Origin of the sequence: Pseudoalteromonas rhizosphaerae, assembly GCF_028885455.1 — a bacterium.
Classification (GTDB): Bacteria; Pseudomonadota; Gammaproteobacteria; order Enterobacterales; family Alteromonadaceae; genus Pseudoalteromonas; species Pseudoalteromonas rhizosphaerae.
Genome location: NZ_CP118496.1, coordinates 5,007,672 through 5,238,357, shown reverse-complemented (window position 1 = coordinate 5,238,357; position 230,686 = coordinate 5,007,672). Strand labels below are relative to the sequence as shown.

Below are 230,686 nucleotides of genomic sequence, written 5' to 3'. Positions count from 1 at the left end.
GCTGACAATCGATGTATGTGTAAGTTAGGTAAAGTCTTTTATCTGAACTATAATGTAGAGCGCTTTATTCTAATAAATATTTAAATTGCAAAATATATGCATTTAAACGTTTTTGTTAAGTAATGATTAACTAAAGATACGGTACTCTGTAATCAAACTTATTGAGCTAGGGTTTCTTAGCTACAATTTTAATTGTGAAAATGGGAAGGAAACAATGAAATTAAAATCACTTACTATTGCTTTAGCACTAGCTGCAACTAGCGCTTCAAGCTTCGCGGCTGAAAAAGAAGGTTTCTTTATCGGTGCTTTTGGCGATTATTACGATGCTTCATGGGAAAATATCCGTGGTAGCGCAGGTACTAACGTTGATGATTCAACTGGTTGGGGGGCGGAAATTGGTTATCGTTTTAACGATTACTGGAGCGCGCGTTTAGAATACGCTGATATGGATTTTGATATTTCAAATGCAAATCCAGCTATGACCGCAACAAGCATGGACGGCGATCGTTTAGGTATTGATGGTCTTTATCACATCAACGGCGGCCCTTTCTATGGTATTTTCGGTCTTAAACAAATCGATATTACAGAAAACCTAACTTTTGCTAATGTGGGTGCTGGTTACCAACATTATTTCACTGATAATTTCGCATTTAATGCTGAAACATCTATTTACCAAGGCCTTGACCGTGGTTACACAGATGTAGGTGCTAAACTTGGCCTTAGCTATTTATTTGGTAAGCAAAGTTCAGCAGCTGAGCCAGTTAAAGCTGCTCCAGCTCCAGCTACAGTAGTACCTGTAGCGGTTGCTCCTGTTGATAGCGATGGTGATAACATCCCTGATGCAGATGACCAATGTGCAAACACACCAATGACAGATGCTGTTGATGGAACAGGTTGTACTCTATATGAAGACCGTGAAGTAACTAAGAGCTTGTTAGTAACATTCCCTAACAATGCGTCGGTTGTTGCTGGCAAATATGACAGCGGTATTGAAAAAGTTGCAGGCTTCTTAAAAGAGCACACAGATACAACAGTATTACTTGAAGGTCATTCTTCTGCTGTTGGTAAAGCAGATTACAACAAGTGGTTATCTAAAAAGCGTGCTGATGCAGTTGCTGCTAAGCTAATTGCTGATGGCATTGCTGCAGATCGTATTACTACTGTTGGTCTAGGCGAAGAGCGTCTTAAAAATACAGACAACACACCTGCTGCACACGCGGAAAACCGTCGTGTAGAAGCACACATTAAGTCAATTGAACGCGTGAAAGTTGAGCGTTAATAGCATTTGATTTATTAAAAACCCAGCAATATGCTGGGTTTTTTTATGCCTAATAAAATAGTAATGATTCGCAGTTAATTAACATTCATGTGAATGGTGTTTTCCTTTTTGACTATTCATAGTATTTATAGTGAGTATAAAATTTTGCTTGATTGCATGGACTTTCATCTATATTTAAAAGCTTTATAATTAATCGTCAGAATACTATAAGTATTGAGTAATTTTTCGCGAGAACGCGTATTACTGAATACTTTCACGTCACCAAGAGGGCAATATTGTGCTAGAAGATTATCGTAAACACGTAGAAGAACGTGCCGCGTTAGGTATCGTACCAGCGCCATTGGATGCTCAGCAAACGGCTGATCTTATCGAGCTAGTTAAAACACCACCTGCAGGTGAAGAAGAGTTTATTTTAGACTTATTAGTAAATCGCGTGCCGCCAGGTGTGGATGACGCAGCTTACATCAAAGCTGGTTTTTTAGCCGCAGTTGCTAAAGGTGAGGCAACTTCACCACTAATTTCAAAAGAAAAAGCAGCTGAACTATTAGGCACAATGCTTGGCGGTTACAACATCGCCCCCATGATTGAGCTACTTGACGAAGAAGCGCTTGCGCCAATCGTTGTTAAAGGTCTTGCAAATACGTTATTAATGTTTGATGCATTTTATGACGTTGAAGAAAAAGCAAAAGCGGGTAATGAATACGCTAAGCAAATTATTGAATCTTGGGCTGCTGCAGAATGGTTTACCAATAAACCTGCGGTTGCTGAAAAAATCTCAGTTACGGTATTCAAAGTAACTGGCGAAACAAATACTGATGATTTATCACCAGCGCCAGACGCATGGTCACGTCCTGATATTCCATTGCATGCTTTAGCAATGCTAAAAATTGAACGTGACGGTATTACACCTGATAAAGCTGGTGAGGTTGGCCCAATTACACAACTTGAAGAATTAAAAACGAAAGGCTTACCACTTGCCTACGTAGGTGATGTTGTTGGTACTGGCTCTTCTCGTAAGTCAGCAACTAACTCTGTACTTTGGTTTATGGGCGATGATATCCCGTTTGTACCAAACAAGCGTGTTGGCGGTGTATGTTTAGGTAATAAAATTGCGCCAATCTTCTTCAACACAATGGAAGATTCAGGCGCATTACCAATCGAATTAAATGTTGATGAACTTAACATGGGTGAGCAAATCGATATCTTCCCTTACGAAGGTGTTGTTAAGCGTCACGGTACTGATGAAATTATTTCTACTTTTGAACTTAAATCTGAGGTAATTTTAGATGAAGTTCGTGCTGGTGGTCGTATCCCACTAATCATTGGTCGTGGTTTAACTGACAAAGCGCGTACATCTCTTGGCTTGGGTGCAACTGATGTATTTAAAGTACCAACAGCAACAGAAGTTTCTGATAAAGGCTTCACACTAGCGCAAAAAATGGTTGGTAAAGCATGTAACGTTGCAGGTATTCGCCCAGGTCAATACTGTGAGCCTAAAATGACTACTGTTGGTTCGCAAGATACAACCGGTCCTATGACGCGTGATGAACTTAAAGATTTAGCGTGTTTAGGTTTCTCTGCAGATTTAACAATGCAGTCTTTCTGTCATACATCAGCTTACCCTAAACCTATTGATGTAAATACTCACCATACGCTTCCTGATTTCATCATGAACCGTGGCGGTGTTTCACTTCGCCCAGGTGACGGTATTATCCACTCATGGTTAAACCGTATGTTATTACCAGATACCGTCGGTACTGGTGGTGATTCACATACACGTTTCCCATTAGGCATTTCATTCCCAGCGGGGTCGGGTGCAGTAGCATTCGCAGCAGCAACTGGTGTAATGCCACTTGATATGCCTGAATCAATTTTAGTCCGTTTTAAAGGCGAAATGCAGCCTGGTATCACATTACGTGACCTAGTACATGCAATCCCTTACTACGGTATTAAGCAAGGCTTATTAACCGTTGAGAAAAAAGGAAAAATTAACGAATTCTCTGGTCGTGTACTAGAAATTGAAGGCGTTGAGCACCTAACTGTTGAGCAAGCATTTGAATTATCTGATGCATCTGCAGAGCGTTCGGCGGCAGGTTGTACTGTTAAGTTATCTAAAGAATCTATTTCTGAATACCTAGAATCAAACATTGTTATGCTGAAGTGGATGATCTCTGAAGGTTACGGTGATGTACGTACGATTGAACGTCGTGTTACAGCAATGCAAGAGTGGTTAGCTAACCCAGAACTTATGGAAGCTGATAAAGACGCTGAGTACGCTCATATAGTTGATATCGATTTAGCCGAAATTAAAGAGCCAGTTCTTTGTGCACCAAATGATCCAGATGATGCGCGTCTCCTTTCTGATGTTGCAGGCGAGAAAATTGATGAAGTATTCATCGGCTCTTGTATGACTAACATTGGTCACTTCCGTGCTGCTGGTAAGTTGCTTGATGGCTTTAAAGGTCAATTACCGACTCAGCTTTGGGTTGCTCCACCAACTAAGATGGATAAAGACCAACTTACAGAAGAAGGTTATTACGGTATTTTTGGTCGTGTTGGCGCACGTATCGAAACTCCAGGTTGTTCACTATGTATGGGTAACCAAGCACGTGTTGCAGATCAAGCAACAGTTGTGTCTACCTCTACACGTAACTTCCCGAACCGTTTAGGTAATGGTGCAAACGTATTTTTAGCTTCATCTGAACTTGCTGCAATCGCTGCAATTTTAGGTAGATTACCAACATCTGCTGAGTATCAAGAATATGCTGCGAAGATCAATGCAACAGCATCAGATACATACCGTTACTTGAACTTCCATCGCATGCCTGCTTACACTAAAAAAGCAGACAACGTGATTATTCAACAAGCTGTTTAATTTTAACTCGTTTGTATATGACAGCCTGCTTAGCAGGCTTTTTTATTAGGGATGCTGAAATATTATTCGTATTTAGTTGAGCATTAAGAATGTGGCGCTACAACCTACCTTACCAGCCTGCGACTAAGTTGAACTTGTAGTTGAAGATTGAAAAATAAATATGAGGTTAGTTGGACTCTTTAAGTGTTTTTGTTATTGATGTTTATAAATAGAAATTCCATTGGTCATTTTGTTGTTAGATTAAAATTTCATTATGATGATATTTTAGATCTTAAAATTCTACTTTAACCTTACTTTAATCAAGTAAAGACGCAAAAAATCCCCTCTATTTGCATTAAAATCCCTTCATTATTTATGAGTTAATCCTCTTATTTTTAGGCGAGATTTTTATGACAGCATTAAACAACCAGAACCTATTACAACTTCGCTTTGTAAACCAAGCTCATATTGAGGCTGTTAAGCCATCGTTTGCTAATCTTCCGGCTAACCCGTATGCCGACGGTGCGTTTCGTAAACGCCGCTATTCAGTAATTAAAGTGCAAAATGATGAACTTGTTTTACAAGCCACAAAAGCATTTGTACAAGATGATTCAATCAATACTTTCCAAGGTAATGTTGAGCGCACTTACGAAAATTTAGAGCCGAGTTTATTGGCAAGCGAAGGGATGAAAAGTATCGTCAATGAGTTTCGTGCCATTACCGGTATTAGCGAAGAGCGTGATATTGAAATTCATCAATTTCGTATGCTTGCTATTGAAAGTGATACGCCGCCTGCGCCAGAAGGTATTCATCAAGATGGCTTTGATCACGTTTGTATTTGTGGTGTATCTCACGAAAACTTAGAAGGTGGTGAGTTGTTGGTGTATGAAAATAAGCAAGCTGAGCCTTGTTTTAAAATGGAAATTAAAGACGGTATGTTTGCATTAATTAATGACCGTGAAGTTTGGCATAACGCAACACCGATGAATAAAATTGATGACACAAAAGCGGGTTATCTTGACTGCTTCGTACTGACAGCTTAAGGAATAGCAATGAACTTAACACAATTACGCCGCCAATTTCCGGCCCTAATGCAGCAAGTAGCTGGTAAGTCACCAATATTTTTAGATGGCCCGGGTGGCTCACAAGTACCACAGCCTGTTTTGAGTGCAATGTCGGCTTATTTAGGTTATTACAACTCGAATTTAGGCGGTGCATTTTTTTCGAGTGAAAAAACCGTTGAGTTAATGGCTGATGCGCGCCAAGCGGCTGCTGATTTACTTAATTCCCCATCGCGCGATCAAATTGTATTCGGTGCGAATATGACTAGCCTTACTTTTAGCTTTAGCCGTGCGATTTCTCGTGATTGGCAAGCGGGTGATGAGATTATCGTGACCAATGCAGATCACTTCTCAAATGTATCTTCTTGGCAGCAGGCTGCAGAAGATAAAGGCGCAAAGGTTAATACTGTATTGATTAACGAAGCTGATTGCAGCTTAGATTTAGCGCATTTTACAAGCTTACTGAGTACTAAAACCAAATTAGTAGCCGTTACTTATGCATCAAACACTACCGGCTCTATAAACGACATTAAACGTATTGTTGAAATGGCTCATAGCGTAGGTGCTTTGGTGTATGTGGATGCTGTGCATTATGCGCCACATGAGCTGATTGATGTTCAAGCACTTGATTGTGATTTTTTGGCCTGCTCTGCGTATAAGTTTTTCGGCCCACATTTAGGTATGGTGTACGCTAAGCGTGAGCACCTTGAAGAGTTTAGACCATACAAAGTCGAGCCTGCCAAAGATGTTATTCCTGGGCGCTGGGAAACCGGCACGCAAAGCTTTGAAGCACTCGCAGGTTTAATTGCTGCTGTTGACTACATTGCAGATATTAGTGAGCTTGATGGTAGCTATTCACGCCGCGATAAATTAGCTTCTGCTTTTGCAAAAACTAAACAGCATGAAATGGCGTTAAGTGAGTACTTCCTTACTCGACTAGTTAACTATCCTAAGATCAAACTATTTGGTATTGATGATTTAGATCGTTTAGCTGAACGTACCCCAACTTTTGCTTTAACCTTTGCAGGGCTTGAGCCACGTCAGGTGTCTGAGTTTTTAGGTAAGCAACATGTATGTGTGTGGGATGGTAACTTCTACGCTCAGGGCTTATGCAAGCAATTGGGTGTATTGGATACTGGCGGCGTTGTACGCATTGGTTGCATGCACTACAACACCATCGAAGAGCTAGATAAGTTATTTGATTTGTTTGATCAATTACTTTAGAGCTATAAGGCATAAGCTGTAAGTTTTAAGCGACCAGAGCGCTTGGTAAGCCTTGACATAAAATCTGAATTGAGTAGATTTTTGGCTTACCGCTTACCGCTTACCGCTTACCGCTTACCGCTTACCGCTTACCGCTTACCGCTTACCGCTTACCGCTTACCGCTTACCGCTTACCGCTTACCGCTTAGGCCTGTGGCTGCCCGTATATTTGCTCTGCGCGGTTAAATAGCACCCACGACGTTAAAATATATTTATCATTCGATACTGGCTTATTACCGCGATGAGTATGAGTAAAGTAGCCTGGGGCAATCACCATAGTGCCTTTTTTCGGAGCTATCTTACGATTTTGATAATAAAACTCGGTTTCACCGCCTTCTTCAACATCGTTTAAATAAAACATAAATAACAATACTCGATGCAGTGCTTCGTTATGGTGTAACTGTGGGTACACTTCACTATGCCAATACGGGTAGCCGCCTTTGTTAACTTCGTATTTTTGCGCTTGGATATTACCGAGTCGAAAAATTTGCTGTACCAATAAAGGTAATTGCGGTTTACCTACCTCGTCAAAATTAGCTTGCGTTAAATCAACAGGTTGTCCTGTTTGGGGGTGGTACACTTTTAAACCAAACGCCCCAATCATTATAAAAATATGTTCTTCAATGTAGTTAAAAACATATTGTGCAGTAGTTTGTTGAATATGTTTTAATTGCTCAGCGTATTCAGGATGATTGTTTAAGTGTAAGTCGTGGCTATCTTTTTTATTAAGATCTATGCCGCCTGATGTCATCCCTTGTTTTATATGCGGGCTTTGCGAAAAGGTGGTGATAAAGTTATCGCAAAAGTCATTACTGAGCGCGTTGTCATACACGCGGATAAAGTCCGTCATGAGTTACCTGTTTAATTATTATTGGATTATTATGTTTACTGAAAAAGTGATGCCGCGCTTTAGCGAAACGGATGCACTCGGACACATCAACAATACCGTACTCCCTGTTTGGTTTGAAGCCGCACGTGCACCTATTTTTAAATTTTTTACCCCCGATTTAAATCCTCACGATTGGAAGCTTATTATTGCTAAAATTGAGGTGTCGTTTGTAGGTGAGTTGTTTTACTCGCATGAAGTAAGTATTAAAACATCGGTAGAGCATATTGGCAGCAGCTCATTTGTGCTTCGCCAAGAGGCATGGCAGCAAGATAAATGCTGCGCAATCGGTAAAACAGTGCTGGTACGTTACGATTTTGCCGCTAAAGCTAAGCAAGCTTTATCTCGTGTTGAAAAAGCAGCCTTAAATGAGCATTTTATTGCAGCTTCTTAATGTGTAGTTAGTAATTTAAGGTGCGCAAGTAGTTATCTAAAGCGGTGACTTGCGCTTTCCTAAAGCGTAGCCCGAGCTTTGTTCTGCGCCACAATATGTCATCGCTGGTTTTTGCCCACTCTTTGTTAATTAGGTAATCGACTTCTTGAGCGTATAGACCATGGCCAAAATGACAACCTAAGTCAGCCAATGCACTGCAATTACCTAGCAGTGCATTAGTTAGCGTGCCATAGGAGCGTACCAGCCGATTTAATAATAACTCAGGCAACCAATTATATTTTACTTGTAGTTGCGTTATTAACGTCGCTTTTTCACTAAAATCTCCGCCTGGTAACGGCGCGCTTTTTGTCCACGCTTCAGTCATATGAGGATAAAATAGCGCGAGTTTGTCCACAGCATTTTCTGCCAGTTTTCGATAAGTAGTTATTTTTCCGCCAAACACACTTAACAAAGCAGCCTGATTATCATCATTATTTAATATCAGCTTATAATCGCGGGTTACAGCTTGAGCATCTGCTGAGTGGTCATCGAGTAATGGCCGTACGCCACTGAATGTATGTACTATATCAGTCGCTTCAATCGGAGTTTTAAAGTAATGATTAGTAATATTGATTAAGTAACTAATTTCTTGTTTGCTAATTTTTACATCTTTAATATTGCCGGTATATTCTTCATCAGTAGTGCCAATGAGAGAATAGTCATCTTCAAAGGGAATGACAAAAACAATACGTTGATCTTCATTTTGGAGAATATAGGCACATGGCTCGTCATGAATACGTGGCACCACGATATGGCTGCCTTTGACTAAGCGAATATGCTGTGGTGATGGCTGAATAAATACATTATCAAACAATGAAGCAACCCAAGGGCCTGCGGCATTAACAATGCATTTGGCTTTGATTTGTAGTTGCTGCTGGGTCGTTTGTTGCGCTAGAGTTACATCCCAATGTTCAATATTGCGCTGTGCCTTTATACAACGAGTACGTGTTGCTATGGTTGCTCCGTGTTGTTCGGCGGCAAGGGCGTTTAAGATCACTAAACGCGCGTCATCTACCCAGCCATCAGCATATTCAAACCCTTGTGTAATTGATGCATTCAGCACACTGTCTTTTGTGAAAATAATCGACTTGGAAGCGGGTAGCGTGTCTCGTTTTCCTAGATGGTCGTAAATAAATAATCCTAGGCGGATCATCCATGGCGGCCGCAAATGTGACTGATGAGGAAGCCTAAACGAGAGCGGCCAAATAATATGCGGTGCTTTTTTTAATAACACTTCACGCTCTAGCAATGCTTCTTTTACTAACCTAAATTGATAGTGCTCTAAATAGCGCAGCCCGCCATGAATAAGCTTACTGCTGTTTGATGAGGTGGCTGAGGCTAAATCGTCTTGCTCACACAATAATACTTTCAAGCCTCTACCACTTGCATCTGCTGCAATACCAGCACCATTAATGCCACCGCCAATGACAAGTAAATCATATTCGTTATCGAGTAACTGCACGGGTGAACCTTAAAGTTAGTTGTTAATGCCAGATTATATTAACGCGATTAGCCGTCATTCTGCGGATTATTAGCAAGCGTCACTTGCGCAATACAATGTAGCCATTTTGCATATAAATCGTTACGCTCAAAGCTACTCATAGTTGGCTCAAAGCGGCGGTCACATCGCCACATAGTTGCTAGTTGCGCTGTTGATTCATAAACACCACTTTGCAGGCCTGCTAAATAGGCGACGCCAAGCGAGGTGGTTTCGGTTAAGGTGGGGCGCTCAACACTCGCACCTAAAATATTAGCTAAAAACTCCATAGCCCAATTATTATTAGCCATACCGCCGTCAACGCGCAAGATGTTGGGGCGCAAGCCATCCCCTTCCATCGCTTTTTGTAAATCTTTAGTTTGATAACCCACTGATTGCAAAGCTGCAGCGACAATCGTACTAATACCTGAATCTCGAGTAAGCCCTAAAATAGCACCTCGGGCATTGGCATCCCAATAGGGAGCGCCTAAACCTGTAAAAGAGGGCACTAAAAATACCCCATGATCTAAGGGAACACCTTTGACGAGGGCTTCACTTTCTCCCGCGCTTTCTAATAATTTCAAGCCCTCTACAATCCACTGCATGGTGGCACCTGCCATAAAAATACTGCCTTCAATGGCATACGTAGGTTTGCCGTTAAGTCTATATGCGATGGTGGTTAATAAGCGATTGTTTGACTTTAGTGCTTTATCGCCGGTGTTAAGCATTAAAAAACAGCCTGTTCCGTAGGTGCTTTTTGCCATACCTTCTTCAAAACAAGCTTGGCCAATTAAAGCGGCTTGCTGATCACCCGCTATGCCGTTAATTGGAATTTCACCACCAAATAACTCGCTGCTAGTAACACCAAAGTCAGCCGCTGAGTCCATTACTTCAGGTAGCATCGAGGCTGGAATATCAAATAAGGCGAGTAAGTCTTCATCCCAGCATTGCTGGTGAATGTTAAACAGTAATGTGCGAGAGGCATTGGTTGCATCGGTTTTGTGTACTTTACCATCGGTTAATTGCCATAGTAAGTAGGTGTCTACCGTACCAAACGCCAGCTCACCTGCTTGTGCTTGCTCTTTAGCGCCAGTGACGTTATCTAAGATCCAACGAATTTTGGTGGCAGAAAAGTACGGATCGAGTAATAAGCCGGTTTTATCATTGACGATTTTACTGTGCCCAGCATCGCGCAAACTATCACAGTACTGGCTAGTGCGTCGGTCTTGCCACACAATCGCGTTGTAAATAGGTTGCCCGGTTTTTTTACTCCACACTAAGGTGGTTTCTCGTTGATTAGCAATGCCTATGGCAATAATGTCGGCAGCCGTTACCCGTTGCTGCGCCAATACGTTTTTAACGCTCGCGAATACGGTTTGCCAAATATCTACAGGATCGTGTTCAACCCAACCATTTTGCACAAAGTGCTGCGGGAAGGTTTGTTGGGCTGTGCCAAAAACCTCGGCATCTTTGGTGTATAAGATGGCGCGAGAGCTCGTCGTTCCTTGGTCAATCGAGAGTATGTATTTGCACATAAAATATAATGTTATTTAACTTAGATAAAGATAGCTTGTCTCTAAGCTAAACGAATAGCAATGCTTTTGCACCATAATGGATGTAATTTTAGGCAAATAGGATGAGTGAAAGGGAGTTAAGGCTCAGTGCTGGCGCTTAGTTTTAAATAAGCGCCAGATATATATAATATAATTATTAGTTGGCAGCATCAGCTAATTGCTGATGGAGCCAATCTTTTAATGCCATTCTATCGTGTTTTAATTGATGCATTGCTTCATCATCAATAGGGGCATCTTGTAACTCCAGGACACGGATTTCTTTATCAATTGCATTGTATTGCTTTGCCCTTGCCGCGAACTCTTCATTATCAGTGTTGAGCTTAGTGATAGTGCTTTGGTATTCAGGGAAATCTTTAGTTAATGAATGATCTTCGCCTAACATAGGTCGCTCCTTATTAAAGCGTGTTACATATTAATCTCGATAGATAAACACGCATGGGTTTTAGTCAAATTAAATGCTCTGAGGCGTTTTGCCAATACAATAGAGCTTGGGCTGATTTAAAATAAATCAACATCAAGCTCAGTATTATCGTTATTAAAGTAATTTCCCTTTGCCTGAATACAAAACACTGACACTCGTGCGGGCTTAAGTTAGAATATGAACGCAGGCAGTTGCCTGCAAACAATTTCTATTTTGAGTGCTTTATTACATGCTTTTAATGATCGATAACTACGACTCGTTTACCTACAATTTGGTACAGTATTTTCATCGTTTAGATCAAGAGGTGCTAGTAAAGCGCAATGATGAGATCTCGGTTAGTCAAATTGCCCAGTTAAACCCTAAGCATATCGTGATATCTCCCGGCCCATGTTCACCAAATGAAGCGGGTATATCTTTGGAGCTTGTTGAGCAATTAAAAGGTCAATTTCCAATTTTAGGTATTTGTTTAGGTCATCAAACAATAGCACAAGCACTAGGTGCGAACATTGTTAGGGCAAAGCAAGTGATGCATGGTAAAACCTCGCCAATTTATCATGCTAATCAAGGTGTATTTGCCGGCTTACAAAATCCATTAACAGTTTGCCGTTATCATTCGTTGGTTGTTGAACAAGATAGCATTCCTGATGAGTTGCAGATCACCGCTTGGACCGAAACTGAAAGTGGCCAGTTAGATGAAATAATGGGCTTAGTTCATAATAGCTTAGCGTTAGAGGGGGTACAATTTCACCCAGAGGCAATTTTAACGCAGCGAGGACTTGAATTACTTGCTAACTTTTTAACTCGGTTCTAGGCTTATGCTAACAAACGTAGTAGCTTCCCTTAATTTATTTATAAAAGATAACTATTAATGACAGATGAAATACGCCAACAAAGGACAGCTAAGGCATTAGAGCAACGAGCCCATGATTTGTTGCTTGGACATAGCTTTGCGCAACGTCAAATTGGCTATATTCATACTCTAGATATAAATTATGGTGAGGCGATGAAGCAGCGCACCTTACTTGAGGTTGAAGTTGCTGCGCAAAAAATACGTAAACTCTCCAGTACTTCGCATCATAAGTACCGCGCTCAAGCCAGCCAGCAGTTACATCAAGTTATTGATACCGCCATGAACAAGCAGTTAGCCGATATTGATACGGTACTACATGAAACCATTGGTATTGAAGATAATGTCCCCGCGATTTTAGACATACTTGCGGTAAAATCAGCATCGGTAGGGCGCCTTGAGCCATTAGTTAAAGATTTAACTTGGTTAGGACGTGAGTTAGTTGCTTTTGTGAATTTGCCTTATTATCGCGCGCAGCGCAATAAACATACTTCGGTAAAAGTTGATAATCCCTCTTTAGCTCTGCGTTATATTGGTTTAGACAACTTACAGTTTGTAGTGCCTACCTTTGCGGTACGTCATTGGATGCCACACAGCACCGAACCATTTCCATTATTAAAGCGTCGCCTACGCGATAACTCAATGGCTTGCGCGATTGCGGCGCAAGAGTTGGCTAAGCTCAATGGTATTAATGAAGTACATGCATTTACTTTGGGTATGTTACTCGATGTTGGCAAGATAGCTTTGATTCGACTCTATTTACGTACATTCGAACGAGTGTGGCAGCGCAAAGTAACCCTTGCCCGAGAAGACCAACATAAAGATCTTCACACCGCATTGTTAGAGTTAAAACCTGATCCGTTATTTTTAAGTACTTTACTTAATCAGCATGCGCTAAAAGTCACGGCGACGGTGATTGATAAAATGGCGTTTCGGTATTTACCTTTTAATGCTGTGTTATCGCAGTTGATTAATGGTGTGTCCAAAGGGGATTCACTATTGCCATTAGCGATGTTAATGCAAAAGGCATGTTGTTATAGTCAATGTGTTACTTTGAGCGAACATCAGCTGGTGGAAAGTGATGAAAAATCACTCTGGTTTGATTACGTTGGGTTATCAAAACAGGAACTAGAACAGCTTGAAAAAACCAATTTGCAGCACTTTCATATTAAAATTGACTAGTTTCATAAATTTTTTGTTAATTTTTTTACGACTATTCATTCATCATTAATATCTACTCTTACCCATATTTTATCTTGCAAAGCTCTGCCTGGTGGGTGGTGGGGCAGCGATGTAGAATAAACAACCCCATAATTCGTTATTCAGATAGTTATTCACTATCTCTGAAATTATATCTCAAAGCCTTTAATAACAAGGGCTACATGAAAGTTTTATAAGAGACAATAACGAAAAACTCTGAAATAATGATTATCTGAAAATTGAACTAGAGAGTATTTTTGGCGATGTGAGCTATGCTGATTTACGCCAAAGGAGATGGTACAACAGTCTATCATCAAGCCTATTTTTTAAACTTTCTGTAGGATCACAATTAAGAGGATATAAAATGACAGTCAATCGCGAATTATTTGATCAAGTAATGGTTCCTAACTACGCACCTTCAAGCGTTATTCCTGTTCGTGGCGAAGGCTCACGTGTATGGGATCAGCAAGGTCGTGAATATATCGATTTTGCCGGTGGTATCGCTGTTAACTGTCTAGGTCATTGTCATCCAGCATTGGTTAAAGCATTAAAAGAGCAAGGCGAAAAAATCTGGCACCTATCAAATGTAATGACTAATGAGCCAGCACTTCGTTTAGCTAAAAAATTGGTAGATGCTACATTTGCTGAAAAAGTATATTTCGCCAACTCAGGCGCAGAAGCAAATGAAGGCGCACTAAAATTAGCGCGTCGTGTTGCGCTTGAAAATTTTGGTGAGCAAAAATCGCAAATCATCGCTTTCAATAAAGGTTTCCATGGCCGTACATTCTTTACTGTAACCGTGGGCGGTCAAGCTGCTTACTCTGATGGTTTTGGTCCTAAGCCGGGAGATATCGTACATTGTGACTATAACGATTTAGCCGCATTTGAAGCACTAATCTCTGATAACACATGTGCGGTAATGATGGAGCCATTACAAGGTGAAGGCGGCATTATCTCTGCTACTGACGAGTTTGCTCAAGGTGTACGCCAGTTATGTACTAAACATAACGCATTACTTATTTTTGATGAAGTACAAACTGGTGTCGGTCGTACTGGCGATCTTTACGCATACCAAGGGTTAAATGTAGTACCTGATATTTTAACTACTGCAAAAGCACTTGGCGGCGGTTTTCCAATTGGTGCAATGATCACCACGACAGAGATTGCTAAGCACCTTAAAGTCGGTACTCATGGTTCTACTTATGGCGGCAATCCGTTGGCATGTGCTGTTGGTGAAGCAGCCTTTGATACTGTGAATACACCAGAAGTATTAGCTGGCGTAAAAGCAAAGTCAGCATTGTTTAATGAATTACTAACTGCAATTAACGATAAGTACAACGTTTTCTCGGAAATTCGTGGTCAAGGTTTATTAATTGGTGCTGTGGTTAATGAGCAGTTTAAAGGTCGTGCTAAAGAGTTTTTAGTAGCAGGAACCGCTGAGGGTGTGATGTCGTTAGTAGCGGGTGCCGATGTGGTGCGTTTTACTCCATCTTTAGTGATCCCTGAAGCGGATATCCGTGAAGGGATGGCACGCTTTGAAAAAGCCGTAGCCAACGTTGTGAACGGTTAATCAACACCTCTAATCATAATAAGGGCAAGTAGCAAGCTTGCCCTAATATTCTTAATTTACCGTTATTTATAAGGGAGCAAGCGGACTCATGATGATCCTTCGCCCAATCCAGCAATGTGATTACCCAGCTTTATTGAAAATTGCCCACGAATCAGGACATGGTTTTACCTCTTTACCTAATAACGAAGAGTTATTACAAAAGAAGATAGCTCATTCAATAAGCTCATTCGCAAAAAGTGCATCTCATCCGGGTGATGAAGGTTACTTGTTTGTTCTTGAAGATAGCGAAACAGGTGAAGTAGTCGGTACCTCAGCAATTGAAGCTGCGGTTGGTTTAGATGATGCGTTTTATCACTATCATTTAAGTAAAGCTATTCATTCATCTCGTACATTGAATGTTTATAAAGCGGTTGATATTTTAACCTTGTGTAATGATTACACTGGAGCAACTGAGCTTTGTACGCTGTTTTTAAAAGATGGTTACCGTAAAAATAATAACGGTAAGCTGCTTTCAAAAGCACGTTTTATGTTTATCAAGCAGCACCAAGAACGTTTTGCTGAAACCGTAATTGCAGAAATGCGCGGTGTTTCTAACGAACACGGCAGTAGTCCATTTTGGCAATGGTTAGAAGAACACTTTTTCTCGATGGATTTTCCAACAGCTGATTACTTAACCGGTATTGGCCAAAAAGTGTTTATTGCTGAACTAATGCCAAAGTACCCAATTTACGTCAACTTATTAAGTAAAGAGGCGCAAGCCGTGATCGGCAAGGTGCACAATAATACGCGCCCTGCGATTGAACTACTGAAAAAAGAAGGCTTCACCTTTAATGGCTACGTTGACATTTTTGATGCTGGCCCAACGGTAGAAGCAAAAGTAGATAATATTGCAACTATTCGTAATGCCAAAAACTTTACCGTAAAAATCGGTGAAAACAGCGGCGAGACGGCTATCATGCTAGCGAATGACAAACTCAATGATTTTAGAGCAACCGTTGCACAACTAAACCTTGATGAAACAAGCTCTGAGTTGACTTTGCCACAGGCAATGGCCGATGCACTGCACTTACAAGCTGGCGATATAGTTACCGCAACACGTATATAATTTAGGAGAAAGTACATGACTCATCCTGCACAATTTATTAATGGTCAATGGTCGCAAGGCCTAGGCGATGCATTTAATTCAGTAAACCCAGCCAATAACGAAATTATTTGGCAAGCAAACTCAGCCACCAGTGAGCAAGTAGACACCGCTGTTAACTCTGCGCGTGCAGCATTTTATAGCTGGGCTGATAAATCATTTGCAGAACGTTTAGCGATTGTAAAAACTTTTGCCGAAACCCTAAAAGAGCACAGCGAAGAGCTTGCTGTTGTAATAGCCCAAGAAACGGGTAAGCCGTTATGGGAAACTCGCACTGAAGCGGGTGCTATGGTCGGTAAAATAGCTATCTCTGAAAAAGCATTTTTAGAGCGCACTGGCGACGTAGAAAACCCAATGCCGCAAGGTCGTGCAATGATCCGCCATAAACCACATGGTGTAGTGGCGGTATTTGGCCCTTATAACTTCCCTGGTCATTTACCTAATGGCCATATTGTGCCTGCACTTTTGGCGGGCAATACCGTGGTGTTTAAACCATCGGAGCTAACTCCAGCTGTTGCTGAGCTAACGCTTAAGTTATGGGAAAAAGCAGGTTTACCAGCAGGGGTTATTAACCTAGTACAAGGCGAAGTAGCCACAGGTAAGGCTCTTGCTGCTCACAAAGGTATTGATGGCTTATTCTTTACCGGTTCATCACGCACAGGCCATATTCTGCATGAGCAGTTTGCCGGTCAACCAGGTAAAATCTTAGCATTAGAAATGGGTGGTAACAATCCACTGATTATTACTGATGTTGCTGATACTAAAGCCGTTATTCACGATATTATTCAATCAGCATTTATCTCAAGTGGCCAACGATGTACCTGTGCACGCAAGCTGTTTTTACCAGCAGGTGAGCAAGGCGATGCAATTTTAGCCGGTTTAATTACCGCGACTAAAGCCATCAAAGTGGGCAACTACGATGATGTAGAGCAACCGTTTATGGGCTCGATGATCTCATCAGCTGCGGCTTCTGGTATGGTAAAAGCACAGCAACAACTCGTTGAGCTTGGTGCTGAAGTATTGGTTGAGCTTAAGCATACTGAAAATACAGGTTTTGTAACGCCTGGTATTATTGAGTGCACAGATGTTGCTAACTTCCCAGATGAAGAGCACTTTGGTCCACTATTAAAAGTATTCCGCTTTACAGATTTTGATAGTGCGATTGATAAAGCCAACGATACCAGCTTTGGTTTGTCTGCGGGTTTACTCAGTGATAATACGGCAGATTACGACCATTTTTTACGTCGTATCCGTGCTGGTATTGTTAACTGGAACCGCCCAATCACCGGCGCCTCAAGTGCAGCTCCTTTTGGTGGTATTGGTGCGTCAGGTAATCATCGTGCAAGTGCTTACTATGCAGCTGATTATTGCGCATACCCAGTTGCCTCTGTTGAACTTGAAAAAGTAGCAATGCCAGCAACATTAAGCCCAGGCTTAAAAATCGATTAATCGATTTTGGTCAAATAGTAATAAATAACTAAAAAAGCAGCCAAGGCTGCTTTTTTTGTATTGGTTAATGCTCAAAGGTAGCAATTAAAAGCGCTTTCTGCTTAAATCAATACAGTCGTTTTAATTAGGTGTGGATAATTATGGTTTTAGATAGGCAAGGATATGATGACCTCATCATGTATCTTACTCAAAATTTAGCATTATTTGAGAAGTCCGGCGAAATAAAACCAGGCGCTCCTACTATTATGGAGCTAATAGAAGATGATATTGCTGAAAATGTTATGTTGTTATGCCAGCAACACACAGAGCTTTCTACTGAACAACGTAGTCAAATCGTGCGTGAAGTAGATGGCATTGTATACGACTTACAAGAAGTCCTCAGCAGCGTCACCAGTAATCAAGTGACAATAGAGCAACATGCATTTATCGATGAATTTGCCGCATTGGTAAAAAACCTCTTTGATAGCGCAGTTGTCGAAAGTGCCTGATCATTCCAATTATCGTTTTTAATTTGCAACTGCGTGTGACTTCCTTACAATCAAGGAAATAACTTCTTTGAGAGTAATAAAATGCAAGCGAATGTGAAATGGGTTGAAGGCGATACTTTTTTAGGGCGTTCTAATTCTGGTCACAATGTTGTGTTTGATGCTGGTAGCGATAGCGCCGCACCAAGCCCAATGGAAATGGTATTAATGTCAGTTGGCTGCTGTTCATCGGTTGATGTAGTCAGTATTCTAAAAAAAGCTAAACAACAGTTTTCAGATGTGCAAGTGCAATTGAGTGCTGAACGCGCAGAGTCCGCTCCGCGAGTATTCACTAAGATTAACTTACACTTTGTTGTGACTGGCGACAACGTTTCAGAAAAGCACCTTGCGCGTGCCGTTCAACTATCTGCAGAGAAGTATTGTTCAGTAGCATTAATGCTTGATAAAACAGTAGAAATTACCCACACACACGAAGTTATACAAGAACAGGGAAAATAACGCTTTTTCCTGAGGTGAAATTCGTATAAAATCCGCGAACTTTTCATTCTGCTCTGGCAGATTTCACTTGTTTATAGGTTGGTTTATCATGAACAAACCCTTCGATAAAATTAAACTTCATGGCTTTAATAACTTAACCAAAAGTTTAAGCTTTAGTATTTACGATATTTGCTATGCAAAGACTGAGCAACAACGTAAAGAATATATTGAATATATCGACGAACAGTACAGTGCTGATCGACTAACCGATATTTTAGGTGAAGTAGTAGACATTATCGGTGCGAATATTTTAAATGTTTCGCGTCAAGATTACGACCCTCAAGGTGCTAGTGTAACAATTCTGATCTCAGAAGAGCCAATTGAGCAGCAGCAAACTTATGAAGTTGATGAAGCACCAGGACCATTACCTGAAACAGTTGTTGCTCATTTAGATAAAAGCCACATCTGCGTTCATACCTATCCTGAAGCTCACCCTGATGATGGTATTTGTACTTTCCGTGCCGATATCGAAGTATCAACCTGTGGCATTATTTCGCCATTAAAAGCGTTAAACTTCCTAATTCATAGCTTAGAGTCAGATGTTGTAACAATTGACTACCGAGTGCGTGGTTTTACCCGTGACGTAGATGGTGTTAAGCACTATATCGATCACGCGATCAACTCAATTCAAAACTACATGACCGAAGATACCAAAGAAGCGTACCAAATGATGGACGTGAATGTGTATCAAGAAAACTTGTTCCACACTAAGATGATGCTAAAAGAAACAGACCTAAATACTTATTTATTTGGTGTTACTACGAGTGATTTATCTGAAGACGAAGAAGAAGCAATTCGTTCTAAATTAACACGTGAAATGCAAGAAATCTTTTACGGCCGTAACCTGCCGGAAGCAGAATAAACTCACTTAATTAGTAAGTTTTAAAAAACGGCGCGCAATGTAAATTGCGCGCCGTTTTTTATTAAAGTTGCTAAATGCAGCAACAAAAGCAAACGAAAAGACCATCCTTCCTAAGTATACCTCCTAAATTAGCCTGAAAATGTTGGTGACGACATTCCTTGACGCTAGCAGCTGTGGCTAATAGTCTAAGTAAACAGCCCGTCTTCTATTATGGATCAATATGCAGAATCAAGGCCTAGCACAGCAACTATTTTTGGCAAAGCAGGTGAGGGAGCACGAAGCAAAAGCAGCGACCTTGGCAGGCGTTAGCATGTTCACTTTGATGGAGCGCGCAGGGCATGTGGTATTCTCGCAGTGTATCGAGCATTTTCCGAATGCTCTGCGCTACTTTATTCTGGTCGGTTATGGTAATAATGCGGGCGATGGCTATATTGTGGCAAGCCTTGCCAAGCAAGCCGGTAAGGAAGTCATTGTACTTGCAGCCGATACCAGTAGATATCTCACCGGGGATGCGCTTACAGCTCAGCAACGTTGGCAAGCATTGGGGGGCGAAGTTGAAAGTTACACGCAAGGTCGGCTCAATAATGCCGATATTATTATTGATGGTTTGTTAGGTACCGGAATTAATAGTCAAGTTCGTCGGCCATTTTTAACGATGATTGAAGATGCCAACGCGCAACCTAGCGCAATAGTGGCAATTGATTTACCTTCAGGCATAGACGCCGATACCGGGCAGCCACTTGGCATCGCTATCCAGGCTACTATTACCGTTACTTTTGTGGGGATTAAACAGGGCTTAGTAACCGGCGCTGGGCGAAGTGCTGCAGGAAAACTCGTTTTTAATGATCTAGGAATTGCAGAACCATTTGCCAAGTTAGTGGATGCTAGCGCAACACTTATCAATATTGCTAGTTTTAAGCCACTTGCTGCACGAAGTCGCAATAGCCATAAAGGGAACCACGGCAAGTTGTTATGCGTCGGTGGGAATCAAGGTACTAGCGGGGCCATTCGTTTATCAAGTGAAGCAGCGCTTCGTACAGGCGCTGCAATGGTGCGTGTTTATACTCATCAAAGCAGTGTACAAGTCGTTAGTAGTGGTCGCCCTGAATTAATGGTCAGTTGCGACAGTTTATCCGCAGCCCTTGAATGGGCAAATTGTGTCATTATTGGCCCAGGTCTTGGTCAGGATAGTTGGGCGCAAACGACATTTGAGCAGGTTATACAATATTGCTTAGCAAATAATTTACCATTAGTTATTGATGCTGATGGCTTAAATTTGTTGGCTAAGCATGCTTTAGAGTATCGCCTTAAAAATTGCATAATAACCCCGCATGCTGGTGAAGCCTCACGGCTAATGAAAGTTTCAATTGCTGAGATTGAAGCAAATCGCTTTCAATCTGCTACGGATTTAGCTAAACGTTATACCAGTACCAGTGTGCTGAAAGGCGCGGGTAGCCTGATCGCCAACGGGCAGCAAACTTGGTTGTGCGAAAATGGTAATCCAGCGCTTGCCGTTGGTGGCAGTGGTGATGTGCTTACCGGCATCATAGGTGCGTTACTTGCTCAAGGTTTCGCTGTTGATCAAGCCGCATGTTACGGTGTGACATTGCACGCTAAAGCAGCCGATATTTTGGCAGAACGCGAAGGGGAGCGCGGTATGTTGCCAAGTGATTTATTTGCGATTGTCAGGCAGCTCATTAATGGTAAATAGCGGTTAAATATACTTTTTGGTCACTATTTTTAGGAACTCGTTTTGCTAAATACAGCACAGTCCCTATACTCTAATTTGCGCGGCTATTATTTACTACTGAGGTAAAAAGAAGATGTTGATACAAAAAAAAATGTACCTAGGGAGTTTTCTGCTGCTGTTGTTTGCTTTAATTATTCTGTCAGGAATAATGCAGCTAGTTGTTACGCCAATCATTAAAAATGACGCTATATCCAGCGCAAAATTACAAGCAAAGGTGATCGGCGAATCGTTAGCAAAAGATTTAGCTAAAAGTGCCACCTTAACGCAAAGCTTAGCCGTGGTAGCCGAGACTTTGCCATTGCAGCAGGCGGCCTTTATTGAAAATATTGCTCCTTTGATTGCAAGTGGCAAAGGTATTGCGGGTGGTGGTATTTGGCCTGAGCCGAATAAAATGCTGCCTTCAGCAGCAAAGGCATCTCTTTTCTGGGCGAAAACAGGTAATGGCCAATATAAACTTTTAGATGATTATAACCAGCCCGACAGCAGCGCGTATCAACAAGAAACCTGGTATAAAAATGCCATTAACGCTAATCGGGGTGAGTGCGTTTGGTCCGAAGCTTATGTAGACACGGTATCGAATGTACCGATGGTTACCTGTTCCGTGAAAATAATCCGTGATAACCAATTTTGGGGGGTTGCCACCTTAGACGTTGAACTGGCATCTATCGAAAGCTCATTGATCGCAGAGAACAATGCTACGGGCACCTATAACTTTATTTTAGATAGTGCCGAGCAATTAGTATCGATTCCATCGATACGCAATACTAACTTAGCAATGATGAGCCTTACTCAGGTTGCCAGTAAAGACAGTAGCTTAAAGCCGTTGGTCAGCGCCTTGCAAAACAGCAATACAACTGTTGCTGAATTTGCCAGTGGTGTGGTTAATAATGACGAATCTATTTTAGTAACTTACTCATTGGCAGAGCAAAATTGGCGCTCAGGGGTTATTATTCCTGCCGCAATTGCCAAGAAAACCGTTAACACCCTCACTTATTATTTATACAGTTCATTTATCGCCCTTATTCTCGCTTTTGTATCAGTATTACTGGTTTTTGGTAATCGACTGGTGCAGCAAATTAACACCACCACAGAGCAAGTTAGAATGTTGGTGCAAGGTCGCACGAATTCAAAACTGGCCGTGCGTGGAAGTGATGAAATGAGCCACTTATGCGAAGCGATTAATGATTATGGCGATCATCTGATGAAGATTTTAGAACAGATCCAAGCAGAAGCCGCTGCGGTTAAAAACAACGCTGAAGCGATGGATAACTTAAGTAATAACAGCCAAATTCGTACGCAAGAGTTAATGGAAGAAAACAACATGTTGGCTGAGGCAATTCATGAAATGTCGATAGCAGCCTCATCAGCCTCACAAGATGTTTTGAGCGTTGCAGATATTACTACGCAATCCGCTGATTTAGTGAATTCTGGTTTTGATGTTATTGAGAAGAATGCCGAATCAATCCAGTTATTATTTGATAAATTAACGGAATCATCAGATGCCATTTCACGGATTGCACAAGACTCAAAACAAGTGGGCTCGGTGCTTGATGTGATCATGAATATTTCAGAACAAACTAATCTACTTGCGCTTAATGCCGCCATTGAAGCTGCTCGAGCAGGTGAATCAGGGCGTGGTTTCGCGGTAGTGGCTGATGAAGTTAGAACTTTGGCACATCGTACTCAGCAATCGGCTGGCGAGATTGAAACCATGATCAGCCAATTGCAAGAAGCCGCTAGTCGAGGGGTTAACGTTATTGGAGAATGCCGTGAATACTCTGAAGTAGTGAACGAGCGCTCAGCAACAACACGTGCACAGTATGAAAGTATTGTTACCGCGTTTAATGATATTAAAGAGCGTTCATCAAGCATTGCCGTAGCGACTGAAGAGCAATCACAGGTAACCGAAAATGTGAAAAACTTGGCAGAGCGAATTCGTGAGATCTCTGTGCAAAATGCCAGTGATGCTGAAGAATTTCGTAGCGTCAGCAAAGATTCAAATAGCCAAGCACAGCGTTTATATCAAATTAGTCAGCAATAATGTGATTCATTGATAGTGTTTTTCAAGCATCGTGAGCTGAGAATGTCAGCGCGATGCTTCACCTTCGTCCTCTTCTGGTGGATCGCCGGAGTCTTCTTTGCGTTTACGCTGCTCTTGTTTGGCTTTTTGTACATTCTCAAATTGCGGGGGTGGAATAGGGAATAACGAAATAAGCGGAAAGAACGACAAAAATAAAAAAGCCCCTCGTGACATGGTTTTACCCCACACAACTATTTTTACCATTGACCACAATATCACCAGTAACAATAACGTCACTACACCAAGGTGAACTAATAATGTTTCAATGCTAACTTTGTTTAATAAATCCATTTGTTTTTAATATGGTTACTAATAGTTAGTTAATGAGGGTTAATTGAACAATATCAAGTCAACCAGAGGTTCCATATAAAGCGCCAGTAGGTTGTGATTTATCGCGATTAGTGACCTCTCACAGACTGCTTTTAATTTAATTGTAGTAAGTCCCATTTATTACCATACAAATCTTCAAATACCACAACGGTGCCGTATTCTTCTACGCGGGGCTGTTCATTAAAGTTAACGCCATTTTTTTGCATTAATTCATAATCTCGCCAAAAGTCATTGGTATGTAAAAATAAAAACACTCGGCCCCCAGTTTGGTTGCCCACAGCCTCTAACTGCTGTTGAGTACTTGCTTGTGCGAGTAATAAATTAGTGCCATTAGAGTTAGGTGGTGATACTAATACCCAGCGTTTGCCATTACCCTGATCAGTATCTTCGATTAAATCAAACCCCAGTTTTTGAGTGTAAAATGCAATCGCATCATCATAATTCCCTACAACTAATGCCATGCTACCTATATGCTGTTTTATGTTTGTCATTGTCCTACCTTGAAATAATGCAGTGCTTAAAGATGCTTTTTAGCATATAAGAAAATATAACCCGAGGACAAAAGGCTGGTACGTTAAGTGCGGTGCTAGATTTATCAGTAGGTCTGACTTCAGTCAGAAAGCTTTTCCCGATAAATCTGGACTTACGTGTGGCTGGCGCTAGGTTTTAAACTTATTATCTTTAAAAACAAAACCCAGCTTTCACTGGGTTTTTAATAACACTAAATATTATCGATGTAACTCACCGGCTCGTTCTGGCTGATAAGTGATTGCTTTTATTTTTACTTTTATGAGACCGCCACTTGGTTTTGGCCATTCAATTTCATCACCTTGCGATAGACCAAGTAAGGCGCTACCAACAGGGGCTAAAATTGATATTTTATCAGCACTTGCATCAGCATTTTTTGGATACACTAAGGTCTTAGTGAATTCTTCTTGGGTCGATTCAACGATAAAGTTTACCGTTGAGTTCATAGTAACCACTGTCGAAGGCACATCTTTTGGCTCAACGATTGTTGCGCGGCCAAGTTCAGCTTCAAGTTCTTTTTCGCCAGCAAAGCTTCCTGCTGGTAATGATTCCATTAAATCATACAATCTATCAGCATCGAGTGACGAGATGATCAGTTCAGGCTTTTTATTCATCTTAATATCCTTAATTATGGCTTATAAATAAAATTAACTCTGAGTATGGTTTTGGCATACAGTTAAAAAGCACTGCAATACGCTGGAGTCATTTTATTTGCTACTTTATCGTTGCTCTTAAAGCTAAAAACCCAGCCGAAGCTGGGTTTTTATTTTAGCTAGATGGTTAGGAGATGAATGTCGGGTAGCAGCAGTACATTACTGTACTGCCGCCCCCTAAGAACCGTACGTGCGAGTTTCCCCGCATACGGCTCAAGCCCTTATAAGTCAGTACCTAAGTACAGACCAGCGACTTTGAACTAAAGGTTTCGCTCTGAGCAGAGTTCGCATTTATCATTTCCAGAATGTTCATGGTAAACGCTTTCTAAAGCTTCCTTTAACTCCTTAAACAAGCTAAAGCTAGATTTAAGGCGACTATTATTTTCAAAGCCGTCTTGGATCTTTTCGATTACAGATTCAAGGTCAGTGGCGCGAGGATCATAATATTCACCATGATATTCACACGACTCCAACAACTCTTCATCAATAGCCACTTGTAATGCTAAAGCTTCTTTCCCTTCTTCACCTTCCATGTATCTCTTTATTATACTCATCTATATCTCCTATTTGATGGTAAATTAGACTATATGTCAGTACTTTTGTTATGGCAATTGATTATATGCAATTGCCTATGACAATTAGGGTGCAACAACACTAAATTGCTCATTTCATCAGTTCCGCCTTTTACCCTTTCCACGATATGATGAATATTCCATCCCGTTTCTTTGGTAATTTTATGACGGCAAATTACACAGCATTGCTGCTGTCTGAGCCAAAGCGATAAGACTTTACGTTTGCCTTGCATTGATTCACGCCAAGCTCGCTCTAAGCGCTGCTCGAAATATTCCTCAAATGCTAAGTCAAACGGGTTAGCTTCCGCTTTTAATTTAGTATGTCGCTTTATTACTGTGTCATTGGTGTATATCAATTTATAGTTGAAGCCATCAATTGATATTCCAGAAAATGTCCAGTTACGTTTTCTTACTGATTTAAAGTACTTAGACTTAATCCAGCGCTTTCGTCTGTTAGCATGGCGTCTTCGACACCATTGCCACAACATTTTCCAAACCCGATAATCCACATAATTAAAGGTTTCTTTAGCAACTACATGCCTGTGATAATTTGCCCACCCCCGTAAAACAGGATTAAGTAAAGATATCAACGTGCTGGCAGTTACTGTTTTATTACCCGTCACTATGCTTTTTACTTTCTGTAGTAGATTACGCAAGTTCTTTCGGCTTGGCTTAATTAAAAGCTTACCTTCATATTTACGTAAATTCTGCCCTAAAAAGTCGAACCCTTCATCAATATGGGTAATCACCGTTTTTTCAGGTGATAGCGTTAACCCTCGTTCAGCCATAAAGGCTTCTACTAAGGGTTTAACTTCATTTTCAAGTAACTCTTTCGAGATACCTGTAATGATAAAGTCGTCCGCATACCGCACATAGTTAACTTTAGTCTTGTAGCTAGCTTTAGTGTTTTTCTTCCCAAAATGGGAGTGAAGCACCGCTTCTAAACCATCAAGTGCCAAATTAGCTAATACAGGAGAAATAATTCCCCCTTGCGGTGTCCCAGCATCTGTTGGATTCAATTTACCGGATTCCATATACCCAGCTTTAAGCCATTTTTTGAGTACTTGTTTATCCAATGGTACATTGGCAAGTAACCAATCATGACTAATGTTATCGAAACACCCTTTAATATCTCCCTCTAGTACCCAATGTGCAGAGTTCTTGCGACTGAGATTAACAAAGCATTGTTCAATCGCATCTGCCGTTGAGCGCATAGGGCGAAAGCCGTAACTATTTCTATCTGCGATCGTTTCCGATACAGGTTCTAAAGCTAAAAGGTATAACGCCTGCATTGCTCTATCAACCATAGTCGGTATTCCCAGCGGTCGGCGTTTGCCATTTGCTTTGGGAATATAAACTCGCCTTAACGGTTTGGGCTTATAGCCTTTACGCGTTAATCGAAACAGCGCTTGCCATTTACTTTCAGGTGTATTCCATAACTCCCCATCGACACCAGCAGTCCGTTTGCCTCGATTTTCAGTTACCCGTTTAACTGCCAAGGTTTTGGCTGCAAACGAGCGCACCAACATGCGTTGTAAAATTTTAACTTTACGCCACTGTTGTTGCTTCGTCGCCTTCGCGATCCGTACTTGTAGCCCTCTCACCTTACGCTCGTTATTATACCAATTAATGGTATGCCAACTATGTGCTTGGTGGGAGAACGCAGGTACATGGAACATACATTCCGCACTCATCTTGCTTTTCTCCTTAACCGCAAAACGAAGAAAAGCGTGCCCCATGCGGGGTAGCTAATCCCCGCATGGGTTTATTTGTTGGATGGCTTTACATGCCTTCACACGATTAAAGACCAGCCTGAATTTTGCACCCTTTCGGGTTAGGGCAAAGTTTGAACCCCTATCCGAACCATTACAGTTCAGCATTCGCTTGGTCAGACATCCTTTACCCACTTACCCAACAGCACCTCTTACGAGTCGCCTGCCTGATAACTACTAGTAGCTAATAGGCGGATAATTGGGCTTACCGAGTTCCATTGTAGTTACACGAGTAACTTAGGTTCTGTCTATCTACCGGTAGTCGAATGACGACGTAATCCCAGATGTAAAAGGATTAACCGACTACGTACCTTTTGGTTAGAGCGCATCAACAATATTTCGCTCTTTGCGGGTGACGGTATTTAACAACAGTTCACTTATGTTAACCATATTACTCAGCCTAGCCCCCAGCCAGCTTATTGTTAGCTAACCATGCTCGTCCTCACGGACTAAAACACTGTTAACACAGGGGTACATTGTAAGGAAGCTTCGCACCATGCCGTTACCAGCATCGCACTATCCCTAGGCTACTATTAGTCGTATAACAGGTCTCACTGACCTAATACCAAGGTATTTGGTTGAGACAATAACTACAACAGCTTACGCCCGTAGGTCGTAGACTCCGTAGGTCTTGGACAAGTTTGAATAGTTAAAGGCAAAAGCCTATATTTATTCAGAAGAAGTGATATTACACATAATATTGGAGCACCCATTATTTAGATGCGTCTACGCGATGAACAACGTTCTCACTACGGAGGGGTTAGCATCCGTTTCCTCAATGTTTAATATACTTTTTGTGGCGCGATGACAAAATGCCTCGCTCTTTTCCAATTGTTTTAACAATTGCAACGACATACCAACTCAAAAGAGTGATATTCCGGCAATTAGCTAAAACCCCCAATTGCCGGAGTCGATTACTGATTTTGCAGGTGGTGGAAGTGAGTACCGAAGTACTCACTGACAAATAGTCCTGCTAGGCTAGCGACCTACGCGACTCTCGTCGCACTACATCATGCCGCCCATACCACCCATGCCGCCCATGCCTCCCATGTCAGCGCCGCCAGCTTCATCCTTTGGGATTTCAGCTACCATTGCTTCAGTGGTGATCATAAGGCCAGCAATCGAGCCTGCAAATTGTAGTGCAGAGCGCGTTACTTTTGTTGGATCTAGGATACCCATTTCAATCATGTCGTTGTATTCGCCAGTTGCTGCGTTGTAACCGAAGTTACCCGTGCCGCCTTTAACTGCGTTAATAACAACAGACGCTTCGTCACCTGCGTTGGTAACGATTTGACGAAGTGGTGCTTCCATAGCACGTAGTGCTACTTTGATACCGTGGCTTTGATCTTCGTTGTCACCAACTAAATCAACAAGTTTGCTTGCTGCACGTACTAGTGCAACACCACCACCAGGCACTACGCCTTCTTCAACCGCAGCGCGAGTTGCATGAAGTGCATCTTCAACGCGGTCTTTTTTCTCTTTCATTTCTATTTCAGTAGCAGCACCTACTTTGATTACCGCAACACCGCCGGCAAGTTTAGCCATGCGCTCTTGTAGTTTCTCTTTATCGTAGTCTGATGTTGCTTCTTCGATTTGTGCTTTGATTTGCGCAACGCGACCGTTGATGCCAGCTTCTTCGCCTGCACCATCGATGATAGTTGTATCATCTTTAGTGATAACTACGCGCTTTGCAGTACCTAAATCTTCAACTGTCGCTTTTTCAAGTTCAAGGCCGATTTCTTCAGAGATAACCGTACCGCCAGTTAATACTGCGATATCTTGTAGCATTGCTTTACGACGGTCGCCAAAACCAGGTGCTTTAACTGCTGATACTTTAACGATACCGCGCATGTTGTTAACAACTAGAGTAGCTAGTGCTTCGCCTTCAAGGTCTTCAGCAATGATAAGTAATGGTTTGCTTGCTTTAGCAACGGCTTCTAATGTAGGTAGCAACTCACGAATATTAGAGATTTTTTTATCTACAAGTAGAATAAATGGGTTATCTAATTCAACAGCGCCTTTTTCTGCGTTGTTGATGAAATACGGAGATAAGTAACCACGGTCAAACTGCATGCCTTCAACAACATCTAGTTCGTTTTCAAGTGATTGACCTTCTTCAACAGTGATTACACCTGAATTACGGCCTACTTTTTCCATTGCTTCTGCAATGATGTCGCCAATTTCTTTATCAGAGTTAGCTGAAATAGTACCCACTTGAGCGATTGCTTTTGCATCTGCACATGGTACTGAAAGTTCTTTTAGCTCAGCAACAGCTGCGATGATTGCTTTATCAATACCGCGCTTAAGGTCCATTGGGTTCATGCCCGCAGCAACCGCTTTTAAGCCTTCGTTTACAATTGACTGTGCTAATACTGTTGCAGTAGTTGTACCGTCACCGGCTGCATCGTTTGCTTTAGATGCAACTTCTTTAACCATTTGTGCGCCCATATTTTCAAACTTGTCTTCAAGTTCGATTTCTTTTGCCACTGATACACCATCTTTAGTGATCACTGGAGAGCCAAATGATTTGTCTAGGATTACGTTACGGCCTTTAGGACCTAAAGTTACACGAACTGCGTTTGCTAAGATGTTTACGCCAGCTAGCATTTTAGCGCGTGCGTCACCTGCAAAAAGTACTTCTTTTGCTGCCATGATTAATTTCCTTTGAATTCTGAATGTTTGTTAAACGAAAAGTAGCTTTAGCCTACAATGCCTAAAATATTGTCTTCACGCATGATCAGGTACTCTTGACCTTCGATCTTTTCAGCTTTTTCAACATATGAGCCGAATAACACAGTGTCACCGACTTTAACTTCTAATGCTCTCACATCACCGTTATCTAGAGTACGGCCATTACCCACTGCAACAACTTTACCGCGGGTTGATTTCTCAGCCGCAGAACCAGTTAATACAATACCGCCAGCAGATTTGGTTTCTTCTTCTAGGCGCTCAACGATCACGCGATCATGTAAAGGACGAATGTTCATTTTATTTAGTTCTCCTAACAGTTTCTGAACAGGACAGAAAAAAGCTTTATATGTACCAGTTTGCATTAAACCCTGTGGTTCAAGGCAATTGATTTAGTTGTACTCAGTAATGGGGGTATTGCTTCAAAACCCAAGTGATAAAAATTAAAATTTTTAATCTTTTCTCTCGTACTCACCATCAATAGTGGTCGGCTCGCTCATTTTGCGAGGTTCTGGCTCTGAATGGGTGTGCTGATTAAATGCTGTTGGACCTTGTTGCATGCCTGCACTCATACGCACCGTTGCTTGACTAGCAAGGCCTGCAGCTAGTTTATTGCGAATGGCCGGGGTCAATAATAAAAAACCGAATACGTCGGTCATAATGCCTGGAGTTAGCAATAATATGCCAGCAATAATCACACATAAACCGGTAAATAATTCTTTGGCTGGCATTTGCCCTTGCGCCATTTGTGTTTGCACATTTTGCAGTGCGCCCATACCTTGTGTTCTAACTAATTTTGCGCCGAATATTGCGGTTACAATAACCAGTGCAATAGTGGCGAATCCACCAATTACATCAGCTACTTGAATTAACAACGCAATTTCAATAATTGGCACGAGAATAAATAATAAAAACAAAAATCTAAACATAAGGCTCTCTAAATAGTGATCACTCAGTTGAGTTGATGAAATATAAATATGGGTTATCAGGTCTTTTTTCAAGGCTAGTGGTAAAGCAGTGTTGGCTAAATAGCCTGAACTCTGATTAAGCGATTTATTATCCGCAGTTTAGGTTAACTACACTTTGCCTTAGCTATCAGCTACTATGGCATTGGGCAGAGCAATCAATCAAAGGTTCAATATGACGACTCATTTTCGACTTATTTTTACCACTTGCGCAGATGTAAGTGAGGCACGCTCCATAGCTGAGCAATTAGTTAAGCTTAAATTAGCTGCGTGTGTGAACATTCTTCCAAATGTGGAATCTGTTTATATGTGGCAAGGAGAGGTTGCTTATGCAACCGAGTGTAAATTATTAATTAAAACAAAGTCAGAAAAAATGAATGAATTGATTCAAACTATCAAGCAATTACATAGTTATGAAATTCCTGAAATACAGGTTATTGATGTGGCCACTGGCAATTTAGCCTATTTTAATTGGATGGATGAGGTACTTAATTAATGCGTTGTTTTCTTTTATTGCTTTGTGCGCTGTCGTTAATGCCAGCACAGGCTGCAACTAATAATTTATTAAGTGATTTGCTGCAGCCCGCAGAGCAAACATTTTTACCTGTTGATCAGGCATTTTCATTTGATTTTGATCAGCAGGGCAGCACACTTTTTATTGGTTGGGATATTGCGCCGGGATATTACCTATATAAAAAGAAGCTAGAAATCATTGGTAAAGGTGCTGATATTGAAGTGCCCGATCTTGGTAAAGGCGTGATCATTGAAGATGAGTTTTTTGGCAAAACAGCAGTGTTTTTTGATTCACTGAGTGTGATCAGCAAGCTAAGTAATATAGCTGAAGATGGCGTAATTAAAGTACGTTATCAAGGCTGTGCTGAAGCAGGGCTATGTTACCCGCCAGAGATCATCACCATTCCATTGAGTATGATTGCCGGTGAAACCCCTGCAACTGATAATGCAACAGCAGGCAATGCATTAGCTGCGCTTAGCGCTGAATCAGCGGCTGCTACAGAAGATGTTGTAACGCAAGAAGATGACTTAGAAAAAGAATTAAACTTTACTGAAAAACTGGCCTCGCAAGGTTTGTTAGCGAACTTAGCGATTTTCTTTTTGGTCGGTATTGGCTTGGCATTTACGCCATGTGTATTTCCGATGTTTCCTATTTTGTCGAGCCTAATTGCAGGACAAAAAAATCTTTCCACTAAAAAAGCTTTTGCGCTTTCTTTTGTTTATGTGCAGGGTATGGCCGTTACGTATGCGGCGCTGGGCCTTGTGGTTGCATCACTTGGTGGTCAAGTGCAAGGTTATTTGCAGCACCCATATGTATTGATTAGTTTCAGTTTATTATTCGTTTTACTCGCTATGTCGATGTTTGGTTGGTACGAAATAAAGCTCCCTAGCGGCATGATGAATAAGCTCACACAAGTAAGTAATAATCAAAAAGGCGGCAACTACATTGGCGTGTTTTTAATGGGGGTTTTATCGGGCTTAATTGCGTCACCTTGTACCACTGCACCGTTATCAGCTGCACTATTGTTTGTTGCGCAAAGCGGCGATTATTTAGTTGGCGGCTTAACTTTGTATGTGCTGAGTTTAGGGATGGGTATTCCGCTGCTGTTATTAGGCACCTCCGGCGGTAAATTATTGCCAAAAGCAGGCGGCTGGATGGAACAAGTTAAAACCCTGTTTGGTTTTATCATGCTGGTAGTGCCATTGATCTTGCTTGAACGTATTGTCGATGCAGACATCATATTACTTATGGCGGGCTTATTAGCATTAGCAACGGCCTTGTATTTACATCATTGGCAGAGCGCTCAAACACAAGGTAAGTTAAAAACTGCATTGTGGTTTGTTGCAACGTTATTAGTTGTTAGCGGTGTGAGCTTAACTAAAAACTATATATGGCCCACAGCGCAAGTTGTTAGTGCCGCAAATGGCGAGCAACAAGAGCGCGGCTTTAAATTAGTTGCTGATTTAGCTGAGCTCAAACAAGCAATAAATGATGCAAACAGTGGTGGTCGTTTAGTGATGGTCGATTTATATGCAGATTGGTGTGTTGCGTGTAAAGAGTTCGAGAAATACACTTTTCCTGACGCTAAAGTACAAGGTGAGTTTGCAAACTTTGAGTTGTTAAAAATTGATTTGACCGAAAGTGATGATAAAACAATTGCTGTAATGGAAGAGTTTTCGGTATTTGGTTTACCCAGTATTTTGTTTTTTGATACACAAGGTGAAGAGCTTGCAGCACAGCGTGTGACGGGCTTTTTAAATGCCAAGGACTTTGCTGAGCATTTAGCTAAAGTGAGAAATAGCGCTAAATAAACGTTTTTCGCACCGCTATTTTAAACGCCACTTTATATGAGTGGCGTTTTTGTTTTTGTGGTGGCTACTAGTGATTAGACCAGTATTTTGCTGCTATTTACATCGAACTGGCTATAATAGGTGGTTAACGTGAGAAATACTTGCTATTTTAGTTTTTCCCCTCTACATTTTGCGGGAATTTCTAATCAAAATGGCTTAACTCATTATTTATAGGATTATCGCGTATTATGGCTGCAAAATTTAAACTTTTAGTTATAAATGGCCCTAACTTAAACATGCTGGGTAAGCGTGAACCAGAAAAATACGGTTTACAAACACTGAGTGAGATTATGAGCGAACTAACTGAGTTTGCGCATGGTCTAGATGTTGAGCTAACGCATTTTCAAAGTAATAGTGAGCAAGCTTTAATTGAGCACATACATAGTGCATGGCAGGTCATTGATTACATTATTATCAACCCAGCGGCATTTACGCATACAAGCGTGGCTTTACGTGATGCGTTACTGGCTGTTGATATCCCGTTTTTTGAAGTGCACTTAACTAATGTGCACACGCGGGAAGCGTTTCGTCATCATTCATATTTTTCTGATGTGGCGCAGGGCGTGATATGTGGATTAGGCGCAATGGGTTATCGCGCAGCACTTGAAGCTGCGGTCAATCGGTTGCAAAACTCGAATTAATTTTAAACTAACAAACTAACAGGCGGGTCGTTCATGGATATTCGCAAGATCAAAAAACTAATTGAACTAGTAGAAGAATCAGGTATTGCTGAATTAGAAATCACCGAAGGTGAAGAATCAGTACGTATCAATCGTAATAATATGAGTGCAGGTCCTGCTTACGCTCCGCATTATGCACCACAGTACGCACCAGCACCGGCTCCAGCCCCTGCAGCTGCACCTGTTGCAAGCGCAGAAGCGGCAGCACCTGCCGGTCCTACTGGCCATCAAGTATTATCGCCAATGGTTGGTTCTTTCTATACAGCAGCTTCTCCTGAAGCGCCTTCATATGTAGAAGTGGGTTCACAAGTTAAAGTAGGTGATACGCTTTGTATCATCGAAGCGATGAAAATGATGAACCAAATTGAGTCAGATAAAGCGGGCACCGTGAAAGCGATTTTAGTTGAAAATGGCGAGCCAGTAGAATTTGATCAACCTTTATTCATCATTGAATAATAGCGCAACCTAAAAGGCCAACTCTAATGTTAGATAAAGTAGTCATTGCAAACCGAGGTGAAATTGCACTTCGTATATTGCGCGCCTGCAAAGAGCTTGGGATCAAAACGGTTGCTGTGCATTCAACGGCGGATCGCGATCTTAAGCATGTATTGCTTGCAGATGAAACAATATGTATTGGTAGACCTTCTGCCACTGAAAGTTACTTAGACATTCCGCGCATTATTGCGGCAGCTGAAGTAACCGATGCAGTTGCTATCCACCCGGGTTATGGTTTCCTTGCAGAAAACGCTGATTTTGCTGATCAAGTTGAACAAAGTGGTTTTGTGTTTATTGGTCCGCGCGGCGACACGATTCGTCTAATGGGCGATAAAGTATCTGCAATCGAAGCAATGCGTAAAGCTGGCGTACCATGTGTACCAGGTTCAGATGGTCCGGTATCGGATGATAAAGACCGCAACATGCAAATCGCTAAACGTATCGGTTACCCAGTGATCATCAAAGCCGCTGGTGGCGGTGGTGGTCGTGGTATGCGGGTTGTTCGCAGTGAAGCTGAGTTAATTGACTCAATCGCTTTAACGCAACAAGAAGCAAAACAGTTCTTTGGTAATAGCATGGTTTACATGGAAAAATTCCTTGAAAACCCACGTCATATCGAAGTTCAAGTATTGGCTGACGGGCAAGGTAATGCTGTTCACTTAGGTGAACGTGATTGTTCTATGCAACGTCGTCATCAAAAAGTAGTCGAAGAAGCGCCAGCACCAGGTATTACTGCTGAAGTGCGTAAGTTTATCGGTGAGCGTTGTACGCGTGCATGTATCGAAATCGGTTATCGTGGTGCGGGTACATTTGAGTTCTTATACGAAAATGGTGAGTTCTATTTCATTGAAATGAACACTCGTATTCAGGTTGAGCATCCAGTGACAGAAATGGTTACCGGTGTTGATTTGATCAAAGAGCAGTTAAAAATTGCAGCGGGCCAACCACTATCATTCACGCAAGACGATGTCGTTATTCGTGGTCATGCAATTGAGTGTCGTATTAATGCTGAAGATCCTGAAACGTTTATCCCGTCACCGGGTAAAATTACGCGTTTCCACCCAGCAGGTGGTTTAGGTATTCGTTGGGACAGCCATATTTATGCTGACTACACAGTGCCACCACACTATGATTCAATGATCGGTAAATTAATTACTTACGGTGAAAACCGTAATGTAGCAATTGCCCGTGCACGTAACGCATTGAATGAGCTTGTGATTGACGGTATTAAAACTAATACGTCATTACATAAGCGCATCTTAGCGGATGAAAACTTCCAAAATGGTGGTACTAATATCCACTATCTTGAGAAAAAATTAGGTCTATAGTCCTAATTACAAAAAAAACCGGCAACTTTGCCGGTTTTTTTGTGTCTATAAGTGTCGATTCTCGCCTTAGCAAAATAATCTGGTATGATTAACAAGTTATCGTTTTTAATACTATCCATGAGGTTAGAATGACGCACTGTGTTGGTTTTCAACTCGCTGATGAAGCTGCAACGGTTAAAATGGGCAATCAACTTGCTATGCTAATGGAGCAAGGTGCAGTTATTTACTTACACGGTGATTTGGGAGCAGGTAAAACCACTTTAACACGTGGTGTGATCCAAGGCTTTGGTCATCAAGGTAAAGTTAAGAGTCCAACTTATACGCTGGTGGAGCCTTATGAGTTGGCAACGGCCAATGTTTATCATTTTGATTTATATCGTTTAGGCGACCCAGAAGAATTAGAATACATGGGTATTCGAGATTATTTTTCGCCAACAGCTATTTGTGTGGTGGAATGGCCTGAAAAAGGCGGCGAGTTTATCCCAACACCAGACTTAGATATTACTTTACGTTATGTCGGCGATGCACGAGCAATTGAGATCCAAAGCATTAGCCCGCGTGGTCATAGTATCGTGGATAAACTCAAAAACCATAGTGAATAACAACAAATAACAAGGGTGTGAAGATACCGATGAGTCGAGTTGTCATAAAGTGGATGGGTGCTTTTTTGCTGTTAGCAATCAGTGCTAATCTCTATGCACAAAATACTATCAATAGTGTACGGGTGTGGCCATCGCCAGATAGTACGCGGGTAGTATTCGACTTAACGGATAAGCCCGACTTCAGTTATTTTATGCTAAAAAATCCACTGCGCTTAGTGGTCGATTTAGAAAATACAGATAAAATAAAAGACCTACCAACTATTCCCAGTAAGCATCAAATCGTCAGTAAACTACGTTACTCGAAAGCGAAAAGCAGCCAGGGGGTACGATTTGTTTTTGAGCTTACAGGGGCCGTTAAACCGGTGATTTTTGCACTGGCGCCAACGGGACCTTATAAAAATCGTTTAGTGGTCGACTTATATGACAAAAATCAAGCAGAGCCAGTAGCTGCAACGAGTAATACTGCGGTTAAAAAGCGTGAGCTTAATCAACAACGCGATATTATTATTGCTATTGATGCAGGCCATGGCGGCGAAGACCCTGGGTCAATTGGCCCCTCTGGTACTTATGAAAAAGATATCACACTACAAATCGCCAAACGCTTAGAGCGGATGATTGATGGCGAGCGCGGGATGATTTCGCGAATGGTGCGAAGTGGAGATTACTTTGTCAAACTTAATACCCGCACTAGCCGTGCAAGGCAGAAAAAGGCTGACTTTTTAGTTTCAATTCATGCGGATGCATTTACTAGCCCGCAACCAAATGGCGCCTCTGTTTGGGTGTTATCACTTCGTCGTGCTAATTCAGAAATTGGTAAATGGATAGAAGATAAAGAAAAACATTCAGAGCTACTCGGTGGTGCTGCTGGAGTGATTAAAGACACGGCCAGTGAAAAGTACTTGGCGCAGGCGCTGTTGGATATGTCGATGGATCATTCGATGAAAACCGGTTTCAGCGTTGCTGAAGGCATGGTTCATGAGCTTAAAAAGGTCGCTAAGTTACATAAAAAAGAGCCGCAAGCGGCAAGCCTAGCGGTATTAAAGTCACCAGATATTCCATCTATTTTGGTCGAAACTGGGTTTATTTCAAACCCGCGAGAAGAAAAACTATTAAAAAGTGCTAATCACCAAGAGCGCTTAGCGAAAGCAATATTTACTTCTATCAAAAGTTATTATCTGAAAAATCCTCCGGATGATTCGCTGTTTGCGTCGTTAAAATCGCAATATCCCACTAAACATAAAGTTCGCCCTGGTGAGTCGTTAAGTTTGTTAGCTAGTCGCTATGGGGTATCAGTAGGTAAGCTTAAACAAGTCAATCAATTAAAATCTAATACCTTGTTTATTGGTCAAGAGTTAGACATTCCGCAAAGTTAAAATCGTTAGGATCAGTATGAGCATTGAAATATTACCCGCGCGATTAGCTAACCAAATTGCTGCGGGAGAAGTGGTTGAGAGACCCGCATCTGTGGTCAAAGAACTCGTTGAAAATAGCCTAGATGCAGGCGCAACACGTATTCAAATTGATATTGAGCGCGGCGGTCATAAGCTTATTCGCATTAGAGATAACGGCTCAGGCATTGATAAAGACGAGCTCACGTTGGCGCTTTCTCGTCATGCTACTAGTAAATTAAAGTCCCTTGATGATTTAGAAAATATTTGTTCTTTGGGCTTTCGCGGCGAAGCATTGGCGTCTATTAGTTCGGTATCGCGTTTGACGCTTAGCTCAAAAACCAAACAGCAAGAGGCGGCTTGGCAAGCATTTGCGCAGGGGCGAGATATGGCGGTGCAGATTAAACCTACTGCTCACCCTGACGGCACCACCATTGAAGTTAAAGACTTATTTTTTAATACGCCCGCTAGACGTAAATTTTTACGCACCGAAAAAACCGAGTTTACTCACATCGATGAGTTAATAAAGCGTATTGCCCTGAGCCGTTTTGATGTGTCAATTACCCTCACCCATAACGATAAAGTTGTGCGTCAATATCGTGCTAAAACCGACCCTGCACAGGCTATTGCTCGGGTCGCTCAGGTTGCAGGTAAAGCCTTTGCTGAGCAGGGGTTATATATTGAGTCAGGCGATACAGGCTTGCAGCTACATGGTTGGGTGCTACCGGTTGGATCGAGTAATACTACGCAATATACCTATGTAAATAATCGTATGATGCGCGATAAGCTTATTTCTCATGCCATTCGCCAAGCGTTCGAAGAAGTCGCAGGCCAAGAAGAGCTACCGGGCTTTGTTATTTATATCGACATTGATCCGCGTCAAGTGGATGTAAACGTGCATCCTGCGAAACACGAAGTGCGTTTTCATCAAGGTCGCTTAGTGCATGACTTTATTTTGCAGGCAATTAAACAAGTCGTGGTGCCGCTTCAAGATGATTTTGCTGGTGTTACTCAGCATGTTGATTCGCAACACAGCGATGCTAAAGCAGCGCATACAGTAACACCCGCTCACTCCAGCAATACAGCAGGCAGTTTGTTTGATTATCCTAAGTCGCACTTACAACCAGCGGAGCAAGCTCGCTACGGTGCTAATCCAGCACCTAGTGGTGGTGGATATGCAGGTTCAAGCGAGCGAAGCAAGCAAGCGAGCCGGACAAATCATCAAGATGTGAGTGCGTTTTATCAAGGGGTCAATGAGCAACACGCCAGCCATTTTGATCAACCTATTGGCGTTACTCAAGAAGTAGCACCATTGTTACAGACGCAAAGTGCGCAGCCGTTGCTGGTACAAAGTGATGGCGGTTGTGTATTTAGCCTGCAACAGCAATTATATTGCTCACACTTTAAATATTTATTAGTCAATGATTGGCTTGAGCTTATTGCTGAGCAAGGCAGCTTAGAAGGAAAAGCCTTACTATTGCCTGTGCGAGTTAATATCAGTAAAGAAGACAGCCAAAGCTTAACACAGCAACAATCATGGTTTACCTTGCTGGGCTTTGAGTTATTGATTGAAAAGCAATTTGTGATGGTTAAAAAGTTGCCACAGAGTTTGTATCTGCTTGATGTGAGCCAAGCCGTAGATGCGCTATTAAAAGCCACTCAGGCTGAGCTTAATAGTGTGGAGCAATGGCTAAACTGGCAGCTTAGCCAAGTGCCCGAACGCTTTTTTGCCAGCCAAGCGTTTGCCTTGGCGGTTACGCGAATGCAAAATAATCCGCAAACAATCCAGCGTTTATCTGCAAAAGCAGTTAAAATAGATTTAAGTTATTTTTTAGCACAGTTAGATTAAGGTTATCGAGTTGAGTAATTTACCGGTCATTTTTTTAATGGGCCCAACCGCTGCAGGCAAAACTGCATTAGCAATCGCCTTATGCCAACATTTAAAAACTGAAATAATCAGCGTCGATTCAGCCTTAGTGTATAAAGATATGAACATAGGTACGGCAAAACCTGATCAACATGAGTTAGCGCTTGCGCCACATCATTTAATTGATCTAATCGACCCTAGTGAAAGTTACTCAGTAGCTGATTTTCGTCGTGATGCAATTGAAAAGATTGACCAATTTCACCAACAAGGTAAAGTGCCTGTATTAGTTGGTGGTACAATGATGTACTTTAAAGCATTAATTGATGGATTATCGCCATTACCTGAAGCATGCCCAGTGGTACGAGCAGAGCTTGAGCAACAAGCTAAGCAACATGGCTGGCCGGCACTTTATAAAGAGCTTGAGATAATTGATCCGCAAGCGGCACAAAAAATGAGCGAGAATGACTCGCAACGCATTAACCGCGCCCTTGAAGTTTACCGATTAACGGGTAAAACAATGACTGAATTACAAAAAAGTAAGCAGCCGAGTTTACCGTATACTTTTCATCAATTTGCTATTGCGCCTGATGATCGCGCCGATTTACACCAGCGAATTGAACAAAGGTTTAAAATAATGCTTGAGCAGGGGTTTGAAAATGAAGTTTCATCCCTATATCAACGTAAGGATTTACACCCTAACTTACCTTCCATTCGTTGCGTGGGTTATAGACAAATGTGGGATTACATTGCTGGCGAGATTGATTACGATGAAATGGTCTTTCGCGGTATTGCAGCAACACGACAGCTTGCTAAGCGTCAATTGACGTGGTTAAGAGGTTGGCCCGATGTAACGTGGTTAACAACGGGTGATGAAGAAAACTTGCAACGTGTTGTAAGTTCGCTAAGCTAGTAGTAGTTGAAATTTTTTAGCTTTGTTAAATGAGTTCAGCCACTTAATTATAATAACACCTAGAACGAAGGAAAATAACATGGCAAAAGGCCAATCGTTACAAGACCCATTTTTGAATGCGCTACGTCGTGAGCGTATTCCAGTATCAATCTTTTTGGTTAATGGCATCAAACTACAAGGTAAGATCCAGTCATTTGATCAATTTGTTATTTTACTAGAAAACACCGTGAATCAAATGGTGTATAAACATGCGATTTCTACCGTAGTTCCTGCTCGTGCTGTTAACTTCCAAGGTATTCAAGGAAGCGAAGACGGTGAAGAGCCTGAAGCTGGAAATTTTTAAATTAGGAGCATAATGTTTGTTTGACCGTTATGAAGCCGGCGAACAGGCAGTCTTAGTTCATATCGACTTTCCAAAAGAAGGGGATCGTGAAGATCTTCATGAATTGGAAATGTTGGTATCTTCTGCTGGTGTTAGCAGTTTGGCGGTTGTGCAAGGCAGCCGTCAAGCACCACATCCGAAACTATTCGTCGGTACCGGAAAGGCTGAAGAAATCGCTGAGATTGTCAAAATCCACAACGCAGATGTCGTCATTTTTAATCATCAACTCAGACCGTCACAGGAACGCAATTTAGAACGCGTTTGCCAATGTCGTGTGCTTGATAGAACGACGCTTATTCTTGATATTTTTGCGCAACGTGCACGTACCCATGAAGGTAAGTTGCAGGTTGAGCTAGCACAATTGCGTCATATGTCGACGCGTTTGATCCGAGGCTGGACGCATCTTGAACGCCAAAAAGGCGGGATCGGTTTGCGCGGGCCTGGTGAAACTCAGCTAGAAACAGATCGACGTTTATTGCGAGTTCGTATTCAAAGTATTCGCGCGCGTTTAGAGAAAGTGGCAGTGCAGCGTGAGCAAGGTAGACGTGCTCGTAACCGCAATGAAATTCCTACGGTGTCGTTGGTAGGGTATACCAATGCGGGTAAGTCGACGCTATTTAATCGCATTACTAACTCTAATGTGTATGCTGCTGATCAACTGTTCGCGACGCTTGATCCAACTTTACGCAAACTAGAAATAGAAGATGTTGGTTCGATAATTTTAGCCGATACCGTTGGCTTTATTCGTCATTTACCCCATGACTTAGTTGCCGCATTTAAAGCGACGCTAACCGAAACTCGTGAAGCTGATTTACAACTTCATGTGGTCGATGTTGCGGATCATCGTCGTAAAGAGAATATTGAACAGGTACAATCGGTTCTTAAAGAAATAGAAGCTGATGAAGTGCCGCAATTGTTGGTTTACAACAAAATTGATGCGCTTGAAGATATTGAACCACGTATTGACCGTGACGATGAAGGCATGCCTATTAGAGTATGGTTGTCGGCACACAGTGGCGCAGGGTGTGAACTATTGTCTGAAGCTATCAGCGAGCTGTTAGCAAAGAAAATGTTTGTTCATACGCTTAAATTAGCTCCGCAATATGGTCGTTTACGTGCTGCGTTGTTCAATTTAAATGCCGTGCATCAAGAAGACTTTGATGAACAGGGTCATTGGTTACTTGCTACTCGACTGCCTATGGTAGAATGGAATCGTTTAAGAAAAGAGTTTGGTCCTGAAATCGACGCTTTTATTTCGTAATTCGAAAAAACTACTGCACAATGTCATTTTTAGTATGAGAACTGCGGTATTTTTGTTAGATTTAACGTAATTACCTAAATTATTTAGATAACAATGGAGTATAGCTATGGCCTGGAATGAACCGGGTAATAATGGCAATGACAAAGATCCGTGGAACAAAAAAGGCGGACGTGATCAAGGCCCACCTGACTTAGACGAGGTGTTTCGTAAATTCAGCAGCAAGTTTGGTGGCTTATTTGGCGGTAATAAATCCGGCAATGGCGGCGGCGGACTTGGTGGAGCTGGTCTTTCATTTGTATTGATCATTGCTGCAATTGTATGGGCATTGAGCGGTATTTATACCGTGAAAGAAGCAGAGCGCGGCATCGTTTTACATTTTGGTCAATTTGACCGCATTGCAGATCCAGGTCTGCGTTGGAAAATGACGTTTATTGAAACGGTAATTCCGGTAGATATTGAAGCCGTTCGCTCATTATCGACGTCTGGTTTTATGCTCACTGAAGATGAAAACGTGGTAAGCGTTGAGTTTCAGGTGCAATACCGTGTAATTGACCCTTTCCTATACAAATTTAGTGTAACTAATGCTGATTCTAGCTTAGAAGAAGCGCTAGAGAGTGCACTGCGTTATGTTGTTGGTCATTCAAAAATGGACCAAGTATTAACAAATGGCCGTGAGGTTGTGCGTCAAAATACCTGGGATGAACTGAATAAAATCATCGAACCGTATAACTTAGGCTTGATCGTAACTGACGTTAACTTTAAAGACTCACGCCCACCGGCTGAAGTTAAAGACGCGTTTGATGATGCCATTGCCGCACAAGAAGATGAACAACGTTTTATTCGTGAAGCTGAAGCATACGCGCGTGAAATTGAGCCACGTGCTCGTGGTCAAGTTACCCGTATGACGCAAGAAGCTGAAGGTTACGGCGAGCGCATTATTTTAGAAGCACAAGGTGAAGTCGCGCGTTTTGAAAAGCTATTACCTGAATATCAGGCTGCTAAGCGTGTAACCCGTGAGCGTTTATATATTGATGCCATGGAAGAAGTGCTAGGTAACAGTTCAAAAGTGTTAGTTGATGTTAAGGGCGGCAATAATATGATGTATTTACCGCTTGATAAAATCATGGATAAGCAAGGGAACGCAACCCGTGTTGCATTACCTAGCTCAAGTGATATTAACGACTTACGCAATAAAGTTAATACATCGCGCAATAGCACTGTGAACTCAAGTTCAGACCGCTTTGGTGCTGATCGCTTTAACGACGGGAGATAAGCGCAATGAAAAACTTTAGTTTAGTTATATTACTAGCGGCCGTTGTGTTGTCTTTTTCGTCAGTGTTCGTAGTACCTGAAGGGCAAAAAGCAATTGTTATGCTATTCAGCAAAGTGCAAAAAGACAGTGATGATAAAGCAATTGTTTATGGTCCTGGCTTACAATTCAAAGTACCTTTCTTTAGTCAAGTACGTCGTATTGATGCGCGTATTCAGACATTAGATGGTGCACCGGATCGTTTTGTTACTAGTGAGAAAAAAGACTTAATAGTTGATTCGTTTGTAAAATGGCGTGTTAGTGATTTTAGTGCTTTTTACTTACGTGCCCGTGGTGATAAGCAATACGCTGAAGCACTACTTAAGCAAAAAGTAAATAATGGTCTACGTACTAACTTTGGTTCACGTACTATCCGTGAGATTGTTTCCGGTGAACGTAGCGAGTTAATGGAAGAAGCATTAGTTCAAGCTTCTGAAAGTGCTCAAGAGCTAGGTATTGAAGTACTTGATGTACGTGTTAAGCAAATCAATTTACCGTCAGAAGTGAGTAATTCGATTTACCAACGTATGCGTGCAGAGCGTACTGCTGTTGCTAAAGAGCATCGCTCTGAAGGTCAAGAAAAAGCCGAAACGATTCGTGCTGACATTGACCGTCGTGTCACAGTAATGCTGGCTGATGCTGAGCGTAATGCCCGTACCGTTCGCGGTGAAGGTGATGCAAAAGCTGCGGCTATTTATGCCAATGCGTACAATAAAGATGCTGAATTCTTTGGTTTTGTACGTTCATTAGAGGCCTATAAAAAGACCTTTAAAGATAAGCAAGACGTAATGGTATTATCACCAGACAGTGACTTCTTTAGATATATGAAAGGTGCTGCAGCGCAGTAATCTTTTTCTAAATCTAGCACAAATCCAAACCCTGTGTATGCAGGGTTTTTCTTTTAGTAAGATGAATTTTTATGAGTAACTTAATGTTATTCAACCAGTTAATTTTTATTGCAAAGGTCGTTGTACGACTGCGCAGAAAAAATAACCTAAACGGGGGTGATCTTTCCCCTCATTATCTGGTAAAATCTCGTCCTAATTTTTTCTAAGTGAATTTACAATGGGTAAAAACGTTGTTGTATTAGGCACCCAATGGGGTGACGAAGGTAAGGGTAAGGTAGTTGACCTCCTTACAGACAAAGCATCTTTAGTAGTTCGTTACCAAGGTGGCCATAACGCTGGTCATACACTGGTAATCGAAGGTGAAAAGACAGTTTTACACCTTATTCCATCGGGTGTATTACGTGACAATGTTAAGTGTGTGATTGGTAATGGTGTTGTTGTTTCACCAGAAGCGCTAATGAAAGAGATTGGCATGCTTGAAGAACGTGGCGTACCAGTACGTGAACGTTTATTGATCAGTGAAGCATGTCCGCTTATTTTGCCTTTCCACATCGCATTAGATGTAGCTCGTGAAAAAGCACGTGGTAATAAAGCGATTGGTACAACAGGTCGCGGCATAGGTCCTGCTTATGAAGATAAAGTAGCCCGTCGTGGTTTGCGTATCGGTGACTTATTCAACCCTGAATTATTCGCTGCGAAGCTTAAAGAAGTATTGGAATACCATAACTTCACTTTAGTAAATTATTACAAAGTAGATGCGGTAGATTTCCAACAGACGTTTGATGATGCAATGGCTGTTGCAGATATCCTTAAAGCAATGGTTGTTGACGTAACTGAGTTACTTGATCAAACGCGTCTAGCGGGCGACAACATCTTGTTTGAAGGCGCGCAAGGTACATTACTTGATATCGATCACGGTACTTACCCATATGTAACGTCTTCAAATACCACTGCCGGTGGCGTTGCTACAGGTGCTGGTTTTGGTCCGTTAAATCTTGATTATGTACTAGGTATTATCAAAGCTTACACCACGCGTGTTGGTTCTGGTCCTTTTCCTACCGAGCTTTACGACGGTTTAGAAAAACAAGACCCAGTTGGTAAGCACTTAGGTACCGTAGGTCATGAGTTTGGTGCAACGACTGGTCGCTTACGTCGTACTGGTTGGTTAGATGCTGTGGCTATGCGCCGTGCAGTACAAATTAACTCTATCTCAGGTTTTTGTTTAACTAAACTAGACGTGTTAGATGGTCTAGAAACACTAAAAATCTGTACTGGTTATCAGTTAGAAGATGGCACTATCACTAATGTGACGCCACTTGCTGCTGAAGGTTATGATAAAGTAACGCCAGTTTATGAAGAGATGCCTGGTTGGACTGAAAATACAGTGGGTGCTACTACTGTTGAGCAGCTACCAAAAGCGGCACTTGATTACATCAAACGCATTGAAGAAATCACCGGTGTACCTGTTGATATTATTTCTACAGGTCCTGACCGTGTAGAAACTATGGTATTACGCAGTCCGTTTGCATAATTACTAATGGTACTAAAAAAGCTGCCTTGTGCAGCTTTTTTTGTGTCTGGGGATAGTGTTTATAATAAATAAGCTATTTATAAATTTCATTATGGAACGATCTTTGTATAAACTTTAGCAAGATGGTTTTTAATTTAAAGTGACCTAAATGCGTTTGTTAACTTGTTTATCATTAGTGCCGTTATCGTTTTTACTGGCAAGCCACGCCAAGTCTGAAGAGACCATAGCTGCCGTGCCACTATATACAGAAACTGAGCTGCTCGCTTTGATCAATAGTAATACACACCTTGCACGAGTAAAAGCAGATGACTGTCAGTTAGTACAAGATATCGAAGCACGAGCCAATAAAATGGCACTGCCTTCTTATCAATTTTTATATGGCGATATGCTGGCGTATGCGGTGTGTGTTGATCGTAATGTAGAGCTTGGTGTGTATTATATGCGTCAAGCAGCGCAGCAAGGCTTAGCGGCGGCATTAGAGCAACTCGGGCGATACTATGACACGGGTCGATTGGTGCAAAAGGATAAAGCGCTTGCTGTGACTTACCTACGTGAAGCTTCATCACAAGGTAATTTAAAAGCACAATTGCGGTTAGTTAATTTATTTAATCAAGGCTATGGCAGTCCACGTGATTACGAAGACGCATATCGTTGGTTATTTCATAGTATGGTTGCAGATAAAGCAACCCATAAAAAGATTGAACGCTCGCTAGCCCAATTGGCGCAAAAAATGCCCGATAGTGTTGTCGCGCGAGCACGCTTGCCATTGTAGGTTTGAGTAGATTAGTTAGCGAGTTAGAAAACTAGCAAGTTGAAAGTAAAAGGGCTAGGTGTGATACCTAGCCCTTTTCGTTTTACTCTTTTATTTCTTTCGGTTCTTTGTTTTTGCCATTATTAGGATCTTTCAATACCGACATTTTTGGTGGCAGCATCGCGACGACACGTTCACCTTCTTGCGGCGGTTTTTCCATATTAATAGTAAACGGACGCAGTTTGATAGGGCTATCATCATCACTGTCTTTGTCACCATTGAGGATGAATAACGGAATTGCATCGCTGTTCATCTCTTGGTATTTGCCCCAGTTAAACTCTTCAGAAATTCGCGTTACACTGACCTTACCGCCTTTGGCAATTAAGCTACTTAAACGTGCATAAGAGCCGCTGTCACCAAACAAAATTTGCCGAGATAGAAACGTCGCGCTGTCTTTGTTTGCTTTGGCGTGAGAGGTAGAAGAACGCAATGAAAAGACGTTCTTTTCATTCAATAAATGTGAAAAATACTGCACGCCTAGCGCGTTATGATGGCGGTTTGGCGAAAGCGCCATTACGCTGCGTAGAGTTGTCAGGGGTAAGTAACGTTCAGCATGTTCTGATTGCGGGTTACCATAATAACAAGGCAGCCCATCCATACGTGCCATGCGGCAGTTTTCCCAAGCTGGATCTGATAAGTGTACTTGAATATTTTGCTCTTTTAGCCCACAAGCAATGGCACGAGCGACATGGTTTGCACCAATGATCAAAATAGTATTAGGTGAAGGCTGACGAACACCTAATAGCTTCGCAATCGGAATCGCAGTTAAGCTTTGCAGAACTACTGTGATAATAATAACGGTAAAAATCAGTGGCACCATTTTCTCGGCGTCAGCAACACCAGCTTCCATCATACTAATAGCAAAAACAGAGCCTACCGCTGCTGCGACAATACCGCGCGGAGCAATCCACGCGAGTACTAAGCGAGATTTAATTGGTAGCTCAGTGCCGAAAGTGGAGATCGCAATACACAATGGGCGAGCGATAAATAATACGATAGCCAAAAAGATAAACACATCGGCATCAAGCATCATTAAATCAGCTAATTCTAAACGCGCAGCAAGCAAAATGAATAAGGTTGAAATTAAGATCATAGACAGATCTTCTTTAAACTCTAAAACAGAATCAATTTCTAAATCGTCTTGGTTCGCTAACCAAATACCAAATACAGTAACCGCTAATAGACCTGACTCATGGCTCAAATGATTTGAGACTGTAAAGCTAATAAGTACCAGAGCTAAGATGCCGAATTTATGTAATTCAAATGGTAGCCATTCGCGGCGGATCAGTAACGTTGTAAGCCAACCTGCGACCACGCCAATAGATAAACCGACTCCTAAGGTTTTAAACAAGGCGATTACGGTATGGATAAACACTTCACCTTGACCAACTAGCATTACCGCTTCAAATACTAAAACCGCAAATAAAGCACCAATTGGGTCAATAACAATGCCCTCCCAGCGTAGTATGCGATCAATGTCTTGGGTTGGCCGCATTGAGTTTAATAGCGGTGCAATAACTGTTGGGCCAGTAACAACCAATACCGCACCGAGCACCGCTGCTACACGCCAGTTGAGTTCTAAAATCCAATAGGCACTGAGACTTATCACTATACAAGTCGTAATCATGCCAATAGAGCACAAGTTACGGACTACCTTGCCAATACCTTTGAGTTCTCGAAAGTGTAGAGTTAAAGAACCTTCAAATAAGATCACCGCAACACTGAGCGAGACCACAGGGAAGAGTAAATCACCAAGCAGTGCATCTGGATCAAGTAAACCCGTAGCAGGGCCAAGTAACAGGCCGGTAAGTAACAAAAATAAAATAGCTGGGACACGAAAACCCCATGCTATCCATTGGGCGAGAACCGAACATAGAGCGATCCCTGCGATATAAATAGCTGACATAGATGAAGTATTCCTTATTTATTACAACAGTTAGGAGTAAACCTTTCGATACTTATAATACAGGGGTATACACGTGTATGTTAATTTTTCCTAATAGAATTTTAGCTGTTTACGAACTTATTTGTAGAAGAAATGATAATTTATTGGTTTTGAAATATTTGAAACAAATTAAACTCTGTTTAACTAACTGAATCTTATAGACTTTAAAATTTATTAGCTGCAATAGTAAGCCGAGTGAATAAAATATAGTCTTGATCTTTAGGCTAAAAGTAGCGTAATATAGTTAGTGTTCAAACAATTAGTCATCTAATTAGTTACTTGTTAGGTCTAAGCGAATACATATAGTTATTTTTAAGTTGCTTTAAATTACAACAACTTAGATTGAGGTCACTATATTTATATGCTTAAAAATCAATTTGTTAATTGTTTTGAATGCAGTTTGTACAATTTTACTCATTTTTAGTAATTAGTTAATTTGAACATAAATTACATTTTATTGTGATTCATATTGTTTGAGTTGAACTGTTACTTACTCAATATTTGACACCCATCGTGGTGAGCAAATCTCGGTCCTTGAGTCATCACCCTATCTGTTGGTGTACCAGACTTTAGAGGCTCTATGTATGTTGTTAATAAAAAAGCTTCACACAGCTTTTTACAGCGATGCATAAACAACACTTTTTATTTACTTTATAACTGTTCAGTCTTAATGATTGAGCCAAAGTTATGCTATATCTAACGCACTTTGTTAATTAACTAAGTGAGCGTTTCCGGCTGAGTATTAAAAAGTGATGGCTAAAGAAAGTGAGCAAAAGCAAGTGCAAATTGTTAACTCGTAACCTAGGTAAACACTAGGTGGTTGTTTTCAGATTTATCCAAACTAGGGTAAGTCACAGTTAAAATGGAAAGTTGAACATTTATGCAAAAGTTAAATTGGCGACGTATCGTATTAAAAGTAGGTAGCGCATTGATTGCACCTGATCAAGATGGTTGTCGCTCACGCTATTTATTAACCATCGCTCAGTTTATTGTTCGTTGTCGTAGTCAAGGAATTGAAGTTATTTTAGTTTCGTCAGGCTCAGTTGCCGCTGGCGCGCATTTATTTCCGAAGACACAAGAGCGCACTGTGGCAATGAAAAAAGCCATGGCAGCAGCAGGGCAAACCGAAATGATGGCTATGTGGGACCGCTTTTTTGATTTCCCATCGGCGCAGATTTTATTAACTCATGGTGACTTACGTGACCGTGAGCGTTATGAGAGTATTAGAGAAACTGTTTTCACTTTGTTGGATCATGGTGTGCTGCCAATCATGAATGAAAATGATACGGTGACAACTGATGATTTAAAAGTCGGTGATAATGATAACTTATCGGCAATGGTCGCTGCGGCAGCAGATGCTGATGCATTGATGATTTTTTCAGATGTGGATGGGCTTTATGATAAAAACCCTAATCTGCACGACGATGCAATATTACTGCCTGAAATTAAATCAATTGATGAATCAATCTATGCTATGGCAGGATCTGCTACCAGTGCGGTTGGTACAGGTGGTATGAAAACTAAAATTGAAGCAGCTGAAAAAGCGACTTCACATGGTATTACTACTTATATAATTAATGGTTTTAAAGAGCAGACATTTACAAAACTGCTGGAAGGTGAGAACCCTGGTACTATTTTCTTACCGTACGAAAAACCGATGCAAGAAGCTGTTCACTGGATGACTCATACTGCAAGTGAGCAAGGTGAAGTCGTTGTCGCAGGTTCATACGATGAATCTTTAGAAGGTGAAACTGGCTGTATCCGTGGCGATGAAATTGTCGCAGTGCATGGTGAGTTTGCAATTGGCGATACCATTTTGGTACGTAGCAGCGACGGCACTCGATTAGCCAAAGCAACTGCAAATTACAGTAGTTGTTTATTGAATTTTATAGCTGATAACGAACAAAGCGAATTTAGCGACAAGATGCAAGATTCGATTGGTCCCGTTATTTCAGAGAAAGATATCGCATTATTGGAGAAGTCATGAGTTTAATTACAGATATTTCACGTCAGGCAGCAAAAGCGGCACATCAGTTAGCCTTACTCGATACCGAGACTAAAAATCAGGTGCTACTGGATATGGCTGCAGCATTACGCCAACAAAAAGCATTTATTATTAAAGAGAACGAAAGTGATTTAGCCGCAGCCCGCGATAACAATCTAGCAGCCGCTATGATTGACCGTTTAACGCTTAATGACGAACGTATTGAAGCGATGGCTGAAGGCATTGAAGTGATTGTAAGCCTTGATGATCCGGTGGGTCAATTACGCGATATTACTGAACGTCCTAACGGGATTAAAATTCGTAAAATGCGCGTACCACTTGGTGTGGTATGTATGATTTATGAAGCGCGTCCAAATGTAACCGCTGATGCTGGAGCGTTATGCTTCAAATCAGGTAATGGGGTTATTTTACGTGGTGGTAAAGAGGCGCTTAAAAGCTCGCAAGCAATTGCTAGTGTTATGCATCAAGTATTAGAGCAGCATAATTTACCGGCAGCGTTAATCTCCGTTATTCCAGATCCAGACCGCGGATTATTAATGGAATTGATGCAGCAACGTGACAGCATTGACTTAATTATTCCACGCGGCGGCGAAGGGCTAATTAACTTTGTAACAGATAACAGTACAATTCCTGTGATCCAGCATTTTAAAGGTGTGTGTCATTTATACGTAGATAAAGACGCTGACTTAGAAGTGGCGATTAACTTGCTACTGAACGGTAAAACTCAGCGTACTGGCGTATGTAATGCATTAGAAGGACTTGTCGTTCATCAGGATGTTGCAGATGAGTTTTTAAATTTATGTGCTGTTGTATTACGCCAAGAAGGTGTAAAAATAAATGCAGATAGCCAAGCCGCACAATATTTTGATGATGCAACAGTGCTTGCGCCAGAGGAATTTGGCGAAGAATATTTAGATTTAGAAATCGCGATTCGTGTAGTACCAGATTTGGCTGGTGCAATTGAGCATATTGCGCAATTTGGTTCACACCATACGGAAGTTATTTGCACTAAAAACCAAGCCGCGGCTGAATTGTTCCAGCGCAGTGTTGATGCCTCAGTAGTGATGGTTAATACCTCATCACGCTTCTCTGATGGCTCACAGTTAGGTTTAGGTGCAGAGATTGGTATCGCAACGTCAAAACTACACGCTTACGGCCCAATGGGCTTAGAATCATTAACGACGGAGAAATACCTCGTCAATGGTGTAGGTCAAATTCGCGAATAATTGGTAGTCGAATAACCAAATTAAAATGCCGAGTTTATGCTCGGCATTTTTGATCGTAAATACCATGCAGCGCACAACTGATAGCTAAAAAATAACTAACATAAAATAAACAGCTTTTTGATTAAAATGAGAAAGATTTAAAAATTGAATTTGGCATGAGAGCCATAGTGATAAAAATTGAAGAGTAGGAAAGTGGTGGAGCTAAGCAGGATCGAACTGCTGACCTCCTGCGTGCAAGGCAGGCGCTCTCCCAGCTGAGCTATAGCCCCACATTCCTAAAGTTACGAATTTCGTAACCTACTTGAGGTTCCGTTTCAAGCGGGACGAACTTTAATGAGATTTCTAAATTTGGTCAAGTATTATTTATATATTTTTTGAATTTTTACGCAAACAATGAATTTTTGGTAGACTAACGGTCACTGGATAACAGGAATGATACTAATAATGAAAAAATACGCGTTGATGTTACTCGTTTTACTCTGTGGTTGTGCTAGCCAAAGTGATGAGCCGCCTTTTGAAATTAATAATAAACAGTTACACACTAAATTAGATGAGCAAGGTAATAAGATTTTTGCTTATGTGGTATCGGTTAAAGCCAATAGTCGCGCAAATTTAAACTTAGATCGACCACTGACACGCCAGCAATTTAAAAACTTTGCAGAGCAAGAATATTTTGAAGAATCAAATAGCTTAAAATTAGAATTAGAAGATCAAGCCGTGCACTTATTAAAACAAGAGTTGCATGACAAAAAGTATTGTCGCAACGATAAATATGAGATAAATGAAGTATTGTGGCGAGATTTAAGTGTACGCTTGATGGGGCGTTGTTTATAAATGTTAGCGGATAAAAGTAAATTAGCGGCGCTGTTAGCGCATTTAAATATCAATTATGACGTTATCGAACACCCTGCATTACATAGTAGTCTTGCTGCAGATGAATTAATGGTGGAACGGCCCGGAACGCGATTAAAAAACTTATTTTTGCGTGATAACGAAGGTAAAAAGCATTTTTTGGTGATCACCGCACATGACAAGCAGTTAGACTTAAAATCACTGGCTAAATATCAAGGCTTGTCACGCTTAGGGTTTGCCTCCGATGAGCGCTTAGCACGCTTTTTAAAAGTCGCACCTGGATGTGTATCTATGCTTGCTCTGATGAATGATAAGCAAAATGATGTCACTTTATGGCTTGACCAAGACATATGGTTTGGTGATCTATTTCATTGTCATCCATTTGAGAACACCCAAACATGGTTATTAAAAAAAGCCGATTTAGACGCTTTTTTTGCCACCACAGGGCATCAGCCTAAAGTGGTTTTTTTACCCGCTAGATAAGCCGAACTTACTAAAATTAATCCGCATATACAGACTAATAATAACGAGGCCATAAATGCGATATGGCCAAGTTGTTGATATACCAAGCCTGGTACAAAAGAGCCTAAAGCCCCGCCACTATAATAAAACGACACATAAGCACCATTAGTGACACTCGGTGGTGCACTGCTTATTTTATTAACCAGCGGCGCTGCGGTTGAATGAATAATAAACATCGCGCCGCAAAAACCAGTGAATGCCAGTAAAAAAATCACTAATTGTGAGCTCATCAAAAATACTAGTGTAGTGCTGTAAAAAGCAAATATAGCAGACAATAAATGCCACGGTGAAATACTCTTTTTTAATAACCAAGGAGTCGCAATAGAGGCGAGGGCGCCAATCAAGTAACCGCTATAAACTAAGCCAATATCACGGGTATTAGTAATTAAAAAAGTGTCTTGTAAAATGAACGGTAAATAATTTAATAACGCAGCAAAGCAAAAAAACATACAAAACACCGCACCATATAATTTTAATACCGCAGCATTCGCGAGCTGTTTTAAATAATTTAATGGGGAAAGAGTGCTGTTAACAATGGCTGTTTGATTACGTGGAATACTCAGTGCAAAGCTAATTAAACCTGCGGCAATAACAAAATAGAAGCTTTGCCAAGTCCATAAATCAGCAAAAATAGCCGCTAACACTCGGCCAAAGTAACCCCCAGCAATTGTACTGCCAATATAGAAGGTCATATTCTTTTGCAAACTATCAGCTTGATAAGTGCTGCCTATGTAAGTGGTCATTGCGGTGAGTGCGGCAGGCAAGGTTAAACCTTGTAAAAATCGTAGTAACAGTAATAACTCAAAACTGGGGGCATAGGCAAAAGCAACACAGGTAACAGCTAGTACTAGCATCGCGTAGCGAAGAATTGTTAAAGGGTTACGTTTAGCTAGTAATAAGCCGTATACCAAAGGAGCAATCGCCAAAGGGAGCATAGTTGCCGTCATCAAGCTACCTGCGGTTGCAGGACTAACTGAAAATTGCTCTGCAAATAAGCTTAATAATGGCTGCGGTGCATAGAGCACGAAAAAGATAAACAGCGAGCAAACTAATAAATGACCGAAACGCATTTTATTGGCCCTACTACAAAAACCACAGCTTAACCTGATTGATATTAAATTCAACCTCAACGCGTTCTTTAAGTGGTTACTTTTATTCTAGAAATAAGTATTTATTGCGCTAAATCAGGTTTTCAATCACAACACTTTGCTAGATTAATGGCCACAGCACTATGATTTGTTTTAATTGGTGATTAAAATAAAGCTAATATCAGTTTTTAATGGAACAAAGCTATGGGTTCATTACAAGACCAATTGCTACAAGCAGGATTAACCACATCACATAAAGCTAAAGTTGCTAAAAGTGAAAAGCGTAAGCAACAAAAAAAGCCAAAAAAAGGGGCAACTAGTAACCCTAGTGATCTGCAAAAGCATATTCAGCAAACAAAGTTAGAACAGCAGAAAAAAGCAGAAGAATTAAATCAAGCTCGCCAAGGTGAGTTAAAGCAACGTGAGCAAGTTGCCCGCGTAAAGCAGATATTAGAACATCATAATCAAGATTCGATTCGTGGTGAGCGGACTTTCAATTTTACTTACGAAAATAAAGTCAAAGAGCTCGACGTAAATGAACAAACGCAAAAAGCCTTGTCAGGTGGCCGACTGGCAATTTGTGTATTGGAAGGGCAGTTTTTTGTACTTGAAGATGAGCCAGCCCGTAAAGTGGCAGAAGTTGATGAAAAGTACATCGTGTTTCATGTAGAGCCTGAAGACAAAGGCAAAGATGCTGATGACCCATACGCTGATTTTGAAGTACCAGATGATTTAGTATGGTAGCCTAAGAGATGACTTGAGCAGCGTGTTTGGTGATCTTCTTGGTGTATAAATTACGTACATATGTGATGTACAAAGATCCGTTATTATGGTCTACAATTAAGCTAATAATTTTTATAAACCGTCAAAAAGAAGAGAAAATACAATGAACAAGATAACAAAATTACTCTTAGGTGCAAGCCTCTCTATGGTTGCTAGTATGTCATTTAACAGCATGGCTGCCGATGGTGCTGCGCTTTATACAGCAAAAATGTGCCAAACATGTCATGGCCCTGAAGGTAAGGCACCGATCATGGCAATGTATCCTAAACTAAATGGTCAGAATAAAGAGTATTTAGTAGCGCAAATGAAAGACATTAAATCAGGTGCGCGTAACAATGGCATGACTGCAGCGATGAAAGCGATGGTTGCGACTGTTACTGAAGAAGAAATGGTCGCTATTGCCGATTACTTAGCAAACGTAAAATAATTTTTGCTGAGTGTGAGTTATCACTGGGCTCACCGAAAACAGCCACACCAATTTGGTGTGGCTGTTTTGTTTTAAATATTGATCATCCACGCACACTACTTTAGACTTCTATCCATCTATTTCGTGTTTTGTTTTTAACGCGTTTAAATAAGGCCCCATAATGTTTGAATTACCACAACTTGATTTAAAAAATAAAGTCTCTGCACAAGAATGGCAGTTACGAGTTGATCTTGCCGCCTGTTATCGGTTGGTTGAGCATTTTCGTTGGGGTGATTTGATTTACACACATTTATCGGCGCGTTTGCCGGGGACTGACCATTATTTAGTGAATGCGTTTGGCCTCACATTTGATGAAGTAACAGCTTCTAACCTAGTCAAAGTGGACTTGGCCGGAAATATTTTAGATGACACGCCATTTGCAATCAACCCTGCTGGTTTTACGATTCACAGCGCGATTCACGAAGTGCGTGATGACGCTCATTGTGTTATTCACTTACATACTAAAGAAACGATTGCCGTTGCCACGCAGCAAAATGGTCTGCTGCCACTTAGTCAATATTCAATGTTTTCACTGCCGTCATTGTCTTATCACGGCTATGAAGGCTTAGCAGTTAATAGCGATGAGAAAAAACGTTTACAAGATGATCTCGCTAATACTAATCATATGTTGTTAGTAAACCATGGTGGTTTAACTGTGGGGCCAACGGTGGGTGATGCATTTATGCGTTTTTATGACTTACAGCGTGCTTGTGAAATACAGCTGGCTTTACAAGCCAGTGGCCAAGCTGTTACACCAGTACCTCAAGCCATAATCGATAATATTTATAATCAAGCGAATGTAGTGCACAGCGGTAGTACCGGTGGGCAATTAGCTTGGCCTGCGATGTTACGTAAGGCCCATCGTCTTGATCCTAGTTTTGCAAAATAACCTAAGCCTTGGTTAATAAGGAATTGTCATGAAAGTTAATCGCGTTGAAGTTTTTGATATCCACTGTCCAGACAGACCTGCTTGGACTCCTGTATTTGTCCGTATTCATACTGACGAAGGTATTAGCGGGGTTGGCGAAGCTGGCCTTGCTTATGATTTAGGACACAGTGCTGCCGCTGCTATGATCAAAGAAATGGCTGATGCTTTCTTAATTGGTCATGATCCATTTCAAACCGAAAAGTTATGGTCGCGTATGCTGCGTGAAAGCTTTTGGGGTTTAGGTGGGGGCCCAGTAGTCTATGCCGCAATGAGCGCGATAGACACTGCTTTATGGGACATTAAGGGTAAAGCACTAGGTTTGCCTGTGTATCAGTTGCTAGGCGGTAAAGTTAACGACAAGCTGCGTACTTATGCTTCGCAATTACAGTTTGATTGGGATACTGAGTTTAAAGCTCTGGTACATCCACAAGAATACGCAGAAGCGGCGTTAAAAGCAGTGGCTGAAGGCTACGATGCCGTTAAAGTTGATCCGATCCAATATGATAAAGACGGCAATACCTATTACGACCGCACTAACATTATTTCACGTGCTGAAATGAAGCTATATCGCGCCCGTATGCAGGCAATTCGTGAAGCTGTTGGTGATGAAGTCGATATCATTTTTGAATGCCACAGTTTACCGGGTGTTACCTCTGCTATTCAAATCGGTGAAATCGCTAAAGAATTTGACTGTATGTTTTATGAAGAACCAGTTAACTACTTAAATCATTCGTTACATGCCAAAGTGGCAGATAAAGTATCAGTGCCAATTGCCGGTGGCGAGCGTTTATATAATCGTTGGGGTGTGCGCCCTTACTTAGAAGATCAAAGTATTAATGTATTACAGCCAGATATCGGTTTATGTGGTGGTTTTACTGAAACTAAAAAAGTGTGTGATTACGCTGATATTTTTGATGTGCGTATTCAGGCTCACGTCTGTGGCGGCCCCGTTGCAACCGCAGCATCATTACATTTAGAAACGGCTATTCCAAATTTCTTAATTCATGAGCATCACACTTATGCAATTAAAAAGTGGAACCGTGAGTTATGCTTGCAAGATCCACAGCCTAAAAATGGTTTCTTTGAAGTGTCTGAAGAGCCGGGTATTGGTATTGAACTTAACGACGAAATAGTGATGCGCTCTCAGCGTGTTGAGATCAAATAAAATCATAGGCTACGAGCTATGAATAGCGAGCTAATTCCTGCTCGCTATTCATTAAGTTTATCTACTTTGACCTTTGCAAATTTAAAACTATTTCTTACTAATTCAAAGCGTTAAAATTTTCCTAGCACCTAGCACCTAGCACCTAGCACCTAGCACCTAGCACCTAGCACCTAGCACCTAGATATCATTCACCTTACATTGTACATCCGGTAGCGGCTCGGTGGCTTTGCTATCGAGATGACGTACAAAGCATAGGTTGTTTTTTATCAGTAATTCAAAACGGTCTGGCATGTTTAGCTGTTTACCCATAATAGGGTTGCCAAGTTCGTCGGTTTTAGTGACGTTATCAACGACCATCAAGCTGCGCTTCATAAACACATCATTAGCTACTGCAATCTTCTCTGAGCGCATTAGGCGAGCAATTCCTTGAGCAATCAGTTCACCTTGTGGCTCTATTAGTAATGCATGCTGTAATTTTGGTGTTGGTTTTTCATTTTGTACAGAGCAGCCGCAGATCAAGAGCGCGGCTAGTATTGATGATGAACATTCTTTTAGCATAACAATTCTGCCTTGAGTTTAATGCTAACGCTTAATGCGAAGGCAGTATTTTATTTTGCTCAGCAAGTGATCCAGCCCGTGTATCTAATACTGCTGGGGTGTCATCAAAGCGTGCAGGTGCAAAACCTTGCTTACTGGCTATTGAACTGGCTGCTGGACAACTACCATTATCACGATAACCCAGCGCTGCTTTAAGTATAGCTTCTTCAGGGTCGCCTAGCTGATGGCTAAAGTCATCAGCAACGGCGCAACCGGCTATGCGTACTGGTAGGCGGGCATTATCAGTGGTATTTTGCGGCGCAAAACCATCTGAATATTCACCAAAACCTTTATTGTTCTCGCCAGTAAATTGAATGCTAAAGTAAGTCGTATCGCAGTTATCGATGGGATAAAAACCGTATGGTTTACCGCAGGTACCAGAGCCAATTTGAATTACCTCAATATCTGCACCGCGTAAGCCATTTATTATCGCTTCGCTGGCAGAGCAAGTGCTGGCGGTAGTTAACAAGTACACGCGTTCTAAATTTAAGGTTGGTAATGGCGTGCCAACAACTAGAGCAGGATTATCAGCAAAACCAACAAACTCATTGGTAAACATGACGGGTTTTAAGCGTTGTCCTGTTACTGGATTAAATGTTGGGTGTTGATCGTTAAAAATGGTTTTTTCGAAAATTTTACCGTTGGTGTTCGCGGGGCCTGCGATCATATAAGCAACTTGACTAGCCATTTGTAAAAAACCACCGCCATTGTAACGAATATCAATAATTAGGTCAGTGACATTACTTGCTTTGAGGTTATTAAAGGCATCATAAAGCGGTTTTTCAGCAATTGCATTGTGGCTATTAAATTGAAAGTAACCAACAGTGCCATCAGCTAAGGTCTTCACGTTTGTGACTGGCCTAGAAGTAATCGTTTGCGAGTTTAAAATAACTTCGCGGGTTTCATCGGTATTTATATCTTTGAATACAAAGCTGGTGCTTTTACCAACTTTAGTTGGATATAAACCTGCGTTGAGGGTATCTACTTCAGCTTGCGTATTGGCATTGATAAAATCAACACCATCGATTTCTAAAATTTCAAAGCCGCGGGCAAGATTTTGCGCACTTGCAGGTGAGTTGGGCTCTGTATAGCTGATCACACCTTGACGTGGTGCTGTAGGGCTTATTAATTTAACCTTAAAACCGTAACCAAAAGTCACTCCTGATTGGCTTTGGGCTTCCCATTGTGCGGTTGGTAGGCTAGAGTGAAAGTTATCTTTGTTTGCGCCTGACTCGGTAATTTTCTCGGTTTTTAGCAATTTAAAATATTCACTTACAGCAGGGGTCAGCGCTGGATCACGATCGATAATTTCGTCATACCAAAGGTAGGTTTCATTGCTCCATGAGCGCAGCCAGTGCTTTTCGTTTAATGCTTGGCATTGTTGATAAAAATTACTTGAGGGTTGAAATACACCTTGTGTCCAATTGATTCTGTTACCAGTGTCGCCATCACCATTGCTGTTATTGTTGTTGTCGGTCATTGTACTACCGCCACCACAGCCAGAAAGAAGCGCTAGAAAAGAAACATTGAAAAGCCCAATAGTGAGCTTTTGAATAGAGGAAACAGCCATAGTGATGATCTATTTTTTATACAATATAAACTCAATATAGCGGTTTTTAATTAAACTTGGTAGCAGTGCTGCGCATTTTTGTAGCTAAGTTGTTGCCATACACTATGAGTATTACACAGCTCAAAATGGTTTGACCAACGCTGTTGATAACTCGCGTTGATTTGACACACAGGGAAATTACTAGCAAACATAACGCGGTGCTGACCAAAGTGTTGCAGGATAAAGTTAAAACACTGCTGTTGCTGAGTTTGCAGCTGCGCGGTGAGTAGCTCAAAGCCTGAAAATTTAATCCAGCAGTTAGGTAGTTGCGCTAATTGGCTGATCCCCTGCTGCCAAATTGACAGATTATTGGGTAAACCCGCATGGTTTATTATTAATTGTAAATGCGGAAGTTGTTGGCAGTAGTTGATTAGCTGCTGGGTAATCGTAAGCTTTTCAACTTCAAATTGAGCTTCAAATATCAGCTGCTTACTGGCTAATAGCGCTAAGTTATCATGGCATGTAGCATGGCTTAAGCGCATGGCATCAGCGCCTTCGGTGATATCTCTAATGCCCACTAAGCTTGGGTGTGATAAAGCGGTAATTGCATTATTAAAATCGTCGGGATGACTATTAATATTGGCAAAGCTGATAGCTTTATAATTGTGGCCACTTAAGTGCTCAGCTAGCCAGTGCAGTTCATTGATGGGGTGCTGGTTATCAAAGCCTGCTTCAATGTGTACTAGGCCAGCAATTTCAAACTGACTTATATGCTGTAATTGATTAACACTTATGGGCGCTTTAATCGTATCTAAATTTGGCCAAGGCACAGGATTGTTACCTTGTAGCCAATCATATTGCCCTTGGACTAAATTAAAAAAGTGTACGTGAGGGTCAATAATGCGTTCACTCATTGCGCGGTGTAACCACCATCAATGGTTTGCAAGCTGCCGGTAATAAAGCTGGCATCATCACTGGCTAAAAACGTAACTAATGCTGCGACTTCATCAGCTTGGCCTAATCGTCCGAGTGGCTGTAATGCGCCTTCTTCGGCAACTATAGTGGCTTTATCGGCGCCACTACGAGCACAATATGCGTCGATAGCATTATGAAAAAGCGGTGTTTCTATGGTGCCTGGGCACACTGCATTGGTGCGAATATTAAACTTGGCATAATCCAATGCGGTGGTTTTTGCCATTGAGGCTAACGCATGTTTGGTCAGGTTATACGCAAACGAGTTGTTTTTAGCTATGATGGCTTGATCTGAGGCAATTAAAATAATCACCCCATTTTGTTGCGCTTTCATGCTTGGTAACACGCTTTGAATTGCCGCGTAGGCACCTTTTACATTAAGTGCAAACAAGCTATCGAAGGTTGCTTCGTCAGTGTCTTCAATTGTCGCGCTTAGATGACGGCCGGCATTCGATACCAACACATCTATACATTTGCCATTACTGGCAATCTTTGCAATAACCGTTTTTACTGCGCTAACATCACTCACATCGCAGTGGTGCCAAGTGCCTAAATCTGCAGGTTCTAGATCAAGGTTATGTACTTGGTAACCATTATTTAGAAAACGCTTAACAACAGCAAGACCTATACCTTTACTGCCGCCTGTAACGATAGCAACCTTTGACATGGAATTTCCTTAGTGGTTGTGACCACAACCGCCTTCGCTATGGACATGGCCGTGTGATACTTCTTCGCTGGTTGCTTCACGTACGCTAAGTACTTGTACATCAAACGTTAGAGTTTTGCCTGCAAATGGGTGGTTTAAATCACAATCAGCATTGAAACGACCTACTTTCACGATCGTTACTTGATGACGGCCTTGATTAGAGCTAACCATTGCTGTCATACCTGGCTTCCATACTTTAGTGTCACCTTGAAGGTGTTTAAGAGGAATGCGTTGAATAAGATCATCAACACGTTCACCGTAAGATTCACTCGGTGTAAGTGTCACGCTGAAGCTATCGCCAGCAGCCTTGCCTTCAAGAGCTGTTTCAAGACCCGGAAGCATACCTTCCAAACCATGAATATAGGTTAGCGGCTCACTGCCAGTACTTGTTTCTAGTTGCTCGCCCGCTTCACTTAATGTGTAGTGAAATTCAACTGCCGAGTTTTTGCTAATTTGCATGCCGATCTCTTTAATTTAACTGTAATGAAAAGCTAATTTTACGCTAAATAAGCTGGATTATAAACTACTGGTTCGGTTAGTGTGGTTGCTTTAAGGTTCTTGCAAGCTCTGAAAGTAAACCTTCGTCATGCAATTGTGACACGGCCTTTGTTGCTTGCGGCAAATGTAGCACCAGCTGCGTGCCAGGCGTTAAAATACTCGAGGCACTAAGTTTATTCCACCGGGCTAAATCACTATGCGGCACATCATAAAGTTGGCTGATTCCCCAGATAGTATCACCAGGCTTTACCTGGTATTGGATTGCGATAGTGGGGATCGCTATTTCAGTTTGTTCAAGGTAAGGACTGATTTTATAATTGATAGTTAACGAGTCTGGCATGGTGCGAGGTTGGCCAACCATCAGTGCTTCACCAATACCAATTAAATTAGAGGTTTTGTTATTCATCGCTTTTAGTTTGTTAACTGATAATCCAAAACGACGAGCAATCGAGTACAAAGTATCATTTTTTTTCACTGTATATTCGCCAGTGAAATTATTTTTAAAGAACTGGCTGCTTAATAAGCTTTGCTGTTGCAGTGGTAGCAATAAAGTATGAGGACCATTAGGTGAGCTTTGGTTTTTTAAATAGCCAGGGTTGAGTTTGTGTAGTTGGCTGCGACCAATACCAGATAAATTGGCAATCACCGAAAAATCAAATTGCTGACCAACGTTAAGCTCAGTTGTAAGGGCTTTGTTGGCAAGTTTAGGGCGGTATAATCCGCGCTGAGGGTTTTGTATTAAGTAGCTTAATGCCATTAGCTTTGGCACGTATTCAGAGGTTTCTTTGGGTAATTTCAACGACCAGTAATCAGTGCTTTTGCCGCGCTTTTTATTTTCTGCGATGGCGCGCTTTACACGTCCTTCGCCACTATTATAAGCCGCTAATGCATGTAGCCAGTCGCCATCAAAGCGCTTATGTAAATACTCTAAATAGGCCAAAGCGGCATCTGTTGAAGCGAGAACATCTTTGCGGCCGTCATACCATTGATCTGATTTTATACCGAAGTGATGAGCCGTCGCACCGACTAATTGCCATACCCCAACTGCTTGTTCTGATGAGCTAATAGTCGGGCGGAAGTCACTTTCTACAAAAGGCAATAAAGCTAATTCCATGGGTAACTTACGTTGCTCTATTTTACTAACAATATGATAAAGATAAGGCGCAGCCCGGGCACTGACAATCTGTAAGTATTTTGGTTGCTTGGTATACCAGATAATCCGTTTATTTAGTGCTTTGTTTAGGTAAATTTGAATGGTTAAGTTGTCGGCTATATGTCGCCATAAATCTTTATTGCGAGTGTGCGCTTGAGGTGATGTAGCGGCTTGTTGCGCTGGAGCTGTTAATGTTATTTTTTGTTTTTTATGCTTGGTATCTGTGGGCTGTGCTGAGCTATTTGATGACGGTTTAACGTGATTAAAAATAACCGGAGCTTGCACAGTATCACTTGGCGCTGAATGTGGCTCAGTTGTTTGGCAACCGGATAGTAAAATTAAAGTCACAAACAGGGCTAAGAGGTAACTGCGCATAAACATCACTAAATTAATATCCTTTTAAAAGTCTAGCACATCCACGTGCGAGCGCTATTTTGACTGTTTAACTCGTTTAAGTCCAGCCTCTAGAAACAACGGGTAAGCTTTTCGTGCTATCTCATCAACTTGGTAGTCTTTCGCAAACTGCTGATTAAAGCTTTGCTGTAATTGCACTAAATCTTGCTCTGGATAGTTTGTTACATGCTGTTGTATCGCGTGCAAAAAGTTTAATGGTTGCTGTAAATCGTCTCGTTTTAGTACGCTTCCGTGGCCAGGAAGGATTATCTTGATGCGCTGATCTGAGTGAAGTTGCGTGAGTATTTGCAACCAGTTATTAAAATTACCATGGCCGGGATAAGGTAGCCAATCAACCACATCAGCACCGACTAAAATGCGATGATTTTCGGCGCTGAGAGTTAAATCACCATTAGTATGGGCTTGGTGTGCGTTAATCGTGACTGGGTAGTTGCCAAGTTCAATGGTTAAGCTATCAACAACGTAAGTTTGTGGTGGTTGTAGCTGATATTGGCGCCATCGTAATAATCGCTGCTTAGCTAAGTTGAGTTTGTTTTGCCAGTGCTGTTGTTGCGCTTCGGGCTGCTGGGCTAAACGCTGTAAACTCAATTCGATACTTTTTTCATAACTATCAAGTTTATTAGTATAAGTTTGTTGGAGTTGACTAAATTCAGTAGCAAGCTGTTGATGGACAATTAATTGAGCATCGGGGAAATGATGCTGCAAAATAGCCATGCCCAGTAAATGGTCGTCGTGGAAGTGACTAGCAACTAAGTAACACAAAGGGGTTTTTAAGGTGCTTTTTAGTTGCTTAACGGTTGCTTCAACAGCGGCAAAGTCGCCACTGGCATCAAACATTAGCGCGCATTTATCACCTTCAATGAGTACTTGGTTTGAGTCATAAAAGCGTAGGGCTCGTTGCTGCTCTAAAAATTGTACGTTAGGGGAGATTGTTTGCCACTGTGTTGCTGCAACAGCAGAGCGGGGTGCAACAAGACTAAAGCTTAGCAATAAAAGTGCAGTTAACTGAGTGGGGATATAAAAAGGGTGAGTCATAACCGTATTGCCAAAATAGAGAAAATAAAATAGGCAAGTTAGCTGATTTTGTTTTTAATTGATACTGGAATCCACGAGATAATAAAAAAAGCGCGAGTGCGCTTTTTTTATTCGGCTGACGATTGCCCTAAGTAAGCACTGAGCTTATCGATGAGTTGATCCTGCTGCTGTTGGGTAACGCTTTGCTGTGTTTTTGCTTCGAGTAACTCATGGCTAATATTCAAGGCTGCCATTAATAAGGCTTTTTGATCATTGCGCACTGTTGAGCGCTGCTTCATTTGATCAACCAAATCATTTAAGTATTTGGCTGATGCAATGAGTGCATCCTCTTGCCCAGCTGGGCAAGCAAATTGCTGCTCTTTACCAAGCAACTCAACTGTGACTCGCTGGTTTTGCAGCTCAGACATTAGTTAGCCTGTTGGGCGCTTTGTAGCTTCTCAAGTAAACCCGTTAAAGTTGTGCTGGTGTCTTTTTGTTTTTCTTCACTTTCAAGTACTTCAAGTTGAAGAATTTCATTTTCATCGATTAGCTTACTATTTTTATCTTTAAGCTCGCTAACCTGAGTTTGTAGCTGTGAATTTTGGCTAATTAATTGGTCGATCAATTGTTCTAGTTGAGAAAGGGTATCGTTATTCATAAAGGCGCTCATAAAACTGTGATTATTGTCATGCAAATGTAAAGCAAAGTTGCTTTATATGCCAGCATTTACGTGTGTTTTGGCTGATTTTTATTTAATGTTAATAAGCTGTTCAGGCTAGCGACTAATTTGTTCATAAGTGGTTCACTTAATGGCCAGCAATTTATGACCCTTGGCGTTTTATGTTGTAGAATATAACTAACTTCAATGAGTTTATTTAAGCGAAATTATATTATGCTCAGTTACAGACACTCATTTCATGCTGGAAACCCAGCCGATGTCGTTAAACATTTGGTATTAGCTCAGGTATTAAGTTACCAGACGCTCAAAGATAAGCCATTGGACTATATCGATACTCACTCAGGAGCTGGCTTTTTTGAATTAGCCAGTGCTGATGCACAAAAAACGCAAGAATACCTAAATGGCATTGCTAAGCTTTATCAACATCGCAGTGAGCATCAGGAACTAAATGATTATATTGATTTAATTAAATCATTTAATGACACAGAACAATTAGCTTTTTATCCGGGCTCGCCGAAAATTGCTGAGCATTTCTTGCGTCGCCAAGACAAAGGTTGGTTTTTTGAGCTACATCCGCGAGATTTGGCATTACTACAAGAAAACATGAGCGGTAAGCGCTCAATTCGTGTCCGCGGCGAGGATGGCTTTACGGGTCTAGTGGGGTTATTACCCCCCGCTTCGCGCAGAGCATGTGTACTCATTGATCCACCTTATGAAATTAAAGACGATTACGACACTGTGGTAAAAACATTAACGAAGGCTTATCAACGCTTTGCTACTGGCACTTACATGATTTGGTATCCGGTGGTCGACAGAGAAAGAATTGAGCGTATGGAAGAGGGATTGATTGCTTCAGGTATGCGTAATATTCAGTTATTTGAATTAGCGACTGAAGCTGATACCGACGTGCATGGCATGACTGCATCGGGGATGATAGTGATTAATCCACCGTGGAAGTTAAAACAAACTATGGATAAGGTATTACCTGAACTAGTTAACTTATTAAGCGATTCATCAGGCTTTTATCGCAGCGAGCAATTAGTTGCCGAATAAACATTGAAACGCCCAGTTCACTGGGCGTTTAATTACAGAGAGTGATTAGAGTTAATTAAAATACACGGCTTTAAAGGTTGCCAGTACTTTACCTTGCTTATCTTTTAAGGTGAGTGATTCACCATTAATATTCCACGTCGCAGTATTTTCTAGTACGCCAGACATTGCAGTTTCTTGTTCCATACCTTGAAAGCACATTTTTCTAGTACTAGCTTGCGGGCTGAATGTCAGTGCTTGTTGATCTACTTGATAACTACCAGCAAAATTATTGCAGCCTAAAAAGCCATGGCTTTTGTTATCTTTACTAAATTGAATAAAGGGTTCTTTTGTTTCAACAGTGACTTGCACGCCATTTATAGTAACAGCTTTAAAATACGTATTTACTAAATCGACATTAGGCTTTTGCGGCGCAACTTTAGACACGACTACTTCATAAGGTGCTTGTTGTGATTGCTCAAATGGATTGTTATGTGTAGTACTAACGTATAATAACTGATCTTGATTAGTGATACGTGCAATTACGCTATAGCGATGACGTTGATCCATTTTGCTCGCGTCGTAGCTAAGCTCTAACGTATAAGGTGGTGCGCCATTGATATCAATAGTTTGTTGACTAATTATTTCTGCTTCAGTATCCATCTTTGACACATCAGCTAAAGTCACTGTGAGTTGTGATCCAGGACCTAACATGCTGCGATCAAGGTAGCTAACTTGAGTTGTTAAAGTGGCCATGGCTGCATCTTCAGTGGTTTGTTTAGTTTGTGGATCAGGTAGGCTCTTGCACCCGTTAAGTACCATTGCACTGCTGGCCAATAAACTAATGCTGGCAATCGATTTTAAAACTGAATAAGGTTTGTTCGATAGCATGGTTTATTCCTTGAAATAAATGAATCGGTTGATTTTTAATCTATGGGTAGTTTACAGCGCGATTACTTAATCATAGCTTAATTATATTTAGGAACAAAAAAAGGCGCATAAATGCACCTTTTTGTAGGCAGAGAGATATTTACTTCTTCACAAACTTGGTCAAAATAACAATGCGCTGACCGTCAACACGTCCTTCAATATGTTCAGGGTTGCTGGTTAAGCCGATATTACGCACAGCAGTACCACGTTTAGCCGTTAAGCTACTGCCCTTAACATCTAAATCTTTAATAAGAGTGACTGTATCGCCGGCTTGCAGTACCACGCCGTTGCTATCAACATGTTTAATATCATCATTTTCAGCAAGTACTTTTTTAGCCCATGCTAACGTATCTTCTTCAAGATAGATCATGTCTAGTGCATCTTGTGCCCAGCCATTATCAGCAGCTAAACGGGTTAGCATACGGTACGCCACCACTTGTACCGCAGGTGTTTGGCTCCACATGCTATCGTTTAAACAATGCCAATGAGTAGGGGTAATATCAGTGGTGCCTTCAACTTGGTCTTTACACGTCTGGCAGGTATAAATACATTTATCTGAATGAGCTTCAGTGACAGGTGGCACTTCGTATACAGAAAGGTTTTCAGTTGCAGTACATAACTCACATTGGTTATTACTGCGTTCAACTAAGGCTTGTTCAATGCTCATATCAAGGCTCTTTTGGGGGTTAACAGAAAAGTAAGCCCTTATTATACTCAATCATCAGTCAAATTAGAACTTATCCATTATTTTAGTGTGGGTATAGTGAAAACTTTGACTTTACAGATGGTTTGCAGACATTCAATAAAAGGAGCATTATTACTTACAAGTTTAGGCAAGGCGCAAAAACCTTACTATACTGAGTACATAAAATAACAACAATTTAGCTGGCAAGAGTCACTATAGTTATTAGCAGGAAATAATATGCTTAATACGCAGATAACCGCCGAGGTGCCAAAACTTGTTACACAATACATTGCCAGGCAGCCTATTTTTGATGCTGAAACAGGCATTTATGCATACGAATTACTGTATCGAGATTCGATAAATAACGCATTCCCTATTGGCACAACAGATGGTCAGGCTACTGGGCGGCTGTTTTTTAACGCTTTAATGCTTATTGGTATAAATAAACTTACTGCGAACCAACGCGCTTTTATAAACCTATCTTCAGATGCCCTGTTAGATGATTTCCCTAAATTATTGCAACCAGATAGCGCAGTAATAGAAATCGTTGAACGAGCCGACAACATTGATAAAGTGACCAGTCGAGTTACGGCTCTAAAAAAAGATGGCTATACTTTTGCTCTCGATGATTATGATGGAGATGAAAAATGGGAGCCATTATTACATTTAGTTGATTATATAAAGCTTGAAGTTGAAGAGCCCATCATTAAAACCAATATGCTGTTAAAAAAGCTTAAACGCCGTTTTCCTGATGTAAAAATCATAGTTGAACGAATTGAAACGCACGAACAATTTATGTTGCTAAAAAGTGCCGGCTGCGATTACTTTCAAGGCTTCTTTTTCGCGCGTCCAGAAATGCTCAGCTACCATAATGTTGAGCCATCTAAATTTGCTGTTTTTGATTTGCTGCGCTGTACGTCGCGCCCAGATCTCGATTTTGATGAAGTCCACCAGCGGGTAGCTAAAGACGTCGGTTTAACTGCTCGTATTCTTAAATTAGTGAATGCACGCTCTGGTAACCAAAATTTAGTGATCACCTCTATTTCACAAGCGGTTATTTATTTAGGTGAAGATGCAATTCGTCAATTTGTAAGAGTGTTGGCCCTTAGTGAACTAGGGGTTGATAAACCTAGTGAACTAACTAAGTTGGGGTTAACTCGTGCGCATTTCATGCAGTTAATGCTAGAGCCTGGCGGTAAGGAAATGTCTCAGCGTGGTTACTTAGTTGGCTTGATGTCAGTGCTCGATGCTATTTTAAATATGGAACTGGATGTTATCGCAAAAGAGTTTTGTTTAGGCGATGATTTATCGAGTGCACTGCTTAACTTTAACGGTATGTTAGGTGCTACTTTGCAGTTAGCTCGCGCGGTAGAGGAAGATAATTGGCCATTAGCAGTTAAATTGTTAGAAACCATTCGGCCAGCTTCTCCCATCGATGTCATTTATAATGCCATGCTCGTAGCACGGCAATACGGCGATGAGGTTTTAGCCTCAATTATTGAAGATACTTAATACCTTGAGTATGATGCGCCATTATCAATATACTTTAAAAGACGACTATGCGTTTATTACTGCCGATCACGACTATTTTAATTGCTCTGGCGTTGTTATTACCTGGCGTTACTCAGCCTGTGCTAACCCTTGAGGGGAAAATTGATAAATCAAAGCTCGCCAAAACAGGCATTGCTATGATTGCTGATGAAGGTGACCGTCATACCCGCAATATGTTAATGATGGCGTCGAGCATGTTGGGCCTTGATAAACTCGAAGGTGAAATTAGTGCTTATAAAAAAACACGGAGCATTTGGGGCACGGTTAACGAACTTGCAAATAATAAAAATTACCTAGTCGCAGCATTGGTAGCATTGTTTTCAATTGTGGTGCCAGCTTTAAAACTGTTGATGCAATTAGTTTATTGTTTAATACCGATGAACAAATTAAAGCATATACTCGGTCAAGTTATACAAGGCTTGAGTAAATGGAGCATGGTAGATGTTTTTGTCATTGCTTTGATTGTGGCTTACCTTGCTGGTAACGCCGATGGCCAGATGGGGGAATTGATCAACATGCATGCCGAATTTGGTACAGGTTTTTGGTACTTTACCGGTTATTGCTTATTTGCCATCGCCGCCAGCAGCTTAATTAAAGTTACGCCAAAAAATAGTTAAACGTTTGTGTTAACTAAATAGTTATCATAAACTTCGCTAGAACCTAGAACCTAGAACCTAGAACCTAGAACCTAGAACCTAATTTATAAAAGGCACTTTTTTGCAACGCATTTATATTAGTTTATTCACAGTCGTTTTATTGCTCACTTTAGTGGGTCAAGCGGTTGCGTCTGTAACTATGAGTTGTGATATGCCACACATGAGTCAACCGCAAGCAACTATGGCTGATAGTAGTGATATGCATCACGACATGTCTGCGGGTATGATGAACATGGATTGTTGTGACGATGACGCAACCGCTAATCAAGAGTGTGGTTGTCCAATGAGCGCCTGCAGTACTCACTCAATGTTAAACATGAGTGTGTTAGTTACCGTTATACTGACGACGTCTGAAAAAGTACAACTTTATATCCCGCAAAATCAACATCGTATAGCCAGTTCACTGTATCGCCCTCCTATGCCTGCTTAATTGCAGGATAGGTGCGTCTAAAATTTACCTAAATCACCTTTTCTGCCCCTAAATTTAGTTGTCTTTTAATTTTAGTGGAGTAAGTGATGAATCACTTCGCAGTATTTAAAGTCAGTTTTTTAGCGCTTATGCTAACAACTGCAATTCCAGCACACAGTAATGAATTAAGCCTTGATGAAGCGCTCAGCTATGCACTTGATAATGAGCCATGGCTAACCGCCAGCAAATATCAACAAGCTGCTATACAAGCACAAAGTTTAGCGGCAGGCACACTGCCGGATCCAGTATTAACGGTGGGCTTAATGAATTTACCCACCGACGGTTTTGCTTTTGACCAAGAAGGCATGACCCAATTAAAAGTTGGCGTGAGCCAAATGTTTAGCCGTGGCGATAGCTTAGCGCTTAAGCAGCATGCGTTAGCGCAGTCAGCGCAGCAATATCCTTGGCTACGAGCCGACAGACTCGCTCAAGTAAAAACCATTGTTATTGAATCTTGGCTCAATGCGTATCGTGCCCAGCAAAGTATTGCGTTAATTGAGCAAGATAAAGCATTGTTCTCGCAACTTATTGATATTACTGAATCGAGTTATGCCAGCTCAGTAGGTAACACCCGCCAACAAGATATTATTCGAGCGCAGCTAGAGTTAACCCGCCTTGAAGATAAATTAGTGATGTTAGAGCAGCAGTTCGAAAGCGCGAAAAAGCGTTTATCGCAATGGTTACCAATCAACATGTTAACTCAGCCTGTCAGCGCAAAACGTCATGATATAGCGCCTTTAGTTGATTTTGCGCAGCTTGAATTTGCACAGTTGATGCCATTATTAATGGCGCATCCAGCGATTATCGCGCTTGATAAAACAGTAGCGGCTAAACAAACAGAAGTTGAGGTGGCAAAACAAGGCTATAAACCGCAGTTTGGGGTAAATATGGGCTATGGTTATCGCGATGATACGCCAATGGGGGATTCCCGAGCGGATCTGTTTTCAGTTGGTGTGAGTGTTGATTTACCACTATTTACTGATAACCGCCAAGACCAACAAGTTAATGCGGCGATAGCTATGGCTGAGGCGGTGAAAACTCAAAAACTAATTGCATTACAAAAGCTACAAGGGATGTATTTTAAAGAGTTTAGTCAGTTGCCCCAATTAGCAAAGCGTGATGCACTTTATCAAACTAAATTATTGCCACAAATGGCAGAGCAAGCACAAGCTACATTAAATGCTTATACCCGTGATGATGGTGACTTTTCAGAAGTAATGCGCGCCCGTATCAGCGAACTGAATGCCAAAATTGATGCGTTAAACATAGAGATTGATCAACAAATTATTATTGCTCGCCTGAATTATTACGCTAGTAGCAAAGATGCTGCTGTGATGGTTGAGCAATTAGCAGGAGAGCACCGTGAACACTAATTTAAAATTGCTTATCGCAGTACTTATAGGTGCAGGAATATCTGCTAGTGGCTTGTATTTTTTCGGTAGTAGTACAGAGCCTGAGGTGATCAGCGCACAGAAAAAACCATTATATTGGGTTGCGCCTATGGATAGTAATTATCGCCGTGATGCACCAGGGCTTTCACCAATGGGGATGGACTTAGTACCTGTGTATAGTGAAGGAGCTGACAACAATCAAGATGGTCCCGGTGCAGTGACAATTTCCCCTGCTGTTGTTAATAATTTAGGGGTTAGAACGGCTAAAGTACAGCTCAAGGCACTGCAAAGTGAAGTAAAAACGGTGGGCTACGTACAATACAATCAAGATCAGTTAGTGCATATTCACCCGCGTGTAGAAGGCTGGATAGAAACGCTGTACGTTAAAGCCGCTGGCGATCAGGTAAAACAAGGGGAACCGCTGTATACCTTATACTCTCCGCAACTGGTAAATGCTCAAGAAGAATTTGTACTGGCTGTTGATCGTAATAACACCGTGCTTATTCGTGCAGCCAAAGCGCGCTTAAAAGCATTGAATGTGTCGGATGGTTTTGTCGAGCGCCTACAAGTTAATAAAAAGGTGATGCAAAATATTACCTTCTATGCTCGCCAAAGTGGTGTGGTTGATGAGCTTAATGTGCGCGAAGGTTTTTATGTCAAGCCTGGCACCTCAATGATGAGTATTGCTCAACTTGATGAAGTTTGGGTCGAAGCCGAAGTATTCGAGCGGCAAGCGCAGCTTATTGAAGTCGGTTTACCAGTTACCATGACTCTAGATTATATTGCCGGACAAAGCTGGCGCGGTAAGGTCGATTATATTTACCCAACATTGGATGCCAAAAACCGTACTTTGCGGGTGCGTTTACGCTTTAATAATCAAGATCACCAACTAAAACCGAATATGTTTGCGCAAGTAAGCATCCATGCTAAAGCTGCTGAGCAACAACTTATAGTACCTAAAGAAGCGGTGATCCGCACCGGTTCCCAAGACCGTGTTGTTATCGCTTTAGGCGAAGGACGCTTTAAATCGGTGGCAGTCGAACTGGGCCGCAGTGATAGCCATAACGCCGTTATTTTAGCGGGCGTTAAAGCCGATGATGAAGTGGTGACGTCAGCGCAATTCTTGTTAGATTCAGAATCTAGCAAAAGCTCTGATTTTAAGCGCATGCAAACACCAGAAGCTACCACTAGCTTGTGGGGCAAAGGAGTCGTTAATAGTGTAATGGCAGGTCGCCGTATGGTGAATATCAGCCATGACCCTATTGAAGAGCTCGATTGGCCTAGTATGAAAATGGACTTTACGGTTGCCGATAGCGTTGATTTTCAAGCGCTGCAAGCTGGGCAAACACTGCATTTTGAGTTGACTAAAAAAGCCGATAGCAGTTATATGATTAGCGGCATTCATATTATGGATTCCACCCATATGATGAGCGAAGCACAAAATATGGCGACCGTAACTGGTACTATTAACAGCATTGATAAAGCCCAGCGCACTGCCAATATTAGCCGTGGTGCAATTGAGAAATGGCACCGAGATCCGGCCACTATGGACTTTATGTTTGCTGAACATATTGATTTAAGTAGCCTTGAGCCGAAGCAACAGCTGACATTTACTTTTAGTGTGCAAGATGGTGAGTTCGTGATCCAGCGTATCGATACTGAATCAAGCATGCGAACAAGTGACAATAGCGCCATGTCATCGCATGACGGACATTAGGAGGCTTTATGATAGCAGCAGTTATTCGTTGGTCCGTTACCAATCGCTTTTTTGTATTATTGCTAACAGCAATACTCATTGGCAGTGGTTTATTTGCGGTAAAAAATACCCCAGTTGATGCCTTACCTGATTTATCCGATGTGCAGGTGATTGTAAAAACCTCATACCCAGGGCAAGCGCCACAGGTGGTGCAAGATCAGGTTACTTTCCCACTTACCACCGCGATGCTCTCAGTACCCGGGGCGCAAACAGTACGTGGTTTTTCATTTTTTGGTGATTCCTACGTATATGTCATCTTTGATGAAAACACCGATCTTTACTGGGCTAGAAGTCGAGTGCAAGAGTATTTAAGTCAAGTAGCAAGCCGCTTGCCCGACAGCGCAACCGCAGAGCTGGGCCCAGATGCCACCGGTGTAGGTTGGATTTATTTATACGCGCTGGTGGATAAAACCAATCAGCACGACATTAGCCAGTTACGCAGCTTGCAAGATTGGTTTTTAAAGTTTGAATTGCAAACCGTACCAGGGGTGTCAGAAGTGGCCTCAGTGGGCGGTATGGTGAAGCAATATCAAGTCAATGTAGAGCCAGATAAACTGCGTGCTTATGGTATACCACTGAGTTTAATTCAAACCGCAATTAAGCAAGGTAACCAAGAAATGGGCGCTTCGGTGGTGGAAATGGCCGAAGCCGAATACATGGTAACCAGCTCCGGTTATATAAAAAGCGTCGCTGATTTAGAGGCAATTCCACTTGGGGTGAATGCCAACGGCACACCGCTGCAATTACGCGATGTAGCCGATATTCGCCTTGGGCCACAAATGCGCCGTGGCATTGCTGAGCTAAACGGCGAGGGCGAAGTAGCTGGTGGCGTAGTGGTGATGCGCTATGGCGAAAACGCACAAAAAACCATAGAGCTGGTGAAAGCAAAACTTGAATCACTCAGCAAAGGCTTACCCGATGGGGTAGAAATTGTGCCTGTGTATGACCGCTCTAATCTGATCAAAAATGCAGTGGATAACCTCACCAGCAAACTATTTGAAGAGCTAGTGGTAGTGGCGCTTATATGTATCGTATTTTTGTTCCATGTACGCTCGTCCTTGGTGGCAATTATCACTTTACCGCTGGGAATATTAACGGCATTTATCATCATGTATTGGCAAGGCATAAACGCCAATATAATGTCGCTCGGTGGTATTGCTATCGCCATTGGCGCGATGACCGACGGCGCGATTGTAATGATCGAAAACATGCATAAACACATGGAAAAAACGCCACTAACCGATGAAAACCGCTGGCAAGTTGTCACCGATGCTGCCAGTGAAGTCGGTCCAGCGCTGTTTTTTAGCTTAATGATCATTACCGTGAGCTTTATGCCAGTGTTTATTTTAGAAGCCCAAGAAGGCCGGATGTTTGCTCCGTTAGCGTACACTAAAACCTATGCCATGGCCGCATCTGCAGGATTAGCTATCACTTTAGTACCGGTATTAATGGGTTACTTTATACGCGGCAAAGTTATTTCAGAGCACAACAACCCAGTAAACCGCTTGCTAGTGAATGCTTACAAGCCGCTGCTGAACACGGTTTTGCGGTTCCCTAAAATGACTTTAGTACTGGCTGTGGTGGTCGCTGTTATTGGCTTTTATCCGGTCAATAAAATTGGCAGTGAGTTTATTCCGCCGCTGGATGAAGGCGATTTAATGTATATGCCGACGACTTATCCTGGTTTATCGATTGGGAAAGCGCGCGAGATTTTACAACAAACCGATAAGCTCATCGCCACAGTGCCAGAGGTGTTAACCGTGTTTGGTAAAGTCGGCCGGGCAGAAACAGCAACCGATCCTGCGCCACTGACCATGATTGAAACCTTTATTCAGCTCAAGCCAAAAGATCAGTGGCGCGAAGGCATGACCTTAGACAAGTTGAAAAAAGAACTCGACGGCTTAGTGAAGTTTCCAGGCCTGACTAATGCATGGGTGATGCCGATCAAAACTCGTATTGATATGCTGGCAACTGGGATTAAAACCCCTGTGGGCATTAAAGTTGCGGGACCAAATTTGAGCGAGATTCAAAAAATTGGTCAGCAGATTGAAGTGTTACTTAAAGATGTACCCGGCACGGCTTCCGTTTACTCTGAGCGAGTAGCAGGTGGGCGTTATATCAAGGTCGATATCAACCGTGAAAAAGCCGCCCGTTACAGCTTAAATATTGCCGATGTGCAGCAAGTGGTTGCCACCGCAATTGGCGGCATGAATGTAACCGAAACGGTCGAAGGGCAAGAGCGTTACCCGGTAAACTTACGTTATCCGCAAGACTACCGGGATTCGCCCGAAGAACTGATGCTATTGCCAATAGTCACCCCTGCAGGGCAACGCATTGCTCTTGCCGATGTGGCTGACGTATTTATTGAAGATGGTCCGCCGGGCATAAAAAGCGAAAATGCCCGCTTAAACGGCTGGAGCTTTATTGATATTGATGGCATTGATATTGGTAGTTATGTCGACAATGCGCGCAAAGTGCTTGACGAAAAGCTAGTGCTACCAGCAGGTTATTCAATAACCTGGGCAGGGCAATATGAATACATGGAACGTGCGAAAGAAAAGCTCGCCTATGTATTACCACTGACCTTAGCGATTATAATTGTGTTGTTGTACCTCAACTTTAGAAGCTTTGTAGAAGTGGCAATTATAATAGCAACCTTACCGCTGGCGATGATCGGAGGCATCTGGTTAATGTACTTAGAGGGCTTTAACTTCTCAGTCGCCGTGGGGGTGGGCTTTATTGCCCTTGCTGGGGTCGCGGTGGAAATTGGCGTGATTATGCTGGTGTACTTAAATCAAGCCTACCAAAAAAAGTGTGCTCAAGCCAAGCTAGCAGGTACAACGCTTAGTTTTGCGGAGCTTAAACAAGCCATAGTCGAAGGCGCAGGCCTGCGAGTACGCCCAGTGATGATGACAGTCGCCACTATTATAATCGGTTTGCTCCCCGTACTTTACGGCACCGGCACCGGCAGTGAAGTAATGAGCCGCATCGCCGCGCCGATGGTCGGCGGTATGTTCAGCGCGATTGTATTAACATTGTTGGTACTGCCAGCCGTATATTTGTTATGGCGAAAGCGGGGCCTAAATTCGTAAGTTGAATTAAAAATACAGAGTCCATCAAACTTTGTTTGACCATAGTCGCAGAATCTCGTAAAACAGGTACTGCGACTACCTCACAATTTTTGTAGGTCAATAGAGTCATTAAGGAGTACACAGGTAAATGAGTTTATATTTAAATATCAACTTTTTGCCCCATAGCTTTCCCAAAGCGTTAGCGCTTTGGGAGTTGGCTGATTTTAGCAACGGCTTAATTCAGCATGAGCAGTTAACTAAGTTAGTTAATATTAACAAAGGCACAACCATAAAAGTTGAAAACTTTATTAAGAGCAAAGCAAAAGATATAAAAAAATCTGATATTTTTTCAATTACACATCCTGAGCCAGATATAAATATACAAGCAACGCATTATATCAATTTTGGACACCTTTCAGATTGGCACATAGATCAATTAATCATAACGGGGTTTGATAATTTAATTCAAGCTCGAGACATTTGGTGGGAGCCATTGTTAAATCATCCTAATTTTTTAATGGCGCGTTTGATGGACCAAGATTATGACGCGAAACAAAATGATGATTCAGTATGGGGTTATGAGTTAAGCGGTTGGCCTCATGAGCATTTACCTAAAATAAGCAATGGGCTGCCACCGCCATTAGATGAAACAATTATTGATACCCGAGTAAACCCAGGTCATTGGCGATTTAAACACGGTTATATAGAAGGGGTAGCCGCGCAAATGTGGCTAGGGGATGCATTTTTTAAAGCGGTTAATCTTGAAAAGTCTGTTTTAAACGGTGTGCCTTGGTTAGAAGTGAACGAATTAGCTAATGGCGTAGTGCATTTAAAGGCGAATGACACAGAGTTCAACAACGATCAAGGTGAACAACGAGAGCTGCAAATTAAGTTACGTAAACTATTATTTAGTCACTCAACCTATACAGATGACGCTGATTTTACATTGCTGCAAGAGTTTAACCCTTTGGATCAATAACGTAGCAATTTAAACGTGTTATTGCGGGAGCTACGAGGTTAATTAAGGACGACTGTAGAGTGAATAAGAATTTAGAAAAGTTTTTACGAAAACGTAATCAGGCAATTAATAATCCAAGAAAATATAAAGATATTTATTTGAATAATATTGAAGAATTATATTTTTTTATTCAATATGGGCATACTCAACGCGGTACTTTAAAAAATGAAATATTACCAATCTCTGATTGGGAGATGTTAGATTCAGAATTGTCAATTCCGTGTAATTATTACGAAATGGATGCGCAAGCTAGTTTTGTAGAGAAGCGTAAGTTAGATTTTGATAAATTAGCGTTTTTTTACAGTATGGCTATTATGGAAACATAATAACGTATTCTCGGAAAAAACGTTTTTTACTTCGTTTTTCTCGCGAGCCTGTCGGTTTAGTTTCGCCTACTAGCGTATTCCACCTCAGCGTCGCTGTAATATTATATAACAATGATTATGCCAGCCACTTTTATAAGCTTTTTCAAGCTGGTTACATGAAGCATTGGGTTAATAGATCGAAAAGTCATATTGGTGATTTTATTATCTTGTTGTTTGATAGGGTCAAGGGGAGCAATACGTTAAAACCGATCGTAGATGACTTTGCTTACCAAGCTATTTTAGAGAACTGGGATAGTACTGACTTAACAAAAATCACCACTTATCTTAATCAGTTATGTGACGATCAAGTCGCTCAGGTAGCATCACCACCGAGTAAGATGTTTTTTGAGTTTGACAATATGAATTGGCAATTTACACCTTATGCTGCACTTATGCTGTTAACGCTAAGAGCACAACATGGCCTTGATAATCCTGATTTTGAGCACCCTGGTTTTGGCAATGTTACTGCTTTACTATTAACGGCGCCTGTAGCGCCTCAAAAAGATGACGTGCTTGAACAGCTAGTTGCCAAGTTGCATGAGCAAGGCTTTGATGAAAAAGCATTGTTAGTCTAGTTGTGGATTTCAACTTGCGATATAAAAGAGCCGAAGGATATTGTTTAATCACGAAAGTCGATTTGTATTTTTATGCATGGTATGGAGTATTTATGAAGGCTTATATTATCGTAGGTTTTGTTGTTTTATCTTCTTTATTTTTTTTATGATTTTACAATTTATTTAATCACTGTTTCGAACCGTTTGATTATGAATTTAAAGGTGAACAGCTTGCTACTTTCGAGCTAAGAAATTCTTACCTCTATCAATTTGCAAAGGATTATAAGTTGTCATTTATTTTAGTTCTGCTTGGTGATGAGGAGGTAAGTGGCAAACTCTCATTTACTGGGCGCCTTCTCCATTTGGAAAATAGCTTCATTCGTAAGTTATTTTCAGGTCATGATGGTGAATTCTACTTTTTTGTTGATTTTAATGGTAGCAAAGGCTTGATTGATCGTAAGAGCGCTAATGATATAGGTATTGTTTTTGTGAATGGGTTAAAATGAAAAGTGCGAATTTATCCAAAATAAAAATATAGCCTAAACGCCCCTAAAGCATTAGCTTTTAGCCTGTCCTAGAGTTTCACCCTATAAAAATTACCCTATGACTTGTAACTTATACGAGTTTGGGTGATTTACTTTCAATATCTCTCTGTTTTAATTTAACTTTTTATTGGCACGTTTTACGCAGGAGTATGGTTACTAGGGTTAATTAAGGAACGCACATGCAAGTTAAAACAATACAAGAAGTGTACGACTGGACTGTACTATTTCATACCCAAATGGCGGCAAATTTTTTTAGTCTCAGAGACGATTTAGCAGAGCATAACCAAATGCTGGCAGACTATTTTGTTAAGTACGAAAAAAAGTTGGCTGAGGATTTAGTTGGTTTTAAAGCCATCACGGAGATCAATACCTTAGATACTTATTGTTACGAGTACTTTGCTGAAAACTCTGAACTGATTAATTTTACAGATTTAAACCGTGATACGCGTGTTGATGAGCAAGCCATGCAAGGTTATATATCAGATCAGCATCAAAAGGTGATCAATCTTTATCAATACTTACTTAGTCGTGCAGAAACGCCAACAGGTAAAGAGAAACTATCTCAATTGCTGGAGCTTGAACATCAAGGATTAAAGCAAATGATGCAAAGTGCTAATCGTCATATGGATATGTAATAGAAGATCTAATTTGGATAGCGCATGCTATCCAAATTCAGCCATGTCTGTAAATCACACAAAGTCGATTAAAAAGCCTACTTTCTTCAAATATTTTTGCTCTTGTTGTAAATCAGCATGAAGCAAGGTTTGTTCATTGAGCCAATCAGCTGGGAACTGCAATAGCATACTATTGCCTTTTACTGACACTGCTAACTCTTGATGTTGATCGTTAAGGCGTTTTTGATTTAATAATATAGCTAGTCTGAGTAATACAATTAATTGTAATATTTGAAAGTGCGGCACCGAGAGTAAAGTTGGAAATTCTTCTAAACGAATTTTTTTACGGTAAAACCGTATCATACAGCTTAATAATGTTTGCTGTTGTTGAGTAAATCCTGGCAGCTGACTATTTTCAACAACATAAGCACTATGTTTGTGTAAGCCTGATGAGTTAATACCTAAACCCACTTCGTGTAATTGCGCTGCCCACACTAATAATTGATGATTATCTAATGAGTCGAGCTGCCATTCTTTTTGTACTTGTAGGAATAACCAATCGGCAGTATTTGCAACACGTTGTGCATGTACTTTATCTATTGTGTTTCTTTCGCTTAAATTAGCTATGGTATTGGTGCGTATATCTTTAAGCGCTAACTTTTGCTGCATTTCATGCAGTAAACCTTCACGTAGTGAAAAGTCGCTGTAATCCATTTCGGTAATATTAAACAGCTGAAAAATCGCGAGTAAAATAGCTAAGCCACCGCAAATACTTACTTGACGCTCCGGGCTTAAACCTTCAATAAGTAAGTTATCGATAGTTTTAGCGGCTATAAACTGAGTTTTAAGTTCGAGCAATCGCTCCTGTGTGATATTTTTTTGTTCAGGGTCATTAGCGTTGATCATGGCTAATATTGATTTAATGGTGCCTGACGTCCCCACTACCGATTGCCAGCCTGCGCTGACGTAATTGGCAAAAATAACCTCAAGTTCTTGCTCTGCTTTTATTTGTGCTTTGCTAAAGCGTTTATCGTTAATAATACCATCGGCAAAAAATTGCTTGGTATAGCTTACGCAGCCCATATTACGGCTAGAGAGCAGCTTATGTTTAAAATGCTTGCCAATAATTAGCTCGGTACTACCGCCGCCAATATCAATAACTAAACGGTTTTCATCGTGATGAACATAATGAGCAACACCTTGATAGATTAAGCGGGCTTCTTCTTGACCTGAGATCACATCAATATGATAAGGAAAAACTCTATTTGCCTGAGTTAAAAATGAATTAATATTTTTAGCTCTTCGTAATGTATAAGTTGCAGCAATTTTTACATTGCTCGCAGGGAAGTCTTGTAGCGTAGTAGCAAACTGCTTTAATATCGTTAATGCTCTATCGATAGCCATTTGACTTAATTGATTTTTTTCATCTAAGCCATCGGCTAAGTAAACGCGTTGTTTTTCTTTGTGGAGAATTTGCAAAGAGCCATCCACTTCTCTTGCGACCACTAAATGAAAGCTGTTTGAGCCTAAGTCAACCGCAGCTATTGAGGGATAATCATTCATTATTGTAATTGCCTTCCCATTTTTTTAAGTGATCATAAATAGCTATTTGCGAACGTATTTTTTTACGATTACCGCGTCTAACATAATGATTTTTCTGTTCGCTATCAATGATTCTCGCTTTGGTACGATCTTTAAATTGCAGTTCAAGTACGTCAACAATGAGTTGTTTTAGTTTTTCATCATAAATAGGCACGCCAACTTCAACTCGATGATCAAGATTACGTGTCATCCAATCTGCAGATGAAATATAGACTTTTTCATCCCCATTATTACCAAAGATCATAACTCGCGGGTGCTCTAAAAAGCGATCGACGATACTAATTACCCGAATGTTGTCGCTAAAATTATTGAGTCCTGGCACTAAGGAACACATACCACGGACAATAATGCGAATTTTAACACCGCTACGAGCGGCCAAGTACAAACAATCAACCAGTTCTTTATCTACTAAGTTATTTATTTTTAATGTTATTTTACCGGTGTGGCCATTTTCAACATGGGTTATTTCTTGGTGAATTAAACCAAGCAACAGCTGTCGAGCGTTCACTGGCGAAATCATCAAATGTTCGAACATAAACGGTTTATAACTGCTTTCAATAAACTTAAATACGCTATCACTTTCGTCACAAATACCTTGATGTTTAGTAAATAAACTAAAGTCTGTATAAATTTTGGCGGTTTTTTCGTGAAAATTACCAGTGCCAATGTGCGCGTACTTTACTATTTGACCTTTTTCACGACGATGAATAATACATAACTTACTGTGTACTTTAAGAGCTGGTATACCAAAAATAACTTTAATACCTGCGCCACTGAGTACTTTTGCCCACTCAATATTATTTTGTTCATCAAAGCGTGCTTTTAGCTCCACCATAACGGTGACTTTTTTGCCATTTTTTGCCGCGTTGATCAGTGATGAAATTAATCGAGATTTACTCGCAACACGATAAATGTTTACTTTAATTTGTGTTACTCGAGGGTCAAATGCTGCTTGGCGAACATATTCCAGTAGATGATTAAATGTATGATATGGATAATAAAGTAGAATATCTTGCTGACTAATTGCAGCAAACACACTGGCATGATTATTAAATGCTGTGCTTTGCAAAGCCGGTAATGATTTGTTTTCTAAATATTGCCGACCAACATTGGGAAAACCAATAAAGTCTCTAAAGTTACGATAGCGACCACCGGGGATCAACGCATCGTGATGAGTAACACCTAAGCGTTTTTTCATTACTTTGAGCATTGGCTCGGGCATCGCTTGGTCGTATACTAAGCGCACCGGCTCGGCATAAATACGCTGTTTTAGGCCCTTAGACATCTTATCTAAAATACCTTCTTCTAGTTCGTCATCTAGGTTGTATTCTGCATCACGGGTCAGCTTGATTGCGTAGCCTTGGATCTCAGTAAAACTAAAAAAACTGCTAAATACGTCACTTAAAAAAAACAAAATAATGTCATCTAACATCACAATAGTTTTATGACGACGGGTTTTTTCGGGTGGTAAAATTACAAAGCGCGGTACGCGATCGGTAGGGACTTCTAACATCGCATAATGACTTTTGTCGTTAAACATTTCGACAAACAAGTACGTCATTGTATCGTTAATATGATCTGAGAAGTCTTTATTTTCATCTAGCATTATAGGCGATATATGCTGTAATACATTGTCATGAAAAAATATTTTTAGCCAGTTAATATGAAATTCACTAAGCTGCTCGGGACGGTCAACATGAATGTTGTGGGTATTTAAATCATCGAGAATTTGCTGATGAATAACGTTAAATTTTTTACCAAGCTGCAAAACCTTTTGCTGAATTTGGGTCAGTAAAATTTCATCTTCATCAAAATTAGTATCTGGTAGTTTATTTAATAGAATACGTCGTTTTACATCGGCAACACGGACTCTGAAAAATTCATCTAAATTGTTTGAGAAGATCCCCAAAAAACGAATACGTTCAATAATTGGGTTATTTTTATCTTTAGCTTCTTGTAAAACGCGATCGTTAAAAGACAGCCAACTTAACTCTGGGGCAAAATAATTAATCGTTTGAGACGCATCAGCGCAGGCGTTCATATTCTATTCCTTGGATAGCAACTGAACAAAATATAAAGTAATTAGATGACATAAAAATGACAAACATGTCACTTTTATGACATGTTTATCTAGCTATAAGAGATGAATTTTAGCTGTGGCTTAAGCGTCTTCAATATCAACAATTAAGTCGGATGTAATTGCTTCGAGTGCAGCAACAACTTCGTCTTTATTCATGCCTGAAGGCAAGGCAACAGTTGCTACGGCGCTGAAAATTGGTAGTCCCCAGTTTGGTGCGCTTTGCTGCTTAGAGTTTAAGTGAGTGATATTAGCCCCTTTGTGACGCAATACTCCTGCAAGTTCTTGAATAATACCTGGTCGGTCATTACCAGTTATCACAAAATTAAGCTGTTCAGCAGGTGTGTCTGGTAGTTCATGCGCGCCTGTTTCAATCCGTACTTCTAATTGTGGTAAGCCATGCAATGCGTCTTGTAATTCTTGCAGATGCTCTGCTGGCACAGCTACTTCAATGATGCCAGCAAAGTGACCGGCTAAATGGCTTAAGTTACTGGTTAACCAGTTACCATTATGATTTAAAATTGCAGATGAGATGTCTTCTACAAGTCCTGGACGATCTTGTCCCAAAATAGTTATAACCAATTGCTTCATATAGATAATTCCTAAAGAGTGCCGTAATTAAATAATAAATGCCCAGGCATGAAATTATTGTTATATTAAAAAGAACCGGATTGAGTATTGACTCAGTCCCCAAATTTGTCCAATTTTTTTGCCAATAGTTCAATTTAAAAACAGTAAAATAGTGTGAGTTTACAGTCTGAATTATCTAAACTTTTGTTTATCAATAATAAAGCACTAAGTTGAAAGTTTTTCAAGTTATTGAATATAAACATTGTTTGTTTTTTTATGATGAATACCACAACAAAGTCTTAGCAATTATGACGTTTGTAACAATACTGTCATCTTGGTGAAATATAATCTATCCAACGTTAAGATTTATAGGTGTTTTGATGACTTCCAATCCGAATAAACCGTCTTTTAATACGGATAGAAGCCGTCTATTTAAAGATCGGTTTGCCAAATTTAGCATTACCGCTGGCGGTATTATGGTATTAATAGCTTTGCTATTGATATTCTTCTATTTATTGTATGTTGTGCAACCTATTTTTGAATCAGCGAAGGTAGAAACGCGCGATAGTTTTGCGCTTAGCGATGCTGAACAAATTGTTGGCTTAGGTGTTGAAGAGCAAACAGAAATTGCTTTTTTACTGAGCAAACAAGGTAAGGTTGATTATTACAGTGTTGAGAAAAAGGGCTTTGGTAAAAAGCTTGCTAGCTTAGTTGTGCCACTTGACAGCGAAGTGAGTAGTTTTGCAACCAGCGCGCCATTTCAAGGGCATTACGCATACGGACTAGAAAATGGTTCGGTGATGATAGTGTCACCTAAATTCTTAGTTACCTTTCCTAATAACGAACGTAAATTAACCCCACGTTTGGGTTATCCACTTGGTGAAAAAACATTGCAGGTTGACGACAATGGTGCTGCCATTAAACAATTTGCATTTAGTCATTATGAAGATAAAACCGCTGTTGTGGCACAAACGGCTGACAAACGTGTGATTTTTAGCAGCTTTGTTGCTGAAGAAAACATGTTCAGCGGTGAAGTTGAATGGGTTGTAGAACGCACTGAACTTGATGTTGAAGGGCGCGTAGACCAACTCCTAATGTCGCCAGATACCACCCGTACTTTTGTTCGCTCAGCAAATCAAATTTATGTTTACGATACTCGCAATCCAAGCGAGGTTGAGCTGATCCAAATGCTTGCGGCGAATGAAGAAAATGCCAACTTGGTTTCGGCGCAATTATTAGCCGGAGCTAACTCGCTGATGCTAGCGAATGACAATGGTGAAGTTTCGCAGTGGTTTGAAATTAATACTGACGATGGCCGTGAATATCAAAAAATACGCGCGTTTGAAACCTCAAAGCAGCCTAAGCTAGATATATTCACTGAGTTTTATCGCCGTACGTTCTTTACCACCAGTTCTAATGGTGAGTTAGGCGTGTATTACACCACCAGTGAAGCAAAACTATGGCAAGGTAAAATCAGTGAAGGTCCGATTGAAAACTTTGCTATTGCACCACGCTCAAATGCGGCACTTATTCTAGCTGATGACAAATTAACCGTGGTTGAAATTCACAATGAACACCCTGAGGTGACTTGGTCAGCCTTGTGGCAAGAAGTGTGGTATGAGGGTTATCCAGAGCCGGGTTATATTTGGCAATCAACGTCTGCCGGTGATGACTTTGAAGCTAAGTTTTCTTTAGTACCAATTTCATTTGGTACTATAAAAGCTGCTTTATATGCGATGCTATTCGCAGTGCCGATTGCGCTCTCTGCAGCAATTTATACCGCTTATTTTATGTCAGGTCCATTGCGTAAAGTAGTCAAACCAACGGTTGAAATAATGGAAGCATTACCAACCGTAATTTTAGGTTTTTTAGCAGGCTTATGGCTTGCGCCGTTAATAGAAGAGCATTTACCTGCGATTGTTGGCCTGTTATTTATGCTGCCGCTGGGGATTTTAGCGACCGCATTTGCGTGGACTAAATTACCAGAAAGCTTTCGTCACCGTGTTCCTGAAGGGGCTCACTCAATCTTACTAATACCAGTATTGTTACTGATTGGTTGGTTAGCCTTTGCGATGAGCGGGGTGGTTGAGTTGTGGATGTTTGACGGTAATGTTCGCCAGTATTTGACTAACGAATTGGGTCTGACTTTCGATCAACGTAATTCACTGGTAGTCGGTATTGCGATGGGTTTTGCGGTTATTCCGACTATTTTCTCTATCGCAGAAGATGCTGTATTTAGTGTGCCTAAGCATTTATCAAACGGTTCATTGGCGCTAGGCGCAACACAATGGCAAACCTTGGTTAGTGTGGTGTTATTAACCGCCAGCCCTGGTATTTTCTCTGCGGTCATGATGGGCTTAGGCCGCGCCGTAGGTGAAACGATGATTGTACTAATGGCAACGGGTAATACGCCAATAATGGATTGGAGTATTTTCCAAGGTATGCGTACTTTGGCCGCGAATATTGCAGTAGAAATGCCAGAATCGGAAGTGGGAAGTTCACACTATCGGATCTTATTCTTAGCCGCTTTTGTATTGTTCATATTCACCTTTATTTTCAACACAATTGCTGAGTTTGTGCGTCAGCAGTTGCGTGATAAATACAGCTCGATGTAAGTGGGAGACACGACATGTTAAAGCAGTGGTTTAAGTCAGGTTCTCCTTGGATATGGATGACAGGTGGTGCAGTAAGTATCAGTTTGATTTCTGTCTTAGGGTTATTAGCAATGATTGCTTGGAAAGGGTTAAGCTTTTTCTGGCCATCACAAGTAGTGCAATTAGAGCTACAAGGCTCGGTTGCGCAGCAAACCGTAATTGGTGAAATATACGACCGTGAAATGGTGCCTAAGTCTCGTCTTGAGGCAACCGGTGTTGATTTATCTGGTTATGATAAAGAGCAACTAGAGCGTTATTTAATTAAAACCGGTAACCGTGAATACGTTGATTTAGATTTTCGTTGGGTGTTAGAAACCGACATAAAATCAAATACCATGCCTGCGACCCTAGCTGTATTTGAGCGCAGTAAAAACGGTAACTTCTATGGCTACGTTGAACAGGTAATAAAAGACGGCCAAGTGATTACCGATAATAAAACGGAAGTATTAGAAGAATTAGTTGAACGTGCCGTTGAGCTTAATGAGCAAGCTCTTGATTTGCAAAACGGTGACATTGGTCATATTAACTATCAATTAGAGCGTTTACGTTTACAAGAGAAATCGTATTTACTTGATGATGCATTGACCGATGAACGAGTGGCTGAGCTTGCGCAACAGCGTGCAGATCTAAGAGCCGAGTATGGCGTACTTGAAAAGCAATTGTTTGCACTGCGCAAACAAGCTAAGCGTGATCAGGTAACCGTAAAAGATATGCGCGGTGAAATTGTTACTTTGCCTTTATATCAGGTTTTGGATTTTTGGTTTCCTAATGACATGAGCTTTGTTGCAAAGCTAGGTCACTATTTTGTTCAACTAGGTAAATTTGTTTCAGATGATCCGCGTGAAGCTAATACCGAAGGTGGTGTATTCCCGGCAATCTTTGGTACTGTTTTTATGGTAATGTTGATGGCTGTAATCGTAACGCCGTTTGGGGTTGTAGCAGCTATATACTTACATGAATATGCGGCTAAAAATGCGGTTACCAAGATGATCCGTATCGCGGTCATTAACTTGGCTGGTGTTCCTTCAATTGTTTACGGTGTATTCGGCTTAGGATTCTTTGTTTATGTATTAGGTGGCAGTTTGGATCAATTGTTTTATCCAGAAGCCGCACCTAGTCCAGTATTTGGTACTCCAGGGGTACTTTGGTCTGCTTTAACGCTTGCTATTTTAACGCTGCCTGTGGTGATTGTATCAACCGAAGAAGGCTTATCACGTATCCCAAGTACGGTTCGTCATGGCTCTTTAGCACTGGGCGCAACGCAAGCTGAAACGTTATGGCGTATTATCGTGCCAATGGCCAGTCCTGCGATTATGACCGGTTTAATATTAGCGGTAGCGCGTGCTGCCGGCGAAGTTGCACCATTGATGCTAGTGGGGGTGGTGAAAATGGCACCGACATTACCGCTCGATGGTAACTTCCCGTATTTTCATCTAGATCGAAAGTTCATGCATCTAGGTTTTCATATATACGATGTTGGCTTCCAAAGCCCAAATGTTGAAGCGGCGCGTCCGCTAGTGTATGCCACCGCATTCTTATTGGTATCAGTAATTATTACACTGAATATCACTGCGATAGGCATACGTAACCATTTACGTGAAAAATTTAGATCGCTTGATCAATAATTAGTAAAGATTCTATAGGTAACAAACATGATTACAGTCGCTCCACAAGTAAACCAATCAAGCACGAGTTTGAAATTGGACTTAGACAATTTAAGCACCGAGCAAACGGCACTCGAGATCAAAAACTTAGATCTTTACTATGGTGAAAAACAAGCGCTTAGCTCAGTGAATATGAATATTCCAAAAGGCCAAGTAACCGCATTTATCGGACCATCAGGGTGTGGTAAATCTACGTTATTGCGCTGTATTAACCGTATGAATGATCTGGTTGATATTTGCCGTATTGAAGGTGAAATTTTACTACACGGACAAAACATCTATGACAAAAAGGTAGATGTTGCAGCGCTGCGTCGCAATGTTGGTATGGTATTCCAGCGTCCGAACCCGTTTCCTAAATCAATCTACGAAAATGTGGTTTATGGCCTACGCTTACAAGGTATCAAAGAAAAACGTAAATTAGACGAGGTGGTTGAACAGTCACTGCGAGGTGCGGCACTGTGGGATGAAGTAAAAGATCGGCTTCACGATAGCGCATTTGGTTTGTCAGGTGGTCAGCAGCAACGTTTAGTGATTGCACGCTCTATCGCCATTGAGCCTGAAGTATTATTACTCGATGAGCCAACATCAGCATTGGATCCTATTTCAACACTGGTAATTGAAGAGCTTATCAACGATTTAAAAAATAAGTTTACCGTTGTTATCGTAACCCACAACATGCAACAAGCAGCGCGGGTTTCTGATCAAACGGCCTTTATGTACATGGGTGAATTAATAGAGTACTCAGATACCAATACGTTATTTACTACCCCAACGAAAAAGAAAACGGAAGATTATATCACCGGTCGTTACGGCTAGGCTGAGTCAAACTGTTTTTGGGTGACGTTAGCGATTTTGATAAGAAGGTAAACAATGGAACACAATATTAATAAGCATATTTCTGGCCGCTTTAACCAAGAGCTAGAAAACGTTCGTAACCATGTATTAAGCATGGGTGGCTTAGTTGAGCAGCAACTTAATAGCGCGCTTGATGCGGTAAGTAATGGCGATGCTGAGTTAGCGCGTAAAGTGCGTGAAAACGACTATAAAGTAAACGCCATGGAAGTAAATATTGATGAGGAATGTACCCGTATCATTGCTCGTCGTCAGCCAGCTGCAAGTGATTTACGCTTAGTGGTCGCGATTGCTAAAACCATTGCTGATTTAGAGCGTATTGGCGATGAGGCTGAGCGTATTGCTAAAGTTGCGCTAGATTCATTTACTAAAGATCAGCAAGATTTATTAGTTAACATCGAAAATATGGGTCGCCAAGTTTCAAAAATGCTGCATGATGTACTCGATGCTTTTGCACGTATGGATGTACAAAAAGCATTTGAAGTACACAAAGAAGATGCCAAGGTTGACCGTGAGTATGAAGCAATTACTCGTCAAATTATGACCTATATGATGGAAGATCCACGTTCAATTCCAAAAATTATGGATTTAGTTTGGTCGGTACGTTCATTGGAACGTATTGGCGACCGTTGTCAAAACATCTCTGAATATATTATTTACTTTGTTAATGGCAAAGATATTCGTCATACATCTCAAGAGGATATAGAAAAATCGTTATAGATTTTTTGATACCGTCTTGTTTTATTAAAGCGGCCAATGGTCGCTTTTCATGTTTTCGTTATAATTATAATGCTGTAGCGGCAGCTGTGATGTAATAAAAGCATTCACAATCGCGGTGAATGCTGTAAAATTCACGCCGCAAAGCATACTAATTTGATTTAAGGGTCAGTTATGCCTACAAACGCATTTTTAGGGGTATTCGCAAAATCTCCTATAAAGCCAATGGAAGATCACATCAAGAAGGTACATCAAGCAAGTAAAGCTTTGATCCCTTTTTTCAATCATGTATTTAAAGAAGAGTGGCAACAAGCAGAAGAGATTCGCTTGAACATTCGTACTTTAGAACGTGAAGCCGACGACATGAAAAGAAATATACGTTTACAATTACCGCGCGGTTTATTTATGCCGGTAGAGCGTACAGATTTGCTCGAACTCGTCACCCAGCAAGATAAAATTGCTAATAAAGCAAAAGACATTGCTGGTCGTGTAATTGGTCGTGAGATGACCATTCCAAAAGAAATTCAAGTTAACTTTTTAGCCTATGTAACTCGCTGTGTTGATGCAACTAAACAAGCATCAAACGCAATCAATGAGTTAGATGAGTTACTAGAAACTGGTTTTAAAGGTCGTGAAGTGACCTTAGTAGAAAAAATGCTCGTTGAATTGGATGCAATTGAACAAGACACGGATGATATGCAAATCATAATACGTCGCCAATTACGCGACGTCGAAGATGAACTCAATCCTGTAGATGTAATGTTTTTATATAAAATCATCGAATGGGTCGGCGAGCTTGCGGATATCGCAGAACGCGTTGGTTCGCGTCTTGAGCTGATGTTAGCTCGGTAATTTACACTCAGTTCAATAACGAAAGATTAGGGTTACACAATGGATATCATTGCATCTTATGGCACGGTATTAATTTTAATTGCCGCAGCAGTCGGTTTTTTTATGGCTTATGGTATTGGCGCGAATGACGTTGCTAATGCGATGGGCACATCGGTAGGTTCAAAAGCATTAACTATTAAACAAGCTATTTTTATAGCGATGATTTTTGAATTTGCAGGCGCCTACTTAGCTGGCGGCGAAGTAACATCGACAATTCGTAAAGGCATTATCGATTCTACGCCGTTTTTAGACCTGCCAGAACTTATGGTATTAGGGATGATCTCGGCATTATTTGCAGCGGGTAGTTGGTTGCTAATAGCTTCATTCTTAGGTTGGCCGGTATCAACCACGCATTCAATTATTGGCGCTATCATCGGATTTGCCTTAGTTGCAGTTGGCAGCGAAGCGATTCAATGGGACAAAGTTGCAGGTATTGTGGGGAGTTGGATTGTTACCCCGGCGATTTCAGGGTTTATTGCCTACTTAATATTTATGAGTGCGCAAAAGTTAATTTTTGACACCGATGCGCCACTTAATAATGCCAAACGCTATGTGCCTATTTACATGGGTTTAGCCGGTTTTATCATGTCTTTAGTAACCATCAAGAAAGGTTTAAAGCACATTGGTATTAATTTAGGTGCTGTTGAAGGTTATGCATTAGCAATCGGTATTGCTGTTATTGTTGGTATTATTGGTAAAACCGTTATTTCTCGGTTAAAGATTGATCCAAAAGCCGATAAGAAAATGCAATTTAATAACGTTGAGAAAGTATTTGCTATCTTAATGGTATTAACCGCATGTTGTATGGCATTTGCTCATGGTTCTAATGACGTGGCTAACGCGATTGGTCCGTTGGCTGCAGTTGTAAACATTGTTGAAAATAACGGTGAGATAGCTAAGCAAGCGACAATCGCATGGTGGATTTTACCACTAGGTGGTTTCGGTATTGTTGCAGGCCTTGCAATTTTAGGCAAAAAAGTAATTAAAACGATTGGTGAAGGCATTACGCATTTAACACCAAGTCGTGGTTTTGCTGCTGAATTAGCTGCTGCTTCTACAGTTGTAATTGCATCGGGAACAGGCTTACCAATTTCTACTACACAAACCTTAGTTGGCGCGGTATTAGGGGTAGGTATGGCACGTGGAATTGCTGCACTTAATATGGGTGTGATCAGAAACATTGTAGTTTCTTGGGTAATTACATTGCCAGTTGGCGCTGCCCTTGCTATTGTTATTTTCTACATACTGAGAACTGCCTTTGGAGTTTAAATCCAGCAGTCTTTAAGTATTACAGACTTTTAGCTTGAAAAGATCTCAACGCCCTTGGTGTTGGGGTCTTTTTATTTGTGGGTACAAAAAGTATGACGAACTTACCAAGTATTAAACAGCTGCAGTATTTATTGGCAGTTCATCAGCATCAACATTTTGGCCGCGCCGCAAGTGCGTGTTTTATTGGTCAATCAACACTCAGCAGTGCAATTCAAACCCTTGAAGAAACACTCGGTTGCCAACTCATAGAGCGTGAAAATCGTAGTTTGATGTTCACAGCCATCGGCGAAGAAGTGGTAGAGCGGGCACGCAAAATTATTGACGATACGCTAAGTGTTAGAGAGCTGACTAAAAGCCATTTAACACCGCTAAGCGGTACGCTCACCCTCGGAGTTATTCCAACGATTGCTAGTTTTATTGCGGCACCTCTATATCACCTTTGTCAGCAACAGTTTGCTGATTTAGAGTTGGTACTGGTTGAAGACACCAGTGATAGCTTGTTAGATAAACTCGAGCATGGCCATATCGATATGGCGCTATTGGCACTACCTTACGATACTGATAAATTTCATACTCAAGTACTCGCGCAAGATCACTTTTGCTTAGTACATCATAAAGACTATTTACCTGCTAAGAATATAGAAGATTTTAACTTGTTACCGGAAGCCAGCGTGTTCTTATTAGAGCGAGAGCATTGTATGACAGGGCACGCATTAAGTGCTTGTCATTTAAATCGTTCAAGCTGTATCAATCCGTTTGAAGCGGCGAGCTTACACACCTTACTTAGCATGGTTGAGCACCAGTTCGGTGTCACTTTTTTACCGCAAATGGCGATTAACGCGGGTATTTTAGCGAACAAAAACATGCTTGCCACTCCCTCACAAAGTGACGCATACCGCGATATTGGCATTTTATGGCGCAAAACAACTGGTCGTATTCGAGATTTTCGTTTATTTAGCCAAATGCTAGAAAGCTTTTTAAAGCAGCAATGTCGTTTAATGCCAATCGACTTAAATATTTAACCATTCTAGCGAGCTAAATAAAGCGCTAACTGCGTTATAAATTTTTCATGTAGAACAACTATATGTCAAAATTTATGCCTTGTTATCACTCCATTTATCTGTCGCTATAAATGGTCAGTAACTTAACACGATTGGTATAACGACACAGGAATAGCTCATTTAGGTGAGCTTTTTTATTTATTTTCATTTATTTTTATCTTTTCCAAACTATCTGCTTCACTCTATCGACTAACCTCATAAGTAAAATAACTAAGCATCGAGAATCGTGTTTTTTCAATCAATAGAAACATTAATCGCCAAAGCACAACAAGGAAATAAGCGCCTGGCTTAAGCTGGTTAAGCAGCATGAAAGCCAAGTTTATAACTATTGTTTGCGGATGCTAAGTAACCCAGATGATGCCATGGACTTAATGCAAGAGGTGTTTATTTCGGTGTATAAAAGTCTGCCGAACTTTCGTGGTGAGTCGAGTTTTAATACTTGGGTATTTCAAATTGTGCATCGGCGTAGCGTTGAATACTACCGCCGTCGCAAGCATTATCAGAGCTTAGATGATGTGCCAGAACAGGCCTGTGAACACAGTGAATTAGAAGGCAATAGTGTAGCTCAGGCCCAGCATCAGCAATTAAAAAGTATGTTGAATAAGTTACCGTGGGAGCAGCGTTTAGTGGTGGAGTTGAAATTTTTCCAGCATTGCACCTTTGAAGAGATTGCTGAGCAATTAGATATTTCAACTAATACTGCTAAGTCGCGGTTATACAGTGCATTAGGAAAATTAAAAGTTCATTTGGAGGCCGTAGATGGCTAGTTTAGAGTCGCTTTTTGAGCAATGGTTAGATGGTAAAGTTTTGAGCGATAAACAATTGCAGCAGCTCGAAAATGATCCCGAATATGCAGCGTTGATGAGCCAAGCGCAAGTATGGCAACAGCATAGCCGTGACTATAAGGCTGTACCTGTACCAATCTGGGATCGCCAATCAACAATATCGCAGTTCTCTGCTGTGCGTGTGTTTAGCGTCGCTGGAGCGTGGGCTGTTGCAGCATCAGTATTGGTTTGTTCGTTAATCTTTTTAGTTATACCGCAATCAGATGCGCAGGGGTTACTTGCACAAGTAACGAAACAAACACATTTATTGCAGTCTCAACAAAAGCAAATTGACCAAATGCAAAGAATTATTACTGCGCAAAATCAATTGCAACAACAGCAGATGTATCAATTAGCAAAAGAGGCCATTGCAACAGGACGAGTTGAACGCCAAGAAGATATTGCCAGTTTAATCACTTACATCAAAACCCAGCGAGCTCAAGATCAAGCGTATCTACGGATGCAATTAAATGATTTAGCCGAACAAGTACAAGAGCAGCCAACAGCCGCGATTGCGAAAAATTAGGAGTATAGAGCATGAATAAAAAACTTATCAGCAGCGCCATAATGGCCATACTTGGGTGCTTAAGTGCTAATGTATCTGCGCAAGACCCTGCGGAGTTGGCATCAATACAGCGTGAAGTAGCAATAATGGAAAACATTTTAAGCAGCGCGTTAAAGCAAGATACCAATAAAAGGATCCGTGCGATTCAAGCCAACTATTTTGTTAAGCAGGGAGTGGTATTTGAGCTGGACGTAAGAGGCTCTAGCCGCTGGCAGACTATTTTTAGTAACGCACCTAATGCGCCGTTACCACCGCTGCCTGAAATTGATTTTGCTAATATGGATATTGAAATTATCAGTGATCAAGTAGAGTTTATTACCGAAGATGTTGTTGAATCATCACGAGAAGCTTATCAACAAGCGATGGAACTAATGCGTGAAGGCGCAGAACAAGTGCGCGAAATTGCAGAGCAAGAGCGTGATGTGGGCCGAAAGTTGCGGGATTTAGAGCGTGAAAAGCGCGATTTAGAGTTTGCCAGCCGCCATGATAATAGCGCCGAAGAGAAACAGCTTGAACAACGCAAAAAAGCGTTAGAAAAAGATATCGCGAAGCTGGAAAAACAACAAACTACACTCACTAAACAGCAGCAACAGCTACGCCAAAATATCAATGCAAAGCATGCAGAGCGTGAGCAACAACAAGCCGCAGAGCAACAACAGTTACTGGAGCAAGTAAGTACAAGTATCAGTCTTACGTTATGTGATTACGGTAGTGGTTTACGTAGTTTGCCAAACGACGAGCATGTGAGTTTTGTTCTTAAAGGGCTCGGCGATAAAAATACGAGTTTAATAAAAGTATTTAATAAATCAGATATTAAAAAGTGTGTCGCCGGCGATATCAAAGCCAGCGAACTGACTAAAAAAGCTATTAGCTACCAATTTTAATTAGCCGAGCTGATATTAACTCAGCTCAATTAATAACTTATACCTGACCAACAAGCAGCCGTATTATAAAGGCTGCTTTTCGTTATGCCCTTCATATTCAAACTGTTTATTGAATGGCGTAATATCTGGTAAAAATAACAAATAAACCCACACCACTAAGTTAAAGTAGGGGATCAAACCTAAGCAGGTAAAAGTTACAACCGGGTAACCTTTGATACTGGCATATCGATAGCATTGGTAAGTTATCCCTAAGTTTACCGCTAATAGTAACACTATTAATTGCATCATAATTCACTCCATAAATTGACAATGATACTAATAACAACATGTTAGTTTGTAAGTGGCATGTTGCTATGATTTAACGATGTCATGTGAAATTTCGATTATCATCATAATCACAAGACATTTATCGCCCGATGAGCAAAGTATAGATGAGTTATCACAAGATGGAAGTAAAAAAATGCGTAGATTTGTATGAAAAGTTCGCTATTTTAGCTAGGTGGTTGTTCGTAAAAAGTTTTGTTTTGATAAATTTTTTGTAACTGATGTTTGATTTTTTCTACGGGCACCGGGCGTGAAATAAAGTAGCCTTGGCCATAATCAACACCTATTTCTTTTAGTGCTAAAAAGATCTCTTCATTTTCAACATATTCAGCAACTGAACGCTTATTGAGCGAGCGACTAATATCGTTTATTGCTTTAACTAACGCCAAGTCGATTGGATCATTAAGCATATCGCGAACAAACGAACCGTCTATTTTTACGTGTTGAGCTGGCAGTTGCTTAAGATAATTAAAGGTGCTAAAGCCAGTGCCAAAGTCATCAATTGAGAAATGACAGCCCAAGCGATTGAGCTTTTCGATCATCGCACGAGTGGCAGTTAAATTATTGATACTGGCGGACTCGGTGATCTCAAAAATAACCCGGGTAGGGCTGATATCGCACTTTTCAAGGGTCGATTCGATATGCGGTAATAGGCGTTCATCTAAAAACGATTGCGCAGATAGGTTTATTGCAACTTGATTTAGCTCAGGGTTAGCGGCAATGGCAGAAATTGCATTGCTGATCACACATTGATCCATTAAGTAAGTGTCGTTCAATAATTCAAGTGACGGAATAAATTGGTTTGGATAAACCAGTTCACCGTCGAGTTTTAAGCGTAACAGTGCTTCAAAATAAGCGACACCACCATGTTTAAAGTCCCAAATAGGCTGGTAATGTAATTCAATTTGGTTTTGTTGCAATGCTTGGCGAATGCTGTGTCCCCACTCTAATCCAGCTTGCAAGGTGTTATGGCTGGCATCTTCTTTAGAGTAACAATGAACCAAATTACGGCCTAAGCTTTTAGCAACGTACAAGGCAATATCAGCTTGTTTTAAGCATTCACTCGGATCATGGTTCGCTGCTGTTATTTGCGTTAAGCCAATTGAGCAGCTAATTGAATAAACTTGTTCTTCAGATTTAAACTGATGACCTTCAATAGCCATGCAAATACTTTCAGCTATCAAGTGTGCATCAAGCAGATTCATATTATTTAAGATCACCGCAAATTCATCACCACCAATGCGACACACTAAGTGTTCATCACTGATATTGGCGTTAAATAGTTGCGCAACTTCTTTAAGAACTATATCGCCTTGTTGATGGCCTTTACTGTCATTAATTATTTTAAAATGATCGAGGTCAATATAAATTAAAGCGTGCTCTATGTCGCCATTAGTGCGTTGCGGCTGGCAAATTCGATTGAGTTGTTGATCAAAATAATAGCGGTTATGTAAGCCGGTTAAGGTGTCATGTAGTGCTAAATGGCGCAGCTGTAATTCAGCTTGTTTGCGCTCATGAATATTATCTATTGTGGCGGTGATCGTGGCAGCATTACTGCTGTTTTTGATTAGTTGTAAGCGGCACTCAACCCAAATAGCTTGACCATCTTTATGAATAATTTGCACTTCAACCTGCTGTTGCAAGGCACCGCCATGCAAAATACTGCTAATTGTTTGCAGTAGTTTATCTTTGCAATCATTGATACAAAAGTCAGAGAGTGCTTTGCTCAAGGTTTGTTTTATGCCAAACCCACTGAGTGCTTCCCACGCAGGGTTGATAAAACGAATGCGGCCTTGTTCATCAAATTCAAGCACCACAGTATTAAGATGTAATAGTATCCGCTGATGGGCTGAAAATAGCTCCTTATAGCGGCTTTGACTTTGACTTAGCTGTTCTACTTTTTGTGCAAACTCTGCATAACTGACCATAAAATCTTCACGGCGCGCAGCATGGTCGCATACTTTACTTAACAAGGTTTGTTCATATGGTGCACGAATAAAATCAGTGACCCCTGAAAGCAATAGTTGTTCAGCATGATCGGCATCTTTCGTGTCTATAATGGTTACAATGGCTTGTTTTGGGTTGTGTTGTAAAATCTCTTCAACTAATTGACTGGCAGCTCCTGCGTGTGCTGCGGTTGCATCAAGTAACACAATGGCAAACTTTTGCTGCAAATAGATTGATAATGCTTGTTTATTACTAGAAACATGGGTGCAGGCAAAGTTTAGCTGTAATTGTTGCGCTATTTCAGCTGCTTTGTCACTGTCGGTTTCGAGCAGCAACAAGTCTAAACGACTACTTTTTTCTAAATGCGTTGATAACACATTTGCCAGTACCTGTGGCAGCATATCTTGGCGTTCAAATGGCAATACTGCATCTATGCCATAACTGCGTGCTGTCGTTTCGGCTATTCGCTCACAATAGATAGGCGGAGTTAGTACAATTGGTGTATTTTTTGGGGTTTTTAATAACCCTGAACGGATCATCCGAGAAAATCGCCAACCATCTATTTTACCAACATTAAGACCGGTAATAATGACATCGACCGCTTGAGATTTAAGAATTTCGAGGGCTTGCTGGCTATCGGCTACTTCAAGGAAAGTAAATACATTGAGCCGATTTAAGGTTGACTTAACAGCCTGACGCTCAGCGACACTGGCGTTTAAGATCAGCAAAGTTAGCTGCTTAGCCATTTATGTCACACCTCTTATAAACCTAGATCTAATTAAGTTGAGTAGAATAATGCCATTTGTCTCGAACCACAAGAGAACATTCCATTGTATTTTAATTAAAGCCGTTGGTTGAGCTAATAGCGCGATGCAGTTAAACTTGGCGCGACTTTTTTGATCTGGATATATCCTATGCGCGTGGCTGATTTTAGCTTTGACTTACCTGATGAATTAATTGCTCGTTTTCCTAAACAGGATCGAACCAGCAGTCGCTTATTAACCTTAGATGGCCCAAGTGGCGCTGTAGAACATAAAATATTTAGCGATATTATTGATTTAGTAAATGAAAATGACTTGTTGGTATTTAACAATACCAAAGTGATCCCTGCTCGTATGTATGGCCAAAAAGCGTCAGGTGGCAAAGTTGAAGTCTTAGTGGAGCGAGTGCTTGATGAGCACCGCGTGCTGGCTCATGTACGAGCAAGTAAATCACCAAAACCAGGTACAGAACTTATTCTCGAAGGTAAAGCGCAGGCGACTATGGTGGGTCGTCATGGCGAATTGTTTGAACTAGAGTTTAGCGATAGTCAAAATGTACTGGAAATTTTAAACGATATTGGCCATATGCCACTGCCACCTTATATTGACCGTCCAGATACTGACGAAGACCGCAAACGCTATCAAACAGTTTACGGTGAAAAACCTGGCGCGGTTGCAGCGCCAACTGCTGGCCTACATTTTGACGATACGCTCATGGCAGCAATAAAAGCTAAGGGCGTAAACATGGCATTTGTTACTCTGCATGTTGGCGCGGGCACATTTCAGCCGGTACGCGTAGACTCGGTTGATGATCATATAATGCACTCCGAATACATTGAAGTGCCTGATGATGTTGTTGCAGCAGTCGCTGCAACCAAAGCTAACGGCGGCAGAGTGATTGCGGTAGGCACAACTTCGGTACGTTCATTGGAATCAGCAGCTAAGATACATGGCGGCCAATTAGCCAGTTACTTTGGTGACACCGATATTTTTATTTACCCAGGTTATCAATTTAACGTAGTTGATGCCATGGTCACTAATTTTCACTTGTCAGAATCGACATTGATCATGTTGGTTAGTGCATTTGCTGGGCAAGATAATATTATGAGTGCATACCAAACTGCAATTGCACAAAAATACCGCTTTTTTAGCTACGGCGATGCGATGTTTTTAACCCGTAAATAGTTTTTTCTATAAAAGCACTTAAAGCCCAGCCTTGCGTTGGGCTTTTTAGTTTTGATTTTTGCACTTTTAATTTCAGCTTTGAGCCCAATTAATAGTAATGGTTTTACAAAAAGGGTAGAATCGAGCGGTTAAATTATAGCTTGTTGGACTGTTTTTCTGACATTTGAGGATGATATGAAGTTTGAATTAGACCGTACAGACGGTAAAGCCCGCCGCGGCCGCTTGATTTTTGATAGAGGCGTAGTCGAAACGCCAGCATTTATGCCAGTAGGTACTTACGGTACTGTCAAAGGTATGACCCCAGATGAAGTCAAAGACACTGGTGCGCATATTTGCCTAGGTAACACCTTCCATTTAATGCTTCGCCCTGGTACTGAAATCATCAAGCAGCATGGTGGATTACATGGTTTTATGAATTGGGATAAACCAATTTTAACCGACTCAGGCGGTTTTCAAGTGTTTAGCTTAGGCGCAATGCGTAAAATTACCGAAGAAGGTGTATTGTTTAGCTCGCCTGTTAACGGTGAAAAAATTATGCTTTCACCAGAAAAAGCCATGCAAGTGCAGCGTGATTTAGGTTCAGACATCGTAATGATTTTTGACGAATGTACGCCTTATCCTGCCACCGAAAAAGAAGCTAAAGATTCAATGGAGTTATCACTTCGTTGGGCTAAGCGTTCAAAAGAAGGTCACGGTGACAATCCATCAGCTTTATTTGGTATTATCCAAGGTGGTATGTATCCGGAGTTGCGTGCTCAGTCACAACAAGGTCTTGAAGAAATTGGTTTTGATGGCTACGCACTCGGTGGTTTATCGGTCGGTGAGCCAAAAAATGAGATGATTAACATTCTTGATCACTGTGCTTATAAAATGCCAGAGAACAAACCCCGTTACCTTATGGGTGTAGGTAAACCTGAAGACTTAGTTGAAGCCGTTCGTCGCGGTATCGATATGTTTGACTGTGTAATGCCAACTCGTAATGCGCGTAATGGTCATTTATTTATAACCGGTGGCATTGTGAAAATTCGTAATGCTGTGCACAAAACAGATACCGGCCCACTTGATCCTGAGTGTGATTGCCATACTTGTAAGAATTATTCGCGCGCGTACCTACATCATCTTGATAAATGTAACGAAATTTTAGGTGCACGACTAAACACAATTCATAACTTACGTTACTATCAGCGCGTTATGGAAGGTTTACGTAATGCGATCGGTGACGGTAAGTTAGATGAATTCGTAAATGATTTTTATGCACGCCGCGGCCAAGAAGTGCCAGAGCTTGCAGATACCACAAATTAAATTTAAAAATTAAAGAGGAAGTGTTATGAGTTTATTTATTTCAAACGCCCACGCAAGTGCGGCAGGTGCAGCGCCAGCTGGTGGTGGTTATGAGATGTTGATCATGCTAGCTATCTTTGGCTTAGTATTTTACTTCTTGATTTACCGTCCACAAGCTAAGCGTGTAAAAGAACATAAAGCGCTGATGAATGCGATGGCAAAAGGCGATGAAGTTCTTACTCAAGGTGGTTTAGTGGGTAAAATCGCTAAAATCTCTGACGATAAAGATTTCATTGTTATTTCACTTAACGATCAAGCTGAAGTAACTGTACAAAAATCAGCAGTGTCAGCAGTATTGCCTAAAGGCACAATGAAGTCGCTATAATAATAATAAGGACGCCCACGTGTTAAACAAGTTTCCATTATGGAAGTATTTACTTGTTCTAGCTGTGATTGCGGTAGGTCTTTTATATGCCTCTCCTAATTTGTATGGTCGTGATCCGGCCATACAAATTTCAGGTACTAAAGGAACTGATGCAGATCTAGCTGTAGTAGACAAAGTAAATGCGACCCTCAAAGAGCACAATGTTACCGTAAAATCAGTTAAGTTCGAAAACGGTCAAGTGTTGATCCGCTTTAAAAATGTTGAAGAGCAGCTTAAAGCGCAAGATTTATTGCGTGATTCATTGAGCGACGATTACATCTCAGCCATTAACATGGCCCCGGCGCAACCTCATTGGTTAAAAGCCCTTGGCGGCAATCCAATGAAATTGGGCTTGGATTTAAGTGGCGGTGTTCACTTTACGATGGAAATTGATATGGTGACAGCGGTTGATAACGCGCTGGAACAAATGGATCAAGACTATAAAAGTGATTTACGTGAAGAAAAACTACGCTATCGCACGGTACGTCGTGTAGCTGGTACTGAACGTATTCGTGTGGAGATGCGCAGCGCAGAAGATAAAGATGCGGCAGAGCGTTTTTTACAGTCACGCTACCCATTACACAACTACATTGATGATAGCTCTAACGATAACGCGTTTTATGCCACCATCAGCGAGCAAAAACTCAAAGAAATTCGTGACTATGCTATCAAGCAAAACGAAACCATTATCCGTAACCGTATTAACCAAATCGGTGTTGCTGAGCCTAACGTACAACGTCAAGGTGCAGAGCGTATTATTGTGCAGCTACCAGGTGTTCAAGATACTGCGCGTGCGAAAGAGATTTTGGGTGCTACAGCAACCCTTGAGTTTCGTGAAGTAGACGAAAATGCCGATCCAACGGCAGCAGCGCAAGGGCGTATTCCGCCTGGTACTGAAATGATCATGAGCCGTGATGGCTACCCAGTGGTACTTAAAAAACGCATTATTCTCGAAGGTAGTCACATTACTGGTGCGCAATCGGGTGCCGATGAATACCAACGTCCGCAAGTAAGTATTAGCCTTGATAGCAAAGGCGGCGCGAAAATGAATGCTTTCACTAAGCGTGCTATTGGCAAGCGTATGGCGACGGTATTTATAGAGTATAAGCCTTCTGGTAAAACAGACGAAAACGGTAAAGCGCTACCACCAATTAAGGTGGAAGAAGTGATCAACGTTGCAACTATACAAGCGCGTCTTGATCGTTCGTTTCGCATCACCGGCATTGATAACCCTGCAGAAGCACATAACTTAAGTTTATTACTACGTGCTGGAGCACTTGTTGCGCCAATTCAAATTGTTGAAGAGCGCACGGTAGGGCCAAGCTTAGGTCAAGAAAATATCGAAGCAGGTATGACAGCGGTTGCTTTAGGTTTCTTGTTTGTACTGATCTTTATGTTAGTTTATTACAAAGGTTTTGGCTTAGTCGCTAATATTGCCTTAGCAGCTAACTTAGTATTGATTGTGGGGGTTATGTCGTTGATCCCAGGCGCTGCACTAACACTGCCAGGTATTGCTGGTATCGTACTAACGGTAGGTATGGCAGTTGATGCCAACGTACTAATATTTGAGCGTATTCGCGAAGAGCTGGCCGATGGACGTAGTCCGCAACAGGCTGTTCATCATGGTTATGATAGTGCTTTTAGTACAATTTTTGATGCCAATATTACCACCTTAATTGCTGCGATTATCTTGTTCGCAGTGGGTACAGGCCCAATTGCTGGTTTCGCAGTGACACTTGCGATAGGTATTATCACCTCAATGTTTACAGCCATTGTTGGTACCCGTGCGGTAATCAACTTATGTATTGGTGGTAAGCGCATTGATAAGCTGTCAATTTAAGGAGCAGATATGCAAATTTTAAAATTAGGCGGCAGAACTTTAGGGTTTATGTCGCTGCGCAAAGTTGCTATGAGCATCTCAACGCTACTTATTTTGGCATCGTTCGCATCGTTCTTCGTTAAAGGTTTAAACTTTGGCTTAGATTTTACGGGCGGTACTGCTGTAGAAGTCGGTTTTGCACAACCAGCAGACTTAAAGAAAGTACGTTCAGTGTTAGCTGAAAATGGTTTTGCAGATGCATCAGTACAATTATTTGGTTCAAGCCAAGAGATATTGGTTCGCTTAGCACCGCGAGGTGATGATGTTAAAGCCGAAGTAATTGGTAACCAAGTAATTGATGCACTTAAAAAAGCCGATGATAGCGTAGTAATGCGTCGAATTGAGTTTGTTGGCCCAAGTGTAGGTGAAGACTTAAAAGAGCAGGGTGGCCTTGCCATGTTAACTGCGCTTATTTGTATCTTGATCTATGTGGCATTTCGCTTTGAGTGGCGTTTTGCGGTAGGCGCGGTGTCGGCACTTTTACACGATGTAATCATTACTTTAGGTTTGTTTTCAGTATTAGGGTTAGAGTTCGACTTAACCATATTGGCGGCAATACTGGCGGTAATAGGTTACTCTCTTAATGATACTATCGTTGTATCTGACCGTATTCGTGAGAACTTCCGCAAAGTGCGTATCGACGATACTGTTGAGATAATTGATATTTCATTAACGCAAACACTTAACCGTACTCTAGTAACTTCAATTACCACTATTTTAGTATTAATCGCCTTGTTTGCTTGGGGTGGTCAAACTATTCATGGTTTTGCTACAGCGCTGTTATTTGGTGTGTTTATTGGTACTTACTCTTCGATTTATGTTGCTAGTGCCGTTGCGCTTGCGATGGGCGTAAGTAAAGAAGACTTAATACCAGAAGTTATCGAAAAAGAAGGCGCAGATTTAGACGCTATGCCATAGGTATGATTCTAATTTTACGTTTAAAAAACCGCTCATTGAGCGGTTTTTTGCTTTTAAGTGTTTGTGTCGCCTACGGGAGTATAGAGTTACTTTGGTGCTTAATAATTTGTAGGCGAGTGGCTTGCCACCGCGAAAGGTTTTTCACAACTCTCTGTCTAACTGGTGAATTTAAAATTGCGCGAGGTACCGTGGTCAAGTAATTCCGCCTACGGGTTAACATTGGTGTTTGGATTTATTGTAGTCGGGGCTTTATGCCGCGTGACTCAAATGTCTTCTCTTTGTGAAAAATATTTTAAGTTTTTCATTCACAAAGAGGTAAAGGAAGGTACTAGGGTTCGGCTTAACCTTACTTTCTCTGTGTTGCGCGAAGCGCCTCGGTGTCCTCTGTGGTGCAAATTGTTTAAATGATTCAGAGGGCACAGAGCTCACAGAGAAAGAGATTAAAGGGATAAAGTTAAAGGTGCTAGGGTTTTGGGAAGTCTGCGGGTTGGCATTGGTGTAAGGCTATATGTAAGCGGGGCTTTATCATGGCGAATTTTAATTATTGCTATTTATGAAGTTAAATATTTCCTATAATAGTAATTATTGATTAAGTATTGATGTAACCAACTAATGTTAAAGCAACTTTTAGTCGCTAGTAGTCTAATTATTGTTAGCGGATGTGATGACAACGTTAAACCTAAGCAATCAAAGGCTGCAGTACAACCTTATCAATTAACAACACTTGAACATTATCAGCATCAAGCTAATAACTTACTTCGCAGTATTAGAGTGAAAAAAGACGCAGCTAATTTAGAAACTCAATCTGCTGATTTAGTCGCGCTATCGCAGACTATCCTCAATGACTTGATAGTTGATTATCCACAATGTGCTGAATACATAAATGCGCTTATTGCTGTTGCTGATTTGCTCCCTTCATTGCCCCTAGAAGAAATTGAAAGTGGTTATCATAGCGATGGTAAGCTACCTAAGTTTGACGATCCCATATGTTATCACGGTAAGGATTTATTGGTTCATCCTGCGACTGTACAGGCGGTTGCTCGTTTAGGATTTGTTGACCCACAAGCTTATGAATATGCTGAACTTGAGATTATTGAGGTGATAGCTCATTTTGATCAGGTTGAACAAGCATTAAATAAATAACAAAATGCCGGAGTGTTAACGGGTACTGACATAAAATTGTCATACCAGCTTGCTACTTTAGCACTCTCTTAATGAAGTAATGGGTTGATGATAAGTGAGTGCTCGGCTAGGTATATTAGAAAATATCTTAAAAAACAGTGAAATAACGACACTGTTTCAACCCATCTTTGATATTGCAGGGCAGCAAATTTTAGGTTACGAAGCATTAAGTCGAGGCCCTAAAAATTGCGATCTAGAGATGCCAAATGCGCTTTTTAGTGCTGCAATCGTGCACGATAAAATCTCAGAGCTTGAGTTGTTATGCCGTTCAAAAGCGATCGAAAATTTTGTAAGGTTAAAACTACAAGGCAAATTATTCTTAAATGTAAGTCCTAAAACGTTACTTGATCCCTGCCATCCGAAAGGCGAAACATTACACCTAATTAAGCAGTTTGGCTTGGCCGCTAATAGAGTGGTGATTGAAGTTACCGAACAAGAAAAGGTTGATGATGGTTTTTTATTGCTGAAAACAATTGCCCATTATCGCCAGCTCGGTTTTTCGATTGCCATCGATGATTTAGGTGCAGGCTACTCAGGGTTAAAGCAATGGTCAGAATTATGTCCTGACTATGTGAAGATTGACCGTTATTTTATTGACCATTGCGATGAAAGCGTGGTTAAAAAAGAATTTTTAAAATCAATTATAGAGTTAGCGAAAGTTACCAAAACAGCGGTGATAGCAGAGGGCATAGAGCGGGTTGAAGAACTCAGTTTACTTGAAGGGCTAGGCATTGTGAATGCGCAAGGCTTTTTGCTGGAACGACCAAGTTTAAAACCTAGCTTAGCGTTTGACTCAGCTCAATTACAGCAATTAAGTTTTACCCCACTTAACAATCAGTTTGAGCAATCAATGGCGATAGGTTGGTTAGCAATCGAACAAGCCCCAATAGACAGTCATACTCGTTGTAAAGATGCGCATAATATTTTTGAAAAAGATAAATCGATTATCAGTCTTGCGGTTGTCAATGAAAGCTTGCAGCCGATAGGCTTATTACACAAAGATCAACTGACAGAAGTATTTGCGGCTCCTTATGGCCATGCTTTATACGACAAACAACCGGTTACGGCACTAATGCATAAGCAACCCTTGGTAGTTGATGAAAATCAGCTGCTTGATACTGTTAGTCAGCAAATTACCGAAAATGATTTTGATATTCGCCGTCATATTGTGATCACTCGCACTGAGCAGTACTTAGGGCTCGCGCCACTGCGGGATATTTTAAAACATATTACGGAAGAGAAAATTCGTCATGCTCAGCATGCTAATCCACTTACGATGCTGCCGGGGAATGTTGCAATTAACGAAGCAATTGAGCATAGATTAAGAGCCAAACACAGCTTTGCATTAGCCTATATTGATTTAAACCACTTTAAGCAGTTCAACGATTTATATGGTTACGCCAGTGGTGATAGTGTTATCAAATTATTGGCCGATGTCACCACCCAAGCTTGTAGTAATGTGCCCAGTTTTGTTGGTCATATTGGTGGCGATGATTTTATGGTGGTCTTTGATGGTGATGATGCGGCTACAGTATGTAACAACATAATAACTGAGTTTGAGCTGAAATCTCGTGCATTCTTTACGCCAGAGCATATTGCCAGTGGTGGTTATTGGGCAACTAATCGTGAAGGTGAAAAGCAATTTGTACCTTTACTTACTTTATCGATTGGCGTTGTTGAACCCGATCTAGAGCAGTGTACTAACAGCCATCAAATTGCTGCATTGGCAACAGATGCTAAAAAAGAAGCAAAACGCTATCGCCACAGCTATCTGTTTTTATGTAAACGACGTGGTCCTGCTTTGGCGGTTGTGCGTTTAACTCCTGAGAAACAAGTCATATAAAATAACGTTAAGTAGGGCTGTTTTTCTTGAGTATTTATTGCTCAGCGTGTAGCTTTACTAAAACACTAGAAAATAATAAATATGACTAGGTATTTCTTTTCACTCATCTCGCTCTCGGTACTTATTGTTAGTACCGTATACAGTGCTAAAACTGCAGCAAAAGAAACGGTCACAATCGCTCAAGAACCTCGAACATTATATAAACGAGATGCATACTTAAAAGAGTTACTGCAACGTGCGCTTGATGCTGCTAATTATTCAGCCCAGTTAGAATCTGTCGTGGTACACCCTCACCAACAGCGAGCGCTCATAGCCCTTGCCGATAATAGCGTTGACCTATATTGGAGTATGACCAGCCCCGAACGCGAAACCTTAGCAATACCGATAAAAGTGCCGTTATTTAAAGGTTATATTGGTAAGCGAGCCTTAGTAACTAGGCAGTTGTTTCTTAATCGCTTTGCTGATATCAAGAGCAAAGAGCAACTAAAAGGGTTTACTGCAATTCAAGGGCATGACTGGCCCGATACCAAAATATTGGCATATAATGATTTATCGGTGCGACCGTTTGCAAATTATCAAGCGATGTTTAATATCGTTTTGACCGGACGAGTTGATTACTTTCCTCGCTCCTTCATAGAAGTAAGCTCAGAGTTAAAAGAAGTTAATAAACAAGCGCTGGTTATTGTGCCAAATTTATATATTAGCTACCCGAGTGCTTTTTATTACTTTGTGGCCAAACACAAGCCAGAACTGGCAAAAACGCTCAGCGATGGCTTAGCTATTATGCAAAAGAACGGTAGTTTTGATGAGCTATTTAACCAGTATTTTGGCGATGATTTAAATGCCTTGCCATTTGATCCGCAAAACACTGTTGAGATCAAATTAGAGAACCCTTATTTTAATCATTAAAAAAGGAGCCTAGGCTCCTTTTAGTATAACTCGCTATTAGCGAAGTAACGCTTCAGTTAATACTGGGCGAATTTCACGGATCATCGCTTGTGTTAATTTTGGTGCGCCACAGATAATATTACCGCTGTGAGCGTAATTATTACCACCGGCAAAATCTACAACCATACCGCCAGCTTCTTTAACCATTAGTTCACCTGCAGCTGAGTTCCATGGTTTCAAACCAATTTCAAAGAAACCATCAACACGGCCAGCTGCCACGTATGCCATGTCTAGTGCAGAACAACCGGCACGGCGAATATCAGCAGTGTGAACAAACAATGCTTTGAATGCTTCAGTATACGCATCCATATGGTGTTTGTTTTTGAATGGGAAACCAGTGGCAAGAACAGTACCAGAAAGAACGGTAGTTTTACTTACACGAAGACGTTTGCTATTTAGCTGTGCGCCTTGACCACGAGAAGCGGTGAAAAGCTCGCCACGAATTGGATCGTAGATAACAGCTTGGTCTAGACGACCTTTAACTTTAAGTGCGATAGAAACCGCGTAATGAGGGATGCCTTTGATGAAGTTTGTAGTGCCATCAATAGGATCAACAATCCATTGGTAATCTGCATCTTTACCTACGTGCTCACCTAGCTCTTCACCAACAATAGAGTGAGTAGGGTAAGATTGTAAAATAGTGTCGCGAATTACGGCTTCGGCTTCTTTATCAATATTCGTTACTAAATCATTAGTGCCTTTTTGTTGCACTTCAACTTTTGATAAATCTTCGCCAGCGCGAAGTAAAATTTTGCCTGCGTTACGCGCAGCGCGAACCGCAATGTTTAACATTGGATGCATGGTATTACCTTTGGGTTGTAAAAGAACGTGTATATATTTCTATATATTTCAGCCGGCGTATTCTAGCGATTTTTGGCACAAAGTAAACAATAAACCCCAAAAATTTTTGCTTGTTTTTTGTACTGGCTTGAGTTGCAAGGTAAAAATTACAAGACAAAAGCCAGCATTGATCGTTGATACATAAAACTTCCCATATTTATTACCTAGAACCTAGAACCTAGAATCTTTGCTGCTTACAGCTTTTCTCTATGTTATAATTCGCGCAATTTTTTGGTATGAGTTAAACAGTAATGATCTTAGATGACATCCGCATTGTTTTAGTAAACACCTCGCATTCAGGTAACATCGGCTCAGCGGCGCGCGCGATGAAAACCATGGGCTTATCAAAACTGTATTTAGTTGATCCAGCGTGTGAAGTTGATAGCCACGCCAGCGCATTAGCAGCCGGTGCAACTGATGTGCTAGGTAATGCGGTAATAGTTGACACAGTTGCTGAAGCGATTGCAGGTTGTGCTCTAACTATTGGTACTAGCGCCCGTTCACGTACTTTATCGTGGCCGATGGTGGAACCACGTGAGTGTGGTGAGAAGCTAGTTGCTGAAGCTGTTACTGGTCCTGTGGCATTAGTTTTTGGTCGCGAAAACAGCGGCTTAAGTAATGAAGAACTACAACTATGTAACTACCATGTGTGTATTCCTGCTAATCCTGAATACAGCTCGCTTAATTTAGCAATGGCTGTGCAGACCTTGTGTTACGAAACACGTATGGCGTTTTTAAATCAGCAACCAAAAGCCACGCAAGTAGATGATGCTGTGTATCCAAGTTCAAAACAAACCGAGTTATTTTACGAACACTTAGAACAAACCTTACTGGAAACAGGCTTTATTATTAAGCAGCATCCGGGCATGGTAATGACTAAGTTACGTCGTTTATTTAACCGCGCACGCCCAGAAGATGCAGAGCTAAATATTTTGCGCGGTATTTTAACCTCAATAAATAAGTCTACTAAATAAGCGAAAGTTATAAGACTAATACTTGACTAAATTACTCAGGTAATTACAATGAACACAGTACTTGACTAAAACAGTCGGGTATTGAGGTTTAGCTGATAGCTGATAGCTGATAGCTGATAGCTGATAGCTGATAGCTGATAGCTGATAGCTGATAGCTGATAGCTGATAGCTGATAGCTGATAGCTGATAGCTGATAGCCTCTAATATAATACTTGACTATTTTACTCTGGTAATTAAAATTTGCACTCTTTAGTGCGGGGGCTCCATGAAGTTAACATCAAAAGGCAGGTATGCCGTCACAGCGATGCTGGATGTTGCGCTACATACAAATGTAGGGCCAGTTCCCCTTGCCGATATTTCAGAACGACAAGAAATTTCTTTGTCGTATCTAGAGCAGTTATTTGCCCGGTTACGTAAAAGTGGTTTAGTCAGCTCTGTGCGCGGACCTGGTGGTGGTTATTTACTCGGTCGAGAAACGCATGCAATTTCGGTTGGTGATGTGATCAACGCCGTTGATGAATCAATAGACGCAACCCGATGCCATGGTGCAACAGGCGGCTGTCAAAGCGGAATGCGGTGTTTAACTCACACCTTATGGTCTGATCTAAGTACCAGAATAGAAGACTTTTTAAACGGTATTACCCTTGCTGAATTGGTGGAAAAGTCAGATGTGAAGGAAGTTTCATCTCGCCAAGATAACAGCGTTAATAATGCACTCAAGCAATTGGAAAATATTCAAGTAAGCTGCCAACTATAAGTTGGCGTCCAGCGGAGAAAGAAATGAAGTTACCGATTTATTTAGATTACGCAGCAACCACGCCAGTTGACGAGCGTGTAGCAAAAGAAATGATGCAATGCCTGACAATGGATGGCAATTTTGGTAACCCTGCATCACGTTCACACCGTTTTGGTTGGCAAGCTGAAGAAGCGATTGATCAAGCTCGTACTGATATCGCAGATTTAATTAACGCAGACCCACGTGAAATCGTTTTCACTTCGGGTGCGACAGAATCAAACAACCTTGCAATTAAAGGCGCAGCACAGTTTTATAAAAAGAAAGGTAAGCACGTTATTACCGCTAAAACTGAGCATAAAGCAGTGATCGACACCTGTCGTGAGCTAGAGCGTCAAGGGTTTGAAGTAACCTATATGGACGTTGAAGAAAACGGCCTACTTGATTTACAAAAATTAGCCGACACAATGCGCGATGACACAGTATTAGTGAGCATTATGCATGTAAACAACGAGCTAGGTGTAATTCAAGATATCGCGACTATTGGCGAAATGTGTCGCGAACGTAAAATCATGTTCCACGTTGATGCTGCACAAAGTGCCGGTAAAGTTTTAATCGACGTGCAACAGCTTAAAGTTGATTTTATGTCATTCTCAGCGCACAAAGTATATGGCCCGAAAGGTATCGGTGCTTTATATGTTCGCCGTAAGCCTCGTGCTCGCTTAGAAGCTCAAATGCACGGTGGCGGTCATGAACGTGGAATGCGCTCTGGTACACTAGCGACTCACCAGTTAGTTGGTATGGGTGCTGCATTTAGAGTTGCTAAACAAGATTTCGAAAAAGATCATGCTCACATCAGCGCGCTTCGTAAGCGTTTAATTGATGGCATTATGGCTGATATGGATGAAGTGTACTTTAACGGTACACCGGACCAATCAGTACCAGGAATAATTAACATCAGCTTTAACTTTGTTGAAGGTGAGTCGTTATTGATGGCTGTTAAAGATATTGCTGTATCATCAGGTTCTGCCTGTACTTCAGCAAGTTTAGAGCCTTCTTATGTATTACGTGCGCTTGGCCGCAACGATGAATTAGCACACAGCTCAATTCGTTTTAGTATTGGTCGTTTTACCACCGAAGAAGAGATTGATTATACCGTCAATTTAATGAAAAACTCTATCGGTCGCTTACGTGAGATGTCTCCTCTTTGGGAAATGCATCAAGAGGGTGTTGATTTAGATTCAGTTGAATGGGCTCATCATTAATTGACGAGCACATCCACTAGCAGGTAATGAGGATAGAATTATGGCGTATAGTGATAAAGTAATCGATCATGTTGAAAACCCACGTAACGTAGGTGTATTAGACAAAAATGATCCATCAGTAGCAACGGGTATGGTTGGCGCACCAGCATGTGGTGACGTAATGAAGCTGCAAATTAAAGTATCAGCTGCAGGCATAATTGAAGATGCTAAATTCAAAACATACGGTTGTGGTAGCGCAATTGCTTCATCGTCACTTGTAACAGAGTGGGTTAAAGGCAAGACATTAGATGAAGCTGCAATGATCAAAAACACTGATATCAGTGCTGAGCTTGAATTGCCTCCAGTGAAAATTCACTGTTCAATTTTAGCTGAAGATGCAATTCAAGCAGCAATTGCAGATTACAAAAGTAAACAAGCGAAGTAAGAGATAAATCATGGCAGTGACATTGACAGAAGCGGCAGTAAACCGCGTAGAATCATTTTTAGCAAATCGCGGAAAAGGCTTAGGCCTGCGCGTAGGCATTAAAACGACGGGCTGTTCAGGTCTTGCATATGTTCTTGAGTTTGTTGACGAGTTATCTGAAGGCGACGAAGTATTTGAATCTAAAGGGGTTAAAGTAATCGTCGACGCTAAAAGCTTAGTTTATATTGATGGCACCGAGCTTGATTACACTAAAGAAGGTTTGAACGAAGGGTTTAAATTTATTAACCCAAATCAAGCTGATGAGTGTGGTTGTGGCGAAAGTTTCACAGTATAAACAATAAAGTGATTGTACTCTTAAGCCCTGCACCTGTAGGGCTTTGTTCTATCTGAATTTTAAGCCAATAGATTGTTGGCATGGTTGGAATTATGCGCTATTTTGAATTGTTTGCGATACCCGTTGATTACAATGTAGATTTGGCAAAAGTAACTAAGAATTACCTCGAACTCCAGCGTGCTGTTCACCCAGATCGCCATGCCAATGCCAGCAGCCGTGATAAGTTATTAGCCGTACAAAATACCGCAGAAATTAATGATGCCTTACAAATTTTAAAGCATCCGGTAAAACGCGCAGAATACATGCTGAGTGAATTGGGTGTTGATATTCGTGCCGAGCAGCAAACACTACAAGATCCACTCTTTTTAATGCAGCAAATGGAATTACGTGAAGAGCTTGAAGAGCTAAGCACAAGCGATGATCCAGACACAGCGATTGCTCAGTTCGAGAAGCAAATAAAACAACTAGACAGCCAATACAGTGCGCAACTTGCTGAGCAATTGGCAAGTAATGACGAGCAGCAATGGCAGTTAGCTGCTGATAGCATTCGAAAATTAAAGTTCGTGTATAAATTACGAGATGAATTAGAGCGTATTGAAGACAGTTTATTCGACGATTAATTATCTAACTTACTGCACCATTGGTAAGTCAAACAAGAGTTAAAGATCATTATGGCATTATTGCAGATTGCTGAGCCGGGGCAGAGCGCGGCACCACATGAACATAAGTTAGCAATTGGTATTGACCTTGGTACTACCAACTCACTTGTTGCGACAGTACAAAGTGGCGAAGCCCGTACATTAACCGATGTTAATGGCGCAGCCATGTTACCGTCTGTTGTACGTTACGCCGCTGATGGTATAACAGTAGGCGAACTTGCCGCTCAAGCTGCAACACAAGATCCTGTAAATACTTTAATTTCAGTTAAACGTTTTTTAGGTAAAACTCAAGCTGAAATAGAGCAAAGCTACGGCCAATTACCGTATGATTTTTGTCAGCATGATGGTGCATTAGCGATTACCACCGCGGCTGGCAACATCAGCCCAATCACCGCATCAAGCGATATTTTAAAAGCATTAAAGCAACGCGCCGAAGAAAGCTTTGCAGGGCAAGATATTTTAGGGGCCGTGATCACAGTACCTGCTTATTTTGATGATGCACAGCGCCAAAGCACCAAAGATGCTGCAGAGCTTGCTGGTATTAATGTACTGCGTTTATTAAACGAGCCAACTGCAGCCGCGGTTGCTTATGGTTTAGATTCAGGCCAAGAAGGCATTATCGCAGTTTATGATTTAGGCGGCGGTACCTTTGATATTTCAATCTTGCGTTTAAACCAAGGTGTATTTGAAGTACTGGCAACCGGTGGTGATTCAAGCCTAGGTGGTGATGATTTTGACTCATTATTAGTGGATCATTTTAAACGTGAAACCGGTGTGATGACGCTATCTCCATCAGTATTACGCTTATTTATTAATAAAGCTAAAGCTTGTAAAGAAGCACTAAGCCAATATGCTAAAGTGAATGTTGGTCTTGAGTTTGATGATGAAAAATACACGGTTGAAGTCACTCGCGAAAAGTTTGAAGAACTAGCCATGGTGCTGGTGAAAAAAACACTCCGTTCGTGTCGCCGTGCAGTTAAAGATGCTGGTATTACAAACGACGAAGTACTGCAAGTAGTTATGGTCGGCGGTTCAACCCGAATGCCCATCGTACGTAACCAAGTCGCTGAGTTTTTTAATAAAGAGCCGCTTACCTCTATTGATCCGGACCGTGTCGTTGCACTTGGTGCAGCATTACAAGCGGATGTGTTAGTGGGCAACAAGCCTGATTCAGACATGTTGTTACTTGATGTATTACCACTGTCGCTTGGCCTTGAGACTATGGGCGGCTTAGTGGAAAAGATTATTCCGCGTAATACCACTATACCTGTAGCACGAGCACAAGAGTTTACCACTTTTAAAGATGGTCAAACTGCAATGTCTCTGCATGTATTGCAAGGTGAACGAGAGCTAGTTGATGATTGCCGTTCATTGGCTAAATTTAGCTTAAAAGGTATTCCACCAATGGCAGCCGGTGCGGCGCATATTCGTGTGACCTTTAAAGTCGATGCCGATGGCTTACTTAGCGTATCTGCAATGGAAAAATCAACTGGCGTACAAGCTGAAATCCAGGTTAAACCATCGTTTGGTTTGTCAGATGACCAAGTAGCTAATATGCTTAAAGAGTCGATGACTAATGCCAAAGATGATATGCAAGCGCGTATGCTCAAAGAGCAACAAGTTGAAGCATTGCGTGTTATCGAAGCACTTTATGCATCATTAGCAACAGACAGTGCTTTACTTGCTGAACATGAATTAACTAACTTGAACGCTGAAATAGCGAAGCTAGTTACAGTTCGTGAGACAGCTACCGAGCCAAATCAAATAAAAGCAGCCATTGAGAAAGTTGATAACGCCAGCAGTAAATTTGCTGAGTTAAGAATGGATGCATCGATCAAAAAAGCACTGCAAGGGCAGTCAGTAGACAACGTTTAAAAGAGGTTAGAATGCCACAAATTATTTTTCTTCCCCATCCGGAATTATGTCCTGACGGCGCTGCAATTGATGCACCAAGTGGTGAAACAGTTCTTAATGTTGCACTTAAAAACGGTATCAGTATTCCACATGCTTGTGAAAAGTCATGTGCGTGTACCACTTGTCATTTAGTTATTCGTGAAGGTTTTGACTCACTTGATGAAAGTGACGAGCTTGAAGACGACATGCTAGATAAAGCATGGGGTTTAGAGCCTGAATCACGCCTAGGTTGCCAAGCAATAATCCGTGATGAAGACTTAATAGTTGAAATACCGAAGTACAATCTCAATATCGTTAATGAAGAGCATTGATTTAAAGCGCAGCTATAAGTTGTAAGCCTTAAGCTTTAAAGAAAACACCGCGCTCAATTTGAACGCGGTGTTTTTGTTTTAGCTTACAACTTACAGCTTAAGGCTCATAGCTACACACCGGAGGGATTTCTATGTCACATCTTATATTTACTGATTCATTTATTAACGGTGAGTTTTACTCCACTGAAAAACACTTTAGTGTTGATGATCCCGCTACACAGCAAAGCATCATCATGGTAAGTGATATCGATGATGATGGGGTTCATAAAGCCATCAACGCCGCTCACGGCGCATTTATTAAACTCAAAGCCACCAATGCCACAACGCGTAGTAATGTATTAATGCGTTGGTTTGAACTGGTTATGCAACATAAACAAACTCTTGCTGAATTAATGACTAAAGAGCAAGGTAAACCATTAAAAGAAGCCCTTGGTGAAGTTGAATATGGGGCTGGGTTTATTAAGTGGTTCGCAGAGCAAGCCAAACGTAGCTATGGTGATGTGATCCCCGCCACTGATGACAATCATCGTTTAACTAGTTTTAAACAGCCTATTGGCGTGGTTGCAGGCATAACTCCTTGGAATTTCCCAATTGCTATGGTTACCCGTAAAGTTGCACCAGCCTATGCCGCTGGGTGTAGCTTTGTACTAAAACCTTCGGAACATACACCTTTATGTGCTTTAGCATTAGCTTATTTGGCTGACCAAGCCGGTTTTGAAAAAGGCGCTTTTAATGTATTGCTCTCTGAAAACGCTAAAATGGTGGGTGAGTTACTAACTGAATCTGAACTTGTTCGTAAGTTCACTTTTACCGGTTCAACGGGCGTAGGTAAGCAATTACTTGCACAATGTGCCCCTACTATTAAGCGTACTTCAATGGAACTTGGTGGTAACGCGCCGTTTATTATTTTTGATAATGCCGATTTGGATGAAGCGGTAACGGGACTTATGGGGGCAAAATTTAGAAATGGCGGGCAAACTTGCGTCGCGGCCAACCGTATTTTTGTACAGCGCAGCGTGCTTGATCAAGTTGTCGATAAATTAGCTAAAAAAGTTACAGCACTGAAAGTCGGTAATGGGCTTGATGACGCAACAGATATAGGGCCGTTGATTTATCCTAAAGCGAAGCAAAAAGTACAAGAGTTGGTTGCAGATGCCAAAGCAAAAGGTGCGGTACAAATAGGTGATAATGTTGAGCTTGGTGGTAACTATCAAGCACCGCTTATTTTAAATGGGGTAACTGCGGAGATGGACATTTACCATCAAGAAGTTTTTGGCCCGGTGGTGAGTATCATTGTATTTGATGAAGAGCCTGAAGTTTTAGCACTGGCCAACGATGTGCCTTATGGTTTAGCTGCTTATTTTTATAGCCAAGATTTGAAACAAATATACCGAGTGAGCGAAGCGTTAGAGTACGGCATGGTAGGTATTAACGAAGGGTTAATATCAAACCCCGTCGCACCGTTCGGTGGGGTTAAGCAGTCAGGTCTTGGTCGCGAAGGTGGCCACCAAGGGCTCGACGAGTACCTCGAAGAAAAATATGTGTGTATGAAAATTTAGCTTTAGAGCGGTAAGCTATAAGTTTTGAGCTGTCCGAGTGCTTTTTAAGTGTTGACATAATAATTTGCAACGCTCAAATTTTTGGCTTACCGCTTACCGCTTACCGCTTACCGCTTACCGCTTACCGCTTACCGCTTACCGCTTACCGCTTACCGCTTACCGCTTACCGCTTACCGCTTACCGCTTACCGCTTACCGCTTACCGCTTACCGCTTACCGCTTACCGCTTACCGCTTATTCCCTATTTTTTCAATTAATGATAGCGCTGTCATTTTATCTTTTATATGATGGTGGTGAATAAATAATAATAAATAACAGATTACGTGGGGGGAAATGCGTAGTCTTAGGGTATACAACGAGGAGAGAGCAATGGATTTTAAAAAGCGAACTTTAGCGAGTTTGATCGCGATAATGCCATTAATGGCACAGGCGCAGTTTTCGCAAACTGATGTGAATAACTTTGCCAAAGAGACCACTCTGACATTTGCTGTGGTAGATAACTTTCATAATAAAGACGCTGGTTTTTTAGGAACTATTACACTAAACAACCAATCTGATGTTGCACTTCCTGCAGGTGAAAGTGACTGGCAGTTGTATATTCACTCAGTTCGTAAGATCAGTACTGAGCTAGTTGCGGGTTTAAATATTGAACACGTAAATGGTGATTTACATCGCATTACCCCAACTAAAAACTTTACAGGTTTAGCTTCAGGTAAAAGCTTAGTACTTGAGTTTGACGCTCAAGTTTGGGTGGTTGCTTATTCTGATTTTATGCCACGTGCTTTTTTTGTCTCTGGTGATAATAAACCGGCTATTTTTGCAAATACTGACAGCGAAGATATAACCCAGTTTGTTGCACCGTTCGAGCGTGAAAATCAACTGCGTCGTTATAACGAGCCAAAAGATTTAACGGTATTAGTCACCCCAAAAGTGCGTTTTGAGCGTAATCAACAAACGACAAGTCAAGTATCGCAACAAGACGCATTAAAGCGGATCATTCCAAAGCCACAAAAAGTAGAGTTTAATCGCGGTACTGCAACACTTGATAGCAGCTGGCAGATCACTTTCCAAGGTCAGTTAAAGAACGAAGTCATGGTGTTTATGCAAGATTTGCAAGATGACTATGGCCTGACCTTAAAAGCCCAGCCAGATCACATCAAACTAGCAAAAGAAAAACTGATCAGCTTAAAAGTAAATCCACAGTTGGCCGGTGGTAAATCAGAAAGTTACACTCTTGAAATAGATGACGATCGTATTGAAATTGTTGGGAGTGATAATGCCGGTGTCTTCTATGCCATGCAGAGCTTACTTAATCTACTCCCGGCAAATAGCCAAGGTACTGTAGACATTCCACAACTTGAGATTGAAGACAGCCCTCGTTATACCTGGCGTGGCATGCACTATGATAATGGCCGCAATTACCACGGCAAAGACGCTATGTTCAAATTGGTTGAGCAAATGGCGCGTTATAAAATGAATAAACTACATTGGCACTTTTCAGAAGATGAAGGTTGGCGCTTAGAAATTCCAGGATTACCAGAGCTAACTGATATTGGTGGTTATCGCTGTTTTGACCTTGAAGAAAAAGAATGTCTGTTAACACAGCTAGGAACCGGGCCATTTAAATCGGGCTCAGGTAATGGTTACTTAACCCGTAGCGAGTTTATTGAATTACTAACATTTGCTAAAGACCGCCATATTCAAATCATTCCTGAAATTGAAGGGCCGGGGCATGCTCGAGCATCAATCAAAGCAATGGAAGCGCGTTATCATAAGCTTGCTGATGAAGCTCAAAAAACAGCTAAAAATAACCTTATTAATAAAAAGAATGCAGGAAAAGAAACGCAGCAAGTCGATATTAGTGCAGCGACACAATATTTATTGAGCGATCCAAAAGACACCTCGGTATATATGACGGTGCAAAACTACAAAGATAACTCGATGAACGTATGCATGGATTCAACCTATGCTTTTTTAGATAAGGTTACCTACGAATTACAACAAATGTACCGCGAAGCCGGTGTGCAATTGACTAACTTACACTTTGGTGGCGATGAAGTGGGTGCCGGTTCATGGGTTGGCTCGCCAATATGCCAAGCAATGTTTGCCGACCCCAATAATGGGGTTGCCGGTGCCGCAGATCTAAAACCTTACTTTACACAACGTGTGGCCAAGTTACTTGAAAAGCGCGGTATTTCGCCAGGTGCATGGGAAGATGGTTTAATGTATGACCGCACTAACCCGTTTAAGCGCGATGAATTTCCAAATAAAACCTTTACAGCAAACGTCTGGGACAATATTTGGGAGTGGGGTGTTGCAGACAGAGCTTACCGCCTTGCCAATGCAGGTTATCAAGTTATATTATCGCATGGTACACACTTATACTTTGACCATCCTTATGAAGCTCACCCAGAAGAACGTGGATATTATTGGGCAACTCGCTATACCGATACTAAAAAAGCATTTAATTATATGCCAGACGATGTGTATGCCAATGCCGATTACACCCGAACACGGGAGCCGATAGATAACCTTGAAGCTCTAGTTGGTCGTCCACTACCAAAATTAGAAAAGCCAGAAAACATCTTAGGTATGCAAGGACAAGTTTGGTCTGAAACTATTCGAACCGAAGATCAAGTATTGGCAATGATATTCCCGCGAATTCTGTCTGTTGCTGAGCGTGCATGGCATAAAGCACCATGGGAAGGCGAGCAGGTTGATCGTAAAAGCCAAGAAAAAGACTGGGCGCAATTTTCTGCTGCAGTTGGTTTGAAAGAGCTTACAAAGTTGGCAAATGCAGGTGTAACTTTGAATTTACCTGTACCTGGAGGTGTGATCAACAATGGTAAGCTTGAGATTAATACGCCATTTGCATATTTAAATACCGAGTATAGTTTAGATAATGGCGCGAGTTGGCAGCAATATACAGCTCCGATCAGTGTTTCTGAACAGCAGTCTGTGGCATTACGTAGTAGCTTAAATAGTAAACTGAAGAGCAGAATTACTCATATAAATTAATATATTAGTAACTAATTACGTTTTGAAAGGGCCATAAAGGCCCTTTTTTGTGCCGTTGTAAAATAAATTGTTACTAGTAATATGGCTGTAATTAACGTAAAGTTTTATGGCAGCGCTGTCATTTTTGTTTCGACATTGTAATTTAAATGTCGCCAAAGTGTTATAAAGTACAGCAACGCTAATCGTCGATTTAAGTTTTTTTGAACTTAATTGCAATAAATAATTACAACGATAGCTCGCAACAAGAAGAAGTTTTATGGAAGCCACTGTGTCAAAAATAAACAAACAAAGTAACTTTATACCCATGGCCATTGTTGCCACTTTATTCTTCATCCTAGGTTTTGCAACCTGGTTGAACGGTTCACTAATGCCATACTTAAAACAAGTATTACAGCTTAGTCCATTTCAAGCGTCACTGATTTTATTCTCGTTTTATATAGCTGTTACTTTTACTGCAGTGCCATCGGCAATGATCATTCGTAAAGTTGGTTATAAAAATGGTATGGCACTCGGTATGGCAACCATGATGGTGGCAGGTTTGTTATTTATTCCAGCTGCAAAAACTCAAGTGTTTGCTTTGTTTTTATTTGCGCAGTTGGTTATGGGGGCTGGTCAAACCTTGTTACAAACAGCAGTAAATCCGTATGTTGTTAGGATTGGGCCTGAAGAGTCAGCTGCTGCACGTGTTAGTATCATGGGGATATTAAATAAAGGCGCAGGCGTGATTGCGCCAATCGTTTTTACAGCATTAATTTTAAGTGATTTTACTGGCCTCGTTGGTAAAGATTTATCACAAGCTGAAATTGATTCAATGGCGAATAGTTTAATTTACCCTTATTTAGGGTTAGCGCTATTTATTGGTGCACTGGCATTTGCCGTGACAAAGATGCCATTACCAGAGCTTGTTGATGATGAGGAGCAAGGTGCTAAAGGGCAAGTAAAAGAGGCGCTTTCCCATCCAAGTCTTGCACTAGGTGTGCTTGCTTTGTTCGTTTATGTAGCCGTGGAGGTGATTGCAGGCGATACCATTGGTACTTTTGCGTTATCGCTAGGTGTTGAAAAATATAGTGTCATGACCTCTTATACGATGGCTTGTATGGTGCTGGGTTATATCTTAGGTATTGCACTTATACCACGTGTTATTTCGCAGCAAACTGCATTGAGTTTGTCTGCTATTTTAGGCTGCGTACTAACCCTTGCCGTGGTATTTAGCGATACTAGTTCAGTGGTTGTCGCAACAGCGCTTGGTTTAGAGGTACAATTACCAGATACACTATTGATGATAGCTGTGTTAGGATTTGCGAATGCTATTGTATGGCCTGCGGTATGGCCGTTAGCGTTGTCTGGGTTAGGTAAATTAACCAGTGTTGGTTCTGGTCTGCTTGTAATGGGTATCGCCGGTGGTGCGTTTGGACCACTATTTTGGGGTCTAGCAAGCGGTGGTGTGGATTCTGCCGAGGCTCAGCAGGGCGCTTATATCGTAATGTTACCTTGTTATTTATTCATCCTTTTCTATGCTGTTAAAGGGCACAAGATGAAAAGCTGGAAATAGATAACTTCGTAGGTGCTAGGAAAAGTTTGACAAGAATCGAGCTATTACAAACCTTGTAGCACCTAGAACCTTATTTTTGAAAAGAATTTCTATAATGTAGAAATAATCCCGTGTGTAATGCCACCGAAAGGTGGCATTTTTTTGTCTGCAAGAAAGCAGTTTGCGAGCTGGCGAGAGTAAAGTTAGCGAGGGTACGCTAATCGGCGCTAAAGCGCTCTCTTACGGGATGGTGCATGTGTGTATATTTCTTGTAGGAACAGGCTTCAGCCGTGATTGTGTTTAAGCTGAGGTTATATACAACAGCTAATCGGCGCTAAAGCGCTCTCCTATAGGAACAGGCTTCAGCCGTGATTATGTTTAGGCTTAGGTTATATGCAACAACCAATCGGCGCTAAAGCGCTCTCCTACGAGGTCATGTGTGTATTGTATGTTCCTTGTAGGAATAGGCTTCAGCCGTGATTGTGCTTAGGCTTAGGTTATATGCTACAGCTAATTGGCGCTAAAGCGCTCACCTACGAGTAATGCATGTGTATGTTTCTTGTAGGAACCGGATTCAGCCATTATTTTTGGCTTGTGCTTAATATGAATTAATAAATAGGATTTAATTTAAAGAAATGTATTTGATATTGAAATTAAGAAGAGAAAATATGGGGCGATTGACGGGGCTTGAACCCGCGACAACCGGAATCACAATCCGGGGCTCTACCAACTGAGCTACAACCGCCACAACACACCTTGTTTGGTGTGGCGCGGATAATACATAAAATAATAAATCTTGTGAAGGGTTAAGAGCAAAAAAAATGAAAAAAATTTAGAATTGAATATTTTTGTTCATAAAATGGCCTTGTGATGAGTTTTTAAATCACTTTTTTATCTGATAGGGCTAAATAAAATTAATCCTAAAGAATTTCTTTTAAAGATAAATAGATTAATTAATGAAATAATAAATTGAAATCAGATATAATTTAACCAGCAAATTGCTTAATACTGAATATCAGGAGTGATAATGGATACAATACTTAACTGGATAAACGAAAACTCAGGTTTGATTTTGCATTATGGCATTCAAGCTGTAATCGCATTGGTGATCTTTCTATTGGGTGGTCGTGTTGCAAAATTTTGCTCTAACCTAACTGAAAAAGCATTCGACAAAAAGAAAGTAGACAAGGCTGTAGGTTCTTTCGTATCAAGCATTGTTTATGCCATCGTATTTATGGCGACAATCTTAATGGCGTTGTCACAAATTGGCATAGAGACCACTTCATTTATAGCTATTTTAGGTGCTGCAGGCTTAGCTGTTGGCTTAGCACTTCAAGGTTCACTATCTAACTTCGCATCTGGCGTACTTATTATTTTACTCCGCCCATTTAAATCAGGTGACTATGTTGAAGCTGGCGGTAAAGCTGGAACAGTTAAAAAAATCGAGATCTTCTCTACAGAATTTCGTACTCCAGATAACAAAGTAATCATCATGCCTAACTCGGCAATTATGTCTAGCCCAATTGTTAACTTCTCTCGTGAGAGTACTCGTCGTATCGATTTAGTCATTGGTGTAGGCTACGATGCTGATTTACGTAAAGCAAAACAAGTACTTAAATCAGTGTTAGATAAAGAGTCTCGTATTTTAAAAGATCCAGCATACACAGTCGCAGTATCTGAGCTTGCAGATTCGAGTGTAAACTTTGTTGTGCGCCCGTGGGTTAACTCTGGCGATTACTGGCCAACATATTTCGATTTGATGGAAAATATCAAAATCTCATTAGATGAAGCTGATATTACTATTCCATTTCCACAAATGGATGTTCACTTTCACAAGCAAGATTAATCAACCAAACAAGTAGCAAAGGTTATTTTTTAATGAAATTAAAGCTTTTATCAATTTTAGTTGCAGCATCTGCTGCAACTAACGCATTCGCTGAAGATACTAAAACATGGGAAGTTACCAGTGAGCTAGGTGCAATTATTACCAGCGGTAATACAGAAACAACCACACTTAAAGGCGGCATCAAGGCGTTACATAACTTAGAAAGCTGGAACAACGAGTATAAAATTAACGGTCTTTATAAAGAAGACGACGTTGAGAATGATGCTGGTATAAAAGAAACGCAACGTACTAACGAAAAATACTCGTTATCAGTACAAGGTAACTATAAGTTAAATGAAGAGCATGCGCATTTATATGTCTATGGTTCACACGTTTCTGATTACTTTGGTGCTTATCGCAGCGAGTCGGTTATTTCAGCGGGTTATGGTCAACGTTTATTAGACCGCTCTGACATGTGGTTAAATGCTGAAATTGGTCCTGGTTATAAGTACTTTCAGTACCCTGATACGAGTACCGAAGTTGATGAAAATGGTAACTCTTTAGCGGGTGAGCGTGAAGGTGAGGTTATCGCTCTAGGTAAGCTTGATTATAATTGGCAAATTTCTGATAACGCAAAGCTTACTCAGTTAGTTTCAGTCGAATACGGTGATACCAACACTAAAACACGCTCAGAAACAGCGCTTTTAGCTAAAATCAACGGTTCATTACAAATGAAGGTTGCTTATAACATTACTAACAACTCAGTTGTTGCTGACGACAAAGAAAGCACAGACACAGAAACGTCGCTGACATTGGTTTACAGTTTTTAACAATTTAGCCTCGTTTAGTGACATTTAACTGTAATAAAGGGACGTAAGTCCCTTTTTTATTTGTTTGTAAATAATGTAGAATAGCCAATCTTTTGGCCGTTGTTCTAGGAAAAACCTACTTGTGATGCTTTTTAAACGATTTTTAATATTTTTTTTACTGCTAACGACTGCGTCTGCATTTGCTTTCACTCCTACTGCATCGCAAATTGAACAATTTAAAAAGCTACCGAAAGCGCAGCAAGAAGCACTTGCTATGCAATATGGTGTTGATCTAACAAGTATCACTGGTAATCAATCATCACCTAGCGCAGCAGCAGAAGAACAACAAACTGTTTATCCGCGTCAAGAACAAGAAGAGCCTGTTTTAACAGACGAAGAACGCTTTGATCCACAAAGAGGTGAAATCAAGCCTTTTGGTTACGAGTTATTCTCTGGTGAGCCTACGACCTTCATGCCAAGTGAAAATGCGGCTGTACCAGAAACATATTTAATTGGCCGCGGTGATCAATTAAAAATTAACTTTTATGGTAAAGAAAGTGAAAGCTACGAAGTTGTAGTGGATCGTGAAGGCCGAATTAATATACCTAACTTAAGCCCTGTCACCGTTGCTGGGCTTACATTTGGTGAAATAAAAGAACTTATTAAAGCTAAAGTTGAACAAGAAATTATAGGCGTAAAAGCGTTTGTATCTTTAGGTCAATTGCGCAGTATGCGTATTTTAGTGTTAGGTGAAGCATATAAGCCGGGTAGTTATAGCGTATCGTCGTTGACCACAGTGTCGCATGCTCTTTTTATTAGTGGTGGTGTATCAGACATTGCATCCTTACGTAATATTCAAGTAAAACGTGCTGGTAAAGTCATTGCAAACTTTGATCTGTATGAATTACTAATTAAAGGTGATAGTAGAAACGATATCACTTTAAAATCAGGCGATGTGGTTTTTGTTCCACCCGTAGGGGCCCAAGTTACTGTTGAAGGGCTGGTTAAACGTCCTGCAATATTTGAAATAAAAAATAATGAAACTGCCCAAGATATATTGAAAATGGCCGGTGGCTTAAAGGCAGAAGCGTATGCACAAAAAGCAATTATCGAGCGCTTTAATAATTACAATGCGAAAGAAATTTTATCAGTCGATTTTAGTGTTAACGATATCAACTATATTCCGCAAGATGGCGACAGAATCCGTTTTAATCCGGTAAGTTTACAGATTCAAAACTCAATTACCGTTATTGGTGCAGTAGCTCGCCCAGGAAGTTATCAATGGCATCAAGGTAAGCGTATTTCCGATGTATTTACGTCTGTTCGTGGTGATTTGTTACCACAAGCTGACCTTAGTTATGCTTTGTTAGTGCGTGAAATCAATATTGCAGGCGATATTGAGGTGTATCAATTTGATATTGCGCAAGCGATTGTAAAAGCAGCTGAACACGATTTAGAGTTGCAAGCAAATGACAAGTTATTAGTTTTTAGCCGCTTTGAAGCAAAAGAAGCTGAAGAGTTAGCGCTAACAAATATGGCACTGACCGAAAAGCAGCAGCAACAACAAATCAAAGTTGAGCAGTGGCATAAGTATCAAAAGAAAGAATTCGAAAAATACATAGGGGTTATTCAAAGTGAAGATCCTTTCAAAAAGCCTGATGATGGCGCCAATTTAACTATTGCTCAATTGGCCAAGCAAAGAAAAGCGGCTGAAGAGGCTGCTGAGCTTGCGCCTGAAGATTATTCAATCTTTAGTCGCTACAACATATTAAAACCAATCAAAGCTAAATTAAAACAGCAAGCTTCAGTAACTCAAGCCATGCAGTTAATTGAAATAAATGGTCACGTTGCTTACCCAGGTGTATATCCATTAACAGTAGGCGCTGAAGTTAACGAACTAATTATAGCCGCAGGTGGGTTACTTGAATCTGCTTATACAGAGCAAGCTGAAATTACCCGGTTATTAGCTGGTGATGCTTCTAAAGTCGAGCACATAAAGTTTAATTTACATAAAGCTATGCTAGGGGAACTTGGTGATAACCGAAAACTGCGAAGTAAAGATAGTTTAAATGTATTCTCAATCCCTAACTGGCAAGAAAATGTAAAAGTTGAGTTAAAAGGTGAAGTTAAATTCCCTGGAACTTATACAATTCGTCGTGGTGAAACATTGACTAACCTACTAGAGCGCGCAGGTGGGTTCTCAGAGTTTGCTGAAGAAAAGGCTGCGATTTTCACACGCGAGTCGATTCGTAAACAAGAGCAGCAGCAATTAACTAAGTTATCAGAAGAGTTACGTCGTGATCTTGCACAAAAAAGCTTTGAGAAAGGCGCCAGAACGTTATCGTACGATGAGATGAACAAGTTACTTATCGATTTAGCAGATATAGAAGCGGTAGGGCGACTCGTTATTGATCTTCCTTTAATCGTTGAAGATAAACAAAAGCTGGTTCTGCAAGATGGCGATACCTTATATGTGCCAAGTAAGCGAGACTCTATCAGTGTAATAGGCGAAGTAAACTATGCCACATCTCACTTATTTAAACCGGGTATTTCATATAATGATTACATCGCCCTTAGTGGTGGTTTAAAAGAGCGCGCTGATGATGAGCGTATCTATATTATCAAAGCCAACGGCTCAGTGAAAATTCCAAATTCAGGAAGTTGGTTTGCTGTCAATGATTCACAAATGCTAGAGGCTGGTGACACAATCGTAGTTCCACTCAATTCTGGTTATATGGATAACCTGACACTGTGGAGCACAGCCACACAAATCATTTATCAACTTGGTGTAGCAGTTGCTGCAATTAGCAGTATTTAGCTTAGGAAGATGAATATATAATGACGACATTTTATTATATTAGTGTTTTGTTAGTTGGAATCATAACATCAGGATTTTTAGTGTTTTTATTTCACAAATTGGCAGAACCTCTAGGTTTAATTGACACTCCTTGTGAGCGAAAAGCACATAATGGAAATATCCCTGTTGTTGGCGGTATGGTCGTTTATTTATCATCAGCTATTATGATGTTATATTTTCTAGAAAACTCGGTTAGCCGGAATTTGCTTTTAATCGCCACTGCTATTATTGTTTTCATAGGTGTGCTAGATGATAAGTATGACTTGACTGTGCGCTCTCGTTTAATTGGACAAAGCTTAGTTTCATTAATTTTGATAGCAGGTCTAGAAAAACACTTTTTTCATTTAGGTGATTTGTTTTCACTTGGCTTTCATATTGAGTTGCATTCATTTGGGATTCCTTTTACTGTTTTGGCTGTTTTGGCAGTTATTAATGCTTTTAATATGATAGATGGGATAGATGGTTTATTGGGGCTAGTTTCTACAATTTTCTTCATTGCACTTGGCTTACAAGCTATCCAGATTGGGAATGATTTCATACTTATCACATGTCTAGTTTTTGTTGCATGCTTAATTCCCTTCCTTATGGCTAACTTGGGTTTTAAACCAGTAGGGAATAAAAAAATATTTATGGGGGATGCCGGTTCCATGTTTATGGGGCTGTCCATTGTTTGGTTAACTGTAGAGTCCACTCAAGGTACTCAACCTATTGTGAGGCCTGTGACAGTTTTGTTCTTCGTGGCCTTACCTATTATAGATATGGTAGCGATTATAATTCGTCGCTTGAAGAAGCGTAAATCCCCTTTTGTGGCAGATCGGGATCATATTCATCATATTTTCATGAGAGGGGGTTTGACACCAAAACTAACGTTGTTAATTTTGGTTTCTTTTTCGCTTTTGAGTGCTGCATTTGGTTTGATTTTAGAATTCATAAATGCACCTGATATTATGATTTTGCTTGCTTTTGGCTCTTTATGCTTAGCCTATAGCATAATGGTTCTTCATTCATGGAAGTTTTGTAAATGGCTGCGAGCACGGATTCCACAGCCATCGAAATAAACTTGGTTAGAGTAGAGTGACCATTTTTTAAATAGAGGAGTACTAATGAATTTAGGTTCACATGAAACTGGAGACAGCTTTTTTCTCGATAAGCTAATTAGGTACATATTATCAAAATTTTTGCTGCTGGCTATCTCTGCCATTTTAGGTTTTGGTGGAGCTGCTTACTTTGCTTTTCAACAGCCTAATATATATAGAGCTGTTGCTTTACTTGCCCCCTCTGACGCAGATAAAGGATCCTCAGGGCTTTCAGGACTGTCTGGACAACTTGGCGGGTTAGCAAGTATAGCTGGCATAAATTTAGGCACTGGAAATCAATTAGATAAAACAGAATTGGCCATAGCAATTCTTGAATCTAAACAATTTGTCAACGAATTTATCCAAAAAAGAAATATTTTACCAGATCTAATGGCTGCAGAAAGTTGGGATCTCGAAACTAACCAAGTCAGCTATAACTCTGATATATATAATCATGTTTCAGACCGGTGGTTAAGAGTTGTTGATAAACCTTTTCAAGCAACACCCTCAACTCAAGAGGCATATGAAGTATTTAAGAATATTGTTGCGATAAAAGAAGGTTTGGTCGTTGGAACGTTTATCCTAAGTGTTGAACATCTGTCTCCATATATTGCGAAGAATTGGGTTGAGTGGCTTGTAGAAGATATTAATGAAAATATCAAAAGAAGAGATTTGTTGGAAGCAAATAGGAGCATTAAGTACTTAAATGAGCAGCTTAATCAAACTCAAATTACAGAAATACGCGGGGTTCTTTATGGACTAATTGAAGAGCAAGCTAAAACAATAATGCTTGCACAGGTTCGTGAAGAGTATGTGTTTCAAACTATAGATCCTGCTTTAGTACCTGAGGTTAAATACAAACCAAGGAGAGCATTAATTTGTATATTAGGTATGATAATAGGGCTTGTTTTTATGGTGCTATTTTTAATTATTAGGTTTAATTTAAAAAAGTGAAAAAATAAGTTTCCATTGTTGATGCCTCTAGTAATAAACCTTCACAATAAAGATACTGAAGATTTCGACGCGACGTTTATTAAAGTTATCAAAATTAGATATAATAGAGCTTTGGTATGTCGACTTTCTTTTAGCCGCGGGGTTCTCTAAAAAATATGATGTATCGGGTTTTGATATCAATATCACTCTAGGTGAAGAGCAGCAAGCTGCATAAGGACTATATTTTTTAATTTAATGCATCAGTACTAGCGGCTCAATACTAGCACCGAAAAGATAAAATCGATGTACGAATTTACTCAGGATTTGGGTATGGTGAATTTATAATAGGATTAGAAGTGCAGGAACCTGAACAACTGCTTTCTGGGTGTTTTGGTGCTAAGCATATAATTATAAGTGCGAATGACACTTGCACTTATATTGTTTAATGTGAAGGAAAGTAAAGCGGATTCTTCATTTAATATGTGCTTAGTTATACAGTCTGAGGCAATTGCTGTTGAGCTATTAGGTTTGTTAGCTGATTGCTAAGTTCTGACAAAGAAATCGTAGAAAAGTATGGTCTAAACTCATTGTAGATGCAGCGTAAGGTTTTGGTGATTGGGCAGTTCCATATAGTGAAGAGTATGAGGAGTTCTTAAAATCACATCTAGCAAATCGCGAAGATAACAATATATATGGTAATGTGTGTATTGATATGGACTCTTATCTGTATACAATTCAGGTCGCGATATCATTAGAGGAATTAGCTGTATGCTCATAAAAGCTTATCAATCGAAATTACGCAGCGAACGATACATTCAAGAATTAAGATATGCCTGTAGAACTTATTTGGTTCAGGAGGGGGTAAACTCCAGGACGCAGCATGCATTGTTAACGGGTGATAGAAATTTAGATATGGAAAAATATAAAGAACAAGTTATTTCTAGAATGGTTTATCGAAGAGCTGCTATGGATAAGCAGACTATATCTGAAAAGTTGGATAATCAGGCTAGCGACTCTCCGAAAGCAGAGAAGTTAGCAAGGTCTGTATTTGGCCTATCTACGTATAGGAATTTATAGTGCATATAGTTATTATACCATCTTGGTATCCAGAATATGAGGGAGATATTGATGGTAGCTTTTTTAGAGAGCAAACACTCGCACTAAATCAGTTTATTGATCTGGTTGGTTTGATATACCCACAGATGCGGAGCTTTTCTGCTCTAAAAAAAGGGAAGGTAAAATCGTGTATTTCAATAGAAGAAGATTCAGGTTTTCCTACATATAGGTTTCATTTCACGAACTTAACTCCAGGTTTTACTAGTTTAACCCTTAAATCATGGATTAAAAAGGGTGAGCAGTTATTTTTGAATTATGTTAAGGAACATGGATTCCCTGATGTTTTACACGCCCATTCCTTATACAAAGCTGGCTTTTTAGCGGAGCATCTCAGTAGGAAATATAATATACCTTTTGTTGTCACTGAACATATATCAGCTTATGCTAAAGGGGAAGTATCAAGTAAAGATATTAATCTAGGAAAGGCTGTAATCAATAACGCCAGTGCTTGTGTAGCTGTTAGCGAAGAGTTTAGAACTTTACTGAATGAAAGGTTTGACACTAACAAATGGTCCTTTATACCAAATATAGTGAGTGATGAGTTTTTTTCCTACGATGTTAATAGTGTTAAATCGGACGCAGATAGAGAGTTTGTTTTTATAAATGTTTGCGGGCATCATTATATAAAAAGGCTTGATGTATTAATTAACGCATTTAATTTTGCTCTGAAGCTGCTTCCAAATATAAAACTTCTTATAGGTGGGGATGGCCCTGAAACTAACTCCCTTAAAAAACTTGTTAATGATTTGCACCTACATGAAAAGGTAGAGTTTTTAGGTAGATTGAGTCGAAGTCAAGTCCAATACCATGTTTTTGAATCCGATGCTTTTGTTTTATCAAGTGAGTATGAGACGTTTGGTGTTGTTGTTGCTGAAGCTTTAGCTCTAGGTAAGCCTGTGGTATCAACTAAGTCTGGTGGGCCTGAAAGCATAATAAATGACGAAGTCGGCTTGTTAGTTGATAAAAACTCTCCAGAGCTTTTAGCTCAGGCAATGATAGAGCTTTATGAGCAGCGTCGATTTTATGACCCTGTAAAAATAAGGGCATACAGTCAGAATAGGTTTAGTCAGAAATCTGTTGTTAAACAATTGATTAAAACCTACCAAGCAGCATTAGCTAATAATGAATAAAGCAAAGATTATGGGTTATGCTCTAGGCCCCTTAGGGGCTGCGGCTCTAGGCTTCATTTCATTGCCTTTACTTACTTGGTTTTACCCTGTTGAGGATATCGGTAAGATATCTATGCTTATGCTTGTTATGAATTTTGGGATCCTGACCTTTTGTTTTGGGTTAGATCAAGCATATATAAGAGAGTATCACGAAGTAAGCTCTAAACCCGCATTATTACGTCTTGTTGCTTTCCCTTCAGTCATTGCCGTGTGCTTCTTTGCTCTTTTGTTATTAGGAACAGACCCCTCTTATATCTCAGCTGCTTTATATGGTAATGACAGTAATTATTTAGCATTTTTGACAGTTTTGTGTGTTGTTGCTGCATTGTTTTCTCGTTATTTATCATTGATATTGAGAATGCAGGAGAGAGCAATTGAGTATTCGTTAAGTCAGTTACTGCCAAAATTAATTTTTTTATTATGTGTTGTTTATGTAATTTTAAGTGAGCTACCGAAGAATTATGATAGCTTGATAACAGCACAGTTTGCATCAATATTTGCTGTTTTAATCGTGCTACTTTGGAGTACTCGCCGTGAATTGTATTTTTCATTCACAGATGAACCTTCAGAGTTAAAATTAGTAACATTGTTCAATTTTGGTTTCCCCCTGATGTTAGGTGGTTTTGCTGCTTTTGGCTTGCAAGTTATGGATAAAGTTTTTTTGCGCACGATGTCGAATTTTGACGAGTTGGGTGTTTACTCTGTCACTGTTAGTATTGCAGCCGTTGCGAGTATCTTCGCAAGTATTTTTAACTTGATTTGGTCTCCTATGGTATACAAATGGACCTCTGAGGGTAATTTAGACTTTGGTGTGGTTGATAACATATCCGAGCATTTGTTGGCGGCTGTTTTCTTTGTTATGGCCTTAGCTGGAACTTTTTCTTTTGTACTTCCTTATTTTCTTCCTAGTGAATATGTTGCGATACAAAGTCTAATTACGACGTGTCTCATTGCCCCCTTATTTTATACACTTTCAGAAACAACAGCGATTGGAATTACACTAAATAGAAAGACACACTTGGCTATGTGGGCTTCACTTCTTGCGTTAAGTGTGAATGCATGTGGTAACTATTTATTAGTGGATGGGCTTGGCGCGCAAGGTGCGGCAATATCAACAGCGCTAGCTTTTGCGGTGTTCTATGTAGTGCGAACTGAATTTTCAAGACAAGTGTGGCGTAATATGCCAACGTTGAAGACTTATACGATAATGTGTTTATTATTAGTGACTTCAATTTTACATTGCATTTATTGGCAGCAAAGCCTTGTAGGAAATATAGTATGGAGTATTTTATTGCTTCTAGGTATTTTCCTGTTCAATAATTCAGTTGTTTTAGTATTAAATATGCTTAAACAGTTAACATGCAACTTCTATTACAAAAATAGATAACTAATTAGCAGCAATTATGAATGAAATAAATTTAACAATTATAATCTATAGTAATCTCTCAATTGCTGGGGGAGGACGTGAAACTTGGCTTGCTAATTTTATAAATTCAAAAGAGCTCCTATCTTCGTTTAAATCACTTACTGTACTCAGTGCTACCTCAAGCAAGGAGCTAGGTACCCCAATTAAGTTTCCTGATAATATCATTCATAAATCAATTGATGTATCTCATGTAAACAATATAAAAAGGATTGCTAATTTCTCTAAGTTTTGCGCTAAATTTGTTAAACAGGTTGATAGGGAGGGGGAAAAGCATGTTGTTATCTGTCTAGGTTCTTACATTGAAAGTATTGCGGGTTTTTTTGCTTGTAAAAATACTCGTGCTTGTAGAATTACTTGGATAAGGGGGGTGTTAGAAAAAGAGTTAGCCCAAAGGCACTCTGGTGCCATACTTGAAGTATTTAAGTTTTTAGAAGTATTCTTATTAAAAAGGAATCAATTGGTGCTTTCTAATGGTAAAGATACAGCCGCTTTTTACGAAGAGAAAGGTATCGCGTCAGAAGTTGTGAATAATGGTATTCACTTAAATAATTTTTATCAATCGCAGACCGGTGAAAAAATTAGGCTAGGATTTGTTGGTAGACTGAATCTAGAAAAAGGGATTGATTACTTCACCGACTGTTTGAGTGAACTCACTAATGAAAAAAATCTAGAGGTAATTGTTGCAGGTGACGGTTCCCAAAAAGAAATCTTACAGAGAGTCCAAAAACAGCTGAAGGGAAAAGTTAATATTAGTTATTTGGGGGTTGTTGATAACTATAAAATTCCGGAGTTATTGGCTCATTTAGATATAAGTTGTCATTTAACGGGAACTAAAATTTTAGGAGGGGGCGGTGTGTCCCACTCTTTAATAGAAGCTATGGTATCTGGTAATAGAGTTATTTGTTGGGATAATGAGATATTTAGGCAAGTAGAAGGATTTCAAAACTTTTTTTCTGCAAAAGAAGGGTCTAAAGATGAGCTATTGCGCTGTTTGAGGGCTGCAATTCAAAATGCTAGAGATGAGAAAGGGCCTTCACAAGCAATGATAGATGCAGCTCAAGGTTACTCTTTTTATTCACATATTCAGCGTTTTCTAGAAATAGTAAATAAGCATATAAAACTTTGAGGTCAAAAAGTTGTTAATTGCTCAGCAGCAAAAAATAGAGCTAAAGAAATTAGTTCCCTACTTATTTAGTAGCAAGCTCGTATTTGTTACGCTTTTTTGTGTATTAGTATTGCCTATATTTGATTCTATGACGGGGGCGTTTTTTAAGTTAAAAATAATGGGGGAAGGTGGGCTCGCGACTCCATCGCAACTAGGGCGCCTGTTAATACTAGGGCTGTTATTTTTCTTTGTATTTTCCTCAGAGAAGGTCCCCACCCAAATTAAAAAGCGAATTCTATATTTAACGACTTTTTTCTTAATAGCTGAAAGCTTAGTTGCAATCTTGCATATGGGGTTAATGCCTTATATTTCAGGTATTGTGTTTTTTAGTAAAATTCTCTTCTGTATTTTGGCTTATGTATTTTTTAAAAGCTGGGTTATTGAAGAGCTAGTTTATTATGATTTATTTTTCCGTTTAGTGATTGCTTATGGTGTAGTGGTTGCTTTTCTATTATCAAGTGCCTTTATTAGTGGCTTTCATATCTCTAATTACGGTAGTAAGTTCGCGACTCGGGGGTTGTTTGTTTCTGGTAATGGTGTTGGAGTTACCATTGGCACTTGTACACTACTTGCTCTTTATTACTCATTTATAACAAAGCAAAAACTATTTTATTTTTTAGGCGTATTTATGATTTTCAGTACTGTTATTATTGGTACTAAAACAGCGCTACTTTTTGCTTTACTAAGTTCTATTTTATTTTTTATTATTAGTCTTAAGTTCTTCCCCTGCTCCTCTCTTATTCTCTCCATTCTTATTGGTATCTACGTGGTCCCTGTTGTGATAGATGCACTAAGTTTAGTTTTTGAGAATATAATTAATAAGTTTAATATGATAGAGGACAAAACAGTTTTGTTATCTAGCTCTAGGGATGTGTTTATTTACAATGCATTTTATAAAGTTGACTGGAATGGCTGTTTTAGCGTTAGGTTACTTTTTGGTGGTGGAGCCTATTTTGCCTATGAAGATCTCACTTTTTTATCAGAAGTTAAAAGAAAGACATTAGAGAATGATTTCTTCGAGCTATTTTTTAGTTATGGTGTTGTTGCTGCATTTACTTATCTTATCCTTGGAGTTACTACTATAGTTAATGGTGCTTTGAAAGGTCGGTACTTTTTAACGTTTTGCTTTTTCTTGGTATTTTTACACTCAGTGTTGGCTGGCCATGTGTTGTTTAATGGTACCTCTTCAATAATATTGGTTTTTTTATTGTTGTTAATTAATGCCAGATACCACCCAATTAAGATAAGGTCTCTAAAATCTTGAAAATCTCAGTAGTTATACCTCTCTTTAATAAAGAGCAATATATAGAACGCTGTTTGAAGTCAATTCAGGCGCAAACTTATCAAAATTTTGAAATTATTGTTATTGATGATGGTTCAACAGATCAAGGCGCTGAATTAGTTAGAGCGTTAGGGCTTTCTAAATTGAGATTAATTTCTCAACCTAATGGAGGCGTATCTAAAGCAAGGAACCATGGTATAGACAAAGCAAATGGTGAATGGATTGCTTTTATTGATGCTGATGATTATTGGAAACCAGACTTTTTACTAGAAATGATTAACTTGATTGAAAAGTTTCCTTATGTTTCATTATGCTGTAGTGCGTATAGTTTTAAAAGTCGGGCAGGAGTAAAGTTAGCCCGTATCTGTGTGCCTGGAGAGGGGAAGTATCGACTTATAGATAACTACTTTTATAGTACATGCCGTGGGAATCTACCAGTTACAGCTTCATCAGTTGTAATTAAGAAGGTTGTACTTGAAACAATAGGGGGATTTCCCGTAGGTTGGAAAATGGGCGAAGATATTTTTGTATGGATTTATATTTCTATAAGTTACCAGCTTGCCATATGTATGAAGAATTTGGCTGTTTACGATGAAAGTGATTCAGGAAGTGCTACTAAGGTTAATCAAGTGTTAGAAGTGTTGCCGCATGTAAAATCATTAGAAGAGTGGATCCGTAGTGGACAAGTTTCCAGTAAGCAGGTTAGAGATGCAAAAGAATTAGTCCATCGAAGTTATATTTTTACTGCGCTCCAAAATCTAAAACTTGGGAAAAAAAAGGAATCAAGACGAATTATTCAGAGCGATGGGGTTCGCTTTGGCTTGCATTACATTGCAGTTTTATTGTTAAGTTTGCTCCCGAGTAAATTACTATGTTGGCTTTTTCGAGAGTCAAATTAAGCGTGAGACAATAATTGAAAGTTATCGTATAATATCACCCTTCGGAGTTGGGGGGGGTACGCATGGCAAATAATTTCACTAAATTAAATAATAAGTTCTCATCAAAGAAAGACTGGCAAGAGAAAGTAAAGCAACTTACTTATTCAAATAATGATTCAGATAAGATTATAGCAACATTCGTAAATCCTTATTCATATCCGATACTTCAAGATGAGCCTGAGCTTTGGCAAGCATTTAACATGATCTTTTCTGATGGTTTATTACACACAAAATTGCACAATATTTTTTGTGAAAATAAAATTGACAGGGTCAGTTTTGATCTATCTTCAATAGCTAAAGATACTTTATTAAGAGCGCAAGAACAACGACTAAAGGTTGCATTTATCGGTGGGAAACCAGAGCATGCAGTTGCTTTGCCAGCTAAATTATTCGTTCTTTTCCCAAATTTAATCATTTCCTATTGTAGGGATGGTTATTTTGATCTGAAAGATGAAAAGCAACGCTGCTTTACTGAACTAGATAATTGTACCCCAGATATAATTATTGTTGGCATGGGAACCCCTCTCCAAGAACAATTTTTATTGCAATGTGTTGAAAGAGTTAAATCTGCGAGGGAGTTTTATACTTGTGGTGGCTTTTTAGAGCAAACAGCAACAAAAGGGGATTATTACCACCCCTTAGTAAAAAAATTAGGCTTACGCTGGTTGCAAAGGGCAATTATGCACAAACACGTACGCGACCGCTTAATTCGTGATTACCCGCAGTTTATAGTTAAATACTGTATGTCCCATTTTAAATAGTAATATAACCCCATTAAACATGAAAAGTTTTAATGGGGTTTTTATAGACATTGGCCTAAAGTAGCACGTATAATCCTATCGCTTTAGCAAGAATAACAATAGTTAGCAGGCGTAAAGTCAGTATTTTAGGGATTGATATGGATAGTTGGTACTTATTATTTTGTAAATCGAGGCAAGAAGCACGCGCCCAAATTAATTTGCAAAACCAAGGGATTGAAGCGTTTTTTCCGCAGTTAGAAAAACACCAGCTAGTTAAAGGCCGTCGTACTTTTAAGAAATCCGTGGTATTCCCAAATTATTTATTTGTTCGCTTAAATGCAAAAACATGCAACTTCGCTGCGGTAAAAAATACCCGTGGTATCAGTGGTTTTGTTTCGTATGGCGCATCTTATCAATTAGTTCCAGATCTACTTAATCAACGAATTAAAAAATCTCCAACTAACGCAAGATATTAACAGTTTACCGGAATCCGGTGATTTAGTGTGTCTAAATAATGGATCATTTAAAGACATACAAGCAATATTTAAAGAGCCAGACGGTGACATGCGCAGCATATTGTTAGTCAGCCTGCTCAATAAAGAAATAGAATTGAGTGTAAATAATAGCGACGTAAAAAAAGTAGGGTAATTTGCACTAATTATAGGCTGTAAGCGCTAAGTTTTAGGTTGGGCTTAGCTTAAAAAATAGAAAAATAGAGGCTCTAGGAAGTAAAGAATAATATATTTTTGACATTCTAACTTGAAACAGAGTTTATCAGTACGTAGGAACTGTAACCTAGGGGCGGAAGCGTGCTCACAGAGCTAGTAAAGCAATATTTTTAAACTAAAGCGAGAGAGGCTCTGTGAGGAAATTATAGCGCACAGAAAGTAGGCTTTGAGGGTGGCTAATGATCACGCTTAGTTCTGATGTTAATAAGTGGATTAATCAAATGACACAGAAATAGTGGCAATCATTTAGTTCAACAAGCGCAGTAAATGGCAGAAATGTTTGCGGTATAGTTCAAATTTATAAAAACTCGTAAGTAACACTAATAACTACAATGTTTGAATAATTTAGAATTTGTCACTCTTCGCGAAGATTGTTAACCGATTAACAAAAAAGTTAACTGCTTGTGCAGTAAACATGCAACCAACCTTGCGCAGTAAGATTAGCCATGCTTTAATTAGCGAGCAAAAAATAACAGCAATATATTTAAAATAAGCTGACAGTTTTAGAATTTAATATTATTTTGGGAATAAACAATGGCGCTAAGCTGTAAAACACTTGTAGCATCTCTCACGTTGCTAACAATGACAGGTTGTACAATCATCCCCGGTAGCCATTTCGAAGGAATCGAATCGGGTGAGCAGACGAAAAACCTTGAGCAGGATCTTGAAAAAGTAAACATTCAAATTATTGACTCATCATTAATTTATCAGCAAAAACAAGCTCGCAAAATTAATAAGCCGCCTTCGAGTCTTAAGGGGGTGAACGTCAGTGATTACGAATACATACTAGGCGTCGGTGATGTCCTCACTATTGGTGTATGGGATCATCCAGAATTAACTATACCAGCGGCAGTTCAACGCACAGCTGAATTTGATGGTTTTCGCGTACAAGCTGACGGGACGATTACGTATGCATATGCGCCTAATATTCAAGCTGAAGGTAAAACAGTACAGCAAGTACACCGTGAGTTAGTCAAACGTTTAAGTCGTGTTATTGAGGATCCTCAGGTCGACATTAAGGTGGTTGGTTTTCGCAGCCAAAAAGCTTATGTAACTGGTGAGGTCAAACAGCCAGGTATCTTACCTGTTACAGAGATTCCTCTTACACTTGTCGATGCTTTAAACCAAGCCGGCGGCTTAACTGAAGCTGCTGATTGGCGGACAGTTACTTTTACCCGAGGTGACAAAACTGAAGTTATTAAACTGGATGATTTCTATGCACATGGTGATATTTCACAAAACCGCTTATTACAACATGGTGATATAGTGCATGTGAACCGTAACGATATGCAGCGCGTTTTTGTGTTAGGTGATGTTAAAAAAGCAGGCTCTGTTGATGTGAATCGTTATGGTTTAAACCTTGCTGAAGCACTCAGTAATTCAGGTGGTTTAAACGAAAACACCGCCGATGCTAACGGTGTGTTTGTTCTACGTAAACGTAATCTAGAAACTGATGGTGTTATTGCTGATGTATATCAATTGCATGCAAAGAATGTTGCGGCGTTAGTGTTAGCTGAGCAATTTGCATTACAGCCACATGATATCGTATACGTAACATCCGCACCGCTTGCCCGTTGGAACCGTGTAATTAGCTTATTATTACCGTCAATCGCGACTGTTGATTCAATTGATGGCCTAACAGCAACAAACTGAGGATAACGATGTTTGATTCTATCTTAGTGGTGTGTGCAGGTAATATTTGCCGTAGTCCCACTGCTGAATACGTATTAAAACGTAAATTAGTAGGTAAAGATATCAGAGTATCGTCTGCTGGTTTAACTGCTTTAGAAGGTAAACCAGCAGATGCGACAGCAAAGCAGATTGCTGCAACTTATGGTATAAATATGGATGATCATCAGGGGCAGCAGCTGACATCTGGTCTGGTTGCACAAAATAGTGTAATTTTAGTCATGGAGCAGCGACATCTAATTGACCTTTGTACCCGCTACCCTGAAGCGCGCGGAAAAACCTTCTTACTCGGTAAATGGTTAGGCGATAAAGAAGTGCCCGATCCATATCGGCAGAGTCTAGAAGCGTTTGAACACGTTTATGCATTAATCGATAGCGCCTGTAGCGCTTGGCAAAAGTATTTATAAGGATAGGCTAGTACATGAATGCTCAGCCCACTGCATTGGCAGAAAATAAACAAAATCGACTGTCTAATAAAGAGACACAAGCAAGCCAAGAAATAGATTTAATGGCACTTTTAGGAGCATTGATAGATCGTAAATATTTTATAATCGCTTTCACAACCGTGTTTATGGTTATTGGGGTTGTTTATGCGGTGTTTTCGACCCCAGTATACCAAGCAACTGCGATGATACAGGTTGAAGAGAGTGGCGGATCAGTCCCTGGTTTTGATGATATGTCAGGTATGTTTGAAAGTACCTCAGACGCAGTGACAGAAATTGAGTTATTAAAATCACGCTCAGTCATTGGTGAGGCTGTTGATACCTTGCGTCTTAATGTAGAAGCTGAACCAAATTTATTCCCATTAATTGGTAATCGTGCGTTTCGTAAGTTTAGCCCTATTAGCGAAGGTGAGTTAGCTAAGCCTAGTTTTGGGGCTAGTTCATATGCTTGGGGCGGTGAGAGTATTGACATATTTAGGTTTGATGTGCCCCCCTCAGCTGTTGGAGTTAAATTTACGCTTGCGGCGCAAGAAAACAACTCAGTAGTATTATTAAATAATGATGGTGAACAGATATTAGCTGGTAAAGTAGGCCAAGAGTTAATAAATGGCAAATTTAAATTAACGGTACGTAGTTTAAATGCTCATGTGGGTACTGAGTTTACAATCAAGCGTAAAGATCGGTTGAATACTGTTTTAGACTTACAGGCTGCAATTAGTGCCAGCGAAAAGGGTAAAGATTCTGGTATCATTAACTTAAGTCTACAGAGCGAAAATCCACATTATGCTGAAAAAGTACTTGATAAAGTCGCAAGCATTTATGTTAGGCGTAATGTGGAGCGTAATTCGGCAGAAGCACAAAAGTCACTTGAATTCTTAGAAGTTCAATTACCAGAGATTAAAAAGCAATTAGAGTTTGCTGAGCAGCGCTTTAACGATTATCAAATTAAGCGCCAATCAATTAATATTACCTTAGAAACTCAGGGTGTATTAGAACAAGTAGTTAAACTTGAAACTAAATTACAAGAGCTTGAACTCAAGCGCTTAGAAATGAGTCGTAAGTTTAAAAAGGACCATCCAACTTACCAAGGTTTAGTTGAACAAATCAGCGCAGTTAATGAGCAGAAAAAGGAACTCGTTGGTGAAGTAGGTAATTTACCGGAGACTCAGCAGGAGCTATTACGCTTAAAGCGTGATGTAGAAGTAAGTAATCAAATTTACACCATGCTACTTGGTAAAACGCAAGAGCTTGACATAGTGCGTGCAGGGACTGTAGGTAATGTGCGTATTATTGATTTTGCCGAAGTAAATATTTCAAAGCCCGTTAAGCCAAAAAAATCACTTATTGTGATTATGGCAACTATGTTGGGTGGCATGATAGCTGTCGCTATTGTACTTGTGCAAAAAGCGATGCATAAAGGCGTTGAAGATCCGAATGAGATAGAGGCAATTGGCCTGCCAGTATATGCCAGCGTACCCTACTCAGATTATCAAGATAAACTCACTGGCTTTAGTAAAGCGCTTAAAAATAAAATCAATAAACCTAAATCTATATTAGCGCTTGATAACCCAGCTGACTTATCAATTGAGGCACTGCGCAGCCTGCGTACGAGCTTACACTTTGCAATGATGGAAGCTAAAAATAATCTAGTTGCCATATCAGGCCCAAGCCCAGGTGTGGGTAAATCGTTTATATCTGTAAACCTTGCTGCCGTGCTTGCACAAAGCGGTAAAAAAGTACTGATCATCGATGCCGATATGCGTAAAGGCTACTTACAAACCCAGTTTGGCTTAAAGTGGGATGATGGTTTGAGTGATTACCTATCAGGGCGTTTAAACCTTGAGCAAGTAACCAAGCCAAGCACTGTAGAAGGGTTGAGTGTCATTACCCGTGGGCAAATTCCACCAAACCCATCAGAGTTATTAATGCACAGTAACTTTAGTAAGTTAGTTGATGAGGTAAGTGCGGCGTACGATATAGTAATAGTAGATACACCGCCTATTTTAGCGGTAACTGATCCGGCAATTGTTAGTGCTCACACTGGCACAACACTACTAGTAACGCGTTTTGGCCAAAACCATATTAAAGAGATTGAGTTCACTCGTAATCGTTTTGAACAAAATGGTATTGATGTAAAAGGTGTCGTGTTTAATGGTGTGCTCAAAAAAGCAAGTAACGCTTATGGCTATTACGGTTACTACAACTACGAGTATAAGTCAGATAAATGAAGATGTAGGTGCCTGAGATGACATGAGCTAGTAAAGCCAAATTTAGTATTAACCTTTCATCCAGAAGAGTATATACAGAAGCGGGACTATCTATCACTTAAAAGTCAAAGGTTAGGCGTATAGATTAGAAGCATAAATATAAGGCAGCTTAACTACCTTTTTATCTTTGTCTTAAAACCTAGAATTAAACAGCTAAAAATTATTAAATTTAACATCAAGAGAGTATTAAAAATGCACGATTCATTAACGGACCTGAAGATTGGCATCATAGGTTTAGGTTACGTAGGTCTTCCATTAGCAGTTGAATTCGGTAAAAAGTATCCGGTATTGGGCTTTGACATAAATCAAAAGCGCGTGGGCGAGTTAGATAGCGGGCATGATGCTACATTAGAAGTTAGTGATAGCGAACTTTTAGATGTAAAAAATCTGACTTTCTCTTGCAACAAACAAGATTTAGCCGATTGTAATGTGTATATAGTTACAGTACCAACCCCGATTGATGATAGTAATGCGCCTGATTTAACGCCTCTTCGCAAAGCATCTGAATTGCTTGGTGAGTTTGTTAACAAGGGGGATGTCGTTATCTATGAATCAACCGTATATCCAGGTGCAACAGAGGAAGTTTGTTTACCGATTATTGAAAAAGTATCTGGGCTTGTGTTTAACCAAGATTTTTTTGCTGGATATTCTCCAGAACGAATTAATCCAGGTGATAAGATTAATACCTTAACAAAAATAATGAAAATTACATCAGGCTCTACACCAGAAGTTGGTCAGTTTGTAAATAATTTATATAGCTCAATTATTACGGCAGGTACGCATTTAGCTGGCTCTATGAAAGTGGCTGAAGCAGCAAAGGTGATTGAGAATACACAGCGAGACTTGAATATAGCTATCGTTAACGAATTTGCAAAAATATTTAATCGTCTAGGTATTGATACTGAAGAGGTGTTAAGTGCTGCGGGTACAAAGTGGAATTTTTTAAAGTTTAAACCGGGTTTAGTTGGTGGGCATTGTATTAGTGTTGATCCTTATTATTTAACCCATAAAGCGCAAGAGGTAGGCTACCGACCAGAAGTCATTTTAGCTGGTCGCCGTATTAATGATGGTATGGGGGAGTATGTAGCCACTCAATTAGTAAAAAAATTATCAAGTAAAAAAATCCATGTTGATGAAGCTAAAGTGCTAGTTTTAGGTTTTACCTTCAAAGGTGATTGCCCAGATGTACGCAACACGAAAATTATCGATATTGTAAACGAGTTAAAAGATTTTAACATGAGTGTTGATGTGTATGATGACTGGGCGACTCCTGCAGAGGTTGAACATGAATACGGCTTATCATTAATTGGTTCATTAAAAGAAAATCAGTACGATGGAATTGTTTTGGCCGTCGATCACAGTGAGTTTAAAGAGATGGGTGTTGAAGCTATCCGCAAGTTAGGTAAAGATAAACATGTTTTATACGACGTAAAACATGTGTTTGGTCCTAAAGACTCTGACATTAGATTATAATAAAGGATTTTGAGATGAAAAATTTCGCTCTTATCGGTGCCTCTGGTTATATTGCACCACGCCATTTAAAAGCAATTAAAGAAACAGGCCATAATCTACTTGTGGCAATGGATATAAATGATTCAGTAGGCATTATGGATAGCCATTTCCCTGACGCTGAATTTTTCACCGAATTTGAAGACTTTACCGCCTTTGTTGAAGACTGTGCAATGAAAGGTCAAAAACTTGACTATATTGCTATATGCAGCCCAAACTACCTGCATGCACCACATATGAAGTATGCTTTAAAAAATGGTATTGATGTAATTTGTGAGAAGCCATTAGTACTACACTCTGAAGACATGGATATTCTAAAAGAGTATGAAGAAAAGTATGGTGCAAGCGTAAACTCAATACTGCAATTAAGATTACACCCTTCAATCATTGCCTTAAAAGAAAAAGTGGCAGCAGCACCAGCAGATAAAATATTTGATGTTGATCTAACGTATATGACATCGCGCGGTAAATGGTACATGAAATCTTGGAAAGGCTTTGATCATAAATCAGGCGGTGTAGCGACTAATATTGGTGTGCATTTTTACGATATGCTGCATTTCATTTTTGGTGACCTTAATCATAATGAAGTCCACTTTAGAGATGAAAAAACTTCTAGTGGCTACCTTGAATATGAACGCGCACGTGTTAAATGGTTCCTATCGATTGACTCAAAGAATTTGCCAGAAAATGCGGTTAAGGGTGAAAAACTTACTTACCGTAGCATTACTATTAATGACGGTAATAATACAGAAGAACTGGAGTTTTCAGGCGGCTTTACTGATTTACATACGCAGAGTTATCTGAATATTTTAGCGGGTAAAGGTTTTGGTATTGATGAAAACCGTGTAGCAATTGAAACAGTAGAGAAAATCCGTGAAATGCCATTGGCAGAGGCCGGTAGCAAGGCGCACCCACTTCTAACTAAGGTGCTATAACTATGAACTACCATGTGCATGAAAGCGCCATTATTGATGCTGGCGCAAAAATAGGCACTGATACACGTGTTTGGCATTTTGTGCACGTGTGTAGTGGTGCTCAAATTGGTGATGGTTGCTCTTTAGGTCAAAATGTATTTATTGGTAATAAAGTCACAATTGGCAATAACGTCAAAATACAAAATAACGTATCCGTTTACGATAATGTACATATCGAAGATGATGTGTTCTGTGGCCCAAGCATGGTATTTACTAATGTGTATAATCCTCGCTCATTCATTGAGCGGAAGACGGAATACCGTGACACATTAGTCAAACAAGGCGCAACGCTTGGCGCTAATTGTACCATTGTGTGTGGTGTTACAATTGGTGAATATTCTTTAGTTGGTGCTGGGGCTGTTATAAATAAAAATGTACCTGCATTCGCACTGATGGTTGGAGTACCAGCTAGGCAAATTGGTTGGATAAGTAAGTACGGCGAGCAGTTGGATTTACCCCTTACTGGCAATGCAAGTACAGCGTGTGAGCACACCGGTGAGGTGTATGTTTTAGAAGAGGGGATGTTATTTATAAGATAACATACACTTTCATGTAAACATCGCCAGTTATTAATTGTAGGGCTTTAGCCCTTAAAGCCATCAAGCCATTAGGGTTTGGTGGCTGCAATTTAATAAGTTTATACAAACTATAAACACATCCTAATTTAAAGAATTTAAAATGACCATACAATTTATAGATCTAGCTGCACAATACCAACACTTAAAAACAAAAATAGATGCACGAATTAAAACCGTTTTAGACCACGGCAATTATATTATGGGGCCAGAAGTACAAGAGCTTGAAGATGAGCTTGCAAAATATGTAGGTGTTAAACATGCTGTTACCTGTGCAAATGGGACCGATGCACTCACACTTGCTATGATGGTACTAGATATAAAACCGGGCGACGCTGTTTTTTGTCCCACTTTTACTTTTTTTGCTACAGCAGAAGTCATCGCCTATGAAGGTGCTACGCCTGTATTTGTAGATTCAGATGAAGCCACGTTTAATATTTGTCCTATCGATCTAGAAAAGCGTATTCAAGCAACAATTGCTGAAGGTAAATTAAAACCTAAAGCAATTATTGCTGTAGATTTATTTGGTTTACCGGCAAGCTATCCTGAAATTCAAAAAGTTGCTGACAAATATGACCTTAAGCTAGTAGAAGATGCGGCACAAGGGTTTGGTGGCAGTATTGATGGAAAACGCGCTGGTAATTTTGGTGATATAGCCACAACTAGCTTCTTCCCTGCAAAGCCACTGGGTTGCTACGGTGATGGCGGCGCAATTTTTACAAATAATGATGAGTATGCAGAGATGCTCAAATCATATCGCGTACATGGCAAAGGCAAAGATAAATACGATAACGTACGTATTGGCATGAATAGCCGCTTAGATACCATTCAAGCAGCTATATTGCTTGAGAAATTAGCAGAGTTCCCGACTGAACTTATTAACCGTAATAAAGCTGCTGATAATTATGAGAAAACACTGTCAGACAAATACCAAACGCCACAAGTTCCTAAAGGTTATGTAAGTTCATGGGCACAGTACACGCTGGTATCAACCAACCGTGATGTAGATATGGAGGAATATAAAGAGCAGGGTATACCCACTATGATTTATTATGGTACGTGTATGCATGAACAAACAGCATTTAGCCAGCTGGGTTATCAACCTGGCGACTTCCCAGTCGCTGAAAAATTAGCTAAGTCGGTATTTAGTTTGCCTATGCATGGTTATATTTAAGTGTTTAATTATTCTGAAAAAAATAAAGTATTAATAAGGCTCATTTCATCGACTGCAATAGCTCAGGTTATTCCATTTGCTATCAGCCCCATACTAACAAGGCTTTATTCACCTTCAGATTTTGGTTATTTTAGTTTCTTTTGTTCTTTAGTCGCAGTTTTTGCTGTTTGGGCTAACGGACGTTTTGAGTTAGCAATAGTATTAGGGAGGCAGAAGAAGGTATCGATAGCGCTGTTTTATATAGGTCTGCTCTTTTCTTTTTCTGTCTGCTTGTTATTGCTAATTCTGGGCGTAATATTAAAAAACTATTTGATTAATATTGGGTTTGGGGAATTTACATTTCCATTACTTTCTTTCTATATTGTGGTTGTTTTAGGTGTTAGTAGTAACTCATTATTTAATTATTATCTTACTAAGTTAGAAAGGTTTAAGACGATAGGTAATGCACTTATTGGAAAAGCAATAATAATAAGTATACTTCAAATTGTCTTTGGTTTTTTTGAGCTGGGGGGGGAAGGTTTAGTCTTGGCTTGGTTTTTAGCTTTTTTATCTTCCAGTATCCTAATGTATATGTATGGAGCTAAAAACGAACTTCCTTTTCAAGGTTTGGGAGCTAGGAAATTATATGTTTTTTTTAAGGCTTATATTAGGTTTCCTTTTTTCTCCGCACCCGCTAGTTTGCTAAGTACAATTTCAAGTCAGGCTAATAACTTATTAATCCCTTTTGTTTTTAGTATGAGCACTCTTGGTTTGTATTCATTGGCTGAAAGGTTGCTATCAGCACCAATTACATTGATCGGAAACTCTATTAGCCAGGTTTATTTTAAAGCTATTTCTTCAGATCCAAATAATGCCATGGTTGAGTTCAAATCTGCATTGTTAAAATTGTCTATAATATCTATTTTAATTTTTTTTGTAGTACAATTATTTGCCAACTCGCTCTTTGTTCTGTTATTTGGTGATGAGTGGGCAGGGGCTGCAAATATAGCTAAATTATTTTCTATTCAATTTTGTGTTCAATTAATTATCTCGCCTTTGTTGGTTACTCTTCAAATATATAAAAAAAATAAAATTGAACTTTTATTGCAGTTTTTGATGTGTCTTACATATATGTCAGTCTATTTAGTTGCATATATTTATGCTTGGAGTTTTCTTGAGCTTGCCAAATGTTTGTCTTTATTGGTTGCGTTTAATTATTTTGTTATAGGGGCTTATTTATATAGCCTTGTGAAGAAAAATATGAGGCTGTGAAATGTTGTATTTTAGATTTGTATTTTTATTGCTTTTTATTAGGTTTTTGCTCGACTTTTCATATGTTAACTTTGTTTTTAAGTACTATAATTATGCAGGGTTTAATTATGATTTCGACATCAATCAGTATGTACTTTCTATAATTATGTATTTGTTATGTATACCTCTGTGTAGTTTATTTCTTAAAAAGGTGAGTGATTACTTTTTTTTAAGTGCTTGTATGTTTTTTTATGCGCCTATTACGAGTCTGTTCGGGTTAGACTCTGCTAGAGATTTTTATGTTGTATTCCTTTGTTTAAGTTCATTGTATTTAATGTATTACTTTATAAATCATAGTTTTGTTTCTTTTAAAAATGTGCCTTATATCAATGGTGGGGGGCAATTAGCAATTTATCTATCAATTTTCTGCATGTTTCTCGTTTTGTCTAATTTCCTATTATCCGGTGCTAGTTTAAATTTTGATTTAGACGCGGTTTATCAGTTTAGAGATCAAAATGCAAAATTGGCAGAAGTCGGGATATTTACATATTTAAATAACTGGACCTACTCTATATTTACTCTTTACATACTCGCAATTTGCTTAAAAAACTCACGTTTTTTTCTGTTAGCTTTTTTTCTGAGTTTACAGGTTGTGTTTTTTGGCTTTTCAGCACATAAAGCCGTGCTTTTTATGCCATTTTTAGTTATTGGTGCTTGGTATTATTTCAAAAAGGAAAGAAGCTTAATAATTCTCCCTTTCTCAATTTCATTTTCTTTATTGGTGTGTGTAGTTTTGTTTTTGTATTTTGATGATATACAGGTTTCTGGGCTATACGTTCGCCGTGTATTTTTTGTTCCTGCGCAGCTTACTTTCGCTTATGTGGATTTCTTTAATCAAAATGAGTTTACCTTCTGGTCTCAATCAATCATGAAGTACTTTATAGATTACCCATATGAGCAAGGCATTTCATCTTTAATTGGTAATTGGATGTTTAATGATGATACTAGGGCTAATAATGGGCTGGTTTCTAGTGGTTATGCTAATTTTGGCGCAATAGGTGTGTATATTTATTCGCTTTTATTAGCTTTAATAATAAAGATGATTGATGACTTTTCACTAAGTGGAAATATGCCGACATGGTTTGCAATATCTTTGATTGCTAGCCCTCTTAATGTTGCGCTTATTCAGTCTGATTTGTTTACAGCCGCTTTAACTCATGGTTTATTAATAGCTCTCCTTTTAGTTTATATAAGTAGAGCGAAAGTTATAAAGGAGACTACTATTGAGCAATAAAGTCATACACGTATCTAATACAGATATACGATCTGATTTTAGAATCATTCGACAAATAAAAGCATTGCAAGATTATGATGTTATAGCTATCGGGATCGAAGATAAGTCCGAGCCTCACAAGTTTAATTTGGATGGTTATTGTAAATATATAATTCTCAAAAGCTTTAGCGCCAAATTTGTAACTAAATCGATTAGACATTTTTTTAATCTAATTTATTTTAATATACAAGCTTTTTTATTGTTCAAATCTTGTAAACCTAGCCTTATTCATGTGCATGATACCTATCCGCTTTTTTCAGCAATAGCATATAAAAAACTATATGGCTGTAAGGTTGTTTATGATTGCCATGAATTAGAATCAAATAAGGGCGGGCAAAGTAAGGCCCTTGCTCGTTTGACATATTTTATCGAATCTTTGTGCTATAGACATTGTGATTCATTGATCACAGTATCCTCACTCATTGAAAAATGGTACATAGACACATTTTTGGAGTTGCCTTATCATGAGTTGATATATAATTCTCCTGAGTTTAAACAAAACCTAGCATCAAAGACTTTTTCGGATACTAATAGCAATAAGTTTGTCTATGTTGGACAGTTTTCAGAAGGACGTAATTTAATCGAGCTATTAGATATTTTCCAAGATAATGGGCAAGAGTGTCATTTTATAGGTTGGGGAGTGCTGGAGGATAGAATTATAGAATCCTCTAAAGGTTTTAAAAATATCCACTACCATAAGCCAATGCCAAATGATCTTTTGATGGAGTTTTTAAATGAAAATGATTTTACTTTTGGCCTATGTATATTAGCCCCTATTTCTTTAAGTGATAAGTACTCATTACCTAATAAGCTTTTTGAATACACTTTTAGCGGGTTTAATGTTATCGGCAGTGATTTCCCTGAAATTGCAAGTTATATAAAAAATACAAACTCAGGGTATACCTTCAAAAATATAGAAGAATTCAAGGTTTTATTAAATACAGGTGGGTTAATAAGAAAAAATATAAATCATGAGGAGCTTGATGGGTATTCTTGGTCTCAAATGATAGTAAAACTTAGACGTTTATATTCGAATTTGCTTTAATTTGTTTTCTAAAAGGTTGTTAAATTATGTGTGGAATTTTCGGTGTTGTTTCAAAACAACACAATATTAATGTTGGGCATCTTAAAGAGCTAGCGAAACACTCTAGGCAAAGAGGAAGGGATTCAAGTGGCTTAATTACATTTGAGGCTGGCTCTTATGCAACTACTAGAGCTGATTTTGATATTAATAAGCTGCTTAAGTCGACTTCATTGAATAATAAAAAGCTTGTGTTTGGCCATAGTAGATTAGTCACTAATGGTCTTACAGATAATCAACCAGTGATACGTGATGGTATAATTGCTATACATAATGGCATTATAGTTAATGATGAAGAGTTATGGAAAGATATAAATGTTGAACGTAAGTTTCAGATAGATTCTGAAGTTATTATCGCTATTGCTCTAGATTGTTTAGAAAAAGGCGTTGCTTTAGAGGATATTCCCACTCATATTTTGGATAAATGTAAGGGCGTAGTTGCGTGTGCGCTGTTGTTCCCATCTATGGGTAAAGCGCTTCTTTTTTCAAATAATGGAAGTTTATATGTTGCAGATTCAAATGATAGTTTATATTTTTCATCTGAGAGCTATCCTTTAACTAAATTGGGTTTCTCAGTTGTACATAAAGTAATAAATGAAACAGTTGTTTGGGATATTCCAAAAGCAAATAATACTGGTGAGGTTAAAGATTTTCACTCTAGAAAACTAGATCTAGTTCCAGCATTATCTTTTAATGCTGAGAAAGAAGCTCTTCTTGAATATAATGAGCCAGTACTTAAACGTTGTACTAAATGTATTCTTCCAGAGACTATGCCTTTTATCCATTTTGACTCACTCGGTGTTTGTAATTATTGCAATACGTACAAACCAAAGAATCAGCCCAAGCCCAAAGAAGAGCTTTTTGAGCTAGTAGAAAAGTATCGAAGAAAAGGTGAACCTGACTGTATTGTGCCATTCTCTGGTGGGCGAGATAGTTGCTACGGTTTACATTTAATTGTTAATGAATTGAAGATGAAACCAATTACTTATACTTATGACTGGGGGTTAGTTACAGATTTAGGGAGACGTAATATTAGCAGAATGTGCGCGCAATTAGGTGTTGAAAATATCATTGTTGCGGCTGATATTGAGAAAAAACGTAAGAATGTTGCGATAAACCTTAAGGCTTGGTTGAAGTCTCCTCACCTTGGCATGATGAGTATATTGACAGCAGGTGATAAGCATTTCTTCAGACATGTTGAAACAGTTAAAAAGCAAACTGGCATAGATATTAATTTATGGGGCGTAAACCCATTAGAGGTAACTCACTTTAAAACTGGTTTTCTCGATATTCCACCTGACTTTGAAGGTAAGCATGTTTACACTAACGGCGCAATGAAGCAGCTGCATTATCAGAAAAAGCGCTTTACGGCAATGATGGATAGCCCTGGTTACTTTAACTCTTCATTGTTTGATACGCTTGCTGGTGAGTACTTCCGTAGCTTTACAGAGAAGAAAGATTACTTCCATATATTTGATTATTGGAGATGGGACGAAACTGAATTAGATAATATTTTACTTAATCAATATGATTGGGAAAAAGCGATAGATACTCCTACAACATGGCGTATTGGGGATGCAACAGCCGCTTTTTACAATTATGTTTACTATACAGTTGCAGGTTTCACTGAGCATGACACTTTTCGAAGTAACCAAATTCGTGAAGGGGATATCACAAGAGATGAAGCTTTAGCGCTTACAAGAGAAGAAAATAAACCAAGGTATCCAAATATTAAATGGTATCTTGATGTTTTAGGTATTGACTTCGGTGAAGCTATTCGTACCGTTAACAGTATTCCTAAGTTATATAAATCTTCCTAATTTTTAGGCTTAGATATTTTATGAATATTTGGTGTATATCAAAATATGCGAGCATCCCCAGTTATGGGGCTGCCGCTCGCCTTTTCTATTTAGCAAAAGAGTTTAGTAAGCAGTGTGAACAAGTTGTTCTCATTACTTCTGACTCAAATCATTTATGTAAGTTCCCCGAAACTGAAAATAGATATAATTACGAAGAGCAGGATGGAGTAAAGGTTTGTTGGATTAAAAATATAAAATACAATAAGTCAGCTTCAATGAAACGTGTATTGAGTTGGTTTGACTTCGAGTTTAGGCTTTTTCTAATGGATAAAAAAAAGCTAAATAAACCAGATGTAGTTCTAATATCATCACTTTCATTGCTTTCGATTGTATACGGGTATTATTTAAAAAAAAGGTTCGGTGCATCACTAATTTTTGAAATTAGGGATATTTGGCCTCTAACACTTATTGAAGAGGGAGGTGTAAGTAAATACCATCCCCTATCAATTGCATTAGGGTGGTTAGAAAAGTTTGGTTATAAAAATGCAGATTTAATCGTTGGTACTATGCCTAGGTTAGACTTACATGTAGAGAATATCCTAGGTTATAAAAAAGAAGTTTTTTGTTCTCCGTTAGGTATCGATGAACATCAGATTGGTGCCGTTTTAGAGGTGCCTAAGTTAGATGTTTATTTCCCTAAAGGAAAAAAAATAATCGGTTATGCTGGAAGTATGGGTATATCTAATTCACTTCAGCCGTTTATTGATACCATAAAAAATATGTCTGAACTTAAAGATCTTCACTTTGTTTTAGTTGGTGATGGTGATTTAAAAGATAAGTTCAAAAATGAACTAACTAGTTACGATAACGTAACTTTTGTTCCAAAAATAAAGCAAGAAGAGGTTCAGTATTTTTTGAATAAATGTGATGTTTTGTATTTATCAACCCAGAATTCAAAAGTGTGGGATTTTGGGCAATCCATGAATAAGGTAGTGCAATATATGTTATCAGGTAAACCTGTGGTTGCTTCATACTCAGGTTATCCATCGATGTTAAATGAGTCAGGTTCTGGGATTTTTATACCTGCTGACGATAAAGATGTGATGCAAGATGCGATGCAAGATGCATTAATCAAGTTTGCGTTCTTGAATGACGATGAGCGGCGCAACCTTGGCGACAAAGGAAAAGAATGGATCCTCTCCAGGAGAATGTATAAAACACTTGCTGAGGAGTACCTTGTTAAAATTCGTGAAATAGAAAATATTTCAGGGCAGAATGGAAGGTAGTTATGAAACGCCTCTTTGATTTTTTAGTTGCCCTCAGTGCATTATTTATTTTATTACCCATAATAATTGTTGTTGCTGTACTTATTCGTTTTAAATTGGGCTCGCCTATTTTATTTACGCAAGACCGCCCTGGTTTGAATGGTCAAATTTTTAAAATGATGAAGTTTAGGACCATGCTTGATGGTAAAGATAAGCAAGGTAATTTACTGCCAGACGATGAACGGATGACTCAATTTGGTGCTTTTTTACGCTCTACCAGCTTAGATGAGCTACCTGGTTTATTTAATGTATTAAAAGGGGATATGAGCTTAGTAGGGCCAAGGCCTTTATTAGTACAGTATTTACCTTTGTACAGTACAGAGCAAGCGCGACGCCATAATGTACGCCCGGGTATTACCGGTTGGGCGCAAGTGAATGGCCGTAATGCGATTAGTTGGGAGCAAAAGTTTAAGCTCGATGTGTGGTATGTTGACAATCAAAGCTTCTTACTGGATTTTAAAATACTATTACTTACCGTAAAAAAAGTATTTGTACGTGAAGGTATAAGCGCTGAAGGTGAGGCGACAATGTCTCTTTTTAAAGGGAGTGATAATAAGTGAAAGAAATTATAGTTATAGGTGGTGGTGGATTTGCTAAAGAGGTTGTTTGGCTAGCGCATGATTGCAACCGTAAAGTAAGAGGTGTTTTAGACGATAATACTTTTACACATGGTGCAGATGTCCAAGGGGCAATCGTTTTAGGTTCAGTTGACTCTTGGGTGGATTACACTTCAGATTGTGAGTTTGTAATAGCTATCGGTAATCCTAGGACGCGTAAAGCCGTCTCAGATAAAATGCAGCTATTAGGAAAGCCGAATTTTGCAACATTAATCCACCCGAGTGCTAGATACTCCAATACTGTTAGTTTTGGTCAAGGTAGCATCATTTGTGCAGGTTCTATACTCACTGCAGATATTACCCTTGGCGCTCACAATATATTAAACCTTAATGTAACCGTTGGGCATGAATGTAAATTTGGTGATTTTATAACTGTAGCTCCAATGGCCGCTATTTCTGGAAACGTAATATTAGACGACCTAGTTGAAATTGGTACGGGTGCTACAATTAGACAAGGTTTAAATCTTCAGAAAGGCTCAATGCTTGGAATGGGGGGAGTATTGACTAAAAACATTCCGGAAAGAACTATTTTTGCTGGTAACCCCGCTAAAAAATTAAAGGAGATAACTGAGTAATGGAAGTATCAATAATAGGCTCTGGAACTATGGCTACGGGTATAGCCCAAGTGCTTTGTGTAAGTAATGAGGTTTCAAAAGTAAATTTAATCGCAAGAACTGAAGATAAAGCTATTACTTCAAAAAGTACCTGTGAAAAAAATATATCTAGACTTGCTCGTAAAGGGAAAATATCAGCTGAGCTGTCAAGTATTGCAATAGAAAAAGTTGTCTGTTGCACCGAGCTTGCAATTGTTGGTAATTCTGATTTGATTATAGAAGCGATTGCCGAAGACTTTGTCGCTAAAATGGAACTTTTTTCTAAGCTTTCTGGTTTTATTAATGAATCAACAATTGTTGCTTCTAATACTTCATCTCTATCTATTACAGCTTTTGGTAGTGTTTTACCAAACCCAGAGAATGTAATCGGGTTACATTTTTTCAACCCTGCTCCTATTATGGAATTAGTTGAAATAGTTGTAGGCCATGAAACTAACCCTTTGGTAGTTGATAAGTTGCAAACTCTGACTAAGGCTTTAGGTAAAGCGCCTGTTGTTGTTCAAGAAGCTCCTGGGTTCGTTGTGAACCGAATGTTGATACCGATGATCAATGAAGCTGTAAGTATTTTAGCCGAAGGTGTAGCAACAGCTGAAGATATTGATAGAGCTATGAGGTTTGGTGCGCACCATCCTATGGGCCCTTTAGCACTAGCCGATTTAATTGGTAATGATGTGAATTTATCTATAATGGAAACTCTTTATAGTGAAACTGGAGATCCTAAATATAGAGCCCATCCCCTCCTAAGAAAAATGGTTAGAGCTAACCATTTAGGCCGTAAAACTAAGAAAGGCTTTTTTGAGTATTAATATATGTTAAATACCTCGTTTTCTCCTTGGCCTAGCTTCACTCAAGAAGAAGCTGATGCTGTAAGTCGTGTAGTTTTGTCAAACAAAGTTAACTACTGGACGGGTACAGAATGCCGTGAATTTGAAAAAGAATTTGCTACTTGGGCAGATAGCGAATACGCAATTGCACTTGGTAATGGCACTTTAGCGCTTGATATAGCCCTTAAAGCGTTAAATGTGGGTACTGGCGATGAAGTTATCACTACGCCGCGTACTTTTTTAGCGTCTGCCTCAAGTATTGTTACTGCTGGCGCAGCGCCAGTATTTGCTGATGTGGATTTAAATAGCCAAGCGATTACCGCAGAATCTATAAAAGCTGTACTTACACCAAAAACAAAAGCAGTTATTGTTGTGCACTTAGCGGGCATGCCTGCTGAAATGGACGCAATTATGGCACTTAGTAAAGAGCGTGGTTTTTATGTAATAGAAGACTGCGCTCAAGCCCATGGCGCTAAGTATAAAGGCCGTTCTGTAGGTAGTATTGGTCATGTTGGCGCGTGGAGTTTCTGCCAAGATAAAATTATGACCACCGGCGGTGAAGGCGGCATGGTAACCACTAACTCTAAAGAGTTATGGTCAACTATGTGGAGCTATAAAGACCACGGAAAAAGCTTTGATGCAATATACAACCGTGAGCACCCACCTGGGTTTAGATGGTTACACGAAAGCTTTGGTACTAACTGGCGTATGACTGAAATGCAAGCAGTACTGGGACGTATTCAGTTAACTCGTATGGCTGAGTGGTCTGCGAAACGCCAAGCATACGGCGCACAACTAGACCAAGCGGCGAGTGGTTTTGACTGTATCCGTTTAGTTGAGGTTCCTGAATACAGTGAACACGCTGAATATAAGCATTATATGTTTATTAAGCCTGAGTGCTTAGCCGAAGGTTGGGATCGCGATCGTACAGTGAACACCATTTTAGAGCGTGGTGTACCTTGCTTTCAAGGCAGTTGTTCTGAAGTGTATTTAGAAAAGGCCTTTGACAACACCCCATGGCGCCCAGAAAAACGCTTACCTAACGCTATAGAGCTTGGCGAAACCTCTATTATGTTTTTAGTACACCCAACCCTTACTGAAGATGAAATAGCTAAAACAACCCAAGTTATGAAAGAAGTGTTTGAGTTAGCAAGTAAGTAATAAGGCGCTAGGTACTAGGTGCTAGAAAAAGTATAGGGAACTAAGGGTGGTAATTTTATGCAATTTGAAAAACAGGATGTTTGGAAAAGAGCTTCTCGGTTGGCGTGTGATACCTATAAAGCTATTGCTAATTGCAAAGATTTTGGATTTAAAGATCAAGTTACACGTTCGGCTTTATCTATACCTTCCAATATAGCGGAGGGAGTAGAGCGTGAAACTCTAAACGATGAATCTAGATTTTTATATTACGTGAAAAGCTCAGCTGGTGAATTAGTTACACAACTTTATATTGGTATTGAAATTGGTTTTATAGATAAAGAGCATGGATTAAAGCTAATATCTGAAGCTAAAGAAGTTGCAGCAATGATCGCGGCGTTAATTAAACGCAGAAAAGGCTTTGTTAAAGAGCAAGAGCCTGATTATGATATTGGTAGCTCCTAGCTCCTAGCTCCTAGCTCCTAGCTCCTAGCTCCTAGCTCCTAGCTCCTAGCTCCTAGCTCCTAGCTCCTAGCTCCTTCGCTGTTTATAAGCTATAATTCATAAAATTTTAACAATTTAGGAGTATGGTTATTTGCTCTTAACTTTTCTAATTAACAAATTACAAGAAAAGGGAACTTGTTTTGGATAGTTTCATCCGGTCTATTTTGAATACTTCTCGCACTAAAAAACGTGCGATTACTTTATTTATTGATTCACTGTTTATTGCCGCTGCATTTTGGCTTGCGCTTATAGTGCGTTTAGATAGCCTCGCGCCTTTTAATGAAGTGGGTAATTGGTTGCTGTTAGCGATGTTAATACCTACCGGTTTAATCGCATTTATTAATTTAGGTTTATACCGTGCAGTGCTCAGGTACATGAACGCACAGGCGTTATGGGCTATTGTGCTTGGCACGGTTATCACCACTGTAAGCTTAGTATTACTGTCGTTTTTTGTAGGCATTACCATCCCGCGAACTATGCCATTTATTTTTGCTTGGTTATGTTTACTGACGGTTGGTGGTTCGCGCATTTTGGTCCGCGCGATGATCGGCAGAATGGCTACTGTAAATAAAGAGTCAGTTATTATTTATGGTGCAGGTTCTGCGGGTAGACAGCTTGCTACGGCACTAGGTGCTGGCCCAGAATATTATGTTCGGGCTTTTATTGACGATGATGTCACTAAGCAAGGTTCGATCGTTCAAGGTATTCCGGTAATCAGTTTTAAAGATATTTATGAACTGATTAATAATGGCAAGGCTACTAAAGTATTATTAGCGCTACCTAGTGCAAGCCGATCAAGGCGTAAAGAGGTGCTTGCGCAGCTTGAGCCGTTGACGATTAAAGTTTTATCCATTCCCGGTATGGCCGATGTTGTTGAAGGTAAAGCGCAGCTCTCTGAATTTAGAGAAGTTGAAATTGAAGACTTATTAGGTCGAGACCCAGTTACACCAAAACCTGAACTTATGGCTGCAAATATTGCTGGTAAAACAGTAATGGTTACTGGTGCTGGTGGATCTATTGGCTCAGAGCTCTGCAGACAAATAGTTAGGCAGCACCCTAAAAAACTCGTATTATTTGAAATATCTGAGTTTGGCTTATATTCAATTGAGAAAGAGCTTAATGAGTATGTAGCTAATAATAATATTGATTTAGAGCTAATACCAATAATGGGTTCAGTGCAGCGCATTAATCGTATTGAAACAGTAATGATGGCGTTTGATGTTCAAACTGTTTATCACGCCGCAGCCTATAAACATGTTCCGCTTGTGGAGCACAACGTAGTCGAGGGCGTACGTAATAACTTATTTGGTACTTACTATGCTGCCAAAGCTGCTGTTAACGCTGGGGTTGAAACTTTTGTATTAATCTCTACCGATAAAGCAGTACGCCCAACAAATGTTATGGGGGCTACTAAGCGGATGGCTGAGTTGGTGCTGCAAGGTTTAGCGCAAACCAAAGGTAAAGAACATCGTACGCGCTTTTGTATGGTTCGCTTTGGTAATGTACTTGGCTCGTCTGGCTCTGTAGTGCCGTTATTTCGTAGGCAAATAAAAGAAGGTGGTCCAATTACCCTCACCCATCAAGATATTACTCGCTTTTTTATGACGATACCTGAAGCTGCGCAATTGGTAATTCAAGCAGGCTCAATGGGTAAAGGCGGGGATGTGTTTGTACTTGATATGGGAGATTCGGTAAAAATTAAAGATCTAGCTAGTAAAATGATCCGCCTTTCCGGCTTTGAAGTGAAAGACAAAACCAACCCTCTTGGTGACATTGAAATTTTATGTACAGGTCTTCGCCCTGGCGAAAAGCTTTACGAGGAGTTATTAATCGGTAATAACGTGGGTGAAACTCCACATGAGCGTATTATGACGGCAAATGAAGCTATGTTACCATTATCTGAGTTAAAAGTGTTTTTAGAAGCATTTGATATCGCCTGCCATAACTTTGACCACGAGTCGATTCGCCAATTATTACTCGACGCCCCAACGGGGTTTAACCCAACGGATGGAATTTGTGATTTAGTATGGAATGCTAAAAAAGACGCTCAGCTTGAGAGTCAGCTTCAAGCTAATGTAGTTAATTTAAAGGGATAGGTTGAAGGTACTAGGGAAGTGACTAGGCTTTACTTCACCTCATTGCCTTCTTTGTGTATATGATTTTTCAGGCTGGGCTTTATGCCCCCCTGTGTCAGGATAGTTGTCGCCTCTAACTTTTAGTAGAGGCAGGTAAAAATGAGACGTCGATTTACACAAGAAGGTTGAAAAAGTATTATCTCAATGTGATGATGTGGGCTTAGAAGATATTGCAGATGATTTAGGCTAAAGTATCCCTATAATTACCCTTTATATATCAATGAACTAATACAACTAATAGTATTAATAAATGTGGGAAGTGAGGGAACATTCATGGTGTTTTGTGATGTTATGAAGCGCCAAAACAACAGAACTAATACACATGAATGCTTCTACTATTTTGCACAATATGCTCCGTGCTGTCATTACCCCTAATACCAATCTGCATAAAGATTAAGTAACCTGAATCTCGTTTAAGAAATTGCACTAAATACCTGTTCCGAGATCCGATCTTTCGACCAAGAACGATTGGATAAACAAGGAACAGGCATGATTAAATTAGTTGAATTGTTTTGCGATGTCGATGATTTTTGCAAAGTATTTATCCCTCAATGGAACAAACAATTACTCGACGATGGCATCCAAAAACGTCGACGAGCAGGACGTATGACGACCAGTGAAATTATGACTATTGTCATTAGTTTCCATATGTCGCATCACCGTGACTTTAAGAATTACTACCTTGGTATGTTTCACTTATGTACAAAAGTGAATTTTCTAATTTACTCAGCTATACCCGATTCTTAGCTGTTATGCCTCCGATGTGCGCCTATTTCACTTCGCTTAAAGGTAAGCCCAAAGGGGGGGAATTCATTGACTCTACATGCATCAAGGTGTGCAATAATATTCGTATTCCAAGACACAAAACCTTTGATGGAATAGCCCAACGTGGCAAAGGGTCGATGGGGTGGTTTTATGGCTTCAAGCTGCATTTAATCGTTAATCATCATGGTGAAATTGTTGCTGCGAAAGTGACAACAGGTAATGTACATGATACTCAACCAGTGCGTGAGTTAGCGAACTGTCTGACAGATAAATTGTATGGTGACAAAGGGTATTTAAGTAAAGCTTTAGAAGCCGACTTGCTCGATAAAGGGATAAAGCTTATTACGACGGTTCGCAAAAACATGAAGGCAAAAGCGATGTCATTATGGGATAGAGCAATGCTTTCAAAGCGCTTTATAATCGAAACAATTAATGACCAACTCAAGAACATTTCCTTCATCGAACATTCAAGACATCGGAGTATGAACGGTTTTATGTTGAATTTAGTGGCTGGATTGGTGGCTTATTGCTTGAAAGAAAATAAGCCACACCTTAATTTAACTGACGTAGAGCTCAATACATTAGTTATAGCTTAAGCAGATCTCAGGTTAAGTAAATTTGATCCAATCTTTAGAGCATGCATATTCTCCCCAGCTTTGATCACCCAATGGCATTAACTTTGATCACTTATTCTCATTAAGCTTTGATCACGAAAATCACTCGATAATGATCACTTTTGTGTTCTTAATGATTTTGCCGATCAAAGCTTAATGCCACTCGTTACCGAGTTCACGTTTTATCATTTTTGTAGGTATGTTAAACCGTTATCTAAATCGTTTGATGAGGATAACAATAATGTCAACAAGACCTATATCTATGAGTAAATTACATGCTATTTTACGGCTGAAATATTCGGCACAATTATCCCATCGAGAGATTGCTAGAAGCTTAAATATCTCCCCTGGGACCGTCGCTAATTACGTTAAAAAGGCCAATGAATTAGGGTTAAACCAATGGCCATTACCTGAAGATAAACAACACGGTACTTTTCTTAATACAAAAATCAGGGACTTCTCAACCCGTCAAAAAAGATACCCAACACCTGACTGGCTCACCATCAATAAGGATTTAAAGCAGCACAAACATTTGACGTTGCAGTTAGTATTCGATGAATTGCGTGAGAAAGTCGCTGAGCCTTATTACAGCTATAGCCACTTCTGCCGCGCCTACCGGCAATGGTTAGGAAAACAACGGTTGTCGATGCGTCAGCATCATAAAGGCGGTGAAAAGCTGTTTGTGGATTATTGTGGCCCCACGCTGACCATCACGTGCCCTACAACACAGGAAACACGTACTGCTCAAGTGTTTGTTGCCGTGCTCGGCGCATCAAATTATACCTATGCTGAGGCAACGTATAGTCAACAACTTGAAGATTGGGTGATGAGTCATGCCCGTTGCTTTGCATTTTTAGGCGGTGTTCCAGAGCTTGTTATTCCCGACAACTTAAAAAGCGCCGTTAGTAAACCCTGTCGCTACGAGCCTGATTTAAACCCCACGTATCATCAATTAGCCGAGTATTTTAATGTCGCTGTCATACCGGCTAGACCTTATAAACCCAAAGATAAATCGAAGACTGAAGTCGGTGTACAAATTGTTGAGCGTTGGATCATGGCACGTCTGCGTAACCAAACCTTCTACAGCTTAGCGCACCTAAATCAAGAAATAGCAAAGCTACTTGATGTAATGAACAATAAGGTCATGAAGCAATATCAACAGTCACGTAAACAGCTATTTGATAGGGTGGATAAAAGCGCATTAAAGCCATTGCCTGAAAAGCCCTATCACTATACACAAATCAAAACGGTGCGAGTACACATTGATTATCATGTCGAAATAGAAAAACATTACTACAGTGTGCCGTATCAGTGGGTTAAGAAACAATTACGCGCACACATAACCAATCAGCTAGTACAGCTTTATCATGACGATACCTTAATCGCACAACATCCTCGCTCACATCGTTTAGGTGGGCATACAACACAGTCTCATCATATGCCTCTGGCGCATCAAAAACAGCATGAGCAGTCACCGATAAATTTACGCTCATGGGCATTAAGTATCGGGGAGTATACCCACCAAGTTATTGAGTTACAGCTCAGTGGACGGCGTCACCCCGAGCACGCTTATCGCGCCTGTTTAGGGGTGTTGAGTTTAGCTAAAACCTATTCAAAAGAACGGCTTGAGCAAGCGTGTTATCGCGCAATCGTGATGAATACGACAACACTCAAATCAATTAAGCAGATGCTGAAAAAGGGGTTGGATCAACAACCGTTACCCACACAGCAAACAGAGCCAGAAAAGCCAATTAAGCATGGCAACATACGCGGCACACAGTATTACCATTAAGGAAATGAATCATGATAAACACCATTAACCAGCAACTTCAACTACTCAAGTTATCGGGTATAAAGCAAGCACTCAAGCAGCAGTTTGAACAGCCAAATCTATATCAAGAACAAAGCTTTATAGAGCGCGTCAGTTTATTGCTAACACATGAAATTGACACGCGTGAGCAAAGAAAAATCGACCGGCTCGTGCGACACGCTAAATTCCGCTTACCAGCTCAGTTAAATCAACTGATTTACTCACCGGCACGTAATATAGAAAAAGCACAGATACGTAACTTAAGCCAAAATAGCTGGCTGAACTTACATCAAAATATCTTAATCACCGGGGCAACAGGCTGTGGAAAAACATACCTCGCATGTGCCTTAGGGCATGAGCACTGCCTACAAGGAAAAAGCGTTTACTATATTCGATTAAAAGAACTACTTGAAAGCCTGTTTCTAGCACAAGCAGATGGTAGTTACCGGAAATTACTGGCGAAGTTAATAAAGTATGATCTACTGATCTTAGACGACTGGGGGCTTGAACCACTGAGTGCACAGCAACGAGGTGACTTACTCGAATTAATCGATGCGCGGTATGGGTATAAATCACACATAATTATAAGTCAGCTCCCGCAGGAAAACTGGCATGAGATGATTGGAGAATCAACCCATGCTGACGCCATTTTAGATAGGCTAATTCATGGTTCGATTAAGTTGAACTTAAAAGGAGAATCGATACGAAAACAGTTAAATAAATTGACTGATGATGATCAGTTAAGCTAATTTAAAAACGGCTCTACAAAATGATAAATCAGGTGATCAAAGCTGATGAGAATCGGTGATCAAAGTCATGAGAATACGCAAAGCATATGCTTTTAACCATATCAGAGACTGAGATGAATTTATTCCACGCTTGCAAAATTTGTTCGACTATTTCTTCATAACCACTGAATACATGATTAGATAGACAGTTTTGCCGTATCCTACTCCGGGGAGTAAGGCGGAAGTTTTATTAGCGTAACATTATTTAATGGTTGTACCGTATCAATAGTATGCCAACCAGCGCCATCAATGATCACGACCACATGACGTCCCGCCTCCGTTGCTTTTGATATTAATTCCCATGAGTTGTCTCATGACATCTTTATTGACGATAGGGTTGATCAGCGCTTCTGTTTTACCATTACTTGGGCACACTGCACCAAATAAGTATCCATACTCAAACTAAGTTATTGTCAAATCTGGTGTATGAGCTCTGCTTGATCTTGCATTATTCTTTCGCCGTCTTTAAATTTTATCCCTGTGATCACGTCAGCTAATAGCTTAAATCCTCGCAGACGATACCATTTTTCTCTGCAGATTGTGCGAGCTTAAAGATCATCATTAAGGTGGTTGTCCGACTGCCACTGCTCTTCACTTTATACGTTCTCAGCCTTACTGTCGCAAACGTTGACTCTATCGGATTACTGATTCTAATATGTTTCCAATGCTCTGCAGGATAATCATAAAATGTTAACATTTCATATTTATCCTTCATCAAGCAATCCGTCGCCTTTTTGTATTTAACAGAGTAATTATTAACAAATAAATCATACGCTTTATAAGCAGAAAAGCGACTCTCTGCCATTCAGATATCTTGCAAATTCGCTTTGATTTTCTGCTGCATTGATTTAGACACTTTGTTTAACACATTCGCTATTTTGTGCACCCAACAACGCTGATGTTGCGTTGTTGGACAGGGCATTCCAAAATCCCAGCGCGCCATCACCAATGGTCAATTTGGACGGTATTGTTAGACCCTGTGAGTGCAACTGGTTTAACACTTCAATCCAGCACTGCCCAGACCATCTACCACCGCTAACAATGCCTTTCTACTCGTTTCATCTACGCCCATAACCACTAATAAGCACAGCTTATCATCCATTCTAACTTTGCTGTAAATACCATCAGCCCAGATATACACATACCGACGTTTAGTCAAAGAACGTCCAGTCCATTGCTGGCATTCTGTTTTCCAAGCTTCTTTCAATCGAGATACGCTGTTTACGGACAACCTTTTGGCCTGCTCACCGAGCAATGACACCAAAGCAGGCTGCATATCACCTGTTTAAATCCCTCGTAAATAGAGCTGTGGGATCAATTCTTCAATGCTTTTCTTCCGTTTTAAATAAGTCGGGATCAAGGGACTATTGAATTTAACGCCTTCATTTTTTTGCTCCCTTACTTTAGGTGTTTTTACTTCAATATCACCGAGGCTGTTTGAATAGTACGTTCAGTTTTAACAATCCTCAGAAGCCCTTCGACGGTCTCATGCTGGTATTGAGTAAGCAGTTCCGCCTCTATAGCTTGAGGTAACAGCTGCTGAGCCCCTGTTTTTAGTAATTATTCTAACGGATTTACTGGTGCCTCGATGGAAATAACATTATCATTTTCAGTCATTGCGATGCCTCTCTGGTTAATTGTTGAACCGCCAAGATCAATTGACAGATTACATAGCAATGACTTTTTCTCATACACCAGAAGCGGCTATAGCGCCTAGGTATAGAGGGTTAAGGTTAAATGAGTTTGATTTAAATAGAACAGCTATGATCACTAATTTACACATTAGTATGAACTTAGTTGCCTGATTTTAAACTATATGCTGCTCTAGGGGAGTGACTAGTACTCGTTCACAGAAGTTCTGATCAGTTGCCTTACTTAAATTCAGGCAACTGATTTATTCCTATCAATAGCTTTATCGTTCGGCTTTTTCCAGCAGTTGAAGTGATGAACCCTTTCTTTTTAAGCGTTAAAATCATTGCATGAACACTTGATGATGCAGTTCCAAAATAACGCTCAAAATCATTTTCAGCAGGTGCAACACCATTCACTTTTGTGTAGTAATAAATAAATGCCAAATACTGCCCTTGTTTCACAGTGAACGACGGCAACTCTTCTTTATTCATAATGAACTTTTATCCTAATTGACGATCCTTTAACTCATATTTACTCATTTAATATTGTTATGAACCGAAAGTATATTGTTGAATTATCAGCAGAAGAAAAATGCGAATTAGTTAACTACTGCAAAAAAGGCATGGTCAATGTTCGAAAGTACAAACGAGCCGCCATTTTATTAAAAGCGGACCGTTGTCGATATACAACAGATCAAATATGTGAAGCGGTTCAAGTGAGCTCTTCAACTGTATTTCGAGTCAAACGTCAGTTTGTCGAAGACGGTTTAGAAGCCGCTTTAAATGAAGGTGCACGAAGTGGTGCTATGAGAAAAACCTCCGCGAAAGATGAAGTAACTTTAATAGCCACAGCCTGTTCTGAGCCGCCAACAGGACACTGCCGATGGACATTAGCGTTACTTGGCGAGCGATTAATAACATTAACGGATTTAGACAGTATTTCATATGAAACGGTTCGTAGACGCCTTAAAGAAAATGCGTTAAAGCCATGGCAAAAAAAGATGTGGTGTGTGGCAACAATGGACGCTGAGTATATTGCAAGAATGGAGCATGTACTTGAATTATATGCTGAGCCAGCGGATGAGCTCAATCCCATTATTAATTTTGATGAGGCGATGAAGCAACTTGTTGATGATACACGGCCAGTACAACCGATGAAAAAGGGACAGGTAAAACGCCTAGATTATGAATATAAACGGGTTGGCGTGGCTAACTTATTTGTATTCTTTGACCGTCATCGGGGTTGGCGACACGTTAAAGCAACACAGAGGAAAACGAAAGTTGATTTTGCACACTGTATGAAGGACTTAGTCGATGAACACTACCCACATGCGAATAAAATTCGTGTCGTGCTAGATAACTTATCGACTCATACGGAAGGTGCGTTATATAAAGCATTTTCACCGCAAGAAGCACGACGTATTTTAAATAAAATAGAGTTCCATTACACACCTAAACATGCGAGTTGGTTGAATATGGTCGAGATAGAAATTGGCAATATGAATAAGCAATGCTTAGATCGGCGCATAGCAAGTATGGAAGAGTTAAAGACAGAGCTCACGGCGTGGGAATGGCGCCGAAATAAAGAAGGCGCCAGTATAAATTGGATGTTTAATGTTGATTCAGCACGTGAAAAACTAGAGAGAGCTTACGGTGCTCTCAACTAGTCAAAATTTGTGTGACGAAGTACTAGAACCTAGTGTCTAGAGTCTACCACCTTTAACTTATTTTTAACTACACCAACAACCAAGTGGCAGTGCCTAGGAAGGCGAAGATCCCTACAATATCGGTTACGGTTGTCAGTACCACGCTGCCAGCTAATGCAGGATCAATTTTCATTTTTTTTAATAGCAGCGGAATACTGGCACCGGCGATACCTGCGGCTACTAAGTTCATAAACATGGCAAAGGCGAGTACGCCGCCAAGCTTAAAGTCCCATTGCCAAATAGCAACAACACCGGCAATTAAAATAGACCAAACAATCCCGTTTATTGCGCCGATTGCAAGCTCTTTGATCAGTAAAAAGCGTTGGTTAGTTTGGTTGATATGACCCACTGCAATACCACGTATTACGAGTGTTAATGTTTGGCTGCCCGCAACACCCCCCATGGATGGCACTATACCGTTGAGTACTGCTAGAATAGGTAAAATTGCTAAAGTGTTTTCAAAGAAGCTTGCCACAATCGCAGCAAGTAGCGCGGTTAACAAGTTAACGCCAAGCCAAATTGAGCGCTTTTTCGAACTTTTTAACACCGGAGCAAAGGTATCTTCTTCATCATCAAGACCGGCTAGGCTTAATAAGCTATGCTCGGCGTCTTCACGGATAACGTCAACGATATCATCGATGGTGATACGGCCAAGTAGATGGTCATTATCATCAACCACTGGGGCTGATATCCAGTTATGACGTTCAAACAGTTGTGCTACATCGGTTTCATCCATCGAAATGAGGATAGATTCACAATCTTCATCCATTAAGTCGCGAATGATTTTATCTGGCGAGTTAGTCAACAAGGTCGTTAACGACATGGCACCTATAAAGCAGTTATGTTTATCAACAACATAAAGATCATCGGTACCTTCTGGTAGCTCACCACGTAAACGTAAGTAGCGCAGTACTACGTCGATAGTGACATCAGGGCGGATGGTCACTGTATCGGTGTTCATCAGCGCGCCAGCAGAGCGCTCTTGATAAGAGAGTGCTTGAGTTGCACGTTCTCGATCTTGGCTGTCCATGGCACTAACAACGTCTTTGTAGACGGTATCAGGTAGGCTACGTAGTACTTCCCCTAGATCATCGTGACTCATGTCCTCAGTTGCCGCAGCGATGTGCTTCGGCTCCATTTGGGCAATGATCCCTAAACGAACATCTTCTGATAGTTCTTCAAGTACGTCACCTTGTACATCTGGATCAACCAGTTGCCATAATAAGGTACGAATCTTATGCGGGGATGACTCGAGTAATAATGCGGTGTCACACGGAGCTGTTTTTGCCAACATACGCCTTACTTGAACAAATTGACCACTGTTAAGTGACTTGGTCACTTGTTTTAGTTGTTGTAGTGGGTAATCTTGTTCAAAAGCTTCTGGCATTGGCGTCCTTAAAAAATTAATACACTTGATAGGTAGGGTAACTGTTGTCGATAATTAACGCGCTTGGTCTGTTTAATTAACGACTTTATTCAGTTTAACGCAATTTAGTGGTACTGACTACGAGCTATTCTTGTTCGTTAAAGCGTTGTGCGATCAACTCACCAATTGCTGCAAGAGCAGGTTCAGCGTCCGGGCCCTCACATACAACTTTAACTTCTTTGCCTTGGCTACTTTCTAATAGCATTAAGCCCAGTACGCTGTCGCCTGCGGCTTGTTTGTCATCTTGATGAAGTGTGATGCTGGCATCAAACTGCACAGCTAATTGCGCTAATACGCTGGCTGCGCGAGCATGTAAACCGAGTTTGTTTTTTATTAAAAATGTATCTTCTAAGCGCATCAACATTCCTTACTGTAAACGTGAGTTGTTATTCTTGTTCACGATGGCGAATTTTCACATTACTGTGGCTCATCGAGAAGCTTTCACCTATAGTTTGCGCTAGATAAACTGAGCGATGTTGACCACCGGTGCAACCAATAGCAATTGTTAAGTAACTGCGGTTATTACGTTCTAAGTGCGGTAACCAAGTTTGTACAAAGGTTTGGATCTGCCAAGTGAATTTTTGCACGATACTGTGACTGGCTAAATAATCTTTTACTGGTTGATCCAGGCCTGTGAGCGGTTTTAACTCAGGCTCCCAGTGTGGATTAGGTAAAAAACGTGCATCAAATACATAATCGGCTTCTTTTGGAATACCATGCTTAAAACCAAATGATTCAAAGGTGATGATTAGTTTTTTATCTTTTTTCCCTAAAATCTTTTCACGGATTGACTCAGCAAGCTGGTGGACACTGAGATCTGTGGTATCAAGCATGAAATCAGCACGAGTAGTTAATACATCAAGCAACACTTTTTCTTGCTTGATGGCTAAATCCAGTGGCAAAGAATCCAAAGATAATGGGTGTAAGCGGCGGGTTTCAGAAAAGCGTTTGATCAGGGTTTGATCATCACTGTCTAAATAAAATAGCGTCGGATTTGCAAAACCAGGCAAGTATTCAAGAATGTCGTTAAATTCTTCCTGCTCTTTCGGTAAATTACGAACATCGATACTGACGGCAATTTTGTCGTAATTATCAGAGACACTGCGTACTAATGACGGTAATAAGTTAACTGGAATATTATCTACACAATAATAGCCAAGATCTTCTACAACACGTAAAGCAACAGATTTACCTGAGCCAGAACGCCCACTGATGATGATTAACTCCATGTAAATTCTCCTTCATTTAATACCAATTTTATTAAAAACATGCTCATTCTTGCTTGTTAAATAACCCACTAACTTTGTTTAAAATTATTTATATAGAACAACTATATCTCATAATTTCCACCTTGTTCTAGAGCTATTTCCCTGTTGCAATAATTACTCTCTAATTCAATACAATACAATTGGTATGACTACGATTGAGCTGCAATTACATGATACAAATCTTGGTCTGTTTTTGCGCTACGTAGTTGTTTACAAAAATCTTTGTTATTGAGTTTATCAGCAATTGTGGCTAACGTCTTCAAATGAAGTTGGCTGTCACCATCTGGTACGATGAGGGCTACAAATATATCAACTGGGCGATTATCAATCGCATCAAAATCAACCGGTGATTCACTCACTAAAATTATTGCTAGCGGGTTTTCAACACCACTCATACGGCCATGAGGGATAGCAATACCACGACCAATACCGGTACTACCTAGTTTTTCTCTCGATAGTAGTGCGTTGAGGATTTCTTGTTGTGATAGCTGAGGGAGTTGTTCATGAGCCAATTGGCTTATAAATTCAATGATCCGTTTTTTGCTATTAAAAAGGACCGCAGCTTTACTGCAGTCCTGACAAATAAGTGAGCTTAATTTCATAGTGTTAGTGTCGAGCGTGCTTCTCTTTGTGTTTAATTACTTGACGATCAAGTTTATCGATTAGTCCGTCAATAGCTGCATACATGTCTTGGTGCTCAGTCGAGGCAAATAATTCAGCGCCACTGACATGTAATGTGGCCTCTGCTTTTTGGCTTAGTTTTTCTACATCAAGAATAACATGGACATTATTGATATGATCAAAATGCCTTTCAAGCTTGGCAAACTTATTGTTTACATAGTCTCTTAATGAATCAGTAATTTCTACGTGACGACCAGTTAAATTTAGTTGCATAAGCATTTTCCTCTTGTGATTTTACGCCTTAAATCAAACTTTTACGTTGATTTGACGGTGGAATAGCCAGTGACTCGCGGTATTTTGCAATAGTCCGTCTAGCTACTTTGATACCTTGCTCTGCCAATATATCTGCAATCTTACTATCACTCAATGGTTTCGCTGAGTTTTCTGCACTGATCAATTTTCTGATCAATGCTCGAATAGCTGTCGAAGAGCATTCGCCGCCGTTCTCAGTGCTTACATGACTTGAGAAAAAATACTTTAACTCAAAAATACCACGGGGGGTATGCATGTACTTTTGTGTCGTTACGCGAGAGATTGTTGATTCGTGCATCTCAACCATTTCAGCAACGTCGTTTAGTACCATAGGTCGCATTGCTTCAGGGCCATGCTCAAAGAATCCCTGCTGTTGTTTTACAATGCAGTTAGTTACTTTGAGTAACGTCTCGTTACGACTTTCTAGGCTTTTAATAAACCATTTAGCTTCTTGCAAATGCGAACGTATAAATTGGCTGTCAGTGCTTGATTTTACTGAGCGTGACATTGCCGCATATTGGCTGTTCACTCTAATTTTTGGCATGCTGTCTGGATTAAGTTCAACCACCCAGCGACCTTTAATTTTTTTCACCGAAACATCAGGTATAACATACTCTGACTCTTCGCGTACTATAGTATCCGCAGGCTTTGGATTAAGGCTGTGGATCAATGTCATTACTTCTTTCAGCTCATCTTCTTTAAGCTTAGTCTTTTTCATCAAAGTGCGATAGTCACGACTAGCTAATAAATCGATATGATCAGTTAAAATCATTTTAGTCTCGCTAATCCAAGGAGTTGCAGGATCAAATTGATTTAATTGAATACATAAACATTCTTGTAGGCTGCGCGCAGCAATACCAACAGGGTCAAATAACTGAATGCGTTTTAACACTGCTTGCACTTCGTCTAGTTCGATTTCTTCTTCGTTATTACCTTGATTTAAGCTCTCTGCGATGTCTTCGCAGCTCAAGGTTAAAATACCTGAATCGTCAACAGCTTCAACAATCGCAATGGCAATAGCTTCATCGGTTGGACTAAAAGGTGTGAGCTGTAATTGCCACATCAGATATTCGTGCAGGGTTTCAGTTGAAGCACCTTGATAAATTGACTCATCTTCAGGCATTGGGCCGGATGACGTATTTGGCGCAGCACTCATGTATTCGTCCCAGGTGACGTCCATAGCCATTTCGTCACTTAAAGTCTCTTTACTTAATGCTTCGCTACTTTCTTGTTCATATTCGCTGGGCTTGTCGTCTGCTGATGCACTAACAGTTAAGTCATCGTTGTCTTGTTTTTGTTCGTTTTTACCAGCCGTGTCGTCTGAATATTCATGCTCTTCTAGCTCTAACAATGGATTGCTGTCGAGTGCTTCTTGAATTTCTTGCTGGAGATCCAATGTACTGAGTTGCAATAAGCGAATTGCTTGTTGCAGCTGTGGTGTCATTGTAAGTTGCTGGCCCATGCGCAGCTGGAGTGATTGCCTCATGTATCTCTAACAATCCTTTTATTGTTATCATCGTTAAGTCTAGCAGATACTTAGCCGAGCGTGGCTTTATAGCCTAAATTGCTCGCCCAGGTAAACATCGCGGACTGTTTGGTCGGCAAGTACATGCTCAGGGGTACCTGATGCAATTAACTCCCCATGAGAAACTATGTAGGCTTTTTCACAAACATCAAGGGTTTCTCGTACATTGTGGTCGGTAATAAGTACGCCAATACCACGGTTTTTAAGGTGTTCAATAATCTTCTTTATATCTAACACTGAAATAGGATCAACGCCAGCAAAAGGCTCATCAAGTAAGATAAATTTTGGATTTGCGGCTAAAGCGCGTGCAATTTCAACTCGACGACGTTCACCACCAGATAATGCCATACCTTGGCTGTCGCGAATATGTTGAATGCTAAACTCATCAAGTAAGCTGTCTAGTGCTTCTTCTCTGGCTTGTTTATTCAGCTCTTTACGAGTTTCTAAAATAGCCATCAGGTTTTGATAAACAGTTAACTTACGAAAGATGGATGATTCTTGTGGTAAGTAGCCAATCCCTAACCGTGCGCGACTGTGCATTGGCAGTAAAGTGATGTCATTATCATCAATACTTATTTTACCTTTGTCGCTAGGTACTAAACCCACAATCATATAAAAAGTGGTGGTTTTACCTGCGCCATTAGGACCCAGTAAGCCAACAATGCTGCCTGCGCTAACTTCTAAACCCACGCTTTTTACAACTTGGCGACCTTTATAGCTTTTTGCTAAAAATTCAGCTTTTAATATACTCATGGCTGCCCTTTAGGTTTGTCTTTTTTACTGTCAACAGGTACCAAAATAGTGTGTACGCGATCGTTTGAGCTTGCGCCTTTTTCAGCACTGATCAGCTGTTGGTCCATATCATAGGTAATGCTTTTGGCATTAATTTTTTGACCTGCTTGAGTGACTTGTGCATTACCAATTAACGTTAAATAGCGCTTGGCGACATCGTAACGGACTTCATCAGCACTGGCGCTCATTATTGTGCCATCAGTTTGTTTTTCTTCAAAGTAAGCAGGGTTACCAGTTGCAACAAGCAATTGTTTGTTATTGCCTAAATCTTCGCGCTTATGGACTTCAAGTCGATCCGCTTTGATACGGCGGTTACCATGAATGATTTCAACATTTTTTTCAAAAATACCGATATTATCTTTCAGTTGGGCAAGCTGCTTTTCAGCACTGATAGAGACTTGATCCGCAGGTGGTGCCGTATTTTCAGCAAAGCTTGCAAAGGCAATGAATAAGCTTGGTATCACAAGCAAGTGAGCAAATTTATTGGTCATAATATATGGTTCGCGTATGGTTAATTAGTTCTACCACTTCGGCTTTTAAGTCGGCATGGAGGCCGCGCCCAGTGATCTTTAAATTTGGTCCGATTAATTCAACTGGTTGTTCTGAACTCATGGTTTGTAGTTCAATATCAACCTGAATATTATCTGCGTTTATATGTTCAATCATGGCATTATTGGTCAGGTTTTTAGCAACCACATTACCTTCTAAAATTAATTGATGATTTTCATATAGGGTGGCTTCATCGGCATTAATTTGCCACGTTTGCTGTTGATTATAGAGTGTAAAAATAGGTTGTTCAAAGTAAGTAAACCCTAACTGTTGGTAAAGTTCCATTTTTGCAGCTGTTACTTTGTGGCTAATTTTACCTTGTTCATCAAACGCGGTTTGTTTTAATGCCACCGCAGTATAATCAGGTTTTGCTATTATATCTTCTTGGTTTTGTGTTATGGCAGTGCTTTGATAAAAATACGGATACCACAGCCATACCATACAGCCGACAAATAATACGCATAATATTAAACGCGCACTATTCATGAGCTTGTGCCTTCGCTAGTTAATGATTTACCATTTTCGAGCATTAATAAATCAGTGAGTTCACGCACTGCTCCAAAACCACCAGGGAGCATGGTTGTATAATGTGAAACTCGCTTGATCAAAGGGTGAGCATCATTTACTGCCACCGCAAAACCAACTAATTCCATTACCGGCAAGTCAGGTCCGTCATCGCCTATGTAAGCGATTTGTTCATCGGTTAACTGCAATTTATCTTTGAGCTGTTGATAAGCTTGCAACTTGTTTTCTTGACCTTGGTAAATATGCGGTACTGTCAGGCTAGTCATCCGTTGCTGAACTATCTGTGAATGACGACCGGTGATCACGGCAACTTCAAAACCGCTATTGATCAGTGCTTTGATACCAAAACCATCTTTAGTATTAAACGCTTTGAGTTCTTCACCTTGATTGCCAAGATAAATGCGGCCATCTGAAAACACCCCATCGATATCACAGATCAGGAGTTTGATTTTTTGTGCTCGCTCGCTCGCATCATCTGAAAGTGGCTGATATAAGTCAGCAAACTGCATTATAAAACTCCTGCTTTGAGCAAATCTTGCATATTAAGAGCACCAATAGGGTGGTGTTTATCATCAACTACAATTAAGCCATTGATACGCTTATTCTCCATAATATTGAGTGCCTCGGCGGCAAGCATATCCGCGGTTGCTGTAGTGCAAGAGCGGGTCATGACAGTGCTGATCAAAGTGCTATGAATATCTATTCGTTGCTCTAAAATTCGGCGTAAATCACCGTCAGTAAAAAGCCCTGCAAGTTGCCCTGTGTCATCAACAATGGCCGTCATACCTAAGCCCTTGGCCGACATTTCGATTAATGCATCTTTGATACATTGCTTGTCATTGATCATAGGCGTTGCTGGGCCACTGTGCATAATATCTTTTAAACACAATAGTAAACGTTTGCCTAAACTTCCCCCAGGATGCGATAGCGCAAAGTCATCTGCAGTAAAGCCTCGGGTTTCTAACAGAGCAACGGCTATTGCATCACCCATCGCAAGCGTTGCAGTCGTGCTCGCAGTCGGGGCGAGTCCTAATGGGCAGGCCTCTTGACTTACTTTGATGCATACATGAGCATCAGCCCAATTTGCCATTGATGATTCAGGGTTACCTGTCATGGCGATCATTTTTGCGCCAATACGTTTAATAACCGGAATAATATTCAGTACTTCGCTGGTTTCGCCTGAGTTAGAAATAAGCATAACCACGTCATCACGAGTGATCATCCCTAAATCACCATGACTTGCTTCACCCGGATGGACAAAAAACGCAGGCGTGCCAGTGCTTGCCAGTGTTGCAGCAATTTTATTACCAATATGCCCAGATTTCCCCATACCGACTACTATGATCCTTCCGTGACATTGATACATCAATTGGCAAGCTTGATTAAAGTTTTCGTCTAGATATTGGGTTATATCAAGCAGTGCTTGGCGCTCTATTTCTAGCACCCGCTTACCTTGTTCAATAAAATTTAACTGCGTCATTGTGTTATCCATTTTGTGGGTAGCATTAAGCAACTTGGCTAAAAATATAACTCTGATATGCTAAAAATGCGACCAATAACAGGCCACCTTCAACTCTATTAATGCGTCTTGTACCTTTAAAGCTCAAGGACATAGCTATAAGGGCTATGGTAGCACCAATCATAATTAAGGCATCACGGTTTGCAGCTGAAGGGTCAATAATTGAAGGGTTGATAATCCCAGCCAGTGGCAACACAGCTAAAATGTTAAAGATATTTGAGCCAACAATATTACCCAGTGCTAAATCATCTTCGTTTTTTAATACCCCAGCAATACAGGCTGCCAGCTCAGGCAGACTGGTGCCAATAGCAATAATGGTTAACCCTATTACTAAATCACTTAGGCCAAAGTATTTGGCTATATCAACTGCTGAGCCAACTAAAAAATGTGAGCTCACAGGCAGTAATATCATACCAATAATTAACCAAAATAAAGCCGATTTGGTGGGCACGTTATCTGGTACGTCTTCACAGGCTTCACTTACAAATGGGTCATCAGCTTGGTTTTTAGCGCGAATAGAAATAATAACTAAGCCCGCAATAAAGACCACAAAGCCTATGATTAATGCAACGCCTTCAGCAAATGAAAAGTAGTTATCCGAAAATATATACCAGGCGGCGATTGACACTAGCAGCACAAGCGGCATTTCGCGTTTTAATGTCATTGATGATACTGATAGTGGGCGCAATAGCGCGGTAATACCTAAAACAAGTAAAATATTAGTGATATTTGAGCCAACGGCATTACCCACGGCAGTGTCAGTTTTACCTGCAAGCGCAGCTGATGCTGAGACCATCATTTCAGGGGCTGACGAGCCCATAGCAACAACTGTTAAACCAACAATAAGAGTAGGAACACCGAAATTTTTTGCCAGTGCCGCAGCACCATATACAAAGCGATCTGCACTCCAAACGAGAGCTGCAAATCCGAGAATTAAAATGACAAAAGAAGTCACCATTACGTTACGCCAATTATTCAAAATGAGATGGCTGCAAATAGTAACAAAAGCCAACCTGAAAGTATAAATAAAAGAATCTGCGAAGCTTGTTAGATTATGGACTGATTTGGACTGAGAAAAATTATTTAAGCGACGGTTAAGCCAACGACTGTAAGCTTTGCAGCGCTATTACATAGAATATTACAAAATTTTACGATTTGTTTTTTCCATCTTGGTGTAAAAACGCTTAAAATAGGTGAACTAGTGAAAATAGTAATGGAGAGCGACTTGTCGCAACCAATAGTAGAAATCAAGGATGTAAGCTTTTCTAGGGGCAATCGCTGTATATATAAAAATATGAGCTTTAGTGTCCCTAAAGGAAAAATTACGGCAATTATGGGGCCAAGCGGAATTGGTAAAACCACCATGTTGCGTTTAATTGGTGGCCAATTAAAACCAGATAGCGGCACTATTTTATTCGAAGGTAATAACATTCCTACCATGTCGCGCAAAGAGCTTTATGCGGCGCGAACCAAAATGAGTATGTTGTTTCAAAGCGGCGCATTATTTACCGATATGTCAGTGTTTGACAATATCGCTTTTCCGCTGCGTGAGCACACTCGTCTAAGTGAAGATTTAATTCGCCTTGTGGTGCTAATGAAATTACAAGCTGTTGGCTTGCGTGGCGCACAAGATCTAATGCCTTCTGAGCTGTCAGGTGGTATGGCACGTCGTGCTGCATTAGCGCGTTCAATCGCGCTTGATCCTGAATTAATTATGTATGATGAGCCATTTGCAGGCCAAGACCCTATCTCCATGGGAGTGTTGGTTAAGTTGATTAAGTCGCTTAATCAAGTGCTTGGGTTATCATCATTAATCGTAACTCACGATGTAACAGAAGTAATGAGTATTGCCGATCACGTTATCATTATTGCCGATCAAGGCGTTATTGGTAGCGGTACACCGGATGAAATGCGTAATCATGAATCGGCCCTAGTTCAGCAGTTCTTAAAAGGATTATCTGATGGCCCAGTGCCGTTTCATTTTCCTGCTCAACCTTATCAAGAAGAATTACTGGGAGGGCGCCGCTGATGTTTGATTTTTTGCAAATGCTAGGTCATAAAACGTTAGGACGGTTTGCTGCACTTGGTCGCTCTACTCAGATGTTGATAGGTGCGTTGTGGAGTTTGCCTAATTTTAGAAAAGGCACGCCGCTTTTAATACGTCAATTATATATGGTCGGCTCGCAGTCACTGTTGATTATCATGGTGTCGGGCTTATTCATTGGCATGGTATTGGCGTTGCAAGGCTACACCGTACTAGTTGGTTATGGTGCAGAGGATAGTTTAGGCCCATTAGTAGCATTGAGTTTACTTAGAGAGTTAGGCCCTGTTGTTACTGCATTATTGTTTGCCGGGCGAGCTGGTAGTGCATTAACCGCTGAAATAGGTTTAATGAAAGCGACTGAGCAGTTATCAAGCCTTGAAATGATGGCGATTGACCCTCTTAAACGTATTATCGCGCCACGCTTTTGGGCGGGCTTTATTAGTATGCCATTACTGGCGTTGATATTTTCAGCAGTTGCAATTATTGGTGCTCATTTAGTAGGTGTTGATTGGTTGGGTGTAGATACGGGGAGTTTTTGGTCAATCATGCAGTCGCAAGTGTCATTCCAGCAAGATATTTTAAATGGCATGATCAAGAGTTTTGTATTTGCCATCGTGGTTACATGGATTGCGCTTTATAAAGGCTACGATTGTATACCGACCTCTGAAGGGATTAGTAAAGCAACAACAGAGACAGTTGTCCACTCATCTTTGGCCGTTTTAGGATTTGATTTTATTTTGACAGCGGTAATGTTTACTAGCTAATAAAAGGTATAGATAATGAGTTCACGGAAATTAGAAATTTTAGTTGGTTTTTTTGTTGCGCTAGGCATTGCTGCTTTTGCTATGTTGGCGTTAAAAGTTGCCAATGCAGGGATCAGCGGCAACGGCGAAACTTACTTATTGAAAGCCAAGTTTGAAAACATTGGTTCATTAAAAACACGTGCGCCGATTAAAGTAGGTGGTGTAGTGGTTGGGCGAGTTGAGGGGATTTCAATTCACCCACAAGAATTTGTGCCAGTTGTTGATATGACGATTGATGCGCAATATCAATGTCGTTTTTCAGATACCAGCTCAGTTTCAATTTTGACATCAGGGATTCTCGGTGAACAATATTTGGGTATTAATCCTGTCATTGCCCCAAAATCAGCTGAACAAGCGTGTTTAGGTGTTGCTGTAACGAGTGATGACAAAAACTTAGGATTAGACGAGTTATTTGGTGTTGAAAGCAAAGCATTAAATGATGGCGACTATATCAATGACACGAAATCAGCATTGGTGCTTGAAGAGTTGATCGGGCAATTTTTATTCAATCAAGGCGGCGAGTAAGTAATTATGTTTAAGAAAATTTTAATGGTAGTTGCGCTGACTTTCAGTGCTATTAGCTTAGCAAGCGATGCGATCGATTTAACTGACCCGTATAAAATGGTTCGCCAAGTATCTGATAATACTTTTCAGCGAATTACTCGTGATCAGCCTTTAATCGAAAAAGATAAGGAGCACCTACGGGTTATTGTCAAAGAAGAGTTGATGCCTTACATTGATTATAAATATGCTGCACTGCGTGTATTAGGAAGTCATGTATCAAAAGTACGTGCGATTAAAGATCCTGCCGAGCAAAAACAAGCAGTTGAGGATATTAAACACTTTATTGATGTGTTTCAAGAATACTTAATCGCTACTTATGCTGGTGTGTTTACGCAATACACCAACCAAAAAGTAGAGTTTGGTGCAAGCAAAGAGTTTACAGGACAAGACCTAGTATTAGTGAAAACCAAAATTGTCGAGCCAGGCAAGCCGGAAATTAAAATTGATTTTAAAGTACGTGAAGATCGCGATGGCGAATGGCGTGCTTATGACATGGTTGCCGAAGGCATTAGTTTATTAGATGCCAAGCAAAGTGAATTTCAAGGCATTTTGCGCCAGCAAGGTATTAACCATGTAAGTGACCTACTTGAACAGAAAAGTAAGTTGCCAGTGCAATTTAGAGGTGACGGCGGTAATGAGTAAAGTAACCGTTACTCAGCTTGACGAACAGCACTATCGAGTCAGTGGTGAATTGACTCGAAATTCAATTTCCGCTGAACGACTTCTGAATAAAAACTCACAAAGTAACCATAAAAACTGGTATTTTGACCTTTCTGAGGTGTCTAGGGTTGACACGGCGGGCTTAGCTTGGTTAATTCACTCTTTCGCAGAATTAAAGCAGCAAGGTATTCACCTTGAATTGCAAAATATTCCTGAACAACTGCAAAAGTTGATGCAGTTGGGACAGGTTACCAACCTATTTGAGTGAGAGTTATGGAATCAAGCCAAGTCGAAACCTTATTGCGCGACGCATTGCAATTAGCTGAAGTACATGTGAAAGCCAACGGTAGTCATTATGAAGTTATCGCAGTCGGCGATTGTTTTGATGGTTTAAGCCGAGTGAAAAAACAACAGCTGGTATATGGTCCGTTGATGAACACCATTTCTGACGGCACAATTCACGCAGTTTCGATCCGTGCATTTACGCCAACTGAGTGGAAGCGCGAACAAAAATTCATTTTACCTCAATAAAAAAGGTTTCCTCATGGATCAATTTGTAATTCAGGGTGGAACCGGACTTGCTGGTGAAGTCACTATCTCTGGCGCTAAAAATGCCGCTTTACCTATTTTGTTTGCAGCATTATTAGCTGACGGTAAAAGTACCTTTAATAATGTTCCTCGCCTGCGTGATATCGGCACTACTGAAGCATTATTAAAAACCCTCGGCGCAGAAATACACTGGCACGGCGAACAGCTCGTGATTGATGGTGGGAAAGTTGATAAAACATTAGCCCCTTACGAGTTAGTCAAACAAATGCGTGCCTCAGTATTAGCATTAGGTCCATTGGTTGCTCGTTTTGGTCAAGCACAAGTATCGCTTCCTGGTGGTTGTGCAATTGGTGCTCGCCCGGTTGATATTCATATTCAAGGTTTGGAGCGCATGGGCGCTGTTATTAGCGTTGAAAAAGGTTATATCAATGCCAAGGTAGATGGGCGTTTAAAAGGTGCTGAAATCTACATGGAAATGGTCAGCGTTGGCGCGACCGAAAATTTATTAATGGCCGCAACCTTAGCTGATGGCAAAACCGTATTAGAAAACGCGGCGCGTGAACCAGAGATTATAGATTTAGCTGCTTGCTTAACAGCAATGGGGGCAAAAATTAGCGGTGCAGGCACTAGCCGTATTGAAATTGAGGGTGTTGAAAAGCTGCATGGTTGTGAGCATCGCATCTTGCCAGATCGGATTGAAACTGGCACATTTTTAGTGGCCGCAGCAATGGCGGGTGGTGAAGTGCTATGTAAGCTTACCGATTTTCATAGTTTAGAGCCTGTAATTGAAAAATTGCGTGCGACTAATGCTTTGATTGAAGTACATAAAGATAGTATTTATCTTGATATGCGTGGCCGTGAGCTTAAAGCCGTTAATATCAAAACCATGCCACACCCAGGTTTTCCTACCGATATGCAAGCACAGTTTACTGCGTTAAATGTAGTCGCTAATGGCAGTGCGACCATTACCGAGACGATTTTTGAAAACCGTTTTATGCATGTACCAGAACTACAACGTATGGGTGCTAACATTCGTTTAGAGGGGAATACGGCAATTTGTGGTGACACTAAGAGTTTGAGTGGCGCACAAGTAATGGCAACTGATTTACGTGCATCAGCGAGCCTAATTTTGACTGGTATTGTGGCACAAGGTGAGACGGTTGTTGACCGTATTTACCACGTTGATCGTGGTTATCAACGGATTGAAGATAAACTCAGCGCGTTAGGTGCTAACATCAAACGTCGAAGTAGTTAATAGCCTAGAACCTAGGTCCTAGCTTCTAGTACTTCGTCACACAAATTTTGACTAGTTGAGAGCACCGTAAGCTCTCTCTAGTTTTTCACGTGCTGAATCAACATTAAACATCCAATTTATACTGGCGCCTTCTTTATTTCGGCGCCATTCCCACGCCGTGAGCTCTGTCTTTAACTCTTCCATACTTGCTATGCGCCGATCTAAGCATTGCTTATTCATATTGCCAATTTCTATCTCGACCATATTCAACCAACTCGCATGTTTAGGTGTGTAATGGAACTCTATTTTATTTAAAATACGTCGTGCTTCTTGCGGTGAAAATGCTTTATATAACGCACCTTCCGTATGAGTCGATAAGTTATCTAGCACGACACGAATTTTATTCGCATGTGGGTAGTGTTCATCGACTAAGTCCTTCATACAGTGTGCAAAATCAACTTTCGTTTTCCTCTGTGTTGCTTTAACGTGTCGCCAACCCCGATGACGGTCAAAGAATACAAATAAGTTAGCCACGCCAACCCGTTTATATTCATAATCTAGGCGTTTTACCTGTCCCTTTTTCATCGGTTGTACTGGCCGTGTATCATCAACAAGTTGCTTCATCGCCTCATCAAAATTAATAATGGGATTGAGCTCATCCGCTGGCTCAGCATATAATTCAAGTACATGCTCCATTCTTGCAATATACTCAGCGTCCATTGTTGCCACACACCACATCTTTTTTTGCCATGGCTTTAACGCATTTTCTTTAAGGCGTCTACGAACCGTTTCATATGAAATACTGTCTAAATCCGTTAATGTTATTAATCGCTCGCCAAGTAACGCTAATGTCCATCGGCAGTGTCCTGTTGGCGGCTCAGAACAGGCTGTGGCTATTAAAGTTACTTCATCTTTCGCGGAGGTTTTTCTCATAGCACCACTTCGTGCACCTTCATTTAAAGCGGCTTCTAAACCGTCTTCGACAAACTGACGTTTGACTCGAAATACAGTTGAAGAGCTCACTTGAACCGCTTCACATATTTGATCTGTTGTATATCGACAACGGTCCGCTTTTAATAAAATGGCGGCTCGTTTGTACTTTCGAACATTGACCATGCCTTTTTTGCAGTAGTTAACTAATTCGCATTTTTCTTCTGCTGATAATTCAACAATATACTTTCGGTTCATAACAATATTAAATGAGTAAATATGAGTTAAAGGATCGTCAATTAGGATAAAAGTTCATTATGAATAAAGAAGAGTTGCCGTCGTTCACTGTGAAACAAGGGCAGTATTTGGCATTTATTTATTACTACACAAAAGTGAATGGTGTTGCACCTGCTGAAAATGATTTTGAGCGTTATTTTGGAACTGCATCATCAAGTGTTCATGCAATGATTTTAACGCTTAAAAAGAAAGGGTTCATCACTTCAACTGCTGGAAAAAGCCGAACGATAAAGCTATTGATAGGAATAAATCAGTTGCCTGAATTTAAGTAAGGCAACTGATCAGAACTTCTGTGAACGAGTACTAGGCCCTAGGTTTTATAGTTTAGTCTCTAACTCTGCAACCTTCACCATCACTTTTAGTACTTCTCCGCTTCGATAAAGTTCAAACTCTATTTCATGCCCCGGCTCTGAATTACCAATTGTGGTCAAGGTTTTTTGCGGGTTAGTGACATCTTCACCGGCAATTTTAATCACAATATCTTGTTCTTTAATACCAGCTTGCCATGCTGGACCTAATGGATCTAGATTGGTTATACGCAAGCCCGCAACAGGGGTGAATTTATCGCTAACTTCTTTACCCGTACTATCAACGGCAGTACCGGTGAAGCCCAAATAACCACGTACAACACGGCCATGACGGATCAGTTTATCCATTACCTCTTTTGCTAATGAGTAAGGTACTGCGAAGAATATGCCTTGGATATCGAGGTTCTCTCGGGTTTTAAATTGTGCTGAGGTGATCCCAACCAAGTCACCGTTAGAGTTTACTAGCGCGCCACCTGAATTGCCGACATTAATTGCCGCATCCATCTGTAGTAGGCTATTGTAAGGACTATCGGTAATTTTTTGTTTACCCGTGGCACTGATGATCCCTTGGGTGATTGTTTGTCCTAAATTCAGCGGATTACCAATCGCCAGTACCACATCGCCCACACGTGGCGTAAAACGCTCACTAATTGGAATAACGGGCAAATGCTCCACGTTAATTTTCAACAGTGCTAAGTCGGTGATGGTATCAAAGCCGATGAGCTGAACATCAAAATAACGGCGGCCATCAGTAAGCAGCACCATAATTTGATCAGCATTATTGATCACATGATAGTTGGTAAGAATATAGCCATCACTTGACATGATTACACCGGAGCCAAGTTCTTGCACGGTGTTTTGCCGTTTATAACGAGGTTCCTTTGAAATGCTCTCAGAAATGATTGTCACAACAGATGGCGCTGCGCGCTGTACTGCATCGGCAAAGCTCAAATGGTCAATACTCATAGAACTTGGTAAGGGTACATTGGGTAACAGCGTTGCACGCATATTTGGGCTAAAAAATACTACCAAAAATGCGATACCGAGTCCGGCAAATAGCGGGGGGAGGACAAACTTAAAAAATTTCAGCACAATTTTCTTATTCTTAATGAGCGATCTTCTAATGATGGCACAAAAAAAATAGCAGCGGCAAGTACCACTGCTATTATTTATGTTATTTACCTAATATTTATTTTATTGGATTAAAACAAATACCGACTCACGACCGCGTTGTACTCCAAGTACGATGTTACCTTTAGTATTTTCGATGATCTTATTCATGTCACTAATTGTTTCAACACGCTGACGGTTTACTTGTATTACCACGTCGCCTTCTTCAAGGCCTACTCTAGCCGCTGGTGAGCGCGGATCAACAGTTGTCACCTCAACCCCTTTATTACCATTCTTTTGGGTGTTTTCAAGTGTTGCACCTTGGAAGGCTGGATGTAGTTCATCACCGGCTGCAGTTAGTGCTGATGCGCCATCAAGGGTCACTTTAACGGTTTGCACTTTACCATCACGATAAATGCCTAATTTTACCTTTCTGCCTTCACCTAGCGTGGCGATTTTACTGCGCAGTTCATGGAAGCCGCTGATCTCACTACCATCAATACTAATAATTACGTCACCTGCTTTAATACCGGCTTCACTGGCGGCAGAATCATCCATTACTTGCATAACATAAGCGCCTTGTTTTACATCAAGCTGTTGTGCTTTAGCAAGGCCAGCATCCAGTGGGCGCCCAGAAATACCTAGTGAGCCACGGCGTACTTCACCATGTTCAATAATTTGATCAACGAGATTTTTCATCATATTGGATGGGATCGCAAAGCCGATACCAACATTGCCACCCGATGCACCTAAAATGGCCGTGTTAATACCAATTAGCTCACCGTTTAAGTTAACTAGCGCACCACCTGAGTTACCTTGATTAATTGCAGCATCGGTTTGAATAAAATCTTCATAACCTTCAATATTTAAACCACTACGGCCCAGTGCACTAACAATCCCTGAGGTAACAGTATGGCTTAAACCAAATGGGTTACCAATTGCTACTGCAAAGTCACCCACTCGTAGTTGATCTGAGTTTGCCAGTTTAACGGCGACTAAATCCTCGGCATCAATTTTTAATAACGCGATGTCTGATTCTTTATCGCTACCGATTTTAGTTGCTTCGTATTCTCGACCATCTTCAAGAGTAACCAACATTTTTTCAGCATCTTGAACTACGTGGTTATTGGTAACGACATAGCCTTCTTTGGCGTCAATAATAACGCCTGAGCCTAAACCACTAAATTCACGCTTTTGGCTACGCGGTTGCGGATTGCCAAAAAAGAAATCAAGCGGATCAGCGCGACGACGGACTTCCTTTGAACCGGAGACTTGGATACTAACAACGCCTGGTGTTATTTGTTCTAGCATCGGCGCTAACGTCGGTAATTGTTGACCATTGACTGCGATAGGCATCTTAGCCATTGATACTGCAGGGGTTAATAATAAACTGGCAGATAACATTGCTGCACTGATTAACGATAATTTCATTTTCATAGTCAGGGTTTACTCCACATCACAGGAAAAAGCACAAACAAAAAAGGCTGCATAAGCAGCCTTTTATCAATTTAGTCCAAAACATTTTAAAGTAGGTTCGCTCTTTAGAATGTTTTGAAATGCATGTAAAACATAAGCTGCTTTATAAACAGACTATGGGGTCAAAAAAAAGTTCATCAAGAAGCTTTAGAAATTTCTGAAACCTTAATTAAACTTTGTCCGGCTCGGCTACTTTTGGTTCGCCGGCGAATAAGCCTGATTCACCTGATACATAATCAGCAGGTTGAGCATGTGCCGATGAACGGTCACTTTGGCGTTCCTTTAGTGAGCGCTGTAGCTGCTCAGTCGTTTCTTTAGAAAAAAATGGTTCGTTAGGATGCTGTTTTTTATCAGCTAGTAGCAGCTTGTTAGTTTCATCAACATGATTTAACAATTGGTCGTAGTTGTCTTTCATTTTGTTGACGAGTCTACCAGTGCTTGCTAAATGATCTGCAACATCTTGACGGTATTGCTCTAATGCATTTTTAGCTTGTGCTGCTTGTTGCTCTAATTCATCTTGCTTAAATTGCTTTTTAGTGACGAAGGCGCCAAGGAAAAATGCAGCTACTGCCACAATAACAATAATGCCGATCCAAGTAACTGTACCCATAATTCTACCCCTTTGGGAATTAATACATAAAAATAAAATAACGCCTAGATTGCGTACTCAAGAATAAATCCTGTTGCTGCTAATATACCCCGAGTTACGATGCGTGTTAACATATTGCGTAAATTAAACCGTGTTTTATTGTAACTATCTATGACTCCTTGGCAAAAGTACCAACAAGATTTACAGCGTGAAGACTTTGTTTACGATGCTGCGCAAGAAAATGCAGTACGTCATCTACAAAGGCTCTTCGATGACTTAACAGCACAAAAGCCCGCAGCTAGAGGCTGGTTCTCTAAACTATTTAATAAAAATAGCACGGCGCCTATAAAAGGTTTGTATTTTTGGGGGGGAGTAGGGCGTGGTAAAACCTATTTGGTTGATACCTTCTATGAGGCGCTGCCGGGAACACGCAAGATGCGCGTGCATTTTCATCGTTTTATGCACCGTGTTCACGAAGAGCTAAAAAAATTAGACAAAACTGCTAATCCCTTAGAAGTTGTGGCTGATATTTTTAAAGCTGAAACCGACATTATCTGCTTTGACGAATTTTTTGTGCAAGACATTACTGATGCCATGCTGCTTGGTGGTTTAATGGAAGCCTTATTTGCGCGCGGCATTGTGTTAGTGGCAACGTCTAACATTATACCTGATGAGTTATATCGAAATGGTTTGCAGCGTGCTCGCTTTTTGCCTGCAATCGCACTTGTTAATGCAAACACTGAGATTGTGAATGTGGATTCTGGCATTGATTACCGATTGCGTACTTTAGAGCAAGCAGAGATATTTCATAGCCCACTAGATGAACAAGCCGATAAAAATCTGTTTGAGTATTTTGATAAGTTATCTCCAGAGCCGGGTAAACTCGATCACCCCATCGAAATCGAAGGGCGAATGATCAAAACCCGTAAGGTCGCTGATTGTATTGTGATGTTTGATTTCTCTCAGTTGTGTGAAACCGCACGTAGCCAAGTCGATTATATGGAAATAAGCCGTTTATATAACACTGTTATTTTATCGAACGTAAAACAGCTTGGCCAAAATAACGATGATGCCGCCAGGCGCTTTATTGCGTTAGTCGATGAGTTTTACGAACGCCACGTCACACTTATTATTTCTGCTGAAAAACCTATTACGGAACTCTACACGCAAGGCAACCTTAACTTTGAGTTCAGACGTTGTATTAGTCGATTGCAAGAAATGCAGTCGTTAGAGTACCTAGCAAGAGAGCATTTGGTTTAATGTAGCTGTAAGTTATAAGCCATCAGCCGTCAGCCGTCAGCCGTCAGGTAAAGAGAATATTTTCTTGACTCTTAAGTTGATAGGGACAAAGTTTTGATAGCTGATAGAACAATTTTCTTGTGGAAAAAACAACCGTCGAGTAGCAATGTGATAAAAGTGCTGGTATACTCCCGCGTCTGCCACGTTGCGTTCTATTGCCTTCATTAGATTAGCCTCTTTTGAATGGCGCAAAAGTCTTAAACTCGAAGGGGTTGGAGCAAACATTTAGAGCGGTAATTAATAATAATTACCTGTGGTTTTAATTGAAAAACATTGGATTTTTATAAATGAAAACGTTTGTTGCTAAACCAGAAACAGTAAAACGTGACTGGTCCGTAGTTGACGCTGAAGGTAAAACTTTAGGTCGCATCGCTACTGAAATCGCTCATCGCCTACGCGGTAAGCACAAAGCTGAGTACACTCCACACGTAGATACTGGTGATTACATCATCGTTATCAACGCGGAGAAAGTTACTGTAACTGGTAACAAGTTCAAAGATAAAGTGTACTATGCTCACTCTGGTTTCCCAGGTGGTCTTAAGTCTACTACTTTTGATAAACTTCAAGCTGCAAAGCCTGAAATGATCATCGAGAAGGCTGTTAAGGGCATGTTGCCACGTGGTCCTTTAGGCCGCGCAATGTACCGTAAACTTAAAGTTTACGCAGGTACTGAGCACAACCATGCTGCACAACAGCCTCAGGTTCTAGACATTTAAGGAGCACTAACATGGCAAATCAATACTACGGTACAGGTCGTCGTAAAAGTTCAAGTGCTCGCGTATTCTTACGCCCAGGCACTGGTAACATCGTAATCAACAATCGCTCTTTAGAAGAGTATTTTGGTCGCGAAACAGCACGCATGGTTGTTCGTCAAGCTTTAGGGCTTGTTGATATGACTGAAAAGTTTGATCTTTACATCACCGTTGCTGGTGGTGGTACTACTGGTCAAGCTGGTGCTATCCGTCACGGTATCACTCGTGCACTTATGGAGTTTGACGAGTCACTACGTCCACAACTTCGTAAAGCAGGTTTCGTTACTCGTGATGCACGTAAAGTTGAGCGTAAGAAAGTGGGTCTTAAGAAAGCGCGTAAGCGTCCACAGTTCTCAAAACGTTAATATTTACGTTATCAAGAATTTCAAAAACCCAGCTTCTGCTGGGTTTTTTGTTTTTGGGGTTATAAAAGTTAGCGAGAGTAAAGTTAGTGAGGGTAAAGTTAGCGAGAGTAAAGTTAGCGAGAGTAAATAGACGAAGTACTTGACTACCGCGTTTAAAAATTCATTCTGATAAAACTCGCAAACTCGCAAACTCGCAAACTCGCAAACTCGCAAACTCGCAAACTCGCAAACTCGCAAACTCGCAAACTCGCAAACTCGCAAACTCGCAAACTCGCAAACTCGCAAACTCGCAAACTCGCAAACTCGCAAACTCGCAAACTCGCAAACTCGCAAACTCGCACTTTTTATCAGACATAAGCAAACTCGTACTTTTTATCAGACATAAGCAAACTCGCAAACTCGCAAACTCGCAAACTCGCACTTTTTATCAGACATAAGCAAACTCGTACTTTTTATCAGACATAAGCAAACTCGCAAACTCGCATCAAATATGCGGCTAATAATTAACCTGCTACTGCCTTTGTTGCGTATAACTTTAAAAAAAGTTCAATAATTATCGTAATAAGTGTAAATCCGTCAGTTAATTGATGAATTTTTTTGCTACAATTGTCTGGCAAGTAATGTGAGTGAGTTCAACAGCACCATGTGCAGTTTATCTGCTTCCTTTTAGTGAGGTTGATCTTGGTCAGTATATTGTTTTTGTAAAAGTCATATCATAAAACGGCTCTATGCTCGAGCTAACTTAGTCAATTAGTTGATAAAGTCGGGATTATTCGAGCATGAGGCTGTTAATAACCTTGTTTTAATCAAGGGTTTTAATTATGATCGCTTCTATTTTAAAATTTCGAAAAATTAACCTGCTGTAACTGATGTTCTCAATATAGCAAGTGTTGAGAATCATAGTGGAGATAAGTGGATGAGCAATGCGCCTGTAGACAATGGCCGACGTCGCTTTTTAACCATAGCTACCTCTGTTGTAGGTGGTGTTGGTGCGGCTGGGGCTGCTGTTCCTTTTATTGCGTCTTGGAATCCAAGTGAGCGAGCTAAATCTGCGGGTGCGCCTGTAGAAGTAGATATCAGCAAACTTGAGCCGGGACAATTAATACGTGTCGAGTGGCGTGGTAAACCTGTATGGGTTGTATCACGAACCCCTAAAATGCTTGAGCAGATGAAAGAACATGAAGGTCAACTTCGTGATCCGCAATCGCAAGAGCCACAACAATTAGAATCATCAACAAATGATTACCGTTCATTACGCCCTGAGATATTTCTCGCTGTAGGTATTTGTACGCATTTAGGGTGTTCACCTGGCTTTTTCCAAGGTAATTTTGGTGAAAAGGTTGAGGGAACAGATGATGGTTTCTACTGTCCATGTCACGGTTCTAAATTTGATATGGCTGGCCGTGTGTTTAAATCGGTACCTGCCCCGTTAAACTTAGAAATACCACCTTACACATTTCTTGATGAAACCACTATTTTAGTGGGCGAAGAAAAAGGGGTAGCCTAATGTTCGGTAAAATTATTGGTTGGATAGACGACCGTATCCCAATGACACGTGTTTGGAACATGCATATTGCACAGTATCCAGCACCGAAAAACTTTAACTTCTGGTATTTCTTTGGCTCATTGGCCATGTTAGTACTAGTAAACCAAATTCTTACCGGGATTTGGTTAACGATGAACTTTGTTCCGTCTTCTGAGGGCGCATTCGCTTCAGTAGAATACATCATGCGTGATGTAGAATACGGCTGGTTACTACGTTATTTGCACTCAACAGGTGCATCAGCGTTTTTCATCGTTGTATATATGCATATGTTCCGTGGCATGATCTACGGTTCTTACCAAAAACCACGTGAATTACTGTGGTTATTCGGTATGTTTATCTTCTTAGCGTTAATGGCTGAAGCATTCATGGGGTACTTATTACCATGGGGTCAAATGTCATTCTGGGGTGCACAGGTAATCATTTCACTATTCGGGGCTATTCCGGTTATTGGTGATGACTTAACACTTTGGATCCGTGGTGATTATGTAATATCAGGTGCAACGCTTAACCGCTTCTTTGCATTACATGTTATTGCTTTACCATTGGTTATCGTAATTTTAGTATTCTTACACATTGTGGCACTGCACGAAGTGGGTTCAAACAACCCTGACGGCGTTGAGATCAAGCGTAAGAAAGGCTCTGTTGCTGAAGAAGATAAGCCTAAATTTAAATTCCATGAGTATTACACTGACAAGAAAGATATTGTTGATGCGATTCCGTTCCACCCTTATTACACAGTAAAAGATATTGTGGGTGTGGTTGGTTTCTTAATCTTGTTCTGTTGGGTGGTGTTCTTTATGCCTGCGATGAATGGTTTCTTCCTTGAAGGACCAAACTTTGAAGCGGCAAATCCACTTAAAACACCAGCACATATTTTCCCAGTTTGGTACTTTACGCCATTCTATGCAATCTTACGTGCAATCCCAGATAAACTAATTGGTGTTGCTGCGATGGGTGCATCGATTGTAGTGCTGGCGTTATTACCTTGGCTTGACCGTGGTACGGTTAAATCGGTTCGCTACCGTTGTGGCTTCCATAAATGGAACATTGCAGGGTTTGTTGTTACTTTCGTACTACTTGGTTGGGTGGGTGCAACTCCACAAACTGACTTTAAAACGATTGTCTCGCAAATCTGTACTGTGACTTACTTTATGTTCTTCGTACTGTTGTTTGTATACAGTAAGAATGAAAAAACTAAGCCATTGCCTGAGAGGTTAACGAAATGATGAAAAAGCTTATTATCGGTTTATTTGCTTTATCAATAAACGTATTGCCGGCAATGGCGGCAGGTCCATCGGTTCCATTAATGGAAGCCGGTAATGATCTAACTGATCAGCCTTCGTTGCAACGTGGTGCAAAGTTGTTCATGAACTACTGTCTTGGTTGTCACCAAATGCAGTATCAGCGTTATGAGCGTACTTTCCGTGATATCGGTATTCCAACAGCCGTTGGCCTTGAGCAGTTAATTTTTGACGGTTCAAAAGTTGGTAGCCATATCACTAACGCAATTACTAAAGATGATGCAGCAAAATGGTTTGGTGCGGCTCCGCCGGATCTAACTCTAATTGCACGTGTAAAATCTCCGGATTATATTTACACGTACTTAAAGTCATTTTATAAAGATGAATCTCGTCCGTTTGGGGTAAACAATATTGTTTTCCCACTGGTAGGTATGCCTCACGTTCTGCAAGAACTACAAGGTTTACCAACACCTATTACTGAAGAAGTCGAAGAACATGGTCACACTGTGACTAAAGTTATTGGTACTGAAACAGATGGAACAGGCGAAATGAGTGTAGACGAGTACGATCAAGCGGCTCGTGACTTAACTAACTTCCTTGAGTACGTGGGTGAACCTTCACGTCTTGAATCAGAAGCGTTAGGTATCAAGGTTATCGGATTCTTAGTTATCCTATTTATCTTGGCATTCATGTTGAAGAAAGAATACTGGAGAGATGTTCATTAATTTTGAACATATTTAAAGGTAATTTTGCAATAGGGGCTTAAGCCCCTTTTGCTGTTTTTGTTATTTAATGGAGGTAGGCATGGCCGTAGCTGCCAATAAGCGCCCTGTAATGACCCTTTTTTCTGGTGCTAACTGTATGTATAGCCATCAAGTACGCATTGTACTTGCTGAAAAAGGCGTAAGTGTAGATATTCATCTGGCTGAAAAGGACAACCTGCCAGAAGCACTTCATGAAATTAACCCTTACGGTACAGTGCCAACACTGATTGACCGTGAGCTTGGTTTATATCAGGCAAACATCATCATGGAATACCTTGATGAACGTTTTCCTCACCCTCCACTAATGCCTGTTTATCCGGTAATGCGTGGCCGCAGCCGTTTAATGATGCATCGCATCGACACAGATTGGTACAGCCTTGCTGCTAAAATTTATGCTAATGGCGCTGAATCAGCGCAAGCGCGTAAAGAACTAACAGAAGCTTTACTTGCTGTTTCAGCAATCTTTACTGAAGCTCCTTACTTTATGAGTGAAGAGTTTAGTTTAGTTGATTGTTACTTAGCACCATTACTATGGCGTTTACCAGAGCTTGGTATTGAGCTAACTGGTGCAGGTTCTAAAGAGATGAAAGAATATATGATCCGTTTATTTGAGCGTGAATCATTCCAAGCTTCTCTTACTGAAACTGAGCGCGAGATCCGTTTGTAATGACGCCTAATCGTCCTTATTTACTTCGTGCTTTCTTTGATTGGATTGTTGATAATCAGTGTACACCGCATTTAGTGGTTAATGCTGATTTTCCAGCCGTGCAAATACCAACACAGTTTGTTCAAGATGGACAAATTGTGTTGAATATTAGCCCATCAGCTGTCACACAGTTCTCAATGGATAATCAGCAGTTAAGCTTTAGTGCCCGCTTTGGTGGCCAGCCAATGCAAGTATACGTGCCAATTGGTGCCGTGCTTGCTATCTATGCCCGCGAAAACGGTGAAGGCACTGTGTTTACTGCAGATGAGTTTTTAGAAGATGAAGACGAGTTTGCAGCTGAGTTAGAAAGTGTTGATATCGCAGATGAATTATTACCTGACGAGCCAGCTCCTTCTAAGCCTGAAAAGAAAAAAGGCTCACACTTACGTGTTATTAAGTAATATGTAATTGTTTGATAAAAACCGCTGATTAAGCGGTTTTTTTATGCCTGTATAAAAGTAGACTGAAGATAAAAGGTAAAGGTAAAAGGTTAAAGGTTAAAGGTGCTAGATAAACTAAGGGCTACGGGGTTGGCATGGGTGTTTGGATTTATTGTAGGCGGGGCTTTATCCACGCAGATTTATACCAATCGTGTTAAGTTACTGACCATTTATAGCGACAGATAAATACAGTGATAACAAGGCGTAAATTTTGACATGTAGTTGTCCTACTTGAAAAAATTATAACGTAGTTAGCGCTTTATTTAGCTCGCTAGAATGGTTAAATATTTAAGTCGATTGGTATTAGTTAAAGTTTATGAGCGACGAGTTGTGAGAAGAAGGTTAAGGTTGATTGTTGTAGCAGCGGGTTTACCCCGCGTTTTTTAGTGAAGATGCGCGAGGTAAGCTCCCGCCTACAGGTATAGAAAACCTTGCGATATCAACTGCAAGGCTTTTAATTCCTAGAACCTAGTACCTAGTACTTCGTCACACAAATTTTGACTAGTTGAGAGCACCGTAAGCTCTCTCTAGTTTTTCACGTGCTGAATCAACATTAAACATCCAATTTATACTGGCGCCTTCTTTATTTCGGCGCCATTCCCACGCCGTGAGCTCTGTCTTTAACTCTTCCATACTTGCTATGCGCCGATCTAAGCATTGCTTATTCATATTGCCAATTTCTATCTCGACCATATTCAACCAACTCGCATGTTTAGGTGTGTAATGGAACTCTATTTTATTTAAAATACGTCGTGCTTCTTGCGGTGAAAATGCTTTATATAACGCACCTTCCGTATGAGTCGATAAGTTATCTAGCACGACACGAATTTTATTCGCATGTGGGTAGTGTTCATCGACTAAGTCCTTCATACAGTGTGCAAAATCAACTTTCGTTTTCCTCTGTGTTGCTTTAACGTGTCGCCAACCCCGATGACGGTCAAAGAATACAAATAAGTTAGCCACGCCAACCCGTTTATATTCATAATCTAGGCGTTTTACCTGTCCCTTTTTCATCGGTTGTACTGGCCGTGTATCATCAACAAGTTGCTTCATCGCCTCATCAAAATTAATAATGGGATTGAGCTCATCCGCTGGCTCAGCATATAATTCAAGTACATGCTCCATTCTTGCAATATACTCAGCGTCCATTGTTGCCACACACCACATCTTTTTTTGCCATGGCTTTAACGCATTTTCTTTAAGGCGTCTACGAACCGTTTCATATGAAATACTGTCTAAATCCGTTAATGTTATTAATCGCTCGCCAAGTAACGCTAATGTCCATCGGCAGTGTCCTGTTGGCGGCTCAGAACAGGCTGTGGCTATTAAAGTTACTTCATCTTTCGCGGAGGTTTTTCTCATAGCACCACTTCGTGCACCTTCATTTAAAGCGGCTTCTAAACCGTCTTCGACAAACTGACGTTTGACTCGAAATACAGTTGAAGAGCTCACTTGAACCGCTTCACATATTTGATCTGTTGTATATCGACAACGGTCCGCTTTTAATAAAATGGCGGCTCGTTTGTACTTTCGAACATTGACCATGCCTTTTTTGCAGTAGTTAACTAATTCGCATTTTTCTTCTGCTGATAATTCAACAATATACTTTCGGTTCATAACAATATTAAATGAGTAAATATGAGTTAAAGGATCGTCAATTAGGATAAAAGTTCATTATGAATAAAGAAGAGTTGCCGTCGTTCACTGTGAAACAAGGGCAGTATTTGGCATTTATTTATTACTACACAAAAGTGAATGGTGTTGCACCTGCTGAAAATGATTTTGAGCGTTATTTTGGAACTGCATCATCAAGTGTTCATGCAATGATTTTAACGCTTAAAAAGAAAGGGTTCATCACTTCAACTGCTGGAAAAAGCCGAACGATAAAGCTATTGATAGGAATAAATCAGTTGCCTGAATTTAAGTAAGGCAACTGATCAGAACTTCTGTGAACGAGTACTAGAACCTGATACCTTTACAAATATTCAAATACTTTAATAACGCGTTCTACACCCGATACATTACGAGCAACGCTTACAGCGGTGTTTGCTTCTGCATCTGATACTAAGCCCATTAAAAATACTTCGCCATTCTCAGTTACTACTTTGATGTTGTTGCTACTGATGTTGTCGGTGGTAAGTAATTGTGTTTTTACTTTCGACGTTAACCAAGAATCATGGGTCTGGGTGCTCATGCTAATGTTAGAGCCAATACGAATTTGGTTATGTATTTTGCGTATAGCAGGTAAGCCCTCAATCGTACGCTGAGCCTCGTCTTTCATTTCTTGAGTTGCAACCTGGCCTATTAACAATACAATGCCGTTAACGCTAATCACGCTGATGTTGGCATGATCAGCAAGGCGAGGTACATCGTTTATTGCGACCCCAGCTTTGATTTCGATATTACTATCATCGATTTGCGAACCAAGAGTACGACGATCGTTGGCTGCGGTAACGGCACCAGCGGTACCTGCAACAACTGCAGCAGCGCAGCCTTGTAATAATAGTACTGTACTAATAACAATTAGAGATTGTTTCAACATTAGCTTTCTTCCTGTGGGAATAGGGTCAAGTCGACGAGTTCACTCAAACAATGAAGATTAACCAAGTGAGATTCTATGATGCGGCTAGGACGTTTTGACGGAACACGAATTTCGACATCATTGGCGCCGAGTAAACCTACTAGCTCACCGCCATCATCACCAACCATAACAATAACTTTCATATCTTTGGTGAGTGCGGCTTCGACTGCCGATATGATGTTTTTTTCGTTGCCATTAATTGCTAAGACCAATAGTAAATCGCCTTGTTGAGCAAACGCTCGTATTTGCCGCGCAAAAGTTTCTTGGTCGTCACTTTGGGTGCTTTGACCAAGATTGATATGTTCTTGTGACAGCGCGATTGCCGGTAAACAAGGACGTTCTGTTTCGTAGTAGTTGATCAATATACCGGCCATATGCTGAGCAAGCATATGACAGCTCGCAGTACCGCAACAAATCAATTTATTACCATTGATTAGGCTTTGCGCTATGGTAAATGCAGCGGCTTCTAGGGCGCTTGGGAGTACTTCGCCGGCGGCTATTTGCACCTGAATGCTTTCAGTAAAAATCTCTTTTATAGTATCTTGCATATTAAAATACGTTTTTTATCCAATTAAGTTGTTGCGATGTGCCGCCTGTTATTGCGACAAAGTCGATTCTTATTGCTTGATCACTAAGCTTTTTGGTTGCTAAATAATGGTAAATAGAGCGCTTTAAACGTTCTTGCTTTTGTTTACCTAAAGCGTGGATTGCTCCACCCTTAACATAGCTACTGCGAAATTTCACTTCCACAAACACTAGCGTGTTGCCATCGCGCATTATTACATCTAGCTCCCCGTAGGGGCAGTTATAGTTTCGCTCTAACGGGATCAGCCCTTGCGTTACTAAGTATTTTTGCGCTTGTAGCTCGTAATACTGGCCTTTCTCTCGGCTATTTTGCCACAGTTGTTTAAACCACGACATCACAACATCCTTGTTTTATATTGCTTTTAGCTACTCACTGTTTGACCGGCTGGTAGCTGATTGCATAAATAACGGTAACGGTGCTGATGTTGCTAGCTGCACCGCCTGGATTTGTCTATTTTTGTATTGCGCCCAATTAAGTTGGCGATTTATTTGCCCATCACTGGTAATGCTTAATTGACCGGTTAAGCCATTAAACCGCTTACCGGGCTGCATACTCAATTGTGTGATACTACTTAACATAGCAACCGAATCATAGGCCATCGCAAATAAACGCTGACTTATATCAGCCTGTTCTGGCCACAGCGAGTTATATTGCTGACGCAAGGCATGATCTTTGACTTGTCCACTGAGCATCCATGGTAACTCGGTAAAATACAAACCATCGAGATCGCCTTTATCGGTGCTATCGATTTGCTTGCTATGACTTTTTGAGCTGGCATACAGAGGAATGCGATCAGCAAAGGTACTCACATTTACATCTAAATAAGGTTTAATCAAGCGAGTTTCGATAGCATCACCGAGAATATAAATAACATCAATATCACGACGAGAGCGGGTTTCGCTTTCTACTTCTTGTTTAAATAATGACTTAACGGTCGCAATACGTTCTTTTGATTTATCAACTTCTAACAGGTTAATAATGGTGGTTGGCATATCTTTTTTATCATTATAAAGACCAACTTCTGGTGTGGTTTCACTATAGCGTTGCCATTGTCGGTTGAATAAATCCACTAAGCGCTGGCCTGAACTATTATTTGGCGCAAGCAGCATAGGTTTTTGATAACCAACCGTTAAAAAGTGCTCAAGTGCTTGCTGTATTTCGTGTTCAGGATTAAGCGCAAAGAAGTAATGCTGTGGAGACTGGCGCTCACCATCAAAGGTATTTAAGTGCAAAACTGGGTAATCTTGTAATGCTTTGCTTGCAACTAGCTTATCAATGTTCGCTTTGAGTAACGGCCCAATTATAAAGTTTGGTTTAATTTCGAGTAATTTTGCAGAAAGCTCAGCAGAGCTAAGCATTTCATCAATAAAAATGGTTTCATCAATAGATGAGTTATCTAGTGCTGCTAACACGCCAGCTTTTAAGGCATCACCTAGGCGTTCATTAGCACCTGATTGGGGTAATAAAACAACTAAACGTTCAATATTCAGTGGCTCAGCAGTAATTAGATCCGCAGCCTTTTTTGGTAATACCGCGATTGCCGGATGGCCTGAATAACGGCGCTGCCAATTATTAATTGCTTGGTCAAGTTCTACAGGGGCACCTAAGTAAACTTTATGATATAAAGCTAAATTTACCCAACCTTGCTGTATCACTGAGCCGCGGTTAAAGCGTTCAAGGGCATAAGATGAAAGCTGCTGAAGGTTCTGCCATAACGCACTATTTAATTGTGGGATCGTTAAGTTCTTTTTACTTGCGGTTTCAGAAGCGCGAAAAAAATATGGCATCGCTTGTTTTGGTAAATTTTGTGATGCGTAAATACTGGCGGTTAAATATTGATGCCAAGCAAAATGCTCCGGTTGAGTCAATTGGCTGTCTAAACTGGCTAGCATCTCAAGTGCGAGGGTATTCTTGTTTTGTTGCATTTGCGCAAAAGCGGTATAGAGTTTATTTTGCACTTGGTCTACGCTAGGTGTGCGTTCTAATTCAGTACTAATTTGCTCTAACAGTGGCCATTGTTGCTCTACAATCGCAGCATCACGCGCACTATAAAGAAGTTGGATTTTGTCAGCGCCTAGGCGATTTAAGGCTAGTTGGTACATAGATTGTGCGTCAGTCGCTTGAATTTGTGATGCGCTATTAGCTGAACTGAGGTTTTCACTGGTTTTAGTCGGTTTTTCGGTTGTACTACAGGCCGATAACCCTGACAATATGATTAATAGACTAACAAGTTTAAGTCGCACAATGATTTCCCAATACGTTAACGCGATTTGCTTATATTACTGACTGACGCAGGAGACCTCAATGTTAAATGAGGAGAATTCACAGAAAATCGGCACTCTTTACATTGTAGCCACCCCAATCGGCAATTATGACGACTTAAGTCAGCGTGCAATCGCGACTTTATCGCAAGTTGACTTAATCGCTGCTGAAGACACGCGCCATACCGGTAAGTTGCTTAGTCACTTTGGTATTAAAGCTAAAACCTTTGCTTTGCACGACCATAATGAAAAGCAAAAAGCGCAACAAATTATTGATCAACTTAATCAAGGTTTAAATATAGCATTAGTTTCCGATGCAGGCACACCGCTAATTAGTGACCCTGGTTATGCGGTTGTTAATTTATGCCGAGAGCAAGGCGCACATGTCACCCCCATACCAGGAGCATGCGCCGCCATAACAGCTGTATGTTGTTCAGGTTTACCAACAGATCGTTTTCAGTTTATTGGTTTTACCCCAGCAAAAAGCAAAGCTCGCCAAGACTTTTTTATTGAAGCGGTTAATTCCAATATAACCAGCATTATGTACGAAAGTACTCATCGCATCATGGCAAGTTTAGATGATCTTGAGATAGCGCTTGGTAGTGAGCAACAAGTGGTGTTTGCCAAAGAGTTGACCAAAACCTTTGAAACATTTTTTAATGGTACCGTCAGTGAGCTCAAACAGTTTTTAACCGACGATCCAACCAAACAGCGCGGCGAAATAGTGCTAATGTTGCCTGGTAATCCAAAGCAGGTTGATGATATTCCGCCAGAAGCACGTAAAATGTTGGCGTTACTTGAGAATGAAATGCCAATGAAAAAAGCCTGCGGTATAGTGGCCGATTATTTTGGCATGAAGAAAAATGCCCTTTATAAAACAATTATTGACGAAAAAGGCTAAATCTTTACTGCACATACAATCCAGCTCAGGTATACTGCGCGCCGAGTCAGCCAAGATGATCGCTGCCTGCAACGAAAATGCGCAGGGGGAGGAAAGTCCGGGCTCCATAGGGCAGGGTGCCAGCTAACGGCTGGGGGGCGTGAGCCTACGACAAGTGCAGCAGAGAGGAGACCGCCAATCTTCGGATTGGTAAGGGTGAAAGGGTGCGGTAAGAGCGCACCGGGCCACTAGCAATAGTTGGTTGCAAGGTAAACTCCACCCGGAGCAAGACCAAATAGGGTTCCTTATGGCGTGGCCCACGTTGGAACCGGGTAGGTTGCTTGAGCCATAGAGCGATTTATGGCCTAGACGAATGATTATCACTTTCTTCGGAAAGGACAGAACCCGGCTTATACGGCTGACTCACTCATTCAATAAAAAAGCCCGCAGTTAACGCTGCGGGCTTTTTTGTGCTTGAAATATACGCTTTAAATCCAAACTAGGCACAAATGCTATAAGCCATTTTCTTAGTCGCAATAAGAAAAACGATGATATTAACCTCTTTCATTAGCGCCTAACCTATTGCTTTATTGCTAGTTTAGGGAATTAGAATGAGCGTGATCGAGGGCAGTACAAGGGAGTTTGGCAATACAACGGTGCTATTACATAGCTTAGGTTCATCATGCTACCGCATCGAGTGGTATAGCAAGATGACTGGGGCATCAACCAGCTTGACGCGGATCAAACTAGGAAAATATTTAGTGCTCCGTAAATGGGCATCAGCGCTTAATATACAGGATGTGTCCAGTGAGTTTGATCGGCGTAATAGTGCACTTATTCACTTTTTGAATAATGTCGATATTGTGAAGTCTAAAGACGATTTGATACTTGCAGCAAAACAGCACTGCGTTAATCTTTTCACTAATTATGAAGGCTTAAAGCCAATCAATAAAGTCACTTTTCCTAAGCCTCGGCTGCAAGGTGCTATTGGCAAAAAAGTGGTTATAAAATCAAAAGTCGGGGATAAGGAAATTGCTCAAGGATTGCTATTACAGTTAGTCGGTAATCAAGCTGAAGTGCAAGTACCTGCTAACGATAATGAGGCGATACAGGTAAGGAAAAAGTTTTATTCCAAGCAAGTTTATATTCGCTAGCGGACTTGTTCATCAGCTGATATGGGGAATGTTGTATTAATGGTGAAGCCTTGCTCGTTTGAGAATGAGCATTGGCCGCCAAGAGCAGTCACGCGTTCATCAATGAAAGCGAGACCATAACCACCAGAATGTGAGGCGGTTGTCGCGACATTGCCATTATCCTGAATAATTAACGTGATCAGATCCGAGTTGGAATCTAAACTAATTACCAACTCAGATGCGCAGCTGTGCTTGATGCAATTGGTGATTGCTTCTTGGCAAATTCGATAGATCGCAATTTGATGTTCATCTCTAATTGCTTCGTTTATGCATAAATGTGTTATATACCTAACTTTTTCTTTATGCATCAAGCTTTTAAACTTCCCTTGTGAAAGTGCTTTTGCTAAGCCTAATTCATCAAGCTCACGCGGACGCAGATAATGCATCAGGTGATAGACTGAATCATACATTGAATTAGCATTTTGTTTTAACGTAGTCACAATCGCGCTGACGCTTTTATCCGTCATACTGGTTAAAACGGCAAGATCGGTTTTAAATGCAGTCAGGTTTTGCCCTAATTCATCATGAAGCTCTTGTGATAAATGCTTTCTCTCACTTTCTTGTACATTCACCATTTTGATAGCCAGTTGTTGGTTTTTTTCTAATTGCGCCCTAAGTTCAATGTTTGTCAGTGTTAGCATATTATTTTTTTGTCGCAGCTCTGCAGCTGCCGCACCGAGTAATAAACTCGTTGCGGCATTGGTCAGAATAAACAATTGGCTAATATAAGTATTAGTAGCATCTTGTGTGATGCTTGCTTCTAATATTATTAAGCCATTTGCTGCTGCTGCGGCAAATATAGCGCCTGTAATACCAAAGTGATATGAAAACCAAATAATTGGTAGTAGGGAAGCCAAGCGTAATAGTGAGTAGATATCAGGGCGCAGCAGATAAATCGACAGCATTAATAGGGTAAAAACAGTGACTGTGATAATTAGTTTAACTCCGCCCTCTAGGCTAAAGGCTCGGTGATAACTGTTAGCACACAAAATAATAAAAGGTGTGATAAACAAGCTGCCAGTCAAATCACCTAAAGTCATATTTAACTGATATTGCAGTAGTTGTTTACCTTCTAACCAAGTTGTGAACTCAAAAGAGCTGGCAAACAAAAACCATTTTGATGCTGCCGCTAAGCTTGCTAGTAAAATAAGCGAAAGCACACCTTTACTATCTTTTATCGTTGGTGGCCAACGGCTATGCTTAAAAGCGAAGACAATGGCTAAATAGATAGCCTCTTGCCACGCACCATGCAATAAATTTAAATGCCATTGCTGGGTATAAAAAGAACCTAAATACGCTGCATAGAGTCGTGATGCTAACCATATTATTGGCCAATAGCGTGTTGGGAACATAATAACAAAAGCCAGTTTAATACCTGCAGGGAGAAATATAGCACTACTTTGTGGGACGGTTTCTAGATGGTTACTAACCCATGTAGAGGCACACAGCGCGATTAAGTAAGCAACGCAAACCGCGCATTGCTTAGCTGCCCCTAGTACTATGTTTGTAGTGGAAGGTGTGGCAGTGATAAGCCTAGGCCAACTCATTAAGTTGAATAACCCCGATATCAATGGCAACTTTTAATAGTTCAAATGAAGTTGTTGCGTTTAGTTTATTACAAATATTTGTTTTATGTACGTGAGCGGTTTTCGGCATCATGCCGAGCTGTTGAGCAACCTGTTTGGCATTTAAGCCTTTGGCAAAAAGTGGTAGAGCCTCTATTTCTCTATTTGTTAAAAGGTCTTTTTTATCAGAAACACAGGTGTAGTTGAAGTTAACGTCTTCACTGATGTAGCGATGGCCGCGCATTACTGTTTTTACCGCATCAATCATAGCGTCTGAAGCTGAGCGCTTTGACACATAACCAAGCGCCCCAAGTTGTATTGCATTGCTGACGTACGGTTCATGGTCATGCATAGAAGCTACAATGGTTTTTATTTCTGGGTAATGCTCATTTAAGTATGATAGAAAAGTCAGGCCAGTCTCACCTTCGTGCATTGAAATATCAACGATAAAGACATCTGGCTGGTCAATATTTACTGCTAACTTTGCTTCGTTCACTGAGCAAGCTTCAATTGTTACTTGCCAGTTTAACTCGAGCTCAAGTAGTTTTTTAAAACTATCTCGAACTAACTGATGATCTTCAATGATTCCAATCCGCATAAATCCCTCCATTTTCAGGAATTATACATCTAAATCAATTTATTATGTCTAAGAATTATTCCTAGTGAAATTACCTGTCGATTCTTAAGATGAACGTTAATGTAGGTTTGTAGCAATGATGTATTGCAAAAGAGGTGTTAACCGTGCAAAGGGCTAAGTCTTGTTACTATTAATCGCTTTAAACACTGAGTAGCTAACGGCTAATACTAGGCAGATGGTGGCGGGGATAAAGAGGGCATTAAATTTATAAAACTGGAATGCATAAGCACCTAATGTGCCACCGCAAATGAATCCTGAGATGATCAGTAAAAACAACAGTGCTTTGCGTTTATCAAAGGGTTCGCCTCTTAATTTAGCGCCAAGCATTAGCCCTAGATCAGTAAAGATACCGGTAACATGGGTGGTGCGAATAACTGCGCCGCTGTAAGTAGTGGCTAACGCGTTTTGTAAGCCGCAGGCTGCAGATGCTAAATAGTGCCCGTTTACAGAGTCATTCGATAAAAAATACACTGAGCTTGCTAACAGAATGGCTTCAAATAACAGCAAGCTGCTGTAGTTATGGCCGAGTTTTAATGCACCACTTTGCAAAAAAGCGCCGGAGATCGCCGCACCAGCTAAAAAACTCAGTAGGATAAGAGCTAGGTGTAATACATCAGTAACGGGGGAGGTAACAAGGCTTGTGCCAAGGAATGTTGCAGTGCCTGATAGATGTGAAATTGATTGATGTTTGAAGCCTAGTAACCCTATCGAATTAACAAGCCCAGCAACAAGCGCAAGTAAAAACGATCCATATTCTACCCAACGAGGCAATTTTGAAATCACGGCTAACAGTTAATTTAATAAAATCTGTTTGGTAAGCTATCAGTTCGTTATTTATTAAACAATAGCTAGCTAAGTTTTCTGTGCATAGTTTGTGCTGGATCTGTATTTAGTCTTTCGTATTTAGGTCGTTGTTGTGGATTGATTGCTTACCAGTGCTAAAAATTCCTGTTCGGGTAATGGCTTTGCAAACAAATAGCCTTGGCCATAATCACACCCTATACCAAGTAATAATTGCTGCTGCTCTGGTGTTTCAATGCCTTCGGCAATCACTTTTAAACCAAATTGATGTGCCATAGTGATAATTGCTTTGCATAACGCCAGATCTTGATTGTCGGCTTGAATGTTATCAACAAAACATTTATCAATTTTTAAATAATCTGCGTCCATTTGTTGCAAGTAGGCAAGCGATGAATAGCCGGTGCCAAAGTCATCTAAAGCGAGTTCCATACCGGATTTTACCAGCGCTTTCAGACGTTGTTGAGTGAGTTGCTCTGGTGCGATCATTAACCCTTCGGTGATCTCGCTAACAATTGCACTCGGTGGTAAATTGGCGGCTTTTAGTAAGGCTGGCCACAGATCAATACCGCTATCAAGGCAGCTAAATTGTACCGGCGAGACATTAATACTAAGTTGAAAGTTAGCATCAACCTGCGCTCGTAAAATCGTTAGCGTTTGTAATGCGCGAGTAAATACAAATTGTCCTAATGGGTTGATATATCTAGACTCTTCGGCCAGAGGTATAAACTCTGCGGGACTAATTACGCCGCGTGTCGGGTGGCGCCAGCGCAATAGTGCTTCTGCTTTATGAATGTGCCCAGAATCTAGGTTAACGATTGCTTGGTAATAAAGATCAAATTGTTTTTGTTCAATGCCATAGCGCATGTTTTTGAGTAAATCCATACGCGCTTGTGCTTGCTCACGTAAGTTGTGATTGAAAAACTCAAAACAGTTACGACCATTTTGTTTGGCTTTATACATGGCTTGGTCGGCGGCTTTTAATAACAGCTCTGAGCTATCGCCATCGATTGGTGCAATAGCGATGCCGATGCTGGTTGCTATGTGTAGTTCTTCGCCTTCGAGTATAAATGCTTTTGTCATGGCATTGAGGATATCGTTGGCTACTTTTTTAATGTGTTCTTCAGTGACTAGCTTGGCATGCACAATGACAAATTCGTCGCCACCAATACGTGCAATAAACTCAATATCAACAATTTCTTGTTGCAAACGAATTGCGATCAACTTAAGTAATTCGTCACCATAAAAATGGCCTAAGGTGTCATTTATGTCTTTGAAATGATCAAGATCAAGTAGCATGATCACCAGTGGCTCATTAGGATTTAAGCTGTTGTTGAGGCGCTGATTTAAGCGTTCTTTAAGCTCAATTCGATTAGGTAGATTGGTTAAATGATCATAGTGAGTTTGATGCCATATCAGATCTTCTGCTGCTTTTTTAGCAGTAATATCGGTAAAGATCGCGACTCTGCGCTGCGCTTCAGAATGTTCATTGTATACAGTATCGATAGTAAGCCATTCAGTGAATAACTCGCCATCTTTACGACGGTTAATTATTTCACCTTGCCAACGACCCGTTTTTTGTAACTGTAGCCACATTTCATGATAAAACGCTTTGCTGTGTTTGCCTGAAGCTAAGATAGCGGTGGTATTGCCCAGTATTTCTTTTTTACTGTATTGAGTTACTTCACAAAAAGCTGGGTTAACATCTAAGATAACGCCGTTTGGATCGGTAATAGCCATTCCTTCACTGCTATTTGAGTAGACCAATGAGGCCAGATGAGAGGCTTTTTCAGCGTTCTTTCGCTGGCTAATATCTTGCAATACGATGGTGTACTCGTTGCTATTAAGCTTGGCACTGATCCGCGCTTCAAATACTTGCTCGACTTCGCTGTTATTGATTATTAACTCAAATTGACTAGTTTTATTTTTACAGGGTAAATTCCTAAGTAACTGTTTACTTTTTTCTTCACCAAGTAGCTCGCGAAGATGTAACTTTGAACGCGTACACACAGGTAAATTTAACTGTGAAATTTGTCCGCCTAAGTTCAGTACATCACCGTGAACATTGATCCGAATATAGGTATCAGGCAAGGCGTTTAATAAACTACTTAGTTCGTCATGTTGGCGTTTGACACTCGCTTCTGCCGTCAGACGTGTTTGCGCCATCGCTTTAAAATGTTGATAGAGAGTATTCAGCTCTGGGCTATTTAAAGAAAACTGTTTTGGTAATAACCCTTGCGCAAGCTCTTTAATCGTCAGTGTGAGTTGCGCTATGGGCGTTAATACGTTGCGCTTTAATTGGTTATGAGCAAATATAGACAGGCCAATAATCATCAATGTGAATGCAGCTAATGTGATAAAAAATAGTTGGTTGGCAGCTTGAATTGCGTTATTAAATGGCATGACAACATAGACGTTTAGGCTATTTTTAGTTTCATCGGTATACATGGTTTTACTGTGTAAAATGTGATTAATACCTTGCAATTCAATTGTGCTATTGAGCATAGGTAGTTCAGAGCTAAATCCATAGGCGTTAATATTTTCGCCAAACAGCGATGGATCGTTAGGGTAATTTGCAATAATGCGACCGTTGTTGTCGGTTATAACAGCAATGGCATCTTCGGGTAAATGAGAGTTGGCAAGTATCTGGCTCCACCAATCTAATGTGACAACCGTTACTACCGCCCCATATACTTGTTGCTGTTGATCAATAAGTGGATAAGCAAAATTGAAACTGAAGGTATTGATACTGCGATCTTTTTGAAAATAGCCAATGGCAAAACTTTTAGTTGCCACAGCATTTTTAAAGTATTCACGATCGGCAATATTAATATTTTCTTTGCGTCCTTGTAATATACACACTGCGTCGCCTTGCATATTGACGATGCCAATATTCGCAATTTCAGGTTGAAGTTCTTGTATTTTAGCTAGGTAATAAGGGCAGCCGGTTTGTAGTGGCGCGGCAAAGTCTTTTAAATCCGCAAGCTGAATAGTAAATGTTTTAATTTTTTTGAGTAGCTCAGTTTGCTGATCCATAAGCTGTTCGGCAACAGTTAAAGCCTGCAGCCGACTCTCTTGGCGCGCAGTTTCTTTGGCATGCCAAAGGCTAAATAAGATCACCAAAATACCTGGTAAGCTCAGTAAGATAAATAAACGATAAAGTCGGTGTTGTAACGATGAGGAAAAAATAACAATACTCTTCATACTGGGCTTTGGCATAAAATTGTAGCCAATTAAGTTGAAAATAACCATATATAATAAAAGGTTATTTATACTTTCTCTAATAAATAATAGAGCAACTACGCAAAAGAGTATGATTGCGCTACGTAAACCTCATTATTATAGTAAACGTAATAACCAGCTAAATTGACTTAGCTTTATTTTTTTGGATGAATTTTGGTTATGACTATTTAGCGCTTGAAAGCCTGCACCTGCCGTAAAGGCACTGGCAATACCGACATTCGATACTGCAAAGCGTTTAAGTCGGTAATTGAAAGCTTGATGATGTTGCTGTTTTAACGCATTGATGCTATTCATTTTTTGACTTAAGTGACGAACTTTATGATTTGGTTTCTTAATAAAATAATCAATTAGCATTATTCACCCCTATTTATATTGAGTAATTGTTTAATGCTGTGCGCAGTTTTATCAAAGCCAATTTTACTGCTTATATAACCAATATTTTTCCACAGCCACATCAAACAAAGCAATTGTAAGCCAATTAGACACACAGCACTGAGCCATATTGATTGACTAAAGGCAAAAATCGCAAAGCCAAGTGTAATCAGCAAACCGGCCCACAACAATACTAAGCCACCAGCAAAACTTACCAGTAAAATAATAGTCAATGCCAAAGAGCGAGTTGATAGTCGCCACTCGGCACTCGCTAATTCTTTACAAATACCTGCCTGTTGGCGATAGTCCTGATAAAGCTGTTCACCGTATTGAGACAATTTAGCAAGATGATCTTGCCACTGATCAGCACTTTGCGGTGCAGGATCAGCGGCTTGATACTGTTTATCTTTAGGATCGGTATGTGGTTGCATAATCGCTTACTTGCTACGGCGAAATAGTGCAGTTACTAGCATACCGGCTGCAAACGCAATACCAGCTGTAGCAAGCGGATTTTCAGCGGCTAATTGACGAGTTTTACCACTGTATTCAGACAGTTTTTCACGCGCAATTTTTTGCTTTTCAGTCAGAGTTTCAGCTGAGCTTGAAGCACCATGGCGAATATTTTGCTCTGCTGTTGCAGCCTTAGAAGACAGCGAATCAACAGCAAGATGAGCCGCTGAGGTTGCTTTATCTGTTAATGGCGATTCAGTGTGAGCAGCGATGTCATCAACTTTTTTACTGGTTTTTGCAGCTGAATTAGAACTCGATGTTGAAGTAGTCATAGTAATCGTTCCTTAAATATTAAAACTAAATTGTGTAATACTTGTTGCAGCCTTCGTACCACTTCTACAATCTTATTTAATTACTTATAAATCAATGTTTTACTTTTTATTTTCCGAATTGGTTTGTTTGAAATAACAGCGTTTTAAGTAACTATTGCAAAAAGATCGCGTAAATTTTACAAGATCTATTAAGCAGTAATTCGCTACTAATATTTTGTAACTGTTCATTGATTATTCATTAATCATTTAAGTCTGTTTATTTTGTTTTATCTCAGAATAAAATATTTTTTTTGTAGTTATCCACTTTTTCCCACGTAATTCAGTAGCTTTGCGCTAGGCCTTATTTTTTCTGGCTTTAACACGCCATTATAGGTTTTTGCTGACTTGACAAAATAGCTTGTCAAGCCCTAAACTGGAGCACTGTGGTAAAAAGTGGTATTTAGTGGATCAAATTGGATCAAATTAATCAAAACAGATTAATTACAAACTTTTAGAGTAGGCTTTTTATGTTCCGTGGTGCGAGTTCACTGAGTTTGGATGATAAAGGACGATTTGCGGTACCGACTAAGTACCGAGACTCGTTGTTGTCAGAAGATCAGGGGACGGTGATCTGTACTGTCGCACTGAACGAGCCTTGCTTGTGGTTATATCCATTGGCGCAATGGCAGGATATAGAAGATCGCTTAGCTAAAATTTCCAATATGAATCCACGCGCTCGACGCATGCAAAGGATGTTGTTAGGTAATGCAACAGAATACCAATTAGATAAAAATGGTCGAATATTGCTGGCACCGTCGTTACGGTCTCATGCTGATTTAGGCAAAAAAATCATGTTGGTCGGTTTGATGAATAAATTTGAGATCTGGGATGAAGAGCGTTGGCATGAACAAATGCGCCAAGACACCGAAATTGAACGACTCGGTGAGTTTGAATCAACCCCTGACTTAGATAATTTTTCGCTCTGATCACACAATAAAAAGGCAAACAATAGCTAATGACAGCGCAATTTGAACATATTTCCGTACTAATGGACGAAACCATCGAAGGTCTAGCAATTAAGCCAGACGGTATTTATATGGATGGTACATTTGGCCGAGGCGGACATTCTGGACAAATCTTGGCGCGCCTTGGTGAACATGGTCGATTACAAGCTATTGACCAAGATCCACAAGCGATCAAGTCTGCCGAAAAGTTTGCCGATGATAGTCGTTTTGCCATTGCCCATACTCGCTTTTCTAATCTATACGAAGTGGCAGAGCAAAACGATCTATTAGGAAAAGTAGATGGCATTTTATTAGATATCGGTGTGTCATCACCACAACTAGATGATGCCGAGCGTGGTTTTAGCTTTATGAAAGATGGCCCGCTTGATATGCGCATGGATCCTACCAGCGGCCGCAGTGCTGCGCAGTGGTTAGCTGAAGCCGAGCTGGAGGAGATTGTTCATGTGATCAAAACTTATGGCGAAGAAAAATTTGGTCGTCGTATTGCACATAAAGTGCTTGAAGTGCGAGCACATACGCCGATTACAACAACTAAGCAACTAGCTGATTTAGTTGACGAAGCAGTGCCAGTAAAAGACAAATTCAAACATCCTGCGACGCGTACTTTCCAAGCTATTCGTATTTATATCAACAGTGAATTGGAAGAGATTCAAACGGCATTACAAGCTGCGCTGGGTGTACTAAAGCCCGGTGGTCGGTTAGTGGTGATTTCGTTTCATTCACTAGAAGATCGTATTGTTAAACAGTTTATTAAAAAACAGAGTAAGGGAGTGGCATTACCCAGAGGTCTGCCTTTAACTGATGCACAAATAAATAAAAATCTGACGTTAAAGGCAGTGGGTAAAGCTATTAAGCCAAGCCAAGCTGAAGTTGACCGTAACCCACGTTCACGCAGTTCAGTACTTAGGGTGGCACAGAGGTTGGGATGAAGCCTAAAGCGAATCATCGACAACCCAATTTATTTTTAGAAATAATCAAAGGCCTAGGAGCTAATAAGCTAACCTCGGCCTTGTTGGTTGTGATATTCGCATCAAGTTTGAGTGTGGTGCAGGTCACTCACTTTGCTCGCCAAGAGCTGATTGAGCAAGATCAGTTGTTACAACAGCGAGATGAACTCGATTTAGAATGGCGTTACCTATTAGTTGAAGAAGAGTTTTATTCGCAACATGCACGCATTGAAGAAATTGCTATCGAGCAACTTCAGATGAAACGGTCCACAAGCCAAGACGAACAGGTGATAGTACTACCATGAGAAGTAGAGGGAAAAAACCAGTTAATAGTTTGATCACATGGCGTTTTATGCTGGTGTGCTCTGTGGTGCTGCTGGTTTTTGTTACTTTAGTTTCTCGTGCTGCTTATTTACAAGTTATCGAGCCTGATAAAGCCCGTTCAGAAAGTAATAAACGTACTGTGCGCGTGGAAAAGTTGCATGTGCAACGCGGGATGATTTTTGACCGTCATGGTAAAGAACTTGCAGTTAGTGTGCCTGTGGTAAGCGTGTATGCGGATCCTAAAGCATTGCATAAATCATTGCGTGCTAAAGTGCTCAAGCAAGCGCGTAAAAATGGCGAAGATGAGAATGCTCTTGCAGAAAATACCGCGCTACTTGAACAGCGTATTGCGTTGTACTACAAAAATGATTTGCGTTGGCGTGAACTTGCCGACGTACTGCGTATTGAACCGAAAACAATCAATGGTCGCTTGCGGGATGATGCCAGTCGCCGCTTTGTTTATTTAAAACGCCAAGTAACCCCTGCCGTTGCCAATTATATTGGCGACTTACGTCTGCCTGGTATTCATCTATTAGATGAATCAAAACGCTATTATCCTGCCGGAGAAGTTACCGCACATGTGCTTGGTTTTACTAATATTGATGGCAAAGGTATCGAAGGCATAGAGAAGCTTTACGAAAACGCATTAACTGGCGTTGAAGGTCGTCGCACAATTCGCAAAGATGCACAGGGTCGTGAAGTTGAAGTGCTTGATGAACGTGAACGGATCGAGCCTGAAAGTATTCATTTAAGTATTGATCAACGCATTCAAGCGATTGCTTATAAAGCAGTAAAATCAGCAGTTCTAACCTACAAAGCAACGTCTGGCTCTGCGATGGTGGTCGATGTGAAAACTGGTGAAGTGTTAGCGATGGTTAACAGCCCGTCTTTTAATCCAAATAATTTAAATGATGCAGCCCCGCATAAACGCCGAAATCGAGCGATCACGGATTTGTTCGAACCAGGTTCAACCGTTAAGCCTCTAGCTATATTAGCTGGGTTAGACTACGGCTCAATCCAACCGGATGATAAAATTGATACTTACCCAGGCTGGATGCGCATTGGTGGTACGTTAGTTACAGACTCGCGTAACCATGGTGAAATGACCTTACGTGAGATTTTAAAGTACTCCAGTAACATGGGGGTGACAAAAATAACGCAAGATGTACCGAAGGATTACTTTGTTGGCTTGTTCCAAAAGGTTGGCTTTGGTTCAGATACAGGCACCGGCATGGTTGGTGAAAGTAGTGGCTTGTTTTATCCGAATCGACGTTGGTCTGACCATGAAATTGCAGCACTTTCTTTTGGTTATAACGTTGCTGTAAGCACCGCACAAATGGCGCGTTTTTATGCCATGTTAGGTGCCGGCGGGATCAATAGACCATTGACCATCCTCAAGCAAGATTCAATCCCTGAAGGCGAGCGTGTTTTTCAACAAAAAGATGTTGAAGCGGTTGTGCATATGATGGAAAGCGTTTTTGAAGAAGGTGGTACAGCGAGCCGGGTAAAAGTTGATGGTTATCGTGCTGCGGGTAAAACGGGTACCTCTAAAAAAGCTGCCGCAGGTGGTTATGGTGATGAGTATGTAGGTTACTTTACTGGTATAGCACCTGCGAGTAATCCACGTTTAGCTGTTGTTGTAATGATCAATGAGCCCGGTGGAGATGTTTATTATGGCGGTGCAACTGCAGGACCAGTGTTTGCAGAAATAATCTCCAATGCGTTAAGAATTTTAAACGTGGCACCAGACAAAGGCTCGGTTGCCTACGTGAAGGGCATAGATGATGATGCGTGATTTAAAAATAATTTTACAACAAATAGAAGTAGCAGCAACAAGCTTATTAGTAAGGCACTTACGTTTAGATAGTCGAGATGTAACCCCTGGGGATGTCTTTGTAGCAATTAAAGGTCATCAATTAGATGGCGGACAATTTATAGATAAAGCGATTGCAAATGGTGCTGTCGCAGTAATTGCTGATCGTTTATGTGAGTTTGAATGTGATTTTGAGCCGCTTTATTTAATTTCCGATTTGAATAAGAAATTGCCCGCATTAGCGAGTCATTTTTATCAGCAACCAAGTAAACAATTAGATGTGGTGGGTGTTACTGGCACCAATGGTAAATCAACTACCACTGCGATGATTGCTCATTTAGCTAAGTTTTGCGACACCCAATCAGCGATTATCGGTACGCTTGGGTATGGGCAACCAGAAAGTTTAACTGAGTTAATCAATACCACACCGTCTTGTGTTGATTTACAAAGAATATTAGCGCAACTTGCCACTGACAATAACAAACTGGTGGCGATGGAAGTGTCATCACATGGTTTGGTACAGCAGCGTGTTGCGAAAACGCACTTTAAAGCTGCTGTGTTTACCAATTTATCGCGCGATCATTTAGATTACCACGGTGATATGGCCAGTTATGCCGATGCAAAGTTAATGCTAATGCGAGATTTTGACGCGCAGCTGGTGGTACTAAATCAAGATGATAACCAAGTAGAGCAATGGTTAGAACAATACGATTTTAATAACTTAGTGTGTTATGGCCATAAAAACTTGCAGCCAAAAGGTGCTAAGTTTGTGTACTTTACTGATGTTTCTTACCATAAAACCGGTATATCGGCACAGTTGACTACAAGTTGGGGTGATATTGCTATTACCTGTCCGCTGTTTGGCGAATTTAATTTATATAATTTAGCGGCTGCAATCGCAACTTTACTTGGTTTAGGTTACCCATTAGATCAACTGGCAGCCGGTTGTGCAAGCTTGCAACCAGTTGCTGGACGCATGCAAGCATTTAGCGCGCCAAACCAACCAACCTGTATTGTTGATTATGCTCACACGCCAGATGCGTTAGCTTTAGCATTGCAAGCATTGCAACAACATGTGCCCGGTGGCGTAAGTTGTGTATTTGGTTGCGGCGGAGACCGTGATAAAGGCAAGCGACCAATGATGGCCCAAGCGGCTGAGCAAAATGCTGATAAAGTAATTATTACCAGTGATAACCCGCGTAGCGAAGAGCCATGGCAGATCATTAAAGATGTTGCTGCTGGTTTAAGCCAGCCTGACCGTGCGCACTTAGAAGCTGACCGTGCTCATGCTATTGCCTTTGCAATAGATAACGCAAATGCCAATGACGTAGTGCTTATTGCGGGTAAAGGCCATGAAGATTATCAAATAATTGGTACGCAACGGATAGATTTTTGCGATCGTAAATTTGTCCAGCAGCACTTACAACAAAAGCAAAAGCTAGACCCACAAGAACAACAAATAAGAGGATCGCAGTTATGATCCCAATGGATTTTGATTGGCTAGCAAATGTGCTAGCAACTGATTATCAAGGTGATAATCAAACAGTAAAAAATATTAATACCGATACTCGCACCGTATGCGAAGGAGAAGTATTTTTAGCCCTACAAGGCCCTAATTTTGATGGCCATCAGTTTTTACAACAAGCGAAAGACAAAGGCGCAATAGCCGCTATTGTTAGTCAAAAAGTTGCCGTTGATATTCCACAGTTTTTAGTTACTGATACGCGTATTGCGCTAGGCGAAATTGGTGCTGCGGTAATGGCCAGTGTGGCACCAAAAACTATCGCAATTACAGGTAGTGTCGGTAAAACCACAGTAAAAGAAATGTGCGCAGCTATTTTAGCTCCTCACGGTGAAGTACTGTCTACCAAAGGTAATTTTAATAATGATATTGGCGTGCCATTAACCTTGTTACGCCTAGAACCGCAGCACAAATATGCGGTCATTGAGCTTGGCGCTAACCATATTGGTGAAATTGCCTATACCACGGCGATGACTAAGCCCGATGTTGCCGTTGTTTGTAATGTGGCAGCTGCACATATTGAGGGTTTTGGCTCTCTTGCGGGTGTAGCAACGGCTAAAAGTGAAATTTACGATGGTTTGAAAGAGCATGGCATTGCGCTAGTTAACTTTGACAGCGAATTCAGTGATGGTTGGCTTACTAAGTTACAAGGGCGCAGTGTAAAACGTTTTTCAAGCACTGAACAACTAGATATTTGGGCAGAAGAAGTCAGTCTCGATGAGCAAGCTCATGCTTCTTTTTATATTTGTACCAAGCAGCAGCGAGTACCCGTTAAGCTTGCATTACCTGGTCGTCACAATGTTACAAACGCCCTTATAGCAGCTGCATTAACCTGTGAATTTGGCGTTAGTCTTGAGGCGGTGGCAACGGCACTAGCAACCATGGCTGAAGTAAAAGGCCGAGTAAACATTATTCAAGTCAATGAAACACTAACCGTGATTGATGACACTTATAATGCCAATGTGCAATCGGTTAAAGCCGCGATTGATTTACTTAGTGATATACAAGGTCAGCGTATTTTAGCGTTAGGTGATATGGGAGAACTTGGTGAAGAAGCTGCGCTTTATCACCAACAAGTTGGCACCTATGCCAAACAACAAGGTATTGATGAGTTGTATAGCTTAGGTGTATTGAGTCAATACGCCAGTGATGAATTTGCTAAACCACAGCGGCATTTTTCAAGCCGCGAGGAACTGTTGCAACAATTGCAAGCACAGTTAACTGACTCAGCACAAAAAACCACCATAGTCGTGAAGGGATCGCGCAGTTCTCGCATGGAATTATTAGTACAAGATTTAGTTAACAGCCAGCAAACTGGCCGCAATGGAGTATCTCAATGTTAGTTTGGCTGGCCGAGTATTTAACACAATATTACAGTGCATTTAATGTGTTCTCGTATTTAACCGTTCGCGCTGTATTTGGTATTTTAACGGCATTATTAATTTCATTGTATTTTGGCCCTAAGTTGATCCGGGCATTGCAAAGAATGCAAATTGGTCAAGTAGTTCGTAACGATGGCCCGGAGTCGCATTTATCGAAAAAAGGCACCCCAACCATGGGAGGCTTGTTAATTTTAGCGTCTATTTTTACCAGTACTTTGCTGTGGGCTGATTTAGCGAATAAATATGTATGGGCTACCTTGTTTGTGATCGGCTCATTGGGAATTGTTGGCTTTGTTGATGATTACCGTAAAGTGATCCGCAAAGATCCAAAAGGGTTAATTGCTAAATGGAAGTATTTTTGGCAGTCAGTGATTGCCTTAGTGGTTGCCTGCGCATTATTTTTTACTGCTAATCATGCCAACGAAACATCATTAGTAGTGCCGTTTTTTAAAGATGTATTACCGCAACTAGGTTTGTTTTACATAGTTATGACTTACTTTGTAGTGGTGGGTACGTCAAATGCTGTGAATCTGACCGATGGCTTGGATGGTCTGGCCATTGTACCGACTATTTTAGTGGCAGCAGCATTGGCTATTATCGCTTACTTAACAGGTAACGTGAATTTCTCAGCTTACTTGCATATTCCACATTTACCATTGGCCAGTGAGTTGGTTGTGGTATGTACCGCCATTGTTGGTGCCGGATTAGGCTTTTTATGGTTTAACACTTACCCAGCACAAGTATTTATGGGTGATGTTGGTTCATTAGCGCTTGGTGGAGCATTGGGTATTATTGCTGTATTAGTTCGCCAAGAGTTAATTTTAATCATTATGGGCGGTGTATTTGTGATGGAAGCACTGTCGGTTATCTTGCAAGTTGGCTCTTATAAATTACGTGGCCAACGGATTTTTAGAATGGCACCAATCCATCATCATTACGAATTAAAAGGCTGGCCTGAGCCACGAGTTATCGTGCGTTTTTGGATAATTTCTATCGTGCTAGTGTTAGCTGGCCTAGTAACATTAAAGATCAGGTAAATGACGTATTTAAACGAGATGAAAAACAAACATATTACAGTGCTCGGACTCGGTGTAACCGGTCTGGGCATTGTGCGTTTTTTATTATCTCAAGGTTTAACGCCTAATGTAGTTGATAGTCGCCAATCACCGCCCGGTTGTGATTGGTTACAACAACATGCGCCAAATTTAACGACGCAGTTTGGTAATTTGGCAACTGCACAGCTTGAAAGCGCTGATATGATCATCATCAGCCCCGGTTTAAGTTTAACACTTCCAGCAGTTGCACAAGCAATGCAAGCGGGTGTTGAAGTGATTGGTGATATTGAGTTATTTGCTCGTTTAACAGACAAGCCGGTGGTGGCTGTAACAGGCTCTAACGGTAAATCGACTGTCGTTACGTTGGCTTATGAAGTATTGAAAACGGCTGGCTATAAAGTCGGACTTGGCGGAAATATTGGTACTGCCGCACTGGATTTATTAGCTGATGATTTTGATGTTTACGTATTAGAGCTATCGAGTTTTCAGCTCGATACGATGCACAGCTTAAAACCGGTTAGCGCTACGGTACTTAATGTGTCGGAAGATCATTTAGACCGTTACCCGAGCTACCAAGCCTATATTGATTCAAAACAAACGATTTATGCTAATGCCGCGCTGGCTGTAGTAAATAAGACTGACCCAGCAACGTATACAAAAACAATGCCGCAATTAAGCTTTGGCTTAGAAAATGCGGATTATTGTTTAATGACGTATCAAGGTGACAGTTACTTTAGTTATCAAGGCAAAGCTCTATTGCCTGTTAGTAGCTTGGCCGTAGTTGGTCGTCATAATCAGCTAAATGCGTTAGCGGTTATGGCATTATTGAGCCCATTTGATATCAGTGCTAGTCAGTTTGCACAAGCTTTTAGCCAATTTACTGGCTTGGCGCATCGTTGTCAGTTTGTTGCCGAGCAAGCGGGGGTTAAATATTTTAATGACTCTAAAGCTACGAATGTCGGGGCCACCATTGCGGCGATAGAAAGTTTAGCCGATCAGGCCAAGCAACTAGTGGTGATTGCCGGAGGCGATGCCAAAGGCGCCGATCTCGATAGCTTAAAGCCGTATTTACAACAGCAAGTTAAAGCGCTTATTTGTTTTGGTAAAGATGCCAAAGCACTGGTTGCGTTGACTGACAAAGGCCACTTAACAGAAAATATGCAGCAAGCGGTGATGCTTGCCAAGCAACTTGCCACTGCGGGCGATATTGTGTTGCTTGCACCTGCATGTGCCAGTATAGATATGTATAACAATTATATGCAACGTGGTGAGCACTTTAGTCAATGCGTATTAGCGGAGGCAGTATGATTGCTTTAGCTAATATTCGTGACACCCTGACTCCCAAGCCTTCGGCGCAGTTATACGATGTGCCACTGTTATATTGTGTGATCATGCTAATTGGCTTGGGGTTTGTGATGGTGACGAGTGCGTCGATGCCGACCGCTGATCGCTTATTTAACAATCCCTATCATATTATTATTCGCCACAGCATGTTTTTGGCGATGGGCTTTGTGCTGTTTTGGATCACCTGTTGTGTACCAATGACTTGGTGGAAACGCTCGAATCCTTACTTATTACTGTTTGGCATGGCGCTACTGATAGTGGTGTTAATCGTTGGACGTGAAGTGAATGGCGCAAAACGTTGGATCCCAGTAGGTCCGGTGGGCTTTCAGGTCGCTGAAGCGGCTAAATTATTCTTTTTCAGTTATATCGCCGGTTACTTAGTGCGTAAACGTGAGGAAGTTCAAGAAAATATCAAAGGCTTTGCTAAGCCAATCGCGGTGTTTGCAGTTTACGCATTGTTGATTTTATTACAGCCCGATTTAGGCACTGTGGTGGTGATGTTTGTAACTACCGTAGGCTTATTGTTCTTAGCTGGGGCTAAGTTATGGCAGTTTTTTGCCTTGATATTAACAGGTGTAGGCTTAGTCGTATTGCTCATTATTGTTGAGCCATATCGGATGGCGCGGGTGGTCGGTTTTCTAGAGCCATGGGATGACCCATTTGGTAAAGGCTACCAGTTAGTACAATCGCTGATGGCATATAGCCAAGGTGGTTGGTTTGGCCAAGGTTTAGGTAATAGTGTGCAAAAATTGCAATATTTACCTGAGGCCCATAATGACTTTATTTTTGCGGTGATTGGCGAAGAGTTAGGTTTTATCGGTATCGTCAGTATTTTAATGGTGTTTGGTACTTTGGTGTTTAGAGCACTGTTAATTGGTCAGCAAGCACTTAAATGTGGCAAAGAATATGAAGGTTACTTTGCATTCGCAATAGGTATTTGGTTTGCATTTCAAACCATGGTTAATGTGGGGGCGAGTGCCGGTATTTTGCCAACCAAAGGTTTAACCTTGCCGTTTGTATCTTATGGTGGCTCAAGTTTACTTATCATGACTATTGCGGCAGGTATTTTATTACGCGTGGATTTTGAAACCAAAATGGCCACTAAACAAGCAACATCCGGTGGAGGCAAGCGATGAATAAAAAATTAGTCGTTGTTGCTGGCGGTACTGGCGGTCATATTTTTCCCGGCATAGCTGTGGCTGATCACTTAAGGCAACAAGGTTGGCAAGTGAGTTGGATTGGCACTGCTGATCGAATGGAAGCGCAGGTTGTACCAAAGCATAATATTGAGATTGATTTTATTAATGTTAAAGGTGTACGTGGCAATGGCTTTGCACGTTTAGTAAAAGCCCCTTTTATGGTGATTAATGCCATATTACAAGCACGCAAAGTATTGAAAAAACAACAACCTGATGTTGTGTTAGCAATGGGCGGCTATGTTACTGGGCCGACTGGCATTGCCGCAAAAAGCTTAGGTATACCACTGGTGATCCATGAGCAAAATGCAGTTGCCGGTATGAGCAATAAGTACTTAGCCAAGTTTGCCAATAAAGTGTTGGCTGCATTTCCGCAAGCATTTGCCTCTGGATACAGTGACGTGGTTGGTAATCCGGTACGAGCCAGCGTAGCAAATGTGGCAATGCGGGAAGTATCAAGTCCGGTTAATGTGTTGGTCGTTGGTGGCTCGTTAGGTGCGCAGGTGCTAAACCAAACTTTGCCAGCAGCATTTAAACAGCTCAGTGAAGAGTTTCAGATCAATACATGGCATCAAACCGGTAAAGGTCATTTAAGCTCAGTAACACAGGCATATCAGCAGCAAGGTTTTAGTGCTGAACAAGCTAAGGTGGCTGAGTTTATTGATGATATGGATACGGCTTATGGCTGGGCAGATATTGTAATTTGCCGCGCGGGGGCGTTAACCGTAAGTGAGATTGCTGCTGCAGGAAAAATGGCCGTGTTTGTGCCGTTTCCGCATGCGGTTGACGATCATCAAACTGCGAATGCAAAATTTTTAGTTGATGGCAATGCGGCATTATTAATGCCACAGGGGCAGTTCAATCAACACAGTATTGTTGAACTATTACGCCCGTATTTAGCCAAACCAGCATTAATCAGTGAACTTGCAGGCAATGCTAAGCAATTGGCGACACTAGAAGCTACTGCAAATGTCGCATGGCATTGTATGGATGCCGCAGGTGTCCCCTTGTCAGCGCTGCAAGTAACAGAAAAAAGAGATAATTAAGTGAAACAAATGTCAACACACAAGAGCACTCGCCCGGCAATGCGCCGAATTAGCACTATCCACTTTATTGGTATTGGTGGCGCAGGAATGGGCGGTATTGCTGAAGTACTCGCATTTGAAGGATATCGTATTACTGGCTCTGATATTGCCCATAGTGCAATGACCGAACGTTTGATCCAAGCTGGCGCTGAAGTGTTTATTGGCCATCATCAAAGTAATGTTAAAGATGCCAATGTAGTGGTGGTTTCAAGTGCAATTGATGAAACTAACCCTGAGATTATTGCAGCTAAGGCGGCACGTATTCCGGTTGTGCGCCGTGCAGAGATGTTGGCCGAGCTAATGCGCTTTCGCCACGGTATTGCTATCGCTGGCACTCATGGTAAAACCACCACCACTAGTTTGATCGCGAGTATTTATGCTCAAGCTGGGCTGGATCCAACCTTTATTATTGGTGGCTTACTTAATAGTGCGGGTAGTAACGCAAAAGTCGGTAAAAGTGATTTTTTAATTGCTGAAGCTGATGAGAGTGATGCGTCATTCTTGCATTTGCAACCTATGGTATCGGTGATCACTAATATTGAAGAAGATCACATGGATACCTACGGCGGTAGCTTAGAAAAAATGAAAGACACTTATGTGGATTTCATTCATAACCTGCCTTTTTATGGCCTTGCTGTGGTGTGTATCGATTCAGAAGTGGCAGCTGAGCTTATTCCGCGATTTGGCCGTCCTGTGATCACTTATGGTGAATCGAGCGACGCCGATTACCGCATGACTGATTTTAGCCAAACGGCAAATACCAGTCAGTTTAAAGTGCGCACTAAGCAAGGTGATGAATTAACTGTGCATTTAAATATGCCAGGTAAACATAATGCATTGAACGCCACTGCAGCGATTGCTGTTGCAAAAGATCAACAAATAGCTGATCACGCGATTTTAGAAGCATTGCAACAGTTTGAAGGTATCGGACGTCGTTTTCAGCATTATGGCGATTTTGAAAACGAACGTGGCAAAGTAATGCTGGTGGATGATTATGGTCATCACCCTTCAGAAGTTGCAGCGACTATAGCGGCAATTCGCCAAGGCTGGCCTGATAAACGCTTAGTAATGGTTTATCAACCACATCGCTTTACTCGTACTCGTGATTTATATGAAGACTTTGTAAAAGTGTTAGCCGATGTTGATCAGTTATTATTGCTTGATGTATACGGCGCTGGTGAAGAGCCAATTATTGGCGCAGACAGTAAAAGTTTATGTCGTAGCTTACGTCAACGCGGTAAAGAACCACTGCATGTTGCAAGTAGCTCTGAACTAGCTGGAGTATTAGCTGATACGTTACAAGATAATGATTTAGTTATAACCCAAGGTGCTGGTAATATTGGTCAATTAGTAAAAACACTCGCGGCGACATCGCTGTCGATTGAGCAACTTAAGCAGGTAAAGGTATGACGCAATTAAACACACAGTTTGGCAAAGTGGCAGTGTTGTTTGGTGGACACTCAGCTGAGCGCGAAGTATCACTAAAATCAGGCCAAGCGGTATTGAACGCATTACAAAATGCGGGCGTTGATGCCATTGGCTTTGATCCAAAAGAGCAACCGTTATGGCAATTAAAAGAACTCGGCATTGAACGAGTATTTATCGCCCTGCATGGTCGCGGTGGTGAAGACGGTACTATTCAAGGTGCACTTGAGTTTATGGGGTTGCCATACACTGGCAGTAACGTATTAGGCTCAGCATTGGCGATGGATAAAATACGTTGTAAGCATTTATTTAAATCTGCGGGCTTGAGCACTGCGCCTTATGCGGTGGTGGATAGCAAACGTGGTTTTGATGCTACAGCGATAATGAATGAACTGAAAAAAGTGATGGTAAAACCGTCGCACGAAGGTTCTAGCATTGGTATGGCGCAAGCAAATAATGCGCAAGAGCTTGAAGCTGCTTTAGCCGAAGCGTTTAAGTTTGACAGCCAAGTACTGGTTGAGCAGTGGATAACAGGGCGCGAATTTACAATCACTGTACTAGGCGATGAGGTACAGCCAGTAATTGAAATGACCACCCCGAATGGTTTTTATGATTACCAAGCAAAGTATCAGTCAAATACCACGCAATATCATTGCCCAGCAGACTTATCAGCTGGCGATACCACGCATTTACAAGCAATGGCTTTAGCGGCATTTGATCTGGTGGGTGCCAGTGGTTGGGGTCGTGTTGATGCAATGCAAGATGCAGACGGTAACTTTTATTTGTTAGAAGTAAACACAGTACCAGGAATGACTGAAAAATCGTTAGTGCCAATGGCTGCTAAAGCAAATGGTGCAAGCTTTGAGCAATTAGTTGTTCGCATTTTGGAGCAAACGCTTTAATATGCATCCCTTTTTGGAAAAAGCGCAACAATTAAAACAGCAACTCAATTGGTCGTTAATCTTTGGTGTGAGCTTTTTCCTTATTGTAGTTTTTAGCTTAGTACAAATAACCAGCGGCGTTAGACAGTGGTTGGTGGAAAATAAAGATGCGCAGATAAAGCATTTAGCGGTGTTGGGGAAACCTCAATATACGGACGAAAAAGCGATTATTGGCGCGATTAAAAAAGCTGACTTATCGAGTTTTTTTGATTTAGATGTTAAACATGTTCAACATTTGGTTCAAGAGCTGCCATGGGTGGCTACTGCATCGGTACGCAAGCAGTGGCCAGATACATTACAAGTGTATGTGGTAGAGCATCAGGCCGTCGCAGTGTGGAACAGTGATTTATTACTTAACCAAAGCGGTGAAGTGTTTCAAGCTAGCAGTGCGAAGCTCAGTGACGAGCTGCCACAACTTTATGGCCCTGAGGGCAGTGAGTTTGAAGCTTGGGGAGCTTTCAAGCAGCTTGATGAAATGCTTAAGGTCAATAGTTTTAAGTTAACCAGTCTTGCATTGTCAGAGCGATTTTCATGGCAGTTATGGCTCGATAACGGTATTCGCCTTAAATTAGGGCGTAAAGAAAAAGCTAAACGGGTACAGCGGTTTATAGATGTTTACCCGCGGATGGAAAAACGTGCAGATGCACAAGTAGATGTAGTGGATTTACGGTATGATACCGGCCTTGCAGTGAGCTGGAAGCTCCTGGAAGAAGCGCAATTACAAAATAAGAGTAAGGCATGACTAAGTCAGCAGAAAGAAACCTAGTGATTGGATTAGACGTTGGCACCTCAAAAGTGGTGGCCACGGTTGGTGAAATCACCGCAGATAACAAACTCAGCATTGTTGGGGTTGGCAGCCAAGTGTCCCATGGTATGGATAAAGGCGGCGTAAACGACCTTAACTTGGTGTCGGAGTCTATTCGTCGTGCAATCGATGAAGCTGAACTTATGGCTGATTGCCGTATTAGCTCCGTGTATTTGGGGATCTCAGGTAAACATATTCAGTGCCAAAACGAAAGTGGTGTTGTGGCAATTAATAACACTGAAGTGACTGATGAAGACATTGAAAATGTTATTCATATTGCGCGCTCTGTGCCTATTTCAGCCGAACGTAAAATGCTGCATGCGCTGCCGCAAGAATATAGTATCGATATGCAAGAAGGGATTAAAAACCCGCGTGGTATGAGTGGTGTACGAATGGAAGCCCGTGCTCACATCATAACTTGCTCAAACGATATGGCGAAAAATATTGAAAAATGTGTTGAGCGTTGTGGTCTTGAAGTTGACCAACTGATTTTCACCGCATTAGCGTCGTGTTATTCGGTATTAACCGATGACGAAAAAGAGCTTGGTGTTGCGGTACTTGATATCGGTGGCGGTACGATGGATATCACTATTTATATCAATGGTGCGTTGCGCCACTCTGCAGTTATTCCTGTAGCGGGTAACCAAGTTACTGGCGATATTGCAAAAATATTTCGTACACCGATATCCCATGCTGAATCACTCAAGGTACAATATGCCTGTGCAAGTAGCCAAATGGCCAGCAGCGAAGAAACTATTGAAGTGCCTAGTGTAGGCGGGCGACCAGCGCGGTTAATGTCGCGTCATACCTTATCTGAGGTGGTTGAGCCACGTTTTAGAGAATTATTTGAATTAGCGATGGAAGAAATTCATCGTTCAGGATTAGCAGACCAAATTGCAGCAGGACTCGTCATTACTGGCGGTAGTGCTAAAATGGCTGGCGCGATGGAAGTGGCTGAAGACATTTTCCAGATGCCAGTGAGAATAGGCAAACCTATAGGGATAGTTGGTTTGACAGATTATGTAGATGACCCTTCATATGCAACGGCGGTTGGCTTATTACAATATGGCCGCACAATGCAATCGATGAATGCACAAAAATCGAAACCTGAAGGCGATAATAGTTGGTGGAACCGCATAACGAAGTGGTTTCAAGGCGAGTTTTAATACTCAAGTCGGAGAGTAAACATGTTTGATATAATGGAACAACACAGCGAAGAAGCTGTTATAAAAGTAATAGGCGTGGGCGGCGGCGGCGGTAACGCTGTTGAGCACATGGTTAAGCAACAAATTGAAGGCGTGCGTTTTATTGCCGCTAATACGGATGCTCAGGCATTACGTAACTCATCAGCAGATATTACGGTGCAACTAGGTACTCAGATCACGTCTGGGCTAGGTGCGGGTGCAAACCCTGATGTAGGTCGTAAATCAGCAGAAGAAGACGCCGATACTATTCGTGCCAGCCTTGAAGGTGCTGATATGGTATTTATCGCAGCGGGTATGGGCGGTGGTACTGGCACAGGTGCTGCGCCTGTGGTTGCCAAAATTGCTAAAGAGTTAGGTATTTTAACGGTTGCTGTAGTGACACGTCCGTTTGACTTTGAAGGTAAAAAGCGCGCAGCAGCGGCTGAACAAGGCATTAACGAATTGTCAGAAATTGTAGATTCACTTATTACAATTCCTAACAATAAATTGCTTAAAGTTTTAGGCAAAGGGACTACACTATTAGACGCATTCGCTAAAGCTAATGATGTATTATTTGGTGCCGTGCAAGGTATTGCGGAACTAATTACTCGTTCTGGTTTGATTAACGTGGATTTCGCCGACGTACGTACAGTAATGTCAGCCATGGGTACTGCGATGATGGGCACAGCGTCTGCATCGGGTCCTGATCGTGCGCAAGAAGCTGCAGAAGCTGCAATCTCAAGCCCACTACTTGAAGACGTTGATTTAACTGGCGCGAAAGGCATCCTAGTTAACATCACTGCAGGTATGGATATCGCAATTGAAGAGTTTGAAATTGTTGGTAATCACGTTAAAGCATTAGCATCTGAAAATGCGACTGTGGTGGTTGGTGCGGTTATTGACCCTGAAATGACTGATGAACTACGTGTAACTGTAGTCGCTACAGGTTTAGGCGGCGATCGTCGTCCACAGTTTGGTATTGTCGATAACGGCTTTAAAAAAGCGTCAGGTTCTGATGTTAGCAGTTCAACAAACCAAACTAGCAGTATGTATGTACCAAGCTTTGCAAGCCAAGGTAGTGGCGATGAAATGACTGCTGCTCCAGCGATTGAAAAGCATGAATCGAGCAAGACAACGCAAAGCAATAGTGGTTTATCTAAAACTAATGATAGCGGTAAAAAGTCTAATAAATCAGAAGGTGGCGATTATTTCGACATCCCTGCATTTTTAAGAAAACAAGCAGATTAAGCAAAAAGGTAATTGTTTTTGTTTAAAAAGCGAACGAATTTGGCAGCTGGTCGTATATGTGATATAATCGGCGGTCTAACTGTAACTATAAGTGAGCGAAGCTATGATTAAACAGCGTACCATTGCAGAGATAGTCAAAGCCATAGGAATTGGACTTCACAAAGGTGAGAAGGTCACTATTACTCTCCGACCTGCGAGCGCAAATACTGGGATAGTATTTCGTCGTGTCGACCTTGATCCGGTTGTTGATTTTGAAACAACACCTGAAGCCGTTGGCGATACGCAATTATGTACCTGTTTAACTAATAAAGATGGCGTTCGCTTATCTACGACTGAGCACCTTATTGCTGCGGTAGCGGCAATGGGTATCGATAATTTGATCGTTGAATTAGATAGCTCAGAAGTACCAATAATGGATGGTAGTGCATTACCATTCATTTATTTGTTACAAAAAGGCGGCATTGCAGAGCAGAATGCGGCTAAGCGCTTTATTCGTATTAAAGAAAAAGTACGTATTGAAGAAGGTGATAAATGGGCCGAGATTGAACCATATGATGGTTTTCATATCGACTTTGAAATTGCTTTCGATCATCCGGCAATCAATGAAAGCCGCCAACGTATCGGTTTAGATATTACGGCACAAAGCTTTACGGAAGAAATCAGCCGCGCACGTACTTTTGGCTTTATGAAAGACATTGAATATATGCATGCTAATAACCTAGCTTTAGGTGGCAGCATGGATAACGCCGTGGTATTGGATGAGTTTAAAGTACTTAATCCTAACGGTCTGCGTTATAGCGATGAGTTTGTTAAGCATAAGATTCTAGACTGTGTTGGTGACATGTTTATGACAGGCCACAACATTTTAGGAAAAATTACAGCTTATAAATCAGGCCATGACCTGAACAATAAGTTACTTCGTAAAATTATGGCGACTGAGTCAGCATGGGAATGGGCAACATTTGATACCCCAGTATACATGCCAGCACCAGGTTTAGAAGTAGCCACAGCTTAATCGCAAACGCTTAAAACAGTTATAAAAAATGACGCTATCTAGCGTCATTTTTTTGTTTAAATATTGCGGTTTAGTTTTTTAATGTTATACCAATCGTGTTAAGTTACTGACCATTTATAGCGACAGATAAATGGAGTCATAACAAGGCGTAAATTTTGACATGTAGTTGTTCTACTTAAAAAATTATAACGCAGTTAGCGCTTTATTTAGCTCGCTAGAATGGTTAAATATTTAAGTCGATTGGTATTAAACCTTTTTACAATCCTAACAGCTGTTGTAACTGTACCAGCTCAGTCACTTGGTATGTTGGTTCAATGCCTTCTGGCAGAACTGTGTTGGGGTGCTGTAGCCAGCAGGTATCAATCCCGGCATTTTGGCCACCTAAGATATCACTGCTTGCGGTATCACCGACCATCAAGATCTGTTCTTTTGGTGGATTACCTAACAGTTCAAAAGTGTGATAAAAAATTTCTGCGGCTGGTTTTGCAATTCCCACTTGCTCAGAGATAACTAAACAATCAAACATCTCTTTTAATCCGGTATGCTCTAAGCGGCGTGCTTGTAGCTGGGTAAAACCATTAGTGATAATGCCTAATTTAGCATGCGGTTTTAGTTTATTTAGCAGTTCAATAGCGCCAGGTAATGGTTCGCAGATCTCAGCCATGGCAGTTAAAAAATTATCATTAAGCTGTTGAGCTGGAACATTGAGCTTATTAGCCCACTCACTAAATCGAGTGACTTGTAGGTGAGTAGCGGAAATAGTATTGTTTTGATACTCAAGCCACAACGGTTTATTTGTTGCTTGATAATGACTGTAATCAGCGTCATTAAAATCTACGCCATAAACTGCAAACATTCTTTTTAAGCCTGCATAGGCATTAAAGCTAAATAAGGTTTCGTCGGCATCAAATAAAACATGGGTGTACTTCATTAAACTTCCTTAGAGTAAAGCGCGGGATGAAGAAAAGGCGCCATAGCGAGTGTCAGCGCTTGCGTATAGGTACTTTCTCGGGTGGCATGATGATTAGTTAATAAACCAATAGCACCGCCTTGCTGTTTGATATTGGTAGTATTAAATGCGTTATCCATTACATCGCCAAGTTCTTTGCCTTGCAATAACGCATTATACAGGCTTGGGGGTAAAGGAAGGTTACTACTACGACCGATAGCACGTTGTTGGTTATCAGCAACGACTACAAATGCAAAGGTAGCGGGGCCGTAGCTAAATTGCTCAGCACCACCTTCCATTGCAACATAAAAATCAGCTTGGTAATGCTGTTGGCAATACAAGACACGATTTTGTGCGCCTATTCGTGTTTCATCTTCACCTATTGGCTGATCAGGTACTTGTGAAGGTGCATCAACTCCTTGACAATCAATCGTCATATCAGGGTAATAGAGAGAGAAAATACTGCGGGCAGCATTTATTTTTACCGGATTTTTGGAACCGACGAGAATGCGTAATGGCTCTGTCATGCTGATATCTCCTTTTATGATGAAGTCAGCAGTTTACATAAGCTATGTATTTCAGCAAGCGTATTTCTTAAATAGGCAAATCAACGGGGGCTAATTCGGCAAGCGCACGCTTTTTAAGGATAATATCTTTGATAAGTGGGGTTAATACTAACTCCATAGCGAGTCCCATTTTTCCACCAGGGACCACTAAGGTGTTGATCCTCGACATAAAGCTGCCTTCTATCATACGTAGGTAATACGGAAAATCGACGTCATCTATGCCACGAAAACGAATAACTACAAAGCTTTCATCAAGGGACGGAATATCTTTTGCGCTAAATGGGTTTGAGGTGTCAACGGTTGGCACGCGCTGAAAGTTTATGTGAGTTCGTGAGAACTGTGGCGTAATGTGATTAATGTAATCATCCATACTGCGGACAATTGAGCCCATAACAGCTTCGCGAGAGTGACCACGTTCAGAGGTGTCGCGGATTAACTTTTGGATCCACTCAAGGTTAATGATAGGCACCATACCAATTAGTAAATCAACATGCTTAGCTACATCATGATCTTCATCGACAACACCGCCATGCAGTCCTTCGTAGAATAAAATATCGGTACTGCTTTCCAGTTCTTGCCACGGAGTAAAGGTACCTGGTAGTTGATTGTATGGCACGGCTTCGTCAAAGGTATGCAAATAACGACGTAATTTACCTGCTCCAGTATCGCCATAGGTGCTGAACAAACCTTCAAGGGCTGCAAAGTCATTAGCTTCACGACCAAAGTAACTAATGTGTTTACCTTCTTGCTGCGCTTCGCGAACTTTTTTATCCATCTCAGGACGAGTATAGCGATGAAAACTGTCGCCCTCTATAAATGCGGCCTCAATATTAAGACTACGAAATATATGCTTAATAGCACTTGTCGTGGTGGTAGTACCCGCACCAGATGAACCAGTGATCGCAATAATAGGATGTTTAGCTGACATAATTTTTCTCGTTTTAAGTAGCTCTGTAGTTATAAGGCGTAGTAAGGGGGTAGGTCAAGTGACATATCAATAACAGACTTGGGAATAACTATAAAATAGCGCTATTATAAGGGCGATAAAAATAATTAGAGAATGATATGAAATTGACTTTACCTTGGCTAAGTTTTGTTGCCACCCTTGCAGTTACCCCTAATAGCGTTTTAGCTGCGATGCCAAAAAGCGAAATTTTACTTGCTAAACTTAACACAGAATATGGGTTACAAGTAAGCCGTATCACTAATAATGATGTTTATAATAATCAGCCTTTACTTACCAAAGGTGGTATTTATTTTACCCAAGAAGTGCAAAGTGATGGGCAAAGTCAAACAGATCTAGCTTTTTATGATTTTACCAATAAGCAAGTAACTAATTTAACAAATACTGCTGTGAGTGAATACTCGCCGACTTTAACACCTAATGGTAAGGCACTGTCAGCTATCGTAGTTGAGGCGGATGGTAAGCAAAAGTTATGGCAATATCCGTTTGACGATAATGTTAAACCAAGTCGTATTTTTGAGTGGATAGAACCAGTTGGTTATCATGCCTGGGGCGCCAAAAATGATATGGTGATGTTTATTTTAGGCGAACCACATACTTTACAATATACTCAGGTTGCTGCAGCGAAGCCAAAAGTGGTTGCTGAGCATATTGGCCGTACGTTGACATTTAACCATGCATTAGCTGCCTATACATTTAGTTATAGCAAAGCGCAGCAGCACTGGTTAGCAAGTTATGATCCGCAAGAAAATACCGTCACTGACCTCTTTCGTTTACCGCAGACGGTACAAGATTACGCATTTAAAGACGCTAATACGGTCATTTATGCGGTCGATAATCGTGTTTACCAGCGCCAGCTAAATAGCCCTGAACAGGTCTCGCTATGGCTTGATTTAACGCCTTTCTGTGACACCAATATTACCCGTATGAGCTACTTAAATGATCAACTCGCTTTTGTATGCGTTAAATAACTATAATATAAAACTTTGCAGGTTCTTGGCTGTGCTGTAGTTTACAGCTAAGAGCTTAATGAAAATCAAGGATATCCATGTCAGCTAGTCCAGAGCAAATCAACGAGCAACTTATTGCATTAGAGTGCCGTAGTAATTTTAGAATTAAGAATATCACTGAATATATGTTACCTAAGTCCAAAGAAGCAATTTATCTGCATATAGAAGGTGGCCAAGCTAAGCTTGTGCTTCGTCCTGCACTGGAAGTCTTTAGTGATGATTTTAATAAAATAGCAGGCGTTAACCGCATTAGCGGTTTTTTTCATAGTAGTGAAATGACACGGTTTCCAACGCGTATTTTTAAAAGCACGAATCCAATCCATTATGGAATTGGTTTTAAAATGACCAGCGTTGAAGGAGCAAAAGAGTTTATTTCTCAGCTAGTAAAAATTATCAATGGATAAATAACGCTGTTGATAAAAAACGGCAAGCCAATGGCTTGCTGTTTTTGTAGATATATACCCAAGCCACCTCAAGATGCGAGTTTCAGTTGGAATTAAAAGCGATTTAGGCAAGGCATTGATTGCAAAGAATGGTGATTCCCTTGTTAAAATCAATAACGCAGTATAAATCGCTTTTAAACCAACCCCTTGGGCGTTTCACAGGCACTTACTCTCATCGTTGTTCCTTCTTAAAAGGGACTGCCATTCTTGCAAAGTAACGCCTTGATATTAAGCACCTGTGAAACGCTGAATTCTGCATCTTGAGATGGTTTGGGTATAAATTAACGTTTTAAGAAACTATTAACTGAAGCTAGTTCACGTTCTTTAAGTGCAATACAATTATTTACGCTTTCTTCAAGCTTGCTTAAGGTACGGGCATAACCTGGCTCATCAGCAATTTTGCTCATAAAGAAAGTTTGCGTTTTTGCTAAGCTGCTGGCGCTACAACCTGAGGTGGTAAAGTTAGGCAGGTTAGGTACGAAGAAAGGTGGCAAGTTTGCAACTACCTTATCGTAATTCGCGTATATCCATTCAATAAACAAAGCTTCACGGGCTTTCGTGTAAGCCTGTCCTGACATAATCGTACGCATGTCAGATGCAGTGACATCGTCAGTTAAGCTGTAATTTAATACCTTAGTTTGTAGCTCTGGCGTGCCAAAGTAACTCATAGCCGCTAGCATTTTTGTACGCACTTGCGGATCTTTGGTAGTTTTAAAGGTATTTATATATGCATCGAGTAGGTTTTTATCACCATGGAATGCGGCTAAGTTTAAGTAGATTGAAGCAAGGTACGGATCAACTTTTTCTGGGTTATTTAAGTAAACACGGGCTTGTGCCTTGGCGGTATTGATAACACTTTGATCTGCACCATCAAAACCTAAACGCGCAACTACTTGAGTACGTAATTGCGAGATTGCAGCATCTTCTTTAACTTTTGCAGTTAAACCATACTGTTTAGCTGCAGGCATGATGCTTTTACGAATAAATTCAGGCCACAGGTCTTGGTTGCTTTCATCTTCAAAGGTACGCTTTTGTGCGGCTAAATAACCCAAAGCGGTATTAGCAACGCGTGGGTGTTTGTCGCTTACAAAAACTTCTAGTGTTTGCATTAAATGTGCAGCAGAAATAACACCAGCATCTAGTAATGCATCAGCGGCAGACAATAACGCTAAACGTTCTCGTACTGTCAATGACTGTGCGGCGTTATCAATC

At 40.6% G+C, this 230,686-nt stretch carries 215 protein-coding genes, 2 tRNA genes, 1 other RNA gene and 2 pseudogenes (1 of these 220 running past the window's edge); 153 read left to right on the top strand and 67 right to left on the bottom strand.

Translation table 11 applies throughout. From position 1 onward, the window contains the following. The first annotated feature begins 214 nt into the window (after positions 1 to 214). The 4 genes from PVK79_RS22895 (at position 215) to PVK79_RS22880 (ending at position 6,418) form a co-directional block, all read left to right on the top strand. A complete protein-coding gene (locus PVK79_RS22895) occupies positions 215 to 1,279 on the top strand; it encodes an OmpA family protein (RefSeq protein WP_257324941.1) in 1,065 nt (354 codons plus the stop codon). A gap of 277 nt (positions 1,280 to 1,556) precedes the next feature. After that, positions 1,557 to 4,154 (top strand): bifunctional aconitate hydratase 2/2-methylisocitrate dehydratase, encoded by a 2,598-nt coding sequence (acnB, locus tag PVK79_RS22890; protein WP_149980473.1) that lies wholly within the window; start codon positions 1,557 to 1,559, stop codon positions 4,152 to 4,154. Positions 4,155 to 4,543: 389 nt separating this feature from the next. Then, positions 4,544 to 5,176, top strand: coding sequence for a 2OG-Fe dioxygenase family protein (locus PVK79_RS22885; RefSeq protein WP_145238003.1), 633 nt, complete (start codon positions 4,544 to 4,546; stop codon positions 5,174 to 5,176). Between the two features lie 9 nt (positions 5,177 to 5,185). Further along, positions 5,186 to 6,418, top strand: coding sequence for a cysteine desulfurase-like protein (locus PVK79_RS22880; protein WP_257324938.1), 1,233 nt, complete (start codon positions 5,186 to 5,188; stop codon positions 6,416 to 6,418). A gap of 184 nt (positions 6,419 to 6,602) precedes the next feature. On the opposite strand, the gene PVK79_RS22875 is transcribed toward PVK79_RS22880, so the two are convergent. After that, positions 6,603 to 7,307 carry a 2OG-Fe(II) oxygenase gene (locus PVK79_RS22875; protein WP_145238009.1) on the bottom strand — a complete coding sequence of 235 codons (705 nt, stop codon included), beginning with the start codon at positions 7,305 to 7,307 and terminating at the stop codon, positions 6,603 to 6,605. A 31-nt stretch (positions 7,308 to 7,338) separates the two neighbouring features. Between PVK79_RS22875 and PVK79_RS22870 the strand changes: the two genes are divergently transcribed. Next, a complete protein-coding gene (locus PVK79_RS22870) occupies positions 7,339 to 7,737 on the top strand; it encodes an acyl-CoA thioesterase (RefSeq protein ID WP_145238012.1) in 399 nt (132 codons plus the stop codon). Positions 7,738 to 7,744: 7 nt separating this feature from the next. On the opposite strand, the gene glpD is transcribed toward PVK79_RS22870, so the two are convergent. From glpD to PVK79_RS22855, 3 genes are all read right to left on the bottom strand, one after another. Beyond that, a complete protein-coding gene (gene glpD, locus PVK79_RS22865; protein ID WP_257324934.1) occupies positions 7,745 to 9,238 on the bottom strand; it encodes a glycerol-3-phosphate dehydrogenase in 1,494 nt (497 codons plus the stop codon). Positions 9,239 to 9,285: 47 nt separating this feature from the next. After that, positions 9,286 to 10,788: a glycerol kinase GlpK gene (glpK, locus tag PVK79_RS22860; RefSeq protein WP_257324932.1), complete on the bottom strand. Its 1,503-nt coding sequence runs from the start codon at positions 10,786 to 10,788 to the stop codon at positions 9,286 to 9,288. A 175-nt stretch (positions 10,789 to 10,963) separates the two neighbouring features. Then, positions 10,964 to 11,209, bottom strand: a complete 246-nt coding sequence (locus PVK79_RS22855) for an HP1242/YdcH family protein (protein WP_145238021.1) — start codon at positions 11,207 to 11,209, stop codon at positions 10,964 to 10,966. A gap of 268 nt (positions 11,210 to 11,477) precedes the next feature. On the opposite strand from PVK79_RS22855, the gene PVK79_RS22850 reads away from it, so the two are divergent. The 10 genes from PVK79_RS22850 (at position 11,478) to PVK79_RS22805 (ending at position 23,130) form a co-directional block, all read left to right on the top strand. Beyond that, positions 11,478 to 12,059 (top strand): anthranilate synthase component II, encoded by a 582-nt coding sequence (locus tag PVK79_RS22850; protein ID WP_257324930.1) that lies wholly within the window; start codon positions 11,478 to 11,480, stop codon positions 12,057 to 12,059. 57 nt (positions 12,060 to 12,116) lie between these two features. Beyond that, the gene (locus PVK79_RS22845; protein WP_257324929.1) at positions 12,117 to 13,277 is read left to right on the top strand and encodes an HDOD domain-containing protein; all 1,161 of its coding nucleotides are present in this window, start codon (positions 12,117 to 12,119) and stop codon (positions 13,275 to 13,277) included. Positions 13,278 to 13,659: 382 nt separating this feature from the next. After that, positions 13,660 to 14,865: an aspartate aminotransferase family protein gene (locus PVK79_RS22840; protein ID WP_149980483.1), complete on the top strand. Its 1,206-nt coding sequence runs from the start codon at positions 13,660 to 13,662 to the stop codon at positions 14,863 to 14,865. 88 nt (positions 14,866 to 14,953) lie between these two features. Next, positions 14,954 to 15,970, top strand: coding sequence for an arginine N-succinyltransferase (gene astA, locus PVK79_RS22835; protein WP_145238033.1), 1,017 nt, complete (start codon positions 14,954 to 14,956; stop codon positions 15,968 to 15,970). Between the two features lie 15 nt (positions 15,971 to 15,985). After that, positions 15,986 to 17,455 (top strand): succinylglutamate-semialdehyde dehydrogenase, encoded by a 1,470-nt coding sequence (astD, locus tag PVK79_RS22830; RefSeq protein WP_257324927.1) that lies wholly within the window; start codon positions 15,986 to 15,988, stop codon positions 17,453 to 17,455. A 140-nt stretch (positions 17,456 to 17,595) separates the two neighbouring features. Further along, positions 17,596 to 17,943, top strand: a complete 348-nt coding sequence (locus tag PVK79_RS22825; RefSeq protein ID WP_149980484.1) for a DUF3802 family protein — start codon at positions 17,596 to 17,598, stop codon at positions 17,941 to 17,943. Between the two features lie 81 nt (positions 17,944 to 18,024). Continuing rightward, a complete protein-coding gene (locus tag PVK79_RS22820) occupies positions 18,025 to 18,438 on the top strand; it encodes an OsmC family protein (protein ID WP_145238042.1) in 414 nt (137 codons plus the stop codon). Between the two features lie 88 nt (positions 18,439 to 18,526). Continuing rightward, positions 18,527 to 19,339 carry an adenosylmethionine decarboxylase gene (gene speD / locus PVK79_RS22815; RefSeq protein ID WP_145238045.1) on the top strand — a complete coding sequence of 271 codons (813 nt, stop codon included), beginning with the start codon at positions 18,527 to 18,529 and terminating at the stop codon, positions 19,337 to 19,339. A 220-nt stretch (positions 19,340 to 19,559) separates the two neighbouring features. Next, a complete protein-coding gene (locus PVK79_RS22810; RefSeq protein ID WP_257324924.1) occupies positions 19,560 to 21,050 on the top strand; it encodes an NAD(P)H-hydrate dehydratase in 1,491 nt (496 codons plus the stop codon). A gap of 112 nt (positions 21,051 to 21,162) precedes the next feature. Next, a complete protein-coding gene (locus PVK79_RS22805) occupies positions 21,163 to 23,130 on the top strand; it encodes a methyl-accepting chemotaxis protein (RefSeq protein ID WP_257324922.1) in 1,968 nt (655 codons plus the stop codon). Positions 23,131 to 23,175: 45 nt separating this feature from the next. Here PVK79_RS22805 and PVK79_RS22800 read toward each other — a convergent pair whose 3' ends face one another. The 8 genes from PVK79_RS22800 to PVK79_RS22765 form a co-directional block, all read right to left on the bottom strand. Beyond that, on the bottom strand, positions 23,176 to 23,460 hold the full coding sequence (locus PVK79_RS22800; RefSeq protein WP_149980487.1) for a hypothetical protein: 285 nt from the start codon (positions 23,458 to 23,460) through the stop codon (positions 23,176 to 23,178). A gap of 131 nt (positions 23,461 to 23,591) precedes the next feature. Next, the gene (locus tag PVK79_RS22795) at positions 23,592 to 23,990 is read right to left on the bottom strand and encodes a VOC family protein (protein WP_149980488.1); all 399 of its coding nucleotides are present in this window, start codon (positions 23,988 to 23,990) and stop codon (positions 23,592 to 23,594) included. A 237-nt stretch (positions 23,991 to 24,227) separates the two neighbouring features. Next, entirely contained in the window at positions 24,228 to 24,641 is a 414-nt protein-coding gene (gene rnk, locus PVK79_RS22790) for a nucleoside diphosphate kinase regulator (protein WP_145238060.1), read from the bottom strand. 299 nt (positions 24,642 to 24,940) lie between these two features. Further along, entirely contained in the window at positions 24,941 to 25,213 is a 273-nt protein-coding gene (locus tag PVK79_RS22785; RefSeq protein WP_257324917.1) for a hypothetical protein, read from the bottom strand. A gap of 50 nt (positions 25,214 to 25,263) precedes the next feature. Beyond that, the gene (gene ltrA / locus PVK79_RS22780; RefSeq protein ID WP_257324915.1) at positions 25,264 to 26,946 is read right to left on the bottom strand and encodes a group II intron reverse transcriptase/maturase; all 1,683 of its coding nucleotides are present in this window, start codon (positions 26,944 to 26,946) and stop codon (positions 25,264 to 25,266) included. A gap of 1,083 nt (positions 26,947 to 28,029) precedes the next feature. Beyond that, positions 28,030 to 29,676, bottom strand: a complete 1,647-nt coding sequence (groL, locus tag PVK79_RS22775; RefSeq protein WP_145238063.1) for a chaperonin GroEL — start codon at positions 29,674 to 29,676, stop codon at positions 28,030 to 28,032. Positions 29,677 to 29,723: 47 nt separating this feature from the next. Beyond that, complete coding sequence (locus PVK79_RS22770; RefSeq protein ID WP_054204533.1) at positions 29,724 to 30,011, bottom strand: co-chaperone GroES; 288 nt, start codon at positions 30,009 to 30,011, stop codon at positions 29,724 to 29,726. Positions 30,012 to 30,164: 153 nt separating this feature from the next. Then, positions 30,165 to 30,641 carry an FxsA family protein gene (locus tag PVK79_RS22765; RefSeq protein ID WP_182735547.1) on the bottom strand — a complete coding sequence of 159 codons (477 nt, stop codon included), beginning with the start codon at positions 30,639 to 30,641 and terminating at the stop codon, positions 30,165 to 30,167. 211 nt (positions 30,642 to 30,852) lie between these two features. Between PVK79_RS22765 and cutA the strand changes: the two genes are divergently transcribed. From cutA to PVK79_RS22690, 15 genes are all read left to right on the top strand, one after another. Continuing rightward, positions 30,853 to 31,173, top strand: coding sequence for a divalent-cation tolerance protein CutA (gene cutA / locus PVK79_RS22760; protein WP_182732161.1), 321 nt, complete (start codon positions 30,853 to 30,855; stop codon positions 31,171 to 31,173). Beyond that, on the top strand, positions 31,173 to 33,002 hold the full coding sequence (locus PVK79_RS22755; protein WP_257324911.1) for a protein-disulfide reductase DsbD: 1,830 nt from the start codon (positions 31,173 to 31,175) through the stop codon (positions 33,000 to 33,002). The genes cutA and PVK79_RS22755 overlap by 1 nt, the downstream gene beginning before the upstream one ends. Before the next feature lie 227 nt (positions 33,003 to 33,229). Continuing rightward, positions 33,230 to 33,682 (top strand): type II 3-dehydroquinate dehydratase, encoded by a 453-nt coding sequence (gene aroQ, locus PVK79_RS22750; RefSeq protein WP_145238079.1) that lies wholly within the window; start codon positions 33,230 to 33,232, stop codon positions 33,680 to 33,682. A gap of 33 nt (positions 33,683 to 33,715) precedes the next feature. Further along, positions 33,716 to 34,177, top strand: a complete 462-nt coding sequence (accB, locus tag PVK79_RS22745) for an acetyl-CoA carboxylase biotin carboxyl carrier protein (RefSeq protein WP_182735549.1) — start codon at positions 33,716 to 33,718, stop codon at positions 34,175 to 34,177. Positions 34,178 to 34,203: 26 nt separating this feature from the next. Then, on the top strand, positions 34,204 to 35,544 hold the full coding sequence (gene accC / locus PVK79_RS22740) for an acetyl-CoA carboxylase biotin carboxylase subunit (protein ID WP_145238085.1): 1,341 nt from the start codon (positions 34,204 to 34,206) through the stop codon (positions 35,542 to 35,544). 128 nt (positions 35,545 to 35,672) lie between these two features. Beyond that, positions 35,673 to 36,146 carry a tRNA (adenosine(37)-N6)-threonylcarbamoyltransferase complex ATPase subunit type 1 TsaE gene (gene tsaE, locus PVK79_RS22735; RefSeq protein WP_145238089.1) on the top strand — a complete coding sequence of 158 codons (474 nt, stop codon included), beginning with the start codon at positions 35,673 to 35,675 and terminating at the stop codon, positions 36,144 to 36,146. A 29-nt stretch (positions 36,147 to 36,175) separates the two neighbouring features. After that, a complete protein-coding gene (locus PVK79_RS22730; RefSeq protein WP_257324910.1) occupies positions 36,176 to 37,519 on the top strand; it encodes an N-acetylmuramoyl-L-alanine amidase in 1,344 nt (447 codons plus the stop codon). Between the two features lie 16 nt (positions 37,520 to 37,535). Continuing rightward, positions 37,536 to 39,383: a DNA mismatch repair endonuclease MutL gene (gene mutL, locus PVK79_RS22725; protein ID WP_257324904.1), complete on the top strand. Its 1,848-nt coding sequence runs from the start codon at positions 37,536 to 37,538 to the stop codon at positions 39,381 to 39,383. 10 nt (positions 39,384 to 39,393) lie between these two features. Next, positions 39,394 to 40,311, top strand: coding sequence for a tRNA (adenosine(37)-N6)-dimethylallyltransferase MiaA (gene miaA, locus PVK79_RS22720; RefSeq protein ID WP_149980497.1), 918 nt, complete (start codon positions 39,394 to 39,396; stop codon positions 40,309 to 40,311). Between the two features lie 79 nt (positions 40,312 to 40,390). Next, positions 40,391 to 40,654 (top strand): RNA chaperone Hfq, encoded by a 264-nt coding sequence (gene hfq / locus PVK79_RS22715; protein ID WP_064668197.1) that lies wholly within the window; start codon positions 40,391 to 40,393, stop codon positions 40,652 to 40,654. 16 nt (positions 40,655 to 40,670) lie between these two features. After that, entirely contained in the window at positions 40,671 to 41,954 is a 1,284-nt protein-coding gene (gene hflX, locus PVK79_RS22710; protein WP_149980498.1) for a ribosome rescue GTPase HflX, read from the top strand. Positions 41,955 to 42,060: 106 nt separating this feature from the next. Then, positions 42,061 to 43,227, top strand: a complete 1,167-nt coding sequence (gene hflK / locus PVK79_RS22705) for an FtsH protease activity modulator HflK (protein ID WP_145238104.1) — start codon at positions 42,061 to 42,063, stop codon at positions 43,225 to 43,227. Positions 43,228 to 43,232: 5 nt separating this feature from the next. After that, entirely contained in the window at positions 43,233 to 44,111 is an 879-nt protein-coding gene (gene hflC / locus PVK79_RS22700; protein ID WP_145238107.1) for a protease modulator HflC, read from the top strand. Between the two features lie 217 nt (positions 44,112 to 44,328). Next, positions 44,329 to 45,642 (top strand): adenylosuccinate synthase, encoded by a 1,314-nt coding sequence (locus PVK79_RS22695; RefSeq protein WP_145238109.1) that lies wholly within the window; start codon positions 44,329 to 44,331, stop codon positions 45,640 to 45,642. A gap of 148 nt (positions 45,643 to 45,790) precedes the next feature. Beyond that, positions 45,791 to 46,414: a tetratricopeptide repeat protein gene (locus PVK79_RS22690; RefSeq protein WP_149980501.1), complete on the top strand. Its 624-nt coding sequence runs from the start codon at positions 45,791 to 45,793 to the stop codon at positions 46,412 to 46,414. An 82-nt stretch (positions 46,415 to 46,496) separates the two neighbouring features. Here PVK79_RS22690 and PVK79_RS22685 read toward each other — a convergent pair whose 3' ends face one another. Then, a complete protein-coding gene (locus PVK79_RS22685) occupies positions 46,497 to 48,359 on the bottom strand; it encodes a cation:proton antiporter (RefSeq protein WP_145238113.1) in 1,863 nt (620 codons plus the stop codon). A gap of 919 nt (positions 48,360 to 49,278) precedes the next feature. On the opposite strand from PVK79_RS22685, the gene proB reads away from it, so the two are divergent. Next, positions 49,279 to 50,385, top strand: a complete 1,107-nt coding sequence (gene proB / locus PVK79_RS22680; protein ID WP_145238116.1) for a glutamate 5-kinase — start codon at positions 49,279 to 49,281, stop codon at positions 50,383 to 50,385. Next, entirely contained in the window at positions 50,382 to 51,629 is a 1,248-nt protein-coding gene (locus PVK79_RS22675; protein ID WP_257324900.1) for a glutamate-5-semialdehyde dehydrogenase, read from the top strand. The genes proB and PVK79_RS22675 overlap by 4 nt, the downstream gene beginning before the upstream one ends. A 193-nt stretch (positions 51,630 to 51,822) precedes the next feature. Here PVK79_RS22675 and PVK79_RS22670 read toward each other — a convergent pair. After that, positions 51,823 to 51,898 (bottom strand) — tRNA-Ala (locus PVK79_RS22670). 175 nt (positions 51,899 to 52,073) lie between these two features. Between PVK79_RS22670 and PVK79_RS22665 the strand changes: the two genes are divergently transcribed. After that, positions 52,074 to 52,463, top strand: coding sequence for a hypothetical protein (locus tag PVK79_RS22665; RefSeq protein ID WP_145238122.1), 390 nt, complete (start codon positions 52,074 to 52,076; stop codon positions 52,461 to 52,463). Next, positions 52,464 to 52,964 carry a prolyl-tRNA synthetase associated domain-containing protein gene (locus tag PVK79_RS22660; protein WP_145238125.1) on the top strand — a complete coding sequence of 167 codons (501 nt, stop codon included), beginning with the start codon at positions 52,464 to 52,466 and terminating at the stop codon, positions 52,962 to 52,964. Here PVK79_RS22660 and PVK79_RS22655 read toward each other — a convergent pair. After that, entirely contained in the window at positions 52,931 to 54,073 is a 1,143-nt protein-coding gene (locus PVK79_RS22655) for an MFS transporter (protein WP_145238127.1), read from the bottom strand. The two genes, PVK79_RS22660 and PVK79_RS22655, sit on opposite strands and share 34 nt — an antisense overlap. A gap of 222 nt (positions 54,074 to 54,295) precedes the next feature. Between PVK79_RS22655 and PVK79_RS22650 the strand changes: the two genes are divergently transcribed. From PVK79_RS22650 to PVK79_RS22635, 4 genes are all read left to right on the top strand, one after another. Beyond that, complete coding sequence (locus PVK79_RS22650; RefSeq protein WP_149980503.1) at positions 54,296 to 54,835, top strand: DUF2058 domain-containing protein; 540 nt, start codon at positions 54,296 to 54,298, stop codon at positions 54,833 to 54,835. 142 nt (positions 54,836 to 54,977) lie between these two features. Then, the gene (locus PVK79_RS22645) at positions 54,978 to 55,301 is read left to right on the top strand and encodes a c-type cytochrome (protein WP_257324897.1); all 324 of its coding nucleotides are present in this window, start codon (positions 54,978 to 54,980) and stop codon (positions 55,299 to 55,301) included. Between the two features lie 160 nt (positions 55,302 to 55,461). Continuing rightward, positions 55,462 to 56,229, top strand: a complete 768-nt coding sequence (locus PVK79_RS22640) for a class II aldolase/adducin family protein (protein WP_182735552.1) — start codon at positions 55,462 to 55,464, stop codon at positions 56,227 to 56,229. A 28-nt stretch (positions 56,230 to 56,257) separates the two neighbouring features. Beyond that, complete coding sequence (locus PVK79_RS22635) at positions 56,258 to 57,433, top strand: mandelate racemase/muconate lactonizing enzyme family protein (RefSeq protein ID WP_064668182.1); 1,176 nt, start codon at positions 56,258 to 56,260, stop codon at positions 57,431 to 57,433. A 177-nt stretch (positions 57,434 to 57,610) separates the two neighbouring features. Here the strand turns inward: PVK79_RS22635 and PVK79_RS22630 are convergent, their stop codons facing one another. The 9 genes from PVK79_RS22630 to zapB all read right to left on the bottom strand — a co-directional run bounded on the left by PVK79_RS22630 (position 57,611) and on the right by zapB (position 64,994). Further along, positions 57,611 to 57,991, bottom strand: a complete 381-nt coding sequence (locus tag PVK79_RS22630; RefSeq protein ID WP_182732169.1) for a hypothetical protein — start codon at positions 57,989 to 57,991, stop codon at positions 57,611 to 57,613. 31 nt (positions 57,992 to 58,022) lie between these two features. Continuing rightward, a complete protein-coding gene (locus PVK79_RS22625) occupies positions 58,023 to 59,600 on the bottom strand; it encodes a S41 family peptidase (protein WP_257324895.1) in 1,578 nt (525 codons plus the stop codon). Positions 59,601 to 59,650: 50 nt separating this feature from the next. Then, positions 59,651 to 60,493 carry an amidohydrolase family protein gene (locus PVK79_RS22620; RefSeq protein ID WP_182740857.1) on the bottom strand — a complete coding sequence of 281 codons (843 nt, stop codon included), beginning with the start codon at positions 60,491 to 60,493 and terminating at the stop codon, positions 59,651 to 59,653. Then, positions 60,490 to 61,218 (bottom strand): SDR family NAD(P)-dependent oxidoreductase, encoded by a 729-nt coding sequence (locus PVK79_RS22615; RefSeq protein ID WP_257324892.1) that lies wholly within the window; start codon positions 61,216 to 61,218, stop codon positions 60,490 to 60,492. The genes PVK79_RS22620 and PVK79_RS22615 overlap by 4 nt, the downstream gene beginning before the upstream one ends. A gap of 9 nt (positions 61,219 to 61,227) precedes the next feature. Beyond that, on the bottom strand, positions 61,228 to 61,716 hold the full coding sequence (locus PVK79_RS22610; protein WP_182732172.1) for an FKBP-type peptidyl-prolyl cis-trans isomerase: 489 nt from the start codon (positions 61,714 to 61,716) through the stop codon (positions 61,228 to 61,230). A 76-nt stretch (positions 61,717 to 61,792) separates the two neighbouring features. After that, positions 61,793 to 63,283, bottom strand: coding sequence for a LysM peptidoglycan-binding domain-containing protein (locus tag PVK79_RS22605; protein ID WP_257324889.1), 1,491 nt, complete (start codon positions 63,281 to 63,283; stop codon positions 61,793 to 61,795). Positions 63,284 to 63,337: 54 nt separating this feature from the next. Next, positions 63,338 to 64,357: an MBL fold metallo-hydrolase gene (locus PVK79_RS22600; protein ID WP_149980510.1), complete on the bottom strand. Its 1,020-nt coding sequence runs from the start codon at positions 64,355 to 64,357 to the stop codon at positions 63,338 to 63,340. 107 nt (positions 64,358 to 64,464) lie between these two features. Further along, complete coding sequence (locus tag PVK79_RS22595; protein ID WP_149980511.1) at positions 64,465 to 64,764, bottom strand: cell division protein ZapA; 300 nt, start codon at positions 64,762 to 64,764, stop codon at positions 64,465 to 64,467. Next, a complete protein-coding gene (gene zapB / locus PVK79_RS22590) occupies positions 64,764 to 64,994 on the bottom strand; it encodes a cell division protein ZapB (protein ID WP_145238165.1) in 231 nt (76 codons plus the stop codon). The genes PVK79_RS22595 and zapB overlap by 1 nt, the downstream gene beginning before the upstream one ends. A gap of 234 nt (positions 64,995 to 65,228) precedes the next feature. On the opposite strand from zapB, the gene PVK79_RS22585 reads away from it, so the two are divergent. After that, positions 65,229 to 66,068: a 23S rRNA (adenine(2030)-N(6))-methyltransferase RlmJ gene (locus PVK79_RS22585; RefSeq protein ID WP_145238319.1), complete on the top strand. Its 840-nt coding sequence runs from the start codon at positions 65,229 to 65,231 to the stop codon at positions 66,066 to 66,068. A gap of 51 nt (positions 66,069 to 66,119) precedes the next feature. On the opposite strand, the gene PVK79_RS22580 is transcribed toward PVK79_RS22585, so the two are convergent. After that, a complete protein-coding gene (locus PVK79_RS22580) occupies positions 66,120 to 66,935 on the bottom strand; it encodes an META domain-containing protein (protein WP_257324887.1) in 816 nt (271 codons plus the stop codon). A gap of 139 nt (positions 66,936 to 67,074) precedes the next feature. After that, a complete protein-coding gene (locus PVK79_RS22575) occupies positions 67,075 to 67,641 on the bottom strand; it encodes a PhnA domain-containing protein (protein WP_145238171.1) in 567 nt (188 codons plus the stop codon). Positions 67,642 to 67,896: 255 nt separating this feature from the next. Here PVK79_RS22575 and PVK79_RS22570 point away from each other — a divergent pair, with 255 nt between their 5' ends. The 11 genes from PVK79_RS22570 to PVK79_RS22520 all read left to right on the top strand — a co-directional run bounded on the left by PVK79_RS22570 (position 67,897) and on the right by PVK79_RS22520 (position 79,670). After that, the gene (locus PVK79_RS22570; protein WP_182732177.1) at positions 67,897 to 69,171 is read left to right on the top strand and encodes an EAL and HDOD domain-containing protein; all 1,275 of its coding nucleotides are present in this window, start codon (positions 67,897 to 67,899) and stop codon (positions 69,169 to 69,171) included. A 47-nt stretch (positions 69,172 to 69,218) separates the two neighbouring features. Continuing rightward, on the top strand, positions 69,219 to 69,827 hold the full coding sequence (locus tag PVK79_RS22565) for a paraquat-inducible protein A (protein ID WP_145238177.1): 609 nt from the start codon (positions 69,219 to 69,221) through the stop codon (positions 69,825 to 69,827). 100 nt (positions 69,828 to 69,927) lie between these two features. After that, positions 69,928 to 70,296: a hypothetical protein gene (locus PVK79_RS22560; protein WP_182719192.1), complete on the top strand. Its 369-nt coding sequence runs from the start codon at positions 69,928 to 69,930 to the stop codon at positions 70,294 to 70,296. An 86-nt stretch (positions 70,297 to 70,382) separates the two neighbouring features. Continuing rightward, positions 70,383 to 71,708: a TolC family protein gene (locus PVK79_RS22555; protein ID WP_145238183.1), complete on the top strand. Its 1,326-nt coding sequence runs from the start codon at positions 70,383 to 70,385 to the stop codon at positions 71,706 to 71,708. Continuing rightward, on the top strand, positions 71,698 to 73,443 hold the full coding sequence (locus PVK79_RS22550; RefSeq protein WP_257324883.1) for an efflux RND transporter periplasmic adaptor subunit: 1,746 nt from the start codon (positions 71,698 to 71,700) through the stop codon (positions 73,441 to 73,443). The genes PVK79_RS22555 and PVK79_RS22550 overlap by 11 nt, the downstream gene beginning before the upstream one ends. An 8-nt stretch (positions 73,444 to 73,451) precedes the next feature. Then, positions 73,452 to 76,574 (top strand): efflux RND transporter permease subunit, encoded by a 3,123-nt coding sequence (locus PVK79_RS22545; protein ID WP_257324882.1) that lies wholly within the window; start codon positions 73,452 to 73,454, stop codon positions 76,572 to 76,574. Positions 76,575 to 76,701: 127 nt separating this feature from the next. Further along, positions 76,702 to 77,532 carry a hypothetical protein gene (locus PVK79_RS22540; protein WP_257324880.1) on the top strand — a complete coding sequence of 277 codons (831 nt, stop codon included), beginning with the start codon at positions 76,702 to 76,704 and terminating at the stop codon, positions 77,530 to 77,532. A 59-nt stretch (positions 77,533 to 77,591) separates the two neighbouring features. Beyond that, positions 77,592 to 77,897, top strand: coding sequence for a hypothetical protein (locus PVK79_RS22535; protein WP_257324878.1), 306 nt, complete (start codon positions 77,592 to 77,594; stop codon positions 77,895 to 77,897). Between the two features lie 155 nt (positions 77,898 to 78,052). Beyond that, the gene (locus PVK79_RS22530; RefSeq protein ID WP_182732010.1) at positions 78,053 to 78,511 is read left to right on the top strand and encodes a hypothetical protein; all 459 of its coding nucleotides are present in this window, start codon (positions 78,053 to 78,055) and stop codon (positions 78,509 to 78,511) included. A gap of 266 nt (positions 78,512 to 78,777) precedes the next feature. Further along, a complete protein-coding gene (locus PVK79_RS22525; RefSeq protein ID WP_145238198.1) occupies positions 78,778 to 78,996 on the top strand; it encodes a hypothetical protein in 219 nt (72 codons plus the stop codon). 218 nt (positions 78,997 to 79,214) lie between these two features. Then, positions 79,215 to 79,670 (top strand): hypothetical protein, encoded by a 456-nt coding sequence (locus PVK79_RS22520; RefSeq protein WP_145238201.1) that lies wholly within the window; start codon positions 79,215 to 79,217, stop codon positions 79,668 to 79,670. Between the two features lie 54 nt (positions 79,671 to 79,724). On the opposite strand, the gene PVK79_RS22515 is transcribed toward PVK79_RS22520, so the two are convergent. The 3 genes from PVK79_RS22515 to PVK79_RS22505 all read right to left on the bottom strand — a co-directional run bounded on the left by PVK79_RS22515 (position 79,725) and on the right by PVK79_RS22505 (position 83,919). Beyond that, a complete protein-coding gene (locus tag PVK79_RS22515; protein ID WP_145238204.1) occupies positions 79,725 to 81,212 on the bottom strand; it encodes a Ppx/GppA phosphatase family protein in 1,488 nt (495 codons plus the stop codon). Beyond that, complete coding sequence (gene ppk1 / locus PVK79_RS22510) at positions 81,205 to 83,292, bottom strand: polyphosphate kinase 1 (RefSeq protein ID WP_145238207.1); 2,088 nt, start codon at positions 83,290 to 83,292, stop codon at positions 81,205 to 81,207. The genes PVK79_RS22515 and ppk1 overlap by 8 nt, the downstream gene beginning before the upstream one ends. A gap of 120 nt (positions 83,293 to 83,412) precedes the next feature. Beyond that, positions 83,413 to 83,919, bottom strand: a complete 507-nt coding sequence (locus tag PVK79_RS22505; protein WP_145238210.1) for a glycine cleavage system transcriptional repressor — start codon at positions 83,917 to 83,919, stop codon at positions 83,413 to 83,415. Between the two features lie 359 nt (positions 83,920 to 84,278). On the opposite strand from PVK79_RS22505, the gene PVK79_RS22500 reads away from it, so the two are divergent. The 10 genes from PVK79_RS22500 (at position 84,279) to PVK79_RS22455 (ending at position 95,279) form a co-directional block, all read left to right on the top strand. Continuing rightward, positions 84,279 to 86,513, top strand: a complete 2,235-nt coding sequence (locus PVK79_RS22500) for an ABC transporter permease subunit (RefSeq protein ID WP_145238213.1) — start codon at positions 84,279 to 84,281, stop codon at positions 86,511 to 86,513. A 14-nt stretch (positions 86,514 to 86,527) separates the two neighbouring features. Further along, complete coding sequence (gene pstA / locus PVK79_RS22495; RefSeq protein ID WP_145238216.1) at positions 86,528 to 88,177, top strand: phosphate ABC transporter permease PstA; 1,650 nt, start codon at positions 86,528 to 86,530, stop codon at positions 88,175 to 88,177. Between the two features lie 27 nt (positions 88,178 to 88,204). Next, positions 88,205 to 89,032 carry a phosphate ABC transporter ATP-binding protein PstB gene (gene pstB, locus PVK79_RS22490; RefSeq protein WP_145238219.1) on the top strand — a complete coding sequence of 276 codons (828 nt, stop codon included), beginning with the start codon at positions 88,205 to 88,207 and terminating at the stop codon, positions 89,030 to 89,032. A gap of 54 nt (positions 89,033 to 89,086) precedes the next feature. Next, the gene (gene phoU, locus PVK79_RS22485; protein ID WP_064668157.1) at positions 89,087 to 89,788 is read left to right on the top strand and encodes a phosphate signaling complex protein PhoU; all 702 of its coding nucleotides are present in this window, start codon (positions 89,087 to 89,089) and stop codon (positions 89,786 to 89,788) included. A 171-nt stretch (positions 89,789 to 89,959) separates the two neighbouring features. Next, complete coding sequence (locus PVK79_RS22480) at positions 89,960 to 90,637, top strand: TIGR00153 family protein (protein ID WP_145238222.1); 678 nt, start codon at positions 89,960 to 89,962, stop codon at positions 90,635 to 90,637. Between the two features lie 39 nt (positions 90,638 to 90,676). After that, positions 90,677 to 91,945 (top strand): inorganic phosphate transporter, encoded by a 1,269-nt coding sequence (locus PVK79_RS22475; protein ID WP_257324876.1) that lies wholly within the window; start codon positions 90,677 to 90,679, stop codon positions 91,943 to 91,945. Between the two features lie 92 nt (positions 91,946 to 92,037). Then, complete coding sequence (locus PVK79_RS22470) at positions 92,038 to 92,967, top strand: hydrogen peroxide-inducible genes activator (RefSeq protein WP_145238228.1); 930 nt, start codon at positions 92,038 to 92,040, stop codon at positions 92,965 to 92,967. Between the two features lie 377 nt (positions 92,968 to 93,344). Next, positions 93,345 to 93,773 (top strand): RNA polymerase sigma factor, encoded by a 429-nt coding sequence (locus tag PVK79_RS22465; protein WP_338052588.1) that lies wholly within the window; start codon positions 93,345 to 93,347, stop codon positions 93,771 to 93,773. Continuing rightward, a complete protein-coding gene (locus tag PVK79_RS22460; protein ID WP_145238235.1) occupies positions 93,766 to 94,356 on the top strand; it encodes a hypothetical protein in 591 nt (196 codons plus the stop codon). Before PVK79_RS22465 ends, PVK79_RS22460 begins: the two co-directional genes overlap by 8 nt. Before the next feature lie 11 nt (positions 94,357 to 94,367). Further along, positions 94,368 to 95,279 carry a hypothetical protein gene (locus PVK79_RS22455; protein WP_182732011.1) on the top strand — a complete coding sequence of 304 codons (912 nt, stop codon included), beginning with the start codon at positions 94,368 to 94,370 and terminating at the stop codon, positions 95,277 to 95,279. Positions 95,280 to 95,342: 63 nt separating this feature from the next. On the opposite strand, the gene PVK79_RS22450 is transcribed toward PVK79_RS22455, so the two are convergent. Beyond that, positions 95,343 to 95,567, bottom strand: coding sequence for a hypothetical protein (locus tag PVK79_RS22450; RefSeq protein WP_145238241.1), 225 nt, complete (start codon positions 95,565 to 95,567; stop codon positions 95,343 to 95,345). 203 nt (positions 95,568 to 95,770) lie between these two features. Next, positions 95,771 to 98,296 carry an EAL domain-containing protein gene (locus PVK79_RS22445; RefSeq protein ID WP_145238244.1) on the bottom strand — a complete coding sequence of 842 codons (2,526 nt, stop codon included), beginning with the start codon at positions 98,294 to 98,296 and terminating at the stop codon, positions 95,771 to 95,773. Positions 98,297 to 98,464: 168 nt separating this feature from the next. Between PVK79_RS22445 and queA the strand changes: the two genes are divergently transcribed. The 8 genes from queA to PVK79_RS22405 all read left to right on the top strand — a co-directional run bounded on the left by queA (position 98,465) and on the right by PVK79_RS22405 (position 107,932). Continuing rightward, entirely contained in the window at positions 98,465 to 99,496 is a 1,032-nt protein-coding gene (queA, locus tag PVK79_RS22440) for a tRNA preQ1(34) S-adenosylmethionine ribosyltransferase-isomerase QueA (RefSeq protein WP_145238247.1), read from the top strand. A gap of 174 nt (positions 99,497 to 99,670) precedes the next feature. Then, a complete protein-coding gene (tgt, locus tag PVK79_RS22435) occupies positions 99,671 to 100,798 on the top strand; it encodes a tRNA guanosine(34) transglycosylase Tgt (RefSeq protein WP_145238250.1) in 1,128 nt (375 codons plus the stop codon). Positions 100,799 to 100,823: 25 nt separating this feature from the next. After that, positions 100,824 to 101,162 carry a preprotein translocase subunit YajC gene (gene yajC / locus PVK79_RS22430; RefSeq protein ID WP_182732013.1) on the top strand — a complete coding sequence of 113 codons (339 nt, stop codon included), beginning with the start codon at positions 100,824 to 100,826 and terminating at the stop codon, positions 101,160 to 101,162. A 19-nt stretch (positions 101,163 to 101,181) separates the two neighbouring features. Further along, positions 101,182 to 103,041, top strand: a complete 1,860-nt coding sequence (gene secD / locus PVK79_RS22425; RefSeq protein WP_145238253.1) for a protein translocase subunit SecD — start codon at positions 101,182 to 101,184, stop codon at positions 103,039 to 103,041. Positions 103,042 to 103,050: 9 nt separating this feature from the next. Next, positions 103,051 to 103,998 carry a protein translocase subunit SecF gene (gene secF / locus PVK79_RS22420; RefSeq protein ID WP_145238256.1) on the top strand — a complete coding sequence of 316 codons (948 nt, stop codon included), beginning with the start codon at positions 103,051 to 103,053 and terminating at the stop codon, positions 103,996 to 103,998. A 612-nt stretch (positions 103,999 to 104,610) separates the two neighbouring features. Then, entirely contained in the window at positions 104,611 to 105,141 is a 531-nt protein-coding gene (locus PVK79_RS22415) for a hypothetical protein (protein WP_257324871.1), read from the top strand. Positions 105,142 to 105,235: 94 nt separating this feature from the next. Next, a complete protein-coding gene (locus PVK79_RS22410) occupies positions 105,236 to 107,023 on the top strand; it encodes a GGDEF domain-containing protein (protein ID WP_182732645.1) in 1,788 nt (595 codons plus the stop codon). 81 nt (positions 107,024 to 107,104) lie between these two features. Further along, positions 107,105 to 107,932 (top strand): substrate-binding periplasmic protein, encoded by an 828-nt coding sequence (locus tag PVK79_RS22405; RefSeq protein WP_257324870.1) that lies wholly within the window; start codon positions 107,105 to 107,107, stop codon positions 107,930 to 107,932. 36 nt (positions 107,933 to 107,968) lie between these two features. Here the strand turns inward: PVK79_RS22405 and suhB are convergent, their stop codons facing one another. Continuing rightward, the gene (gene suhB / locus PVK79_RS22400) at positions 107,969 to 108,772 is read right to left on the bottom strand and encodes an inositol-1-monophosphatase (protein WP_145236520.1); all 804 of its coding nucleotides are present in this window, start codon (positions 108,770 to 108,772) and stop codon (positions 107,969 to 107,971) included. A gap of 290 nt (positions 108,773 to 109,062) precedes the next feature. On the opposite strand from suhB, the gene trmJ reads away from it, so the two are divergent. From trmJ to nagP, 12 genes are all read left to right on the top strand, one after another. Continuing rightward, positions 109,063 to 109,785, top strand: coding sequence for a tRNA (cytosine(32)/uridine(32)-2'-O)-methyltransferase TrmJ (gene trmJ, locus PVK79_RS22395; protein WP_182735783.1), 723 nt, complete (start codon positions 109,063 to 109,065; stop codon positions 109,783 to 109,785). A gap of 265 nt (positions 109,786 to 110,050) precedes the next feature. After that, positions 110,051 to 110,542 (top strand): Fe-S cluster assembly transcriptional regulator IscR, encoded by a 492-nt coding sequence (gene iscR / locus PVK79_RS22390; RefSeq protein ID WP_145236527.1) that lies wholly within the window; start codon positions 110,051 to 110,053, stop codon positions 110,540 to 110,542. 23 nt (positions 110,543 to 110,565) lie between these two features. Then, a complete protein-coding gene (locus PVK79_RS22385; protein ID WP_145236530.1) occupies positions 110,566 to 111,783 on the top strand; it encodes an IscS subfamily cysteine desulfurase in 1,218 nt (405 codons plus the stop codon). 40 nt (positions 111,784 to 111,823) lie between these two features. Further along, entirely contained in the window at positions 111,824 to 112,207 is a 384-nt protein-coding gene (gene iscU / locus PVK79_RS22380) for a Fe-S cluster assembly scaffold IscU (protein ID WP_145236533.1), read from the top strand. A 10-nt stretch (positions 112,208 to 112,217) separates the two neighbouring features. Next, a complete protein-coding gene (iscA, locus tag PVK79_RS22375) occupies positions 112,218 to 112,541 on the top strand; it encodes an iron-sulfur cluster assembly protein IscA (protein ID WP_145236536.1) in 324 nt (107 codons plus the stop codon). Positions 112,542 to 112,633: 92 nt separating this feature from the next. Next, entirely contained in the window at positions 112,634 to 113,161 is a 528-nt protein-coding gene (hscB, locus tag PVK79_RS22370) for a co-chaperone HscB (RefSeq protein WP_149980539.1), read from the top strand. A 51-nt stretch (positions 113,162 to 113,212) separates the two neighbouring features. Next, positions 113,213 to 115,075, top strand: a complete 1,863-nt coding sequence (gene hscA, locus PVK79_RS22365; protein WP_145236544.1) for a Fe-S protein assembly chaperone HscA — start codon at positions 113,213 to 113,215, stop codon at positions 115,073 to 115,075. 11 nt (positions 115,076 to 115,086) lie between these two features. After that, positions 115,087 to 115,425, top strand: a complete 339-nt coding sequence (fdx, locus tag PVK79_RS22360) for an ISC system 2Fe-2S type ferredoxin (RefSeq protein ID WP_145236547.1) — start codon at positions 115,087 to 115,089, stop codon at positions 115,423 to 115,425. 131 nt (positions 115,426 to 115,556) lie between these two features. Beyond that, positions 115,557 to 116,984, top strand: a complete 1,428-nt coding sequence (locus tag PVK79_RS22355) for an NAD-dependent succinate-semialdehyde dehydrogenase (protein ID WP_182735782.1) — start codon at positions 115,557 to 115,559, stop codon at positions 116,982 to 116,984. A gap of 81 nt (positions 116,985 to 117,065) precedes the next feature. Further along, the gene (locus tag PVK79_RS22350; protein ID WP_274803986.1) at positions 117,066 to 117,284 is read left to right on the top strand and encodes a hypothetical protein; all 219 of its coding nucleotides are present in this window, start codon (positions 117,066 to 117,068) and stop codon (positions 117,282 to 117,284) included. Between the two features lie 68 nt (positions 117,285 to 117,352). Then, positions 117,353 to 120,001: a family 20 glycosylhydrolase gene (locus tag PVK79_RS22345; RefSeq protein ID WP_257324854.1), complete on the top strand. Its 2,649-nt coding sequence runs from the start codon at positions 117,353 to 117,355 to the stop codon at positions 119,999 to 120,001. A gap of 256 nt (positions 120,002 to 120,257) precedes the next feature. Further along, complete coding sequence (gene nagP, locus PVK79_RS22340) at positions 120,258 to 121,553, top strand: N-acetylglucosamine MFS transporter NagP (RefSeq protein WP_145236559.1); 1,296 nt, start codon at positions 120,258 to 120,260, stop codon at positions 121,551 to 121,553. A gap of 648 nt (positions 121,554 to 122,201) precedes the next feature. Here nagP and PVK79_RS22335 read toward each other — a convergent pair. Beyond that, a tRNA-His gene (locus PVK79_RS22335) sits at positions 122,202 to 122,277 on the bottom strand. Positions 122,278 to 122,559: 282 nt separating this feature from the next. Here PVK79_RS22335 and PVK79_RS22330 point away from each other — a divergent pair. From PVK79_RS22330 to istB, 34 genes and pseudogenes are all read left to right on the top strand, one after another. Further along, positions 122,560 to 123,378, top strand: coding sequence for a mechanosensitive ion channel family protein (locus PVK79_RS22330; protein WP_182735661.1), 819 nt, complete (start codon positions 122,560 to 122,562; stop codon positions 123,376 to 123,378). Between the two features lie 32 nt (positions 123,379 to 123,410). Beyond that, positions 123,411 to 124,187, top strand: a complete 777-nt coding sequence (locus tag PVK79_RS22325; protein WP_145236566.1) for a DUF481 domain-containing protein — start codon at positions 123,411 to 123,413, stop codon at positions 124,185 to 124,187. A 121-nt stretch (positions 124,188 to 124,308) separates the two neighbouring features. After that, positions 124,309 to 126,984 carry an SLBB domain-containing protein gene (locus tag PVK79_RS22320; RefSeq protein ID WP_257324849.1) on the top strand — a complete coding sequence of 892 codons (2,676 nt, stop codon included), beginning with the start codon at positions 124,309 to 124,311 and terminating at the stop codon, positions 126,982 to 126,984. Between the two features lie 20 nt (positions 126,985 to 127,004). Then, entirely contained in the window at positions 127,005 to 128,081 is a 1,077-nt protein-coding gene (locus PVK79_RS22315; RefSeq protein WP_257324848.1) for an undecaprenyl-phosphate alpha-N-acetylglucosaminyl 1-phosphate transferase, read from the top strand. A 45-nt stretch (positions 128,082 to 128,126) separates the two neighbouring features. Further along, entirely contained in the window at positions 128,127 to 129,053 is a 927-nt protein-coding gene (locus tag PVK79_RS22310; protein WP_257324846.1) for a Wzz/FepE/Etk N-terminal domain-containing protein, read from the top strand. A 747-nt stretch (positions 129,054 to 129,800) separates the two neighbouring features. Next, complete coding sequence (locus PVK79_RS22305; RefSeq protein ID WP_257324844.1) at positions 129,801 to 130,109, top strand: hypothetical protein; 309 nt, start codon at positions 129,801 to 129,803, stop codon at positions 130,107 to 130,109. Then, a complete protein-coding gene (locus PVK79_RS22300) occupies positions 130,109 to 131,278 on the top strand; it encodes a glycosyltransferase (protein WP_257324843.1) in 1,170 nt (389 codons plus the stop codon). The genes PVK79_RS22305 and PVK79_RS22300 overlap by 1 nt, the downstream gene beginning before the upstream one ends. Beyond that, positions 131,271 to 132,704: a lipopolysaccharide biosynthesis protein gene (locus tag PVK79_RS22295; RefSeq protein WP_257324841.1), complete on the top strand. Its 1,434-nt coding sequence runs from the start codon at positions 131,271 to 131,273 to the stop codon at positions 132,702 to 132,704. Before PVK79_RS22300 ends, PVK79_RS22295 begins: the two co-directional genes overlap by 8 nt. Positions 132,705 to 132,720: 16 nt before the next feature. Further along, entirely contained in the window at positions 132,721 to 133,869 is a 1,149-nt protein-coding gene (locus PVK79_RS22290; RefSeq protein WP_257324839.1) for a glycosyltransferase, read from the top strand. Positions 133,870 to 133,879: 10 nt separating this feature from the next. After that, complete coding sequence (locus PVK79_RS22285) at positions 133,880 to 135,172, top strand: O-antigen polymerase (RefSeq protein WP_257324838.1); 1,293 nt, start codon at positions 133,880 to 133,882, stop codon at positions 135,170 to 135,172. Further along, positions 135,169 to 136,089 (top strand): glycosyltransferase family 2 protein, encoded by a 921-nt coding sequence (locus PVK79_RS22280; RefSeq protein ID WP_257324836.1) that lies wholly within the window; start codon positions 135,169 to 135,171, stop codon positions 136,087 to 136,089. The genes PVK79_RS22285 and PVK79_RS22280 overlap by 4 nt, the downstream gene beginning before the upstream one ends. Positions 136,090 to 136,151: 62 nt before the next feature. Next, positions 136,152 to 136,889, top strand: coding sequence for a WecB/TagA/CpsF family glycosyltransferase (locus tag PVK79_RS22275; protein ID WP_257324834.1), 738 nt, complete (start codon positions 136,152 to 136,154; stop codon positions 136,887 to 136,889). 137 nt (positions 136,890 to 137,026) lie between these two features. Then, positions 137,027 to 137,344, top strand: a complete 318-nt coding sequence (locus PVK79_RS23485) for a transcriptional activator RfaH (RefSeq protein WP_338052586.1) — start codon at positions 137,027 to 137,029, stop codon at positions 137,342 to 137,344. A gap of 786 nt (positions 137,345 to 138,130) precedes the next feature. Then, positions 138,131 to 139,249: a polysaccharide export protein gene (locus PVK79_RS22265; RefSeq protein WP_257324832.1), complete on the top strand. Its 1,119-nt coding sequence runs from the start codon at positions 138,131 to 138,133 to the stop codon at positions 139,247 to 139,249. An 8-nt stretch (positions 139,250 to 139,257) separates the two neighbouring features. Further along, entirely contained in the window at positions 139,258 to 139,692 is a 435-nt protein-coding gene (locus PVK79_RS22260; protein WP_257324831.1) for a low molecular weight protein-tyrosine-phosphatase, read from the top strand. Positions 139,693 to 139,706: 14 nt separating this feature from the next. Beyond that, positions 139,707 to 141,956, top strand: coding sequence for a polysaccharide biosynthesis tyrosine autokinase (locus PVK79_RS22255; RefSeq protein WP_257324829.1), 2,250 nt, complete (start codon positions 139,707 to 139,709; stop codon positions 141,954 to 141,956). Positions 141,957 to 142,187: 231 nt separating this feature from the next. Further along, positions 142,188 to 143,468: a Vi polysaccharide biosynthesis UDP-N-acetylglucosamine C-6 dehydrogenase TviB gene (gene tviB, locus PVK79_RS22250; RefSeq protein ID WP_257324827.1), complete on the top strand. Its 1,281-nt coding sequence runs from the start codon at positions 142,188 to 142,190 to the stop codon at positions 143,466 to 143,468. 14 nt (positions 143,469 to 143,482) lie between these two features. Then, positions 143,483 to 144,439, top strand: a complete 957-nt coding sequence (locus PVK79_RS22245) for a Gfo/Idh/MocA family oxidoreductase (RefSeq protein ID WP_257324826.1) — start codon at positions 143,483 to 143,485, stop codon at positions 144,437 to 144,439. A 2-nt stretch (positions 144,440 to 144,441) separates the two neighbouring features. Then, on the top strand, positions 144,442 to 145,017 hold the full coding sequence (locus PVK79_RS22240) for an acyltransferase (protein WP_257324824.1): 576 nt from the start codon (positions 144,442 to 144,444) through the stop codon (positions 145,015 to 145,017). Between the two features lie 145 nt (positions 145,018 to 145,162). After that, a complete protein-coding gene (locus tag PVK79_RS22235; protein WP_257326412.1) occupies positions 145,163 to 146,227 on the top strand; it encodes a DegT/DnrJ/EryC1/StrS family aminotransferase in 1,065 nt (354 codons plus the stop codon). After that, positions 146,228 to 147,478: an oligosaccharide flippase family protein gene (locus tag PVK79_RS22230; protein ID WP_257324823.1), complete on the top strand. Its 1,251-nt coding sequence runs from the start codon at positions 146,228 to 146,230 to the stop codon at positions 147,476 to 147,478. It abuts the gene before it with no gap. A 220-nt stretch (positions 147,479 to 147,698) separates the two neighbouring features. Then, on the top strand, positions 147,699 to 148,751 hold the full coding sequence (locus tag PVK79_RS22225) for a hypothetical protein (RefSeq protein ID WP_257324822.1): 1,053 nt from the start codon (positions 147,699 to 147,701) through the stop codon (positions 148,749 to 148,751). Continuing rightward, positions 148,741 to 149,835 (top strand): glycosyltransferase, encoded by a 1,095-nt coding sequence (locus PVK79_RS22220; protein WP_257324821.1) that lies wholly within the window; start codon positions 148,741 to 148,743, stop codon positions 149,833 to 149,835. The genes PVK79_RS22225 and PVK79_RS22220 overlap by 11 nt, the downstream gene beginning before the upstream one ends. Before the next feature lie 26 nt (positions 149,836 to 149,861). Further along, positions 149,862 to 151,691 carry a hypothetical protein gene (locus PVK79_RS22215; protein ID WP_257324820.1) on the top strand — a complete coding sequence of 610 codons (1,830 nt, stop codon included), beginning with the start codon at positions 149,862 to 149,864 and terminating at the stop codon, positions 151,689 to 151,691. A 20-nt stretch (positions 151,692 to 151,711) separates the two neighbouring features. Beyond that, positions 151,712 to 152,956 carry a glycosyltransferase family 4 protein gene (locus PVK79_RS22210; RefSeq protein WP_257324819.1) on the top strand — a complete coding sequence of 415 codons (1,245 nt, stop codon included), beginning with the start codon at positions 151,712 to 151,714 and terminating at the stop codon, positions 152,954 to 152,956. Positions 152,957 to 152,958: 2 nt separating this feature from the next. Further along, positions 152,959 to 153,555, top strand: a complete 597-nt coding sequence (locus tag PVK79_RS22205) for a sugar transferase (protein WP_210797762.1) — start codon at positions 152,959 to 152,961, stop codon at positions 153,553 to 153,555. Then, on the top strand, positions 153,552 to 154,187 hold the full coding sequence (locus tag PVK79_RS22200) for an acetyltransferase (RefSeq protein ID WP_210797763.1): 636 nt from the start codon (positions 153,552 to 153,554) through the stop codon (positions 154,185 to 154,187). The genes PVK79_RS22205 and PVK79_RS22200 overlap by 4 nt, the downstream gene beginning before the upstream one ends. Then, positions 154,187 to 155,032, top strand: a complete 846-nt coding sequence (locus tag PVK79_RS22195; protein WP_210797764.1) for a 3-hydroxyacyl-CoA dehydrogenase family protein — start codon at positions 154,187 to 154,189, stop codon at positions 155,030 to 155,032. Before PVK79_RS22200 ends, PVK79_RS22195 begins: the two co-directional genes overlap by 1 nt. A 3-nt stretch (positions 155,033 to 155,035) precedes the next feature. After that, positions 155,036 to 156,211 carry a DegT/DnrJ/EryC1/StrS family aminotransferase gene (locus PVK79_RS22190; RefSeq protein WP_257324817.1) on the top strand — a complete coding sequence of 392 codons (1,176 nt, stop codon included), beginning with the start codon at positions 155,036 to 155,038 and terminating at the stop codon, positions 156,209 to 156,211. 57 nt (positions 156,212 to 156,268) lie between these two features. After that, complete coding sequence (locus PVK79_RS22185) at positions 156,269 to 156,652, top strand: four helix bundle protein (RefSeq protein ID WP_257324815.1); 384 nt, start codon at positions 156,269 to 156,271, stop codon at positions 156,650 to 156,652. Between the two features lie 179 nt (positions 156,653 to 156,831). Continuing rightward, a complete protein-coding gene (locus tag PVK79_RS22180; protein ID WP_257324813.1) occupies positions 156,832 to 158,787 on the top strand; it encodes a polysaccharide biosynthesis protein in 1,956 nt (651 codons plus the stop codon). A 528-nt stretch (positions 158,788 to 159,315) separates the two neighbouring features. Continuing rightward, a pseudogene (locus PVK79_RS22175) lies at positions 159,316 to 160,187 on the top strand (IS982 family transposase). A gap of 259 nt (positions 160,188 to 160,446) precedes the next feature. Further along, positions 160,447 to 161,997 carry an IS21 family transposase gene (gene istA / locus PVK79_RS22170; protein WP_257324811.1) on the top strand — a complete coding sequence of 517 codons (1,551 nt, stop codon included), beginning with the start codon at positions 160,447 to 160,449 and terminating at the stop codon, positions 161,995 to 161,997. Positions 161,998 to 162,008: 11 nt separating this feature from the next. Further along, positions 162,009 to 162,764 (top strand): IS21-like element helper ATPase IstB, encoded by a 756-nt coding sequence (gene istB, locus PVK79_RS22165; RefSeq protein WP_257323996.1) that lies wholly within the window; start codon positions 162,009 to 162,011, stop codon positions 162,762 to 162,764. A gap of 532 nt (positions 162,765 to 163,296) precedes the next feature. Here istB and PVK79_RS22160 read toward each other — a convergent pair. Beyond that, positions 163,297 to 164,079 (bottom strand): annotated as a pseudogene (locus PVK79_RS22160) (transposase). A gap of 595 nt (positions 164,080 to 164,674) precedes the next feature. After that, positions 164,675 to 164,926 carry a LexA family protein gene (locus tag PVK79_RS22155; RefSeq protein WP_149983453.1) on the bottom strand — a complete coding sequence of 84 codons (252 nt, stop codon included), beginning with the start codon at positions 164,924 to 164,926 and terminating at the stop codon, positions 164,675 to 164,677. A gap of 59 nt (positions 164,927 to 164,985) precedes the next feature. Between PVK79_RS22155 and PVK79_RS22150 the strand changes: the two genes are divergently transcribed. Next, positions 164,986 to 166,101, top strand: a complete 1,116-nt coding sequence (locus PVK79_RS22150) for an IS630 family transposase (RefSeq protein ID WP_257324033.1) — start codon at positions 164,986 to 164,988, stop codon at positions 166,099 to 166,101. Between the two features lie 67 nt (positions 166,102 to 166,168). Here the strand turns inward: PVK79_RS22150 and mgtE are convergent, their stop codons facing one another. The 12 genes from mgtE to PVK79_RS22090 all read right to left on the bottom strand — a co-directional run bounded on the left by mgtE (position 166,169) and on the right by PVK79_RS22090 (position 175,635). Next, complete coding sequence (mgtE, locus tag PVK79_RS22145; protein ID WP_145236729.1) at positions 166,169 to 167,527, bottom strand: magnesium transporter; 1,359 nt, start codon at positions 167,525 to 167,527, stop codon at positions 166,169 to 166,171. Between the two features lie 124 nt (positions 167,528 to 167,651). Then, positions 167,652 to 167,924: an HPr family phosphocarrier protein gene (locus PVK79_RS22140; protein WP_064667815.1), complete on the bottom strand. Its 273-nt coding sequence runs from the start codon at positions 167,922 to 167,924 to the stop codon at positions 167,652 to 167,654. A gap of 28 nt (positions 167,925 to 167,952) precedes the next feature. Then, entirely contained in the window at positions 167,953 to 168,795 is an 843-nt protein-coding gene (gene rapZ, locus PVK79_RS22135) for an RNase adapter RapZ (protein ID WP_145236732.1), read from the bottom strand. A gap of 188 nt (positions 168,796 to 168,983) precedes the next feature. Continuing rightward, positions 168,984 to 169,436: a PTS IIA-like nitrogen regulatory protein PtsN gene (gene ptsN, locus PVK79_RS22130; protein WP_145236736.1), complete on the bottom strand. Its 453-nt coding sequence runs from the start codon at positions 169,434 to 169,436 to the stop codon at positions 168,984 to 168,986. A gap of 4 nt (positions 169,437 to 169,440) precedes the next feature. Beyond that, positions 169,441 to 169,728, bottom strand: coding sequence for a ribosome hibernation promoting factor (gene hpf / locus PVK79_RS22125; RefSeq protein ID WP_145236739.1), 288 nt, complete (start codon positions 169,726 to 169,728; stop codon positions 169,441 to 169,443). A 28-nt stretch (positions 169,729 to 169,756) separates the two neighbouring features. Beyond that, positions 169,757 to 171,253 (bottom strand): RNA polymerase factor sigma-54, encoded by a 1,497-nt coding sequence (locus PVK79_RS22120; protein WP_145236743.1) that lies wholly within the window; start codon positions 171,251 to 171,253, stop codon positions 169,757 to 169,759. Positions 171,254 to 171,319: 66 nt separating this feature from the next. Continuing rightward, positions 171,320 to 172,045, bottom strand: coding sequence for an LPS export ABC transporter ATP-binding protein (lptB, locus tag PVK79_RS22115; RefSeq protein ID WP_145236746.1), 726 nt, complete (start codon positions 172,043 to 172,045; stop codon positions 171,320 to 171,322). Further along, positions 172,042 to 172,575: a lipopolysaccharide transport periplasmic protein LptA gene (lptA, locus tag PVK79_RS22110; protein WP_145236749.1), complete on the bottom strand. Its 534-nt coding sequence runs from the start codon at positions 172,573 to 172,575 to the stop codon at positions 172,042 to 172,044. The genes lptB and lptA overlap by 4 nt, the downstream gene beginning before the upstream one ends. Continuing rightward, positions 172,565 to 173,119 (bottom strand): LPS export ABC transporter periplasmic protein LptC, encoded by a 555-nt coding sequence (lptC, locus tag PVK79_RS22105; RefSeq protein ID WP_182779154.1) that lies wholly within the window; start codon positions 173,117 to 173,119, stop codon positions 172,565 to 172,567. Before lptC ends, lptA begins: the two co-directional genes overlap by 11 nt. Continuing rightward, positions 173,116 to 173,667, bottom strand: coding sequence for a 3-deoxy-manno-octulosonate-8-phosphatase KdsC (kdsC, locus tag PVK79_RS22100; RefSeq protein WP_182779152.1), 552 nt, complete (start codon positions 173,665 to 173,667; stop codon positions 173,116 to 173,118). Before kdsC ends, lptC begins: the two co-directional genes overlap by 4 nt. After that, positions 173,667 to 174,638 (bottom strand): KpsF/GutQ family sugar-phosphate isomerase, encoded by a 972-nt coding sequence (locus tag PVK79_RS22095; protein ID WP_145236758.1) that lies wholly within the window; start codon positions 174,636 to 174,638, stop codon positions 173,667 to 173,669. Before PVK79_RS22095 ends, kdsC begins: the two co-directional genes overlap by 1 nt. Before the next feature lie 25 nt (positions 174,639 to 174,663). Further along, positions 174,664 to 175,635, bottom strand: a complete 972-nt coding sequence (locus PVK79_RS22090) for a calcium/sodium antiporter (protein WP_145236761.1) — start codon at positions 175,633 to 175,635, stop codon at positions 174,664 to 174,666. 255 nt (positions 175,636 to 175,890) lie between these two features. Between PVK79_RS22090 and mlaF the strand changes: the two genes are divergently transcribed. From mlaF to murA, 7 genes are read left to right on the top strand one after another with little or no spacing between them, the layout of a single operon-like run. After that, entirely contained in the window at positions 175,891 to 176,706 is an 816-nt protein-coding gene (mlaF, locus tag PVK79_RS22085) for a phospholipid ABC transporter ATP-binding protein MlaF (RefSeq protein ID WP_182732390.1), read from the top strand. Beyond that, complete coding sequence (gene mlaE / locus PVK79_RS22080) at positions 176,706 to 177,485, top strand: lipid asymmetry maintenance ABC transporter permease subunit MlaE (RefSeq protein ID WP_145236765.1); 780 nt, start codon at positions 176,706 to 176,708, stop codon at positions 177,483 to 177,485. The genes mlaF and mlaE overlap by 1 nt, the downstream gene beginning before the upstream one ends. Positions 177,486 to 177,500: 15 nt before the next feature. Beyond that, the gene (mlaD, locus tag PVK79_RS22075; protein ID WP_257324797.1) at positions 177,501 to 178,049 is read left to right on the top strand and encodes an outer membrane lipid asymmetry maintenance protein MlaD; all 549 of its coding nucleotides are present in this window, start codon (positions 177,501 to 177,503) and stop codon (positions 178,047 to 178,049) included. A gap of 6 nt (positions 178,050 to 178,055) precedes the next feature. Further along, positions 178,056 to 178,730, top strand: coding sequence for an MlaC/ttg2D family ABC transporter substrate-binding protein (locus PVK79_RS22070; RefSeq protein ID WP_257324795.1), 675 nt, complete (start codon positions 178,056 to 178,058; stop codon positions 178,728 to 178,730). Beyond that, positions 178,723 to 179,016 carry an STAS domain-containing protein gene (locus PVK79_RS22065; protein WP_145236776.1) on the top strand — a complete coding sequence of 98 codons (294 nt, stop codon included), beginning with the start codon at positions 178,723 to 178,725 and terminating at the stop codon, positions 179,014 to 179,016. Before PVK79_RS22070 ends, PVK79_RS22065 begins: the two co-directional genes overlap by 8 nt. 5 nt (positions 179,017 to 179,021) lie before the next feature. Further along, a complete protein-coding gene (locus tag PVK79_RS22060; protein WP_257324793.1) occupies positions 179,022 to 179,279 on the top strand; it encodes a BolA family protein in 258 nt (85 codons plus the stop codon). Between the two features lie 13 nt (positions 179,280 to 179,292). Further along, complete coding sequence (murA, locus tag PVK79_RS22055; protein WP_257324791.1) at positions 179,293 to 180,552, top strand: UDP-N-acetylglucosamine 1-carboxyvinyltransferase; 1,260 nt, start codon at positions 179,293 to 179,295, stop codon at positions 180,550 to 180,552. 51 nt (positions 180,553 to 180,603) lie between these two features. Here murA and PVK79_RS22050 read toward each other — a convergent pair whose 3' ends face one another. Further along, positions 180,604 to 181,719 carry an IS630 family transposase gene (locus PVK79_RS22050; protein ID WP_257324033.1) on the bottom strand — a complete coding sequence of 372 codons (1,116 nt, stop codon included), beginning with the start codon at positions 181,717 to 181,719 and terminating at the stop codon, positions 180,604 to 180,606. A 59-nt stretch (positions 181,720 to 181,778) separates the two neighbouring features. Between PVK79_RS22050 and PVK79_RS22045 the strand changes: the two genes are divergently transcribed. Then, on the top strand, positions 181,779 to 182,030 hold the full coding sequence (locus PVK79_RS22045; protein ID WP_149983453.1) for a LexA family protein: 252 nt from the start codon (positions 181,779 to 181,781) through the stop codon (positions 182,028 to 182,030). A 45-nt stretch (positions 182,031 to 182,075) separates the two neighbouring features. Here PVK79_RS22045 and PVK79_RS22040 read toward each other — a convergent pair whose 3' ends face one another. From PVK79_RS22040 to PVK79_RS22030, 3 genes are all read right to left on the bottom strand, one after another. Next, positions 182,076 to 183,158 carry a trypsin-like peptidase domain-containing protein gene (locus tag PVK79_RS22040; RefSeq protein ID WP_257324789.1) on the bottom strand — a complete coding sequence of 361 codons (1,083 nt, stop codon included), beginning with the start codon at positions 183,156 to 183,158 and terminating at the stop codon, positions 182,076 to 182,078. A 102-nt stretch (positions 183,159 to 183,260) separates the two neighbouring features. After that, complete coding sequence (locus PVK79_RS22035) at positions 183,261 to 184,613, bottom strand: Do family serine endopeptidase (protein ID WP_257324788.1); 1,353 nt, start codon at positions 184,611 to 184,613, stop codon at positions 183,261 to 183,263. Between the two features lie 208 nt (positions 184,614 to 184,821). Next, the gene (locus PVK79_RS22030; protein ID WP_257324786.1) at positions 184,822 to 185,262 is read right to left on the bottom strand and encodes a Z-ring associated ZapG family protein; all 441 of its coding nucleotides are present in this window, start codon (positions 185,260 to 185,262) and stop codon (positions 184,822 to 184,824) included. 150 nt (positions 185,263 to 185,412) lie between these two features. Between PVK79_RS22030 and zapE the strand changes: the two genes are divergently transcribed. The 8 genes from zapE (at position 185,413) to PVK79_RS21990 (ending at position 192,315) form a co-directional block, all read left to right on the top strand. Next, positions 185,413 to 186,501 carry a cell division protein ZapE gene (zapE, locus tag PVK79_RS22025; RefSeq protein ID WP_145236796.1) on the top strand — a complete coding sequence of 363 codons (1,089 nt, stop codon included), beginning with the start codon at positions 185,413 to 185,415 and terminating at the stop codon, positions 186,499 to 186,501. 326 nt (positions 186,502 to 186,827) lie between these two features. Further along, positions 186,828 to 187,256 carry a 50S ribosomal protein L13 gene (gene rplM, locus PVK79_RS22020; protein WP_257324783.1) on the top strand — a complete coding sequence of 143 codons (429 nt, stop codon included), beginning with the start codon at positions 186,828 to 186,830 and terminating at the stop codon, positions 187,254 to 187,256. 11 nt (positions 187,257 to 187,267) lie between these two features. Beyond that, positions 187,268 to 187,657 (top strand): 30S ribosomal protein S9, encoded by a 390-nt coding sequence (gene rpsI, locus PVK79_RS22015; protein WP_016710054.1) that lies wholly within the window; start codon positions 187,268 to 187,270, stop codon positions 187,655 to 187,657. Positions 187,658 to 188,573: 916 nt separating this feature from the next. Then, on the top strand, positions 188,574 to 189,164 hold the full coding sequence (petA, locus tag PVK79_RS22010) for a ubiquinol-cytochrome c reductase iron-sulfur subunit (protein WP_145236799.1): 591 nt from the start codon (positions 188,574 to 188,576) through the stop codon (positions 189,162 to 189,164). Then, the gene (locus PVK79_RS22005; RefSeq protein WP_145236803.1) at positions 189,164 to 190,429 is read left to right on the top strand and encodes a cytochrome b; all 1,266 of its coding nucleotides are present in this window, start codon (positions 189,164 to 189,166) and stop codon (positions 190,427 to 190,429) included. Before petA ends, PVK79_RS22005 begins: the two co-directional genes overlap by 1 nt. Further along, on the top strand, positions 190,426 to 191,169 hold the full coding sequence (locus PVK79_RS22000; RefSeq protein WP_145236807.1) for a cytochrome c1: 744 nt from the start codon (positions 190,426 to 190,428) through the stop codon (positions 191,167 to 191,169). The genes PVK79_RS22005 and PVK79_RS22000 overlap by 4 nt, the downstream gene beginning before the upstream one ends. Positions 191,170 to 191,248: 79 nt before the next feature. Further along, positions 191,249 to 191,875 carry a stringent starvation protein SspA gene (gene sspA, locus PVK79_RS21995; protein WP_064667929.1) on the top strand — a complete coding sequence of 209 codons (627 nt, stop codon included), beginning with the start codon at positions 191,249 to 191,251 and terminating at the stop codon, positions 191,873 to 191,875. Further along, positions 191,875 to 192,315, top strand: a complete 441-nt coding sequence (locus PVK79_RS21990; protein ID WP_145236812.1) for a ClpXP protease specificity-enhancing factor — start codon at positions 191,875 to 191,877, stop codon at positions 192,313 to 192,315. The genes sspA and PVK79_RS21990 overlap by 1 nt, the downstream gene beginning before the upstream one ends. 540 nt (positions 192,316 to 192,855) lie before the next feature. Here PVK79_RS21990 and PVK79_RS21985 read toward each other — a convergent pair. Further along, positions 192,856 to 193,971, bottom strand: a complete 1,116-nt coding sequence (locus tag PVK79_RS21985; RefSeq protein ID WP_257324033.1) for an IS630 family transposase — start codon at positions 193,969 to 193,971, stop codon at positions 192,856 to 192,858. 59 nt (positions 193,972 to 194,030) lie between these two features. Here PVK79_RS21985 and PVK79_RS21980 point away from each other — a divergent pair, with 59 nt between their 5' ends. After that, positions 194,031 to 194,282 (top strand): LexA family protein, encoded by a 252-nt coding sequence (locus PVK79_RS21980; RefSeq protein WP_149983453.1) that lies wholly within the window; start codon positions 194,031 to 194,033, stop codon positions 194,280 to 194,282. 47 nt (positions 194,283 to 194,329) lie between these two features. Here the strand turns inward: PVK79_RS21980 and dolP are convergent, their stop codons facing one another. Genes dolP through PVK79_RS21960 form a run of 4 tightly spaced genes read right to left on the bottom strand, consistent with a single transcriptional unit; the run spans position 194,330 to position 197,764 of the window. Beyond that, positions 194,330 to 194,896, bottom strand: a complete 567-nt coding sequence (gene dolP / locus PVK79_RS21975) for a division/outer membrane stress-associated lipid-binding lipoprotein (protein WP_145236822.1) — start codon at positions 194,894 to 194,896, stop codon at positions 194,330 to 194,332. After that, a complete protein-coding gene (locus tag PVK79_RS21970) occupies positions 194,896 to 195,483 on the bottom strand; it encodes an SIS domain-containing protein (protein WP_145236825.1) in 588 nt (195 codons plus the stop codon). The genes dolP and PVK79_RS21970 overlap by 1 nt, the downstream gene beginning before the upstream one ends. Position 195,484: 1 nt before the next feature. Further along, positions 195,485 to 195,856, bottom strand: coding sequence for a YraN family protein (locus PVK79_RS21965; protein ID WP_145236829.1), 372 nt, complete (start codon positions 195,854 to 195,856; stop codon positions 195,485 to 195,487). A 30-nt stretch (positions 195,857 to 195,886) separates the two neighbouring features. Further along, the gene (locus PVK79_RS21960) at positions 195,887 to 197,764 is read right to left on the bottom strand and encodes a penicillin-binding protein activator (protein WP_257324769.1); all 1,878 of its coding nucleotides are present in this window, start codon (positions 197,762 to 197,764) and stop codon (positions 195,887 to 195,889) included. Between the two features lie 61 nt (positions 197,765 to 197,825). Here PVK79_RS21960 and rsmI point away from each other — a divergent pair, with 61 nt between their 5' ends. The 3 genes from rsmI to PVK79_RS21945 all read left to right on the top strand — a co-directional run bounded on the left by rsmI (position 197,826) and on the right by PVK79_RS21945 (position 199,816). Further along, a complete protein-coding gene (rsmI, locus tag PVK79_RS21955; RefSeq protein ID WP_149980608.1) occupies positions 197,826 to 198,683 on the top strand; it encodes a 16S rRNA (cytidine(1402)-2'-O)-methyltransferase in 858 nt (285 codons plus the stop codon). Between the two features lie 43 nt (positions 198,684 to 198,726). Further along, positions 198,727 to 199,091, top strand: an RNA gene (gene rnpB, locus PVK79_RS21950) — RNase P RNA component class A. A 182-nt stretch (positions 199,092 to 199,273) separates the two neighbouring features. Next, a complete protein-coding gene (locus tag PVK79_RS21945; RefSeq protein WP_182731654.1) occupies positions 199,274 to 199,816 on the top strand; it encodes a hypothetical protein in 543 nt (180 codons plus the stop codon). On the opposite strand, the gene PVK79_RS21940 is transcribed toward PVK79_RS21945, so the two are convergent. From PVK79_RS21940 to PVK79_RS21910, 7 genes are all read right to left on the bottom strand, one after another. After that, complete coding sequence (locus PVK79_RS21940; RefSeq protein WP_257324767.1) at positions 199,813 to 201,402, bottom strand: MASE1 domain-containing protein; 1,590 nt, start codon at positions 201,400 to 201,402, stop codon at positions 199,813 to 199,815. The two genes, PVK79_RS21945 and PVK79_RS21940, sit on opposite strands and share 4 nt — an antisense overlap. Continuing rightward, on the bottom strand, positions 201,389 to 202,018 hold the full coding sequence (locus PVK79_RS21935) for a response regulator transcription factor (protein ID WP_149980610.1): 630 nt from the start codon (positions 202,016 to 202,018) through the stop codon (positions 201,389 to 201,391). Before PVK79_RS21935 ends, PVK79_RS21940 begins: the two co-directional genes overlap by 14 nt. Positions 202,019 to 202,171: 153 nt before the next feature. Further along, a complete protein-coding gene (locus PVK79_RS21930) occupies positions 202,172 to 202,840 on the bottom strand; it encodes a YoaK family protein (protein WP_257324765.1) in 669 nt (222 codons plus the stop codon). Between the two features lie 120 nt (positions 202,841 to 202,960). Then, on the bottom strand, positions 202,961 to 206,059 hold the full coding sequence (locus PVK79_RS21925) for a bifunctional diguanylate cyclase/phosphodiesterase (protein ID WP_257324764.1): 3,099 nt from the start codon (positions 206,057 to 206,059) through the stop codon (positions 202,961 to 202,963). Positions 206,060 to 206,194: 135 nt separating this feature from the next. After that, positions 206,195 to 206,452 (bottom strand): hypothetical protein, encoded by a 258-nt coding sequence (locus PVK79_RS21920; protein ID WP_182731650.1) that lies wholly within the window; start codon positions 206,450 to 206,452, stop codon positions 206,195 to 206,197. Next, positions 206,452 to 206,901: a hypothetical protein gene (locus tag PVK79_RS21915; RefSeq protein ID WP_257324762.1), complete on the bottom strand. Its 450-nt coding sequence runs from the start codon at positions 206,899 to 206,901 to the stop codon at positions 206,452 to 206,454. The genes PVK79_RS21920 and PVK79_RS21915 overlap by 1 nt, the downstream gene beginning before the upstream one ends. 6 nt (positions 206,902 to 206,907) lie before the next feature. Next, entirely contained in the window at positions 206,908 to 207,252 is a 345-nt protein-coding gene (locus tag PVK79_RS21910) for a DUF883 domain-containing protein (protein WP_182731648.1), read from the bottom strand. A 506-nt stretch (positions 207,253 to 207,758) separates the two neighbouring features. Between PVK79_RS21910 and mraZ the strand changes: the two genes are divergently transcribed. The 16 genes from mraZ to lpxC all read left to right on the top strand — a co-directional run bounded on the left by mraZ (position 207,759) and on the right by lpxC (position 225,542). Then, positions 207,759 to 208,217 carry a division/cell wall cluster transcriptional repressor MraZ gene (gene mraZ / locus PVK79_RS21905; RefSeq protein WP_145236856.1) on the top strand — a complete coding sequence of 153 codons (459 nt, stop codon included), beginning with the start codon at positions 207,759 to 207,761 and terminating at the stop codon, positions 208,215 to 208,217. A 29-nt stretch (positions 208,218 to 208,246) separates the two neighbouring features. Beyond that, positions 208,247 to 209,185, top strand: a complete 939-nt coding sequence (rsmH, locus tag PVK79_RS21900; protein WP_182760322.1) for a 16S rRNA (cytosine(1402)-N(4))-methyltransferase RsmH — start codon at positions 208,247 to 208,249, stop codon at positions 209,183 to 209,185. After that, complete coding sequence (gene ftsL, locus PVK79_RS21895) at positions 209,182 to 209,508, top strand: cell division protein FtsL (RefSeq protein WP_145236863.1); 327 nt, start codon at positions 209,182 to 209,184, stop codon at positions 209,506 to 209,508. Before rsmH ends, ftsL begins: the two co-directional genes overlap by 4 nt. Beyond that, positions 209,505 to 211,322 carry a penicillin-binding transpeptidase domain-containing protein gene (locus PVK79_RS21890; protein WP_182731646.1) on the top strand — a complete coding sequence of 606 codons (1,818 nt, stop codon included), beginning with the start codon at positions 209,505 to 209,507 and terminating at the stop codon, positions 211,320 to 211,322. Before ftsL ends, PVK79_RS21890 begins: the two co-directional genes overlap by 4 nt. Further along, positions 211,315 to 212,820: a UDP-N-acetylmuramoyl-L-alanyl-D-glutamate--2,6-diaminopimelate ligase gene (gene murE / locus PVK79_RS21885; protein ID WP_182735153.1), complete on the top strand. Its 1,506-nt coding sequence runs from the start codon at positions 211,315 to 211,317 to the stop codon at positions 212,818 to 212,820. Before PVK79_RS21890 ends, murE begins: the two co-directional genes overlap by 8 nt. After that, entirely contained in the window at positions 212,817 to 214,205 is a 1,389-nt protein-coding gene (locus tag PVK79_RS21880) for a UDP-N-acetylmuramoyl-tripeptide--D-alanyl-D-alanine ligase (RefSeq protein WP_257324755.1), read from the top strand. The genes murE and PVK79_RS21880 overlap by 4 nt, the downstream gene beginning before the upstream one ends. After that, positions 214,199 to 215,281, top strand: coding sequence for a phospho-N-acetylmuramoyl-pentapeptide-transferase (gene mraY, locus PVK79_RS21875; protein WP_145236872.1), 1,083 nt, complete (start codon positions 214,199 to 214,201; stop codon positions 215,279 to 215,281). Before PVK79_RS21880 ends, mraY begins: the two co-directional genes overlap by 7 nt. Then, positions 215,282 to 216,607, top strand: coding sequence for a UDP-N-acetylmuramoyl-L-alanine--D-glutamate ligase (gene murD, locus PVK79_RS21870; RefSeq protein ID WP_182735146.1), 1,326 nt, complete (start codon positions 215,282 to 215,284; stop codon positions 216,605 to 216,607). Continuing rightward, on the top strand, positions 216,604 to 217,779 hold the full coding sequence (ftsW, locus tag PVK79_RS21865) for a cell division protein FtsW (RefSeq protein ID WP_182718050.1): 1,176 nt from the start codon (positions 216,604 to 216,606) through the stop codon (positions 217,777 to 217,779). The genes murD and ftsW overlap by 4 nt, the downstream gene beginning before the upstream one ends. Further along, positions 217,776 to 218,885: an undecaprenyldiphospho-muramoylpentapeptide beta-N-acetylglucosaminyltransferase gene (gene murG, locus PVK79_RS21860; protein WP_257324751.1), complete on the top strand. Its 1,110-nt coding sequence runs from the start codon at positions 217,776 to 217,778 to the stop codon at positions 218,883 to 218,885. Before ftsW ends, murG begins: the two co-directional genes overlap by 4 nt. Before the next feature lie 9 nt (positions 218,886 to 218,894). Next, on the top strand, positions 218,895 to 220,334 hold the full coding sequence (murC, locus tag PVK79_RS21855) for a UDP-N-acetylmuramate--L-alanine ligase (RefSeq protein WP_425607869.1): 1,440 nt from the start codon (positions 218,895 to 218,897) through the stop codon (positions 220,332 to 220,334). Next, positions 220,331 to 221,251 carry a D-alanine--D-alanine ligase gene (locus tag PVK79_RS21850; RefSeq protein WP_149980616.1) on the top strand — a complete coding sequence of 307 codons (921 nt, stop codon included), beginning with the start codon at positions 220,331 to 220,333 and terminating at the stop codon, positions 221,249 to 221,251. Before murC ends, PVK79_RS21850 begins: the two co-directional genes overlap by 4 nt. Before the next feature lies 1 nt (position 221,252). Further along, positions 221,253 to 222,032: a cell division protein FtsQ/DivIB gene (locus PVK79_RS21845; protein ID WP_182735144.1), complete on the top strand. Its 780-nt coding sequence runs from the start codon at positions 221,253 to 221,255 to the stop codon at positions 222,030 to 222,032. Next, entirely contained in the window at positions 222,029 to 223,261 is a 1,233-nt protein-coding gene (gene ftsA, locus PVK79_RS21840; RefSeq protein ID WP_257324747.1) for a cell division protein FtsA, read from the top strand. The genes PVK79_RS21845 and ftsA overlap by 4 nt, the downstream gene beginning before the upstream one ends. A gap of 21 nt (positions 223,262 to 223,282) precedes the next feature. Further along, positions 223,283 to 224,527, top strand: a complete 1,245-nt coding sequence (ftsZ, locus tag PVK79_RS21835) for a cell division protein FtsZ (RefSeq protein WP_182731641.1) — start codon at positions 223,283 to 223,285, stop codon at positions 224,525 to 224,527. A gap of 103 nt (positions 224,528 to 224,630) precedes the next feature. Next, on the top strand, positions 224,631 to 225,542 hold the full coding sequence (gene lpxC / locus PVK79_RS21830) for a UDP-3-O-acyl-N-acetylglucosamine deacetylase (protein WP_182718054.1): 912 nt from the start codon (positions 224,631 to 224,633) through the stop codon (positions 225,540 to 225,542). Between the two features lie 256 nt (positions 225,543 to 225,798). Here the strand turns inward: lpxC and yjjG are convergent, their stop codons facing one another. The 3 genes from yjjG to PVK79_RS21815 all read right to left on the bottom strand — a co-directional run bounded on the left by yjjG (position 225,799) and on the right by PVK79_RS21815 (position 227,985). Further along, the gene (gene yjjG / locus PVK79_RS21825; RefSeq protein ID WP_182778598.1) at positions 225,799 to 226,473 is read right to left on the bottom strand and encodes a pyrimidine 5'-nucleotidase; all 675 of its coding nucleotides are present in this window, start codon (positions 226,471 to 226,473) and stop codon (positions 225,799 to 225,801) included. Then, on the bottom strand, positions 226,473 to 227,018 hold the full coding sequence (gene yjjX, locus PVK79_RS21820; RefSeq protein ID WP_182731640.1) for an inosine/xanthosine triphosphatase: 546 nt from the start codon (positions 227,016 to 227,018) through the stop codon (positions 226,473 to 226,475). The genes yjjG and yjjX overlap by 1 nt, the downstream gene beginning before the upstream one ends. Before the next feature lie 67 nt (positions 227,019 to 227,085). Beyond that, positions 227,086 to 227,985 (bottom strand): phosphoribulokinase, encoded by a 900-nt coding sequence (locus tag PVK79_RS21815; protein ID WP_145236910.1) that lies wholly within the window; start codon positions 227,983 to 227,985, stop codon positions 227,086 to 227,088. A 137-nt stretch (positions 227,986 to 228,122) separates the two neighbouring features. Here PVK79_RS21815 and PVK79_RS21810 point away from each other — a divergent pair, with 137 nt between their 5' ends. After that, positions 228,123 to 228,992: a TolB-like translocation protein gene (locus tag PVK79_RS21810; protein ID WP_182758747.1), complete on the top strand. Its 870-nt coding sequence runs from the start codon at positions 228,123 to 228,125 to the stop codon at positions 228,990 to 228,992. Between the two features lie 77 nt (positions 228,993 to 229,069). Then, positions 229,070 to 229,435, top strand: coding sequence for a hypothetical protein (locus PVK79_RS21805; RefSeq protein ID WP_145236916.1), 366 nt, complete (start codon positions 229,070 to 229,072; stop codon positions 229,433 to 229,435). Positions 229,436 to 229,755: 320 nt separating this feature from the next. Here PVK79_RS21805 and PVK79_RS21800 read toward each other — a convergent pair whose 3' ends face one another. Next, positions 229,756 to 230,686, bottom strand: partial view of a M1 family metallopeptidase gene (locus PVK79_RS21800; protein WP_257324741.1) — the end only. It continues 1,640 nt past the right edge of the window; 931 of the gene's 2,571 nt are visible here — the last part of the coding sequence; its start codon lies beyond the right edge, outside the window; the stop codon is at positions 229,756 to 229,758.

What these genes read in the sequence shown, in the direction of transcription:
- PVK79_RS22895 (WP_257324941.1), top strand. Translation starts at nt 215, where the DNA reads ATGAAATTAAAATCACTTACTATTGCTTTAGCACTAGCTGCAACTAGC.
- PVK79_RS22885 (WP_145238003.1), top strand. Translation starts at nt 4,544, where the DNA reads ATGACAGCATTAAACAACCAGAACCTATTACAACTTCGCTTTGTAAAC.
- PVK79_RS22880 (WP_257324938.1), top strand. Translation starts at nt 5,186, where the DNA reads ATGAACTTAACACAATTACGCCGCCAATTTCCGGCCCTAATGCAGCAA.
- PVK79_RS22875 (WP_145238009.1), bottom strand. Translation starts at nt 7,307, where the DNA reads ATGACGGACTTTATCCGCGTGTATGACAACGCGCTCAGTAATGACTTT.
- PVK79_RS22870 (WP_145238012.1), top strand. Translation starts at nt 7,339, where the DNA reads ATGTTTACTGAAAAAGTGATGCCGCGCTTTAGCGAAACGGATGCACTC.
- glpK (WP_257324932.1), bottom strand. Translation starts at nt 10,788, where the DNA reads ATGTGCAAATACATACTCTCGATTGACCAAGGAACGACGAGCTCTCGC.
- PVK79_RS22855 (WP_145238021.1), bottom strand. Translation starts at nt 11,209, where the DNA reads ATGTTAGGCGAAGATCATTCATTAACTAAAGATTTCCCTGAATACCAA.
- PVK79_RS22850 (WP_257324930.1), top strand. Translation starts at nt 11,478, where the DNA reads ATGCTTTTAATGATCGATAACTACGACTCGTTTACCTACAATTTGGTA.
- PVK79_RS22845 (WP_257324929.1), top strand. Translation starts at nt 12,117, where the DNA reads ATGACAGATGAAATACGCCAACAAAGGACAGCTAAGGCATTAGAGCAA.
- PVK79_RS22840 (WP_149980483.1), top strand. Translation starts at nt 13,660, where the DNA reads ATGACAGTCAATCGCGAATTATTTGATCAAGTAATGGTTCCTAACTAC.
- astA (WP_145238033.1), top strand. Translation starts at nt 14,954, where the DNA reads ATGATGATCCTTCGCCCAATCCAGCAATGTGATTACCCAGCTTTATTG.
- astD (WP_257324927.1), top strand. Translation starts at nt 15,986, where the DNA reads ATGACTCATCCTGCACAATTTATTAATGGTCAATGGTCGCAAGGCCTA.
- PVK79_RS22825 (WP_149980484.1), top strand. Translation starts at nt 17,596, where the DNA reads ATGGTTTTAGATAGGCAAGGATATGATGACCTCATCATGTATCTTACT.
- PVK79_RS22820 (WP_145238042.1), top strand. Translation starts at nt 18,025, where the DNA reads ATGCAAGCGAATGTGAAATGGGTTGAAGGCGATACTTTTTTAGGGCGT.
- speD (WP_145238045.1), top strand. Translation starts at nt 18,527, where the DNA reads ATGAACAAACCCTTCGATAAAATTAAACTTCATGGCTTTAATAACTTA.
- PVK79_RS22810 (WP_257324924.1), top strand. Translation starts at nt 19,560, where the DNA reads ATGCAGAATCAAGGCCTAGCACAGCAACTATTTTTGGCAAAGCAGGTG.
- PVK79_RS22805 (WP_257324922.1), top strand. Translation starts at nt 21,163, where the DNA reads ATGTTGATACAAAAAAAAATGTACCTAGGGAGTTTTCTGCTGCTGTTG.
- PVK79_RS22800 (WP_149980487.1), bottom strand. Translation starts at nt 23,460, where the DNA reads ATGGATTTATTAAACAAAGTTAGCATTGAAACATTATTAGTTCACCTT.
- PVK79_RS22795 (WP_149980488.1), bottom strand. Translation starts at nt 23,990, where the DNA reads ATGACAAACATAAAACAGCATATAGGTAGCATGGCATTAGTTGTAGGG.
- rnk (WP_145238060.1), bottom strand. Translation starts at nt 24,641, where the DNA reads ATGAATAAAAAGCCTGAACTGATCATCTCGTCACTCGATGCTGATAGA.
- PVK79_RS22785 (WP_257324917.1), bottom strand. Translation starts at nt 25,213, where the DNA reads ATGGAAGGTGAAGAAGGGAAAGAAGCTTTAGCATTACAAGTGGCTATT.
- ltrA (WP_257324915.1), bottom strand. Translation starts at nt 26,946, where the DNA reads ATGAGTGCGGAATGTATGTTCCATGTACCTGCGTTCTCCCACCAAGCA.
- groL (WP_145238063.1), bottom strand. Translation starts at nt 29,676, where the DNA reads ATGGCAGCAAAAGAAGTACTTTTTGCAGGTGACGCACGCGCTAAAATG.
- PVK79_RS22770 (WP_054204533.1), bottom strand. Translation starts at nt 30,011, where the DNA reads ATGAACATTCGTCCTTTACATGATCGCGTGATCGTTGAGCGCCTAGAA.
- PVK79_RS22765 (WP_182735547.1), bottom strand. Translation starts at nt 30,641, where the DNA reads ATGTTTAGATTTTTGTTTTTATTATTTATTCTCGTGCCAATTATTGAA.
- cutA (WP_182732161.1), top strand. Translation starts at nt 30,853, where the DNA reads ATGACGACTCATTTTCGACTTATTTTTACCACTTGCGCAGATGTAAGT.
- PVK79_RS22755 (WP_257324911.1), top strand. Translation starts at nt 31,173, where the DNA reads ATGCGTTGTTTTCTTTTATTGCTTTGTGCGCTGTCGTTAATGCCAGCA.
- aroQ (WP_145238079.1), top strand. Translation starts at nt 33,230, where the DNA reads ATGGCTGCAAAATTTAAACTTTTAGTTATAAATGGCCCTAACTTAAAC.
- accB (WP_182735549.1), top strand. Translation starts at nt 33,716, where the DNA reads ATGGATATTCGCAAGATCAAAAAACTAATTGAACTAGTAGAAGAATCA.
- accC (WP_145238085.1), top strand. Translation starts at nt 34,204, where the DNA reads ATGTTAGATAAAGTAGTCATTGCAAACCGAGGTGAAATTGCACTTCGT.
- tsaE (WP_145238089.1), top strand. Translation starts at nt 35,673, where the DNA reads ATGACGCACTGTGTTGGTTTTCAACTCGCTGATGAAGCTGCAACGGTT.
- PVK79_RS22730 (WP_257324910.1), top strand. Translation starts at nt 36,176, where the DNA reads ATGAGTCGAGTTGTCATAAAGTGGATGGGTGCTTTTTTGCTGTTAGCA.
- mutL (WP_257324904.1), top strand. Translation starts at nt 37,536, where the DNA reads ATGAGCATTGAAATATTACCCGCGCGATTAGCTAACCAAATTGCTGCG.
- hfq (WP_064668197.1), top strand. Translation starts at nt 40,391, where the DNA reads ATGGCAAAAGGCCAATCGTTACAAGACCCATTTTTGAATGCGCTACGT.
- hflK (WP_145238104.1), top strand. Translation starts at nt 42,061, where the DNA reads ATGGCCTGGAATGAACCGGGTAATAATGGCAATGACAAAGATCCGTGG.
- hflC (WP_145238107.1), top strand. Translation starts at nt 43,233, where the DNA reads ATGAAAAACTTTAGTTTAGTTATATTACTAGCGGCCGTTGTGTTGTCT.
- PVK79_RS22695 (WP_145238109.1), top strand. Translation starts at nt 44,329, where the DNA reads ATGGGTAAAAACGTTGTTGTATTAGGCACCCAATGGGGTGACGAAGGT.
- PVK79_RS22690 (WP_149980501.1), top strand. Translation starts at nt 45,791, where the DNA reads ATGCGTTTGTTAACTTGTTTATCATTAGTGCCGTTATCGTTTTTACTG.
- PVK79_RS22685 (WP_145238113.1), bottom strand. Translation starts at nt 48,359, where the DNA reads ATGTCAGCTATTTATATCGCAGGGATCGCTCTATGTTCGGTTCTCGCC.
- proB (WP_145238116.1), top strand. Translation starts at nt 49,279, where the DNA reads ATGCAAAAGTTAAATTGGCGACGTATCGTATTAAAAGTAGGTAGCGCA.
- PVK79_RS22675 (WP_257324900.1), top strand. Translation starts at nt 50,382, where the DNA reads ATGAGTTTAATTACAGATATTTCACGTCAGGCAGCAAAAGCGGCACAT.
- PVK79_RS22665 (WP_145238122.1), top strand. Translation starts at nt 52,074, where the DNA reads ATGAAAAAATACGCGTTGATGTTACTCGTTTTACTCTGTGGTTGTGCT.
- PVK79_RS22660 (WP_145238125.1), top strand. Translation starts at nt 52,464, where the DNA reads ATGTTAGCGGATAAAAGTAAATTAGCGGCGCTGTTAGCGCATTTAAAT.
- PVK79_RS22655 (WP_145238127.1), bottom strand. Translation starts at nt 54,073, where the DNA reads ATGCGTTTCGGTCATTTATTAGTTTGCTCGCTGTTTATCTTTTTCGTG.
- PVK79_RS22650 (WP_149980503.1), top strand. Translation starts at nt 54,296, where the DNA reads ATGGGTTCATTACAAGACCAATTGCTACAAGCAGGATTAACCACATCA.
- PVK79_RS22645 (WP_257324897.1), top strand. Translation starts at nt 54,978, where the DNA reads ATGAACAAGATAACAAAATTACTCTTAGGTGCAAGCCTCTCTATGGTT.
- PVK79_RS22640 (WP_182735552.1), top strand. Translation starts at nt 55,462, where the DNA reads ATGTTTGAATTACCACAACTTGATTTAAAAAATAAAGTCTCTGCACAA.
- PVK79_RS22635 (WP_064668182.1), top strand. Translation starts at nt 56,258, where the DNA reads ATGAAAGTTAATCGCGTTGAAGTTTTTGATATCCACTGTCCAGACAGA.
- PVK79_RS22630 (WP_182732169.1), bottom strand. Translation starts at nt 57,991, where the DNA reads ATGCTAAAAGAATGTTCATCATCAATACTAGCCGCGCTCTTGATCTGC.
- PVK79_RS22625 (WP_257324895.1), bottom strand. Translation starts at nt 59,600, where the DNA reads ATGGCTGTTTCCTCTATTCAAAAGCTCACTATTGGGCTTTTCAATGTT.
- PVK79_RS22620 (WP_182740857.1), bottom strand. Translation starts at nt 60,493, where the DNA reads ATGAGTGAACGCATTATTGACCCTCACGTACACTTTTTTAATTTAGTC.
- PVK79_RS22615 (WP_257324892.1), bottom strand. Translation starts at nt 61,218, where the DNA reads ATGTCAAAGGTTGCTATCGTTACAGGCGGCAGTAAAGGTATAGGTCTT.
- PVK79_RS22610 (WP_182732172.1), bottom strand. Translation starts at nt 61,716, where the DNA reads ATGCAAATTAGCAAAAACTCGGCAGTTGAATTTCACTACACATTAAGT.
- PVK79_RS22605 (WP_257324889.1), bottom strand. Translation starts at nt 63,283, where the DNA reads ATGCGCAGTTACCTCTTAGCCCTGTTTGTGACTTTAATTTTACTATCC.
- PVK79_RS22600 (WP_149980510.1), bottom strand. Translation starts at nt 64,357, where the DNA reads ATGACTCACCCTTTTTATATCCCCACTCAGTTAACTGCACTTTTATTG.
- PVK79_RS22595 (WP_149980511.1), bottom strand. Translation starts at nt 64,764, where the DNA reads ATGTCTGAGCTGCAAAACCAGCGAGTCACAGTTGAGTTGCTTGGTAAA.
- zapB (WP_145238165.1), bottom strand. Translation starts at nt 64,994, where the DNA reads ATGAATAACGATACCCTTTCTCAACTAGAACAATTGATCGACCAATTA.
- PVK79_RS22585 (WP_145238319.1), top strand. Translation starts at nt 65,229, where the DNA reads ATGCTCAGTTACAGACACTCATTTCATGCTGGAAACCCAGCCGATGTC.
- PVK79_RS22580 (WP_257324887.1), bottom strand. Translation starts at nt 66,935, where the DNA reads ATGCTATCGAACAAACCTTATTCAGTTTTAAAATCGATTGCCAGCATT.
- PVK79_RS22575 (WP_145238171.1), bottom strand. Translation starts at nt 67,641, where the DNA reads ATGAGCATTGAACAAGCCTTAGTTGAACGCAGTAATAACCAATGTGAG.
- PVK79_RS22570 (WP_182732177.1), top strand. Translation starts at nt 67,897, where the DNA reads ATGCTTAATACGCAGATAACCGCCGAGGTGCCAAAACTTGTTACACAA.
- PVK79_RS22565 (WP_145238177.1), top strand. Translation starts at nt 69,219, where the DNA reads ATGCGTTTATTACTGCCGATCACGACTATTTTAATTGCTCTGGCGTTG.
- PVK79_RS22555 (WP_145238183.1), top strand. Translation starts at nt 70,383, where the DNA reads ATGAATCACTTCGCAGTATTTAAAGTCAGTTTTTTAGCGCTTATGCTA.
- PVK79_RS22545 (WP_257324882.1), top strand. Translation starts at nt 73,452, where the DNA reads ATGATAGCAGCAGTTATTCGTTGGTCCGTTACCAATCGCTTTTTTGTA.
- PVK79_RS22540 (WP_257324880.1), top strand. Translation starts at nt 76,702, where the DNA reads ATGAGTTTATATTTAAATATCAACTTTTTGCCCCATAGCTTTCCCAAA.
- PVK79_RS22530 (WP_182732010.1), top strand. Translation starts at nt 78,053, where the DNA reads ATGAAGCATTGGGTTAATAGATCGAAAAGTCATATTGGTGATTTTATT.
- PVK79_RS22520 (WP_145238201.1), top strand. Translation starts at nt 79,215, where the DNA reads ATGCAAGTTAAAACAATACAAGAAGTGTACGACTGGACTGTACTATTT.
- PVK79_RS22515 (WP_145238204.1), bottom strand. Translation starts at nt 81,212, where the DNA reads ATGAATGATTATCCCTCAATAGCTGCGGTTGACTTAGGCTCAAACAGC.
- ppk1 (WP_145238207.1), bottom strand. Translation starts at nt 83,292, where the DNA reads ATGAACGCCTGCGCTGATGCGTCTCAAACGATTAATTATTTTGCCCCA.
- PVK79_RS22505 (WP_145238210.1), bottom strand. Translation starts at nt 83,919, where the DNA reads ATGAAGCAATTGGTTATAACTATTTTGGGACAAGATCGTCCAGGACTT.
- PVK79_RS22500 (WP_145238213.1), top strand. Translation starts at nt 84,279, where the DNA reads ATGACTTCCAATCCGAATAAACCGTCTTTTAATACGGATAGAAGCCGT.
- pstA (WP_145238216.1), top strand. Translation starts at nt 86,528, where the DNA reads ATGTTAAAGCAGTGGTTTAAGTCAGGTTCTCCTTGGATATGGATGACA.
- pstB (WP_145238219.1), top strand. Translation starts at nt 88,205, where the DNA reads ATGATTACAGTCGCTCCACAAGTAAACCAATCAAGCACGAGTTTGAAA.
- phoU (WP_064668157.1), top strand. Translation starts at nt 89,087, where the DNA reads ATGGAACACAATATTAATAAGCATATTTCTGGCCGCTTTAACCAAGAG.
- PVK79_RS22480 (WP_145238222.1), top strand. Translation starts at nt 89,960, where the DNA reads ATGCCTACAAACGCATTTTTAGGGGTATTCGCAAAATCTCCTATAAAG.
- PVK79_RS22475 (WP_257324876.1), top strand. Translation starts at nt 90,677, where the DNA reads ATGGATATCATTGCATCTTATGGCACGGTATTAATTTTAATTGCCGCA.
- PVK79_RS22470 (WP_145238228.1), top strand. Translation starts at nt 92,038, where the DNA reads ATGACGAACTTACCAAGTATTAAACAGCTGCAGTATTTATTGGCAGTT.
- PVK79_RS22465 (WP_338052588.1), top strand. Translation starts at nt 93,345, where the DNA reads ATGCTAAGTAACCCAGATGATGCCATGGACTTAATGCAAGAGGTGTTT.
- PVK79_RS22460 (WP_145238235.1), top strand. Translation starts at nt 93,766, where the DNA reads ATGGCTAGTTTAGAGTCGCTTTTTGAGCAATGGTTAGATGGTAAAGTT.
- PVK79_RS22455 (WP_182732011.1), top strand. Translation starts at nt 94,368, where the DNA reads ATGAATAAAAAACTTATCAGCAGCGCCATAATGGCCATACTTGGGTGC.
- PVK79_RS22450 (WP_145238241.1), bottom strand. Translation starts at nt 95,567, where the DNA reads ATGATGCAATTAATAGTGTTACTATTAGCGGTAAACTTAGGGATAACT.
- PVK79_RS22445 (WP_145238244.1), bottom strand. Translation starts at nt 98,296, where the DNA reads ATGGCTAAGCAGCTAACTTTGCTGATCTTAAACGCCAGTGTCGCTGAG.
- queA (WP_145238247.1), top strand. Translation starts at nt 98,465, where the DNA reads ATGCGCGTGGCTGATTTTAGCTTTGACTTACCTGATGAATTAATTGCT.
- tgt (WP_145238250.1), top strand. Translation starts at nt 99,671, where the DNA reads ATGAAGTTTGAATTAGACCGTACAGACGGTAAAGCCCGCCGCGGCCGC.
- yajC (WP_182732013.1), top strand. Translation starts at nt 100,824, where the DNA reads ATGAGTTTATTTATTTCAAACGCCCACGCAAGTGCGGCAGGTGCAGCG.
- secF (WP_145238256.1), top strand. Translation starts at nt 103,051, where the DNA reads ATGCAAATTTTAAAATTAGGCGGCAGAACTTTAGGGTTTATGTCGCTG.
- PVK79_RS22415 (WP_257324871.1), top strand. Translation starts at nt 104,611, where the DNA reads ATGTTAAAGCAACTTTTAGTCGCTAGTAGTCTAATTATTGTTAGCGGA.
- PVK79_RS22405 (WP_257324870.1), top strand. Translation starts at nt 107,105, where the DNA reads ATGACTAGGTATTTCTTTTCACTCATCTCGCTCTCGGTACTTATTGTT.
- suhB (WP_145236520.1), bottom strand. Translation starts at nt 108,772, where the DNA reads ATGCATCCAATGTTAAACATTGCGGTTCGCGCTGCGCGTAACGCAGGC.
- trmJ (WP_182735783.1), top strand. Translation starts at nt 109,063, where the DNA reads ATGATCTTAGATGACATCCGCATTGTTTTAGTAAACACCTCGCATTCA.
- iscR (WP_145236527.1), top strand. Translation starts at nt 110,051, where the DNA reads ATGAAGTTAACATCAAAAGGCAGGTATGCCGTCACAGCGATGCTGGAT.
- PVK79_RS22385 (WP_145236530.1), top strand. Translation starts at nt 110,566, where the DNA reads ATGAAGTTACCGATTTATTTAGATTACGCAGCAACCACGCCAGTTGAC.
- iscU (WP_145236533.1), top strand. Translation starts at nt 111,824, where the DNA reads ATGGCGTATAGTGATAAAGTAATCGATCATGTTGAAAACCCACGTAAC.
- iscA (WP_145236536.1), top strand. Translation starts at nt 112,218, where the DNA reads ATGGCAGTGACATTGACAGAAGCGGCAGTAAACCGCGTAGAATCATTT.
- hscB (WP_149980539.1), top strand. Translation starts at nt 112,634, where the DNA reads ATGCGCTATTTTGAATTGTTTGCGATACCCGTTGATTACAATGTAGAT.
- hscA (WP_145236544.1), top strand. Translation starts at nt 113,213, where the DNA reads ATGGCATTATTGCAGATTGCTGAGCCGGGGCAGAGCGCGGCACCACAT.
- fdx (WP_145236547.1), top strand. Translation starts at nt 115,087, where the DNA reads ATGCCACAAATTATTTTTCTTCCCCATCCGGAATTATGTCCTGACGGC.
- PVK79_RS22355 (WP_182735782.1), top strand. Translation starts at nt 115,557, where the DNA reads ATGTCACATCTTATATTTACTGATTCATTTATTAACGGTGAGTTTTAC.
- PVK79_RS22345 (WP_257324854.1), top strand. Translation starts at nt 117,353, where the DNA reads ATGGATTTTAAAAAGCGAACTTTAGCGAGTTTGATCGCGATAATGCCA.
- nagP (WP_145236559.1), top strand. Translation starts at nt 120,258, where the DNA reads ATGGAAGCCACTGTGTCAAAAATAAACAAACAAAGTAACTTTATACCC.
- PVK79_RS22330 (WP_182735661.1), top strand. Translation starts at nt 122,560, where the DNA reads ATGGATACAATACTTAACTGGATAAACGAAAACTCAGGTTTGATTTTG.
- PVK79_RS22325 (WP_145236566.1), top strand. Translation starts at nt 123,411, where the DNA reads ATGAAATTAAAGCTTTTATCAATTTTAGTTGCAGCATCTGCTGCAACT.
- PVK79_RS22315 (WP_257324848.1), top strand. Translation starts at nt 127,005, where the DNA reads ATGACGACATTTTATTATATTAGTGTTTTGTTAGTTGGAATCATAACA.
- PVK79_RS22310 (WP_257324846.1), top strand. Translation starts at nt 128,127, where the DNA reads ATGAATTTAGGTTCACATGAAACTGGAGACAGCTTTTTTCTCGATAAG.
- PVK79_RS22305 (WP_257324844.1), top strand. Translation starts at nt 129,801, where the DNA reads ATGCTCATAAAAGCTTATCAATCGAAATTACGCAGCGAACGATACATT.
- PVK79_RS22295 (WP_257324841.1), top strand. Translation starts at nt 131,271, where the DNA reads ATGAATAAAGCAAAGATTATGGGTTATGCTCTAGGCCCCTTAGGGGCT.
- PVK79_RS22290 (WP_257324839.1), top strand. Translation starts at nt 132,721, where the DNA reads ATGAATGAAATAAATTTAACAATTATAATCTATAGTAATCTCTCAATT.
- PVK79_RS22275 (WP_257324834.1), top strand. Translation starts at nt 136,152, where the DNA reads ATGGCAAATAATTTCACTAAATTAAATAATAAGTTCTCATCAAAGAAA.
- PVK79_RS23485 (WP_338052586.1), top strand. Translation starts at nt 137,027, where the DNA reads ATGGATAGTTGGTACTTATTATTTTGTAAATCGAGGCAAGAAGCACGC.
- PVK79_RS22265 (WP_257324832.1), top strand. Translation starts at nt 138,131, where the DNA reads ATGGCGCTAAGCTGTAAAACACTTGTAGCATCTCTCACGTTGCTAACA.
- PVK79_RS22260 (WP_257324831.1), top strand. Translation starts at nt 139,258, where the DNA reads ATGTTTGATTCTATCTTAGTGGTGTGTGCAGGTAATATTTGCCGTAGT.
- PVK79_RS22255 (WP_257324829.1), top strand. Translation starts at nt 139,707, where the DNA reads ATGAATGCTCAGCCCACTGCATTGGCAGAAAATAAACAAAATCGACTG.
- tviB (WP_257324827.1), top strand. Translation starts at nt 142,188, where the DNA reads ATGCACGATTCATTAACGGACCTGAAGATTGGCATCATAGGTTTAGGT.
- PVK79_RS22245 (WP_257324826.1), top strand. Translation starts at nt 143,483, where the DNA reads ATGAAAAATTTCGCTCTTATCGGTGCCTCTGGTTATATTGCACCACGC.
- PVK79_RS22240 (WP_257324824.1), top strand. Translation starts at nt 144,442, where the DNA reads ATGAACTACCATGTGCATGAAAGCGCCATTATTGATGCTGGCGCAAAA.
- PVK79_RS22225 (WP_257324822.1), top strand. Translation starts at nt 147,699, where the DNA reads ATGTTTTTTTATGCGCCTATTACGAGTCTGTTCGGGTTAGACTCTGCT.
- PVK79_RS22215 (WP_257324820.1), top strand. Translation starts at nt 149,862, where the DNA reads ATGTGTGGAATTTTCGGTGTTGTTTCAAAACAACACAATATTAATGTT.
- PVK79_RS22210 (WP_257324819.1), top strand. Translation starts at nt 151,712, where the DNA reads ATGAATATTTGGTGTATATCAAAATATGCGAGCATCCCCAGTTATGGG.
- PVK79_RS22205 (WP_210797762.1), top strand. Translation starts at nt 152,959, where the DNA reads ATGAAACGCCTCTTTGATTTTTTAGTTGCCCTCAGTGCATTATTTATT.
- PVK79_RS22195 (WP_210797764.1), top strand. Translation starts at nt 154,187, where the DNA reads ATGGAAGTATCAATAATAGGCTCTGGAACTATGGCTACGGGTATAGCC.
- PVK79_RS22190 (WP_257324817.1), top strand. Translation starts at nt 155,036, where the DNA reads ATGTTAAATACCTCGTTTTCTCCTTGGCCTAGCTTCACTCAAGAAGAA.
- PVK79_RS22185 (WP_257324815.1), top strand. Translation starts at nt 156,269, where the DNA reads ATGCAATTTGAAAAACAGGATGTTTGGAAAAGAGCTTCTCGGTTGGCG.
- istA (WP_257324811.1), top strand. Translation starts at nt 160,447, where the DNA reads ATGTCAACAAGACCTATATCTATGAGTAAATTACATGCTATTTTACGG.
- istB (WP_257323996.1), top strand. Translation starts at nt 162,009, where the DNA reads ATGATAAACACCATTAACCAGCAACTTCAACTACTCAAGTTATCGGGT.
- PVK79_RS22155 (WP_149983453.1), bottom strand. Translation starts at nt 164,926, where the DNA reads ATGAATAAAGAAGAGTTGCCGTCGTTCACTGTGAAACAAGGGCAGTAT.
- PVK79_RS22150 (WP_257324033.1), top strand. Translation starts at nt 164,986, where the DNA reads ATGAACCGAAAGTATATTGTTGAATTATCAGCAGAAGAAAAATGCGAA.
- mgtE (WP_145236729.1), bottom strand. Translation starts at nt 167,527, where the DNA reads ATGCCAGAAGCTTTTGAACAAGATTACCCACTACAACAACTAAAACAA.
- PVK79_RS22140 (WP_064667815.1), bottom strand. Translation starts at nt 167,924, where the DNA reads ATGCGCTTAGAAGATACATTTTTAATAAAAAACAAACTCGGTTTACAT.
- rapZ (WP_145236732.1), bottom strand. Translation starts at nt 168,795, where the DNA reads ATGGAGTTAATCATCATCAGTGGGCGTTCTGGCTCAGGTAAATCTGTT.
- ptsN (WP_145236736.1), bottom strand. Translation starts at nt 169,436, where the DNA reads ATGAAATTAAGCTCACTTATTTGTCAGGACTGCAGTAAAGCTGCGGTC.
- hpf (WP_145236739.1), bottom strand. Translation starts at nt 169,728, where the DNA reads ATGCAACTAAATTTAACTGGTCGTCACGTAGAAATTACTGATTCATTA.
- PVK79_RS22120 (WP_145236743.1), bottom strand. Translation starts at nt 171,253, where the DNA reads ATGAGGCAATCACTCCAGCTGCGCATGGGCCAGCAACTTACAATGACA.
- lptB (WP_145236746.1), bottom strand. Translation starts at nt 172,045, where the DNA reads ATGAGTATATTAAAAGCTGAATTTTTAGCAAAAAGCTATAAAGGTCGC.
- lptA (WP_145236749.1), bottom strand. Translation starts at nt 172,575, where the DNA reads ATGACCAATAAATTTGCTCACTTGCTTGTGATACCAAGCTTATTCATT.
- lptC (WP_182779154.1), bottom strand. Translation starts at nt 173,119, where the DNA reads ATGAATAGTGCGCGTTTAATATTATGCGTATTATTTGTCGGCTGTATG.
- kdsC (WP_182779152.1), bottom strand. Translation starts at nt 173,667, where the DNA reads ATGCAGTTTGCTGACTTATATCAGCCACTTTCAGATGATGCGAGCGAG.
- PVK79_RS22095 (WP_145236758.1), bottom strand. Translation starts at nt 174,638, where the DNA reads ATGACGCAGTTAAATTTTATTGAACAAGGTAAGCGGGTGCTAGAAATA.
- PVK79_RS22090 (WP_145236761.1), bottom strand. Translation starts at nt 175,635, where the DNA reads ATGGTGACTTCTTTTGTCATTTTAATTCTCGGATTTGCAGCTCTCGTT.
- mlaF (WP_182732390.1), top strand. Translation starts at nt 175,891, where the DNA reads ATGGAGAGCGACTTGTCGCAACCAATAGTAGAAATCAAGGATGTAAGC.
- mlaE (WP_145236765.1), top strand. Translation starts at nt 176,706, where the DNA reads ATGTTTGATTTTTTGCAAATGCTAGGTCATAAAACGTTAGGACGGTTT.
- mlaD (WP_257324797.1), top strand. Translation starts at nt 177,501, where the DNA reads ATGAGTTCACGGAAATTAGAAATTTTAGTTGGTTTTTTTGTTGCGCTA.
- PVK79_RS22070 (WP_257324795.1), top strand. Translation starts at nt 178,056, where the DNA reads ATGTTTAAGAAAATTTTAATGGTAGTTGCGCTGACTTTCAGTGCTATT.
- PVK79_RS22065 (WP_145236776.1), top strand. Translation starts at nt 178,723, where the DNA reads ATGAGTAAAGTAACCGTTACTCAGCTTGACGAACAGCACTATCGAGTC.
- PVK79_RS22060 (WP_257324793.1), top strand. Translation starts at nt 179,022, where the DNA reads ATGGAATCAAGCCAAGTCGAAACCTTATTGCGCGACGCATTGCAATTA.
- murA (WP_257324791.1), top strand. Translation starts at nt 179,293, where the DNA reads ATGGATCAATTTGTAATTCAGGGTGGAACCGGACTTGCTGGTGAAGTC.
- PVK79_RS22050 (WP_257324033.1), bottom strand. Translation starts at nt 181,719, where the DNA reads ATGAACCGAAAGTATATTGTTGAATTATCAGCAGAAGAAAAATGCGAA.
- PVK79_RS22045 (WP_149983453.1), top strand. Translation starts at nt 181,779, where the DNA reads ATGAATAAAGAAGAGTTGCCGTCGTTCACTGTGAAACAAGGGCAGTAT.
- PVK79_RS22035 (WP_257324788.1), bottom strand. Translation starts at nt 184,613, where the DNA reads ATGAAAATGAAATTATCGTTAATCAGTGCAGCAATGTTATCTGCCAGT.
- PVK79_RS22030 (WP_257324786.1), bottom strand. Translation starts at nt 185,262, where the DNA reads ATGGGTACAGTTACTTGGATCGGCATTATTGTTATTGTGGCAGTAGCT.
- zapE (WP_145236796.1), top strand. Translation starts at nt 185,413, where the DNA reads ATGACTCCTTGGCAAAAGTACCAACAAGATTTACAGCGTGAAGACTTT.
- rplM (WP_257324783.1), top strand. Translation starts at nt 186,828, where the DNA reads ATGAAAACGTTTGTTGCTAAACCAGAAACAGTAAAACGTGACTGGTCC.
- rpsI (WP_016710054.1), top strand. Translation starts at nt 187,268, where the DNA reads ATGGCAAATCAATACTACGGTACAGGTCGTCGTAAAAGTTCAAGTGCT.
- petA (WP_145236799.1), top strand. Translation starts at nt 188,574, where the DNA reads ATGAGCAATGCGCCTGTAGACAATGGCCGACGTCGCTTTTTAACCATA.
- PVK79_RS22005 (WP_145236803.1), top strand. Translation starts at nt 189,164, where the DNA reads ATGTTCGGTAAAATTATTGGTTGGATAGACGACCGTATCCCAATGACA.
- PVK79_RS22000 (WP_145236807.1), top strand. Translation starts at nt 190,426, where the DNA reads ATGATGAAAAAGCTTATTATCGGTTTATTTGCTTTATCAATAAACGTA.
- sspA (WP_064667929.1), top strand. Translation starts at nt 191,249, where the DNA reads ATGGCCGTAGCTGCCAATAAGCGCCCTGTAATGACCCTTTTTTCTGGT.
- PVK79_RS21990 (WP_145236812.1), top strand. Translation starts at nt 191,875, where the DNA reads ATGACGCCTAATCGTCCTTATTTACTTCGTGCTTTCTTTGATTGGATT.
- PVK79_RS21985 (WP_257324033.1), bottom strand. Translation starts at nt 193,971, where the DNA reads ATGAACCGAAAGTATATTGTTGAATTATCAGCAGAAGAAAAATGCGAA.
- PVK79_RS21980 (WP_149983453.1), top strand. Translation starts at nt 194,031, where the DNA reads ATGAATAAAGAAGAGTTGCCGTCGTTCACTGTGAAACAAGGGCAGTAT.
- dolP (WP_145236822.1), bottom strand. Translation starts at nt 194,896, where the DNA reads ATGTTGAAACAATCTCTAATTGTTATTAGTACAGTACTATTATTACAA.
- PVK79_RS21970 (WP_145236825.1), bottom strand. Translation starts at nt 195,483, where the DNA reads ATGCAAGATACTATAAAAGAGATTTTTACTGAAAGCATTCAGGTGCAA.
- PVK79_RS21965 (WP_145236829.1), bottom strand. Translation starts at nt 195,856, where the DNA reads ATGTCGTGGTTTAAACAACTGTGGCAAAATAGCCGAGAGAAAGGCCAG.
- rsmI (WP_149980608.1), top strand. Translation starts at nt 197,826, where the DNA reads ATGTTAAATGAGGAGAATTCACAGAAAATCGGCACTCTTTACATTGTA.
- PVK79_RS21945 (WP_182731654.1), top strand. Translation starts at nt 199,274, where the DNA reads ATGAGCGTGATCGAGGGCAGTACAAGGGAGTTTGGCAATACAACGGTG.
- PVK79_RS21940 (WP_257324767.1), bottom strand. Translation starts at nt 201,402, where the DNA reads ATGAGTTGGCCTAGGCTTATCACTGCCACACCTTCCACTACAAACATA.
- PVK79_RS21935 (WP_149980610.1), bottom strand. Translation starts at nt 202,018, where the DNA reads ATGCGGATTGGAATCATTGAAGATCATCAGTTAGTTCGAGATAGTTTT.
- PVK79_RS21925 (WP_257324764.1), bottom strand. Translation starts at nt 206,059, where the DNA reads ATGAAGAGTATTGTTATTTTTTCCTCATCGTTACAACACCGACTTTAT.
- PVK79_RS21920 (WP_182731650.1), bottom strand. Translation starts at nt 206,452, where the DNA reads ATGCTAATTGATTATTTTATTAAGAAACCAAATCATAAAGTTCGTCAC.
- PVK79_RS21915 (WP_257324762.1), bottom strand. Translation starts at nt 206,901, where the DNA reads ATGCAACCACATACCGATCCTAAAGATAAACAGTATCAAGCCGCTGAT.
- PVK79_RS21910 (WP_182731648.1), bottom strand. Translation starts at nt 207,252, where the DNA reads ATGACTACTTCAACATCGAGTTCTAATTCAGCTGCAAAAACCAGTAAA.
- mraZ (WP_145236856.1), top strand. Translation starts at nt 207,759, where the DNA reads ATGTTCCGTGGTGCGAGTTCACTGAGTTTGGATGATAAAGGACGATTT.
- rsmH (WP_182760322.1), top strand. Translation starts at nt 208,247, where the DNA reads ATGACAGCGCAATTTGAACATATTTCCGTACTAATGGACGAAACCATC.
- ftsL (WP_145236863.1), top strand. Translation starts at nt 209,182, where the DNA reads ATGAAGCCTAAAGCGAATCATCGACAACCCAATTTATTTTTAGAAATA.
- PVK79_RS21890 (WP_182731646.1), top strand. Translation starts at nt 209,505, where the DNA reads ATGAGAAGTAGAGGGAAAAAACCAGTTAATAGTTTGATCACATGGCGT.
- murE (WP_182735153.1), top strand. Translation starts at nt 211,315, where the DNA reads ATGCGTGATTTAAAAATAATTTTACAACAAATAGAAGTAGCAGCAACA.
- PVK79_RS21880 (WP_257324755.1), top strand. Translation starts at nt 212,817, where the DNA reads ATGATCCCAATGGATTTTGATTGGCTAGCAAATGTGCTAGCAACTGAT.
- mraY (WP_145236872.1), top strand. Translation starts at nt 214,199, where the DNA reads ATGTTAGTTTGGCTGGCCGAGTATTTAACACAATATTACAGTGCATTT.
- murD (WP_182735146.1), top strand. Translation starts at nt 215,282, where the DNA reads ATGACGTATTTAAACGAGATGAAAAACAAACATATTACAGTGCTCGGA.
- ftsW (WP_182718050.1), top strand. Translation starts at nt 216,604, where the DNA reads ATGATTGCTTTAGCTAATATTCGTGACACCCTGACTCCCAAGCCTTCG.
- murG (WP_257324751.1), top strand. Translation starts at nt 217,776, where the DNA reads ATGAATAAAAAATTAGTCGTTGTTGCTGGCGGTACTGGCGGTCATATT.
- murC (WP_425607869.1), top strand. Translation starts at nt 218,895, where the DNA reads ATGTCAACACACAAGAGCACTCGCCCGGCAATGCGCCGAATTAGCACT.
- PVK79_RS21850 (WP_149980616.1), top strand. Translation starts at nt 220,331, where the DNA reads ATGACGCAATTAAACACACAGTTTGGCAAAGTGGCAGTGTTGTTTGGT.
- PVK79_RS21845 (WP_182735144.1), top strand. Translation starts at nt 221,253, where the DNA reads ATGCATCCCTTTTTGGAAAAAGCGCAACAATTAAAACAGCAACTCAAT.
- ftsA (WP_257324747.1), top strand. Translation starts at nt 222,029, where the DNA reads ATGACTAAGTCAGCAGAAAGAAACCTAGTGATTGGATTAGACGTTGGC.
- ftsZ (WP_182731641.1), top strand. Translation starts at nt 223,283, where the DNA reads ATGTTTGATATAATGGAACAACACAGCGAAGAAGCTGTTATAAAAGTA.
- lpxC (WP_182718054.1), top strand. Translation starts at nt 224,631, where the DNA reads ATGATTAAACAGCGTACCATTGCAGAGATAGTCAAAGCCATAGGAATT.
- yjjG (WP_182778598.1), bottom strand. Translation starts at nt 226,473, where the DNA reads ATGAAGTACACCCATGTTTTATTTGATGCCGACGAAACCTTATTTAGC.
- yjjX (WP_182731640.1), bottom strand. Translation starts at nt 227,018, where the DNA reads ATGACAGAGCCATTACGCATTCTCGTCGGTTCCAAAAATCCGGTAAAA.
- PVK79_RS21815 (WP_145236910.1), bottom strand. Translation starts at nt 227,985, where the DNA reads ATGTCAGCTAAACATCCTATTATTGCGATCACTGGTTCATCTGGTGCG.
- PVK79_RS21810 (WP_182758747.1), top strand. Translation starts at nt 228,123, where the DNA reads ATGAAATTGACTTTACCTTGGCTAAGTTTTGTTGCCACCCTTGCAGTT.
- PVK79_RS21805 (WP_145236916.1), top strand. Translation starts at nt 229,070, where the DNA reads ATGTCAGCTAGTCCAGAGCAAATCAACGAGCAACTTATTGCATTAGAG.